A 230,686-nucleotide genomic window follows, 5' to 3' on the forward strand; every position below is an offset into this window, starting at 1 on the left:
CAGCGAGACGACTTTGAGTTGGCCCGTCAGCACAATCGTATCGGTATATACGGTATGAAAGAGAGAGCGGAGCTGCTTGGAGGATCTTTCTTCATATATCCAATAAGTACCGGAGGAACTGAGATCGTCGTTTCGATACCGCTAATATTAAATAAAGGGTGTAATGATGGAACAAACCATAACTATATTGATTGCTGATGATCATGCGTTGCTTAGGTCCGGTTTAAAGCTGCTGCTGCAGAAGAAGCCAGCCAATAAAGTGGTAGGTGAAGCTTCAAATGGCATTGAAGCTCTTCGGTTATACGAAGAGCTTAGACCACATATTTTAATTCTCGATATTAGTATGCCGCACATGGATGGAATAGAGGTGCTCAAAAAAATCAAGGCCTGTCACGCACACGCAAAAGTTATCGTACTTACGATGCATGAAGATGAGGATTATATAACAACTATTATGAAAGAAGGTGCAGTCGGATATATTCCAAAGGTGGCAGTTGATGAAGAGTTATATACAGCCATTGATACGGTTCAGAGCGGCTATGTGTATCTTCGACCACAAGATACACAAACATTGATTGCATCGGTGCTTCATAAAGCGCCGCAAGCCGTAGAGGATAACAGCCCTTTTGTTATTTTGAGCGACCGTGAACGAGAAGTACTAAGCTATCTTGTAAGAGGGTATACGTTAGTTGAAACTGCACAACAGCTATTAATTAGTATCAAGACGGTGGATACCCATAAGACGAGAATGATGAATAAATTGAATCTGACTAAAAAAAGTGAACTTGTAGAATATGCAATAAAATACAATCTGTTGAGTGAAGATTAATCTTTCTAGATTCGCCCCAGATTACGAACATGACAATGAATACAACAGCAAACCGCCCGTCAGAATGATGGATATCATCGTTCTGGCGGGCGGTTGTGCCTCATGCAAAAAAAGATCATTGAGCAGCTGCGTTCAGTCTGTCCCTATAATTGTTAATTAGGATAAACGAGTTCCACCCGATCACCTATCTTCACATTATTCTTAACCGGATCATAGAATGGACTGTCCATATGAATCGAGATAACATAGCCGTTGTTCGGAGGAATCGCCGAATTTCGCTCAGGATAATCAATTATGTTAGTAACGACTCCGTCTACTATGGTGAATTCCATTCCCCACTCATTCGATCGGGTGGAATCACCATATGCGTTGTCATAATACACGACTTTTCCTAACTCACGAGGTTCATTGCTGTGTTGGATCGGAATAGACAAATCATTTATTTTCAATTCCGTAGGATAACGATAAGGGATGAGTTCTTTCGTTGTAAAGGTGCCTTTTATATATTCGTACAAGTAATCATAGTATTGACGCACTTGCGGACTCTTGTTGTACGCCAAGTTCAGGATCGTCGTGTTTCCTTGATACCAAGCTCTGTAAGCATTCATATAACCATGCTCCACACCGCCGTTTAAATAATCAAGGAACCTTTGTGCATAGTTATTGCTCCCTATCATACGATCGTCAAACTCCATCTCAACAGCCATATTAAACGTCTTGCTTAATATCGCCGCATCGTCAACCCGAGACTTATCCGTGCCGTCGAAAAAATGATTTGGCTGCAAGGCCGCATTATCGAGCCCGAGCTTCTTCCAATCGAACGGCTGGCCGCCATGGAAGTATGGAATCCAGAATAGCTTTTTGCCTACCTTGTGAGTCAATTCACTCGTCCACGTCACAATTTCTTCGGTATAAGGCGCTTCTATTTCGATGAACTCGTCATTCCAATACAAGCCGACCAGCTCTATATTACTGAAGTTGGCGCTCTCCCATTTGTTCATTACTTCATCAACGAACCACTTAATTGCTTTCTTCTTATTATCGAACGCTAGATCCGCACCTGCACTTGCCGAGTTAAAGTTCTCGGAAACACCATCGCCATCTACATCACCAAAATCAGTTTGCAATTCCGATGCCGTTGGAATCGTCATTACTAGTTTTACTTTATGTCCAGGTTGATTCAGCTTCTGGCCGATTTCCTTTACAGCTTCGTTCAGGTTATCAACGTCTCCACCTTGGTCGAACGTCTTATTCAAGAGCCATCCCCAATCCTGCTTATTCGATGGAGGGTATATTGAGTTGAAAGCCCGCCAATCTGGAGTCCGATAAGGTGCCATCAAATAGCCATCGATCATCCAATCGACAGGGTTCCCGTTCTTATCGACATAGGCAACGTACGGAATGTAATCCTCCCTACTCCAATCTCCCAAGTTGTTTGGATAGTATCCATTTGGAATGAGTACAAGATCATGAATGCCTGCTGTTTTCGACCCTGGTTGAAGATAGGACAATTTATCTGGTGGGAGCTTCTTGGCATGCTTCTGCTTGCCATCGTAACCCCATATCTCGACCTCATCGATGAACTTGAACCAATCCGCCATGAACTGTACTTTTACATATCGAGCATACGCCATCGTTCCTTTACCTTTGACATTTCGGAAGCCGTCCGTTTCTCCATTCCAGGAATATTGCTGTATATTCGGAGGTGCTTGCTGCCATAAGCGCTTTTTACTGCCGACATGGTTCAACGTTGACCAGCTCTGACCATCATTGGACACATAAAAGCTGACTGTGACAGGGAAGAAGATGCTGGAAGATGACTCTTGTAAAAACTGCGTATTAATCGATGCAATTGACTTTGCTTCTCCTAAATCGAACACAACTTCCTTGAGATGCCCCTTGAAAAATCCTACCCAGTTCGTATCTTGGAAGCTAGCTTCTGCCTTGATACCATCCGTTAACTGGCCACCCTCATCAGGGTAGTCTGGACTTGGAGGCTCTGACAACTGGTAGTTGAGACCATGGGCCAAGTTCTTCAGCTTTTTCGGAGCCTTTTTGCTCATCAAGCCTTCGGTGTCTTCGCCCTCGTCAATTCCATCTACATCATTAATTCCATCGACCTCTTCAAACTTACCCGGTTCCTCAGCCTTTTCAAACTCTTCTGCTTCATCATCCTCTTCGGTCACACTAGTTTCATCAGATTCTCCTATCGGCATTCCTTCTTCAGGCACTGTCTGCTCGATTTGTTCATAGCTCGCTGTTGTTTCCCCATATACCGGTGCAACAGTAAGCAGCATTAAGAAGAGCGATAACAGCGCGGACATGTATTTCTTTCTCATCATTCATCCCACCCTTCATTGATTATTTGACTGACCATTAACGTCTACTTGTTGGCCATGAAAGCATCGATTTGCTTCTGCAATTCCTCTTGTATACGCTTGAGTGAAGGCCCGGCTTCTGCTTCGAACTTCTTCAATGTCTCTTCTGGATTGAGAACGCCATTAAACAATGCAGGGTAATACTTGGCCTCTACCGTATTGTATTGACTGAGGTCGTTCTGCACGGCTGAAGAGTCGAATTCGAATCCTGTAAGAACATCCTTCGTAAAGCTATCAGCATCGCGCAATACAGCTTCATATTCGTCATTACGCTTATCCCGGTCGACATCTGAACGTTCATCTATCGGGTTCCATACCCATACATATCCAAATCCCCAGTATCCTTTTGTATCGAGCAGCTTTACTTCGTTATCGCCAACAGGCTCCCAGTGCTTCCCTTGAATGCCGTAGGACAGCAAATCGTAGTTTTCCTTCTCATTTGCCCAGTTCATGAACATCACTGCGCGTTCCTTGTTTTTGCTTACCTTCGGCACAGCGAGGAAATTCCACTGCTTGAAGTTGGTCATATTGGCGCCCTTGGTTTTATCAAAAAATGTGACGGTTTCCAAATCCCCATTTGGGACATTGTTTTTGAACTGCTGGTCAAAGGTAAGGCCCGTACCGAACGATCCCTTCGTGACGATCGCAGCTTTGCCGCTCATGAATGGCTGCAAGAAATCCTTGGCTGTCAAAATGTCTTTATATACGATCCCGTCATTATACAACTGTCTGGCATCCTTCAACCAAGACAACACTGGTTCAGGACCCTCAAACAGGTTATATACCTTACCGTCATTATTCTTATAATACAGCGTCAGACTGCTTCCGAGCGCATGTGTGTAGCGGACATGCGTATCATAATCGTTCAAGCTGCGTTGGGCTACAATGGATGACTGCTGCAATCCCGACGTTCCTCCCGCTGTAAATGGCGCGATGCCCAGCTCTTTTTCCTTCACCTTATAAGCAAAATTAATTAAATCTTCGTACGTTTTGATAGGAGGTATCCCTAACTTCTCGCGTATGTCTTTGCGTACGACATAGGAGTTACCCGACATGTAGACGACACCAAGCGGTACAGCCATAATCTTGTCGTTATACTTGTTCGCATCCCACATTTGTTGCGGACGCTTCTCCAGCACGGCCTTACCGTATTGCGCGAGCAAGTCGTCCAGTGGTTCATAGAACCCATCTGCGATCATTTGATTAATGTGAAGCCACGGCGCATCGAAGATAAGGTCGATATTTTCCCCAGAAGCAAGCGTCACTTGTGTCTTCTGACCCAAGTCAGCCCATGGTACGAACACAATGTCTAACTTGACATTGATCGTATCCTTCATCCGTTGTTCAGCTTCTGCGATAACCTCATCCATATCTGGTGGACGATCTCCTGGAATCATGATTTTCAGTGTAACCGGTTCCAATTTAGTGCCTTCCTTTTCTGTTTGATTTCCCTTAGATGATTCTGGTGCTGGCGTATCATTCGGCGCTTTCGAGCAACCTACGGCCAGAGATAATGACAACAGCAGCACAAGTGAGAAGGTAAGCCAACGTTTCATTCTCATTTCTTCGCTCCCCCTGAATAAGTGATCTGGAATTACCCTTTGACCGACCCCAGCGTCATACCCTTAATAAAATATTTCTGCACGAAAGGATACACGAGAACAATCGGTCCAATCGTAATACATACAATGGCTAGCTGCATGCCATATGTCGGAATCATAATGTTGTAGTCCGTCTGACTCCCACCCACGTAAGACATCGCATTCAAGTTGGACATCAGCTGGCGGATCATAATTTGTAGCGGATGCATCTTGTAATTATCAATAAAGAGAAGTGACAAGTACCAGTCATTCCAATATTGCAATGCATAGAACAGTGCAACTGTAGCGATAACCGGCAATGAGACAGGCCATATGACACGAAAGAAGATATGAATGTCATTCGCCCCGTCCACCGTTGCGGCTTCATTCATCTCGTAGGGCAAGGAGCGATAGTAGGAAACGAGAATGAACGCATAGAACGGGTTGAGCAAGTAGGGGAGAATAAGCGCCCATAAGGAGTCTTTGAGATGTAGCCAGTTGGCGATTAGCATATAAAACCCGACAAGCCCTGCACCGAACAGCATCGTTAGAAAGGTTAAGAACGAGAGTACGTGACGATACTTCACCTTCGGATGACTTAGAACATATGCATAGGTTGCTGTAAGGGTGACGCCAAGCACCGTTCCTGCAATCGTAACGAATAATGTGACACCATAGCTTCGGAATACCTGCTCCCCTGACAATAGAAAGGTGTAGGCATCTAGGCTAAACGATGTCGGAAATAACTGATACCCGGAGGTTTGAATAACCGACTCGTCTGCAAAAGAGTTAATCAGCACAATCCAAAAGGGGATGAAGCAGATCAACGCAAACCCGATTAATAGCACGTAAACAACGCCAAGGAACAATCGCTCCCGCATTCTAATCACACCTTAGAACAATCTAGAATCTGAATCGACCTTGCGTGCAAGCCAATTAAATAGAATAACTGTGATAAGCCCCATAAATGACTGATAGAGGATGATCGCGGAGGACATACTGAAATTGCCCATTTGCCGCAACGCACGATACGCATACGTATCGATAACATCTGTAGTTGGGAACAATACGCCAACGTCTCCGATGAGGGCATAGATCATGCCGAAATCTCCATAGAAAATCCGTCCGATACCAAGCAGCGTCAAAACAATAATGATTGGGCGCAGCAGTGGAAGAGTAATGTAAATGATTTGCTGCAAGCGGCTGGCCCCTTCAATTTTGGCGCACTCATAATACTCTGATGAAATACTCGTTATGGAGGCCAGGAAGATAATCGAGTTATACCCAGCTATTTTCCAGACATATACGAACGTCAAAATAAACGGCCATACACTCGGAGTTAGGTACCAGTCCACTCCTTCGTATCCAAGAGCGACCAACGCTTGGTTCAGCATCCCTTCGGACGAGCTAAACATCGTCTGTACCATCATGCTGACGACAAGCCATGAGATGAAGTACGGCAAAAATACAAAGGACTGTGCCGTTTTCTTGAACCACTTGTTGGTAACTTCATTTAATAGGACGGAGAGCACTACCGCAGTACCTATACCGAACACCAGAAACAACCCGTTCAAGAACACGGTGTTCCATGTAACACGCAGCCAGTCCTTACCCATAAAGAAAAACTCGAAATTTTTAAATCCCACCCATTCGCTGCCAAACAGTCCGTCAGAGAGACGATAGTTCTGGAAGGCAAGCAAATGCCCAAGCATAGGGGTATACGCAAATATAAGCAGGAACAACATGCCTGGAAGTGCAAGCAAATACAAGTACCGATTTTTCACGATCTCATGGATAAATCCATTATTCCTTCCTTTACTACTCCTCAATAATTCACCTCCTCACGATCAATCAATGTGATGTATGTGTCGTTCAACATGGTTATCGTAGCAGTGGTTCAGCAACCTTGGATAGTTCTCAGTGGTCGAAAAAGGTTCTTATATGGCTTCTGCACGGGTAATCATTATTCCAGTCAGGTTCTGTACTCATTTATAAAGCTTGGTAATCAGCCACTCGCTCCATTGATCTGCTGATAACGATATTGGGCCGGTGTCACTCCAGTCGCTTTCTTGAATGCCGTAAAAAAATGACTCTTCGTCTGAAATCCTGCCTGCTGCGAAATTTCAGCAACGCTCATGTCCGATTGTTGAAGCAATTCCTTCACTTTCTCGATACGCAAATTCAAAATATAATTGGATAATGACATACCGTATTGGTCAAGAAACAACTGACGTACATACTTGGCTGACAGTGCAATGTGATCGGCAATATTCTCGACAGACAGCCTTGGATCGTGAATGTGATATCGAATATATTCAATAATTTCATCTACGATCTTCCCTTTGCGGTTCAAGCTTTTCTGGTCACCGAGCAGAGAGATGATTCGAGCAATCTCATGTTTCATCCACAGGTGTATGTCTTCAAGTTTTGCGAATTTTTTTAAGTGACTTTCAATTCCCTCTACATGATGTACGGTGGTAAGCTGGCTAAATGATTTGACGAAGGAGAAGAGCATCAATTTCAGCTGGAATTGACATTCGGAGTATTTCATCGCTTGCAGCCTTATAAACCATTGTTCCAGCAAATTAAAGGATTGCTCATCCTTGCCGCTACGGATTGACTGAATGAGGAGGTCCTGCAAGGTGTCATCCGGTTGGTATTGTAAATCTGCGTAGCGCTCATATTCTTGCTCGGTATATATTTTGTCATCCCCGCTTACGAATTTGAACAACGTCAATTCTCGTAAGTCGTCGTATACCGCCCGCAGATCATCACGAACATGCTTTGCTGTGCTGCATGCAACGGTTATGTTGAGCTGAACATAGCGTGTCACCATACGGCTCAGTTGGCTCAACTCTTCAGTCAAGTCGGCCGCATGATCGGCAACACCTATTAGGAGGAGCAGGTGGTCACCGCCGAAATCCACAACCTCGCTTGAGCGATCCTTATTGCCGAGCAGCTCTTCCGCAATGTTGCCAATTGCATATTTCAACAGTCTCTGGGAGGTGAAATCGTAACGCTCTGTAGTTTCGTAGAAAGCATCTATTTTGACAACGGACAGCCTTATCCATTCGTAATTGAGTATCCTTGATTCATGGGAAAGAGCCTCTCTTGCGTTGTCGCTCAATCTGCCCTGCAATATCCATCGCCGTAAATATTCTGTCTTGATCAGAGGGGAGTGATCTCGCAGTAGAACAACGCTTTGTTGAATGGCGTCAATGTCACTCTTGCCTCGAATACCGAGCTTGCCATGGATTTGAGTCGCAAGGACTCGAAATGGCTTGAAGAAGATATGTGAGTTCCAGAGTACAGCCAGCAGCAACAAGATGAGCAGTAGAATCGAGCATAATACGATCGTCTGTTGGAAGGAAGTCACCTGAGTACGGAACTGTTGCATGCTGGACAGGGAATAAATCGTCCAATCTTGAGAATCTAAGTCGGCATAATTCACGTATGCAGTCTGTCCATTTACTTTCAGCTCGAAGGAACTCTTCTTGGCGTCTGTTCTCGAATTCATCACGCTAGTCATCATTCCTTCATCCATCTGACCCAAAATCGTCTGCCCAGAACGATCTATGAGTGTCACCTGATGCTCCGTATCGCCTTCCCCTGAAATAAGATAGTTCTGCAGCACATGTTTATTTAATAGCACGACCAAATATCCATACTGTTCCTTCTTGACATAAGAAGGCGGAATCATCAAGGATATATATGATTTGCCCCCTGTCTCATGGTAAAAATACCGCAATAAGAACGGGTCCTTCTGCTTAACCCGCTCCAAAATAGTCCTATCTGTAAATTCGTCGAATGGAAGGAGACCAACATTGAAATCCATCACTTTTTCCCTGCGCATATTAAATAAGTAAGCGCCTTCAAAAAAGGACTCCTTTGATAAATACTTTGACAATGTCTGAAGGGCTGCGGCATCCAGTAAGGGATCATCCTCTTGGGAATATATCCAGTTCTGAATCGTCTGATCCTCATACATGTTCAAGCCGTACCACTTCAGTTTAGCCAGGATGAATTCCGTACGGTCTAATGTTTCCTCTATTCTGTCTCGGTTGATATATCCAAGCTGGGAGGAGGCATAATCTGAGAACCGCTGAACCAGAAATAAGGAAAACGGGATGATAATGACGGTAATCAAGATGCAGCTCCACAAAAAAATGCGCAAATACGTTGATTTGAACATAAGCTGAATGTCGCTCCCCCTTCTACTTTGACAGGAAACTGTATACAATTTTGGGTTCTATCATAACCTAATCCCCTTGTTTTTGCCTAGTTCTCGTTCGCCTGTCAAGTTCTCAATTGTCTAATCGCTTATTATCTAGAGCTCGGCACACTCTTTGGTCTGCTTGATCTTCTTAATGATCTGGAAAGCCTCTTTTGTATGTTGTGAGAATCGTTACGCCTCCGCTTGCCGGAGCTGGGAGAGGCAAGGTAGGTATCATAAGAACACAAAAAATGCACTTACCTAGAATAGGTAAGTGCATTTTTTTATCGCTTCACTTATATCACTTAAAAAGGATTCAGAACATGATAAAACACGTTTGGCGAGGCCATACGGTAATAATGACTGCACCATCCGACACCTTTATGGTTGAAGCGGTTCGTTGTGCTGTACACTAAACGTTCCTGCTCCAGTTCTTCGATGCTCGTAATTCGTCCCTTTACATAGTCAAGAATTCTGACTGATGCGGTATCCAAACGGTTGATGACACCACCATAGCGAATGTCGATCACTTCCCAGCCGAAGGGCTTGAACATCCGAAGCCACTGCGATCGGTGTGCGGCACGTAGTTCTTGAACTGCTTTCGAAATGGCGGGCAGTACGTTCGTTCCTATATGTCTCAGTGAATCGGTATCATTAGCGTCATAGGCTTGCTTTAATAAGATACCGATCTCGCTTTTGCGTTTCAACACGGCGCTAAGCTTCTCCGGCATTTCAAACAGATAATCAAGCTCTGCGTCGTTGTCGCGTTTTTCACGTATTCTTTGCTCTAACTCGGCATAGTGGTCTGCTAGACTCAGACCTTCAATTTGCTTGTCGAACAACCCAAGGAGCACATCTTGGTACAGCAAAAATTTCGAAGGGTTGCTTTGTTTGGCGTTGTTTGGCTCCTGCCCAGGGATTTCGTCCAGATCCTTCAGCTGCAGGAATGTATCCATCTCAATTCCCGTACAGAATTTAACTCGCTCCGCTAGCTGAGCTTGCGTTGGTTTTTGTTCCGAGTAAGCGTGTTCGGCATAGAGCTGCAAACCAAGCAGCGCAGCGAACGGATTTCCCTCATTGCCGTCGTCTCCCCACATGGTCGCGTACACCTCGCGGATGCCTTCCTGCTTGCATACTTGCAATGCGACATCCGAAGCGTTCAAGGATAGTCCGTAGTTCACGCCGAACGTGTTGAAAATCCACACCGCTCCCGCGAATACCAGATTGCAGCCGAGCGGTCGGTGATTGGCAATCACCTTCTCGTAATCCTCTGGCTCCATATGGACGTAGTCCCAATACACCATATCAACGTCTTTGGGGATACGGCGAGCCATGTCCTCAGGAATGGAGGTTTCCTTATCGTAATACTCGTCGCCGTTTCCGGAAGCGAGCTTCAAGAACATATCGCTCCACATCATAGGTTTCAGACCACGCTTACGAACGGCTTCCAGTACCTTATCTAAATGCGCAATCATAATATTAAAACGGCTCTCGTAACCGTTGAGGTCCAAGTATTTACCCCGCCCGAGTTCCTCCGCTTCGTCCATTCCGACATGAATCTTCTTGCTGCGGAACGGTGCACTTGCTGCCTCGATCATCCGCTCAATCAGAGAATCCGTCTGTTCGCTTCCGACCAGCAGGGCGCCTTTCGTATCACGGTAATGCTTGATCGGCTCCCATTTCAGGAATTCCTCCAGATGCGCGAGGGTTTGGATGCTTGGAAAAGCCTCAATGCCGAATAGGTCGGCATAATCGTCAATTTCTTTTAGCTCTTCTTGTGTGTAACGACCTCGCATGTATCCGAAATAAGGATCCCCTTCGATTTCGTATGTATCTTCCATATATAACATAACGGTGTTCATTCCCATTAAAGCCATTTTATTCAACATGAATTTAAAGCTGTCCACCGTAAGTACCGCGTTGCGGGACAGATCGAACATGGGTCCAACCTGGTCAAATTGCTGCTTTTCTCTAATATGAAAGGTATGGCTCTTGCGGCTATGTTGAATGAGTAAGCCAAACCCTCGGAAAAATTGATGCTTCCTTCCGTAACGAATGTAAGCGTGGTCCTGCTCGCGACCGACTTCCAGATCACCTTCCGACGATCCTATGTGAACGGGTATTCCATCCTCCTGTAAGTCAACACCAAGCTCGTGCAACAGTAATTGTACACCGGGCATGATATCCGTAACATCGCCCTCAAAACGTAACTTCATATAAAATCCCTCCTGCATTCATGATTTTGTGAAGGAAACATAATAACATTATAATGTTTAATCTTATTCTAATACTATAGGGAAAACAATAATTAATTTCTGTTGGACTAGACTCCAATCGCTGACCTAAGGAATAAATAACTTAGATACAGAGCAACTGTGGAGGAATCTAATTTTTTTAATAAGAAAGAGCGCTGCTATCCGGCAGCGCTCAACGTCCATTATTCTATACTAATTCTTTCCCCTGTTTCTGCTGATACTTCTATGGCAGTTATCAATCGATGCAAATACGAAGCATGATGAAAATCTGGGGTTTCATTTGTATTCAGTAGTATATCTTTAGCGAAGGATTGGTGTGCTCTACATACATTTGTGAAAGGCACTTCTTTATTGTCTTCTAGTAGAACAGTAAAGTCATCATTTTGACTGGTGGTAATAATTTGTGTTGAATCATATTTAGCTAACGAAATACTCAACCCGCCATATTGCGGATGTCCGATGGATTGATTTTGGTAGAGTCTGATGATCCCTCGTTCTCCTTGTATTTCTAAAAGGAATTGAGGATAAGCCCCACCTTGCAGATGGACGACGACGGGGATATGGTTATTGATTTTTCCGCTAATCAAATATTGATCTTCTATGTTTTTGTTGATCGTACTATCGTTATCTATAATACGAGCCTCTGTATAATGTGTATGGTGATTTGCTTGAACTTCAGTAAAATGTCCGAAAATGAAAGTTACTACATCTAAAGCATGTCCACCATTAATGGTTAATAATGTGGCTCCGTTTCCTCGATCAAGGATATAACTACCGGCTTGATCCACCCAATTTCCTTTTGCATGTGTGGAAACTTTCATATTTATCGATAGAATGCTTCCGATTTCATTGTTATCTATCATATCTTTAACAAGTTTCACTTCATCTGCCTGGCGTGATTGTAAACCAATCGCATGTTTGATCGTGGATTGTTTCAGTTCTTCCATGATGGATTCTACTTCATCTGTACCTACGGCGAGGGGCCATTCACAATAAATATGTTTATTTGCTCGAATGGTGTCCAGCACAATTTCCTTGTGAAAAGGGGCCTTTACGCTGACAATGACCATATCTACATTATTAGATGCGAGCATTTTTTTATAATTATCATACGCTTCGATTTCTCCAATTTGATTAGCTGATTCTTTAGCTGACTCCATATTCGTTGTCGCAATGGCCGTAATTTGATGATGCCCACTTTTGATTAAAGCGGGGATATGTGTAGCACTGGCCCATCGATTTCGAATGGAGCCTCCGATAATGCCTACTTTGATTATTTTGTTTTCCATAGAGAGTTCCTCCCGTATCTTTGTTAATAGTAGTATAATATTTTCTAGATATCAAAAATAATGTTTTTATTTGATGAACGTATCAAATAAATTGATATAAAGAGGATGAAACCATTTGGACATTGAAAATATGAGGGCTTTTATTACCGTTGCAGAACATAAGAGTATTTCACTTGCTGCGAAAGAACTGCTTCAGCTGCAATCCAATATGACAGCAAAAATCAAAAAAATTGAAAGTGAGTTCAACACGGAACTTTTTTATAGAAAGCCAAGAGGGATGGAGTTGAATGAAAACGGGAAAAAACTCTATGCTCAGTTCAAGAAAATCGTATTACTATGGGAAGAAACCAGAAGCATGATGAATGAAGAAAGCCTTTCGCTCAAACTTGGGTTAATGGTAAGTAAAAATCCTACAAACTTCGATGATACAATGAAAGTATTATATGAAAAATATGAAAATTTGACGGTTACCATAAAAACAGGGAGCACACCAAAAATTGAAGAAGAACTCGTAAACGGAATGATTGATATTGGATTTCTAGTGGGAAAGACGGACGTTAAATCGCTTCATTACAAAAAATATGGAACTGAAAAACTAGTGCTAATCGGTAAAAACTTGGATAAGCCGCTTGAGGAGATTTTGAAAAATAATAATCTAATCATTTCTTCTGAAAATTGTTATTATAAAAAAATATTTGATTTATTACTTGAAGATCGTCAGGTAATTAGATCGGATTTTGTTCAAATTGCTGCCTTGGAATCTATGATTAACATGTGTCAACTTGGAATGGGGGTAACTTTGATTCCAGAATCGGATACGGCTGCGTTAGGAGTAAGGAATTATAAAGTGATAGATCATAGATATTGTGAAATTGAAAAATTCATCTGTTATAGAAAGAACCATACAATTACAGGGATTGAGCAGCAATTAATGAATATGATCGTAACTGCGGATTAATGGTGACCCTATGCTCAGGTTTTGTAAATGAAAGGAGAGATACTCTTGATTCAATACCGAAGTGAACATGTAACGGTATTCCAGAGCGCATTATATCAGACGACCTCGACGGTAATTCAAACGAAGGAAATGGTACTCATCGTAGACCCGAACTGGCTTCCGGACGAAGTAGAGGCGACCAAGCAATATGTAAATACGATCAAAGGGGAACGGGACACTTATCTTCTCTTTACGCACGGGGATTTCGATCATATTATTGGCTATCAAGCGTTTCCTGATGCGAGAGTGATTGGTAGTAGCGGGCTGCATCATCAATCGGAGAAAGAGCAGACGCTTCAAATGATCCGAGAGTTCGATAACAAACATTATATTAGCCGGAACTATCCGATTGAATTTCCAAGGGTCGACATTGTGATTCATGAGGATGGCCAGCAGCTTCCTCTAGGTGACACTACGATGACTTTCTATCTAGCTCCGGGACATACGGAAGACGGAGTAATTACCGTCATTGAACCGCTTGGGATCATGATTGCTGGAGATTATTTATCGAATTTTGAACTGCCATTTATTTATCAAAGCGCGAAGGCGTATATGCACACGCTGGAGAAGGTGGAGCGTATTTTCGCTGATCATTCCATTCAATTGCTTGTACCAGGTCATGGGCAGATGACTGCTGATTCGTCAGAGATGAAGAGACGCTTGGATACGGCATCGGATTACTTAGACCGACTTTGTGAGGCGGTCCTTACGAACAATGAGAGCGTTCTTGATGCGCTGTATAAAGAGCACGCCTTCTTATCCGCCTTTACCACAGCCTGTCACAAGGAAAATGTAAGTATTATTAGAAGTGAGTTCATGGGTGAGTAACTAATGTTTTATGTTAACTTTGATGACTAACGGTAAATTCAAAACAAAGGAACCTCGGCTTGCATCACAGACTGATACTGTGCTCCGGGGTTCCTTTTATATCGTACAATTGTTGTATTACAGCCCTTGACCCGTTACGATCTGATGAATAACCTCCAGGGGAAGCTTGGGCTCACGATCATAGGTTAGCAATCCATTGATCTCCTGCTCCACATCGGTTAGCTGTGTATAACAGAAGCCTTGAACGACTGGAGAGAGGTAAAGTGGACGAATCACGGCCTGCAGGCGCGCCTTGAAATCTTCATCATCTTCTGCGCCTGAGTATCCCCAGCCTTCCCATTCACTCTTCTTAAATTTAATTCCGCCAAACTCAGTCACTAATATCGGCTGCCCTTCATACTGTGCACCACCCACGAATAAAGGATTATTAGAAGGTGAGTATTGGATCGTGCTCTCTACTGTAGCATATCGCTCAGACAGTACTTGTTCTCTCCACTCATAATCGTGAATGCCGACAATATCGGTCGTCATCATCTCCCAGCCATCGTTAAAAATGACCGGTCTTGTAGGATCGAGCGACTTCGTGATGTGATACATAGCAAGACCGTGGTGCTGTTGACATGCATCTGTCTTTGCTAGTGGAATGCCCCAACTTTCATTTATCGGTACCCAGACCACGACACTAGGGTGATTGTAGTCCCGTTCGATGATCTCCTGCCATTCATGCATAAAACGGTTAACGTACGTAGGTGTAAACTGATACGCGTTAGCCGCTTCTCCCCAAACGAGAAGTCCCATTCGGTCTGCCCAGTACAGGAAGCGAGGATCCTCTGTCTTTTGATGCTTGCGCACGCCGTTAAAACCCATAGCTTTTGTCAGCTCGATATCCTTGATAAGGTCTGCATCAGTCGGAGCTGTCAATAGTCCATCTGGAAAATATCCCTGGTCCAACACGAGCCGCATCGTATAAGGATGATTGTTCAGGCTCAGCTTGCCATACTGGATAGAGACCTTGCGCATGCCTAAATAGCTTGCTACTTCATCTGTCACTTGGCCATCCACAAAAAGTTGGAGAGACACATCCAGAAGATTGGGATTCTCCGGTGTCCAATGATATTCTCCTCCACGATTGTTGTAATCATTGCTCAAGCCGATAGAGCCCCACTCTTCACTATGGTTTACACGGATCTTATGTTCTGCCATGATCTCGCCGTTAAAAGTTATCGTGAAGCAGGCCTCAACTTTAGACGCTCTTGCAAGTGAGGTTAATCCATTCACATACAGTCGATACTGAACCTCGTTGCGATCGATGTCAGGGGTAAACTTTACTTTGTCCATGTGGACGGGGTTTACAGCTTCCAGCCACACGGTCTGCCATATGCCAGTCGTACTCGTATAGAAGATCGATTCCGACTTTTCCTTCCAGTACTGTTTACCGCGCGGCAAAGCATTATCTTTGCTGTAATCCTCAGCTCTTACGGTAATAATATTGTTCCCATCCTGCAGCGTATGTGTGATATTTGCGAAAAATGGAGTATGTCCTCCTTCATGTGAAACGACATGCTGTCCATTCACCCATACATCTGCTTTATAATCAACTGCACCGAAATGCAGCAGAACCTGCTTCGAAGTCCAGTCTGCCGGTAGAGTAAAGGATTTACGGTACCAGACCAGATCGTGAATGCCTGTGGCAGCAATTCCGCTCAACTTGCTCTGGTAACAATAGGGTACTTGAATCCGGTCGCTGAGCGACTGCTCCTGCGCATACAAGCGATTCAAATCACCTGTTCGCTGATCGTCCATCTCAAACTCCCATTCGCCATTCAGGTTGAGCCATTGTTTACGTTCCCATTGCGGCTGTGGATGTTCGGGTCTTGGTTGTGGTTGTTGTGAAATTGTTGAATTCATTTGTGAAACTCCTTTCATTAACTAAAAAGTTAATAATAAATAATTAAGTTCACTTTATTTTGCATTATAGCCCTTTTGTTTGTTTTGTCAATCATCAAGTTGTTTAATTAACTTTAAAGTTATATAATGGGCTGGAAAGGAGCTCTACTATGAAAATACCAGTAAGTATCGAGCAGTTGGCTTTCTATGAAAGCCTTGGCTCTGAGACACGACTTCGCATCATTGATTATTTACGGCAGGGGCCGCATAACATTAAGGATCTTGCAGAGAAGCTGCAGTTCTCTTCCGCTATTATAACGAAGCATATTCAGAAGCTGGAGGAAGCAGGCATTGTTCAAACAGAGAATGTACCGGGAATTCGGGGTGTGCAGAAGCGCTGCTCCCTGAAGCTTACGCAAGTAGAACTACAGTTTCAGAACTCTACTGTTCCAGATGAAGCAACGACCTCAGCAACCACTGGTGATACATGCTCGATTCCGATAGGCCAGTATGTCGATTATCAGATCACGCCAACCTGCGGTTTGGCTTCAAGGGACAAGCTGATTGGGATCGTGGATGATCCGCGGTATTTTGCGGACCCTGAACATGTGAAAGCAGGTCATCTCTGGTTGGCAAGCGGATATGTTGAATACAGACTGCCGAACTACTCGGTGTCGACTGAGAAGCTATCCAGTCTACGCATTTCGTTGGAATTGTGTTCGGAGGCTCCGGGCTTTAATGAGGATTGGCCATCGGATATTACATTTTCGCTAAATGGGAAGGAACTGCTCACTTGGACCTGTCCAGGTGATTTTGGTGATAAGAAAGGGAGGTATTCCCCTCCATGGTGGACGGAGAAATCGACGCAGTATGGACTGTTGAAGACGTTGCTTGTTACACATGAAGGAACTTTTCTCGATGGCGTCCGCATGTCTGATCTCTCAATACGTGAGCTTGCGATTGGGAGCAACCAGGATATCCGACTGCGAATTGCTTCGCTCGCTTCGGCTAGGCATCCCGGAGGCGTCAGTCTGTTCGGCCGTGGCTTCGGTAATTATGATCAGGACATTGAAGTGACGTGGGAATATCAATAGGAGAGACGGAAGGCTATTTAGAAGAGCCGTTCACTATCATGAGGTGAACGTATAGTTTGTTTCATTGACAGAATCCAGCTACAGTGATATCCTCCAATCAAATGCTGGGGTAAAAGGGATCACTCTCGTGAGAGGCTCATCCTTGTGATATAAATTCATGATTACCGTTATTAGAAGCTCTTCGGATGAAGAGTTTTTTCCAAATATAAAAAAGTATAAGTCTGGACTTATACTTTTTTATATTTCTTGCAGAAACGGCCGCTGTCTTAATAAGGACAGCAAGCCGTTTCTGCTTGATTTAAACGAAAAGAATGTGATGACTTTGAATCAGCTTCGTAGACGAATGCAAATGCAAATGAATGGTATTTTGAATAAATATTTTTCTGGGGAGTCGATGGATTACCGGCAGATTTTTGCCTTGTTTCTTCCGATTCTGATCGACCAGGCCTTTATCATCGGGTTAAATCTAGTGAATACGGCCATGATCAGTTCGTCAGGGGTGGCGGCGGTCAGTGCGGTGAATATGGTCGATTCACTGAACATTTTTCTGATCAATGTGTTTGTGGCTGTAGCGACCGGGGGGACGGTTGTGGTGGCTCAGTATAAAGGAAGCGGCAATGACTTGATGGTGTCCCGGGCTTCTGCTAGCACCGTAACCTCGGTTGCCCTGATCGCCTTGGGAATTGGTCTGCTGATCATGGGGATGCACAACCCGGTGCTTAATATTTTGTTTGGCTCGGCCTCGTCAGATGTGTTGGACAGTGCCAGGATTTATCTGATCGGGAGCAGTGCTTCCTTTGTGGGCATAGCGGTTGTTCAAGCGGTTTGCGGTGCACTCCGAGGGATCGGAAAGACCCGGGCATCGCTGGCCCTATCGTTGATTATGAACGTACTGTACGTTTTGCTGAACATCGTTTTTATCAATTATCTGAATATGGGTGTAATGGGGATGACTCTCGCCGTGAACATCGCCCGTTATGCGGGGGCTGTCTGCGCCCTATATTATTTGTTCAAAGTGGATGCTACACTGCATCTACGCGTTCGCGATTTGTTTCACTTTCCGCTGTCCATGCTCCGTAAAATTATGTTCATCGGCCTTCCGTTTGCTGCGGAACAGATGTTTTTTAACGGAGGGAAATTATTAACTCAGGTGTTCATCGTCAGTTTGGGTACGTATGCCATTGCAACCAATGCCATCGGATCTTCTCTCGCCGGTGTGTTTCAGATCCCCGCCAGTGCCTTATCTCTAACCGTTGTAACGGTTGTCGGTCAATGCATCGGACGAGGGAATATCGCGGATGCGCGAAAGTTCATCAAATCTTTTCTCGTGTTGGGATCCTGCTCCCTGGCGCTGGTTGGTTTGATTCTAATGCCGTTCTTCCAGCCTCTAGTGGGTTTATTCGATCCTCCCGCTGAGATTGTAGATGATATCTTCTGGCTCCTCTTGATCAATGCCATTGTGCAGGTTCCGCTGTGGTCCATTAGCTTTATTCTACCTTCAGCGCTCCGGGCGGCAGGTGACTCACGATTCACCTCAATCACCTCGATGTTGACAATGTGGCTGTTCCGGGTCGTGCTTGGATATATTCTGGGCATCGTTCTGGGCATTGGCATTCTTGGCGTCTGGCTGGCGATGAACTGTGAATGGGGCGTGCGCGGCGCGATCTTCCTGTGGCGTTTCCGCGGGAAGAAGTGGTATGCGCATAAGCTCATTTAAGTGGTTTGAAAAAAGGGGAAACTTGGGTAGGACCAACAATGGTATAGAAGCTAATCAAGTGAAAGTGAATCGTCAGAGCACCGATCAAGGTGCTCTTTTTCTTTGCGTATTAAGGGAGGGTTAATGTTCATAGTCCCTATTTCCTGGGGAATAAACCTATATTTTAGCAAAATATGATAGATGTCATATGACAACAATGATGACAATGCTCACTATTTGTCGAATTAGCATTGCATTATGATTAGAATGTATTGTTAGATGATGTGATCATCATCTGCAAGTTCCAATGTATAATAGTATTAATTTGTTAATTATGATCTTGAACGTTCTGTCTACCTATTTGGAGCTAGGGAGTGCGATATATGTTTGAGATGCCAGGGTACCGAACATTGGGCGTAATAGGTAATAGCGGTGACATAAAGCTGTACAGATTGATGCGTTACGAGGACGGACGAATGGTTATAGCCAAGACGACATGTGACGAATACCCGGGACCTGTCATGGTTGACGCCTTTCGATACGAGTATGACATGCTAAGAAAATTGGGCGGCCGGGGAGTAGTTGAGGTTTATAGCCTGGAGATCATGGCAGATCGACCTGTTCTGCTCTTACAAGATATGGAGGGAAGCACTCTCGATCGGGTATTGCGTTCACATGCAAATACGTTAGATCTATCTGCCCGGCTCCGTATTGCCGCAGCTGCTGCCGAGTGCCTTATGCAATTACATCGTGACAATATAACGCTAAATGAATTAACCCCCTCTCATCTGATGGTCAATCCCGCCACCTATGAAGTGAAGTTGATCGATATCCGCATGTGTTCAACAGATATGAGCAAGAGTCTAATGTCGCTTTCTATGGATCGACCGGATACTGTGCTTTCTTATATATCCCCGGAACAGACGGGAAGAACAGGTGTGACACCTGATTACCGCTCTGACTTTTATTCATTTGGAGTCATTATATATGAATGTTTGTCAGGGAGGCTGCCTTTCGAGCTTCAGGACGTAGTAGACATTGTCTACCGTCATCTTGCCGGTACGCCGGAGCCTCTGCATGAAAGATTTCCTTCAATACCTCAATCCGTCTCCGACATCGTCGGCAAGTGTATGGAAAAAATGCCAGAAGCGAGGTATGCCAGTGCGTTTGGGATCAAGACGGATCTCGAGGAATGTGTGGCGAGGCTTCAAGCCTCGGGGCAAGTCGAGCCCTTTGTGCTGGCAAGCCATGATATTCCGGAGCGCTGGATCGTGCCGGTTCAGTTTTATGGAAGACAGTCCGAACAGCGAAGTTTGCGAACAGTGCTGCAGCGAGCTTCAGCCGGAACTGTGGAGACGGTCTGGGTTAGCGGAAACGGTGGAATCGGGAAGACATCCTTCATTAAAGAAACTTTTCGAAAAGTGGTTCCATTTGAAGGGTTTTTTGCTATGGGCAAGTTTGACCCCCATCATACTGCACGTCCATATGACATATGGAATCAAGTGATCGATACATTGGTCAGCCAACTGCTGATGGAGACCAAGCTGCAGGTTGAAGTCTGGAAGCTGCGAATTTTAAAAGCATTGGATGGTTATGGGGCTTTGTTGATCGACCTGGTTCCCAGGTTGGAATTTCTTATTGGCCAGCAGCCTTCTGTCCAGCCGCTGCCCCCGCTGGAAGCTAAGGAACGGTTTCATCAGATTATGAACCGGTTTATTCAATTGTTTTTTCATCAAGATCGACCATTTGTGTTGTTTTTCGACAATGTTCAGTGGGCGGATGAAGCATCGCTGCAATATCTTTCTTTTCTGCTCGAGGACAGGGTAACGAAGCATTTATTGGTTGCCCTGGCTTATCGAGATGATCGGGAGATTACGGAGCTGCATCCGATTAGTATTTTGGAGAAAAAACTTGTAGAGCGCAACATAGCGATAAATAGAATACCGCTGAGGGCTCTTGATCTCGCCGATCTGAAGCAATGGTTAAGTGATGCTATGCGATACGAAGCCGCTGATACCGATGAACTGGCTAAAGTGTTGTTTCACAAGACGGATGGAAATCCATTTTTCCTAAAACAATTCCTTCAGGATTTGATCGATGATAAGCAAATAACCTTTGACGAGTCAGGCAGATGCTGGAGGTGGAATATACAGCTGATAACGGAAATGAACGTACCGGATAATGCAGCTGCGTACCTGTTGGATAAAATGCGGATTTTATCGTACCGGACGGTGTTTGTACTGGGAAGGGCTGCATTTTTGGGCAGTCGATTTCAGTTAGACACACTCTCCAGCATTACTGATCTGCCTGTAGAGGAGCTTATGGAAGTACTGGATAGTGCTGTGGAGGAGCGTTTGTTGCAGCCAGTTAGCAGTAGTGATGCTAAGTCGTACAAATTTCAACATGTCCGCATTCATCAGGCCGCATATGCTCTTGTTTCGGAGGACGAGCGGCCCGATCTGCATCTGAAGATTGGTTTACTGCTGGTGGATCGAATGGAATTCAGTGATGACGTGACCGTGTTCGAAGTCGCTAATCATTTGAATCAGGCTGTGCAGCGGATGGAATGTTCCAAGCAGTGTCAGGACTTGGCGAAATTCAACCTGCAGGCGGGCTTGAAGGCGAAGCAATCAACGGCTTACGAGACGTCACTCGAATATTTGCGTCATGCGACGGCATTGCTAGAGGAAGATCATTGGGATCAGAACTACGAGCTCTTCTTTCAAATTTTTCGGGAGAGGGCGGAGTTGGAATATTTATGCGCCCATTTTGATATAGCTAATGATTTGTTTCAGTTGCTGATTAGCAAAGCGTCGACAAATATGGATAAGGCGCGCGTCTACGTGATGAAGATCCAACTGGAAGCGAGCAACGATAACTATGAAGAGGTCATTTCCTTAGGTCGTAATACATTGAAATTGTTGAATTTGAATCATAATTTTAATCCAAACTCTTTACAATTGACTTTTCAATGGTTACGGCTGAGCCGAAAACTCCGGAAGCACCCCATCGATTCGCTCAGACATCTACCTCCTATGACTGATGAAGTGCGCAAAGTGGCCATGTCCGTATTGGTCTATACGAGCAATGCTTGTTTTTTTGTGAACCGAAAGGGCTGGCTCGCCTCCAATTTCACGATGCTCGAATTGACGCTGGAATATGGTATAACTCCAGAGGCTTCAATCGGGTTTATAGGCTATGCGATGTTTCTGTATTATCACTTCCGTAATGATGACGAGACATTCAAATGGGGCATGCTGGCTTGTAGCTTATCGAAACCGTACCCGACATTTCATGCGATGGCACTGACCTCATTCTCGCTCTGTTACAACAGCTGGCGACGTTTTGATCCGGGTATGCTGAACACGTTCACCGAGTATGTCGGCCAAATGGGTCTGGAATCCGGAGATCTGTGGCAGGGGAATCAGAGTGTGTTGATCAATTGTGCATCACTTCTGCAGTACGGTCATCCACTCGGAGATATTTATGATCGGTTGATTTCCCATTCTGGTGATTTTTTACGACATAATAACAGTCTTCATTGTAAGCAAGGTACCATATTTGTTGCGCTCCTGGTTCGATTAACGGGTAATCGCTCACCTAATGATCCATTTGAAATAGAGAATGTTAGAGGAACGGAGTTTGTCGAATCGGTTCATGGGGACTCGTTTCATATGATCGAAGAGCTGGTTTGCATTTATCAGTATTTACCCGGCTATTTATTCGGTCAATATCGGGAAGCGAATGAGGCATTGATCAAATCGGGTGCTATATTGGAGTCGCGTCAAGACCACGTTGACTATACTCTTCAATATTTTTACGAATCACTGGTCTGGGCCCAGCTATACGATGAGGCTTCACCCCGGGAACAACGTGTATATTGGACGAATATGCGAATACGTCTGAAGAAAATGAAGCAATTGGCCCTTCGTTGCCCGGAAAATTATCAACATAAATATTTGCTGATCAAAGCAGAAATGGCCCGGCTGTCACGTAAGAATCGTCAGGCTGAAGAGCTGTATGAGCAATCCATTGAGGCTGCCCGTCTGTACGGTCATATTCATGATTTGGCGATGACGGCTGAGTGCTACGGCAGACACGGTCTTCACCAGGGAAAGCTGCATCTTGCGGAGATTTACATGACCGAAGCGCATGAAGCTTATTTGCAATGGGGAGCGCTGGTAAAAGCAGCTGATCTGGAGCAAAAATATCCTCATCTTCTAAACGTCAAGCGAGAGTCCGGATTGGAGAGCGTCGATTCCTTGTCTGTTGTCATGTCTGCGCAAGCTTTATCAGGCGAGATGGAGATGAGCCGATTACTGGTTACGCTGATGCGTATTATGCTCCACAATGCTGGAGCAGATTACGGAGCGGTCATTATCGACCATGAAGGTAGATGGAATATTGAAGCTTATGGTACGGTGGAAAGGATTTACATCGAGTCCGTTCCTCTTGGGGAAGAGTCGGACGTTGTTCCGGCAGCCATTATCGGATATGCGGCGAGAACGCAAGAGGAGATCGTGCTGCATCATGCGGCCAGCCAAGGGATGTTTGTGCGTAATTCATATGTTAGGGAAAAAGAGCTGAAATCAGTTCTCTGCCTCCCCGTTATGAATCAGAACAACTTAATTTGTTTGCTCTATTTGGAGAACAAGCTGTCACCCGGCATATTTACCCCGCAACGGCTGGATGTGCTTAAGCTGCTTGGCTCACAATGCGCTATCTCGATCGCAAATGCCAAGCTTTACTCGGGCATTCAATATCTTAAGAAAAATTTGGAGATTCAGGTCGAGGAGAGAACCCGTAGTCTGGAGAGATCCATGCGCGAGGCGTCTGCAGCTCTGGCGGAGATTTCTGTTTATGAGGAACGGAATCGAATTGCTCAGGAAATACATGATATTGTCGGACATACACTTACATCCACGATTTTACAGATTGAAGCTGGAAAGCGGCTGCTCTATAAGGATATGGAGAGCGGTGTTCAGCGGCTGAATGAGGCACAAGATCTTGTCCGGCGCAGCCTGAATGAAATCCGGGGCTCTGTTCATATGTTAAGAGAGGACAAGTATGCAGATCTATCCATCATGTTGAATCAACTGATTCGAGAGACGGAACGAAATGCGGGAGTTGTCATCCATACGGCTGTTTATGAACTGCCTGAGTTGATGTCGACAGCCCATAAAAAAGCGATCTATCATGCACTTCAGGAAGGTCTGACCAATGGGATCAGGCATGGCAGAAGTACAGAGTTTCGCTTTAGTCTGGAGCCTGTCGGAGAATATTTGCAATTTAGGCTCGAAGATTGCGGAATAGGCACAAGTAACATTGTGATGGGATTTGGATTGAAAGCGATGAAAGAACGTGTTGAACAGCTGGGAGGCAGCTTATCTATCGATTCCCGGCTTAACCAAGGCTGTCTGCTAAGGATTGATCTGCCGTACCAAATGCGCTGGATTGGGGATAAAGTATGAGAAAGATAAGGATGGTCATTGCCGATGATCAACTGCTGACAAGAGAGGGACTCCGAACCATTTTGGACTTGGAAGATGATATGGAAGTCATTGGCGCAGCAAAAAACGGTGAAGAGGCTTGCGAGATGGTAGAGGCGCTCCATCCTGATCTGGTACTACTCGATATTCAAATGCCTGTCATGGACGGAATTAGTGCGTTGAAGCGAATAAAGCGGAGCAGCCCGGAGACGTTTATTCTGATCTTGACCACTTTTATAGAGACTGATTATATCGTTGAAGGTATGGCACACGGAGCAAGCGGCTATATGCTTAAAGATATGGATGCGGATAAAATGATTGCTTCGATTCGCGATACAGTATCAGGGCAATTCATTCTGCCTGCTTCCGTTGCAGCCAAATTAGCAGCGAGAATGAACCGACTGGCGGAGGATTATGAATACCTGCAGCGAAGCGGAGCGGGTCACATCAAGCTGACCGAACGCGAAGAAGAGTTGGCACGGCTCATTATCAAGGGATTGAATAATCGTGAAATTGCCGATACGCTGCACATCGCCGAGGGTACGGCTCGCAACTATATCAGCAATCTGTATAGTAAATTGGAGGTGGTTGACCGGGCGCAGGCGATTATTCGACTTCAAGCTTTTATGTAAATTCTATGGAAGCCGATCTAGCCGGAAATGTAATTAATTTACTTTATAGAATATAAGACGGACACCAATTGGTGTCCGTTTTTAGTAATGTATTAATAGAGGGCTGCTCTACTCCTCCGCACCGATTCAGCCCCACATGCCAATAAGGATGATGCCGCAGGTGATGATGATGGAACAGACAATCCGTTTCAAGCCCTGCTGCTCTTTCAGGACCAGGATACCGAGGAACGTGGCAAATACCGTTCCTGTTTCCCGTAAGGGGCTAATATGAGCCATAGGCGCTTGCTGCATGGCAAAGAGGAACAGCAGATAGGAGCCCGGATTCAGGATAGCTCCAAGCAAAATCGTTGAACGGTTAACTTGCCACTCCTTCCGCAGTGCCTTGGACCTGAGAACCTGTGGAGTCAGGCCAGCCACAAAACCGATATTTGTCACTTCCAGCAGTGCCAAGGGTGAAATATGCTGAAGGTTCAATTTATCAACGAATACATAACTGGTGGTGACAAGCCCGACACTCAGCGCCATGAGAACAGGTTTTAAGCTTTGTTTTGGAGCCCCTGGGTGTTTGCGACGAGATCCTACTCCGCTAAGGATAATGAAGCCGCTGAGCATAAAGAGAATCCCGATCCAACCAAACAAAGACAGCGATTCTCGGAGAAAGATCACCCCGATGATCGGCACGAGCAGTGTGCTGGTCCCCCGCATAATCGGATAGATCTGCGATAAATCGCCAAGCTCATACGTCTGGGACAATAGCCAGGAGTAGACGGCTTGCAGGATAACAGACAACAGCAGCAGAGCGTACGCACCCCCAGATAGGGGATTGTGCCACAACTCCGTAATTAAGGTCGGCAGGAGCAGAACAGTGCACAGCATCATGATGGACCATAGAAAAACGCTTTTGTTTAGGCTTCTTTTGGTGAATAGGCTCCAGACGGCGTGGGCCATACCAGAGGCAATAACAAGCAATATAGGTAGTAGCATTAGGCCTTCTCCCTTAGTTGTTAATCTTCATTCGAGGAATGAGGATCATGAAGTGGTTGTTCGGTTACAACCGAGTCATCTTCGAGGCGAAGCCATGTGTTAAAATCAGACTCCCCTACGTTCAGACGAATTACCCTCGCACCTCGCATCATACCTTCTCTGCCATACGTATTATAGCCGGTTGCCCGTCCGTAGCAGAGGCGTATCCCATGTAAGGTACCATGGAAATCGTTAATATGGTCATGTCCGCAAAATGTGCCGATAACGTCGCCCATCTCAAGCAACCCTGCGAACAGCCCCGAGTTTACGGGTGAGCAGCAGATGTTTTCGAATTTGTGTCCGTAGCAGATCTGGGTGTCCCATACTTCCTTATATTCCGGAACAGGGATATGAAAGAATGCGAGTGCAGGAAGCTTGCTTTCCCGCTCAGGAGGATTCAATCGAGCCGACTCGGTCGTCAGCCATTGAATTTGATTCCGTTGTATCCAGTTGTAGCCTTCAACGTGCTGAAGCGGAGAATAGTCGCCTGAATCCAGGAAATATAGATTGGCCGCTGGTTTCCCCTCCGGATCTGCAAGCTCTAGTATGTAGTTACCTTCGCCGGCAAGCTCCTCGGGTCCCGCCTGTGCTACGGTATGTTGATGTGATCGCACGACTTGCATGAGCTCTTTACGAGTGATTTCGCTTTCAGTATCGTGATTGCCGAATACGCAGGCCCACGGAATACCGCTTTCCTCGACCGCAGCAACCGCATCGCGGAAAGCTTGCGACGGATTACTGCATTTGGACTCGCCGGGTGCGACAGGACCGGTATAGATGACATCCCCTGTAAATACAACGAGATCCGGCTTCTCCGCCTCCAAGGTAAGCTCCATTAATTTACGGGTGCGCTGATCCTCATCTCTTCCGTCCTTCCAATGAAGATCGGTAAATTGCACAATGGTAAAAGTCCCGTCTTGACGAAAAGATAATTGGTTACTCATTTCAAAATTTCCCCCTCGATCAATCGATGAGATATGGTGTTGATGTTGATTCACGTTATTTCATGTGGTTTCTTGTTGATCTTATTATCAAAATGAGGATCTGTCAATTCATTTTTACACAGTAAAAAATAATGTAATGTTTATTCGATAAACCCCAAGATGTGTGGAAATCGCGTATGTAAAGATCGGATTACGTAACTATGGCCGTTTGACAACAACCAGCATAGGACTTTACACTGAATAAAAACAACATCAATACACATGAAACCAATGTAATATCCATAACAGGAGGAAAGAGATATGTCCTTAACCTATGAAGAACGAAGGCAAACGATTCTTGCTCAGTTAAGTATTGAAGGGAAAGTGCAGGTGCACGCTCTTGCCGGGTTATTCAATGTCTCTACGGAAACGATCCGGCGCGACCTGGACCGATTGGAGAAGGAAGGAAGGCTGCGCAAAGTATATGGCGGCGCTGTACAGGTACGTTCCGAGTGGATCGAGCCGACGTTTATAAAGAGGTCCCAGATGTTTCAAAGCGAGAAGCAGACTATTGGGAAAATGGCGGCCTCCCTCGTTAAGGATGGGGAAACGGTTATGCTGGATAACGGTACAACCACGCTGGAAATCATGCGGCATCTTAAAGACCGTGCCGATGTGACAGTCATTACTAACTTTGTGCCAATTCTGACGTGCGCGTTGGAAGATTTCCAGGGGAAAATTATTTTTGCGGGCGGCGAGGTGAATATGGGCATTCAAGCGGCAACAGGACCTATCGCTTATCAGCTGTTGGATCAGTTTAAGGTGAACAAGGCGTTTATTTCTGCAGGCGGCATCTCGCTCTCGGACGGCATAACCGAGTACAATGTGGATGAAGCGTTGCTGTCTCGGAAAATGATGTCCAGAACGGAAGAGGCCATTGTTGTCGCGGACCATTCCAAGTTCGGCGTTACAACGTTTGCCCATATTGCACCTATTGAGCAAATATCCATGATTGTGACTGACTCAGGCTGTTCCCAGGAATGGATTGATGCGCTGAACAGGCTAGATGTTGAAGTTCTGACAGGCGAGAGGGCATAACCGGGATACAACTAAAAATCCAAAACCTTTGAGGCTTTGGATTTTTAATAGTTCCGCCTGAATCTGAACTCATAGCGAAGACCAGTTAAATATGTGCTACTGCAGGGAATTTCATCGAGATCACCGCTCCGCCTTCTCTAAGGTTGCCTGCCGTGATCAGCCCTCCACAACGCTCGACGATTGCACGGGAGATGGCCAGTCCGAGTCCCGAATCTCCGTCTTTTCCTTTGACAAATCGCTGGAACAGATAAGGAAGCAGGTCTTCCGGTATTCCTGGTCCATCATCGGTGACCGATATTTCAACACGGCTATTTTTGATTTCAGCATGAATATATATTTGTTGTTTCGCATAACGGGTTGCATTAGAGACGACATTAAGCAGCGCCTGCAACAGCTTTTCCCTGTCGGCATGAACTGTTAGTGATTCATAATCATCGTACGACGTATGCAGTGTCAGTCCTTTTTGTATCAATAAAGGGTTCATGCGTTCAATAGTTTCAATAAGCAGGTCCTTCAGACAAACCTCCGTAGGTTGAAATATATCTTCCTCACTGTCCAGCTTGGCAAGCAGTGTTATTTCTGTAACGATGTTTTTCAACCGGCCGCTCTCACTTACAATAATATCTAAGCCCTTTCGGACACTTTCACCTTCAAAAATGCCGTCTCTGATCCCTTCAGCATAACCGGAAATAGACATTAGGGGTGTCTTTAACTCATGGGACGCATTTTGAAAAAATTGCTTCTGAACATGGTTGTACCGTTTCAATTCACCAGCCATATCATATAGCGATTGAGCGACAGACCCAATCTCTCCGCTGGCCTTGATCAGCTTAACGTCTGAAAAGTGACGCTCTTTTACCTTTTTGAGTTCTTCCTGCAGCCTCATTAGTGGTTTGATCAGTTTTTTAGTGATAAATAGACTGAATAGGAACATAAACGCGCCCACCACACAGAAAATGATGAGCAGCCTCTTGAGCAGAGCTTGTTCAATCGCTTTGACTTTGCTCACAGGTGTAAGGAGGGTCAGCGTTCCTTGAGGCGTGGCATTCACTTCAGTAATAAACCGTTTATCCGTCCCGTTCCAAATGTTTTGCAGATTTGAAGTTTCGGGGGTTGAAGACTCCATGATAGTTTCGAAGCGATCCATAGGCACCGAAGTGGACAATACTCTCCCACTCTCATCGGTAAGTATGGCATCAACACTTGTAGCTGCAGGGGAGATGATAATGGGGAATGAGGCGACTGGGTCTTCGATAAGGACACTCGCTGCACTTTCCTGACTCAAGGAAGCGGTCATTACGGCACTCATGGATTTTAACTCTTCTTTTTGAGCTCCCATAAAATGATCTAAAAGTACATGATGGATGACGACAGCCGTGATGGAGAGCACTAGAACGAGTGCGATGCCAAAGACCAAATTAATTTGATATACCAGCTTCATCGGTTTGCACACTCCCTTTTGTTCTCAGACGATAGCCATGTCCCCATACCGCTTCGATCGGCACATGCTCCAACTTTTTTCGCATCCGCTTAATCAGATGATCAACGGCGCGGTCGCTTCCGAAGTAATCATCTCCCCACACAAATGTCAGTAGCTCATCTCTCGTAAAAGCTCGGTTCGGAGAATCGGCGAATACTTTTAACATTAAGAATTCCTTGTTGGTTAGATCTACTTCCTCTCCACACCAAAATACGCGTCTTTCCTCCAGCAGTAGTTGGAGATGGCCCACTTCGAGGCGAGCGTATGTAGTTAGGCTATTTGCTCCTTCTGAGGGGCTGCTCATTTTATACCACCGCTGAAGCTGACGTTTAATACGCGCTACCAGCTCCCGGGGGCTGAACGGCTTGACCAGATAGTCATCGCTTCCAAGCTCCAACCCTAATATTTTGTCAACCTCATTGTCTCTTGCAGAAATCATAATGATCGGCACTTCTGCCTCACTCCGGATTCGTCTACAAAATTCGTACCCGTCCATGCCGGGAAGCATAATGTCGAGTACCCACATGTCCGGTGGGCTTGTCTGCCACAAAGTCCATGCTTCCTCGGCACTGCCGAGACCGATGGTTCGGTAATTTTCCTTTAACAAATAGGCTTCCACAAGATTGCGTATATGTTGATCATCGTCCACTACGGCAATGAGATAGTTTTTATTCATTCAAGGTACCTCCAGATTTTTCTGTATTCAGTATATCAAGCTGGGATCAGTTATGGAGGAGTGCCATCGTTTTTCCACAAATCAGCCAATGATCTGCCACACCCTTTTCGTAAACTTGGACTTGTAATATATTTGAACCGAAGAGGAGTGTTGTATTCATGAATCATCATCCTATAATTAAAAAGTTGGTCCTGTCCGCTTTGCTGATGTCCACGGTTGCTGCCCCGGCTGTAACGAACGCTGCTAGCGTACCCGAAGAAACAAACCCTACAGCAGTAACCCAAGGCACCTCTGCTCCGGCAGCTAAGGTATTAACGATTTCCATGTCCACTGTAAGCAGACTGGCTGATCCCTTGGAGCTAGCCAAAACCTACGCACCGAATACGCTGGAAGAGTGGGAGAAGACGCTGGAGCAATATAGGAAGATCGTTGGAGAAAAGAGTGGAATTTCATTTGTTACCGTTATGGATAAGACTAACATTACCCCCGCTCAAGCTTATGAGATACTTGATCAAGCTATAGAAGTAAATCTCGATGAGATGATTGTAGACAGTATTGCCATACCGGCGGAAGCTGGAGAAGCGAGCAATCAAGTTTTCTTCTCCTCTGAAGCTGTGGAGGTTAAGAAAATGGCGATTGAAGCTGAAGGATCTGGATCATCTAGCGAAGCGGATCTTGCCTTCGCTAAGGCACGAATCGCTCTATCTGTCGCATCTGAATCCAAAGATGCCACTGAGATTAAGGAAGCTTTAAACAAGCTATTGGCACAGTACAAGCAGCAAATCGCGGATTACGAAACAGCAAAGTAAAGACATAGAGAGAAAAGCTCACAAGAAGAACATATAAGGAGATATTGAAAATAAGACCATCCCTGTTCCAGTCACGGCTGAGACAGGGATTGTTTTATGATTCCGGAATTTTTCTGGAGAAGGGCTGCCTGTGAAGCCCTTTTCTGCAATAATGTACTATTCTTCCATCGACTAAAAGCTCTATAATGCAAGGGAATTTCCTTGTAAGGAGCTAACATCATGAATTTTTCTTCATTTTTTATTTATTGTTTTGTTGTAGCGTTCTCACCTGGTCCGTCCAACATCGTCATTCTGGCGGCGGTTCAGAACGAGGGCATGAAAAAAGCACTACGATATATCGCCGGGGCGTCGCTCGCTTTTTTCATGTTAATCGCTGCCTCGGTTTTCCTGAACAGCAGACTAGGCTCCGGGATGCCAGCTATATTGTCATTCATGCGCATCGGGGGCAGCTTGTTCATGCTGTACCTGGCTTATCAAATCTACAGAATGGATGTATCCAACAACGCCTCTAAGCAGGCTACTTCATTTACGTCTGGTTTTCTGACGCAGTTTTTGAATCCTAAGGTTGTTGTGTTTACGCTAACCGTCATTCCAAGTTTTGTGATGCCGTATTATACATCGGGACCTGTACTATCAGCATTCGTAGTTATTGTGACGTTGATTGGGGTGGCCGCTTATGTGACTTGGGCGGTGTGTGGTACCCTTTTTCAAGGAATTATGCAAAAATATCAGAAGGCGAGTCAGACGATACTCGCATTGTTGCTGGTCTATTCAGCGATTACCGTGTCCGGCATCACGGAGTTCATAAAGGGGTGAAAGGGATGGAGCGCTTTATATATAAAAAATCGGCAGGGATTACTGCGCTATCAGCAAGTCTTACCGATTTCAAATATAAAATGCACTGTCATGAAGAGTATGCCCTGGGTGTAACCCTGCGTGGAATTCAAAAGTACGAACTTGACGGCAGCCAGCAGGCCTCCCACGAAAACGGTGTGATGCTGTTTCATCCGGAGCAAAATCATGACGGCTGGTCACAAGAAAAAACAGGTATAGACTACGTGATGATTTATATTCATCCTGAGCTTTTTTTGGAATTGATTCAGAAAAAGGATATTGTCCGATTCTCCACTCCGATCGTGTATCATGCTGGATTAGGGCAGAGCATTCTAAATTTGACCAAGGCCATATTCAACGATATGCCAGATGCTTTATGCAGCGAGCTGCTGCTGGGGATTGCCGGGAATTTTTCAGACGATATGTTCCTTACAAAAGGCAAAATAGATAGTATGTTCACGAAGAGGGCCAAAGAAATGATGCACGGTCATCTCGACCATGTTCTGCGTCTGGATGAGTTAAGCAACCAGTTCGGCATGTCCAAGTTTCAGTTCATCCGTTCCTTTAAAGCGAATATGGGAATCTCGCCTTATCAATATTATTTGAACTGCAAGGTGGAACGTGCGAAGCAGTTAATCGAGGACAGCAGGGATGTATATATGGCCGTTACTCAGTGCGGTTTCACAGACTTGGCCCACCTGAACCGTCATTTCAAGAATGTGTATGGAACGACAGCGTATGATTATATGTCCCACTTGGAGAGGTAAGGAGCCGACCACTCAAGATGTGCTGCATTATTAAATTAAAAAGAAAAGGCCATGGATTTGATATGATCCCCTTTAAGTAGACCGTGTGAAAAAGGCGCACTATAGTTTACTTGGAGGGGATTTTTTATGAGTAAAATTTAGGAAGACATACAGCATTGAGTTTAAACAAAAAGCGATGAACATGCGGCTTTTGTTTCAATTTCCAATTGGTGGGTATACTAATGCCAAATCATTTGGGAGGGTATATTCCGATGTGGTTACTTCTCTGTATGACTCTGCTTTTTTCACCGAACCAAGCTATTCCGCAGTTAACTGTAACACAGCCAATTGCAGGTGCGGCTCAAGTAGAGCTTTTTGATACGGACAAAGAGCGTGTAGTAGAAAGGTTCGATAATAGCGCATCGTTCCAGGCGGTGGCGCAAAGCTTATTAAATAGCGTGAATGGTCGGGTCATGGAAATAAATCCATCGCTTTCGAGGGCGATGATCGTCAAGATACCGTTAGCACCACCGAAAAAACTGATCCACAAACCTAGTGGTATCAATACAACGATCAGTGACGTATATGTCATTATGTCGAGAGAAAGACCGCGCCCGTATATGATTTTACGTACTACGGAGAATGAGATTTTGCTAGTTGAGTTTGCGGAAGAGACAGCTGAATTGAAAAAACTCGTTCACTTAACCCCCTGACTTTTGAATTTTCATAAAATGAATGAAATCTGGCTGAAGGAAGGTTCTGACACGGTCTATAACTTTGAACCCGCAGATTTGCCTGCTAATACGGTGCGGATTCACTATGTAAGAGAAGATCAGAAATATGATAATTTCGGATTGTGGCTATGGGAGCGGTCATTACGGCACTCATGGACTTTAACTCTTCTTTTTGAGCCCCCATAAAATGATCTAAAAGTATTTTGGCATACGGTAATAAAGTTAAATTCCATTATGATGTACCTGCATATATCAAAAAGCAATTAGCTGAAGCTGCTAAAAAGCTAAACATGACCGCGAAAAGGAAAGCTAAAGTAAGATAAATCTCCGCAAAGAAAGTTCCAAGGAACTTGATTTGTTCTAAAGCGATGCTCTGATAAGAGTAATCATATGGAAAAATGTGATAAATAAATTGTGGTTACGCTCCTTCTATATCTTACCATCAGTGTAATGTCAAGGTACCGGAAGAAGCAAGGATTCTTCATAAATATGAAATTTTAAAATTACAACTTTATCCTTTTGTCAGGCTTGGTAGTATTTTGTAAAATAGTGTTCGGTCAGGCGTTACAGCCTTTACCAATTCATGAAATAGGATTACATATTTTTAGGAGGAACTAGTTTTGAAAAAATGGACAGCAGGACTACTTAGCGTAATTTTGGTAATGGGGATCACGGCTTGCAGCAAAGACAAAGACAAAGAGGCCGAGAGCGCAGCAACTCCGCCTGCTGCAGAACAGCCGGCTACGGGTAAGACGGACGAAACGAAAACGGGAGCCGCCCCTTCAGTGGATGAATTAATCCAGAAATCGGCTGAGGCAAGCCAGAAGATGAAAAGTTTTTCTATGGATTCCGATATTAAGCAGAACATCGTGGTCAGCGCCGGGGAAAGCAAACAGGAACAAAAAGTGAACATTTCCATGAAAATCGATACCACGTTGGATCCACTGGAAATGTATCAGGAAATGAAGATGGAGATGCCGGGCCAAGGAACGCAGGACATCAAGCAATACATTACGCAAAAGGGCATCTACTCCCAGGTTGACGGCCAATGGGTTCAGATTCCCAAGGAGCAGGAGCAGGAAATTCTTGACAGCATGAAGGCGACCACGCAAGGACCGGAAAAACAGTTGGAGCAGTTTAGAACCATAGCCAAAGACGCCAAGGTAAGCGAAGAAGGCGATCAGTATATCCTGACGGCCGACGTTTCCGGCGATAACCTTAAGGAGCTGGCGAAGACCTACATGGGCCAAGCCGGCGGCGAAAATGAGCAAACTGCGGCGATGCTGGAACAAATGAATATCAAAAGCATGAAGATTACGATTGGCATGAATAAGGATACGTATTTTCCAACCAAGACCGATATGAACATGGTCATGGAAATGGAACAGGAAGGACAGAAGGTCTCTCTTGAAATGGAGATGACTAGCGGACTTTCCAAGCATAACGAAGTCGATAAGATCGAAGTGCCGCAAGAAGCGCTCGACAGCGCGAATTAAGCCAAAATACGAACAAGCAAAAGACGCCGTCGTCCTTTCCTAAGGACGACGGCGTTTTTTTGGCAGTAAGATACCGCTGATGTTTATGGCATCGGCGATATTTGCGTTTATCAAGAACTTTACGGTTGTTCCCATGCTGATCAAAGAGATCTATGATGACATGTCTAGTCAGCTTCCAGATATTATCATCATGAAAACACACTTGACGATTAGTAAAAGCAAGAATAATATGGTATGTGCAAGCGTTTCCACAACATCGTTTTCAAGTTATCGTTCTAGTCGTGGAAAATGAATGAAAAATGGCATTTTTCATGTATATGGCGCTTTTTCAAAAGGAATACCGCACACTTTTGTGAAAACGTTTGCGCAGCGAACAAAAATAATCATTCATCTTAAGAGGAGGTTAAATGAAAAATGGGATTACCAGTAGAAAGGAAGAAATTATGTTCCATTATCATGATTGTCGCTCTCGTATGTTCACTTATCGGTATCACTCCACTCGAAGTACAAGCGGATGCTGCAAAAGATCAGGGTGTAACGAGCGTTGACAAAATTTCTGCCAATCATATACGGGTTCACTATAACCGAGCAGATGGAAATTACGAAAGTAAGGGACTTTGGATTTTTGATGATGTAGCGTCTCCCTCACAAAATTGGGCTACTGGTGCAACAGCCTTCCCTAAAGGGCAAAAGGACAGCTATGGCGCTTATGTTGACATTGAGTTGAAATCCGGTGCCCAAAAAGTCGGGATCGTTGTTGTTGACCGCACAAGCGGTGACAAGGACGGAGGCGACAAAAAGTTGGCTATTGCTTCACCGGAAACGAATGAAATCTGGTTGAAGGAAGGTTCTGACACGGTCTATAACTTTGAACCCACAGATTTGCCTGTTAATACGGTGCGGATTCACTATGTAAGAGAAGATCAGAAATATGATAATTTCGGATTGTGGCTATGGGGAGATGTGGCGGAACCGTCCAAAGACTGGCCCGTGAGCGCAACGAAGTTCCCTTCAGGGCAGAAAGACCGTTATGGGGCTTATGCGGACGTCCTGATTAAAGATAAAGCTCAAAAAATCAATTTTCTTGTTTTGGATCCCGCTAAAGGAGATGCGGGTAAAGATGCTGGTGACAAGAGTTTCAGTCTTTTGGATAAGTACAATCATCTTTTCATAAAAGAAGGGGATAACAACGTATACATTTCACCTTACGGCGAAATGGCTACCGGGCTGGTATCAGCTGAGATTTTATCTCCTGGCAAAATGCAGCTTGGCTTTACAATGACAGAAGGATTAGAAGCGGATACTCTAAAAAAAGAAATTGAGGTCAAGGATAAAGACGGTAAACCGGTGAGAATTGGTTCCGTTAAAATCACTGGTGAAAAGAATGTTGAAATCACCTCACATTTCAAACTCGATGATGCGCCGTTCGGTGTGACCTATTCCGGCAAAACAGTATCTGCCGCAAATGGCTGGAGAATGCTGGATGAAATGTACTATTACGATGGCAATGATCTCGGTGCTACATATGAAGCTGATGGCGGCGTTATGCTCAAACTATGGGCTCCGCTCGCAAGCAACGTAAAAGTCAACTTTTATAGTAAAGAGAACTCCTCCAAGTTGATTGGCAATGCCCAGTTGAGCAAAGGGGATAAAGGTGTCTGGAGCACTCAGGTAAAACCGAGCCAATTGGATGTTCAGGATCTGAATGGATATTTTTATCAGTATGAAGTAACAAACAACGGTGTGACGAAAAAAGTACTGGATCCCTATGCTAAATCGATGGCCGAATTCAGAGTGAATACGAAAGGCGAACCTGGACCGGACGGCGATACTGTTGGTAAGGCTGCCATTGTGGATTTGAGTAAAACGAATCCGGCAGGCTTTAGCTCTGCGAACATTCCCGGTTATGAGAAGAGAGAGGATGCTATCATCTGGGAAATTCATGTTAGAGACTTTACTTCAGACCCTTCCATTGAAGGAGATTTGCACAATGCAACGTGGGGATCATACGATGCCTTTAAACACAAGCTCGATTACATCAAATCACTCGGAGTAACACATGTTCAATTACTTCCTGTCATGGCATGGTACTACGGGGATGAAGCCGCGATGAAGACCAGAGAACTGGAATACTCGGCACAAAACAATGAATATAACTGGGGCTATGACCCCCACAGTTACTTCTCGCCGGATGGAGCCTATTCCCAAAATCCGAAAGATCCGGAATTGAGAGTCAAGGAACTGAAAGCGATGATTGATGCTATTCACGAGGCAGATATGGGCGTCGTACTTGACGTGGTCTACACGCATATGGCGAAGGCGGATTTCCTAAATGATATCGTGCCTAACTACTATGCGTTCCAGGATGCAACCGGAAACTTTATCGGGGGCTTCGGGAATAATCTGGCTACGAATCATAAAATGGCTGAGAAGCTGATGGTCGACTCGGTTAAGTACTGGTTCGATGAATACAAAATCGACGGTATGCGCTGGGATATGATGGGTGATGCGACCTACGAATCTGTACAAAAAGCCTATGATGCAGCAGCCGCAATCAATCCTGACGCGTTGTTTATTGGCGAAGGATGGAGAACATTTGGCGGACATCTGTCCGATCCTTCCCTGGCAGGGAAAGGGGCAGATCAGGACTGGATGGACAAAACAAACGATGTCGGCGTATTTTCCGATGAATTCCGCAACGAATTGAAATCCGGCTTCGGTCATGAAGGTGAGCCTAGATTTATTACGGGTGGGGCTCGTGATATCGACACTATTTTTAATAACATTAAAGGTCAACCAGGAAATACCAAGGCAGATGATCCAGGAGATATAGTTCAGTATATCGAGGCGCATGACAATTTGCCGCTGTATGATATTATTGCGCAGTCGATCAAGAAGGACCCTTCGATTGCGGCTAATGATCAGGAAATTCATAAGCGCATCCGGCTCGGTAACCTGCTCACGCTGACTTCGCAAGGTACGGCGTTTCTTCATGCTGGACAGGAATACGGCAGAACGAAGCAGTGGAAAGGGGAAGGAGTGCCTGAACAGAAATATCATGAGTTAAAGGATGAATCCGGGAAAGCCTTCGGTTATTTCGTTCATGACTCTTATGATTCTTCGGACGCAATCAATATGTTTGAATGGAATAAAGCAACAAATGGCGTGAAGTATCCTGAGAATTATAAAACTAAACAATTTACGGCAGGGTTGATTGAGTTAAGAAAGTCAACAGATGCGTTTAGATTGGGCAGCCAATCTCTGGTTAACTCGAATGTTACACTGCTCCAGGCTTCAGAAGTCAAAGATCAGGATCTGATTATTGCTTATAAGAACAAGGCTACGGATGGAACGGGAGTTTATTATGTATTTGTGAACGCCGATCAGAAAGAGAGAACACTAACACTACGTGAAGATCTGACTCCAGGTATTGTCCTTGTCGATCAGGATGAGGCGGGAACCACCGGTGTATCGACTAAATCAGGTTTTACATTAACATCGAAGTCTATCACACTAGAGCCACTAACTTCGGTTGTTATTAAGATGGAATCGGCTGCCGGTGGCGATTCTGAAGAAGGAAAGACATTTACGGATATCAGTGGTCACTGGGCAGAAACTTCCATAAAAGAGCTTGCAGCCAAGCAGATCGTGAAGGGCACAAGTGACACGAAGTTCAGCCCGGATCAGCAGCTGACACGGGCACAGTTTGCAGCGATGCTCGTTCGGTCCTTGAACCTTAGTGATCAAGGCCAAGAAAGCGTAGCATTCAAAGATGTGGATAGTAAAGCGTGGTATGCATCGGCTGTGGCGACAGCCTATCATCATGGGCTGGTGAGTGGTAAAGGCAAGGATGTTTTCGCACCGAATGCCGCTATCACCCGTGAAGAAACGGCCGTCATGCTTCTCCGTGCTTACCAAACGAAGGGGAATGTCTTCTCCTCGTCAGAGGAAGCGCCAGTATTAAAGGACAAAGAGCAAATTTCACCTTGGGCAGCCAAAAAAGTGAATGAAGCCTTGTCGCTTGGTCTCATGAAAGGACACGCCAACGGCAAGTTTGCGCCTAAGGCGGCAACAACTCGTGCAGAAAGCTCACAGGCCATTGTGAACCTGTGGAATCAACTTCAGTAATGATCTGTTTGGAAAGGAAATAGGGATATCTCTCAGAAAAAAGAAGAAGCAGGTCGCTCAAGGATTCATCCTTGGGCGGCCTGCTTTGATTTGTTTTTAAAATGGACAAGCACGAAGCATCTTACAACAGACAAAAGGGGTCAGCCAAGCAAATGAGGAGATGGCGCGACACCTTACCGCAAGTTAAGGGGACCAAAGAGAAGACCATGTAATGGGTATTTCTTTCTTGCCATACAGTTGTCAACAAGGGTGGTTTATGCTGTTTTCAGAAAGAGGTTATCGAAACTTCCATGAAGGAAAGGACGGAATTTGAGTGAATAAATCACCAAACACAAACAAAATCGGAGTCGTTATTACGGGATTGCTGCTCGCGATTCTTATGGCTTCAATGGACAACACGATTGTGGCAACCGCGATGGGAACCATTATCGGCGAGATTGGAGGTCTCGACAAGTTTGTCTGGGCTACTTCAGCGTATATGGTTGCGGAAATGGCTGGCATGCCGATCTTCGGCAAGCTGTCGGATATGTACGGTCGAAAACGGTTTTTCATTTTCGGGATCATCGTGTTTATGATCGGTTCAGCCCTGTGCGGGACAGCGGAGTCCATCGTTCAGCTGAGTCTGTACAGAGCAGTTCAAGGCATTGGGGCAGGCGCGATGGTATCGATCGCTTTCACGATTATGTTCGATGTCGTCGCACCTGAGAACAGAGGCAAGATGACGGGTATGTTCGGAGCGTTGTTCGGTTTATCGAGCATTGCGGCTCCACTGCTTGGCGGTTACATCACGGAACATATTCACTGGGTGTGGATTTTCTACATCAACTTGCCGCTCGGTCTGATTGCTTTCTTCCTGATCGTGCTCTTCTACAAGGAATCGGCGGAGCATTCCAGACAGAAGATCGATTTTCTCGGCGCGATCCTGTTAGTGGGGGCTGTCATCTGCCTGATGTTCGCTGTTGAACTGGGCGGTAAACAGTATGCATGGGATTCCCCGCAAATTATCGGTATGTTTGCAGGTTTTGTTGTCCTGAGTGTTCTGCTTGTGTTTGTAGAAAAAAGAGCGGCTGAGCCGATCATTTCATTCCGTATGTTCCGCAATCGGCTGTTCACGACAAGCAATCTGGTCGCCATGCTCAGCGGCGCGGCGTTTATGACGGCCTCCATGTTCATTCCGATTTACATCCAAGGCGTGCTGGGCGGTACAGCTTCGAATGCCGGGCTTGTACTGCTTCCGATGATGGTCGGTTCAGTCGTGACGGCAACTGTGGGTGGATACTTAATGTCTAAGCTACCGTACCGTTCCATTCTCATTCCGACACTCCTGGTTCTGATCGCAGGACTTGCACTTTTGACCGCATTGAACACAGCATCACCGCGGCTTCTCATCACGGTGTATATGATTCTGGTCGGTCTCGGCATCGGGTCCTCCTTCTCGGTGCTCAGCAGCGCGGCCATCCATTCGTTTCCGGCTGCGCAGCGGGGCGCGGCAACTTCTACGCTGAATTTTAATCGTTCACTTGGCATGACACTGGGCATTACGATATTCGGGATATTGCAAAGCCATTCGCTTACCGGCAAGCTCACGGAGGCCTTCGGCAGCAACGGAGCGGAGAATATGGCCTCAGCCGGTGTGGACTTTAGTGATCCGTATGTATTACTGAATCCCACAGTACGCCAATCTATGGATGTGTCCGCACTCAGCACCATTACGGAAGGATTATCATCATCGATTGCAGGGACTTTTGCTTGGAGTCTTATCCCGGCCGTTCTGGCTTTGGCGGCAGCGTTTGGCATGACGAAGGAGAAGCTGGACCCGGAAGCACAGGATGAGGATTATGCGACTTCTCATTAATATGATTGTGCTGCATGGTATTTACACCATGCAGCATATCAATCTATCTAAATCTATCCCAGTATCGAGAAAATAAGTGGTATATAATGGAATGTATTGATGTTTTGAGGGGAGCGGACGAAATGAAACTCGAACGGCTCATGGCGATCACGATGATTTTATTAAACCGCAGGCGGGTGCAAGCACAGGAATTGGCAGATAAGCTGGAAGTATCGCTACGTACCATCTATCGGGATTTGGAGTCACTCAGTCTTGCTGGTATTCCTATTGTGTCGTATACGGGAATGGAGGGCGGCTATGAGATCATGGATAACTTTCGTCTGGACCGGCAGATGCTGTCTTTTGATGAGCTTGTTGCCCTGTCTACCGCGCTTCGTGGTCTTCAATCGACACAGGCACTCGATCCAACCAATATAGATCGTCTGCTCGACAAGGTAGGGGCTTTGGTTTCCCAGGCAGAGCAGGGACGTCTCGGAGACAGTGATCTGGTGCAGATTGATTTTACCCCATGGAAAAAAAGTGAGGCGGAACGAGATAAATATGAAGCGGTGCATCAGGCAGTAAAAGACAATAAGCTGATCCTCTTTCATTATACGGATGCTAAAGGCGATGACACGGAGCGCAAAATCGAACCCATGGGACTTGCGCTTAAGGGGTACGCTTGGTATCTGCACGGTTATTGTTTGAGTCGTGAGGATTACCGGACTTTTAGGCTTTCCCGCATACGGGATCTTCAGGTTCTGTCAGATTCTTTTAATCGACGGGATATGCCGCTTTCGATAATGAACGCGCAATGGGTCAAGCCGAGACAACAGACGATCGATCTCGTGCTTCGTATCTCTGGTGATGCTAAGGTGTATGCTGCAGATCATTTTGATGAGAATGAAATCGAGAGGTTGGCAGACGGCTCACTTCTGGTAAGGGCCAGACTTCCTCATGAGAAGTGGCTTATTAGCTTTTTGCTGCAGATGAAGACGGATGTATTAATTTTGGAACCAGCTCATATCGCTGCGGAGGTAAGGAAGACGGCGCTGGAAGTAGCCGCCTTGTATCTCGATTCCGGTCAACCGGTGTCAGAAAGATTAGGTTATGATCCAAACTTCAATCATTCAGGTGACCTAGGGGGGCATTAATCTTGAATCTTGCAGATAAAGTGGCGATCGTGACGGGTGGCGCACGGGGAATTGGACGTTCGGCGTCCATTCTGTTAGCGAAGCGAGGAGCTAAGGTGGTCGTTAACTACTTAACAAATACAGAAGCAGCTGAATCGTTGGTTGCTGACATTAAGGCTAATGGTGGGGAGGCGGTTGCCTTTCAAGGTGATGTGCGTGAGGAGGATCAGGTTCTGAAGCTTGTTTCCAGAGTGAAGGAGACGTATGGTCGCCTGGATATTTTGGTATGCAACGCGAATATGGGTTTTGTGGCAAAATCTTTTGCCGAGATGTCCTGGGAGGAATTCTCCCCGAAGCTGAATGATGAATTGCGGGCGGCGTTCGTCACGACGAAAGCTGTGATTCCATCCATGATGCAGCAGAAGTCCGGTCGTCTGATCTACATCTCCAGCAGTCTGGGTAAGGACCCTTCCCCATATATGATTGCACATGGGACAGCGAAGGGCGGGCTGAATACGTTCGCTGTATATATTGCGCAAGAGCTTGGTCCGTACGGTATTACCGCCAATGTTGTTGCTCCCGGTCTGGTACAGACGGATGCAACGGCCGGGATGACGAAACAAGAGCTGCAGATGATCGGCAGCTTTACGCCGCTTGGCCGTGTAGCCGAGCCTGATGACGTGGCAGGTGTAATCTCCTTCCTGGCAAGCGACGACGCCCGGTTTGTGACGGGAACGTATACGCCTGTGACAGGTGGACTCACTATGGAATAAGTCTCGCTACCGTCCGATTCCGGAACTTAAAAATAGCCTAAGGAAAAAGCCCTTCATCAAAACAGGTCAGGGATCTGCTTGATGAAGGGCTTGCTGATTTACATAGAGACACAATACTGTTCGTCTCACCATACAGGCTCCGGAAGCGCGATGTAGCGTTATATGACGATGGTTTCTTATTGAGTTATTGCTTTTTTATACAAAACTTTTGGATAACCATAAACATCACAAGTGCTATGCCGACAAGTATGCCGCTTACTAAACCCACATAGTCTATTGAACTTATTCTTATTACTCCTCCACCAATAATTGCCCCTAATCCGATTCCTAAGTACAAAGCCGATGCACTGAAAGAGAGAGTCATTGAAGCCTGACTAGGACTCAATGAAATCAAGTAGGAATTTAAAGCAGGATTAAGTGCAAACCCTGGAATCCCCCATAAAAGGGCAACAATAGAGGCTAGAGCAATAGTCGTATAGCCCGGCGTTAGCAACGTTAATAGTGAAAAAGAGAAAAGGATAATACTGAATCCTCCCAATGACATTTTTAAAGTTGTTGACGCCCCAATTCGATCCGTTCCGTAGCCTCCTATAAGGTTTCCAAATAGGCTACCAATTCCAAAGAGCAGAAGAAACCAACTAATATTATGTAAAGTAGTTATCTTGTTCAGAATAGGTGCTATATACGTATATGTCGCAAAACCACCGATTGTAGCTATAATGCTAACAGTTAACGTCAATAACACTTGGGAATTTAAACTACGTAATCGCGTTCTTAAAGAAACGGTTTCTTCCCTTTCAATAGTTGGCAGAATCATCATAATTCCGATCGTAGTAATAAGCGACATGATCGTAACTAGAAGGAAAGAGTAACGCCAATTTAATGCATTGCCAATCCATGTTCCTATAGGTGCTCCCAAAATTAACCCTAATGTTATACCTGCAGTAATAAAAGATAATGCTTTTCCTCGTTTTGATTCAGGCACTAATCTTGCTGATGCAGCCATTGCTAAAGGGGTGAAAAGGGACGCCGACAGTGCTGCTAATATACGAGTAACAAATAACCATTCAAATGAAGGTACAATGGCAGAAAGCCCATTTGATACCGTAAACACTAACATGGATAGTATAAGTAGTCTTTTGAGTGGTAAATTGAAAGCCAATGTTCCTAAGACGGGTGCACCTATAGCGTAAGCTAAAGCAAAAGCTGTTACTAATTGTCCTGCAGCAACGATGGAAACATTAAGGTCATCAGCAATACTTGGTAATATCCCGGCAATGACAAAATCATCCGTACCGATAATAAAAGTACCTAATATCAAAATAAAAAGACGGTAATTCATTTGATGTCACTACCTTCACCCTGATATTTTACCTTAGTCCAGAATTTAATTAAGTCTTCCAACTCTGATTCAACTTCTTTTAAGTTTTTTATTTGTTCACGAGTTCTTTCTAGTTTTTCCTTGTAAAGAAAGATAGCAGAAGAAGCGCACTCAGAGTTGTTATCTACAGGATGTAGGGATCCACAAGATAAAACAGGATATATCTCCTCGATATTCAAACCTAAGTCAAGGAATAGTTGAACTGCTTTAACCCTCTCCATGTCCTTTTCGCTGTAGATTCGGTACCCATTTTCTAATCGTTTTGGATGAATTAATTTTTTTTCCTCATAATATCGAATGGATCGGATACTGGCTCCGGTTTTAAGTGATAATTCACCTATTTTCATATGGTTCTGCCCTCCATAATTACTAAGTTATACCCATAGTAAAGTATGACATCGTGTGAGGGTCAATAAGAAGTAGCCAAAGACAGTGGATGCAGAATCATTCTAATTATCAAAAAGAAAAGCCCTTCATCAAACGGATCAGAGATCTGCTTGATGAAGGGCTTGCTGATTTACATAAAGACGCAACAGTGGCTCGACTCACCTCGCAAGCTCCAAAGCACGTTGTGGTGTTACCTGACCGCGGTCGATCACATGAAGTACTTCATACATGAGGTACACGCAGGTACTAATGTTCATGCGGCCTCATCATGTTTCACATTAACGCGCCTGTATCGCGCCACTATCAATTTCCTCCATATGATGGCAAGCTGTAAGATGGTTTTCGGCCCCGTGCTGCACTGGACGCAGCTCAGGAACTTCGGTCTTGCAGCGGTCGCTTGCATACATACAGCGGGTATGGAAACGGCAGCCCGATGGCGGATCGATCGGGGAGGGTACGTCACCCTTCAACAGAATACGCTCGGCTTTTCGGTTCGGGTCGAGGGTTGGGATAGCTGACAGCAGGGCGCGTGTATACGGATGCCGCGGCTGATGGAACAACGATTTTTTATCAGCAATCTCCACAATGGTCCCCAGGTACATGACGATGATTCGGTCGGAAATATGACGGACGACTCCGAGATCATGCGAGATGAACAGGTATGTTAGCTTGAATTCCCGCTGCAGGGACTTCATCAGGTTGAGAACTTGAGCCTGAATCGAGACGTCGAGGGCCGATACGGCCTCGTCGCTGATGATCAGCTTCGGATTGACCGCCAGCGCACGGGCGATGCCGATTCGTTGCCGCTGACCACCGCTGAATTCATGTGGATACCGGTCCGCCTGATGGGGTGACAAGCCGACAGTCTCTAGCAGTTCGATGGCTCTCTGCCGCCGCTCGTTCTTGGGCACGATATTTTGGATTTCCATCGCTTCTTCCAGTACCTGTACGGCCGTTTTTCTCGGATTAAGAGAAGCGTAAGGGTCCTGGAAGATCATCTGCAGGTCTTTGCGTTTTTGGGTCATTTGTTTTTTGCTTAGCGAGAGTAGATTACTTCCGTCAAAAATCACCTCACCGGAGGTTGGTTCGTCCAGTCGTAAAATCGCACGCCCCGTCGTGGATTTTCCGCAGCCCGATTCGCCTACTAAGCTGACGGTTTCGCCTTCATAGACGGTGAAGGAAATGTTGTCGACGGCTTTGACGTAGTTGACGGTTCGTCCAAAGACGCCGCCCTTGATCGGGAAATACTGCTTTAAGCGGTTCACGGTCAGAAGTTCTTTGCTCATGTCTTCACCTCCGGCGTTGTCTCCCATAGATCGGTGAACATCCAGCAGCGCACTTTGTGGTTGCCACCCAGTTCGTTTAGCTCCGGCATCGCTTCGCGGCACAGATCCTGTGCATGGGGGCAACGCGGTGCAAACCAGCAGCCAGCTAGCGCTGCATAAGGACTCGGAACGGAACCCTTAATCGCTTCAAGCTCCTTCTGGTCGATGTCATGGCGGGGCAGTGAATTCAATAGCCCAACCGTATACGGGTGCTTCGGCTCCTTGAATAAAGTCTGGACATCACTGAATTCCACAACTTTTCCGCAATACATGACAGCAACATCGTCACATGTCTCCGCCACAACGCCAAGATCATGTGTAATAAAGATGACTGACATATGCAGCCTCTGCTGAAGTTCCTGAATGAGCTCCAAAATTTGAGCTTGTATGGTTACGTCCAGCGCCGTCGTTGGCTCATCTGCAATGAGCAGATCCGGATTGCAGGCCAGAGCCATGGCAATCATAACCCGCTGACGCATCCCCCCGGACAGCTGGAATGGATATTGTTTCACTCTCTTTTCGGGAGAGGGGATACCGACGAGACGCAGCATCTCCACTGCTTTGTCCATCGCTTTCCGCTTGCCCATATTTTCATGAACCTGATAGACCTCCGCGATCTGCTCACCGATGGTGAAGACAGGATTCAATGAGGTCATCGGCTCCTGAAAGATCATCGATATTTGATTCCCTCGGATGTCACGCATCTGCCTACCCGTTTTGTTCAGCAGATTGTCCCCATTGTATAGTATCTCACCACCGATAATGCGGCCCGGTTCTGAAATCAGACGCAGAATAGATAATGATAAAATGCTTTTCCCCGAGCCTGATTCGCCTACGATGCCAAGGGTTTTGCCTTTACGGACGGTAAGGCTCACGCCATCCACCGCTTTCACCTCGCCGCGGTCTGTGAAAAATGAAGTCTGCAGGTTGTTAATCTCCAGCACTGGCTGCTTAGGGTCCATCCTTCCTCACTCCTTCCTTCCTTACAGATATATAAGGATCAATCGAAATCGATTCGTTTATTGAAATATTTATAGGAGATGTCCACGAGTAAATTCACGAACACAAATGTCAAGGAGATGATCAGAATTGCAGCCTGGACGACCGGAAAATCTCTCCCCCGGATCGAATCGATCACATACCGTCCCATGCCGTTGACCGCGAAGACCGATTCAGTTAACACGGCTCCTCCCAGGAGACCGCCGAATTCCAGTCCGATGACGGTAATGACGGGAATCATCGCATTTTTCAGAGCATGTCTGTATATGATGACGCGTTCCCGGACGCCCTTAGCCTGAGCGGTACGGATATAATCCTGACCGATCACCTCCAGCATGCTGGAGCGGGTCATTCGGGCGATTATGGCGGCGCCACCCGTACCGAGCGTAATGACCGGAAGAATGGTCTGTGACCAGGTTCCCCACCCGGAAGGGCGGAACCACCCTAAATCGACGGCGAAATATTGGATCAACATGAGTCCGAGCCAGAAGTTCGGCATGGACAGTCCGAATAAGGCAATAAGCATGACGCTGACATCGGCGGGGGAGTTCCTTTTTACCGCGGAAATAATGCCAGCAGTCAGACCGAGGAAGACGGCAAACATCGTACTGTACAATGCAAGCTCCACGGTAATCCAGAAGCGGCTCTTGAAAATCTCATCAGCAATTGGACGGCTGCTACGGATCGAGTCTCCCAGATCGCCCTGGGCCAGCTGGCTGACATAGTTCCAATACTGTAAGGGCAGGGGGTCATTCAAGCCGAGGCTCTCCCTGATTTGCTCCACTTTCTCTTTTGGAGCGCCTTCTCCGACAATGACCTGCGCCGCATCGCCCGGAATAAGGTGCATGAGCAGGAAGACAATAATCGTCACTCCGATGACGACCGGAATGGTTTGAATTAGCCTTCGAACGGTATACATGAGCATGTGTGCCGGCTCCTTTTCTTTAAAATATAAGAAAGTATAAGTTTCATGCTGCATACTTGACTTATATTTCTCGAAGAAACACTGCCGCCCTGTATTAAGGACACCGAAAGCGTTTCTTCTTGGATTTCAACAATGTCTAAGATCGGAGGTAGGGGATGGTTAACGGCAGTTAGTGCTATTTTTTCGTCTTCGGATCGAGCACGTCCCGCAGACCGTCACCCAGCAAGTTAAAGGCAACCACAACGAGGACGATGGAAAGGCCGGGAAAGAGGGCGACATGAGGGTGCTCCGTAATATAGTTGCGTCCGTCGTTCAGCATCGCACCCCATTCCGGCGTAGGCGGCTGTGCGCCAAGTCCAAGGAAGGACAGGCCGCTGGCCGTCAGGATCGCAACGGCAATACGGAGGGTAGCCTGGACGATAATAGGGGATGAGATGTTTGGCAAAATATGCTTGAAAATGATCCGGCTGTCGCTGGCTCCGAGTGATCGCATGGCGTCGATGTATTCCAACTTGCGTACCGCCAGTGTTGAGCCCCGGACAATCCGGGCGAAGGTTGGGATGGAAAAAATACTGACAGCAATAATTACGTTGAACAGGCTTTTTCCGAGAACGCTTACAATCGCCAATGCCAGCAGAATACCCGGAAATGCAAGCATGATATCGGTGATACGCATGATGATGGAATCCAGCTTACCGCCGTAATAACCGGAAACGACCCCCAGTACAATGCCAAATGCTGCTCCGATGATAACCGAGATGAAACCGACTGACAGTGTAAGCTGCATTCCATGAACAATGCGCGTAAATATATCCCGTCCGTTATGGTCCGTACCGAACCAGTGATCGGCCGAAGGTTTTAGCAGTTTAGAAGAATAGTCGACGATTGTGGGATCGTACCGGGTGAGTAATGGACCTATGACCGAGGCAACGATTACAAAAATGAGAAAGTAGCCTCCCAGCAGTGCCGCTTTATTTTTTCGCAGATTCATGTAAAAAGATTTCCATCTTCGCTGCCGAGCCCGGCTTTGTCCGGATTCTGCTGTAACTGGTGCTGCCGTCAGGTTACGCAAGTGGAATCACCCTTTCTCCAAATAATTGACCGAAGGATAAATAGAGATTTCTAGTATTAAATATGAATTACTCAAATATATGTTTAATACTGGGAAAATATTTTTATTTTTTAATTGAGAAGGGGAGTGCTCGGTTATGGCAGGTAGCAAAAGATTGAGGTGGGTTTTTCCATTCTTGGTTATCGTGATAATGTTGTTTGTATCGGCATGCAGTGGTAACAGTGGTAGCAGCGGTAGCGGAGAGAATAAACCGCCGGAAGGAAACAGCGGTAACACTACGCCTCCGGAAACCGGAAACAAGTATAAAGAAGAAGGTAAAACCGCCGAGGGCGGAGCAAAGGATCTTGTTGTCGCCTGGCTGTCCGATCCTCCTTCCATGGACCCACATATGTCGACAGATCAGCAAACGAGTGTAATGACAACCCATATCTATGACACACTTCTCAAGCATGACAAAGACCTTAAAATTCAACCAAGTCTAGCCGAAAGCTGGAAAGCGGTAGATGATGTTACTTGGGAGTTCAAGCTGCGTCAGGGTATAAAATTCATTGATGGCTCTGTTTTCAATGCGGAAGTCGTGAAGGCGAATATCGACCGGATGCTGGATCCGAAGGTGGCTTCCCCGCGTGCCGGATTGGTAGATATGGTCAAGGAGGTTAAGGTGATTGACGAGAATACGGTGCAGTTCGTTACTGCTTATCCGTTCTCGCCGCTGCTTGCTCATCTGGCCCATCCTGGAGTAGGCATGGTCAGTGCCGAAGGCATTAAGCAGGATTATGAAAAAGTGAATGCCGGTGAGAAGGCAGGCGCATATCTGGCTCAAAATCCGGCGGGCACAGGCACGTTTAAGCTGGACAACTGGAATCCAGGGCAGGAAGTAAAGCTTGTCCGTAACGATGATCACTGGGGAGAGAAAGCAAAAGTGGACAGCGTAACCTTTAAAGTTGTCAGCGAAGACGGTACTCGGATTGCCGAGCTGGAAACGGGTTATGCACATGTTATTGATCCGGTATCACCAAGCAGTATCAGCCGCGTTGAAGGTTTGGATGGTGCGTCTCTGAACCGCCAAGCCTCGCTCAGCCTGTCCTATATCGGATTTAATATGCAAAAAAAGCCGTTTGACGATGTCCGTGTGCGTCAGGCATTGTCCATGGCAATCAACAAAGATGAGATTATTTCAGGTATTTATGAAGGGACAGGAATACCTGCCGTCGGTCCGTTGGCTCCAAACGTCAACGGTTATGACGCCTCCGTCAAACCGATCGAACATAACATGGAAAAAGCGAAAGAACTGATGAAAGAGGCTGGATTAGAAAAGGGCTTCTCCACGACGATCTGGACAAATGATAATCCGGAGCGGATCAAAATTGCGGAATATGTGCAGTCGAAGCTGAAAGAGCTGAATGTTGAAGTGAAGATCGAAGTGATGGAGTGGGGCGCTTATTTGGCTCAGACAGCCGAAGGCAAGCATGATATGTTTGTGCTCGGCTGGTCTACGGTAACAGCTGATGCTGACTATGGCTTGTATCTGGTGTTCCATTCCGCAAACGTCGGGGAGCCGGGCAACCGGACCTTTACGAAGGATGCGGAGCTGGATCGACTGCTGGACGAAGGACGTAAAGAGAATGATCCGGCTAAACGCCTAGCGTTGTATCAGCAGGCCCAGGAAAAACTTGTCGAGCTGGCTCCGATGCTGTACATTCATCATCAGGAATATTTGGACGGTGTCAGCGACAAGGTGAAGGGATATTGGAGACATCCGAATGGTATCATGCAATTTCATGGCGTATCGATTGAGCCTTAGAAACAGACATAATCGAAGAAGACCAGGCTGCCTGACGGTAGTCTGGTCTTTTTACGTACTGTTTAAACCCTCCAATATAACACCACCCCGCACTTCATTTGATATAGTGTGAATCTATTGAATGGAAGTGAGGTGGACATATGATTCTAGTGGTAAAAAATCTATCGGTACGATACGGAGAAAAAACGGCTGTGCACGATTTAAGCTTTTGTCTCGGCAAAGGCCAGGTGTTCGGTTTATTAGGGGCCAATGGTGCCGGGAAATCTTCTAGTATTGCCGCGATTTTAGGGATTGAGAAGAGTGAGTTTAAGGAGCTCTCTTTACTTGGGAAATCCCCCATCACCGAACGAAAGAAAGTGTTCGAAAAAGTTGGTGTCCAATTTCAAGAAACGAATTTCCAGGATCGCTTAACTGTAGAAGAGGCATGTATTCAGTGGCATGCGCTATATAAAGAAACACAAGAAATAGAGCCGTTGCTGATTGTATTTGGACTACAGGATAAGAAAAAACAACTCGTCAAATCACTCTCAGGCGGTGAGAAGCAGCGCCTTGCTGTGTTGTTGGCACTTTTGCCCAATCCAGAGCTTGTCTTTTTAGACGAGTTAACAACAGGGCTGGATACTAAGGCACGCAGAATGCTGTGGAAGCAGCTGCTGATCATGAAAGAGAACGGGCTATCCATTGTGCTTACTTCTCATTACATGGATGAGGTCGAGGCTCTTTGTGATCAATTGTTAATCTTAAGAGACGGTAAAACCGTCGCAACCGGTACGATTCAAGATATGTTGACCCTTAGTGGAAAAGCAACGTTAGAGGACGCCTATTTACATTTTGCAGGAGAGGAGGAATGGACATGACTTTGTTTTGGACATTGTTGAAAATAGAAGGCAAGCTCGTCTGGAAAGGGATCGATATTCTTATATTCGGAATCTTGTTTCCGATGATATTGGCGACTCTGTTTGGTTACGTGATGAGTAGAGATGCATCTGTCAATGGCGCATCTATGTTTGAAATGTCCTACCCTGCTGTCATTACCATCGGGGTGCTCGCGACAGGTGTGATGGGTGTTCCGCTTACCATTGCTGACTATCGCCACCGGGGGATTTTAAAAAGATTTCAAGTGACCCCTGTATCACCTTTACACATTTTATTTGCACAAGTTGTGATCCAACTTTCTTCAGCGTTGGTGTCCTTTATTGGTGTAACTGTTGTTTATCACTTATTATTTGACTATGACATGATAGGTTCATGGGGAATCTTTCTACTTTCTTATGCATTCGTTGTATGTGCCATGTACAGCATTGGGATATTCATCGGTAGTGTGGTGCCTGATCAAAAATCTGCGAATTTATGGAGCTCAGTTGCCTATTTTACGATGCTACTGTTCTCAGGTGCGACCATTCCATATGAAGTGATGCCGCGGTTTTTCCAATGGTTCATGGACATATTTCCTCTTTCACACGGTATTCACCTTATCAAGCAAGTCTCGATTGGGGAGCCTATTCAACCTCTATTCATAAGCGTTGTTGTGCTTGTACTCTGTGTTGTGCTTGGTCTGGGAGGCGCAATCAAGTTTTTTAAATGGAAGTAAAGAAGGGGGATCGGATGTACAGAACAACAAAAATCGCAAAACGTGTGAATGTGCATCCGAATACCGTTCGCATTTATGAAGAATGGGGCTATATTTCACCGGTTCCACGAACAGAAAACGGGTATCGTATATTTTCAGATATCCATTTGTTTCAGCTTCTGGTGGCAAGGACTGCTTTTCGCTGTGAAATTGTTCAAGGCCATATCCGAGCAAAAGCTCGAGCCATTGTAGAAGCGAGTGGGAAAGAAAATTTCAGTCTTGCGCTTGAACTTGCACAAGATTATTTGAATCATTTAGAACAAGAATATGCACGAGCCTTAGAAGCGATCGAACTAGTGGAGAAATGGCTGAGTGGTACAGAATCATGGTCTGATCAGACATACACTCGAAAAGAGGCTGCTAAGATACTCGATATCTCATCTGAGGTTGTACGGAATTGGGAACGAAATCATTTAATGACGGTTCCTCGGCTTGATAATGGACATCGTATATATACAGAAAAAGAAATCAATCGAATGAAAATCATTCGGACATTGAGGGCAGCCCATTATTCAACCAGTGCGATACTTCGATTACTGAATCAAACAGAGAAATCGAAGGAATTAAACGTAAAAAGCGTACTGAATACACCGGGAGAATATGAAGAGATCATTACATTATCGGACCGTTTAATCCATTCACTTGAAGAAGCGATACAGAATGCACAGGAAGTTATACAACTTTTAATAAAATATGAAAAATGAAAAGTAGAGACCGACCCAGCGGTTAGCGTACGCCAAAAAGCTGCCGGGCAGGTTAGCCCAGACAGCTCGCTCAAAAAAGTTTATGTGATTCCGGCTCAGACTTCAAATTAAGTCTTCTTAGTTGCAGCCCCAAGTCCGGTCACCCGTCAGATATTTCTCGGTTAAAATGGACAGTAGCTGAATGCCGACCTCATTTTCTCCGCCTTCAGGGAGGATTACATCCGCATATTTCTTGGATGGTTCGATAAAAGCCTCATGCATCGGCTTCACCGTGCTTAAATATTGATCGTGAACCGAGTGGATCGTTCTGCCGCGTTCCTCAATATCCCGAACGACCCGGCGAAGTATTCGCACATCGGGATCTGTATCGACGAACACTTTAATGTCGAGAAGTTTCCGGAGATTTTCGTCCGAGAGTACATGAAGCCCTTCAATGATAGCAATATGGTTCGGTTTCAACTCCAGCTTTTCTTCTTTGGAGCGTGCATGAACCGTAAAGTCGTACACTGGAGCGTAAGCAGGCTGTCCTGATTTCAGGAGCTTCAGATCTTCGATAAGCAGCTCATTCTCAAAGGCAAACGGATGATCATAATTGATCTTCTCGCGTTCAGCCAGAGTGAGGTGAGGGTTGTCCTTATAATAATTATCCTGAGATATAAAAGTTACTTTGCCTGGTCCGAGTCGGTCAATGACAGACCGGGCCACCGTCGTTTTGCCAGAGCCTGTGCCGCCGGCGATTCCAATAATGAGCATGGTGTTTCCCTAAACCTCCCTAAGGTTTGCTTGCTTTGCAATTTAGTATTTTATCATAGTATGTGTTTATTTTCACCTTTGGGGATGCTGGAACCTTTAGGAGATTATCGTGATTTAGGATGAATCCGTTTAAACGAGCCATCGTATAGAATAGAAATAGAGAAAGTACCTATTCTGCCTCATTAAGGGGAGAGGAGTTTTACATGAAATGAACGCAGTTCAAACGTTATCCGAGGTGTTTAATGAAACGACTTACAAGGTTACGGGTCATGGCAGCAGGGACATTCAAGTATTGAAGTTGGCTTTGGAACAAATTGATGGAAGTCTTGACAGTGACATGTATGGAAAAGGCAAAGTGATCGAGGATTTTCAGGATAAAATGGCAGCGTACCTCGGTAAAGAAAACGCGGTATTTTTCCCGAGCGGGACGATGGCACAGCAGATTGCCCTCAGAATATGGTGTGATCAACAGGGGATAAAGAGAGTTGCTTATCACCCCTTATGCCATTTGGAAATTCATGAAGAAGACGGACTGAAGGAGCTGCATCATATCGTGCCGGTGCTGCTTGCAGACAAAGACCGATTAATTCAGCTGGATGACGTGGTGAACATGAAGGAAGATATTGCGTGTTTAGTGTTGGAACTTCCGCAGCGTGAAATTGGCGGTCAACTGCCAGACTATGCAGAGCTTGAAGCGATCTCCGCCTTCTGCCGGGACAAAGGAATCAAGCTGCATTTGGACGGGGCGAGGTTGTTTGAAATTGTACCTTATTATCAAAAGTCGGCTGCCGAAATATGCGGATTGTTTGACAGCGTGTATGTTTCATTCTACAAAGGAATCGGCGGGATTGCCGGTGCTGTACTTGCGGGCGAAGCCGCGTTTATTAACGAATCGAAGATATGGAAACGGCGGCATGGCGGCGATTTGATCAGCCTGTATCCTTATATCCTCAGCTCCGATTATTATTTCGAGCAAAGAGTCGATAAGATGGGGCAGTATTATGAAGAGGCCAAAGAGCTGGCCGCTTATTTTAACCGGTGTCATGGCATGTCCACGCTGCCATTGGAACCTGTCTCCAACATGTTTCACGTCCATTTTGAGCTTCCTAAAGAGAAGCTGGAGCCTCTACTTAAGAGCCTCTATACAGAGACGGGTGTAGGTTTGACGTCTTATATTCGAGATAACAGCAAAGGCGGCAGTTACTGTGAGATCAGTGTCGGGGATCGGTATGCCGGTATACCGAAGAAGGATTTAGACAAGGCGTTTCAGACACTGGAACGTTTTTTAAACCAAAATTAAACAATACTTTAGCTCGATTTAATCTTGAAGCCCTAATATAGATAAGAATACTTTACGTAGTTATATAAACTTATCTAGAGGAGGAAGAGATGAGATTATTTGAGCTGATGTTGGTTATATTCTGTTTTGTTATGCTTTTTTACTTGTTGTTGGTTAAAAAAACAGAACGAAAAATTTCTGCATCCATTGCTGTAGCTAGCGCTGTGGTGTTATTGGTGCAATTGTTTATGGAGGGGTACCGTTGGCAGATGCTATTTGTATATGTCATTACGGCACTGCTCATCATCTTCATGATCATCAGGAGTTTCGGTATTCATGTGAAGATCGGAAAGTCGTTAAAATACAGCTTGGGTTTCTTCTCTATTCTTCTTATGGCTGTGTCGGTCAGTTTGTCTGTGTACCTGCCTGTATTTAATTTGCCGAAGCCTGATGGAGCGTATTCGGTTGGCACGCAGACGTTTCACCTTATAGATGAGGACAGAGAAGAGGTCTTCACGGACAAACAAGGCGACCGTAGAGAGCTTATGGTACAAGTGTGGTATCCGGCAGAGCAAACCGATACGAAGACAAAAAAGCTTTTTCCGGATGATCCGGAGACGTTCGACCGACTTATGGGAACTTACTCCTCAAAGCTAGGTGTTCCAGCATTTGTACTGGATTATTTGAAATACATCGAGAGCAATTCTCATGATGGAGCCAAAGTGCTGCGCTCTACCAGCCCGTATCCTTTGGTCATCTTGAGTCATGGTATGGGAACGGGGATGCTTATTCATAAGTTTCAAGCAGAGAATCTCGCCAGCCATGGCTTTATCGTGGCCGCGATAGACCATACTTACAGTACGATGACTACGGTTTTTCCGGACGGGAAGGTCACGGGTTATGAAACGGTGGTCGATGAAAATAACTTCTTTGAAGCCACGAATAAGATCGGGAAGGTATGGACTGAGGACGTGGATTTTGTCATAGAACAATTGGATCAGATGAATACCGGTGCGATTCAAAGCGACTTTAAAGAGACGCTGGATTTGAATCATATCGGAATGATGGGCCACTCGTTTGGGGGCGCTACGGCGTTTGATGCATCCTACTTAAATGATAAAATCCAAGCCGGGATTAATATGGACGGTACGCTGTTTGAGATAAAGAACCGGGAATCAATGAACAAGCCCTTTCTGTTTATGAGAACGGAAGACTATATTACCGGGATTGAACAATATAAGAATAAACGGGATGCGGACGAACAGATAAAAAAATTTCTTTCCGATGAACTAGCTATTGTTGACGATGTCATGAAACATGAAGGAACCTTGCTTTTAATCGATGGAACCGCTCATTACAATTTTACCGATCTGCCGCTATTTTCGAAATTGGTTAGTTTGACGGGAATGGCGGGCAGTATAGATGGAGCTAGGGGGGCGGAGATTGTGAATAAATATGTCCTCGATTTCTTTAACAAGCATCTGAAGGGAATGGAAGGTACGTTGTTAAACGGACCGAGTGAAGCGTATCCGGAAGTAAAGTTTTATAGGAAATGAATTGATGAACAGTAATGTCCCCCGTAGAGTAGACACTTTAAAAAGTTCTATCCTACGGGGGACATTTTAGTCTGATTCATGCACCGTGTTCCTTTATTGTGAAAAGTCTCGGACCAGCCAAGGCGATTGTAGTGATTCTCTAGCAAACACAAATCGATATGTCACATTTTTAGTTCTCTTTCCTTTATATTGAAGTGCTACGGGTAGTGTGATTTCTTGAAGTAAGTTGTTATCAGCATCCTTAGTCTCATGATCGTACTTCTTTTGTATTCGAGCAGCGTTTATGTTGTCCATTTCATGGATGATGGATTCGAACGTTTGCGATGGTAATCCTTCTGAGACTTGTCGAAGCAGCTCGGTATCTTGTTGGTTTATGGATTCTATAAATATATGTGCCAGCATATACGGTGAAGCGGTACTAATATATCGTTTTTGCTCACCAGCTGCTTTATGAACCATCAATTGATGGAGCAAATCCGTATGAACTGATCGGTGAGTGGAGCTGCCCAGAAAATGGATACAGAAATGTCCTTTAAAACCGTTTTCCGGGATACCATCTCCTCCGTGAGGCATACCGTTCATCGAAGCAGCCAGCTTTTCGTTTCCTTTTTGAACGATTATCGCTTTTCTGTTCCAGCTCCATTGATTGTTGTATATTTGTTTCATGATTTTCGTATCTGCAGTCGTAAGCGGCTGTACATCTGCATGGTCGCTTCCTGCTCGGCGTTGTACGCGGAATGTAAGTCCGGTTTCCAGATCAGTGACCGCGAACATACTTTTCCGAGGCAGCATTGTTTTGATATCCTTCCAAGGTACGATGCGTCCATAATGCTTTTTCCTTAACGCCTCAACGTATTTCTTCATTTGTGCAATGGCTGAATCGGAGAGGATAAGACACTTTTTTTCAGAAACGTTCCATAAATGATTTGCAAAATCCAGCCGGTAATGTTCACTCTGATCGTTGTGCTCTATTGTTACGTATACATCTGTAAGGGAGGTTGGAGCAGTGCCTTCCTCTTCCTTAACATTTTTCATCAGCTGCTTGATTTGTGCAGTGTTTAGTTTGATTTTACTTTCCAATGCTGCGGTTGGAGTTGATCGTATACTGATGGTTATCGCGGTTTCCGATAGTTTTTTTGCAGCAGCAAAATGATGTGCAAAAGGAGTAGGGAAGAGCGACAAAATGAACATTAACACCAAGGATCGATATAATAAGGTACTCATTATTACCTCCAACATCATTTTTTTCGTACTAATCACAGTGATGGTAGAGCCATTACTTCGGACAATTGATGCAATGAATATGCTCTTTTTATGTGGACTAGTTTGCCACCAATCCCATCAAATTATTTTAAGTCTGCTGAACGAATCATAAAAAGGGTGTCCAAGGTCTAAGGACCTTTAGGACACCCATTTTGATTAAAGCTTAACGGTTGCTCGCGTTATCCGGCTCTCATTAGCAGCTTCTATGAACCGGATGACTTGTAAAGTCTCTTCTATATCCAGTACGGTTTTCCCGCTCTGGAACATGGTCATGACTTGCTCCATTAGGCTGGCGTAATACGGTTTTGGATGGGAGTACACGTCAACGCTATCACATTCGTCCTTCCGATGAATGGTTGCTCCGAATTTTACATTGCCGATTCGGTTGCCTCGAACGGTTCCGATTCTGCCATCGTTCCATTCACCTATGATGACATCGTGATCTCTATTAGAGAAGGTGGTTACTTGCTCACAATCTTTCCCGAGGATGGTAAAGAGCATCTCCACCGTATGAATGCCATACCAGAAGTAGCCGTTTTGTGTAGGTTCAATCGTCATGGGACCGTAAATATCCGCTCCTGTAACAGACGATTTATCAGAAGCCTTCAATGCTTGAACCAAGCCTTCCGCATAGCGAAGCGCGGATGTGCTCATGATGGGAATGTCGTATTGCTTGGCTAACTCCACGATTTCTCGCGCTTCATCGGAGCGAACAGCAAGCGGCTTATCGATGAACACGGGCTTTCCGTAAGGTGCAATGGACCGGAATTGCTCCAGATGCACCCGTCCATCTGCCGATTCCAGCAAAATGGCATCACTAACTTCTGCGACAGCTTCCGGGCTGTCCAGAATTTGAACCCCGAATTCTTCTTGAAGCTGTTTTGTAAAGCCGGCAACCCGTGAAATACTCAATTCAAAATCAGGCGATCCGCCGGGATATGCAGCTATGACTTTGCCTCCGGGAACGTGGTATTCATGATCGGGATTATTGAGTAATTGCGTAAATACAAGCACATGCGAAGTATCAAGCCCGATCATACCGATCTTTATAACGTTGGACATCAACTGTGCACCTCGATTTAGTATCTAATTGTATTTCTATAAGCATTGATGATAGCTGCAAACAGGTCTCTACATGGATTGAACTAAAGAATTAGAAGACTTCAACGGAGGAGGCGGAATTATTCTGGAGAAACGACAGAGGTCGCCTTTGTCCCCGGATTTCAACGATTATAAAAATAATAAAAGAAATCTGGGGGCAACAGCGATCGTAAGAATAATCCGCATTCGGAGTGATGCTTATGCTGAGGGTCTTTAGGTAGAAATCTCTTGAAGCAGATGCTTCAGGCTCTTGACACATTCCTGAGACGCGGCTAGCCCACCTTCTGAGAACGCATAGCCTGCTGGGCGTTTTAGCTGTTCTTCGGTTAACTCTGATTGCAGACGGTAATGTGTTTCCACAACTAAATAACCCTCATAACGATCCTTAATGAGCCTGCGCAGTAAGCCTGGATAATCCACCTCACCTTTACCTATGGCAACACCCTTCACACCATCTGATGTTCTCACCGCATCTTTCAAGTGAATATGACAGATCTTTCCTTTCAAATACTCATAACCATCGGGATAAGGAATTTCCCCATCCGGGTCCCAGAGATCGTTGCCTGGATCATATAGGGCCATCACATTCGGTGAATGTACCGCATCTAATATCATTCGCACTTTCTTTGCATTGCTGGCATAGACACTAGGATCAAACTCCAAAGCGAATATGATATTCTCCTGTTCCAACACAGGTACGATTCTATTGATCTGTTCTTCAATGGCTGGCAGCGCATCTTCAAAAGCTTCTTCAGCCCAAAAGCTAAAGCCGCGTATGATTGATGTTCCAAGTCGCTTGGCAATTTCAATTGAGCGGTGAAGAATAGCAATGTGCTCCTGAAGCTCTTCGGGTTGATTTAAGTGGCATTTGAAAATAGGCGTAGATAATGCACATACGGACAGACCGTTTTGCTGGATAAGGGCCTTTACCGACTCCACCTGCTCATCAGTCCACGTTTGAATCGTATGTCCTTCAATCGACCTCAGCTCCAGCACTTTCATGTCATGCTGAAGAGCGAAATGGATCGCTTCCTCGAGATCTTGAGATACTTCGTCTGTTATAATTCCAAGCTGAAACAGAGACATGCCGCATCCCCCTTGCGCAGATTAAAGTCTGACTTCCAGACCTGTTCTGGCCGATTCGTAAATGGCGAGAATTAATTTAACGGCCTTACTTGCATCCTCACCGGTTACCATCGGATCACGGTCTTCTTTAATGGCTTGGATCATATCATCGATCAAAATATAGTGGCCGTCTGCTGAAATATTCGATGCATCATTGCTGGCGGAGGCGGTGCCTGCTACATCCGGCACGGATGGCTCACCGTCCATAAACTCCCATTGTTTAATGCCACTGTCTGCAAAAACGATGCTTCCTTTTTCCCCGTGAATCTCAAAACGAGTTTCTTGTCCCGGCCAGACGGATGTCGTTCCCTGGATAACACCATAAGCTCCATTCACATATTTCACAACAGCTACAGCTGTATCTTCTACTTCAATATTTCTAACAAGTGCGGCAGAACGGGCAAATACAGATTCCACATCCCCGACAATCCATTGGATCAGATCAACGCCATGCACACCCTGATTCATTAAGGCTCCTCCGCCATCAAGCTCCCATGTTCCTCTCCAGCCTGCACTGTCGTAATATTCCTGACTTCTGTAATATTTTAAATACGCATCTCCGAGCACAAGCTTGCCAAGCCTGTTTTCTTGAACAGCCTTTCGAGCAGCAATGGCAGCAGGAAACGTTCTGCGTTGATAAATGACGCCCAGCTTAACTTGTGCCTCTCGAGCTTCATGAATCATCAAATCCATTTTAGCGATTGTTGTATCGAGTGGTTTCTCACATAAAATATGTTTGCCGGCTTGTGCCGCTGCTACAGCTACCTCTGTATGCATACCGCTGGGAACACAGATACAAACCACATCAATGTCTTGACGCTGCAGCATCTCGTGGTAATCGGTATGAATGGAAGGTATGCTGTATTCCTCTGCCAGCTTTTGGGCTTTTTCCTCACTAACATCAGAGATCGCAACCAATTCTGCTTCTGGATTTTCCGTTACCGCTCTCGCATGGAACGAACTGATGACCCCAGCTCCAACAATGGCAAACCGTAATTTAGTTGACATCATATGCGCCTCACTTTTGATCATTTTATTTTATAGCGCTTTCGAAAATAGGCTCACGAGGTTGGTGTCTTTATATACAATGGTTAGCCCATCCAATCTGATTTGATGAATTCCATCCGTTTGGACCGAGTCAGCGAGATCAGTGCTCATGTATTGAACTTTCAGTTCATATGGACCTGGGCTTGAATACGGTACACACGGAGCATGATTGAATAAGGCTTGCTTCACAGCTTCCTTGATTTCGATATTCACTTTACGTGGAGATTTCAGTAAGGCACTGTGGCGCCCCCATGCTGTTTTCGTCTGATAGGTTGTCGTGTGGGTCAATATTTGTTCAGCTTCTTGGCAAGTTTTATCATCGCCAGTTACGAGCAGAACAGGGACATGATGAAGCCCCAGCAATAAGCTGTCTATTCCAATCTCACCGATGGGCTGACCGTTTAATTCCATTCCGATAAAAGTCATACTGGAAAACGTATGGTCTCGAACGGCTTGCTTCGTTCCAGCCATGGCATGATAACCGAGCAGGATAGCACCATGGAACGAAGAATCGATTCCGGGAAACCGATCCTGTATGCTGCTTGTTCCCATAAAATACGATGCACCTGGATGAAGCTGATCTATTAAGAGATTAAAGCCAGTGGCATGCATGTCACGTACAATGATCTCCGTTGCACCAGCTTCCAACAATCCATCTACGACCGCATTCACTTCTTCCGTCATCAGACGGCGTCCTTCCTGATAAAAGGATTCTCCTTGCCGAAGCTGTGAAGGCAGCACAATACCCGCAATTCCCTCCATATCTACACAAACATAGATTTTCATGATCATATTTGCCTCCCCAAATGTTTTGGTTTACGCTTTCGGCAAGGAGCTTGAAGCTTTAATGTGTTACTTAGTATTTTTCTGTAATTCTGCGGTGATTCTTAATAGATTACTGCCATTCTGCCGTGATGCCGCTTGCGTTAAGAGCTTCATTCACTTCCTTGATCATCTGTTCTCCGCCTTTTTCTTTCCACTCGCCCACCATTGCATCCCAATCTTCCAATGACTTGTCGCCAAAAATCATCTTGGTTTGCTCATTGAATAGGAACTTATCCAACTCAGACCCTTTGGCTGCCCGCGTTTCCGAATAGACGGCGTTCACCGGATTTATATAGTGCTTCGTTTCGGCGTGCATTTTCTCGAATTGTCCAGCTACATCGCGCAGCAGCGGAACTGTATATTCCTTGGAGTATCCATTTGCTTCATCGTTTGGAGCCCACATTCTGTTGTCAGGTAAATAATTGTAAGGGGACAAGCCTTTTTCATCGACTTCTCTTCGGATGCTTCCATCCTCGATGGTGTAGCCTTGACCTTCATGGCCATTTAGCCAGTCAAATTCCGTATTCGTAGCAACACGTTCTTCAATCGAATAGAAAGTACGGCCATAGTCAATCATTTCAAGAATTTTGGCTACTTTCTCCGGCTCTTTCTCCAATTTGGAACTTAACATGATCGTTCCGTAGAAGCCCATGGAGTTTCTGAAGCCTTGCGAATCATCCGGTGCCTTAAAAGGAGGGATTGGCGCCAGCTTGGCGTTCGGATTGATATCGACTAAACCTTGCATATAAGTAGGGTTCATGCCGCGAGGTGTCCCGATGAAAATTCCGGCTTTGCCGCCATAAAATTCTTTTGTGTTTACTTCTGTCCAGTTCAATACAGCAAAGTCCTTTGTTATAGCACCCTCTTTATACAGGTCCGCCAGAAACTGAACATGTTCCTTTCGAACATCGGAGATGAATCCTGGGATCAGCCGCCCTTCAGCGTCTTTATGATACCAAGTTTGATAATCCCAATAGGCTCCCATTTCATAGGATGGATTGATATTTTGCGCCATGGCTAATCCGTACGTGTCATTTTTTCCGTTTCCATCAGGATCTTTGTTCGTGAATGCGAGAGCGACCTCTTTTAGCTCTTCATAGGATGTGGGCATAGCAAGTCCTAATTTATCAAGCCAATCCTGACGGATCATAGGAGTCAGTTCATAGTTTTGAGGCAAATATTTTTGAATGGCATATATATTATTATTCACGGTAACCGTTTTCAGAACATTTTCTGGAACAAGCTTAAACGATGGATAATTATCCATGTAATCATTCAGAGATAAAAATGCACCTTGCTTAGCCCATTTGTAGAAATTGGAGTCGGCTCCTTCCGTGATGATAATGTCAGGTATCTCACCTGATGCAATAACTGCACTGAGCTTCGCATCATAATCGGAACGAACAACATATTGAGGCTTGAAATCGACATTAAATTTCTCGTTGATCATCTCAATGCCTTTGCCACCCTGTGGTGGAATCGCACCATAACGGTAGTCAATCATACTGATCGCGAATTTTGTATCTGCTTTTGGCTGACTATTTGCCGGTGCTTCACCTGTACCTGTAGAAGAGGTCGAATCTTTTGTACCACCGCAAGCTACAATGGACAGCAGCAATGTCAGGCTTAAACCTAATCCTGCGATTTTCTTCATAACCATAACCATGAACCCTCCTCATCATTTTTCCCCTTGTGTTTGAATGTCGGCGAGCTGAAGTGTGATCTCTTGATTGGCTAACCTTTCACGGAGCCGAGCATCACCCCCTTGGCAAAATGTTTTTGCAGGAAGGGATATACGATCAGAATGGGAACGGTCGCAACAATAATCGCTGCCATTTGAATCGTTTCTGCGGGTGGTGCATTTTCCAGCAGTATTTGGCCATTGCCTAAAGTGCTTAGTGCCTCATTAACCACAACGATTTGTCTTAGAATGACTTGAATCGGCCAGAGCGCGGGATCATTCAAATATAGAATGGCAGAAAAATAATTGTTCCAATGATAGACTGCGTAAAATAATCCGAACGCTGCTAAAGAAGGCTTTGAAAGCGGCAAAATGATCCGTATGAACGTCTGAAGATCGTTTGATCCATCGATTTTGGCGGCTTCACATAGCTCACCGGGAATGTTCATGAAAAATTGCCGCATGACAATCAAGTTGAACGGGGTAATGGCAACCGGAAGAATGAGCGACCAAATCGAGTTGAGCAGCCCCGTTTCTTTGACGACCAGGTAAGTAGGAATCATCCCTGCGGAGAACATCATGGTGAAGAGGACCATAAACAATACGACCCTCTGACCAAACACTTTATACGACAAGGAATAGGCGAGAGTTGATGTGAGTACTAGATTTACAAATGTTCCGAGCACGGTAATAAAGATGGTAACGAAAATCGACCGGATAAAGGAATCTGAAGCAAAAATGAATTCATACGCACTGAAATCAATCGTTTTCGGGATGAGGTAGAAATCACTGCTCATATATTCGGAATACGATGATACGGATACAGATAAGACGTATACAAACGGTAACAGCATAACGAGCGCTATAAGTAACAAGATGATGATATTACTTGTATCAAACACCCTGTTAAATAACGATTTGTCTTTCATACTCTGACTCCTTTCCAGTTCTCTTAATATACGCCTTCTTCACCAAACTTCTTGGCGAGTTTATTCGCCGTGACGACCAGAAAGAGACCGACAATTCCTTTAAACAGTCCCACTGCCGTAGCGAAGCTGTAATCCGATTGTTGAATACCCTTAAAATAAACGAAAGTATCCAGCACGTTTTGCGTGTCTTGGTTCAGAGGGTTTAGCATCAGGAAAATATGTTCAAATCCGCTATCCATAACCTGTCCCAAGCGCAGAATCAGCAGGATCACAATCGTACTGCGGATCGCTGGCAACGTAATATTCCATATTTGTCTGAGTCTTCCGGCACCATCCATATTGGCTGCTTCATAGAGCTGCGGGTTTACGCCCGATAAGGCAGCCAGAAAAATGATGGTTCCCCAGCCAGCTTCCTTCCAGATCACTTGCAGCACAACGACAGGTTTAAAATAGTCGGGATTGGTCAGGAAAGGGATGGCGTTCCATCCGAACATATCGTGAAGGAGGGTGTTGATGATTCCTTCACTTTTCAGAAAAACAATGCTAATACCAACAACAACGACCCAGGATAAGAAATGGGGGAGATAGACAATCGATTGTAATACCTTTTTATAAGTTTGGTTTCGCAGTTCATTCAGCATTAAGGCAAGTACAATGGGTAAAGGGAACGCAAAAATGATCTGCAAAAATGAAATATAAAGCGTATTCATAATAACCCGGAACACTTCCTGGTCTTCAAAAATCCGCTGGAAGTGCGCCATGCCTACCCATTCACTGTGGAAGATTCCTTGAAACGGATTAAAGTCAACAAAGGCCAGATAGGAGCCTGCCATCGGAGTATATTTATAGACGAGAAAATAAAGGACACCTGGAAGCCCGATAAGAAGAAGGTACCGTTCTTTCCATACTCGATTGGCTGTTTGCTGCCATTTCGTTTGTTTTTTTTGTTTAATGGGTGGTGCAGTTAGTTGTGTTTTCATAGCACTCCTCCTTAAAGATGTTGTTCAAAAAGTCCGCTTTTGATCACGAAGTGAATCAGGAAGTAACTCGGCGTCGAATCTTGAATTCAGCCGGGCCTTCCGGTGCTCACGTAGGTTCTGCCTACGCTCCGCTCCTCTGTCCCTAGCTTCATCCAACCTTCTCGGTGCTGAAAATCTGACTTTTTGAACACGTATTTAAAGTTAATGTGGTGAAATATCGCAATCTTAGCCAAGATAGACGTGTTAGCTGTATACGCTTTTCGCTATGCCACAAATACTGCCAGTATTTTAAATGAAACTCAATAATCACTTGCGTTTCGCAAAAGATAAATCCAACTCAAAAAAAGCTAAATCGAAAAAAGTGCAGAAAAGTAGCGCAGAATCAGCATTCTACGCTACTTTCACTCTCTTGATCTGATGGAGCTTCTCTAAATTGTTTGCGATATTTACCCGGCGGCATATGAACGGTTTGTTTGAATATTCTATTAAAATTTTGGACGGAGGTATAGCACAGCTTTTCAGATATATCTTTAATGGGCATGTCGGTATGAATAAGAAATTCCTTTGCCTTGTCCATTCGATATTGGATCAAATAATCACTAAAATTAACAAGCGTCTCTTCTTTGAACACCCGGCTTATGTGAGAAGGGGAAGTCTCAAACTCATCTGCAATTTGCTGCAAGGATAGATCGGTATCATAATGTTCGTGAATGTAAAACAGAATTTGCTGTACAAGCTTTTTTTGCAGCGATACTTGAGTGCTATGGATATGTTCAATGACTCTCGGGAAAATAACATGGATAAACCATTCGGTTACTTCATTGAGGCTCGTCATGCTATAAAGATCGGTGTACCTGTCCTTCGGTAGAATTGAACTCTCATCAAGCCCCATCTCCTGCATATGGACCTCTATTTCCCCGATCAAATACGTGAATAATCCTCTGACTGCTTCCACATTGTGCATCACTTGCGGGACCATCTGTTCCATTTCGTACAGCTTGTTTTTGGCCGTCTCCAGATTCCCGTGAAGAATGGAATGTACGATCGATTTTTGCGTTCTGAAGATCGAGGCTCTTGATTTCTCAACGGAAGATTGAATGTCCTCCGGTACAATCAATTGATTGGATCCTAACAGTAAACGGTAACTGAGCAAATCACGCGCCTGCTGATAACCTTCGCAGATGCTTCTGTAGTCTCTTACTGGTTTGCTGAGCGCTGCGGTAACCGTGAACGGGAAATACTGATTGATTTTATCGATAAAATAATGGGTTAAATGTCTTAAGGTTTCCTCTGACTTATCATTCACCTTCTCCATACCGATAATGATTGCGATTTGATTGGAGAGGGGCATGGATGTCACAGAGAAAAACCGAGGCTCCTCCTCATAGGTTTCAATAATCATTTTCCGTAATGCATACCAGAGCAGCGCACGGTCTTTCTCCTCATACGTTTCCCTAAATAGTGCATACTTGTCCAGTTCGACAACACAGACATAGAAAAAGTTACTTTTTTCAAAAAAACGATAGCTGTCCATTTTTTTGGCGTAATCCGAATCAATTTCTCCTCGCAGAAGCTTCTGGAGCATGATCTCTTTCAAATAAGGAATTTGCTCATTGATCTGGCTTTGCAATTGGTCATTGGTCGACACCATATATTCAATAAAAATATCAAGCGCTTTCAAACTATCCTTCTCGTTGGGAACTGTTTTTACAGTCAGTGGGATTTTGCTTATGAGCGACTCGATTGGAATATGTAGACGTTTCGTACCGAAGTAGACAACAATCGCCCATAGAATCGTAAGAACAAGCACCATCAGCCAGGTCAGATTCACAATCCACTGGGATTTGGCAGTCAGCAAACTCGTCTCGGTTAATGAAATATAGGACCAGTTATTCATAACGGACTTCTGGGAGGAGAATTGATACTCTATATTATCAAGTGTTAGAGATCTTGCAGTAAGGCTTGGATTGCTCCAATACTGATACAATTGAGAGGAGTATAGCCGTTTTCCGATTTCTTCGGGGTTCGGGCTCATGACAACCTTGGCTTGATCATCGAGAATGAGGACTCTGCGTTTATTTCCCAGCTCTGATTCTTGGATAAGGGACATCAGCGGGGACGTTGCTACATGAAAAATGATATAGCCGTCAGGTTCATCTGCATAGAATAGGGGTACAGGTCTGGCAATAAGGATTTCAGATTGATTAGGGTATGTATAAGGTGAAATGATGAATGGAAATTTACCTGGTGTTCGAAATCGGTTGATCAGATCGGAGTAAGGAAACTCATCATCATTGATATATCCATAACGATTGGAGTGGATTTTTCCGTATTTACTAAAGACAAGCGAGACATCGTAGCTGATTTCGGATATGCCCCTTTGGTTTTGAATCAGATCCAGCATTTCAATAAACAGATCGAAGTTTTTCATGGAGGGCCCTACCTGCATTAACTTCTCCATCATCGTATTGTTAGCTAATTGGATGGAATCCGTGTCAATCATTTGCAGGAAGCGGTCAGCTTGGTACTGGACCTGGTTTAGCACAACCTGATGATTATGATTCACCTCTTCCTGTACGGCGTTCATTGCAATAGAAGAGGAGACAATGCCAAGTAACAGCACCGGAACAATGCTTAAAATAAGCGTATAAAAATAAAGTATCCTCTTAAAAGAGGCTTTTTTCTTTTTGCCAATGAATCTACGGAACATGACGCCTCTCCTTTAATCACAATTTTCGATTCCATTTATGTTTTAATAATAGGAATGAGAGACTTGAAATGGCAAGCACTTTTCCTCAAATTTTAGGGAAGTAGCCGAAAAGGTAGGCCAGCCCAGAATTCATCCTTTAATGGCCGCTCCCTTTGTATTTTGGTGGCATGTTACTTCCATTTACTAAAGGAAAGGTTTCTTTGAATAAAAGAAAGCCCGCGTTTTAAGCGGACTTGATTCGGACAATGTATTCAATCAGATATATTTTTATTTTCCAAAATTACTTCGCTCCAGCACTTCCCAAAGTCATTAGGAATTCCAAACATAACCTGCATTTGACTCAGTCACCCTTATACTCTTTACCCCGCATAGAAAAGAAAACGACATGTTAATAGAGATAGTCACCTAATCACTCCGCTTTTGTTCAACATATATTGAGATATCATTCAAAGGGAGATGATTAGTTTGGTTCGACTACTCGATTATAAAGCAGCTCAGCCTCGTAGCAGATTTCTTCCTGGGTCATTTACTATTCCTCGTTCACCTAAAAGAGTTAGCCTTGCAACCATCAAAATAAAAATCCCTTCGCATGCTTGTCATAATCAAATTGAATTAATTGCAACTGTTGGTGTGCGAGGAGTTAGACGTATCTCAGGAATTTTATTTAAAATTTTCCGTGACGGAAAAGAAATTTTCAATACTAGACAAGACGTTGAATCCGCTAGTTTCTCACAACCTTATGTTGTTACGTTTCAAGCTATTGATAAAAATGTAAAATCAGGTACTCACGTTTACACTGTAACTGCAGAAAACCTTGCAAGTGATACTAGAGCTAGAGCTGATGTTAATGGTCCAATTTCTTTTAGTGGATTAGCAATTAGAACGAAAAAATAATTATATCCTTGACAAATACAAGCCTCCAGAATCGATTTCTGAGGCTTATTCTTTGGGGGCAATAGTATAAGTTAAATAAAGCTGCCGGTTAAATTACAGGCAACCGCATCCCTTTGTATTTTATTACTTTACTAATCATCAATTTACGCAGCATGGCTGCCTTAGAAATTTAGAGACAGTAGCCATTTAGATGGTTGCCTATACCATATTTATTAAGCTCTTGTTTCCCGTTAGCGTAATGGTTCAACTAACAAAAAAGCATTTCTTAATGATTAGAGTAATGCTTCTTTGTTCGAGTTTGACTTTACGCGTTTGATTTTTTTGTTCCACCGTCATTCCATCGATGTTCCTCTAACAGAATTGTTGAATCACCTAATTAGTTATGTAACGTTATGTATCGCAAAATCATTAAACTTCTGTGTGCTGTCAAAAAAGATATTAATAGTTATTTAAAAGGCTGTCGATTTCTCGACAGCCTGGACAGAAGAATTACTTCTGCTGTTCATTGTATTTCAAATGTAAAATGGGGTAAGGGCGGCCTGCTCCATCCGTCAAATCTTCACCGATTATTCCGAAACCGCTTTTTAAGTAAAACCTTGTCGCATTCTCATTTTGTTTATTCACATCAACGGACGTGATCCCAAAACCATTGATGCATATTTGCATAATTTGTTTCCCATACCCTTTGCTAATTTTATCGGGATCGAGAAATAGTGCTTCCAAGTGATTTTCATTGATGGCGGTAAAACCAATGATAGAGTCTTCGGTATACCAGAGACGTACATCAAGATGAGGAAAATACATGGGTAATTCTTTTTTGATTTCCTCTTTATCCTTGAAACTCAAAAAATGATGAGTGGCCATTACCGATCTTTCCCAAAGATTTATAATCATATCATAGTCATTAACGGTTGCTTTTCTGTTTTGTATCATTTCGTTCTGCTCCTTTTTCTTTTTAATTTATCACGCTCCTTTCATCACTTTTTTGTAGATGGTGATCGTATATCTCCAATTGATATATGACTTCATGCTTACCACTCTTTTCGGAATTATATTAATCGATTTGCAATCAAACAGATTCCACTTTAATTATCTATATTATCATATTTAGTTGATGCCATTCAGTAGCTGTTCCTCTCTTTTACGGTAGAACCATGTTATCCCTTTTTTACTTATTTCTCAAAGTATTCATGTTGCAAAAGAACCATATGAATGATGTCATGCCATTCACCGTCTCTAAATAGACTTTGTCTGCTGCTTCCTTCCTGTTGAAAACCAATCTTAGTGTACAAACGAATAGCTTTATCATTAAATGAAAATACAGACTGCCGACCATATTCCAGATCGTATCCTTTCGTTTGTAGTGGGCCAGTTCATGCGCGATCACATGTTTAAGCAGTTGTTCATTAACCTTCTGAATGCATTTTCGAATATTTTCACAACGGATCGCAACACAAGTATGACGAAAATACTCCATCATTGTTACTCTTTTTTTCTGCTGATCTATCTCAACAATTTCATTTATCACTTTATCTTGATATACATTGTTACTTTGATTAATAGAATAAGCAGGCATCAGCGCCTGCTTATTAATGTGTGTTATTCAACTATACTGCCCGTTACTTCAACAAAGCAAAAAGGAGTTGCCTCCAGGCAAGCTCCTCAACTCTCGTGTCCCGTTAGTTCAATGAACTTATGATACGGTTTCCCGCGCTGACTGTATCGGCAAGTTTTCGCTTATAACTCGGAATGTGAAACCAATTCCTGCTTTAGATATTTATAGAGCTTTTGACTCGTCAGTTGGAACGGGTATGCCGATTCCTTGCACAAGATCCCGAATGTCATGTGTATGAGGTTTCCACTGATCATCCTGACCGTTGTCCCCTTCGTCTCGGGTTCCACCATAATTTTAGGGACAAGGGCAATCCCCAACCCGTTCTCTACATAAAATTTCAACGCCGTCATACTCCCGATCTCCATTGTGTCGAGCGTCATATTCCCTTTTTCCTGAATAACCATCTCGAGCTTCCTGCGATATGGACAAGTCGCTGATGTGATGAGCAGACGATACCCCCGAAAGTCTTCCGGTACTATCATCTCTTTCTGCGCAAGTGGATGATTCTCAGGCATTAATGCCACGAACTCTTCCTGAAATAAAGGCTCAAAATATAAATCGGATCCCATATCAGGTGCCGTAGAAAGCGAAAAATCGATTTCTCCTTTGAGGATCCGCTCGCTAAGGACCGGGGTGTTCGAGATTTCGACGGAAATGCGGATATTGGGATATGTGGACATAAACTTCTTCAGGATACCAGGTAAACGGTAACTGGCAGTTGGCTCCGTTACCCCTATGCGTATATGTCCTGCTTCACCTGATTTCAAATCCGATAAGCTTGTCTGAAGGTGCTCCACATTCTTTACGATTTGTAAGCTCTGGTCGTAAAACAGTCTACCGGCTTCCGTCAGGTCGATTTCTTTACCACGCTCTATTAGCAGAACACCCAGTTCAGATTCAAGCTTTTGAATTTGCATCGTGACTGTAGATTGCGCATAGTTCATTTCTTGTGCCGCGCGTATAAAGCTTCCATATTTCACGATCATTTGAAAAGTTTTTAACGTTTTGAGATCCACGGTCCATCCCCCTGTGACAATTCAATAAAATTGAACGAATGCTTCGATTAATTCAATTATACAAATTTCAAAGAACCAATTACAATAGAACCATCAAAGACGCCGGAGGAGTGGATTTATTATGGAATTAACGAACAAAGTGGCCCTTGTTACGGGCGGCGGTACTGGGATTGGCAGGGCAACCAGTCTAGAGCTGGCTAAACGAGGAGCAACCGTTATCGTCAACTATTCACGCTCCCAATCCGATGCGGATGAAACGGTGCGGTGGATCAACAGTGAGGGAGGACGGGCTATAGCCATACAAGCTGATGTATCCCGGGACGAGGAAATACGAACCATGATCCGAACTACGATCCAGCATTTTGGTACGGTTGATCTGCTCGTTAATAATGCCAGTATCACCAAACATATTCCGATGGATGATTTGGAGACGGCAACGGAGGAGGTATGGGACGAGTTGTTCGATGTGAATGTGAAAGGCATGTTCTACTGCGCGCGAGCTGTCGCCCCCTTCATGAAGAAGAACCAAAAAGGTGCGATCGTCAATCTGGGCAGCATAGCCGGACAAACAGGATTAGGCTCCTCGCTTCCTTACGCCGTGTCCAAATCAGCCGTTCATGGACTTACGAAATCGTTAGCACGCGCTCTTGCACCCGATATAAGAGTTAACTGTATCGTGCCTGGAGCCGTTGCGACAAGATGGTGGGCAGGAAGAGAAGTACAAATGAGCCGTCTCGCTCCCCATCTTCCTTTGCAGCGTATATCGACACCCGAAGATATCGCTGCAATGATCTGCACTGCTTTGGAACAGGAAGCAATGACCGGTCAGATCATAACAGTGGATAGCGGTCAAACCTTGTAAGTCTGGCATCCGCTCATTTAACTTACTATCTAAGTAGCAGAACCACGTCAGATAATGTTTCCAATACTTGGTTGGGAGCGGAGAGGACGAAGTGATACTCTCATCGGTCACGATTCCTCCTTAATGCACTATGGTTAAGCAAGTGATTATTTAATGCTATAAATCTTCTATGCATCTAACTAAGATGGTTTGTCTGTTATCTAGAATATGAGAGTATGCATTGAAACATGTTATCCTTATACTTGGGCCTGTCTTCAAACTATGAAAGTAGCATAATAAGCGGTAAAATCAGGTTATGGAGATACAGATGTATGAGGACTGACGTTCCACTATTTCTCCATTTCTGACTCTTTGGGTGTGTATGCGGACAGGAGATACGCTATTATCCGTCAACCAAAGGAATTCAGGGGTTTCACAAGCAAATAACGGAACCTCAGTCCGGCAGTATGTTGCAAGTCCGATACTGTGTCGCAATCCGCCAGTGTATGTTGTGTATACATTGAGCGATCGGAAGAAGACTCCGCATTCGTAGTGATGCTTAGACTAAGAAATCTTTAATTCAACTTATATAGATATCGAATCTGATTCTGAATCTGCTCTCTATGATCTTGAATTATCAGAAATGACTACATTATTGGATGGTGCATGAAATGTTGGATACGAACAATAATGAGAAAAATCAAATCGTTTACCTCATATCTGGTCCGCTCGGAGTGGGCAAATCAACAATAACTAAAGAGCTTGCAGAAAAGGTTACCAGGTGTGTTCTTATTGAAGGTGATGTCATATTGCATATGTTTAAGGGAGAATCACAGCCTACTTGGGACGAACGCCTTGAAATAACCTGGAAGAACATTGCTGATATAACGAGAAATTATATAAAACATGGTTTAAATGTGGTGATTGATTTTGTAGTAGAAGATGAATTGGATTGGTTTTATAAACAGATTTCAGATCTAAACGTAAATATTAAATATGTAGTATTGCGAGCAGATAAAGAAACAATAATAGAACGATTAAATAAACGAGGGGATATTGACTCATTAGAGCGGTCACTGTTTTTACTTAATGAAATGGATAACTCATCTGCAAATAAAGTTTTTTTGTACGATACCACACATAAACAACCCGCTGAAATTGTTAGAGATATTATCAATGAAAATTAGAGATCTTCGGATCTCTTTTTTTTATTTTTCTGCTTATTTTTAGATCCTGATATATTCCGTGAAATACAGAATACAACGTATAACAGAGGATTAAGATCAATCAAATGGAAAGGGGGAACGGGATGGACGGCACAGAGCTTTACCGGAAAATGATGCTGACCGTATCCGGCAGCAAGCTGGTGGAACGGATGACCCTTAAATACGGCAGAAAAATGGCTCGCAAATTCATTGCAGGCGATACACTCACGGAAGCACTGGAGGAAACCAGGCGACTGAACCAGCTTGGTATTATGGTTACCCTTGATCATCTCGGCGAAGGAATCACATCCTTGGATGAGGCAGAGGGATACAAGGAGCAGTACATAAGGCTGCTGGAGGGAATTGACGAGCATAAAGTAAATGCGAACGTTTCTTTGAAGCCGACGCAGATGGGGTTATCGCTCCAACAAGAGGCTTGTTACGGCAATGTGAGAGCGGTTGCAGCCAGAGCGAAAGAGCTTGGTAATTTCGTACGTTTGGATATGGAGGACTCGCCATTCACCCAAGCAACGATCGATATGACCCTAAGGCTTCATGCCGAAGGCCTGAACAACGTCGGCACGGTTCTTCAAGCTTATCTATTCCGGACAGCAGAGGATGTCAAAACAATGATGAAGGCAGGTGTCAATCTACGTCTGGTCAAGGGCGCGTATAAAGAGTCGGCAGCTGTTGCTTCACAGCGCATGAGCGAAATTATAGATAACTATAAAAAAATGATCAAGCGGCATCTTGATCGGGAAATATATACCGCCATTGCGAGTCATGACGACCGGATCATCAACTGGGTAAAAGAGTATTCGACCCGTCATGGTATTTCGAAAGACATCTTTGAGTTTCAGATGCTGTACGGGCTCCGTATGAACGACCAGGCCGAATTGGCCCGGCAGGGCTATCGCATACGATGCTACACGCCTTACGGGACAATGTGGTATCCCTACTACACACGCCGTCTGGCCGAAAAGCCCTCCAATCTGATGATGGTTCTCAAAAATATGTTCAAATAATGAGAAAAGCCCTCTATGACTTCCGCACAGGAAGGGTAGAGGGCTTGAAGTTGCTTTGCGTATGGAGTGATATTTAATTGATTATTTCAAGGTAACTTCAATGGCTCCGTTCGCACCTTTTACCGTTTCTGCATGAAGAATATCCGTCAGGAAATTCAGCGGCACATATACACGGCCTTTTTTCAAGACAGGGGCAGCGCCAAGCTTTTGAGGAGCTTTTTTGCCAAAGGAGTATGCATCCTTGCCAACCGTTACCGACGTCCAAATCGCTCCCTTGCTAATATCAGCGGTTTTCGTTTTTTTGTTCCATTTCACGTCGAATTGCAGACTACGCAGGACATCCGCGAGCGGGATCATGACTGTGCCATTTTTCGCCTTAAATGTGGACTTTGGATCAATTACTGTCTTTACAGGGTTTGTAGTATCTGTATCTGTAAGCTCAAATGTGAATTCAGGCGTTCCGGTGACCCCTGGAGCGATGCTGTACTCCTGGAATACAACAACGGCTTTTCCGCCAGTTACGTAAAAGGATTGCTCAGAATCAATACCCTGGAATCCATCTTTACCAGCAAAATATTTCTCGGCATCGGCTGCTATATCCGATTTAATCTTGGAATCGATCATCTGTTTGTAGTTGCTGCCAAAAAGATCTTCAAGAGTTACGCGAGTTGCTTCTTTTTCGTCCATGAAGTTGTACGTATCCACACGCTGAGCCGGTGAGTTGCCGGTTGTAACTTCGGTTATCACTTCCAGTGAGATCAGGTTTGGCAGCGTGCCCTTACCGTCTGCTGTAAGTTCATAATTGATATTCAGCGTGTAAGGATGCAGAGTAAAGTTTTCATTTTTTGCTTTAATCGCCATTTCCTTAGCTTCTTTCTCCATGTTGGCCAGATCCTTGGAAGCGTGGGATTCAATAATATCATTCAGCTGGTCTTGGTATTTGATATCTTTCAATCCCTGAAACACAGGGATACGGATGCTTGCTTCAAGCGCAGGTTCGCTCGACTTTATCGTTTTGAAGGTTATGAGTGAATTTTGAACCTGAACAGCCGTGGCCTGAGGTTTAGCGGCCGAAAGGGCATGAACCTCTGTCATCATAGCGAAGGAACCACTGAGCAGAATGACACCAGCCATGCCGGCATAAGCCAATTTTTTCTTGAGTGGTGTGGAAGATGTGTACATTTTCATGATAAAAACCTCCATAATGATTTTTGGGATTGGATTATTTAATATATTCGTGGCTAACGAGAATACCGGAGAGCGCTTCTGTCGGAATGACGAACTCCACTACACCCATATACCCGGGAGCAACATCGTATTCATTGAAGGAAATGACCAGCTTGCCGTCAGCGTTAATATAGAAGTTCTGATCTTTTGAGATGCTTTCAAAAGGAGTCATAACATCATCATCTTCCGCCGATTCTATCCAATAGATCTTGTCTTGGTCCTCCTGCATTTGCTGTCTCATCTGTTGTTTGATTTGATCACTGATCACCTGGATGTATGAATCATCTTTAAATAGGCTTGGCAGGGTAATAACGATGTTTTTCTGCTTGTCGATCGTGTCGTAGGTTCTTGTCTCTGCGGCAGAAGCCGCGGTCGTCGTGACATAACGCGACAAGGTAAGCAGTCGATCGGTATCCGTTACAATCTCATAGCCACTGTCGAGGCTCATATTGGCTTTCCCTTTCTTTTCTAGTTCCTCGACTTCGTCTCTGAAAGATTCATAGAGCTTTTTGTTCTCTTCGGCATATTTGCTGTTCAGCGCCTCTTCAAGTTGCGGATTGTCCAGATTGGTAATAGCCGGTGTTTTGATGTTTGTCTCGGACGAATCATCTTTTTGGGTGTACTCACTGATCGTGATTACTTTAACAAGATTGCCGAGCACTGGTATATCCGAGATCGCTGCAGCAAACGTAGGGCTCGTATTCACTCCGGCAAATAATAGAATGGAGGCGGCTGCACCCCCAGCTAATGATTGAAGCTTGATACGCCGATTCTTCCTTTGCTTGATCGCTCTTTTGACGACCAAATCCAATTCTTCAGGGATGGGAACGGACTCGTATTGTTTTTTCATGTTGTTTAATCTGTCATTCAACGGGATGCACCTCCTTTAGTTGTTCTTCTTCCAGACTTATTCGCAGCCGTTTCAGCGCCTGATACAATCTCGTTTTCACAGTACTGGCGTTCTCCTGAATCACTTCTGCAATATCCTCTATTTTCATATCTTCAAAAAATCGGAGAATGATAACTGTCCGGTATTTCTCAGGCAGATCATTCACGGATTCGGCCAAATCCAGATTGGGATAAGTATCATTTTGACCGGGGATGAAAGACTCTAAAATTTCATCCTCCATGACATGCATATTTTTATGTTTTCTTAAAAAATCAAGGGAGGTTGTTACGACAATTCTGTAGAACCAGCTCTTGATTGAACCCTTATTTTGCAGTTTATCAATGGATAGAAATGCTTTATGAATTGCGTCCTGTATGATATCGAGTGCATCCTCTTTGTTTTTTACATAGCTGTAGGCCAGCCTGTAGATGCTTTCCTGATTTTCTGTAACACAATCCATAAGAAGCTTTTCCAGTTTCCGGCCTCTCATGGGTATATGACACTCCTTTGCTGCGCGCGCCAGCGATCAATTGCAATTGAACTTTCACTTTCACAGGCAAGACGTGCGGGGGTTTGAAAAAGTTTGAATGATGAGAAAAATTTTTAAAAATATTAGATAAAGAGAAAAGGACCCCAAATGGGGCCCGAGAATTTGTTGTAGCCAAGCTTATACTTACAACGCAAACTTCTTGATAATTATAGCTGAATTATGTCCTCCGAAGCCAAAGGAATTGGAGATGCCAATATTTAGATCGGCTTTTCTGGCTTGATTCGGGACGTAGTCCAGGTCACACTCCGGATCAGGTGTATCCAGATTGATCGTAGGGGGAATGATTCCCTCCCGCAAGGATTTAACAAGAGCAATCGCCTCTATGCCTCCGGAGGCACCCAGCATATGACCGGTCATTGATTTGTTGGCTGTTACGGGAATACGGTATGACTCCGGTCCAAATACATGTTTGATCGCTGCTGTTTCCGAACGGTCCCCGATTATAGTACTCGTCGCATGAGCACTGATCACATCAATTTCATCCGGAGAGATTTTGGCTTCTGCAAGTGCCGACTTCATTGCCCTGGCGGCTCCGTGCCCGTCTGCCGGAGTTGCGACCATATGATAGGCATCTGAGCTAGCCCCATAACCAATAACTTCACCAAGGATTTGGGCATTTCTTCGCAGTGCATGCGTCAGGGATTCTAAAATGACAATACCAGCACCCTCTGCCATTACAAACCCGTCCCGTTCAGCATCGAACGGACGGCTTGCATATTCTGGCTGATCGTTTCGGGTGGATAGCGCGGTGGCATTGGAGAAGCTTGCGAGTGAAATGTCGGTCAGTGCAGCTTCTGTTCCTCCCGCAAATATGATGTCGGACCTTCCCGCCTGTATATTAAAGAGGGCTTCACCTATCGCTGTATTCCCGATGGAACAAGCCGTTACCGGTGATAATGAGGAACCCAGTGCACCATATTTAATACTGACCATTGCGGCTGCCATATTAGGAATCATCATCGGAACGAGTGTGGGGCTGATCCGTTCAGGTCCGCGTGAGGCGAGAGTCGCACTTTGATTCATTAAGGTCTGGATTCCTCCGATACCGGAGCCGATATATACGCCCATCCGCTCCCGATTGATGTCCTCAAGCTTGAGACCGGAGTTGTTGAAGGCTTGTTCTGCCGCTGCTAAGGCGAACTGGCAGAAACGATCCATGCGCCGTGCTTCTTTGGCACCAAAGCGTTCAATCGGATCAAAATCCCGAACGATACCCGCTATCTTTACCTTTTGTTTCGTTGTGTCAAATGATTCTATATGTGAAATACCGGACTGGCCGTGAATCAATCGGGACCAGAATGATTCTACATCGTTACCTAGCGGTGAAATCACACCCATACCGGTAATGACGACTCTTTCCATAGGATGAACCTCCTTAGAATATATAACTTGTCATTCGTAAGGTTATGATGTCATGTATGTTATCCTATTACAAGATATCGTTTATCCTAGTATAATTACTGCCATCCTAAAACGGTATGAGAGGAAGGGTACGATGAATTCACAGGCCAGACTTCAAGCACTGTCCGTATTTTTAAAATCTCAACGCGCCAAGATCTCCCCGGAGTCTGTTGGCTTGCCAGCAGGAACTCGAAGAAGAACACCGGGACTGCGAAGAGAGGAAGTAGCACAGTTAGCAGGCGTTAGCACAACGTGGTACACCTGGTTGGAGCAAGGACGTGATATCCAGGTTTCATCATCTGTCCTTGATTGTGTAGCTAACGCACTACAACTAACTGCTGATGAACGGAAGTATTTGTTCTCACTAGCCTTCGAGACGGGTACAAGCACCTATCCGCTCAAACAGGAAGCGGCCCATATCAGCCCCTCCCTGCATAAAATTATTAAAGAACTCCACTGCTGTCCGGCGATTATTTCCGATCGCATGTGCAATATTGTTGGGTGGAATAATGCCGCGGCCCATGTGTTTCTGGACTTTGAACGCATTCCTCTGGAAGAACGAAATATGATTCGCCTGCTGTTCACCCGCAGAGAATTTAAGCGTTTGGCGGTTAACTGGGATCAGTTTGCCAGCGGGTTCCTGGCGATGTTTCGTTCGTATTACGGACAATATGTGAAAGATAAGTGGTACGAATCATTTCTTGAAGAAATGAAGAGAGATCATCCCGGCTTCACTCGGATGTGGGAGCAAAGCCAGGTGAGTTACGCACCGGAAGTGCATCTTGAATTCAGACATGCCAAAGCCGGAAAGATGTTATTTGAGCTTACGTCTCTACATGTCTACGGCAATGATGATTTACGCTGCAGTGTATATACACCTGCGCCGGACACGAATACGGAAGCCAAGATGCGGCAGTTGATGGAAGAGAAGTCTTAACCTATGCCCAATCCCGCCGCAGAGTGAACAGATCCTTCAGCTCATCGGTCGACAGCTCGGTAATCCAGCCTTCGCTGCTGGAGATGACGTTATCGCTGAGCTGCTGCTTGCTTTCCAGCATCTCATCAATCCGTTCCTCCAGCGTGCCCATGGAGATGAACTTGTGAACCTGCACATCCTTCGTCTGACCCATCCGGTATGCCCGGTCGGTGGCTTGATTCTCAACAGCCGGGTTCCACCAGCGGTCGAAGTGGAAGACGTGATTGGCTGCGGTCAGATTCAGGCCGACGCCTCCTGCCTTGATTGAAAGGATGAATACGCTGGGCTGTTCCTTCGCCGGTAGCGTCCGCGACTGGAACTGGTCAATCATACGGTCGCGTGCCGTCTTTGAGGTGCTGCCGTTCAGATAGAGGACCGGTTCGTCCAGCTCTTGTTGAAGCACCTGCTGCAGTATCTCGCCCATGCCAATGTACTGCGTAAAGATCAGACAACGTTCGTCTTCTTCCCGAAGCTCTTTGACCATGGATAAAAGGCGTTCAAGCTTGGAAGAACGGTTAATGAGCGTCTCTGTATCCAATTTACGGCCTGAGGCCCCCGATATTTCCGGTAGAGCTTCTTTAGTCAGCAGCTGCGGGTGATCGCATAGCTGCTTCAGTTGGGTGAGTGCCGATAGAATGGCACCTTTCCGTTCAATACCCTCCAGCTTTTGCATACGTTCCAAGAGCTGGTTCACACTCTGATCGTAGAGTGCACCCTGTTCGGTAGTGAGATGAATATATGTTTTCATCTCGTTCTTATCCGGTAAATCCAGCTGGATGGCCGGATCTTTTTTCTTGCGGCGGAGCATGAACGGTTTAACGAGTTTTTGAAGATCGGCCGTTTTCTGCTCGTCGTGATCCTTCTCAATCGCTTGAATGAAGCGGTTGGTAAAGGCCCGTAGATTGCCTAGATACCCCGGATTGATAAAATCATAGATCGACCAGAGCTCGGACAGGCGGTTTTCAATCGGCGTACCGGTCAGCGCGATGCGATGTTTCGCCGGAAAGCTGCGGACTGCAGCCGACTGCTTCGTCTGGGCATTTTTTATATTTTGAGCTTCATCGAGACAGAGGGCTTCCCATTTGAAACCTATAAGCAGCTCTTGATCCAGTGTAGCGGTAGCATAAGAAGTCAGGACAATGTCGGCCTGGCTCGCTTCCTCATGGAATTCCTCACTGCTGTATCGTTTGCTTCCGTAATGAAGCATGACCCGGATTGACGGGGCAAAACGGCTCAATTCCTTCTGCCAGTTGCCCAGAACGGAAGTAGGGCAGATCAGGAGAGAAGGTAGCCTGCCTTCCTGCTCGGAAGCCGTTTCTTTGACATGAAGCAAGTACGTGATGAATTGTACGGTTTTGCCGAGACCCATATCATCGGCGAGACAGGCGCCAAGCCCGAAACGCCGTAAAAAGGCAAGCCAGGCATAACCCTCACGCTGGTAAGTCCGAAGCTCTGCCTTTAAACCATCCGGTACAGGCAGATCCGGCCACTCATTCTGCCGTTTAAGCTGGCTGATCAGCCCCAGCAGATGCTCATTCAGCTCGACTTCGAGCCGGATGCGCTCAGGACCTTTCTCTTCGGGTTCCTGGCCGCTGTTCTCTGGTGCATCCTCGCTTCCAAGCAGATGGAGGTGCAGGATATCCTGAAAGGATAAGCCCTGCGAGGAATCCATTCCCGCCATGGCCTGGCGGATTTGCGCCACCAGCGCAGGGTCGAGCGCGATCCACTTGCCACGGAAACGGACTAATCGTTCGTTCCGTGCGACAAGGTCGGTGAACTCGGCTTCCGTGAGGCTGGTATCGCCAATGGCGATGCGCCAATCGAAGTTCACAAGTGAATCTAGCCCGAATAGCGAACTTCCGGTGCTGCGCTCGCTGCCTTCGCCAGAGTGGACCTTCGCCCGCAGCTTCGGCCGCTTTCTGGTGGCAGCTTCCCACCATGCCGGAAGCAGCACCTGCCAGCCAGTCTGTAGCAGACGATGGCTGTCCACCGTCAGGAACTGCCACGCAGCCTCATCGGACAGCTCGGTGCCGATCATATCCTGTCCGCCGTCCGCCAGCATCTTCGCTGGAAGCGCGGCGCGTAGACGTTCCAGCCATGCCTTGGAACGATCGTGTATATGCGGCGTCCAGTGCTCCGGCCATGAGCCGGAAGCTTCGCCGTCCTCCGCAAGCCGGACCGGGCAGAGCAGCGCGGGGTCTTGCTTGTCCTGAAGGACAAGTCTCAGCCGCCAAGCCGTTTCTTCTTCGTCCGGCTCCAGCAGCTGGAGAAGCGGACGGAAGGGAGCGGTGTCTGCTTTCCAGCCAATGGCGATGAGCCAAGATTGCGTATCCATCCCGGCTGCGGCGGAACGGTCTTTGGCGAAGAGTAGCGGGTATTCCCGGCGTAAATCGGCAGCCTCGGCTTCTGTCCCGTAACACCGTTGAAAGACAGAAGCCGAGAAGGCTGCTCCTAACCCTTCGCTAAGCAAGGGATCGCCCCCCAGCTGTGACAGGATTGCACGGCCTTTCTGATCGATAGACTCCGGATCCCAGGTCCATTGCAGCTTTCCGTCTTGATAGGCGCTAAAGTTCGGGATAAATGCTCTATCCTTGATACACTCGTAAAGCATCGGGGCGAGCTGGACGAATGGAGCGCTTTCCTCACCCCACACCCACTTAATATGATTCAGCGGCTTCATCTCTGCAAAGAAAGGGATGACCTGCTCAGCAGGCAGGAGAACCAGCTCAACATCTTGAATTTGCTGCACTTCCAGCTCTGTTCCATAAAAAGATTCCTCGTGCCAAGCAAACAAACGCTGCTTCAGGTATTGTCCGGACAAGTAGCTCTGAATTAGGGTGGAACCGTATATGAGCGCATCTCCATAGGCGCTTAACGTAATCTGGACGGTGATGGTTTCAGTATGATGGCTCATGATATCAGTTTTCCTCTCCGAAGCTCCTCCTGGAGTGCGCGAAGCCGGCTATGCCGTCCGGCAAAGGCGGTAATGAATGTTTCCCAGCGGTCTTCCTGCTTCATTTTTTTGTATAGCTTAGACAAACGCTTGAGCAGCTTGACTGCTGCTTTATAGCTGGCTCTGTTCTTCTGAAGAATGTATCGTTCTACCGCCTGATGAAAAAAAGGCAGCAGCAGTTCCGGTGCATGCTTCTCGATTGGCTGCAGTACGCTGACACGAAACTCCAGCGGCTCTTTGCCGATGCTTAGCTGAAAATCCATCCATTGCTGCCATTTGCCATGGGCAAGCAGTGTTTCCTGGTAAATATCTTTGGAATAAGGAAGCATGTCCACCAGTGTGTCCCACAGGGACTGCTCTGCTTGTGGCAGCTGCTGTACGGCCTGATCCCAATACGCCATATAGCTGTCTAAATTGTTGTTTCGGTAGCTGGCCAGCAACGGGCCGATCTCGGTGAGCCACCCCGTTAAGCGCGGCCAGTCTTGATCTTGAGAGAGCACATCAAGGAAATGGATCAGCTGCTCAGGCTGAATGTAAAGTCCTTTGTCGGCGGACCGAAGCAGTTCCCAAGACTTTTCATCCTCGGAGAGAAAGAAGTACATCAAGCTTTGCGCAAGCATCCCCGCAGACCGCGAATAGGCGTTCCCGAGCTCCGCCTCAGCTGTTTTCAGATGGTCCAACTCTTCGGAGTATAGTTGTGTATCCCGTTCATTGGAATGAATACCGTTCACCCAAAGCTGGTTATAGATATGGGAGAAGAAGGAGTGGTTCCGGGCTTCAGTCAGCATTTTTTCACGCAAATAAGCTAACGTTTCGCTCACACGCTGTGAGTGCTCTGTTTCAACTGGAATGGAGAAGTGCCCGGATGCGAAGTGCTGCTCGATGTCTTTCTGGGTATCATCCGCAGCAATCTGGACGTGATAGCCCATAAATAGACTGGAGCCCGTATTGTGGCTCGGCTGTTTCACCAGCCTTTCGAGCACAAATAGTCGGGCATGAAGCTCGAACAACATATCCATGACTCCGCTCAAGTCAGGTTTGATGCGAAAAATAGCTTCCAGCGCATTTCTGGAGTACAGGGAGTTTAAGGTGTTGACCCCCAGTGCTGCGATGCATTGCCCAAACAGCTTATGCCAATCAGAGATAGGCATTTCGGACAGTCGGTTGGCTTGCCCCTTGAAGCTTGCTAAGCTGGCTGCTTGTCTGTTCACGGTGTGGGCCGAATACGGGGAAGCTCCTTGCTCGGTGGAAGTCAACTCGCCGTACCGGATGAGATTGGTTGAATGGGCGTTCACGAGCGCGTGAACGGATCGCCCCTGCTTGTCTGCAGCATCCAGCAGGACAGCTACCATGTGCTTGCAGCTCTTTCTGACCGGACAAGCGCAGCGGCTGTCATCCAGAGAACCCGGGATAAGGTCGACGTGATAAACTTCGCTTCCTTCCACTATAGCTTCGATATGACCCGATTCATGCAGCTGTAGCGAAGAGACCCGGCCCTGCTTGTAATATTGAAATCCGCGTTTTATTGTCAGGTCATTAAAGTATGCGGCTGTATGTTGTATGAGTGTCTGCCATTGTATATCATCCAGCGGCTGGATAAGGTTCATGAGGAATCCATCTCCTGAAACTAATAGTTTTATGGATTCTAATCTACCATATCCAATGCGGGTAATAAATAAGTTGGAAGAGAAAGGTATGTTTTCACACGACAATAGCGCATAGACCTCGAAACAAATCTCCGGCTCTAAACATCAAACTTTTTTTGTGATTAACGTGAGAATCAGAAGCCTTCGTTCTTCATTTGTCTAAGCATTTCCATATCTCCGCTCACGATCGCACCCATGAATCGGTTGATGAGTTCAATATCAGCATCCCACCACCGGATTTCAAGCAGTTCCTGAATGATATTCGGATCATAACGTTTGCGTATCTCCTTAGCCGGATTGCCACCGATAATCGTGTAAGGCGGAACATCCTTTACAACCACAGCTTCAGCGCCAATGATGGCGCCGTCTCCAATACGTACGCCCGGCATAATGGTCGCCCGTCTGCCAATCCAGACATCATTGCCGACCACCGTATCCCCTTTGAGTGGGAGCTGTTCCAGAGTAGGGGTATGTGCTTCCCATCCGTTTCCGAACAGGTTGAACGGGTAGGTGGATCCATCCATACGATGATTGCCTCCACTCATGATGAATCGCGTTTCAGGTGCAATGGAGCAGAATTTGCCGATGATGAGTTTGGTTCCTAGCATCTCATAGTGGTAGAGCACCTGTTCCTCGAAGGATTCTCCGTTTAAAGCATCGTAGTAGGAGTAATCTCCAATGATGATGCCCGGTTTCGTGATCGTATTGTTAATAAACTGTACATTTTTGTTTCCAGGAATCGGATATGCTTCTCTTGGATTTGGTCCTGTCATGGATAATCAATCCTTTCATGTTTGATTAGGTTAAAATACTACAAAAAAAGCCTCCCACTCCGAACATTCGGAATAGGAGGCTTATACGAACAAAGAAGACACTTGCTTCTGCTAAGAAACGACAAGTATCAACCCATCATATATATAAAAGCCCGCACGAATCCTATCCCGAAAAACTTCGTTACTAGAGGTTGTTCAAAAAGTCCGCTTTTGATCACGAAGTGAATCAGGAAGTGGGCTCGGCATCGAATTTTGAATTCAGCCGATCCTAAGCAAATGCTTACGAAGTATGTTTCCTCCGGAAACATCTCAGGTGCTCACGTACCCAAAACAGATGATGCTTCCGAAGACGTTTGCTACGAAAACGTGCAGCTCCGCTCCTCAGTCCCTAGCTTCATCCAACTCAAGTGTTTTGAAAAAACGCACATCGGAAGCATATGCTTCGGTGCTGAAAACCGACCTTTTTGAACACGCACTACGAAGTGTTTTCAATTTCTTAGGACAGGATTAGTAGATCATTGGCTTTTTAGTCACCCTTTCATTTCTGATTGTCTAGACTTTAGCACATGAGTTTCATGGAGTTCAACCATGGATTTCCAAAAGACTACATTTAAAAACGCCGGTTCCTTTTCTCATCTATGTAGACTTCTACCGCTGTTATGGCTCGAATCAAAACTATCTCCCTGGTATTTGCATGGTAGGTCTACATACTTATAAGATTAGACAAAGGACATAGGGTGTTTTTTGTTCCAAAATATAACAAACATAATCTAACTTTAACATAATTGCTAGGGCATTGTACTGAAATTCATCATATTAAGGTGGCATTTAGCATGTTGAACACGACGAAGAAAAGGAGGGAAATGAATTGAAGACATCCATCTACGAACTGGTGGAGACCGGGGACGCATTACCTTTTGATGTATCACTGCACAGGGTCAATTATGTGCCAAGCCATTGGCATAACAGTGTGGAGATCATTTTTGTATTGAACGGTAAACTGGAAGTTACGGTAGGGAGTCAGCAGCACACCTTGGCTGAAGGGGATGTATTTCTGATCAATCAATGTCATGTTCATGAAGTGATTGGTCTGAATAATAACATTATTGCTACGTTTCTCATTCCCATATCCTATTTGAAAGAGAATATTAGGGGCATTGAGAATATTCTATTCAAATGTGAATCTCGTACAGCACGGTCCGAGCAGCGTGGAGCCCTCGATCAAATACGCCATTTGCTCGCGGAAATGGTGCAGCTGAACAATAAGAAGGAGGAAGCTTATGAACTGGACATGGGGATTCGAATGTTGGCCGTATTCTCCATTCTCTTGAAGCAATTCCGGACGACCGGATCGAGCGGTGCGATAAACGAGAAGTATATGGAACGAATGCTGCGTATTATTACTTATATTGATGAACACTACAAAGACCCGATTTCGCTTCAGTCTTTGGCAGAGCGTGAATTTCTCTCGGTTCCATATCTGTCTAAATTTTTCAGTGAAAATATCGGACTGAATTTCCAATCCTATCTGACCAGCATCCGTTTGAAAAATGCAGTAGAGGATCTGCTTAACTATGACGAGATTCCGATCGCGGATCTTGCCTTGAATCATGGGTTCCCGAATGCCAAGTCGTTTTACACTGCCTTTAAGAACCGCTACCATATAACGCCTCATGAATACCGCAAGCAGTACCGTCCGGATATGGTCCAGAAGAAGAATGAGGATATCTCCTCTCATTATCTGAACTTTAATCATTCCAGCGCGCTTGGCATTATACGCCAGTTTCTGGAGCGGAGCCAGTCTAGGGAGGTAGAGAAAGTTCAGACTTTGGAAACTAGGGCTTATAAGATTGATACTGCAATCCAAGGAACAACCGTTCAGCATACGTGGAAGAATCTGATTACCATCGGAAAAGCGAAGGAAGGGCTGCATGCAGATGTGCAGCAGCAGCTGAAATATGTACAGCAGAAGAGTCCGTTCCGTTATTTGCGGTTCCACGGCATCTTTGATGACGGGATGATGGTTTACGATGAGGATGGAGCCGGGAAGCCCCGTTATAATTTCCGGTTTGTGGACCAATTGTTCGATTTTTTGCTGTCTATCGGGCTGAAGCCTTTTGTAGAGTTTGGATTTATGCCTTCCGCTCTGGCATCTGATACAGACAAATCGGTATTCTACAGAGCCAGTTATACCAGTCCACCCAAGTCCGTGGATAAGTGGTGTGAGCTGGTTGACCGGTTCATCCGTCACTGCATGAATCGGTATGGGGCAGCGGAAGTGAAGAGCTGGAAATTTGAATTCTGGAACGAGCCGGAGCTCCATATATTCTGGCCAGCGTCACACGATGAATATAATGAGTTGTATTTAAGAACCTATCAGACGGTCAAAAATATATCGCAGGCACTCCAAATTGGAGCTCCAGGACGGATTATTACGTTGGAATCCATGTCCATGGTTAAGGATTTTTTTGAATTTTGCAGAAAGAATAGTTGCCAGCCAGACTTTATTCCACTTCACTTCTATCCGCACGAGCGCTTTGAGAAGTTGATGAACAAGGAATATATGGCTCAGAAGTACGATACAGACTCCTATTTTCAGTTGCTTGAAGAATTTCGCGGAATCTCTTCGAATCCGGATTTCTTAAAGGAGAAGCTGGAAGATGAGCTTAAGCTGATCGCAGAGTACGGATTATCCGGCTGCGAGATTTATCTTACGGAATGGAATTCGACGGGATACCATCGCGAACTCACGAATGATACGTTGTACAAGGCTGCTTATATTGCGAAAAATCTGCTTGATAATCTGGACGTCGTTCATGGATTCGGTTATTGGGTGCTTAGTGACAATATTGAGGAGACGTTTCCATCGCAACAGTTGTTTCACGGTGGACTTGGTTTGATTGCACAGTATGGTATCCCGAAACCCGCGATGTACGCATATGAGCTGTTAACAAAGCTAGGGAGTACCGTTATAGCTCAAGGAGACGGGTATATTGTGACTGCGGGGAGCGGGGGATATCAGGTCCTGACTTATAATTACTGCCACTTCGATGAGCTCTATGCTATGGGTGATATTTCATTTATTGATGCAACTCACCGCTATAATGGATTCAAGAATGAGCGGACATTAAAAATTGACATAGCTCTCAGCAATCTACCCAATGGTCATTACAAGATGATTACCCATACGATCAGCCGCAGCCAGGGCAGCAGCTATGATGCCTGGGTAACAATGGGGGCACCGGAATCTCTGACACAGGAGGATATCCAATACCTAAAGGCGAATTCCTGTCCCCGCAGACATGTTCAATATGTGAGGGTGGATGAGGCGGCGTTAACCGTTCATACCAGTCTCGTACCACATGAAGTGGAGCTAATTGAACTGATGCCGACCTATGACTAAAATTGTGTTGATTTTTAATCTCCTTATACCGAAATAAGGAAAGCGTTTACAATAAAACATTAAAAATAAGCATAGAAGTATGTAAGAAGCCGCCTGTCTTGAAGAAGGTGGTTTCTTTTATAATATTATTGTAATCGTTTTCATATTGATTGGGGGGTTATATAGATGGCTGAAGCTAAGGTGAAAGGGCAGGTTCGAACACCTTTGGGCAGATTGACTTTCGGCATTATGCTAGGCTACGGCTGTATGATGCTGGCATTAATGACACCGGCATCCTTATTGCTGACATTCAAGATGATCGAGATTGACCCGAACGGATATACATCTTCTTATGGTCTGGTTGCTGGCATTGGCGCATTTTTTGCCTTGATCGGGAACCCTCTGGGAGGCGCGATTAGTGACCGGACGAACATATCGTTTGGACGCCGGCGGACATGGATTCTGATCGGCCCCTTGATCGGCTGTGCTGCTCTTCTGTTAATTGGTATGACGTCCTCGTTATGGCTCATTATTATTGGCTGGTCCATTGCACAATTGTTCTTTAACTTCGGGATGGCGGCATATACCGCACTGATACCGGATCAGGTTAAGCAGGAGAAACAAGGTACCGTATCCGGAATTCTGGGATTGGTGCTGCCGGTTGCCATTGCGATCGGTATGGTCATGATGACGATCATGACGGATGCTTCTTCAGTAACGAAGTGGATTTTGCTCGCTGTGATTGGGGTGGTGGGTCCGGTTCTCAGCTTGTTCCTGATTCAGGATGGTAAAGTGGAGGTCGTTCATAAGGAAAAAGAAAAGATTCCATTTGGCGAGAAACTTAGTAAGGTCTACCCTAGCCCACGTCGTTTTCCGGCTTTCACCTGGGCGGTTGTATCGAAGTTTCTGCTGATGATGGGTTACTGCAGCACTCTCTATTTCACCATGATGCTGGTTAACCGGATGGGCTATACGGAAGCCGAGGCAACGGCCAGCGTAGCAACCGTGAACATTATCTCTATGATTGCGATGGCCGTTACGAGTATATTTGGCGGAGTGCTGTCTGATAAGTTCCGTAAGCAAAAACCGTTTCTGTATTTGTCGGCCTTGATTATGATTCTGGCAACACTGGTCTTTGCATTTGTTCCTAACTTCACTGCATTTGTAATCGCTTCGGCGGTTCTTGGTCTCGGTTTCGGTTGTTTCTCTGCTGTTGATATGGCGCTCGTCGCACGGATTCTGCCTCGTAAAGAGGATTCCGCTAAAGACTTCGGCATTATGAATGTAGCGAATGCGCTGCCGCAATCGATTGTACCTGCAATCGCGCCGTTCCTGCTTAGCGCAGGCACGATGACTGGCATTGGAGACTGGACTTTCTTCTATATTGCACTCGCCGTGTTTATGGTGTTCGGTATGATATCCATTAAACCGTTGCCTGAAGTCGGGGAACCTGTTGCAACCGAAGGCGGATCGGGCACTTCCGCTGACCTCACAACACCCAGTATGCAAAATATGTAAGGGGGACGTTCAAATATGAATCGAAATATACAAGAAATCATTACGCAGATGACTCTGGAAGAGAAAGCAAGCCTTTGTTCTGGTCTAAACATGTGGCAGACTAAGCCCGTAGAACGGCTCGAAATACCGTCGATCTCGATGACGGATGGGCCGCATGGCTTGCGAAAACAGGGAGACCTCGCAGACATGTCCAGCAAAACCGTTCCATCCACCTGCTTTCCGAGTGGCGCGGGGCTTGCCTCCTCATGGGATCGTCAGTTGATCCAGGAAGTCGGCAAGGCGCTTGGCGAAGAGTGCCAAGCGGAGGATGTGCAAATTATTCTTGGGCCTGCTGTCAATATCAAGCGTTCACCGCTGTGCGGACGAAACTTTGAATATTTCTCTGAGGACCCATACCTGTCCTCGGAGATGGGAACGCATCACGTATATGGTGTACAGGGTGAAGGCGTTGGAACCTCGGTAAAGCATTTTGCAGTCAACAACCAAGAGACGCTCCGTAACTCCATTAACGCCGTTGTGGATGAAAGAACATTGCATGAAATTTACCTCCGCAGCTTTGAAGGACCGATTACAGCAGGGAATGCCTGGACCGTGATGTGCGCGTACAATCTGGTGAATGGAGAGTTCTGCTCGGAGAATGAAGACTTGCTGACCGATGTGTTGAAAAAAAGATGGGGACACCAGGGTCTGGTTATGACCGACTGGGGAGCCATTAACGAGCGGGTAAAGGGCTTAAAGGCCGGACTTGAGCTGGAGATGCCTTATGTTGGGCCAGAGCATGATGGGATGATCGTCGAAGCCGTGAAATCCGGTGAATTGGATGAATCGGTGCTAGACCGTACAGTAGAGCGGCTGCTGACGGTGATTTTCAAGGGCTTTGACAACAAGAAGCCGGGCTTCACCTACGACCAAGAGGAGCATCACAAGCTGGCCCGCCGTACAGCAGCGGAATGTATGGTCCTGTTGAAGAATGAAGACAATCTGCTCCCTCTGGGGCCTCACCAGTCGGTTGCTGTCATTGGTGCATTTGCCAAAAATCCGCGCTATCAAGGTGGCGGCAGTTCACATATTTCTCCAACACGGCTGGATGCGGCTTATGATGCAATCGTGGAGATGGCACAGGGCAAGGTGGCTTACGCTGAAGGCTACAGCCTGAAAGGCGATGCCATTCATGAAGACCTGATTGCTGAAGCTGTAGAGGCTGTAGCAGGGACAGAGGTTGCTGTCATTTTTGCAGGCTTGCCGGATTCATTTGAATCTGAAGGTGTTGATCGTACGCATCTTCATATCCCGGGTTCGCAAATCGAGCTGATCAAGCGGGTTTCAGCAGTGCAGCCGAATACGGTGGTTGTGCTCTCTAATGGATCACCAGTTTCCATGCCTTGGTTGTCTGATGTGAAAGTCGTGCTTGAAGGATATCTGGCAGGTCAGGCAACAGGCTCCGCAGCAGTGGACGTTTTGTATGGAGCTGTGAATCCAAGCGGCAAGCTGGCCGAGACTTTCCCTGTGACACTGGAGCAAACCCCGGCCTATCTTAATTTCCCGGGCGGCAAGAGTGAAGTGTTTTACGGAGAAGGGTTGTTTGTAGGCTATCGATACTACGAAGCTAAGAAGGAGCAGCCGTTGTTCCCGTTCGGACATGGACTTAGTTACACTCAGTTTGCTTACGAGAACATTTCAATAGATAAGAAACAAGTGAAGGATACAGAGTCTGCGACGATTACCGTGACGGTTCGTAATACAGGGGATCGTGCAGGAAAGGAAGTGGTACAGCTCTACGTAAAGCCGCTTGATAGTACGGTTGTCCGGCCTTTTAAGGAATTGAAAGGCTTTGAGAAGGTTCATTTGGAGCCAGGTGAAACTAAAACGGTGAGCTTTACGCTCGATAAGCGCGCTTTCGCTTACTACAATACAGAAATTCAGGACTGGTTCGCAGAAACCGGCGTATATGATGTTTTGGTTGGCGGTTCATCCGCAGATACACCGCTGTCTGTGTCCATCAACGTGATTTCAACGGCAATCCCATTTAAGAAAGTTACGCGGAATACGAAGTTTTACGAGCTGCTGGCAATCCCGGAAACAGCGTCAATGGCCGCAGAGCTTATGGAGCTTAGTATGGAACGGATTAAGCAGATGGGAGCCATGTTTGCAGACAGTATGGACAGCGGCTTGACCGAACTGTTTGATGCGGTTGTGCAATGGAAGAAATACGACGGTCTTCGTTCAATCGGAGGCATGACTGGCGGTATGTCAGAGGAGAAACTGACGGCAACGATTGATGAGTTGAACCAGAAATTGGGGCTTTAAAAATAGAGAAGCTGTATATATAAGGAATCAATGCAGTGTTGATTCTGGCGTAGTGCATAGGAGAGCAAACTTGGAGTGGAGGGAACCAGAATGAACAATCAAACGATCCAAACCGTGAATGAAAGTGGAGACAACGTACAATATGTGAACAACCCGGGAGGCCCCAAGCTGGGTTACTCTCCTGGATCAGGCGTAACGATCATAGAGCAGGACGGACTGTTTTTCAAGGATTTGAGCCGTGACGGCAAGCTGGATCGGTATGAGGATTGGCGGTTATCGTCGAAGGAGCGGGCTAAGGACCTGGCGTCAAAAATGACTATTGAGCAAATCGCAGGCCTGATGCTGTACAGCCGGCATCAATCCATTCCAGCTGCAAGCAACTCCTGGTTCTCAGGCACCTATGACGGTAAATCCTATGAGGAGAGTGGAGTGAAGCCTTGGGCGCTGACGGATGAACAGCTTGCCTTTCTCGTCAGGGACCATCTGAGACATGTGCTGGTGACAACGGTGGAGAGTCCGGAAGTTGCAGCACGCTGGAACAATAAAGTGCAAGCTTATGTGGAAGGTACGGGACTTGGGATTCCGGCAAATAACAGCTCAGACCCACGGCATAGCTCAGATGCCAGTTCGGAGTTTAATGCGGGCTCCGGTGGGCATATCTCCATGTGGCCGGAGACGCTGGGCTTGGCTGCAACCTTTGATCCGGACACCACCAAGAAATTCGGCGAGATTGCCTCCAAAGAATATCGTGCGCTTGGCCTTGCAACAGCACTCTCCCCACAGATTGATATTGCTACAGAGCCGCGCTGGTTCCGGTTTAACGGTACCTTCGGCGAGGATTCCCTGCTAACTACCGATATGGCTCGCGCCTACGTTGATGGGTTCCAGACATCGGAGGGAGAGAGAGAAATTTCCGAGGGCTGGGGCTATGACAGTGTTAACGCCATGGTGAAGCACTGGCCTGGCGGCGGATCAGGCGAAGCCGGAAGAGATGCCCATTACAGCTGTGGGAAATATGCGGTTTATCCGGGAAACAACTTTGATGAACATTTGATTCCATTTGTGGATGGAGCTTTTAAGCTGGATGGAAAGACCGGTATGGCTTCAGCTGTTATGCCATACTACACGATCTCTACAGATCAGGATACCGTAAACGGGGAGAATGTCGGCAATTCCTATAACTCCTATCTGATCAAGGACTTGCTGCGGGAGAAATATGGCTATGACGGTGTGGTCTGCACCGACTGGCTGATTACCGCTGACGAATCCGGCCCACGGGATTCCTTTCTTACCGGTAAACCATGGGGTGTGGAAGGACTGACGGTGGCGGAGCGGCATTACAAGCTGTTGATGGCAGGTGTTGACCAGTTTGGCGGCAACAACGAGATTGAACCGGTACTGGCTGCCTATCAGATGGGCGTTGAAGAGCACGGAGAAGCGTATATGCGGGATCGCTTTGAACAGTCTGCGGTACGCCTGCTGAGCAATATGTTCCGTCTTGGATTGTTTGAAAACCCGTATGTAGAGCCGCTGCAAAGTGCGGAAGTTGTGGGGAATGCAGAGTTTATGCGTGAGGGATATGAAGCACAGTTGAAATCGATCGTCATGCTAAAAAACAAAAATGGCGTACTGCCTCTTCAGCAAAAGAGAAAGGTCTACATTCCGAAACGCTTTATGGCGGCCGGAAAGGATTGGTTTGGCAATCCGACGCCGGAAAGCCTTGAGCATCCGGTAAATCTGAACATTGTATCAAAACATTTCGAGGTTACAAATAATCCTGATGAAGCTGACTTCGGCCTTGTGTTTATCAGCATACCGAAATCGGGAACCGGCTACAGCGAGGAGGATGAGGAACAGGGAGGCAATGGTTATGTGCCGATGAGTCTGCAATACAAGACCTATACGGCAGAGCATGCCCGCGAAGTGAGCCTGGCTGGCGATGCGCGGCCGAGCGATGTGCTGAATCGTTCCTATAAAGGCAAATCGGTTACACCTCAGAATACAACGGATCTGGACATGGTGTTGGAAACGAAGGAAATGATGAAAGGCAAACCAGTTATTGTATCCATGCTTTTGTCGAATCCGACCGTAGTTGAGGAATTTGAAGCGGAAGTTGATGCCATCCTCGTAAACTTCGGCGTTCAGGATCAAGCCATCATGGAGGTACTCATTGGCGCGGTAGAGCCTTCAGGCCTGCTGCCGATGCAGATGCCGGCTAATATGAGAACGGTGGAAGAGCAGTTTGAGGATGTGGCACATGATATGGAATGTCACGTGGATTCCGAGAACCATACCTATGATTTTGCCTTCGGCCTCAACTGGAATGGTGTCATTGAGGATGAGCGGACGAAGAAATATCGGAGAGCGCGCACGTAATTACTTTCGGGATTTTCCTGATTGCGTTGCTCACATATCTTGATAAAAGGAAATGACCCACTCCTAAGGTTGGCAAACCAGTGGGTCATTTCACTTGATATCGTCCCGAGCTTACTCAACCGACCCGACGGGCGTTGTTTCTATCTCTCGGAATCTCGCCGGGGGCATGCCATATTTGGCTCGGAATACACGATGAAAATACGAATAGCTGGCAAATCCGCACGTCTCGGCTATCTCCTCCAGTGTCAGGGAGCTGTACTTGATACGTTCAACCGCAGCATTAAGCCGGATTTCCAGCGCATATTGGATCATGGTTTTGCCATAACAGGCTTTGAACAGCTGAACAGCTCGAGACAAGCTAAGGCCGACATGAGCAGCAGCCTCTTCAAGCTTAAACGTAACGGTAGCATGCTCTTCAATGAATCTCTTCAAGCGTAATGCCATGAAGGCTGAGCGGTCTGTAGGTTTCGTCTCCGTAATCGCCCGATCCAGACACAGGCAGAGTCCTTGCAGCAAATAACCGGTTAGCTCAACATTCTCCCCCTCCGGCCCGCGGCGCTTCTCCAGCAGAAGCTGCCTCCACAAGCCGAGAAGATGATCGTCAATGCTGATATGGTTGACTATGTGGCGACTCATGCGGCTCCACCAGGCATCGATCCAAGTACCATTGCAAAAAATAAAGTAATCGCCGCTCGACACACGTCCGTCACTCGTTTCTTCTCTTACCCGCAGCTCGTATTCATCTCCGGGTTTAAGCAGCAGGAGATCGCCAGCCTGTAAATGGTACTCCTTGCCGTTGCAGCAAGCCTCGCAAGAGCCTTCGGTTTGCAGACGGAACAGATAGGTTGTTAAGCCGTTCTTATGATTGTTGCTAAAAGGCGCAGTGTGATAGGAATAATCGCAGATCAGCAGTCTTGACTCCACCATGACTTAACCTCCATTCCAAAAAAAAGTAAGCAGATAGTTCATGTTTTGACAATATAGTTTATGTTCATTTTAGCCTACTTTCATGTAAGATGGTACCATATAGAGCATTATCAAAATCCATTGAATAGAGGTGTCCTTCCATGAGAAAAATGGGTATCGGACTGCAAATGTATACGCTTCGCGACGAAACTGCGCAGGATTTCCGCGGTACGCTTCGCAAAGTGGCGGAACTGGGATATGAAGGTGTGGAGTTTGCAGGCTATGGCGACATTCCGGCAGAGGAGATGAAAACGCTTCTTCAGGAGCTGGGTCTTAAGGCGATTGGTAGTCACGTGGGACTGCATCTTCTTCGCGAGGATCTGCAAAAGGAGATCGATTACCTGAAAACGATCGGCGCCAAGTATGTGATGTGTCCATATGTAGCTCCAGAAGAACGCGAGGATGCAGAAGGTTGGAAGAACCTCTTTGCCTTCCTGGAAGAAGTAGGTGCTGAAGCACGCAAGCAGGGACTGATCTTTGGTTATCACAACCATGCATTCGAATTTGAAGCTGAAGTGGATGGCGAATTTGTATTTGATGCCATGTATTCAACGACTTCACCGGATGCGGTTCAAGTTGAGATGGACGTATGCTGGATACAGTTTGCCGGACAAGATCCGCTTGCTTACATTCCAAAATATGCAGGACGTTTGCCACTCCTTCACCTGAAGGATTTCAGCAAGGATGCCGAAGGCAACATGCAGACGCTTGAGCTGAGCCAAGGCTCGGTTGACTTGCCGGCTGTTATTAAGGCTGCTTCGGATGCAGGCACAGAATGGCTGATCGTGGAGCAGGATGTATGCCAGAATCCACCGCTGCAAAGCGTATCAAATAGCTTGAACTGGCTGAAAGAGAACTATTTGAACCAATTCTAAATTTATTTAGATTGAACTAAAGAAAAGTAAGAACTTCAACGGAGAAGGCGGAATTATTCTGGAGAAGCGTGAGCGGTCGCCTTTGTCCCCGGATTTCAACATTTGTATTGATATATAAAAGGAATCTGGGGGCAACAGCGATCGGAAGAATAATCCGCATTCGTAGTGATGCTCAGGCTAAGAATCATTAGTTCAACTAATATATTTACTCACAGAGGAGATAATCAACATGAACAAAATCAAAATTGCTGTATTTGGCTGCGGTGCTATTGCCCAGCGCAGACACATTCCTGAATATGCTGCCAATCCTAACGTAGAGCTGGTTGCCTTCGCTGATCCGTTAAAAGAACGTGTTGAAGAGGTTGCTAAGATTTATGGCGGAAAAGCTTACACAAGCTATGAAGAATTGCTGAAAAATGAAAAGCTGGATGCAGTCAGCGTGTGTACGCCGAACTACCTGCATGCGCCGATGACCATTGCGGCAGCAAATGCAGGCTTGCATGTATTGGTTGAGAAGCCGATGGCTACTACAGCCGAAGAAGGAGAGCAGATGATTGAGGCTGCACGTAAAAACGGCGTGTACCTGATGGTTGGTCACAATCAGCGTCTGATGCCGCCGCATGTGAAGGCGAAGGAAATCCTCGATTCCGGCAAGCTTGGAAAAGTGCTTACGTTCCGTACTTCTTTCGGTCATGGTGGTCCGGAGAGCTGGAGCCTGGATGGACGTGATAGCTGGTTCTTCCGCAAAGAAGAAGCAATCATGGGTGCCATGGGTGATCTCGGTGTGCATAAATCCGACTTTATCCGTTATTTGCTGAGTGATGAAATTGCTGAAGTGGCGGGATTTATCGGTACTATTCATAAAGACGGAACAGACGTAGATGATAATGCGACCTGTATCGTTCGCATGAAGAGCGGCGCTGTCGGAACGTTGATGGCCAGTTGGACACATTATAGATCCGGTGACAACAGTACTGTGCTCTGGTGCGAGAATGGCGTCATGAAGATTGGTGCTGTAGAGGGGGATGAGGTTGTCGTTGAGCTTACGAACGGCACGGTAGAAACCTACAAGGTCGGCGCAATGGCAACCAACGAAAAGCAGGTTCCTAGCGGTGTGATCGATGCGTTCGTTGAGTCCATTCTGACCAACACACCACCGACAATTTCCGGTGAAGAAGGCTTGCGTTCATTGAACGTTATCCTGGGTGCGTTCGAATCTCAGGCAACAGGAAGCATCGTAAAATTGTAATTGAATCATGATTTAATAACCCTCTCTTGGGCTGTGGTGGGATGTTGTTCCTACCATTGCCGGGGAGGTTTTTTTGTGTTCGGATATCTTTAGCGGTCATCACTGGATTCAAGCTACAGCAGGTCCATTGGATATTTTTATCCCCCTCTGTGACGAAGAAATCATTTACTCCGACAGGAGGATTACTCTAAGATAGATTTTAATCTATTGGGCTGAAAGCGTTTGCGCTTGGCAGCGGGCTCATGAGATAAGCATCTGTGTGGTTTAGGCACATAAGAACTGAGGTGAAGGAATGAAAAAATGGCTCGGCAAATCGCTTAAACACAAGCTTTCACTGCTGATCATCATTGCGACGATGGTTCCACTCCTGTTTCTCGGTCTATTCTCTTACAATATGGCGGGCGGCATTACTGAGGAAAAGGCTAAAATATCAGGGATGAATACGTTGCGGCAGCTTGAGGCTTACCTGGTGACGATGGTGAAGGATGTGGAGAACATGTCTCTGTTTCTGATCGGGCACAGTGGGGTCCAGAGTTATCTGAAGTCGCCAGAGAGAGAAAGCAATTATACGCAGCAGACATCAATCATCAACTTCTTGACAAATCTGGCGTTCTCGAAGGAGTATATTGCGAACATCATTATTGAGCCGCTCGGAGCAAAGCAGCCGATTTCGCATAAATCATTGATCCGTTCTGAATTCACTGACATTACGGAGGATATCCCGGATTATTACAAGGGCCATCCCAAGTGGTGGTCTAATGTACACCGGCAGTGGACGTCGGACGGAGTACGGCAGGTTGTAACGCTGGCCCGGCCGATTCGAAGCACGGATAAATACAAGCCGATTGGCAAGGTCCAGATTAATGTAGACCAAGCCGTGATTGCTTATCAGGTCACGCAGGCGGCTCTGGAGAAGAGCGGATTTGTGCTGCTGCTGGATGAGCATGACCGGATCATTGCCGGTCCTTCCGACATGGAAAGTAACCGTGCGCTATCCGATTTTTATCCGGGTATGAAGTTGATGGAAGGGCCAAGCGGGACTTTAAATTACGGGGAAGGGACGGCTAAGAAGACTGTACTCTACAAATCGGTATCGGATGTGAACTGGAAGCTGGTCGGCATCATTCCAGCTGCAGAATATCGTTCACAGAACCAGTATGTGCTCAGCTTGATGGCCGTTGCGGTCACTGTTGCGATTCTTCTCGTAATCATTCTCGTTGTCTTTCTGATACAGAAAATTACGAAACCGTTATCCACCTTGACCAAATTCCTCAAAAACTCAAGTCCGGAGGAGCCGCTTCCCGCGATTCCTGTAACAACGATTGATGAGGTAGGACAGCTGATCATCAGCTATAACCGTCTAAGCTCCCGGATTGTGAAACTGACGGAGGAAGTGAAGCTAAGTGAATCTCTAAAAAAAGAAGCGGATATGCAGGCACTTCAGGTACAGATAAACCCGCATTTCCTGTACAACACCCTATCTTCCATCCAGTGGCTTGCCTTGATGAACAAAGACAGCAAAATCGCTGATATGGTCGGCTCACTGAGCGACTTTCTCAGATTCAGCCTGAATAACGGCCAGGAATATTGCGCTGTCCGCCAGGAGATGGAGCATGTCCGGAATTATGTGAACATTCAGTCCATCCGTTACCCGGATAAATTGATCTTTCATGTGTATATGGATGATCGGGTGCGTGATCTGACTATGCTCAAGCTGCTGCTGCAGCCGCTCGTAGAGAACGCGATGCTGCACGGTATTCTGAAACGGGAAGGACCGGGTACGATTACGATCCATGCAAGCTGTGATGAACACGGTATCCATTTGATGGTGGAGGACGATGGAATAGGCATGAGTGAGGAACGATTGTTATGGCTGCGTACTCAATTGGAGGAGCATCCGGTTCACGTTCATGAGAAGGAGCGATCTTCCCAAGGAAGCTATGGGCTCCGCAATGTGAATAACCGGCTTCATCTTCATTACGGCAAGGAGGCCGTTCTTCGGATTGAGAGCACGGAAGGAAGAGGGACAGTAGTTAGGTTTACAATCCCGATTGGAGAGGATAGGTCGGGGATTGAGTACAGCTGAATCACACACGTGAAGGGAAAGGGAGATGATCTTGGATGAAGGTGTTGATTGTGGATGACGAAGTGATCATTCGGACGGGGCTGAGCACGGTAATTAACTGGGAGGGCAGTGGTTTTTCCGTATTGGAGCCAGCCGCTTCAGCGGAAGAGGCACTGCAGCGGATTCCGTGTGAACAGCCTGACATAATTTTTACCGATATTCGGATGACGGGCATGAGTGGAATTGAACTGGCCCGTGAAGTAATGAATGAGCGGCCGGACACAGAAATGATCATTATATCTGGTTTTGATGAGTTTATATATGCCCAGCAGGCGATGCGGGAAGGCGTCAGTGAATATTTGCTGAAAACGAGCCGGCCCGACGAAATAATACAGGCGGCGATTCGGGCGAAGGCTCGGATTGAACAGCGGCGGCAGGAAGATGAACTGGGCAGGACGCAGGAAAGAGCGGTCAACCGCAGCTTTCTGAGAAGACTGCTTGCCTCGGCTACTCTTCCAGATGAGAAGACGGTAACAGAGATGTGGAACAGATACCCCGATCTGAGGATTACTCAGGGGAAGCATCATTTGCAGGTCTGGATCATTACCTTCCGTCATAACGATACTGCCGAGGAAGAAGGACGTGCACCAGAAGTTCTCTACCATGCCCTTGGGGAGAGATTGACCGAACTTCTCCCTAACGGATGTGAGTGGCTGCAGTGGGACGACTCGATCCTGCTGCTGATCAGAACTGAGCTGGAACGCGAGGGCATAAGCAAGCTGGAATACATGATCCGGAAAGCGGGGGAAGAGCTGAACTCCGACATCTTTGCCGCCTGTGGGCAACCGGTCGGTGATGTAAGGCAACTGCGGCGCGCTCTGGACACAGCTGTCGAAGCCGCTTCTTATGAATGGCTGCTATGCCATAAAGGATATGTACACTATGAAGACATAAGTGAACGTAAAGGTGTCCGGGTATTTTGCACGATGGAAGAGGAGAAGGAGCTGGCAGCATGGCTTCGGGCCGAGGACCCTGGCGTCCTGAAGAGTGGAATCACGGAGCTGCTGGCACGTCTCCGGTGTGATCATCAAGCGACGCCAAGCTCGGTGCGAGGTTATCTTCAGACCCTGATTGTTGCCGGACACCGCTGGCTGGAGCGTACGGCGTTGTCTATCGGCCGTTCATATGAACCGCCGAATGGGGATAAGCTGGACATGACTGAACTTGCGCAAAGACCGGAGAAGGTGCTGATGCACCATTTTGAAACGTTAATTAAGCAGCATGCCGAGCTGGTATCCGGTATAAATCCGGTTCAGCGCGCGGTCGCGTATATACACGAGCATCTGGGCCAAGGGTTATCGCTGCAGCAAGTTGCAAAACATGTGCATATGAATTCAAATTATTTCAGCGAGTTGTTCAAACGGGAAACCGGACAGAATTATATCGAGTTTGTAACACAGGCCAAAATGCAGAAAGCGATGGCCCTGCTGCGTGAAACACCTGCCAAAATTAGTGAAGTGGCAAATGAAGTCGGCTATGAGGATATGAAGTATTTTAACCGTCTGTTCAAAAAATTTACGGGAATGACCCCCTCTGAATATCGGGCAAATGCTGAAATTTATCCCTCTATCGACTGAATTATGTCCCCTACGGACTTACGCCCTCCTCTTCTATACTTGGGTTATTCATGCTATCAAGGAGGATTGACAATGAAACCAATACAAAAAATGGGTTTAGTCCTGCTCATGCTGACACTGATCTTGGCAGGTTGCGGAGAATCAAGCAGTAAACCGAAAGATGAAACCGCTAACAAAGGGGATAAGGTCAAGCTGACGGTCTGGCACAATTTTGCCGGTGATGATCTTCGGGCCAAAACCGTACGGAGCTTTATCGATCAATTTGCCCAGGATAATCCCGATGTTGAGCTTGATGCTCAGGCTATTCCAGTAGACGGTTACCGTCAGCGTCTCAGCACGGTAGCGGCCGCGAATGAGCTGCCAGACTTAATGTTCGTATATGCAGGTAGTCATTCTACAGAATTGTATAAAGCCGACCTGCTTCAGCCGATCACGGACGTGTTGGACCAGAATCCAGAATGGAGAGATAAGTTCCTGCAAGGCGCTTTTGATCCATTCACTTTTAAGGAAAAAGAGGTTTACACAGCTCCGCTCGCCATGTCGGCTACCTCGATTTTGTATTACAACACAACTCTGTTTGAGAAACACGGCGTCAAAGTTCCGACGACTTGGGAAGAAATGATGACGGCGATTAAGGTGTTTAACGATAACGGAGTGACACCGATTGCCCTCGGCAATAAAGCGCCATGGGTTGCACAGTCAACCATTATTGGTTCGCTGGCGGACCGCGTGACCGGGACGGAATGGTTCAAGAATGCTTCAGAACAAAAAGGGGCCAAATTTACAGATCCTGAATTCGTGGAAGCGCTTGGATATTTTAAACAGCTTGTCGACAACAAGGCCTTCCAAGAGGGAGCGAACAGCATTGATAACACGCAGGCGGAGCAATATTTCATTCAGGGCAATGCAGCGATGATGGTCAGCGGTGCCTGGACACTTACGAACCTTGCATCCTCTGCGAGTGAAGAACAGATGAAGAACATTGATGTGACCGTTCTGCCGTCAATTCCGGGAGGTAAAGGCGATCCGAATACGATTTCCGGCGGAGCAGGTGGTGGTCTCGCATTGAGTAAAAGAACGGAAGGTGCCGCCAGAGAAGCCGCACTGAAGCTCATTTACACGGTCAGCGGACCGGAAGCACAGAAGGCCATTGCCGAGAGCAATTCGATGGTTATGTACGATACGGACATCGATCAAGCTAAAGTAACGTCGCTGTATTATAAAGCATTTAATCTCGTAAAAAAGACAGGCATCACGCCGGTATATGACGCTTACCTAACGGCTGAAGCAGGCGAAGCGATCAATAATGGTCTTCAGGAAATTATGATGGGCGGAACACCTGAAAGCGTGGCGAAGAAACTTCAGGACGCGCAGGCCAGATCCACAGCACAGTAATGAGACTTCCAAGGGTGTCAGAAGAAGGGAGGCGTCTTAAGTGCCAACAGCCATTCGAAGTAAAGGATTTATAGCTCTAGCTCTGCTTCCGGCGCTTCTGCTGTTCCTGTTGTTTGTTATCGTCCCGGTCTTTTGGTCGGCGTATTACGGTTTTTTTAACTGGAAAGGGTTAGGCGAGGCCAAGTTTATCGGCTTTGGCAACTACAATGAAATATTGCACGATCCAATATTTTGGAGAGCACTGCGGAACAACCTGATCATTGTAGTGTCATCCATTATAGGACAGATTCCGATTGCCTTAATATTGGCGCTCCTGCTTCTCAAGAACACATTCTTCTCCAGGATTATTCGTTCTGCCGTCTTTATGCCGATGGTGCTCTCGACGGTCGTAGTCGGTCTTATATGGGGGTACATCTACAATCCGCAGTTCGGTCTTGCGAATAAATTGTTGGAGATTATCGGACTAGAATCCTGGACACGCGCTTGGCTATCTGATCCGAAGGTCAACATGTTCGCGATCTCGATCCCGATCAACTGGAGCAACATCGGTCCGTATATGGTTATCTTTATCGCGGCTTTGCAAAATATCTCTCCCGAAATCAACGATGCTGCTAAAATTGATGGCGCGACCGGATGGAAAAAGCTGATTCAGGTGACACTGCCTATGATTTGGGGGACCGTCGTTGTGACACTTGTTCTCTGTATTTCCGGAAGCCTGAAAGCGTTTGATCATGTCATTGTAATGACAGGCGGGGGACCGGCACAGTCCACAGAGCTACTTGCTACCTATATGTATAACAACACGTTTGATGTCTACCGGTATGGGTACGGTTCAGCCGTGTCTACCATGATTATGATCATCAGCGCTTTACTGATCGCCATTAATTTTGTGCTGACCCGAAAGAAAGCAAGCTGATGGAAAGGAGCGGCATGTGAAACAACAACAGACACATTCAGCAGAGGCAGCCGGAAGTCTCGCATACCCGAACCGAAGGCTGGCCAAGAAAGGCATATCCGGTTTGGTCAAGCTGCTGCTGCTGGTATACTCCCTAATAACGCTGTATCCGCTGTATTGGCTATTTATTAGTGCGTTCAAGACGAACCAGGATTTTTTCAACCGTCCTTACGGCTTGCCTCTGGTATGGATGAAAGAGAATATCATCAGGGCGTGGGATCTGGGGAATATGGGAAGGGCGATGCTCAACTCCACCATCGTTACGGTTACATCCGTTGTGCTCACGATTGTGCTCAGCCTTTTAGCAGCTTATGTGCTTGCCCGGTTTCAGTTCCGTTTTAAAAAAGTAGTTATGGCGTTATTTCTGGCCGGGATGCTTATTCCGATTCACAGTACGCTGGTTCCGTTATTTCTCATGATGAAAGAAATCGGACTGCTTAATTCATACGGAGCACTCATTCTGCCGTATACGGCGTTTGAGCTGCCGATTGCGATCTTTTTGGCAATGGCTTACATGGTCTCCATTCCACGGGAGGTTGAGGAAGCGGCTATGATCGACGGCAACGGTTGGTGGGGCATATTCGGAAGGATCATCCTACCGCTATGCACCCCGATTGTAGCGACGATATCGATATTGGCTTTCCTGCGATTCTGGAATGACTTTTCCTTTGCGCTTGTGTTTATCAATTCACAGGCACTAAAGACGCTGCCACTCAGCCTGTCCCTGTTCTCGGACGGCTTCGGGACAGACTACAGTCTTACGATGGGGGCCATGGCCATAGCGGTCATCCCGACGATTGTTATTTATCTTATCCTTCAGGAACAGATCATGAAGGGTATGGTGGCCGGATCGGTTAAGGGGTAGATGCGGTTGGATCTAATAAAATCAGGGGCACTCCAGGATCATCAAGATCCGAGAGTTGCCCCTGATTTTTCTAATGCTATATAAATTGAACTAAAGAATGGAATTACTTCAACGGAGAAGGCGGAATTATTCTGGAGAAACGACAGTGGTCGCCCGAAAGCTTTCCACAGGAAAGCTCGCTTCGGAAGCATAAACTGTTCCCAGATTTCAACGATTGTTTAAATTATATTAAAAGAAATCTGGGGGCAAGAGCGATCGGAAGAATAATCCGCATTCGTAGTGATGCTAACGCAAAGATCTTTAATTCAATTTATGCTATGACTTGATACGGTGTACCGTAAATTGTCCTGTAGACGCATGAAGCGCCCCAACGGTTTGCTCTGGTGTCATATAATGCAGACGATCAATGGCATAACGGAATTCGTAAAAACCGCCAAGCGTCGCTTTAAAATTCGTTTCCCAATAATTCGTCAAGATCCACGCGTAGGTAGAAGGCGTATCCTTCCCGGATTGTTGGGTATGCAGCTTGCGGTGGCTGTGATCCAAAGTGCCTAACTGTAGCAGGGGTGTATCAGGCATGGAAAGAATAAGCGTTTCATCACCTTCTGCCGTATGCCAGAACAATCCCTCTTGAATACAGGTGTAGTCAAGACAAGAACCTGGGAGTTGATCCACCCATGGTCGAACAAGGCATCCTGCTTTCTCTACATAAAGCTCGGCTTCGGTTCCCATAGAGAATGGCAGAGCCAGATAGACGTTTTCCGGGAGCCAGACACTTTCCTTGTGGAGGCGAACAGACACCTCGACACGTGGCTGGTTAGCAAACATTTTGAGGGTAAGGGCGTAGTAGCTAAGCCCTTTCACTTCAAATTCGAACTCGACCGTGGCGTACAGTGGCCCGTTGTCGAGCACCTGTACTCTGGTTAGACGGCCAGCGTCTCGCTGGACGTTTACTCCTTTTCGGTTGCGTCCCATTCGGGAACGGGCTGAGCATACCTGGGACGGATTGTGTTCATCCTGTACAGGCGTAACTTCATACACCGGTGTGAATGGAGCATGCTTCCGGTTAGTGTCCAGCAGATCAGTGGAGAGGCGCTTGTCGATCCAAGCGGTGATGCCCTCATTTATTTTCCACTCGATCCGCATCGTCTCCGATTCCATCGAACAGCTATCCACCATGATCGGATTGGTTGACGATGAAGGCTCCCAAATGTCGTCGACCCCCTCACAACTCACGGGCTTAATATTGCACGCCGTGACCATGCTGTTCCGTGAGCTCTTCATTCCCTGTTGGCTAAGCACATTAATATGGAGAATCCGAGCCTCATTCGGTAGAAGGGTGAGCTCTGTTACGATTGTATGCTTGTGAGATATCTGGTACGGAAGGGTATCTCCCGTCGATTCATCGATAAGCTCGAAATCCTCTTTGAGGATGGTCGTTTCCCATCCATCCAACGGCAGTGTGACTTGAAGTGTTGCGGCCCCCGGTTCCGTATTGATGACCTCGTAACGCAACGGACGATTAGGCGATAAAAGAGCTCCATGGCGTGCGACAAGAGCTTGGTCTAACAGGCGATAAGCCCGTTTGCTGGCCTCGGCCGCGTAAGCCTGCTTCCGCACTTCAAGCATTTGCACCTGGGGGTGCCATGGCTCATACACGGAGGAATGGTATCCCCATGTATGCTCTGCATACATGGTTAATGCCTCAGAAGCTGCGTCAATATCGGCTGTGTTCGTCAATTCAACCTGCTGAACAAGCCTTTTCGCTTTTCGAAGAGTACGCTGAGCATCACGGTAGATTCCTGTGTGAAGAGCTGTTGACGCAACACCGTCAGACCACCAATCCGGCCAATCCCCGCGATGTACTGGAAGCGAGGACAAGTCTTCCTGCTTCAGGGTGGCGAAGAACTCAGATAAGGTAGCCAGCTTTATTGTAATCTGATCGCCAAATTGTTCATTCCATTGAGTGATCCATTCCGCAATTTCGGCATTTGGTGATGCGTTATCCGTACCAAGCCCCGATACCATGATAGGGATGAAGGAGTATGGATACTGCTCCTGTTCAAGATTCCATAAATACCGGTTGATTCGCAGGGTGGCCACTTCATTGTGCCGATCTTCCGGCTCTGACAAGGTATGTTGAAGTTCGTCTTTAATGATGTATTTCCCCAACGCATTCGGGCAGAAACCCAGTTCGTTACCGAACATGTAGTGCTCTCCGTTCCATACGAGCAGCTTGTCGCCGTTAGGTGCCTCCCACCAAAACGGGGTCTGCTTGCGGCCAAGGGGATACATTCCGTGATGTGTATGGATACAGGAGAACAGGTGCTGAATATCGTTCTCCAGCAAGCTGGTAGCATAACCCCAGCTGTATCCGTTAATATCAGCAGTCATGGCGCTGTCTATGTGGTGACCAAAGGATTTGGCATATTGCTGAGCCTTGCTGTGATTCCGCAGAAGAAGATCCAGGTCCGGCAGCTCCGTCATGTTGAGATAAGTTCCTGACAGCTCAATATCTCCCCGGATAACGGCCTGTTGAAAGGCTTCTTTTTCGAGTGGGGAAGCGACTTTTAAGAACTGATCCACGGCCCAGAACGTCTCACATGTCCATCGGAATGGCTTCCATTCCGGCTTGTCACCGCTGCGGGCTGCTTCAACGATGCTCAGAGCCTGACGGATGAAATCAATATGATATTGTTCAATTCGCTCTTGGCGTTCCGTATAACCGATATCCGTGTGTGAATGATGAATTACATAGATGGTCCATGGGCGTACGGGTTTATGATCGCCTTTGGTTGGTATGCTCATATTACGATAACCTCCTATTTATGAATCGAGGCGGATGGTTGTTTATCCGTACCCTCGAATAGCTTATGAATGCCTCTAAATACATCAATCATCCCGTCCTGCAGCTGGAGAATCGGAACGGAAAACGTGCCGAGAGTCTGCTGTATGTCCTTCTCCCAGAGGGGAAAGCTGCGCGAAATTTGTCCTCCAAGCACTATGCGGTTCGGCTTAAAAGCAGTAGCATAAGGCAGCAGCATTTCTCCCAGCCTGCGGCCATATTCATTGAACAAATCTGCAGCTTCTGTGTTGCCGTTTTTGGCTTCCTCCGCCAGATCCGCCACATCATTCTTCTCTGTGAGGATTCCCCGCTCGGAAGCCATTTTCAGAATACCTCTTCTTCCAAAATAGTCGTCAACGATACGGTCCCGGTAGGGTTCGGCAAACAACATTCCGTTTAATGGTATCCCGCCTTTGCCGGAGACGAGATATCCTTTATCAACAAAAGCGGAGCCTAATCCGGTGCCGAGCGTCAGGCATATCAACCGCTCTAACGGAAACCGGAGGCTGACTCCGAGCCCAAACATGAAGGCGTCATTGCCGAACCGGATATTAGCTGAAGCGAGTGCATCAATCATCGTGTCCGCGCTTGCTGACTTAAGCCGTTGAAATTCTGCACGGAGCAGATCACGAACAGACAGCTTGTACAGTGCTTCATATTTGCCTACGCCCTGAAGCAGTGCTATCCCTCCCGCATAATCGAACGGCCCGGGAAAGGCAAATCCGATCCGGACCCTTTCGTTCTTATCCAAAGGTCCGTAGGCAGAAGTGTAAAAGTTCAGCAATTCGTAACATGCGTCGGCGAAGCTGGCGATCGTATCAGAAGCAGGACCCTGGGACGCCGAGGGCCGGGTTATGAACGTTCCGGGCACGAACTGTCCATTTACGAGCAGAGCTCCTTTTAAAACGGTGCCTCCGGCGTCCAGTGCAAGGGTGATCTCGGCTGGTTTTCCGGCAGGTGCTCCGGTGCCGAAATCGGGTCCGTCACCAGAACGCATCGAAGGCCTCCGTGCCTGAGGTCCGGTTAGGTGGAAGAAGCGGAAGGTTCCAGTCCGGACTCACTTTGGCGGCAATAAGGGTGCAAGTGGAGCCGGAAAGGTTCTCCAGGCGGTATTCTCCTACACTAGCCGGGACGATATAGGCTTCGGCATATCCCCACTCAACCGCAGCCTCTTCGTTAGCCGTCGGCACGAGACGGACACGCGCGCCTTCTACGAGATTGTACATCACAAATTCTCCGCCAGTGTCCGCAATCCAGGTATCCTGCAGAGTCAGTCTGCGGACCTGGAACAGAAGATCGTCACGCTGTCCCAGCAGCTCCTCCGAGTTATTACCTTGGTTGCGGATTACCGTAGGACGGGATATAAGTCCGCTTTCTACGGCTGAGGTGTCTATGGAATCATTGATATTGTGGCGCGCATGCTCCGGGTTCATCGGACGCGGCTTGCCATCGGCATCTTTGCGCAAATAGTCATATATTTTGAACGTAAACCACCAGGTGGTTGAAGAGATTTCAAGAACCAGATTGTTCTGGCCGGAGCAGTGCACCGTTCCCGGAGGGATGAGATAAAGAGTCCCTTTCTCAGAAGGACATTCGTTAACATAGGAAGGCAGATCCAGCGGTACTCTGCTGTGATGAGCTTCCTCTGAAGCTTTGAGTAATTGGTCTCCCGTCACACCGTCCTTCAGGCCGAGATAGACTTTGGCACCGGGTTTATTTTTCATCACATAGTACGATTCCTGCTGTGTCATATGCTGATTAAATTGGGACTCTATATATTCCTGATTAGGGTGCACTTGCAGTGACAGATAGCCTCCCTCCATCGTGTCGAGATAGTTGAAGCGAATCGGGAAATAGCTGCCAAACAGCTCTACATTGCGTTTGCCCATAATGTCATTGGGCGAAGCCTCCATCAGCAGTGTAAAAGGAACCTCTAGCGTAATCCCATCTATACGGAGCAGAAGAGTGTTCTCCGGAGCAATTGGCTCAAAGCTCCAAGCACAATTCGGCCATTCATCTGGAAGCCCGCACAGCTCTTTCAAATACTGTCCGCCCCAGATGCCGGGTGAAAAAAACGGCTTAACACGAAATGGCTGGTGAGAGGTCTTATGCAGTACATGCTTTAGTGATGTTACTGGCAACCAAATCGGCTCATCGGGACGATTCATATCCATGTAGTAAGCATTCTGATGTGGCTGATCTGCCCAAAATGCTAGCCAGTCATTGCGGTAAGTCTCCCAGACGGGCCATTCGAGAAAATAGCAATTTTTATAAATTTCAACGCGGTCCGAGGAGCCGCCGAATCCAAAGTTGCCAAATTGCGGTGAATGACGCTTCTGCTGATTTTCTCTGGAGTAATCTGCATAAAAGTTCAGATCTGATTCCCCGCCGGAGATAAGCGATGCGCCAGGTCCATATAAAACAACGATGCCTCCATTAGCGGATAGCTCTGTTGCCCGTTGTGACCAGACTGTTTTTGCCCCATTTTGAAAATATTGAATGGGTTGAACATCAGTCGCTGTATAACCGAAGGCACGATTGTCTGTCAAATAATGCGCCATCTCCGAACGTAGCTCTGATTCGGATTTTAGAAATTCGGCTGTGAAGTGTTGGGTAGTAGGAATGTTCTCCTGCTCACATGCGAAGTGAAGCGAATGAAGCAATGTATGAAAGTCTGCACCATTCGTTCCATCCAGAGATATAAACAAGGTATGCTTTGAATCCGGGTCGCCTTCGGTAGCCTGTTTATACGTTGATAAGATCAGTGAACACCAAGTATCCGTGCCACGATGAATGGAAATCGATTTATCTTGAACGTTTACATGGTTGATCGGAAATGATTGAAAGGTTGTCATGGGGTAAAGCATCCTCCCTTCTGTAAGGTGATACGATTTCATTGTAGAAGCAGAAGGGAGTAGCGTCTTTATAAAAAGAGGAAGGTTTTTTGTACAATCAGGACATGTATTTGCGTCTCCGTATAGCTTACAGATTCGAATCGAAGCGCCCCTCCGTAAATTGGGAGCGCCTAAATCGTGCGGGGGTTACACCAAGCTTCGCTGTAAACACGCGTGTAAAGTAGTGAACAGATTCAAACCCACAAATGAGGGCAATCTCTTTGATCTGCCGATCACTGTTCAGAAGCAGGCTTTTGGCTTTTTGCACACGCTGCTCCTGAACATAGTGAACAAATGATTGATGCCCGTATTTACTGAACAGTCGCGTCAAATGCCGTGAGGTGATGTGCAAATGATTGGCGACCCGCTGCAGTGGAAGAGGTTCACTCAGATTATCTTTTATAAATAATTCTGCCTGGTAGACGATGGATGCCCCTTCTTCATTCATTTCAGTATCAACGGAATCCATATGCAGTTTTGGCCCATGAGCCACGAGAATGGACAATATTAAGGATAGGGCCGTGCTTTGCAGGGCGAGCGGTGGATAGGCCATGTCATGATGGAACAAGGATATAAGAGAATTCCATAACATTCCCGGAGGTTGCGAAAGGCTCTCTTGTATCACGGGTGTGCCCTGTTTAGCGAGCATTCCGAACGCCTGTTGATAAAGTTCGCTGCAGGCTGACAATTCTGGTTCGAAGGCAACATAGCTCAGTGACAGGCCCTCATCACTTTTGATTGAGTGCAGGACACCCGGTTTGGAGAGGAACAAAGTACCCGGTGATAGGGCATAATGATTAGGACCTTCCCAATAGGATCCGTGTCCCGTCAAAACATAACAAGCTTCGAAAAAGGAATGCTTGTGCTCCGTATTATCAAAATGCTGGGGCATAAATCCCCAATAGTGAATGTCGAGTGTAAGCTCCGGTTGCTCTATCCGGTTTAAGGAGCGGTTCATTACCGAATTGGCTCGTTTAAAGGAGAGAGCAAGGGATGTTTTATCTATGGTCATTGAGGGGAATTCCTCCTCGGTGAAATAAAATCTGAAGTTTCATTAATGGTTATCAGCTTTTTACTATCAAAATGTTCTCGATATGCATGTCTGGCTCACATGGATGACAAGCCGGATATCTATATTATAAGTCTATCGAAGTTGGTTTCGGGTTGCAAAATGGATTGTTTGGTAATGAAATGAAGCATTAAAGCTTTGCTCTCTTGTTTTTTATCAGTAAATTAGGCAGCATATCCAGCACTTTTTCTCTAATTAAGGCGTCACTATGGTTCCACTCGTTTGCTTCAAGGATATAAGCATAACCATTTTTTACAGCGGGGAGATTTTTCCAAATAGGATCGTTTATCAAGCCGTTAGCCTCTTTCCGGGATACCGGATTGTCAGGCAGCAGCATAAAAATCCGATCACCGGCATATCCAGGTAAATCTGCTTTAGGGATTTCCCTGAATTCTTCACCTAAGTCAAGCATCTCCTGGATTTTTTCTACAGGCTGAAAGCCGAGCGGGTGATACAGTGCGGAAGGCAACCCGATTGTACCCATAACAAACAGCCGTTTGCCATGCTCAAAGATGAACACCGATGCAGTTTCCCCGGGTTTTATCTCACAGCGTAACTGGTTCCACATGGCAACGGCTTTAGTATGATAGATATTCAACCATTGCTCAGCTGCTTGTTTGCGGTCAAACCAATCTCCTAAGGTAAGCAGACGCTGTTCAAGGGATGCGAAGGAGTTGAATGTTACGGTTGGGGCGATCTGCGAGATCTTCTGATACTGGTTCTCGTCAGCATTAGCAAAAATAATTAAATCGGGTTTAATAGCGATTAACTTCTCGACATCAATCGGGCACCCTACATCTTCTACATTGCGAATCCGATCCTCAAGTAATGCTTGTGCTATGAATGAATACCCTCCCCCGACTGCTTCAATGCCTAGAGCCAGTAAGTCACCGAATGTCTCGCTATGGAAAATAATACGTGCGGGCTTATCCGGAATGGCGACCAGATGGCCTGTCCAATCCTTTACACGATTTTTATTCCGCATCGAATTGGCATATTGCCTTGGAGTGATGCCCGTCGTTTGTCGGAAACGGCGATTGAAGTAAAATTCATCCTCAAAACCAACCCGATGAGCGATCTTGCGCAGTGGTTCATCCGAACACATCAACCATTCTTTGGAGTGGTTAATGCGAAGCTCGTTTAAATAATCGAGAGGCTTCTTTCCGGTTAATTTATGGAAAATGGGTGTATACTGCCACAAAGGAACTTCTGCTAACTCAGCAAGCTGTTTGACCGATATCCTATGCATGTAATTATCCTGCAAATATTGAATTGTATTATTGACCGACAGAGCAGTGATATAAGATTGATCAGAATACAGGTTATGCTCGAACAACAAGCCCACCAGTTCTTGAAATCGAAGGTGCTGCCGAAAAGATTCAATATCCGAAATATTATGTTTATTGGCATGTAATTCTTCAGTAAGTCGAATGAATCGTGAATAGTGGTGGTGCATAGCAAATTCATTGTGATTGGAAATAATGTCATTTGTAAATGTATCGTGCGTGGTATCCCCGACTCGAATTGCATTAAAAGTGATTTGATAATAACAGAGAGGGGAATCTACTATATTTTCAATATGGAGCATCGTTCCAGGAGCAACCATATAGCATTTGTCGATAGATAATTGATAGGGATATTGATTAATAGATAACCTTCCATTCCCGCTAGAAAAAAAGTAAAGTGTATGTTGATTGGCCGATAGTTTTTCGGATTCCCAGCCTGCAGGCCTGTTATATAAATTAATGTCCACCAGGTGAAACAGAAGAGAACGGAGTGGCACAGACGTTTTTTTGCGCTGAAGCATCTCTATAGGTCTCCTTTCTCGGTTGATAATGATTATCAAATAAATTCAATTGTATAAAGAACAAAGAAGCATTGCAATAAAGATTGCAACGCTTCTGATCTGTTCCAATTATGGGTATCAACACTTATTTCTTCAGCATTCGCGGTAATTCCTCCAGCAGCCATTCTCTTGTTGAGGCATCACTGCTTGCTTTAATGATATCAATAAAGTAGACGTTGCCTTTCTTAACTGCCGGGAGATCGAGCCAGATTTTGCTCTTCATTAAATTTGCTGTCGACTGTTGTGCTTCATCACCGACTGCGTTTAGAATAAAAATTCGGTCACCGGCGTACTTCGGCAATAGCTCCAGTGAGATATGTTCAAAGCCTTTTTTTGCATCGATTATATCCTGAATCATGTCAACAGGTTTAAAGCCTTTAGAATCATACAAGAACTGTGGAAGTCCTGTGCCTGCCATGACAAACAGTCTATCTCCCGGATAATAAGTAAAGACAGAAGCAGTTTCTTCAGGCTCTATGACTTCCTCTTGAAGCTGCTTCCACATCGCATCGTTTTTAGCCTGGTATTCAGTAAGCCATTTTTTTGCCTGCTGCTGTTTCCCGAGGATATCGCCTAATAAGGTCATCCGATCTTCCAATGGTGCGAAAGTATCAAACATTAATGTAGGAGCTATTTTGGAAAGCTGTTCATACTCACTTTCATCCGTATTTCCTGTAATAATCAAATCTGGATTAAGTTCAATTGTTTTTTCCAAACTGATTGGAAAACCAATTTCTTCGGTGTCTTTCACTTGATCTTCAAACACGTGATCTTTAATAAAACTGCCTCCGACAGCAGTTACGTCAAGTGCTAATAGATCTCCAAATGTCTCGCCAGTAAAAATGACACGTTGTGGAGATGTAGGGATATCAACTTGATGACCTAAATAATCTGTATATTTTTGTGTGGAAGACTCCATTTCTTTAGTATTGTCAGCTTCTTGATCCGAAGCGGGCAAGGTGTTTTCGGCACTTGTTGGCAATTCATTATTTGGTTCTTCAGAATTCGTGCTGCAACCTACTAACAAAGAGCCCATCAATGTAGCTAATAGTAAAAACGTATAGATTGCTTTAGTATGTTTCATATGTATTTTCCTCCTGAGTAGATGGCAATATTATAGATAATGATTATCATTATCAATAAAGTGAATGATAATGGATTTCTTTCTTCTACTCAATGGACAAAAAAAATCAAGGGTATTTAACTTTGTACAAAACAAATATGTCTTAATCATGTAATTTACAGGAGGAGTATTGCTTGCTCCATTCAATGTGTCAACACCGATTTCTCTGATAGTGCAACATCATAAGGGAGTTTTGCGTCAATAGACAAGAAGTAATTGACTTCCCAGACAAACCAGAAAGGATGATGAACATGAAGAAACATCTTAAGAAGCAGGCAGCAGCACTTCTGGTCTCAGCACTGGCGGTATCCGGTGGGGCAGCTTATGCTGCACCAAGCGCTGATGTAAGCCAAGGAGGAGATCTCCAGCAAGCCGAAGTGATCTCAGCCATTTTGAACTATTCGGTAACCATTAACGGCAAGGATGCTAAAAACACCGGGTTTATGAATCAGGAAAGCAAACAGATTATGCTGCCGTTGCGTGAAATTTCAGAAGCTTTGGGCTATGAAATCAAGTGGAACGCCAAGGAACGTTCTGCAGAGTTAACGAAGCAGGATACTCCGGTATGGACCCTCGTGCAAACAAATAAGGACCAGTATAATGTGAACAAAATGAATGTGGAGCTTGGATCGGCCCCGGTAAACAACCTCGGTAATCTGTATGTACCTGCAAAATTTTTCAGCGACGTCCTTCACCATGGCGTAGCGGTTGACGGCGTACGTGTGAGCATTACGTCAGAAGCAGAGGATGTGAAGACGATGACATCCAGCGGCGTCATTACCGCGGTTCACAACGATGCGGACCGCAAAGCGGTACATATCAATGGCGCAGGAACGGAAGGTACGATCTTGAATGTGGATGAGAACACAGTCATTCTGAATGCAGCCGGTGATAAGATTGAGCTTAAAGACTTGTCTCTCGGTCTTGATATCGATGTGGAGCATAGCCTTGCTATGACGATGAGTCTACCAGGTCAGACATACGCTTATGAGATCAAGGTGAAGAAGGATTCCGAAGTGAAAGATTGGATCGGAACGTCAGGAACCGTTACGGAGGTTGCTTCCAGTGATGCTGGCACGAAGATTACGGTGAAAGGCTTCGGTATGACGGAGACCTCGCCGGAGGAAGTGGTGCTGAACCTGTCTCCTGAGACAATCATTGTGGATCAGGACGGTAAGGAAGTGAAAGCGAGCGAACTGAAAAAGGAAGACAAGCTCCTTGCTTTCTACAGCCCTGTGCTGACAAAAAGCTTGCCGCCAATTGGCAATGCGTCTAAACTAGTTCTTGTGAAATAGCATGAGATAGAACGAGCTTGAAGCCTGACCGGATACGGTCAGGCTTTTTTGTCCCATATGAATATTCTCCCCCGCCTCTATCTCAAGGAATAATCTAGGACTCCACCGAATACTGTACACCATTATTATTCCTTGATCTTACCGTATAGGGGGAAAGCGCATGAAGCGCAGCTGGATGAATTCACCGTATGCATTTTCGTTAGGGATGTTTGCGATGATGGTTCCAAGTCAGGCATTTAGTTCATTTTACAGCTATTTTTATGTGGATAAGCTGGGGCTCGGCATTGGACTGGCAACGCTGGCAAGGACGATCTTTCTCATCTGGGATGCAGTCAACAACCCCTTATTCGGGTACTGGTCGGATCGTACCAAGACACGATTTGGGCGCCGCAGGCCGTGGGTGTTCGGGGCTATTCCACTGTTTATGCTGACATTTGTACTCGTATTTTCACCACCGGAAGGATTATCAGAGAACGGATTGTTTACGTGGTTTCTGGTGGCGCTTATTTTGTATGAGGCGGTGGCAACCGTGCTGTGGGTGAACTACGGCGCATTGTTTCCCGAGCTGTTCCGCGGAGACCGGGCCCGCGCCAAGGCTTCCGCTATTCAGCAGGGGTATCAGGTGGTGGCGCTTCTTATTGGTACAGCATTGACCCCGATTTTGTTCGGTGCGATGGGCTTCTCCAATATGGCTATACTGTATGCGTTTATCTTCGGTGCCTTTATGTTCATCTGTATGATGAGTGTGAAGGAGAGATACGAGCCGGTGGAGAGCGAACCGCTTAAGCTGGTCGATGCGTTTCGTCAGACGCTGCGGAACAAAAAGTTTTGGGTGTTTAACATTTCCAACTCATTCGCCCAAACGGTAAATGGACTCATTAGCTCGATCATTCCTTTTTACGCCAAGTATGTTCTTAAAATTCCGGAAGAACAGGTGTCGATCCTGCTAGCGTCGGTATTTATATCGGTTATTCCACTTGTCTTCGTCTGGTACTGGATTATTCGCAGAATGGATGGAGTCAAGGCATGGCGGTTATCTCTTGCGGTGTACGGGCTGTCCGTCATTCCCCTCTGGTTCGGATATGATCTGGCCAGCGGCGTGGCGGCAGGAATTGCGGTTGGCTTTGGACTTGCAGGCTTCCTGGTGACACCAGCCATGGTCAGCGGATTTATTACCCGTTCAAGCGGTCTGATCTCGGCCCTTGCGTTCTTCATCGTTGGATTGATATTCGGTTATGAAAGCGGTGATAACCCCGGATCTGATCCGGAATCGACATTCAGGTATCTGATCAGTGTCGTTCCGCTGTGTCTGCTCCTGGTATCTTTCCTAATCTCTTTTGTTACAAGAATCGAATTCAAAGACCAGGCGGGAGGTGGCATCAACCATGGAAAAAAGACTGATTATAAACTGTGATGATTTCGGTCAGAGTGCGGCCATGAATAAGGCCATTATGCACATATTAGAGGAGGGCAAAGCATCGTCGGCAACAATTATGGCTCCTGCTCCCGGATTTGAAGAGGCGGCAGACTGGAGCGCTCGCCGGAAGCAGCGAAATGTGGGACTTCATCTGACGATGACATGCGAATTTGAAATGCTTCGGTGGAGCAGCTTGACGGGGCACTCATCGCTTCATGACGAGAACGGATACCAGTACCGCACGGTGAAGGAGTTTGAGCAGGGGGCAGAGACAAAAGCGGTGATCAAGGAAATTGAAGCGCAGTTCAATCTCGTGAAAAAGGCCGGGATCAACATAAGCCATGTCGATAACCATATGGGCAGTCTGTATGGCATGGAGACAGGTCGAAGCCTACTTCCACAGACGCTGTGGAAGACGTCCCGCTGGGGGCTGCCGACCCGATTTTTCCGCTACATCTATAAGGAGGACCCGCTTCTAAGCTCGCTGTCCAATGTTGAACGTCCGGTTGCCCTTGCATCAGCGCTCGCGGATACGTTTGGTGTGCCGATTCCGGATTATTTGCTCTCGCATCCCTTCGGTTCGCTTGAGGGGGAAACCTATGATAGCTTTAAACAGAGCATTCTGGATAAGCTTTACAAGCTTCCGGACGGGGTCAGTGAAACGTACTTCCATCCCGGTGTCGATGACCCATGGATGCTGGAGAACATTCCACATTGGCAGAAAAGGGTGTGGGAGTACCAGTTGCTCTTTGATGATGATTTCGCTTACACGATGCGCGATGCGAAAGTGATCTTGACCGATTACCGTTATGTACAAGAGCATTTGAAGCGTCCCCGTATGCGGTCGGCGCTGAGATTGCTTAAGGTGTTGATAAAATCAGGCTGAAATGTACGAATTATCATTGCATGTAACCTGGCACTCTGCATCGCAGTGGCAGCCTAAAAGTGGGATCCACCTGTTAAAAGCAGTATTGTAAGCGCTATATTCATGCTTGACAGCCCTTTTTGATGCGTTTATGCTATACATGCGGATAATTGGGTGACCCAATTTATGCGTAGGATAGGGATTGAAGGGATAAGGGAAAGTCATATGACCATTAAGAGAATTAAATACCATAGGGTATACGAGGATGTTATTGAGCAGATTAAGAATCTCATTTTGGAAGGAAATCTGTCACCGGGAGACGTCCTACCGACGGAGCGCGAGCTGGCCCAGTCATTCGGCATAAGCCGGGGCACCTTGAGGGAAGCATTTCGCATCTTGGAGCGTGAAGGGCTGATTGAGGTCAAACCGGGAGGAGGGCGCTACCTCAGCAAGGCGCTTGATGTGGCAGAAGACAGAAGTCGCATTATGGACAATATCGAACGCGCGACCATTATCGAACTGCTGGAGGCAAGGGAGCTGTTCGAAACGGGGATCGTGGAGCTGGCGGCAAAGCGTGCAACCGAGGAGGACATCGCAGAAATTGAAGCCGCCTTCGAAAAGTGGGGACAGATCGATCTTGAAGGAGAAGACCGATCAGAGCCGGATCAAGCCTTCCACTTGTCCATCGCGAAAGCGACACATAACGTTGTGCTTATCAATATGATCGAGCTGCACATGGATCTTTTGCAGAGAACGCTCAATAAGACGTTGGAGATTCCAGGCCGAAAGAGCGAAGTATACGAGGAGCATCTGCTCATCGTGCAGGCGATCAAGCAGCGTGATCCGGTAAAGGCGAAGCTTGCCTTGCTTAACCATCTCAACAAAGTTAAGGAAAACATACAGAAAAACTACATTCACACCTAAAGGGTAGAAAATACCCTTTACTGTTAAATTGGGTAATCCAATTATCCAATAGGTGTGAATGAATACTTTGGCAAAGAGGGATTGCATATGAACACAGACATTCGAATTTTATCGCCTTGCGGCATGCTGGGATACGGATTTCCAGAGCAATCCTTTAGGAACGGAATGGGATATGAGCTGCACGGAATCGTGGTGGATGCAGGCTCCACGGACGGGGGGCCGCACAAACTGGGCGCAGGTGTATCCATCGTCAGTAAGCGTGCGGTCAAGAAGGATTTGGACATTATTATCCCGAACGGATTGGCCCGCAAGATCCCGATCATTATCGGTTCTGCAGGGGGATCAGGAGCACGGGCACATGTGAACTGGACGCTTGATATCATTGATGAAATCTTGAAAGAGCGTGAATTGAAAGCGAAAGTGTCCGTTATATGGGCGGATTTTACTCAAGAGGAAATCAAGCAGGCGAATGAGGAAGGACGTATTCAAGCCCTGAGTCCGAATATTCCTCCGCTTACAACCGAGCACATTGATACGACCAACAGTATCGTTGCACAGATGGGACATGAGCCGATTGTGGAAGCGCTTAAAGAAGGAGGGGAGATTATCGTCTGCGGCCGTGCTTATGATCCGTCGCCATTTGCAGCGATCGGCATTTATCATGGCAAAGATCCCGGTCTCTCCTATCATCTGGGCAAAATATTGGAATGCGGCGCGCTTTGCGCGGAACCTGGAACAACCAAGGACAGCATTCTTGGGACGATTAGCGATGATTCTTTTACCGTTCAATCACTCAACCCTGACCGAACATGCAGCCCGACCAGTGTTGCAGCCCATACTTTCTATGAGAAGGAGCACCCATATATTCTTCACGGTCCAGGCTTCACACTTGATCTCGAGAACTGCCGCTTTGAGGAAATCGAGAAAGGTGTGGTTCGTGTAACGGGCAGCCGGTTTCTGCCAGCGGCGAAGTATTATATCAAGCTGGAAGGGGCGCGTCGCGTGGCTTACCGCACCTTCGTCGTAGCAGGCATCCGGGACCCGATCCTGATTGGGAAGCTCGTTGAGGTCGAGGACTATGTCCGAAACCAGGCGAGGGAGTACTACCGTGAAATTCCGGAGTCGGATTACCAAATTCAATTTTACAACTACGGCATGAATGGTGTTCTAGGTAACAAGGAACCTGAATCGTTCAATGGGCACGAAATAGGCGTTATGTTTGAAGTGGTTGCTAAGACACAGGAACTTGCGAACAGCATCTGCGCGACGGTCCGCTCCACCTTCCTGCATTACGGATACGAGGGCCGTAAATCAACGGCTGGCAATCTGGCGTTCCCATTCGCACCAAGCGATATCGAGTTCGGCCCTGTCTATGAATTCTCCGTGTATCACCTGATGGAAATGAAAAATAATGCTTTTCGGATAGAGCATCGATAAGGAGGATCAAATTGTGACTCAACTCGGCGACCTGGCGAAGGTGCTGCGAAGTAAAAACTCCGGCCCCTTCGAAATTACATTAGACGTACTGTTTGATTCCAAAGAGCAGTATGACAAAGTGAAACAATCCGGCTGTATTACCAAACGAACGATATGTGAATTGTATCAGATCAAGGAGGAGCAGATTCATCACCTGGTATTCTTCGACCAGGCGCTCGGTTTCAAGATTACCATCTCGCGGGACATTTCGTCCGGCAACGTCGGCGACCGTGATGTGTATGGAGCCCAGCAGCATGCTCCTCTCATGAAGCTGACCATCGATTATTCGGGGGAGGGGTAGTCTATGAAGGTGCTAAGACGCTTGAGACAGGATTGGGTATTGTACGCGATGCTGTCATTACCTCTGCTCTACTTTTTTATCTTTCACCTTATTCCGCTTTACGGCATGAAGCTCGCTTTTCAGGATTATCGTATTCTGGGTGACCATGTCTGGGTTGGCTGGAAACACTTCAAGACGCTCTTTAGCTCACCCGCTTTCACAAGCGTACTTGAGAATACCATCATCATCAGTTTGATGAAAATTATATTTGTATTTCCGATTCCCATCATGCTATCGCTGCTGATTAATGAAGTGCGTAGTTCCAGATACCGCAAATATGTGCAATCCGTTGTCTATTTGCCGCATTTTCTATCTTGGGTCGTTATTGCAGGGATCTGGATCAGCCTCTTGAATCCTGCCGACGGCGGAGTCAATCTGATTGCGAATTTTTTTCAAATGCCTTCGGTTGATTACATGACTAGCAAGGAGCATATCCGCTGGGTACTCGTTTTCTCAGAAATTTGGCGGAGTGCTGGCTGGGATTCCATCATTTATTTAGCAGCTATTATGAAGATCAGCCCAGGATTGTATGAAGCAGCCAAGATTGACGGTGCTACCCGGCTGAAGCAGATGAGATACATTACGCTTCCTCATTTATACAGCACAGTTGTAACCGTCTTCATTCTGAATCTTGGCTTCTTCATGAATGCTGGTTTCGATCAGGTATTTAACTTTATGAACAATTCTATCATTAGTGTGGTGGACATTCTGGACACCTATGTTTACCGAATTGGTATCGGAAACGGACAGTTCGCTTACGCCACTGCGGCTAGCTTGTTTAAGGGCGTTATCGGTATCGTTCTTATCCTGGGTACGCATTTTATATCGAAACGCATCTCGGGTAAGGGTGTCTGGTAAAGGAGGGATTTACGATGAGACGGCTGGAGTTTTCTAAAATTGTCATATATCTGATGCTATTTGTGTTCACACTCATGGTACTGGTTCCTCTCCTGAATCTGCTGGCGCTGTCTCTGACAGATCCAGGCAAGGCCCATCTGATGAGCGGACTGGATCTCATTCCTAAAGGATTCTCAACGATCAACTATCAACTTTTATTATCCAATCCAATGATCACGGGAAGTATTCTGAACTCGGTCTGGATTACCGTCGCAGGTACGTTTCTAAATCTGTTACTTACCTCCATGGCAGCCTACGTGCTGGCTAGAACTGAATTTATCGGTAAAAAAGTAGTGTTGTTTTTTCTCATTGTCATTATGGTGTTCGAGCCGGGGATGATTCCCGAGTACCTGCTGGTCAAGGATCTCGGACTTATGAACACGCTTACTTCACTGATACTGTATAAAGCCATCAATGTGTATTATCTCTTTATTCTAATGCGGTTCATTCAGGATATTCCGGAGGAAATCCTGGAGGCCTCCCGAATGGACGGTGCTGGGCATTTCCGTTTGTACAGCCTGATCATCCTGCCGCTGTCGAAGCCAGGGCTCGCGACATTGGGATTGTTCTATGGGGTGTATCACTGGAATGAATATTTCAGAGCAACCCTCTACATTTCAGACCCGAGCAAATGGCCGCTGCAGGTTGTCTTGAGACAATTTGTTGTTCGTAAGGACAATACCTCATTGATTGGCAACCAGAATATGTTTGACAGCGCGATTAACTTTGATTTTGCTTCCCTGCAGGCAGGTACGATTATGATTGCGATTGTGCCGCTGTTATTCCTATATCCTTTCATTTTGAAATACTACGCTAAAGGTGAACTGGAAGGAGGGGTCAAGGATTAAACGGGGAAGGGCAGCTTAGTGGCAGCTATGATGTTCAAATTCAAAAAAGGGGAGAAAAATGAACATGAAAAAGGTAAGCCTGTTATTAATCGTTGCCATGCTGGTTATGGTCATGTCTGCATGTACATCGAACTCGAACTCGAGCTCGCCGGGTGCGAGTCAGCCAGAGCCTGGGACTACCCAGCCTGAGGTAAACAGTGATCCAGTTACATTGAAGATCGTGTACAAGGATGAGGGGACGGTGAACCCTGTCTCCGTTAAATTCTTTGAAACACTGGAGAAATCACTTGCGGAAGACGAAGGATTAAACGTGAAGTTCGAGCTTGTAGATTTGGCACAAGGTAGTTATGCAGAGAACTTGAACCTCCTTCTGCTTGGCGGCACCATTCCGGATATTATTTACTTCCAGGGCGGTGACCAACAAATTTCCGATCAAGGGCTGCTGGAGGATTTGACTCCGTATATCGAGAAATCGGCTTACATTAAAGACATCATTGAGCCGCACAACAAAACGCGGATGGAGAGTTATCCATACTTGCTGTGGATTAAGCCGCTTGCTCCAAAAACTCCGGTCGTTCGTGCTGATTGGTTTAATGCGATGGAAAGCTCCAAAGCGCTAATGGATAACCCGACAGTAGACAACTATTACGCCTTCTTTAAGGAATTGGTGGAGAAGAAACCGGGAAAAGGAAAGCCGAGTTATGCCCTGACAGCAGCGGGAGATATTACGGAGATCAACTTTATTTTTAATACCGCCTTCGGTCTTGATACAACTTGGCTGAAGAAGGATGACGGAACTTATGAATACTCTAAAGTATCTCAAAAAGAGAAGGAGAAACTGACCTTCTATAACAAACTTTATAAAGAAGGATTGCTTGACCCGCAGTTTATTACAAAGCAGTGGGATACGAAGGAAGATGCCTTCTATAAAGGTGATGCAGCTGTTATTACGGGTACAGCTGGTAAAATCATTGATCTGTACAATGGCAGAATGCAGGAACTGGGCGGGGATGATGCAAATCTGATCGTGCTGCCGCCTGCTAAGGGTGAAGCGCAAGGATTTGGCGCAACCGACGTTACGAAGGAATCACGAGGGCTTGCTATTTCTACACAGTCTCCGCATAAAGATGTTGCTTTCAAGGTCTTTGATTATCTGGCAAGTCCGAAGGGGCAAATGCTGGATCGACTCGGTTTCGAGAATGAACATTACACCGTTGCCGATGGCAAGATTGAACTGAACGAGAAATATTACAGCGAATGGTATGCACGTTTCTGGGAGCCGACGGAGATGAAGGCGGATACCCCGCTTAAAACGCCACTGCTAGGAGAGCCGGGAACAGAATCGCTGAAATTGGCGACCGATTTTTATACGGAAGATAATAACTTCATCATTATCGAGCAGTTCACAGCCAACTGGGATGCGATGAACAATCTGTATAAGGAATATTCAACGGACTTTATTACAGGCAAGAAAGATCTGTCCCAGTTCGATCAATTTGTAGAGGCATGGAATGCGGCTGGCGGAGCAGAAATTACGAAGTATGCTAACGAAAACATCAAGTAAGGAGCTTAATAACTATGACTTCGTTTCGTGACCGGGTAAGGGGCGTGGTGATCTCTACCGCGCTCGGAGATGCAATGGGAGCACCGATTGAGAAGCTAACGTACGGGGAGATTAAATTAAAATATGGCCGGGTGGAGTCTCTGATAACAAGATGGCACAAGATGGATTTGCATCCAGACGCGAGGCTCGGCCGGGTAAGAGGCGACGGCATTGTTACGGACGATACGCTCATGACCATTGCACTTATGAATGTGTATCTCACTGAGGGTAGACATCTGGACGCTTATGATATGGGCAATGAATTCGTGAAAGAGATCGCCTTTCGCAAGACGTTCGTACCCGAACTGAATCAGGAGACGTTCATTATTGACCGTTTGTTCTACCCTGAGAAATATATCTTCATGCGCCATGTGCTTGCGAACTGCGACCCGAGAGAAGGTGGCATCGGCAATATGGTAAACTGCGGGGCGGCGATGTACATCGCCCCGATTGGGATTGTTAATGCAGGCCATCCCAAGGCTGCTTATGACGAAGCGATTCTGTTCGCGATGGGTCATCAGAGCAGCTACGGGCTGGAGGCGGCAGGGGTCCTGGCAGCTTGCGTTGCTAAAGCTTTTGAGCCTGGTGTGACGGTGGAAGATGTTGTCGATACCGCGATCAGCCTAGCAAAAGACGGGACAAAAGCAGCCATTCACGAGCTGACGCAAGCAGCCCACGAGCTGCGGCAGGAACGGGATGATATGGACAAAGTAATCGATGTGTTTCAGTCGATTATGATGAAATATTCTCTGATAGGCGATGATGTTAGCCGTCATATCGACAAGGTCGGCATTCCAAGTAATCATTACACACCAAGCCGCCTATGGTCGATTGAAGAGCTGCCGATGGCACTCGCTTTTATGGTCCTGAACGAAGGGGAGTATTACCGTTCAATTCTGGACGGCGTCAATTCCGGACGGGACACAGACTCCATTGGGGTCATGATCGGTGTCATCCTAGGTGCCATGTATGGCTCAGAGGTCATTCATAAGGAGGATATTGAGCAGCTGAATAAGGTTAATCGACTCGATTTGTGCACGATCGCCGACCGATTTAGTGAGGTTGCAGCTGAGATCATTAAGGATGATCTTCGGATTAATGAAGCGAGAATGAGCATGATCTCGAGCTAATATTACATGAGCAAAGAATCATGAACTTTAACGGAGAAGGCGGAATCATACTGGAGGAATGATCCGCATTCGTAGTGATGACAAGCTTGTGAGGCTAGGAGGGAGAGCAAATGATACCTAAAAATTATGTAGAGACGGTATACGCGGGGTTTATCGGGATGAACATTGGCATACGGCTTGGCGCACCTATCGAGCCTGTTGCCTGGACCTATGAACGTATTCGGGATGTGTATGGCGATATTCGCGATTATGTGAAATCATACAATACCTTTGCCGCCGACGATGATGCGAACGGGCCAGTATTCTTTATCCGTGCGCTATACGACGATGCGGTGGATCGTGAGCTTGAGCCGGAGGATGTAGGCAGAGCATGGCTCAATTATGCGCGTGAAGGCATTGGCATGTTCTGGTGGGGAGGCGAGGATATAAGCACGGAACATCGGGCTTATGTCAATCTGCGAAAAGGGATTCCAGCTCCGCGTTCCGGCTCCATTGAAGTGAACGGTACCGAGATGGCGGAACAGATCGGAGGCCAGATCTTCATTGATTCATGGGGACTCTTGTTCCCGGGTCAGGTAGAGAAGGCGGCGGATTACGCCGAGAAAGCAGCCAGTGTCTCGCATGACGGCAACGGCTTGTATGGCGCCCGCTTCATGGCAGGCTGCATCGCGAAGGCTTTCGATGCATCCTCCATGGACGAAGTCATGGCTGCGGGGCTTCGTACGATTCCGGAAGACTCTACATATGCACGAGTCGTGCATGCCGTCATCAACTTCCACCGCGAGAATCCATCCGACTTCCGCGCTTGCCGTCAATACTTGGAGGACCATTGGGGCTACGATAAATATACAGGCGTCTGCCACATTATTCCGAATGCTGGCGTGTGCGTACTGGCCTTGCTGTACGGTGAGGGAGACTTCGCGAGAACCGTGGAGATCGCATCGATGTGTGGCTGGGATACGGATTGCAATGCGGGTAACGTCGGAACCATCCTCGGTGTCTTCGGCGGTCTGGACGGCATTCCGGAGCATTACCGCAAGCCAATTAATGATTTCATCGTTGCCTCTAGCGTATCCGGTTACTTGAACCTGGTTGACTTTCCAACCTTTGCTCGTGAGCTTGCGCTGCTAGGCTACCGGTTAAATGGCGAGAAGGCACCGGAAGAATTGATTCAGCGGGTGAAGCCAGGGGAGATTTACTTTGACTTTGATCTGCCGGGCTCAACACATGGCTTCAGGACAAGTAATTCATTTAAGACACCGGTTGTACGCCATTCGGTTAAACACGCGTTTGATGGAAGAGGCTCACTTGAAGTTGTTTTTGACAGACTGGTTGAGGGCGACAGCAGCAAAATATACTACAAGCCTTTTTATCGTCGTGAAGAATTCAATGATGAAAAATACAAGCCTACTTTTGCGCCGTTGGCGTACAGCGGTCAGACGGTATCCGCCAAAATCTATGTGGATCAGTGGGAAGGTGAGCCGGTTATGTTGACGCCGTATGTGCGGAATACGCATACCCGGGAGGAGGTACGGCTTGTGACCGTTACACCGGTGAGCGGCCAATGGAATGACGTCACCTTCGACCTTCCGGATACGGAAGGCGCTATGATCGACGAGATCGGCTGGATTTTGGAGAGCCGTTCGCCGCTCCTGAACCGCGCCTTAGGCAGCCTGTTCATCGGGCAATTCTGCATTACTGGTACGGCGGACTACACGATCGATTTCGCTAAGCAGGTGAAGGAGTTTGCTTCGATCACGCCGTTCTCCCATCACAGGGGCAAATGGGAGCTTGCCGGCGGCACGCTGCACTGCACAGCGGATGGCGATTGCTCGTCTTACTCCGGCAATTATTATGCTGACGATATGGTTGTGGAGGCGACGATAAAGCCCATTTCCGGTGCAAGCCATTGCCTGATCACAAGAGCGAATGGTATCATGCGTCACTATCTGGCAGGCTTCGACGGTCCGGGCACGGTTTCGTTCATTCGGCAGGATTTCGGACATGAGCGGCTGATCAGCGTCCGCTACGACTGGGAGCATGGCAAGGAGTACCGGTTTAAGCTGGTCGCGGAGAAAGATAGGTTCACGTTGTGTATTAATGGCGATAATGTACTGGAATGCAAGGACGCTTCCTTCGCTCGCGGTATGTTTGGCTTCGGCTGTCTTGAACAAGGGGAGAATGAGATTAGCGATGTTCGGGTTCATGCCGAAATGAAGCCATGAAGGAGAAAGGAGCGGAAAACGTTGCAAAAGCTTTTGGTTATAGGAAGTATTAATATGGACGTTGTAAGCAGCGTAAGTCAATTTCCGCTGCCGGGCGAGACTATTCATAGCAGCGGTACGATGTTCTTCCCGGGAGGTAAGGGGGCCAACCAGGCGGTTGCTACGGCCCGAGCCGGGGCAGATTGCGCCATGGTAGGGGCGGTCGGCTTGGACCCTTTTGGGGATACCTTGGTTGCAAGCTTGGAGGACCGTCAAGTCGGAGTTAAATCCATTTTAAGTAAAGAAGGTACATCGGGCTTCGCGATTATCACCGTTAATGAAGAAGGTGAGAACAACATTGTCTTGTCCGAGGGCGCGAATGGCAAGCTGACAGGGGACGATGTTGACGCGGAGGTTCAATGGGACGGTGTATACGCCGTACTGCTCCAGAACGAAATCCCATGGCAGACGACACAGCATGTCATAAGCGCGGCGGGTACCGCTGGCGTTCGCGTTTGGTTAAATCCCGCACCTGCCAGAGACATACCTCAGGAGCTGTTTCCCCAGCTGGATACGCTCATTATGAATGAGACTGAGGCGAACGTCATCACGGGTGTAAAGGTCGATGATGTTATCTCCGCCGAGGCTGCGGCAGAGCATATCATTGGCCGAGGGACATCGAATGTCATTATTACACTCGGAGAGCAGGGCTGTTTCTATATGAACAAGCTCGGAGAGCGGGCTATCGTGCCGGCGTTTCGCGTGAAGCCAGTCGATACGACGGCAGCGGGCGATACGTTTATCGGCGCATACGCCGCCGCTTGTGCGGACGGCTTGGGGACCACAGAAGCGCTGACCTTCGCTACTGCGGCGGCAGCCCTGTCGGTTACGAGGCCGGGAGCGCAAACCTCCATCCCCTCCAAAGAGGAAATCCAGGCATTTTTAGTCTCTCAATCTGTAAAAAGAGGCTGAGAGGAGACTATTTTTCAAAAAACAATACGATGTAACAACAAGTAGAGTAAAAGGCCTGCCCCGGAATTGTAACGGGTGCAGGCTTATTTATTTTATCTTTGTTATTTGGGGATCGATTAAATAGCTGCTCGGCGTTTAGCAGTATCTGTTTAACATGAAAGGAGAATCGTTTACATAAATTTTACATACCGTTAATACCTGCTTGATCATGTCGCTTTATCATAAGGATGTCGGGTAAAGGGAAATACACGTTTTTGGAAGCGTGAATTCCTATGAGTTTAATGGATTTACTATAAGTGCGTGTTCAAAAAGGTCGGTTTTCAGCACCGATAAGGTTGGATGAAGCTAGGGATTGAGGAGCGGAGCGTACGTTTTGGGTACGTGAGCACCGGAAGGACCGGCTGAATTCAAGATTCGATGCCGAGCCCACTTCCTGATTCACTTCGTGATCAAAAGCGGACTTTTTGAACAACCTCTATAATTTCATATTTTGCTAGGGGTGGAGACGATGAGATAACCCGAGTAGCAGCTACTTTAGCTTTTTAGGAGGTGGTGGCTCTTAGGTTGTGCTTATTTGATGTCTCTATTTTTTGTGCATTTTTAAAGGGGTAGGAAGAGTACATAATCCGAAAAGGGGCCAGAGAAATTCTATGAGAAAGAAAACATGGTTGTTGTCGTTACTGACTATATTTATGGTCATTTCCACTGCATGCGGAGGCAACGGTGGAAGTGAAAGTGCCGGAGGAGAGGTTTCCGTGGATGATGTGGAAGCTGCTTCGATGGATATGAAGAATGACACGACCCCAATCGAAATCCAATATTGGCATTCACATGCGGATGCCCAACTTGAAGGCTTGGACTATATGATTGCGGAGTTCCAGAAGAAATACCCTCATATCACAGTTGAGCCGGTATTCCAGGGCGGTTATGGTGATCTTCACAAGAAGCTGTCGGCTGCAGTAGCTGCGAATGATGTACCAGCTGTAACCAATGTTGAGGTATCATCTCTAGCGAACTTTGCGGACAGCGGTGTATTTGCAGACCTGGGTCCATGGATCAAGCGCGATGAGGTGAAGATGGACGATTTCTCCCAAGGGATGCTGAACGCTTACGCATATAACGGTAAGCAGTATGGGTTCCCTCTGATTGTAAGTACCAGCGTGTTTGTTTACAACAAAACGATACTGGACGAGTTGGGCGTAGAGCCGCCGCAGAAATGGGATGAGATTGAGGACTTCAATGCAAAAGTAGCGAAGAAAGAAGGCGGCAAAACGACACGGTATGCTTTCTCCGTTCCAGGCTGGGATTCTTGGTACTATGATCCTTGGAACATTAACGGCGGTGGGCAAATTTTGACTGAAGACCTGAGTGCCTCGGCTGTTGAGAATGAAGAGTCACTTCGTTACATTCAGAACTTCTACAAATGGCAAAATGACGGCAGCATGCATATGGGCTTCGGTAAAGGTGCCTCTGACAACATGCGTCAAATGTTCTTGAATGGGGAGATTGCCATGGTGCAGCATACTTCCGCTATGCTCAAAATGTACCGTGAAAATGCAGACTTTGAAGTGGGTGTATCCTTCCTTCCTGGGGACAAAGTCCGTACCTCCAACATTGGTGGCGCAGGTATTGTCATGATGGATGGAGCCAAGGATCTGGAGAAAGAAGCAGCGTGGAAGTTCATTGAGTTCATGACTTCAGCTGAACACAATATTAAGTGGGCTGAATCCGTTGGATACCTTCCGACAAGAAAATCGGCCATTGAGTCTGAGGAAGGCAACCAATATTTTGAAAGATGGCCACAGTACAGAGCGGTATACGAGCATTTCGATGAAGTGACACCGCGCATGCAGCACCCGGCTTATCCTGAATTCAGTGAGGTTTACAAAGAAGTTGTAGGGGAAATGGTGCTGAACAAAAAAGACCCGACACCACTTATGCAGGATGCAGCCAAGAAGATCAACGATATTCTGGCTGACTATGAGTGAGCCTATGGAGACCAATCATCAAGTGACAAAGGCGGCGTCCAATCGGGCGACCGCTTCGGTCTCTAAACGGATATCTCACACGCTGATCGAGAAATGGAAGGACTTTTCATTTGCTGTCCCCGCACTGTTGTTCATGGGCGTGTTCTTGTATTATCCACTTGCCTATTCCATTTATATAAGCTTCACGAACTGGAACATGACACGTCCGGCGAAAAAATTCGTGGGTGTTGATAACTATACCCGCTTGTTGACCAATGAGGACTTTTACCAGTCCTTACAAGTCACGTTCTTGTACACCTTGATGGATGTTGTATTCACGCTTGTCATTGGGCTGCTGCTGGCGTTGCTGCTCAATGTTTCATCCTCGCGTCTATTCGGCTTTATGCGTGGTGTGATCTTCATGCCGTATTATATCTCGATGGTTGTGGCGGCTATGGTATTTACATGGATTTACAACGGACAATATGGACTTCTCAACGGGATTGTATCTTGGTTCGGGATGGATCCAGTCGACTGGCTGACCAATCCTTCTACCGCACTGCCGGCGTTAGTCGCGGTTTCGGTCTGGAAGGGCGTAGGCTTCGCGATGATTCTCTTTATTGCAGGCATGCGCGGGATTCCGGCAGAGTATTACGAAGCAGCATCTATTGATGGAGCCAGCAAGTTCAGGCAGTTCCGCAATATCACGCTGCCGCTCTTATCCCCGATGACTCTGTTCCTTGTAATCACAAGCTTTATATCGTCAATGCAGGTGTTCCAGTCGATTGATGTGATGACCAACGGCGGTCCACTTAAAGCAACGAACGCAATCGTGTATTGGATTTATACGATGGCCTTCTCGGAGTTTAAGACAGGTAGGGCGTCTGCGCTTGTCATGATTCTATTTGTCATTATATTGCTGTTAACATTGGTTCAATGGTTGGTCAGCAGGAAGAAGGTGCACTATGAAGGATAATTATATGGCTGGATCGGCGAAAAACCGTAAGATGCTACTGCTGCTTCGGATTAGTGCAGCAGTTCTTGTGACACTGGTCATGTTCTTTCCGGTGTATTGGCTCCTGATTAGCGCGTTCAAGACACAGTCTGAGATGCGGATGGCTGTTCCTACATTCTGGCCGGAGACCATTACCTGGGAGAACTTTGGGGAAGCTTTCCGGGTCATCCCTTACGCGCGATTCTTCAGTAATACGCTGATTATGGCGGTGGGGACTATTATTCTGCAGCTTAATGTGGCATTGATGGCGGCATATGCTTTTGCCAAGGGACGGTTCTGGGGACGGGATGCTCTGTTTCTCCTGGTTCTGGCAGCGCTGATTGTACCGGAGCAGGTTACTTTCGTTCCAGTGTATGTCATGATGTCCAAGCTCGATTGGCTGAACACCTTCTGGGCACTCATCGTGCCGCATGGTGCTTCCGCCTATGCGATTTTCCTGCTTAGACAGGCCTTCAAATCGATTAACAACGACGTGTTAGAAGCGGCGCGTGTAGATGGAGCCGGACGATTCTCTATTCTGTATAAACTGTTGTTCCCGATGGCGAGGCCTACCATTGTCACGATGGGTGTCCTGATCTTCATTTCATCCTGGAACTCGTATTTCTGGCCCTTGATCATGACGAATGACAACAATATGCGTGTACTGACAGTAGGTATCGCCATGCTGCGGGATTCCATCGCGGGGAATGAAGCCATGTTCTTCAATGTCATTATGGCATCCAGTGTGATGGCGATTATACCGATTGTGCTTGTATTTACGGTCATGCAGAAGCATATCGTAGCCGCTATGGCGAATTCGACATTTAAATAACTTCACATATGGAGGGAATGGCGCATGGAAGTACGGGGATTGGCGCACAGGGGGTATCCGCTAAAATATCCGGAGAACACGATGTTGGGTTTTCGGAAAGCGTTGGAACTGGGCTTTACGCATCTGGAACTGGATGTCCAGTTAACGAAGGACGGTGTGCCCGTCGTTATTCATGATCCGACAGTAAACCGGACGACGAACGGAACAGGGGCAATCAATTCCTTCACGTTGGAGGAAATACGCAAGCTGGATGCTGGTCAGGGAGAAGTTATTCCCACGCTGGAGGAAGCACTGCGTTTTGCCAAGGATCGGATGATCGTTGACATTGAGCTGAAGCAGATGGGCAATACGTATCCTGGCCTGGAACAAAAGGTCATCGACCTCGTAAAGGAAACAGGGATGGAGAAGCAGGTGTTCTTGACCTCATTCGACCATTATTCGATAGAGCGGGCACGAGAGCTTGATTCTGACATTGAACTGGGTCTGGTTATTTACGGAGCAACACCTTCCGTATTTCCTTACTTGGCTGAGATTGGGGCACGCTATGTTTCTGTAAAATATGTGTATGTGACACCCCAGTTTATGGAGGAAGCACGTAAGAGAGATATCCAACTCATCGTCTGGACGCCTGACAATGAAGCGGTACTAGAATCCCTTGTACAGTATCCTGAACTGCTCATCGTTACGAATAATTTGGAGGGATGGGCGAAGGTATACAAGGAGAAGCATGCTCTGAATACGTAGTTCTTGATCGAATACCTATCAAGTTAGATTGAATCTGATGGAAGAAGATATTGCGAAGGATCTGACCAGACTATAAAGCTGGCGGATCTTTTTTTTGATGACAAATATACAACGTATTGGTATTTAATATTTAAATAAATTTTGAATTGACTCGCGGACAATTGTCCGCTAAAATAAAAAACGCACTGCCGGACAATTGTCCGTATACAGAAACAAGGGAGGATAAGGTCTTGGATATGGGAGTGGGCCCAAGTTCGGCCAAAATTGATTTAAGCAAGATAAAGAGAGGGCCGATTGTAGCTGCACTGATTATTGGCGCATTCGTTTCTATCTTAAACGAGACATTGCTGAATATCGCTTTCCCGAGCTTGATGGAGCAATTCGGTATTGGGGAATCGACGGTTCAATGGCTGTCAACATCCTACATGCTGGTTGTCGGGATTCTGGTACCGGTGACAGCATTGCTCCAACTGTGGTTTTCAACAAGGCAGATGTTTATAGGCGCAATGACGTTATTTTTAATGGGTACGATTGTTTGTGGTTTTTCACCGGTATTTGGGGTGCTGCTGTTCGGTCGTATCTTGCAGGCTTTCGGAACAGGGCTTTTGCTACCAGTTCTGATGAATACGATACTTAGTATTTATCCGCCTCAAAATCGCGGAGCAGCGATGGGGATGATCGGATTGGTTATGATGACAGCCCCAGCCATCGGACCTACGCTTTCGGGACTGATTGTTGATGCGCTTAATTGGCGCTGGTTATTTTTCCTTATCATTCCGCTTGCAGCTTTCTCGATTTTGTTTGCAAGTATGTACCTGAAGAACGTTACGGAACTGACGAAACCGAAGGTTGATTTCATCTCGATCATATTGTCGACGATTGGTTTCGGTGGGATTGTGTATGGTTTCAGTAGTGCAGGAGAGGGTACCTGGTCTGATCCGAAGGTCGTATGGTGTATTACTGCAGGCGCCATCAGTTTATTGCTCTTCGTATGGCGTCAATTAAGAATGAAGGAACCTATGCTGGATCTGCGCACATTCAAATATCCGATGTTCTCACTGGTGACAGTGCTGATGCTTGTGCTGATGATGAGTATGTTCTCGACCATGATTATGTTGCCGTTATTCCTGCAAAAAGTGTTGGGGCTAACTGCGCTGTCGGCAGGTCTTGTTATGATGCCTGGGGGAATTATCAATGGCCTGATGGCACCGATTACGGGCAAGCTGTTTGATAAATTCGGACCGAGAGTTTTGGTTATACCTGGGCTGATTCTTTTGTGTATCGCCATCTTCCTATTCTCACGCGTTGAAGCCTCTTGGACGGGTGGTTATGTGATCTTCCTTCATGTTATGATGATGATAGGAATTTCGATGGTTATGATGCCTGCTCAGACGACGGCCTTGAATCAGTTGCCACGTTTGTTGTATCCGCATGGAACAGCGATTATGAGCACCTTGCAGCAGGTAGCAGGGGCTATCGGTATGGCACTCTTTATTAGTATCATGACAGCAGGAGCTAAAAATTACGTTGAGACGACCGGGGATCTGAATCCGGTGGAGAGTATGGTTGCAGGCCTTCATAGTGCCTTTATAACCGGACTCGTTCTTGCAGTTGTTGCCTTGGTGCTGGGCTTCTTTGTCAAGCGTACGTATTCACCGTCCGCAGAAGAAAAGTCCGCCGCATAAAGGTTGCCGTGTATTCGATTAGAGAGGAATGCATGCATTGGCGAGTAGAAAAGAGAATGACGAATTAGGTCAAAAGATTCTGGATACGGCTCAAGCTTTATTTGACAAATACGGAGTCGAGGACGTTTCTATGCATCAGGTGGCGAAAACAGCTGGTATAGGTCAAGGTACCTTGTATCGCCGTTATCCTAGCAAGAGCAAAATTTGCTTCTTCTTGATGGAAGCGAAGATCGATCGATTTATGCAAGAATTGGATGACTACCTTCGGGGCAGCGGTGACGAACCGGTTGCCGTCCGGATTCGGACTATTATGACTAGACTGATTCTTCACTTCAATGAAGATCTGGAATGGCTGCGGATTATACTGTCCACCGGCCGACTGGAGGATACCAAGAACGAGCTGTGTGAAAACCAGCCGTTCACTTATCTACGATTACAGATAAAAAGCCTTCTGGAGCATTCGGCTGAGCAAGGAGAGCTGAAGCCGATGGATCCAGAATTCACATCCATATTACTGTCATCACTTCCACGGGCTGATATTATTCTGTATTTGCGCGATAAGGGATACGGTGCGGAGCAGATTGCCGATGAGTATTGCAGAAGTTTTGTGGATACGCTGTTTGTAGATACATCAGCGATATAGTCGGCATGCAAAAACCCGTTTCGTTTAGACCTAGGGTCTATCCGGAACGGTTTTTTGTCAGTTTGATGTTATATCCCTTCAACAATAGCAAAAAGACCTGCCCTAGATCGTAACGGGACAGGTCTTTCTTACTTACATGGCTGCGCGGACCTTTTCGAATAATACATTATTCTCTAGATGGATATGCTCAAAGGTGTCCTTCTCGATTGCCGCCAGACGTTGGTATACGAGACGATACGTGCCGCAGGCATCGGCAGGCGGTTCGAAGTCATGTGTGATTTCACGAAGCTCCTTGAGCAGATCGCCTGCGGCTTCGTGCTCGTTCTCAAGCTCCAGAACATGGGGTTTGAGTGCCTCAGCGGCTATGGCCGTTGGTTCATTCACGAAATCGATGATCCGTGGAAATACAACCTGATCCTCATCCTCGGTATGTTCCAGAAGCTCTTGCTTCAGACTAGAGTAGATTTCCTGTACACGTAAGAGATGAGGATGGTTCTCCCCATGCACACGAGCAAGTTTTGTAACGTATGGAGTTAGCTGGGGCAGCTCGTCTCTTAAAAAAGCGTGGTGCTTTTGTTGAATGTAGGTGATCAGTTCTTTTTCACTGCGCTCCGCGGCCATGTGTTGTTCCGCATACTCCTTTTGCTTCTTGTCTATTTCTAATACCTCAGAGAGGACTTGCAGCGGGTCTAAGTTACGGTTTAGAGATGCTTGTTCCAGCGCGATTTTCCCACCGCAGCAAAAATCAATCCGCAGCTTGCGGAACAGATCGGCAGTCTGAGGAACAGCGGTAACAATATCGGCAACAAGTGTGTTTATCGTGATTTGACTCATGTGTAAAACCTCCTGTTTATAGCAGTTCTATAGAGAGTGAAGCGGTGACTGTTAAAGTTAAAAGCTGTTCTATATGGTTAAGTATAGGGAGTGCTGTGGTTAAGTCGGGTGATTTGAATCACTTGAAAAGTGGGCAAATGATGAAATCAAAAGTCTGAGAAATTATTGTAAAGTTGAACATAGAGCGTCTTTTTCCGTTCGGGGAAGGATATGCTTTAATAAGTTCGAAATGACCGTCTAAAGAATCCATGGATTATTCTACAAAATATTTATGAAAATTAAAGGAATATTATAGGCGGAACCGAATGTTTACAGTACCAGACATGACATGCTGGAATTCGAAAGGTAATGGTGATGAAGATCATGGACGTGAATTATCGGGTTGAAAAAGATTTCCTCGGTGAGAGACAGCTTCCCGCACAGGCTTATTACGGAATTAATACGGTCAGAGCAGTGGAGAATTTTCCGATCAGTGGAGTTCCTATCCATGGAGAATTGATCTCCGCACTGGCCGAAGTGAAAAAAGCTGCGGCGCTTGCGAATATGCAATTGGGTTTGCTTCCAAAAGGTATCGGCAATGCCATTGTAGAAGCGGCTCATGAGGTTATCGAAGGACAGTTTCGTTCAGAGTTTATCGTCGATTCCATTCAGGGTGGAGCAGGTACCTCCATTAATATGAATATGAACGAGGTGCTGGCTAATCGGGCGCTGGAGTTAATGGGTAAGGGAAAAGCGGACTATTTCTACTGTAATCCTAACAATCACGTAAATATGTCCCAATCGACCAACGATGCCATTCCGACCGCCATTCGTATCGCAGCTTACCGTTTGACACAGGATCTGCTGATAGTATTCCGTAACCTTGTTAACGGTATTAACGAGAAGGCTAAGGAGTTTGACCATGTCATCAAAATGGGCCGGACCCACCTTCAGGATGCCGTGCCAATCCGTTTGGGCCAGGAGTTCAGCGCTTATGGTAAAGTGCTTAGCAGAGACATCGGACGCATTGAGCGGGCTGCACAAGGTCTGTTACAAATAAACATGGGCGCGACGGCCGTAGGGACGGGCCTCAACGCACCTGTAGAATATATGGAGAGTGTTGTTAGCTTGCTGAAGGAGCAGACCCAAATAGCTCTGGAGCAGGCTGAGGATCTGGTTGACGCTACGCAAAATACGGATGCTTATCTGGAGCTGTCGGCGGCGCTGAAGGTTTGTGCTGTCAATATATCCAAGATGTGCAATGACATTCGTATGATGGCATCCGGGCCAAAGGCCGGCTTTAATGAGCTATTGGTACCGGCAAGACAACCGGGATCGTCCATTATGCCGGGCAAAGTCAATCCGGTAATGGCGGAAGTGATGAATCAGATTTCCTTCCAGGTCATGGGCAATGATCATACGATCTGTTTGGCTTGTGAAGCGGGACAGTTCGAGCTTAACGTCATGATGCCGGTCGCGGCGAACAATTTGATGCATTCCATCAAGATTCTGAAGAACGGCATGGATGTGTTCAACAAAAACCTCATTGCGGATCTGCAGGCTAACATCGACAGATGCAAGCATTATGTAGACACAAGCTTCGGTATTATTACCGCTTTGAATCCGCATCTGGGGTATGATGTCGCTTCCCGTCTCGTGAAAGAAGCGCAGCAGACAGGACAGAATGTGAAAGAGATTATTTTGGAGAAAGGTCTTCTGACCGAAGAACAGATCCGTGTGATTTTGGATCCGTACCATATGACTTCGCCCGGTATTGCAGGCGAGGAATTTCTACTCAATCAATAAGGATACAACGTAAAAGGGGCTGCCGAGGCAAAGTCTGAATAAGATTTTGTCTAGGCAGCCCCTTGCCGTCCAGGGTGAAGGTTGAGCAACAGCCGTGTTAATTCTGTGCTGACACTGCGATATGCTTGTTTGAACTCTGCCCTTTTCATAGATGATAAATCAGGGAAGCGCATTCATCAAATTCTGAGCAAAGTTTAGTGGCAGGCCATTGCCGCTTGCCCCATCCAGATGTACAAGGCCATCAATCCGAACAGGAATATACAAAAATTAACAGCTACAAACAGGCCGCGTAGTATGGAGGAACGGTGAAACTGAAATGGTGTTTTATAATCGCCGCTCCCTTCAATGAGAAACATGATGAGCAGCGTGTGGATAATGGTGTGTCCGATGATTTCTTTTATACCGAACACCATGGTGGTCATTAGAAATACACCCGTCAGCAGAATTGAGGTGAATCTGTTCATGAAGCCGACAATAAATGACCAGGCGAGTCCCATTTCAATGAAGGCGCTGATCAGAACGAAGTCCTCGACGCTAAATCCCAATGTGGGAATACCGTAATCATGCATGAGTGAGTGCGCAAGCTTGGCAATGGTCAACTTCTCCATGGCAAGCCATGCGAGAGACAAGCCAGTGGATATATACAGGATAGGGGCTGCTGTCGCTCTCCAACGTGTTGTGCACACATACAGGTAATACACGATTCCTGGATAAAACAGATAGTCGAGGGTATGAAAGATGCCGTATACCAAAGTGGCGTGAATATACAACAGGAGTATAGCGGTACTGCTAATAAATAAAGTTTTTCGGTGAAGTAATCCCGCAATGGCTGCGATTAGCACGATGTCTACCCAGTGAGCTTCCGGAGTGAATTCAGGTGATAGGTATGTCCCTGTGCTGAGCTGTAGCAGCAGCCCTAAACCGAGGCCAATGCGGAGGATGAGCTGTCCTTGCTTTTTTAATAGATTTAGCCATTCATGAATACGCCTGATGAACGGGATGCGTTCAAGTGTATCGTGGAAGAACGCCAAGAGGAGTAGTACGATTACCGTGAACCCGAGCCAAAAGAGGAAAGATGTGTTAATAACCTGAGACATCGGCTGGGGGATCCACGTATGATCCTTCGTAAACCATTTAACATGCAAGTACATTTCGCTCCACTTTGGAAGCCATAACTCCATTGTGATATGAGTCCCTCCTTAATGAATGTTGGTAGTTTTGTTATTACTGATGAGCGCCCTTTTCAACAATAATTGATTTTAAAGTAAAATATTACATTTTGTAGATACTTATCCCTAGTTGGAAGAATGTATCCCTTTGTAATCAGGTGTCCATTTGAGGTGTGCTATTCTATAGCCTCTCTGAATATAATTTGTGAGGAGAGAATGCTCTGCCTCAGCCGTTGCGGTTCAGGCAGTTGGATTCATGTTTTTTAAAGGAGGGCGCCTGTGCGGGGAAAGACATTATCACTGCGCATGATGGATAGAGATGAACAACAGTGGATTGGCGGCTGTCTTACGAGTGTTAAAGATATGGTGGACGAAATGATCGAGGTAGATACCGGATCGACGGATCAGACATCGGAAAACGCCCGCTCATTAGGAGCGGGCGTTTATTGTTCCCCTTCAAGAGGATCCTTTATGGAAACTTTTCCATGCTATGAAAAGCAAGAACTATCGAAAGACGAGAAAGAAGAAAGAGACGCGAAAGAGTCCCCTCGTTCTACAAATATAAACTCGCAGGATTCTCTTAAAGCCAGTGAGGGATGCTCAGAGCAGGGTACACCTATTACAATCAGCTTATGCATGATCGTTCGTCAAGAGGAGGGAACGCTCGAAAGGTTGCTACAATCGGTTAAAGATATCGTGGACGAGATCAATATAGTTGATACAGGATCAACAGATAGGACGAAAGAAATCGCATACCAATTCACAGATCGGGTGTTCGACTTTCAGTGGATTGACGATTTCGCAGCTGCACGGAATTTTTCCTTCACGAAGGCAACGAAGCAGTACATATTGTGGCTAGATGCGGATGATATTCTGCAGGATCAAGACCGTGAACGTTTTACGGTTCTTAAGCAGATGATACGCCCGTCTATCGATCGGATAACGATGCCTTATAACCTTTCCTTTGACGGCGAGGGCAACGTAAATACCAGTTTACGCCGGAACCGGTTGGTGAGAAGAGACTGTAACTTCCAATGGATTGGTGCAGTACATGAATATTTAGCTGCTTACGGCACATTTTTGGATAGTGATGTCTGTATCACCCACCATAAACAGAAATCCTATACGGATCGGAATTTACAGATTTACCGCAAGCGGCAGCAAGTTGGTGAGACGTTTTCAACCCGAGATCTTTACTACTTTGCCAATGAACTAAGGGATCACGCCTTATACGAGGAAGCTGCCCGTTATTATGACCTGATGCTGACTACCGAAGAGGGGTGGATTGAAGACAATATTCAGGCTTGTCTGAAATTGTCGGAGTGTTATACGCATATGGGCAATCAGTCTAAGAGATTTGAATCTTTGGCACGGGCGCTCCGTTACGAAATACCGCGTCCCGAAGTATCCTGTGCTCTCGGGGAGTATTTCTTTGGAGAGAAGAAATACGAGACTGCTGCATTCTGGTACCAACTTGCGACTGAAATCCCTCCTCTGGAAACAATGGGCATGTCAAACCGGAACGCTTCTACGTGGTATCCTCATTTACAACTGTGCTTATGTTATGACCGGATCGGAGATTTTAGGAAGGCATTTGAGCACAATGAGTATGCGTTGCAAAAGAATCCGACTCACCCCAGCTTACTTTACAATCGCAATTATTTTCGTGATACACACCATTTAATCCCTTAAATATCAGAGAAGTAAATTCTATTTGATAAAAAGGCGGGGTGAATGATAAACGCAGGGATGGTAGAATATCAGAAAGATAGATTTCTACGACAGCATGAAAAATGGGGTATGTCACATGAATAGATTATACGATGGACTAACGGATGAGGAGATTATACGGAAATCTAAACAACAATGCAGGAATAAGGGGATAGATCCAAGTGTTCCTCCAAAGTTTATCTGTCGTCTTTCTGAGAAACAGCTAGTAGATAGACAAAAAATCTACATGGAATGTATTGAAGTTATCCACTATTTTGTGGAAAAATTCCTTGCTTCTGTTTCTGACAACCCGATCGTAATTCAGATTACTGATTATGAGGGATACGTTCTTGAATTTGTAGGTAACCCTTCTATTTTAGAAACCGTAAACCAGCTCGGTATTGCAGAAGGTGTAAGATATAATGAAGACGCCGGAACGAACTCCATTGATCTATGTCTTCTTAGCCAGCGGCCCTTCCAGTTGATTGGCAAGGACCATTATCATGATGCTCTGCACCGTATCGCCTGCTATTCGGCTCCCTTTTACTTCGAAGGAGGAAATTCGATTGCAGGAACGATCTCTTTGATGACGGATGTTGATTTTGCTCACCCCCATCTAATGTCACTGCTGAGTACGATTGCAGATTCTGTGAAGCGGGAACTGACGCTGCGCAAGCAGAACAGTCAGCTTCATATTTTGAACCAACTGCTGATGGAGACGAACTATTACGGGGTGTTAGTTACAGATCCGGCAGGTAATGTCGTTCAAATGAACGAAAACAGTATGAAAATATTAAACCTTGACGCTGCGAACAAAAGAGCTTACCTAGGGGCTCCTGTATTCGGAATAAATGAGATAGGTTGTTATTTTAAACAGGTCATAGAGAACCGCGATCAATGTATCGGCCAGGAGTTATCCATCTCAATAAACGGAGTTGTCCACTATTACATTCTCGATGTACTGCCTGTGTATGATCTGAACTGTGTTATGACCGGAGTGGTAGGGAGTCTGCGTGATATTACCGAAATGAAGAACACCGAGGAAGTGCTGCGGAATACGGAAAAATTGGTGTTCGCCGGCCAGCTTGCAGTAAGTATTGCTCACGAGGTGCGTAATCCTCTAACTACGGTGAAGGGATTACTGCAGTTATCCAGTCAAGACGCTAAACTGCGCCATTATAATCTGATCATGTCTGAGCTTGAGCGGATGAACCTGATTGTCGGTGAGTTTTTAATTCTGGGCAAGCCTCAAGCGGTCCAGTTCAAGCAGGAGCAGTGCGAGACGATCTTAAAAGAAGTGTTGCACGTGTTCGGAATCCAGGCGGCGCTTAACCATGTGGAGATTCGGACGGAATGTCTTCACAGCCAGGAGATCACTTGTGATCGGAACCAAGTTAAGCAGGTATTTCTGAATATTTTGAAAAACTCTATGGAGGCACTTCCCTTTGGTGGGAACATTGACATCTTGCTGGATGTGAAAGACAGCTGTCAAATTATCTCCTTCACCGACAATGGTTCAGGTATGACGGAAGATGTAATGGATCGGATTGGAGAGCCGTTCCATACAACGAAGCCGGAGGGAAATGGCCTTGGTATGATGATTGTCCAGAAGATCTTGGATACACATAAAGGCAGAATGTCTATATCCAGTGTTGTAGGGCAGGGAACCATGGTGACGATATATTTTCCATTGAAAATGAATAACGTATTCACCTGACGGAAACAACAAACGCCGGCGTATTCACGCTGGCGTTTGTTGTATTTTAGCCCTGGATTAAACTTTGAATTCAGGATGTAATATATGAGATTGTTCAACCTGAATGGTGATGTGCTGAATTTTAAACCGTTCTTCGATTCGGATGATAGCTTGCTGAAGGACGCGCTGGCTGTCAGCTTGATCCGTGATCTTCAGGTGGCAGCTCAGGGAATCAAGTCCGGAAGTAATGGTCCATATGTGCAGGTCGTGCACATCTATCACGCCGTCAATTTCCATAAGGGTCTGAATAACCTGCTCTTGATCAATCGAAGCAGGGGTGCCTTCCATGAGAACGTGAATGGTTGTTTTGATCACATTCCATGCCCCTTTCAGGATGAGCAGGGCGACAAAAACACTCACGATCGGATCCGCAATATACCAATCGAACAGCCACATCAGAAGGCCAGCCACAATGGCACCAACAGAACCAAGGGCATCTCCGATAACATGAAGGTATGCGCTGCGGACGTTAATATTATTCTTAATGTCACTCTTCCGCATTAAGGACCATGCACTGAGCAGATTGGCAAGGAGTCCAATGAAGGCGATCAGCATCATGGAGCCGCTGGCGACAGTTGGGGGCTCCATGAAGCGCCCGTAGGCCTCCCAGCAAATAAATCCGGCGATGACAAAGAGAGAGATGCCATTGAAGAGGGCGGCCAAAATCTCAAACCGGAAAAAACCGTAAGTCTTACTAGGTGAAGCCGGCCGGGTGGCAAACCACATTGCAACCAGGCTAAGCGCAAGAGCTGCGACATCACTGAGCATGTGTCCGGAATCAGAGAGAAGGGCTAGGCTGTTCGTAATCAATCCGCCGAAGAATTCCAATACCATAATACTGCTTGTAATGATTAATGCGAATGTAAGTCCTTTAGCGTTATTTTTGCCTCCGTGTCCATGTGCATGCTGATGTCCGTGATTGTGTCCATGATGATCGTGACTATGTGAATGGCTCATACCTTGTTCCTCCAAAACTTTATTTGTATATGATCAACTGTTCATATACATTATTAACGATCGCTTAGCAATTTGTCAACAGGGTAAAACCTAAAATCTAGATAATGGGACTTTTGAATGTGCTGGAAAAATCCGGTTTAACCAAAAACAGCAATTCTGTTTATGCTCCGATAACATATTAATTCTAAGATAATTCCATATCTTAATTTTGGAGGGACAACTCAGAATGAAACCATTTAGAAGAGCTTTAGCCATCCTGTTGTCAGCCACGCTGATCATAGGGATTTTCGTAGACATCAGCCCGGCAACAGCCAAGTCTGGTGCTTCAGAGGAGAACGACAGCTTCAAGGTCGCTATTTTGCCTGATACGCAAAAATATGCTCGTTATAAAAATGAAATCTCTATGTCGCAGACACAATGGATCAAGAAAAATGCTGAACAGGAGAACATCGTATTCACCTCACATCTGGGGGATATCGTTGACAGAGTTAACGAAAGTTATGAGTGGCAAAACGCAGACGAAGTGATGCAGATACTGGATAAGGCCAAGCTTCCTTACGGATATCTGGCAGGCAATCATGATGTCTTGGATCCGAGCCAAAAAGATAATGAACGTGATCTGAAGAATGAGCCGTTTTTGAACTATTTTTCTGCCGATCGGATGAAGTCGATTCCGGGCTTTGGCGGTCACTCGGAGAATGGTTTTAACTCCTACTACATATTTGAAGGGGCGGGCAAGAAATATATTACTCTGTTCCTGGATTGGAGAGCGTCTGAGGAATCTTTGACGTGGGCTCAGGAGGTTATCGACAAGCATCCAGACTATCCGGTTATGCTGTTTACTCACCAATTGCTTAACATATCGGGTGATAAGAAGAAAGCGGTCATGACTGACCATGGTCAGTACTTGTGGGACACGCTGATCAAGAAGAATGATCAGATTTTCTTAACGGTCAACGGTCATCATCACGGCTATGCTCATAAGGTAATGAAGAATGAAAAGGGCAACGATGTGGTCATGATGGTCGTGGATTACCAAAGTGCTTTTCACGGTGGCAACGGATTGATGAGAACGCTAGAATTTGATATGGCCAAAAACCGCATTCATGTCGAGTCGTTCTCCCCTTGGGTGATGAAGATGCCGGAGAGCCAAAGAACGATTTTTGATGAGGAAAAACTGGTCGATGATTTTAATGATTTTACCATTACCATGGATTTTGAAGAGCGGTTTTCCGGATTCCAGCCGGCCATTCAGGTTGACAAGGAAGTTCCGAGTATAGAAGGTACGCAGGCACACTGGCGTTTTGAAAATCGTACCACCTCGGAAGGTCAAGCTGTTGCAGGTAACGGAACCCCCGTCGTGCGAGACTTAACCAATCAAGGAAACGATCTGTACCGTAAGGATGCAGGCAATGCTTCACCGGAGGATTTGATATGGTATAAGGGGAATTCGCAAAATCCGCAAAGCCGCTCAGGCATCCGCTTCTTTGGTGATAAAACACAGGAAAAAGGGTCTTATTTGCAGACCTCGGATAACGCACCGTTAAATAAACAAAACTTTGAGAATGGATATACCGTAGAAGCGATTGTGAAGCTCAGTCCTGATTTTCAAAGCGACAAGCACTCTTGGATGGGCATTTTAGGGCGTCTTGGAACCGGGAAGGATGCCGGCAAAATGGCTGGAGATGCGGATGCGCCATTGGCTACGATGTCCGTCTCCAGCCTGCGTGAAATCCAGTGGGCCGTGTATCCTGTAAATTACGACAGCGAGCAGACTAACTGGTCCTGGGAGATGGATGACAACTGGCATCATATCTCGATTGTGAATGATCGGACTTCGACCACAATGTATATTGATGGTGTCGAGGTACTGCGAAACCCGGACACAAGAGCTTACGGACTCACTTCAGTTGACCAGCCATGGATGGTCGGTGCAAGTCATTACGCTAATAAATTGGACGGCGTATTCAACGGATGGATCAGTGAGGTTCGCCTTGTTGATCGTGCCCTGGACAAGAAGGATTTCTTGAAATAATGGAGTCAGATAGAGCGGCTAAGTCCTGTGTCTCCTATGACTAATACGTGAAGTATATATAAACGCCCTCCCGCTTTCCTATGGAAGTCGGGAGGGCGTTTTTTTCTGTAATTATCTGTGCTTCTTTCCGTTTTTTTTGGGGCCTGTATGGTCAAAGCTGCAAATAAAGCCGGTACAGCATTCGGGCAGCTTCCCCGCGCGTGACAGCCTCGCGAGCTTTAATCCGTTTATCAGCGGGAACATCGATCAAGCGCTGCTTCACAGCCAAGGACATCGTTGGCTTGGCCCAATTGGATATCGTTTCTTTGTCCACGAATTGGTTCAGGTAATCCTCTGTATTCATAGGGTAAAAATAATGTTTCTTTTCATGCAGGGATCTTGCGCCGATCGCGGTCATTTCTTCCCGGGATATCGTGTGATCCGGCTTAAACGTGCCATCTGGATAACCTTCGACGATATGCTTTTTTTCGGATGAAGCGATATATGGATGATGCCATTGCGACGGATGCACGTCTGAGAAACTCTCCGTCGCCGTTTCATCCAAAGCATAAAAAGCTCTTACAAGCATAGCCGTGAACTCTGCACGGGTGAGCAGGGAATCAGGTTCAAAATTGCCATTGTCTTTCCCGGTAACGATACCTTTGGAGGCCAGAAACTGTACCGCTTGCTGCAGCTCTGGATCTCGATCGTCAACATCAGGAAACGACTTGGAATTTTCGTCCACGAAATACGCCCCGGAACGGTTGATTTCCGCTTCCATGCCGTTTTGGGACGGATTGAACTTTCCGCCGATCGGCCGCGCCTTTTTTCCATTTGAATAGAACACACTGGTATGTGTCGCATTCGTCTGCTTTGTAGGCAGAATGAGCAGGATGTTACTTGATACGTTCGGAAGCTCCTGACCTTGTTCATCTGAAAATTGTACGCGATATCCGCCGTTATTTTCTTTGACCAGACGAATCACAATTACCGGAAGCGAATCGAACAGGCGATCTGCGGTCGCAACATTCAGCACCAACTTCGCATCCCCCGCAAGAACGGTAATATAGTCGATATCCTTCCGACCAACTAAGCTATCCTTGTACAGCTTGAAAATATATTCATTTTGTCCGGGCGAGGGCAAAATTTCTGCATTCACGATTAACTCTCTCGCAAGCGCAATCCTGTTCTCCGACAGCGCCTGCTTTACCGCTGACTTCGCCTTTGACGCATTGCCGGCTAAGCGGTCAATCAGTTCGGGCGTTATGAGGAGCTGGCCGTTAACGGGAGTCGGCTTTTCGCTGCTTGCGGCCGTGATCACAAGCTCTCCCGCTTGAGTCAGACCCTCCACGGTAACCGAATTCTTCTTGTCAGCGTCAGGGATAGACCGGACGGCAGTGAAATACGTATCGGACAGCATGCTGCCTTCAACGATATACAACAAGAAGTAGGCGGTCTCGTTTGGAAAACCGGCCCTGGTTGCGGTTGCCCGTACAATAGTTTGTCCGGATTTATACGCGGTTACGATCGGTATGCCATTCACATTCGATAAGGTTCCTATGCTTGGATCGCCAATAGTGTACGTTATTTTGGTCCCAGGAAGCACATTGCTTGCGGTAATAGTCTGTTGTTCACCAGGCTTCAGCATCGTGATAAACGGAAAAAGGCTAATTTCCGGCGAAGTCCGTATAACAGGTTGAGCTTTAGTCTCTGAGCGACCAGCAGTTGGTTGGTCTGTTGTTTCAGGACGACTACCCGTCGGTTGGGTTGTTTTTTCAGTTTGACCGCCGATGGGTGTGCCTGTTGTCCCCGAGCTATCACCAGTTGACGTGCCTGTTACTCCAGTTTGATCACCAGTAGCTGCCATTCCTTTCGTAAACACAACCAGCTTCGGCAAGGAATACAAATTATCTTCCCATGCCCACAAGGTCTGATCCTTTTTCAAGGCATAATACCATTTAGAATACCTGTCCTTGACCTTATTGTGTACGGAGGCGATATCCGTAAGCCCGAGGAACACTTTATCGTCGTTGTACACGGACCAAAGCTGATCATCCGTTCGCAAAGCATAAATGGAATCAATAAATTGATCTTGCAACATCATACTAAATTCAACAATACTTCGCGCGCCTGTTGCTCCATGTAATTGTTCGGGAACACTTGCAGGGTTATACGCCGACCAGGACCAGACCGTGCCGTCTTTCTTGTAAGCAAAGTTTGGATAAGAGCCCACCTCTATGTTGACGATATCATTAAGACCCTTGACCTGCTCTGGACCTTTGCTTTTAGAGATATTATACGGAAGGTACTCACTTGTGCTCCAACTCCAAACCGAACCATCTTTTTTAACCGCGTATGCGAAACCGTTCGCCGAGCTTATGGATGCGACATCATCAAGCAGCTTCGATTGAATTGGAATCGACGAGGCATCCCCCAGTTCGCTTCCCCAACTCCAAACCGAACCGTCTGATTTTAATACGAACAAGGTCTTGAAGTTAGAACTGTCGAAAAAATCGGCGACGAGTGAAGTTACGTTATTCAAATCTTTGATAGGCGATGGAGTATCCATAGGACTATGTATAATAGTATCGTCGGTTTTAGTGATTTTGGAGTCCCAATACCATACGGTTCCATCCTTTTTTAACGCAACGTAGTTAATGATAGCTCTACTGTTCTCCTCTCGCGATTTGTATCTAAATTGTTTCACATCCTGCAAGCCCGGAATTTGGAACATTTCAGCTATATAGCAATCTAAAGTTTTTAAAGAATCTTTATTTATGACCCAAGTCCATACGGTTCCATCGTTTTTCGCCAGTAGAACATTCTCGTCAAGAATGTCGTAATCCTCGCCGATACGTGTATATTGCTGTTCGCTAACGGCACTTGTGTCATTCCCCTTGGCTTGTATCGTACCTGAATGAGCCGTAAGGATTAACACCAAGCTTAACAGCGCTGCCATCAATCGTTTCATTGTCGACCTCCACCTAGAAATTTTCTTGTTCATCTCAGAATTCTGCTTCCCGGTTTCCCCAACGGGCAGCTGATAGCCTGTCCTCGTTTTTCAATTTGATCCTCTCTTTTTCTATTATTTCTCAAATTATTTATCGGCTAAAAGGAGTAGAAGGTTTTACTTTCACCAAATAATTCATAATATAGTAACTTTCCACGGTCAATAATTAATCTTCCAAAAAAATAACCCCCGGCGTTCTCGTACGCCAAGAGTGAAAAAAATACCATTTGTCGCGTTTTTACAATACTTGGCTCTACTTAAAAAGTTATACTCATCATATCAACTGTAAAACCGTCTAGTACATCTATTCTTTCGTTAAAAAAGGAGCGGATCTCATGGAGTTGAAGTATGATTTTTATATCGATGCTAATAAAGAGCAGGTATGGAATGCGCTGGTTTCACCCGAGGGCACACGCAGTGCGTTTTTCGGTTCCGTTATCAAGTCATCTTTCGTAGTCGGAGAGCCGTATCAGTACGTTGGTCCTGGAGCAGAAGGTGACGAAACCGTTCATGTATACGGCACCGTGCTGGCATATGAGCCGCAGCAGAAGCTGAGTCTCACCGAGCATCCTGGCCCAGCTTATTATTCGAATCATGCTGAGCTAGAATCCAGAATTACGTTTACACTGGACACGGTGGGGAAATGTACGAAGCTGACACTGGTCAACGACAACTACACACCGGATCATCCTTCATTCAGCAAAGCAGGCGACTCCTGGTGGATGATTCTCAGCAGCATCAAAACATTTGTCGAAACCGGAAAAACGATGGATTTCGGCTGGTAGACTGCACGATTATCCTCATAAGTACGCATGTCATAATCACTCCGATCGATTGGATCGGGGTGATTTTTTGTTAAGAGGCTCAACAGGTTGACCGTTAATCATCTCCGTTTCTCGTATTCCGGGGTGATAAGCCGGTGACCTTTTTGAACATTTTGGAGAAGAGGAACGGATCAATGTATCCAACGGATCTTGAAATATCACTGATCGACAGATCCTTGTTCTGCAGCAGCTCAGACGCACGGTTCATTCGATATTCCAGCAAAAAAGTCTGAAGGGATATCCCGAACTGTGATTTAAACAGGCCTGACAAGTAGGTCCGGTCCAGCCCGACGGAGCGTGCGATGTCCATAATGCTGATCCTCTGGCTGTAATTATTCTCGATAAATTCAATGGCTTGCCGTACATAGGCTTCCTTTGAGACCGAGGGCTTAGGCTGTGCCAGCGCTTCCGGAGAACTCTGAATTAACTCGGCCATTAACCGGTACAGGATACTCAGGCTGAGCACATCACGGCTTCTTTCCTCGCGGGCTGCCATCAGTTCATCATGATAAGTTTCGAATCCGGTAACAGATCCCTTCTCCGTGGCTTCGGTTTTGCTCATGCAGCCGACCTGAAAAATAGGATGATGTGATGACAAATGTGATCTTTGCAGAAGAGACTTTGCATGAAGCCCACGAAAACCGAACCACGAGTATGTCCATGGATCCTGCTCATCAGCACAGTAGTATACAAGAACGCCTGGCGGAATCAGAAACCCTTGTCCCGAATGCAGGCGGTAAGTCTGATCATGAATAGAAAAGACGCCGCAGCCGCTGTGGATGTAATGAAGAATATAAGAATCACGCAGTCCCGGTCCCCATGAGTGACCAGCCACACATTCTTCCTTGCCAAAAAACAATAGGCTCAGGTCCATTTGTCCCTGGGGTGGTGAATGAACGATATCTATATAAATGCGTCGCATGGCGGATGAGCACCTCCTGCCGCTGAGTGTAAGCTTGTTGTTCCGCGTTGCTTTATACATTAGATTCGAGGAAATGCAGTCATATCCTTTTTTGCTTCAAAGGGGGTGTAGGTTGTTGGAAATGATCAATACAAGGTTAAGAATGAGCGTGAATTGTCCGATAAATAAGAGGAATACCCTTATGGGGAACTGTACTTATAAAGTGATATTGAGTGCAGTTAACAGCAGGAATATATTATTATTGGAGAAGGGCAGGGAAATTTGAAATGACCCAGAAAGCTTTCAGCATCGAAATCAATGAAGCAATGAAGACCATGGAGATGATGGTAAGTGGTACGTTTACCGCACAGGATTATGAGAATTTTGTGAATGATTATGTGGTCAAGACTTCATCCATTGACGCATCACAGTATTTGCTTGAAGTGGACTGCAGAACGATGGATTTGCTGACACCCGGTGAAGTTGATAAATTGCAGGGGTCCTTTACACGATATAAAGAAACTGGTTTTGCCAAAGTGAACTTTATCGTAACCGAGTCACAATCGATTATAAAGATGCAGTTGGGACGTGTCGCACGAATGGCGGGACTTTCTAATATCGAAGTAATCGTAAAATAAACAGATTGGAATGGAGCTGTTATATATGCAGCGTATTCGGTTGAAATCAATCGATATCTATCATCCGAATCATTCGGTAGATAATGAATTTTACATTTCTCATTATAAGGCGAAGGGCAAGGATATAACGAATTTCCTAGAGTTCATGGGACGGGAGAGTCGCTATATCATCGACAATGACACGGAAAATGGTCTGACGATGGGGATCGAAGCTGCGCGCAGAGTGCTTGCGAAGGCGGGTTTGACCGGAGAAGATATGGATATGATCATGTTCTCAACTCAGGTGCCAGAAACGACGTATCCGTCCAATGCGATGTTTGTGCATGCTGCCATTCAAGGGAAGACTGATGCCCTTGTGATGGATTCCAATGCGAACTGTGCGGGGATGACAGTTGCCGTTGACCAAGCCAGTCGTTACATGAGCGGGAATCCGGACTGTAAAAGAGCACTCGTTATCGGTTCTGATTACAATACATTGCTCTGTAACCCCGAAGATGAAATCACTTATGCCAACTATGGGGATGCGGCATGTGCTGTCATTCTTGAGCAGAGTGAAGAAGAAGAGGGCTTAATCGATTGCCAGTACTCCACACATTCCATCCTTCCGGAGAAAATTATGTATCCGGCACAGGGACTGGCAAAGATGGTGAAGGAGGAAGCGGGCGGCAAGTCGATTCAGTGGCTGCCTTTCGACGGGCATCTGGCAATGCCGCCGACCTTTACGCTGCTAGACAAGCTCCTGAGTCGAAATGGTTTAACCGCTCAGGACGTGAAGGCTTACTGTTTCTCACAGTTTTCCATGGGTAATATTCTGAAGATCCAAGAGCATCTTGAACTGGATGATTCCCAAATCGTTTACGTTGGTGACCGCTTTGGATATACCGGAACTAGCAGTCCGTTCATTGCACTTTATGAAGGCATTGAAAGCGGGCGGATTCAGCGCGGTGATACCGTTTGTTTCTGGACCATTGGCTGTGGTTTTCAACTGGTGGCCATGCTCTGGAAGTATTAATGATTTAAATATAGGCAGTCCCTGGCTTAATGCAGCCGTAAGGGGGCTGCCTTAATTTTATCCTAAATTGATAATTAAGACTTATCATAACCGGTGAGTTCTGAGTCCTCACCGGAAGCTCCGCAAAAAGTGATGGAATTGAAACTGGCGACCACTAGCAGGCAACTTATCATTGATTTCTGAAGCTTGATAAATCTGCATGAAGAGGTATGATTTAGGTAGACGGTACCGCCTGTTAACGGTGGCGACCCAATAGGGAATATGCGGGAGTGAGCATTCAATGACAGATAGAAATAAACTAGTCGGGCAGATCCGCATTGGAATTATCGGCCCTCAAACGATAGTGGATAAGATCATGAGGGTCATTGAGACATTTCCTTCATTTGCGCCTGTGCCGCTGATAATTCAGCATGAAGATGAAGCTCCGGCCCTTGCGGAACGGATCAGTGGGGAAGTGGAGGTGCTGATTCTTTCCGATCCACTGTCTCACCGGAAGGTTAAAGAGCAGATGACGATTACGATACCTGTGCATCATGTTCCAGTCACGGATGCCGGATTGTATAAAGCGCTTTTTTATGCCCGGCATACAGGGAAGCTGAACAGAGGCATCTCTGTGGACACATTGACTGAAGCCATGGTGAGACGAACGCTGAAGGATATGGATATTACGGATGTGGAGAGTGTGATTTACGACGGACCGGCGTATACGTCCAAAAATAAACTCGCCGACTTTCATGAAGGAAACTACAATTCGGGAAATTGCTCGATTGCTTTTACCGGAATGGAGGCAGCGGCACATGAGCTGAGCCGCAGAGGTATACCGAACGTATGGCTACTTCCTTCGGATCAAGACATCATTGTTTCTCTGGAGAGGGCGTTGCTGTCAACAGCGTCACGTCGGAGTAAAGAAGGACAGATTGTGGTCGGCATGATTAATGTAGACGATTTCGGCACACAAGCTCTGAAACGGAACAACGAGCATGAGGTTCAGAAGCTGAAGCTGGATATTCACCGAATGGTGCTGGACTATGTAGAATCGCTGGATGGATATCTCACCCACATGGGCGGTGATGAGTATCTGTTCTTTACAACGCGGGGAATATTTGAGAGGGAAACCGGGGGGTATAAGACCATTCCTCTCGCCAAGGACGTCAACAAGTCGCATGGTATTTCACTCAGTATCGGCATGGGATTTGGACGAACCGCTAGTGCTGCCGGCACGAATGCCCGCATCGCGATGAGAAAGGCGAAGGAAGCGGGGGGAAACGCCTGCTTTATCGTTCGTGAAGACGGCACGCTCATCGGTCCGCTGGAGATGGCCGATCCTGTACAGGATGTGTTGTCCTTTACCGATGCAGCCCTTATAAAACGGGCGGAGGATGCCGGCATGACGAGCGCCTATTTGAGCAAGCTGCTTCATCAGCGCGCCCGGTTTGGTAAATATGAATATAAGGTTCACGAGCTCGCGAATCTGCTGGACATTACAGTGAGAAGTGCTCACCGTCTGCTGCTGCTTTGGATCGACAATGATCTGGTTGAAATATCCGGACTGGAGAAGGTTCCGAGGGGAAGGCCGAGACAAATTTTCCTGTTTACCTTTTTGCAGAAGGATTTGTGATTTGATGGCCCTTTGTCCCTAAATGTGAATGTGGACGAAGGGTGTCTCATAACCGCCGGTGACGGAAAAACATTCTTCTATTTAAAGACGATTTAAAGATTTGTCTTTATATACATTCTCTCGTTATGATGAAGAGGAAACGTAATCAGAAGGAGATGATTGGACATGAAAACCGTTGCGGGATTAGAAGCAAAGCTTGCTGAGCCATCAGAACAGTTGATTGCCGATTTGAGTACGATAGAAGGAGATATCTTGATTCTTGGCGTCGGCGGCAAGATGGGTCCGAGTCTGGCAAGACTGGCTGCCAATGCTGTCAGAGAAGGTGGATTAAATAAACGGATTATCGGTGTATCCCGGTTCTCCAATGCCGACGCAAGACGTGAACTGGAAGAGGCCGGAATCGAAACGATCTCATGCGATTTATTGAATGATGAACAGCTGCAGAAGCTGCCGGATGCGGCTAACGTGATTTATATGGCAGGTAACAAGTTTGGTACAACGGGCCGTGAGTATTTTACATGGGCAATGAACTCTTATCTGCCGGGCCGTGTGGCTGAGAAATACAAAAATTCAAAAATCGTCGTATTCTCCTCAGGTAATGTGTATCCGTTTTCACCAGTAGGGAGCGGCGGTGTGAATGAAGCTGTGTCTCCTGAACCGCTTGGTGAATACGCTCAGTCGTGTCTTGGAAGAGAGCGTGTCTTCGAGTATTTCTCCCATCAAAATGGAACACCAATGACGATCTACCGTCTGAATTATGCGATTGACATGCGTTACGGGGTTCTGCTGGAGCTGGCTAAATCCATCAACGAAGATCGTCCGATCAATCTTGCAATGGGACACGCGAACGTGATCTGGCAGGGAGATGCCAACGAAATGGCGCTGCGCTGCCTGAAGCATTGCAGCAACCCGCCGGAGATCATTAACATTACCGGACCGGAAACGATGTCTATCCGCTGGGCTGCCGAGGAACTGGCCAAACGTATGGGGAAAGAAGTTAATTTCACGGGAACGGAATCCGAGACGGCTCTGCTGAACAATGCAACGAAATCCCATCAGCTGTTCGGTTATCCGAAAGTATCGCTGCTGCAAATGATCGATTGGACGGCAGAGTGGATACAATCCGGCGGAGATACATGGAACAAACCAACACATTTCCAAGAGAGAAAGGGGAAATTCTAAGTGATTGAAGCAAACAGATTGTCACCAGAAAAAGCAAAGGCACTTGCAGAGGGCCTTGTTATCCCGGCGCACCCTCTTGCACTCGATAGTAATCGCAAACTGGATGAGCGCCGCCAGCGGGCTCTATCACGGTATTATGCAGCATCCGGTGCAGGCGGCATAGCGGTAGGGGTACACTCCACTCAATTTGAAATCCGTGATAAGGGCATTGATCTGTATGAACCGGTACTTCGTCTTGCGGCGGAAGAGACGGAACGGGCGAAGCTGGACAGACCATATATTATGGTAGCTGGTGTTTGCGGACCTACGGAGCAGGCTGTGAATGAAGCCCAGATTGCCCGCAATCTTGGATATGACGCTGCTCTGCTAAGTATGGGCGGACTGGCTGACATGAGTGAGCAGGACATTTTGAAGAGAACGGAAGTCATTGCAGACATTATGCCGGTGATCGGGTTCTATCTGCAGCCTTCCGTCGGCGGAAAAATCTTCAGCTTCGACTTCTGGTGCCAATTTGCAGAAATTCCGAATGTCGTGGCGATAAAGATGGCACCATTTAACCGTTATCAGACGATTGATGTGGCACGTGCTGTTTGTTATTCCAGCCGGAGGGATGAAATTTCCCTTTATACGGGTAATGATGATAATATCATCAATGACCTGCTCACGACTTACCGTTTCAATGTGGACGGCAAAGTCGTTGAAAAGCCGATGATCGGAGGTCTGCTCGGTCACTGGGCTGTCTGGACCCGTAAAGCGGTAGAGCAGCTGGAGGAGATCAAGCAGGCGCGTAGCGGAGCCATCTCTCCAGAATGGCTGACACGAAACGTTGAGGTTACGGATTGCAATGCGGCTTTCTTTGATCCGGCGCATCAATTCCACGGATGCATTCCGGGTATTCATGAAGTTCTTCGTCGCCAGGGACTGCTCGAAGGTACCTGGTGTTTGAACCCGAATGAAACATTGTCACCGGGACAGTCTGAAGAGATTGACCGTGTGTACAGAGATTATCCTCATTTGAATGATGATGAATTTGTGCGTCAGCATCTGGAGCAATGGCTTGCGGATTAAAATAAAATGGTTAAAGAGTAATACTGGCAGGAGTCTGCATATCTGACTTTTGGTAGAGCCGCCACACAGATCAAACTAAAGGGATTTCCATTATTGGACCGAGTACGGTGGGCCCGTCCAGCTCCCATACCGCGGGCGCGGTCCGGATCGGCAGGGCGGCGAAGCCTTGACCGTCATGGAAACGGACGGGGGCGTCCCGCGTGAGCTCAGGGAGCAGATTGAGAAGCTTAGCCACGTTCATCGGATCCTTGAAACCCATCGCTGGACGATGGCCATTCAAAGCGAGGTGGGGAAAGGAAACTCGGTCGAAATCGGACTTCCGATTCAGGACATGTAAACACTTTGGATATTCTGAGCAATATTGAACACATAAGGGACCGCGTGCCTCTCCCGGCGTGCGGTATGATGGCTGCGATGCTCGTCGTCGACGGCCGCACAACGAGCCATGCAGCCAGCAAGAACATCGCACAGTTCCTGTTGCATGAGGGGGATTATACCGATTAACGAGCAAACGCTGACTACTTCATCTTTCGGTCGGAATCGACCGGGATGGTGGTCAGCGTTTTATTTAGCGGGTGAACCCCGCCCAGGTGACGTCGGCATGTAGTGTGTTCTTTTGATTCATGTCTAAGAGCTTTCTCATAGCTTTCCGGAGTACGGCCGATCGCAGAGGATTCCATAAAGTATAGATAACAATATTTAAAGACAATTAATAGATTTGTCTTTAAGCAGATTTGGTCGTTATCATAAAGATAGGACAAGAGGAGATGAGATAGCTGAATTGGAAGCAAATCTAGCAGGTCTTCGGAGAAATTAATCGCTGATCTAGGTTCTGTAGATGTGACATTCTTTTATTAGGGTGTGGGCGGCAAGATGGGAGCGAGTCTGGCGAGACTCGCGGCTAATGCGATTTCGTCAAGGTGGTTTGAACAAAAAGCTGATTGGGGGATTGCGTTTTTCGAATGTTGCGGCAAGAAGAGAAATGGAGGAAGCAGCAGTTCAGACAATTTTGTGTGACTTATTGTACGACAAGGCGCTTCAAGAGCTGCCGGGGGATAGAATGTCATTTATATACTATTTTCTGGGGCATGTGGCCGAGAAATACAAGGATTGTCGGATCGTCGTATTTTCCTTCGAAGCGATAACGTTCCGGAGGCGGTTCACTCATTGATTTGGCCAATGCGCTGATCCGCTCTGAAAACGGAGCTTCGATCATGGTTGATGTCAGCTTCACACTGCATGTGACGTTGAGTCCAATCCAGGACGGTGTAGAAATGATGAAAATGCTGTGTGCGATCTGAATCTTCCGAGACTGGGAAGGAATTTTTTTTGAATATAAATGCTGGTATTGCGAGGAGGTTGGATATGAAACAGAAGATCCTTCATATAACGGAAAAACCGCCGGTTATTTGCCATGATCCGCATCCTCACTCTGTCGTTCCGATGCATGAGGATTATATGAATTGGGTATATGAGAACTACATTCAAATCAGTTCCTTCAAGAATATTACGGACAGAGTGAATTTGACGTGGATTGAGTATATCTTCTTGAATGACTATTACCATAACAATCCATTTGTAGAGGTCGAGGTTTTATCTGAAGGAAATGTAACGGAATCAATAGAGGAATTGATCATTGACAGTATCAATCAACATCAATATATCGGTATCTGTGTGGACCGCTTCTATATTCAAGAACATGTGGATTACAATCTTATTCATCTCCCGCACGGTTTGTTAATCTATGGGTATGATTTAGAGCAAAAAGTGTTCTACGCGGTAGATTTTTTCAAGCGAATTTATTCATGTAAAGCGATACCTATAAACCAAATCGTAGAAGGATATACAGCCGCTACGAATGAACCGAAGGTCATGAAGTTTATTTATAAGGACAACGTCAAATATACGTTGGACATTCAGCACGTTTTTCGAGCATTGGAAGATTATTATACGTCGAGTGATCATCATATGAAGGTGAAATATTCATTGCAGCCGAGTATTCCTAAAACATTCGGTTTAGATACGTATAGGGTGTTGAAGCAGCTCTATGAGGTTACGGCCATTGAACTGATACGATTGGACATTCGCCCCCTTCATACACTGTATGAGCATAAAAAGAGGATGGTCAGCTTATTCGAACATCTGTCCAGATCTCAGATGGTAGAGATCGACCCTGACTGGATCCAAGGCTATAAGGAGATATTGAGAACGTCCGAAAGTATAAGAAACTTATTTATAAAGTATGAAATTACGAGAAACCAGCAGCACTTAGTTCGAATCATTCATTGGCTTGAACGGCTTCTGGACCGGGAAAAAGGTATCTTGGATTATATCCTTAACCGATATATGAGCACTTCCTAGGGTAAAAGGGAATTTATACATGAAGGGACATAAACGTATTTGGAACAAAGGATCAAATCCGTGTTTGTGAAATTCATTTAGAACTTTATGAAATTCTATCGTTTTATCATTTTCTACAGGCCGCAAACCCTTGATACATAAGGGGTTTTGGTAGTTATTATTAATTTGTCGTCAAAATGAACATGTTGTTGAAAACGCTTTATTTACATCGGTTGAAACCGTTTATATACTGTGGGAGAAATCAAGTTTAGTCACAAAATGAATGATGAAAGGGGAGGCTATTAGAAAGGAGGAGCCGGTAAGCTAATCGCATCCATCCAGTTATATCCGTATATGAATTGCAAGTAAGGGTGGAAATATGTTCGATTTACTAACCAAGGATGATTTCTTATTTTCTATACATATGTTCACTTTCCACCATGGCAAAAAGTAGTGATATCAAGTGATGATGGCTGATTTGATTAGGGGTAAAAATGATAACGCTTCCATTATTGAAGTTGAGCGGTTTGGTGTCATGTAATCTAATATTGGGGAGGAAAAGGAATGTCAAAGAAGCTTTTGAGTCTTGTCGTAGTGTTCACGATGGTTTTCACTGTACTGGCAGCATGTAGCGGCAACAACAACAATAATAATAATGGAGGCTCGAAGGACGGTAATAATGATGGTGCTACCAACACGGGCACAACTACCGAAGATGTATCGGCCGATTATGGCGATACGGGCGGTTTGAAGCTTCCTATTGTAGATGAGCCGGTTACATTAACCTGGATGCATTCTGGGAATGCGACGATTACCGATGAGATGCTAGTTGTGAAAGAAATTGAAAAACGTACGGGAATTAAAGTCAAATTTCAGACTTACTCTCCTCAAACTTATGAAGATAAGCTGAGAGCAACGGTCGCTTCGGGCAAGCTTCCGGATATCTTTAACGGATTGAAAGCTGCCGAATTGAAAGATATCGGCAAGCAGAACGGGGTCGTAGCTATCAATGAATACGTGGATATGCTGCCTAACTTTTCTAAACTTTATTTGGAAGAGAATCCTTGGGTGATCAAGTCCTATGGAGATCAGGAAGGTAATCTGTATACATGGCCGATTTACAAGTTGAATCGTGAAGTAAACCATGGATTTATGTATCGTAAAGATATTTTCGACAAGCATGGCATTAAGCCTTGGACGAATACAGAAGAATTCTATGAAGCGATGAAAAAGCTGAAAGAGCTTTATCCAGACAGCTATCCATATGCTTCCAAAAACATGGAGTATATTTTCAGAGATTGGTCATACGGCTGGGGAATTAGCGGAGAGAACTATCCGACTTACTATGATGAAAGCGACGTAACCTGGAAATTTGCCGCTGTGCAGGATGCTCATAAAGAGATGCTTGATTTCATGAAGAAACTTTATAATGAAAAATTGCTTGATCCTGAATTCTTGACTGATACACAGGATTCTTGGACGACAAAGATGACGACGGATAAAGCGTTCGTCACATGGGACTGGATCGGTAGATTGGAATTGTTCCCGAATCAAGTGAAGCAAACAATGCCGGAATATGATTTAAGATATACGCTTCCGATTGGTCCTACAGGGAATGTAAAATCTTTACCGGAAGTCAGCGACTTCAGCCTTGCTGTTGCGAACAATAAGAACAAAGAAGTGGCTCTGAAACTGCTCGATTACTTGACGAGTCCATCAGGAGCAGAGCTGATGACACTAGGCGTAGAAGGCGTTAACTTCGAATGGGGTGAAGACGGATATCCAGTATATCCTGAATTGTCGGATCTGCCTATCGTAGATATCAGCATTCTCGAAGATCGTTACGGAATGTGGCAGGAAGGTGCGTACTTGAGACCGAACCGCAAGAGTGTTTATTTTAAATATTCCGAAAGAGAGCAGGAAGCTCAGGATCTGATCATGAGCGATAATCGCAGGGAAGTGGAAGATCCAGTCCTGAATTTTACGGATGAAGAAGTGAAGGCTTTGTCTGAATTGCAAACCTCTCTGCAAAAAGCGGCAGAGGAGTTCAATTCCAAGTATGTACTAGATAAGAATTATGGTGACAAGCAGTGGGAAGAGTGGAAAGCAAAGGCTACCAAATCGGGCGTAGATAAAATGCTTGAAATCTTCAATGCAGCGCAAAAAAGATATGATGCTGAATAATTAGGAACAATTTGTGAAGGTGCATAGGCGCCCAGAGGTTTATTTTCTGGGTGCCTATCATTAAATAGGAGGGGAAGAATGTGCAACATCCAAGTGTCGAGGCTCGCAAACTACGCACAAAGAAACCGTTAAAACCCCGTTACGCCGCTACTCTTAAGCATATCAGGCGGGATCGACAGCTACTCTTACTCTTTATTCCATGTATTGTGTTCTATGTCGTATTCCGTTATGGACCTCTATATGGGTTGGTTATTGCCTTTAAGGACTATAGTGTGTTTCAGGGTGTTTGGGGGAGTGAATGGGTAGGACTGGAGAATTTTCAGAAATTTTTCGGTAATCAAGACTTTTGGATGCTTTTTAGGAATACGTTCCTGCTCGGCTTTTTTACATTGATATTCGGCTTTCCATTTCCGATTATTCTGGCGGTACTGCTCAATGAGGTCCGGGTGAAATGGTTTAAAAAATCCATTCAGACTTTTAGTTATTTGCCTGCATTTTTATCAGTCGTGATCATCTCTAGTATGATCATTGATTTTTTATCCCCTACCCATGGGCTGATCAATCAATTTCTTTCCTTTTTAGGCTTTGAGAAAAAGTACTTTCTCATAGACCCGAACTGGTTCAGACCGATTTATGTCATTTCTGAAGTATGGGCGACGATGGGATATCAGGCCATTATCTATTTGGCAGCCATTGCCGGTATTAGTCCGACATTATATGAAGCGTCAAAGGTGGATGGTGCGAACAGATGGCATATGATGAGACACATTACCATTCCAGGACTCATGCCTACAGTAATTGTAATGTTCATTTTGAACACAGGCAACATGTTCCGTATCGGCTATGAGAAAGTATTGCTGCTCTACAATCCATTAACCTACGATGTGGCGGATGTATTCTCCACCTATGTTTATCGGAAAGGATTATTGGAATCAAGTTACAGCTATGCTGCAGCCGTTGGGATGTTTGAATCTGCAGTGGCCCTAGTCATGCTTCTGGGAGCGAATCAGTTAAGTAAGAGGATAGGAGGCAGCGGTTTATGGTAGGAAAGCGCAAGCTATCATTTTTTAACATACTGAATACGATCATTTTGACCGGGGTGGCTATTGCCACGCTATATCCGGTTTGGTATATCACCGTGATTTCGTTCAGCGATACCGTTTCCGTACTGCAGGGGAAAGTGTTTTTGTGGCCCCAAGGCTTCAATTTCGATGCCTATATTGAAGTTCTGAAGGATGCCAAAATTCCAAGGGCTTATTTAAATACGGTTTATTATACCGCTTTGGGCACCGTTATCAATTTACTGTTTACAGCGGTCGCAGCTTATCCTCTCGCGCAAAGGGAATTTTTCGGGCGTAAATTCTGGATGCTTGCGATCATAATGACGATGTTCCTGAATGCGGGGATTATCCCAACTTACATGGTAGTACAGAAGTTGGGATTGATAGATACAGTATGGGCGCTGGTTCTGCCGAACGCCATATGGACCTTTGAATTAATTATATTGAAGAGCTTTTATGAGAATATGTCTTCTCAGATAAGAGAGGCAGCAAAGATCGACGGTGCTTCGGAATACCGCATCTTGTTCAGAATCGTCATTCCGCTTTCCAAGCCCGCACTGGCTTCCATCGGATTGTTTTATTTTATGGGACACTGGAACAGTTTCTTCCTGCCACTCATCTATCTGAATGATAAAGATATGTTCCCTTTGCAGATTGTCCTACGAGATATGCTGATCTTTAACTCAGAATCGAATGCCGCCTTGGTAGATAGAGCCGCGCTAGCGCCTCAAGCGATGAAAAATGCCACGATTGTATTGTCTATGATTCCGGTGTTGCTCATCTATCCTTTCGCTCAAAAATATTTTGCCAAGGGCGTTATGTTAGGTTCTGAGAAAGGTTAATGTCGAACTTACAAAATTAATTTGGATACGCGTCATGATTTCAACGATTATGTCGGGGGGAAGAAATCGATGAAGAGATTAATTACGAACGCGGGACTTCTGCAGATTTTCTTAGCCCTACTGATTGTCATGATGGCCATGTTTGTATCCAACTATATTGTACACCGAAATTCGATCGCGGGAATTTATGATAAGGTCAGCCAGAACAACACATTGGTCGTCAAAACGATGATACAGTCGTTCGATAACAGCTTTCGAACGATTGACAGGTTGATTCATTCTATTCACGCACTGCCATATAACAATGTTATAGAGGCAGATGGGCGTACGGATATGGCAAAGATTTATGATTTGCAGAAGAATGTCGCGACTCTCGTCTCTTCCATTGATTTTATCGAAGATGTGGTTGTGTTTTATGACAATATGGATCTCGCTGTTACGTTATACGGCACTTCAAGTCTTACGGAGATTTTTGATAATAAATATAAACACGATCTGTACGATGCGGCATATTGGAAGGAATATTCGGCCTCTCCAAGGGCGGGGAAAGTATTTACTACGGAAACCTTCAGTATTCAGAGTGAAGTCATTAATCAAAAAAAGAAAAAAGATTTAATGGTCGTTACCGCAGGCAATAAAGTTCGGCTATCCGACAAAAACATTATGCTGCTCGTTGATGCAGAGGAATGGATGAACTACGTCGATCAAAACGCAACGATTCCTGGTTCATCCTTCATTGTTCTGGATCCGAATCGTAATGTCATCATGAGTACCGATCAAGGCTTCGATTTGGTCGAGGTGCTGAACGATGTGTACTTCAATATATCTGAGGAACAATCCGTCACGCGAAAAAATTTTGAATATAACATTTACAGGTCTGATTACAACGATTTTATTTACATCGATAAGGTTCCATACCAATTCATGAACATTGACTCGGTGAATAAAGCGAATCAGACCATCATGATTACGGCAATTATCAGCACCGTCATCCTGTCTTTCTTACTTAGCATCTATCTTTACAAGCCAGTTAAGAACATTCTTCAACAGCTGGATATCGGGAATTATAAAGGGAATGATTTTCTCAACATCCACAAAGGCATTCTGCAGATCCAGACGGAGAATAAGAGGTTGAGAGATCAACTGAATGCGCTTGACAGAGAAATTCGCAGAGCTGCTTTTCTCCGTTCTTTGGATGAATATGCGGAGCCGAGCGATTATGAGCATTTGCTTAAAGAATATTTGTCGGGGTTTTATTCCCATAAGCAGTTTGCTATGGTGCTCATCCATTTGCAGTCTAGGGAATCGGATTGGAATCGCAACGTACATGTTGAAGAAATGGGAGTAATGTTAGCAGGCGGACTGAAACAAGAGCTGTTTGATGTTCCCGTGTTCCATATTGGAGGCTTATATTTTGTAGCCTTGGTCGGGTTGGAAGGTTCCGCCGCGAGGCATACCTTATTCAAACAATTACGTTCGTTTACTTCCCGAATGGAGAAAGGGTTAAAGCATTACACGATATGGTCGTGCGTAAGCAAGCTGTATGCGAGTGAAGCGGCTAATTTCAAACAAGCTTATCGGGATGTTTCTAACGGAGCGATTTATCGCAATGTAAATGATAAGGTTTCCGTAACGGATGTGGAGCAGATCGAGTATACATGTGGAATCTATTATCCTTTAGAGAAAATGGAAAAGCTCTGTAATTATTTATTAAGTAAAAAAGTGACAGATGCCGTTAAGATCGTAACGGAAACGATCCAAGAAAATATGAATCGCAACATTCATTGGCACCAGCTGCAGCATGTGGCGAAAGCGATGTTTTACGATATGCTGAGGTATACGGGAAACAGCTCAGCGGACAGTAAGGCTTTGTATCAATTGGAGATGGACTTTCTGCTTCAACTGGAGGGGGCTGCCCATCATAGCGATATGGAGCGGGCTTTGGTGATGGTCGCGAAATATTTGGCGACACAAAGCAAAGGCGAGCAGAAGAGCAAGCTCGATCCTGCCTTCATCTCCCAATATATCAATCTGCATTACATGGAAAATTTATATTTGGATCGAATGGCAGAAGTATTGGGTACTTCTCCGAAATACTTCTCCAATTATTTCAAGAAAACATTTGGTGTGAACTATGTGGAGTATTTGAATAAAGTACGGCTTTTTCATGCAAGAGAGTTGCTTAGGGATTCGAATTTAACGATTGCAGAAGTAGGGGAAAAGACAGGGTATCAGAATTCCTCTACTTTCACGACAACCTTCAAGAAATACTTTGGTATATCTCCAAGCGATTATAGGAAAAAAACAGTCCTTAAACTATTTGGAGTGTGATGTCATGGAGAAAGCTCTTCCTGTTACGTACCCAGCAATTGATGCATATAACAATATTGCCAACGTGCTTTCTATTATTCAGGGAGATCACCGAGTTGCAGAATGGCTCCACAGCCATTTTATTCAGCTGTACCATGATAAGTCTTTCGAGGACGGTTTTACATTAAGCTTTTACGCGCCTTATCTGATAAAAACATGCCCATGGCTGGATACTCAAATCGTGCATAAAAGAATAGTAGAAAAGGGTTGGGACGACATCACTCGCTTTTTAATCGATTGCATCGATTCGGGCTGTTATGTGATTTTGATCGTGGACCAGTTTTATATCCCCAATTCCTTCTATTACCAAACATCACACCGTCCTCATGAATTGTTTGTATATGGCTATCATTTGGGGAACGAGGAGTTTTATATTTCTGACAACTTCGCAAGCGGAAAATATAAAAGACTTGCGTGCTCGTTCGGGGACATGAGAACAGCGTATACCAAACTTTTGCCGGAGATGGAACTCAATTACAACGATTATAACGGAACGATGTTTGTACTGTCTAAAAAAGAGTTGGCAGAGCCGATTCCTTTTCACCTGCAGCTGGTCGTTCATCAACTGGAAGATTACCTGCATGCTAAAGACTCCTCTGCTTCTGATCAGACGCTGTATGCTCATTACAAACCGAATCGGAGTTACGGACTGCAGTGCTACAGTAATCTGATCAAGTACGTGGGCCATGTATGTGATTGTCAAGAGTACTTGGATATACGTCCATTTCACGTCATTTATCTTCATAAGAAGCAGATGTGTTCTAGAATAGAATTCATGCAAACGAAAGTTGACTTGTTGAGTGGCGAAGACTTAAAATCTCATTTCTCTGAACTGGAGAAGACGAGCTTAATTACTAGAAATTTGGTGATGAAATATAATTTCTCCAATGATCCTAGTCTAAAAACAGGGATTATAGATCAATTGGAAACGATTGTGAGTATAGAGAAGTTGATCGTTCCTCAGCTTATCGAACAAATCAAGCTTGGCTTTAAATTGGAAGCGGGAGGGGAAGGATATGCTGTTCGTTAATAAGGCCTTTTTCACTTCATGGGATTTCAAACGGGTCCAGCGTCACATTTCCCAGATGCTCTCAAGCAGCCAAATCACCGGGCATATCATCGCAGCAGCACTAAGAGATCCGATCGAAATCATCGCTTTGGTGAAGGAAGTCATTCATGCTGACGGCTCTATTTTGCTCATGAATGGGGACACACCGAAGGGACAAGCGGTACAATCAGCGCAAGAAGCTGGCTGCCGAGCTTTGTTTCATGGCTCTCTTCAAGAGGGACCTTACTTGCTGAATGGCAGATCTCAAATGGATATTCCTTCTCTGCTTCAATTTAGTTCAGGTACGACGGGGAAGCCCAAGGTGATCAGAAGATCTTGGAACCATGTGGAAAGGGAGATCGCACATTATAACGAGGCTTTACAATCCGATTCAGCGGAACAGCCGATTGTACTCGTTCCGGTATCTCATTCCTTCGGGTTAATTACAGGCGTTCTTTCGGCCTTAGAGCGAGGAGCGGTTCCGATTGTGATAACGGATAAGAATCCAAAGTTCGCAGCGCATCTGATTCAGACCACACCGACCTCGATTGTATATGCGGTTCCGTATTTATTTCATATTCTGCAATCCATCACGAAAAATAGTATTTCATTCCACAAGGTAGTAAGCTCGGGGGCGCCGTTAACAGGGGCTCTTTTTGAAAAAATGAAAAACTGCACGCAGCATGTTTATCAGCAATACGGTTGTTCGGAACTAGGATGTATTGCGATCGGTTCAGATCCTGCATCGCATGCGGATGTGGGAACACCACTGAAGCATCTGATGGTAGAGGCGGAAGGCAGCGAGAAGGAGCCGGGAGAAATTGTCGTTACGATGGACGAGTGCACCGTTCATACCCATGATGCGGGCTGGAAGAACGCCGAGGGAAGATTGCAATTGGCAGGACGAATGGATGATTTGATCAATGTCACAGGCTTGAAAGTCATACCGTACGAGGTAGAACAGGTTCTGTTCGGCGTAGATGGAGTGGAAGAAGCAGTGGTGTATAAGACGCGACATAAGGTTTGGGGTGAAGCGGTGAAAGCGATGGTCGTAGCTTCGTCTCATAGTATTACCCCAGAAATGTTGAAGCAGCGTTGTATGGAGCGACTGCCTAACTACAAGGTTCCAAGCACGATTGTTGTGGTACAAGAAATCCCTAAAACCGCTGCCGGCAAAATTAGCAGAAAGCTGTTGTCAGAACAATATTAATGGATGGGAGTAGATCATATGAGCAGAATTGAAATTTTGGAAACGCTAAAAACGATGATTGTAGAAAATTTGGAGCATACTTTGCCGGATGAGATACATGAGTCGGACCGAATCTATGAAGATTTAGGGATTGATTCCATTATGGTGCTCCAGTTAGTGGTCTATATGGAGGAGGAATTTCATGTCGAGGTTCCCGGGGAAGATGTGGATCCTGCCGTATTCGAGACAATCGGATCGCTGATTACGTTTATTGAAGAACTGCAAGCTGCGCAAACTGCATAGGAGGCCGGCGATGAATCATATTATTAAGCTTGGAATTGTAGGCTTTGGGAGAATTGTTGAACTGGTTCATTTGCCGCTGATCAAACAAATACCGGAAATTGAAGTGTCTGTTGTGTATGACATTACTGAGCAGCGGCGAGATTTGGCTACAAAACGAGGGTTTCGTACGACGGACAAGCTCGAGATCTTGCTCGAAACGGACGTGGATGTCGTTCTCGTCTCCACCCCGCCGAATTCCCATTATGAGATCGCAAATCAAGCTCTTGCTTTCGGTAAACACGTCGTTATCGAGAAGCCGGTGACCATTCAATATAGTGACGCCGTAGCTCTTCAGCAGACTTCGGAGCGAGTTGGAAAGTCTGTAACCGTGTTTCACAATCGAAGGTTTGACCCTGATTTTAAGCTGGTTCGCCAGCTTATCGAAGATGGATTGTTAGGTAATCTGTTATTTGTAGAGCGGCGGCATCACATGTTTGGATCGGGAGGCAGCTTCGGAGTGAAATCATTCCATCCGGGCTGGCGCAACACGAAGCAGTACGGTGGTGGGGCTCTGTATGATTGGGGAATTCATCTGATTGATCAGCTTCTTCAGTTAAAAGCAGGAGAGGTCAAAGAAATTCACTCTTTCATGCATTGCTATGAATGGACTCAAAATCAAGTAGATGACTATGTTAGAGCGAGTCTGGTGCTGGATAACAGTGTCGTTCTCAACATGGAGGTAAACTTTGCTTCCTATAGCGCTGCTCCAATGTGGGTTGTGGGTGGCGATCAGCGGACGGCCGTCGTGGTCTCACCGCAAGAAGCGCTTCTCCTTGAGAAAGGAAAACCGGATCAAAAACTTAACCTTGAAAGCGCTTCAAGGACATCGGCTTTGGCGATTTATCAATCGTTGGTAGAGCACATTATTCATGGCAGTCCCTTGGCCGTAACATTAGAGGAAGCCGTTGAAAATATGCGTGTGGTTGACGCGATCATGATGAATAGGCAGTAGACAGCTTAAAAATAGGAGGGTACCTCGATGGGCGTTTTATTCTCTAGTCCTCAGGTTGAATTTGAAATGATAAGGGATAAGTGGCTAGAAGGAGTGGCGGAATTAGGGAGGAAAGGCGTTTTTGTCGGAGGGACCTCTGTGACGTCCTTTGAATCCAAATTTGCACAGTATATCGGAACCCGTCAAGCCATTGGCGTAGGTAACGGAACGGATGCTTTATATTTAACCCTGAAGGCGCTTGGGATCGGCCCGGGTGACGAAGTGATTACAGCAGCCAATACGTTCATTGCTACCGTGGAAGCCATTCACCATACAGGTGCTGTGCCGGTGCTGGTTGATTGCGAGCCTGATACCTATTTATTGAATGTGGAGCAGGCCAAAGCGGCGATTACGACGCAGACGAAAGCGATCATTCCCGTACATCTATACGGTCAAATGGTGGACTTGTCTGAATTGGCCGATTGGGCTGCTGAACGAAATATTGCCATCGTGGAAGACAGCGCACAAGCGGCGGGTGCCAAGATGAACGGTAAAATGGCCGGAAGTATCGGTACAGCGGGCTGCTTTAGCTACTACCCTGACAAAAACCTAGGAGCTTTGGGTGACGGTGGCGGGATTACAACCTCATCCGATTCGCTTGCTTTGGTGATAAAAAAGCTCCGCAATCACGGTGGCGAGGTCAGATATCAGCATGAGCTTCCCGGGTTCAACAGCCGATTGGATCCGATGCAGGCTATCGCACTCGAATTAAAGCTTGCCTATTTGGACAGCTGGTCTGTGAAAAGGCGGGAGGTTGCTTTGATGTATGAGCACCATCTGCACCATACGGGGGGCGTTGTTCTGCCGAAGCACAGAAACGATGAGAGTCATGTGTTCCATCTGTATATTGTCAGAGTAGAAAGCGGGGTAAGGGACAAGCTTCGAAAACAGCTGCAGAAGAAAGGGATTTTAACAGCCGTTCACTATCCGAAGCCGGTTCACACAACAGCAGCCTTTTCACATTTGCCGTACGATGAAGGGACTTTCCCGAATGCGGAAAAGTACGCGGAAGAAATCATCTCCTTGCCGATGAATATATCCGTAACCGAAGAGCAGGTCCAACTAATCGCAGAAGAAATTCAAGCCGTATTGGGCAAAGTACAAGTTTGATAGAGGAGGATAACACCGATGGAGACGATGCAAACCGAGCAACATATCCAGAGTTTTTTGAAGGGTCGTATTTGCGAGCTTCTAGAGCGTCCGGAATTATCAGACGAATTGACGATCAACACTCAGCTGTCCGAGGTTGGTATGGATTCAGTCATGCTTGTCAACTTGATGGTGCATATTGAACAGCATTATCAAATTTTTTATGAGGACGACGAATTGCTAGAGGAGAACTTTGCTACGATTCAGATTATATCTGAAAAGATCCAAGAAAAACTAGGCTTGGGAGATTGAACGTTGTGCAGCAGATTCATTGCCTGCTGAATTGTTTAGCGCATTGTATTTCTCCAAAGGCAGATGCCCGGCCTCTCTTTTTTGGCGCATGGGACACCCCTTTTGCCGTAGAAGAAGACCGTTTAACGTATTTCTCTACTCTGATCACGAACGAAACCTATGTTTCGATGTTTGAGCTGCTCTATGAAGAAAAGCTAGAAGCATGGTATGACTATCAATTAAGTAAAGAAGCCAATTACGAACGGCTGCGGCATCTGGCGGAATCGATAACCTCCGGAAAGCATCTTCTTGTTCAGCTGGACTTATATTATTTGCGATATGAGACACGGAGTTTCGGACATATTCATCAGCCGCATTTTGTGATCATTCTTCATGAACAGGATAGGAATTGGTTCCTCCTTGATCCTTATTTTGCTTGGGAAGGCTTCTTGACAGAGGAAGAGATGTACAACGCATTTTGTAATAATGCCTTCGGAGGAGGATTTTTCCTAGATACATTAAAGCTCCTTTCACCCTTGAAGAATGCGGTTTGCGAGCAATTTGAAAAAGAGTTCGCCTTCGAACGCAGTCAGCTGGCTCATGAAACCAAGGAGCTGGTTCGACGATTCATGGATGAGTATGGGAATAGAAAAGCTGGTCTTTCCAAAGCTTTCTCTCAGGTAGGGATTATTTCCAAACGGAAGTGGTGCTACGCGCTGGCATTTGATTATTTTGGCGAATCTGAGGCGAATCAAAGTGATATGCAGGTTTCGGATCAAGTGGAGAAGCTGGTGAAGGGATGGAATGCATTCGGATATTTAGCGATCCGGGCATCGATGGGTGTGACCTCTCTGAATGATCTGTTTCAAAAGGTAGAACAGCTGGAAGTTCAGGAACGCCAGCTCAAAGAAAAGCTGTGGAACGTATACCAGGGATGGAAGGGGGCGTAACCGACTTGAAGAAGGTGCGGATTGGATATATCGGTGGCCATTCGCCAAAGGTGAATGAGCGAGCAATCGATGACGAGTGGACTCGCTATCTTGGGGAATATGCGGAATTGGTGAAAATTCCTCCTTTATCCTTCATGAAATTGTTCGGTGGTTCGATTGATAGGTGGAAGAGACGCTTCCCTGATAATGTAATGGAGCTAGGGGAAGGGCTGCAGTCTTTATGTTTGAAATATGACATTCAGACATTCTATTTGAATCTTCCCTTCGCCATCCCATATTTGCTAATGGCAAGAAACGCCAAGGACATCGATCTCACCATGCTGTTCATCGCTCATTCAGTGGCTACGCCGTTTTGGCTGAAGCATTGGCTTGCGTTGGCTCCGTTTCTAACGGACAAGGATGTGCTGCTGCATAGTACGGCTTCTTGCAAAAAGGCAATGATGCAGATATCACCGCGATTCGAACGTTCTGTGCACGTGCCGCTGTGTATTGATTTAAGGGACACAATCCCGAATACAGGGGGCAAGGACCAGATTATGCTGGCCATCAGCCGAATAGAGGACGTGAAGAACATTGATTTTCTCTTGGCCTGTTTCTCAAAAATTCGCCGACAGGTTCCGAACGCGAAACTGGTCATTGCAGGGGAATATACCGGAACAAAGCAGCAGATCGAGAAGTACAGAGGCCGTATAGAGGAACACATGAATCATTACGAGCTGTACGATGCTGTGGAATTGATCGGACCTGTTTTGGGAGAACGGAAGCGAAAATGGTTTGCTGAGTCGAGATTGCTGGTCAATTTCTCAACCGATCCAGGGGAAACATTCGGGTTTAATTTGCTGGAGGCGAAAGCAGCGGGGCTACCTGTTGTATGCACGCGCTGGAATGGATTTCAGGAGCTTGTTGCTGAAGGGGAGGACGGCCTGTTTGTCGATTGCAGCTGGCCATCCCATATGCCCGTCATCGATGAAGAACATGCTGTCGAGCAGTGTGTAAGGCTTCTGACCGAAAATGATTTGCATCGTAAGCTTACTCAAGGCGCTCTGTCAAGGGTACAGGCGTACGATTACCAATCGGTTATGCCCCGGATTGTTGATTTTGCGGCTCAGGCAAAAAGCCACTCTCCCAGTGGAATAGAAAGAGAGCAGGTCCTCCACATTGCGAATACCGCAATAGAAGAGATGCAAGACATATACTTGCTAGAACATCTACAAAGGTTGGAATGGCTGACCGAAACACCGTTCACTGTATTATCCGTCCCACAGGATGAGCCGTTATCCGAATGGATGAACAAGGTAAAGCCGATCATTGATCATTTTGCAGGGGAGGCTGCGATTCATGCACAGCATTAAATTGTTCTTGCGATTAGTGCCACATGTGAATATTCGCTGGAAACTGACCCTGCTAGCTTATCTTTCTACTTTTATACAGCTTACGGCAATCATGGGTCAGCCTCTCATTTTTGCTTATTTAATTGATCATGTGCTAATCGATCAAAAGACAGAAATGATCGCGCTGCTTCTCTCCCTTTCCGTAGGATTGGCGCTTATCGCCGTGATCTTTTCATTGATTCGTTCAGGCATCTTCAGGTACCTCGGTATCATGCACACATTGGATATTCGGGATGTGCTGCTTCAACATATTCGCAAAATTCCGATTCCCGAAATCGAAAAGAACGGTGCTGGTAAATTTATGGCATTGCTCGGATATGACACGGGGACAATGGGCAATTATGTCAACCATGTCATAGTCGAGCTTGTTTCGCAGTTGTTTATGATGCTCCTCGCCTTCGGGGTGTTGTTTACGATGGACTGGAAGCTTGGCTTGCTTGCAGCAGCCGGCCTACCGATATTGTTCTGGCTGCCGCGCATCGTAAAAAGACAGCTGACTCAGCATATCGACCATGTGCGTACACATAATGAGGAGATTGGCACACATTTGCTGGAATGCATTGACGGTTCACGAGAGATTCGTGTGTACGGACTCGAGCAGTGGGAACACCAACGCAATCAAAAAATGTACAAAGGACTCGTGAGCTCGAGCACAAAGGAAACCTTGTTTCGGGTGCTGTCCCATCAGTCCAGCAGCTTTGTGATCAGCTTGGTCATCGTCGTCGTCTACGGAGTAGGTAGCCATCAAGTCCTTGGCGAAACGCTAACGATCGGCCTGATGGTTGCATCTGTCACCTATTTGCAAAATGCACTCAATCCGGTACAAGCCATTAATAATTTTTACGCTGAGCTTCAGAGGTCCGAGGTTGCGCTGCAAAGAATTGAATCCTTTCTTCAGACGCCGCCTGAAGGATTGGCTGCCCGTAATGAGGAGGCTCGCGGCGAAGACGAAGATGACAATATCCACGCCCAGCACCTTGTTTCTGCTGCGTCTGTGAACAAAGAAACACAAGCCGCCGTAGATGTCGAACGTTTGCAGGTTTCATACGATGATGTTCACATTTTGAAGGATGTGGACTTGACTGTGAAACGAAACCAAACGGCTGCCTTTGTCGGGCGGAGCGGATCAGGGAAAACGACATTGTTCAGAACCCTTACCGGCTTTATGCCGATCACTTCCGGGGATGTGAGGATTCACTCCCGCAGGCTGCGTGAAATGAACAGGCAAGAGCTGAATACCAAAATAGGCGTTGTTTTTCAAGAGTCTTATATTTTTAAGGGAACCATTGCTGAAAATATTAGACTGGGCGATTTGCAGGCTTCCGATGAGCAAATTGTTGAGGCAGCCTGTAAGGCGAATTTAAAAGAGCTGCTGGAACAGCTTCCGAATGGGATTCATACAGTCGTTGACAATAAAGGTTTTCAATTGTCGGGAGGCCAGCGTCAACGGATTGCGATTGCCAGAATGTTTCTAAAAAAACCGGATATTCTCATATTGGATGAGCCGACATCCGCATTAGATCGATTGACAGAGAATGAAGTCATGACGGCACTGAAGGAGCTCATGAGAAATAAAACTACGCTGATTTCCACACATCGTCTTAATACGATTCTTCATGCCGACACCATTTTTGTGATGGAACAGGGCAAGATCGTAGATCAAGGTATGCATGCGGAACTGCTGGAGCGAAGTGGGCTGTATAGAGCCTTGGTTGCAGATATGGATAAGCAGGAGAATACAGAGGAACAGCGTGAAACCGTTCCGGTAGCAGTAGGTGCGAAGTATGAATGAGCTGGGTCACTTTTTTCGTCAATATTCTCGTACGGACCGCGGTGTATTTGAGACGAGGCAAGGGAACAGCCGTTACGTTTCTTATGCAGAGCTCATCGAATCTGCGTTGGAAATATCCGCCTTGTGGGACAGGTTGAAGTTAAGGAATCGATTTATCGCTGTACTATGGATGGAGCAATCGATAGAGTGCATGCGATCGATGATGGCGGTTGTGCTGGCAGGCGGGATTCCAGTACCGATGCATTCCTTTTCCTCATTTGCGGATATTGTGCGTATCACAAACGAAACAGAGGCGGAGATGGTTGTTCTGCCGAAGGACAAGTTTCTTGCAGCCCGTAGGTCTGCGATTCATGCAATCGATATAGACCGTGCTTATGTCATCGAGTGTGAGACAGGGAAGCTGCTGAGGACTCCGCCAACGGATGTAACTACTTTCGGAATAAAGAGAAAGTATACACCGCCGCAAGAAACCGCCGTCATCTTTATGTCTTCCGGATCAACAGGCACTCCGAAAGGGATCATGCTGAGCGATCGAAATGTACTGTCCAACGTAGAGTCCATACAGAGCTATGTTGACCTGCAGCGCGATGACCAGGTGCTGCTGTTCAAGTCGCTCGGTTATTGTTCTTCTATTACCGGAGAGTGGCTCACTGCACTGTTTGCCGGATGCAATCTGCAGCTGACGGAATCATTCATGCATCCTTTTGAGATGCTCCGATTTATCAGGGAACACGAAACGACGTTTATGTGTACCGTTCCTTCCGTCCTGATGCCTCTGGTCAAATCGGATAAATGGGGTGAGGCAGACTTCGCTTCCCTTCGAAGGATGACCATTGTGGGAGGGCCTATGCCGAGTGAAGGGTTGCTTCAATTAAGCGATAGATTGCCTTCCGTCGAACTCATGCCTTCGTACGGATTGACGGAGGCTTCGCCGAGAGTCACTTATTTGCCTGGATCGGAGCTGAGAAATCGGCCGGATTCCGTCGGAATTCCGGTGAAGGATGTGGATATATGTATTGTCCAAGGGGGGCAAGAGGTTCCGCCCGGAGAATCAGGGGAGATTATCGTTCGCGGCCCCAACGTGATGCTTGGTTACTACAATAGACCGGAAAGCACCGCCCAAAAACTGGATGAACTGGGCCTGCATACGTCTGATATCGGTTATCTCGACGGGGAAGGTTTCCTGTATATAACAGGCCGGAAGGACAACGCGATCAATGTCGGGGGACATACAATTTATCCGGAAACGACAGAGCGAGTTTTACTTGATTTTGCAGGAGTAAATGAAGCTGCGGTGACGGGAATCCCAGATGATATATGGGGAGAGAAGATGGTGGCATTTATCGCTTTTCAGGACCCTTCCGCATCTCTGGATGAGTTGATCCGCTATGTCAAGCAGCATTTGCAGCCTCTTTTTAGACCCAGAGCATATTTCCTCATAGAAAGGGATCGAATGCCCAAAACGGCGGTAGGCAAATTAAACAGGGCCGCACTTAGAAGCATGGCAAGGGAGTGGGAAGATGAAAAGTAAGAGTCATGGGCACGTAGAAGAAGCTGTTATCTCTATCATTGCACAATGCTGTAATAAGGAAGTTTCTGAGATTCAACTTGACCATTCATTGGCGAACGATCTGGGTGTGGACTCCATTCAATTCCTTGAGCTTCTTTTCGCCTTGGAGGAAGGGTTCGGCTTCCAGATGGAGGTAGATGATTTGCACCCCGAGAAATTCAGGTCCGTTCAATCCGTTATACGCTTCGTAGCAGGGAAGATTGCAGCATGAAACCGCCCATCGATATGGAGCGCAAGCTTCGCCAGTTCATGGCATCGTTAACTGAATATCCATACTATCGGGCACTCCGAGATGTTCAGCATTGGTCCGACCTGCCAGTGACGGATAAGGCATTAATCAATGAAAAGAGAGAGCTGTTTGAGCTTCCCCATCCGGGGAAAGTCTATGAATCTTTCACTTCAGGGACGACAGGGATTCCTTTTCGATGTGTAAAAACAATAGAAGAACGATGGCGCCTGGCGATATCAATATACCGTCATCGGAAAAAGTGGGGACTGCCTCCAAAGCATCAGATGTTATTGCTTAGCAATCGCAGTCTGTCCGAACCGCATCATTTGGATTACTACGCGAATCAGCTTCAGCGACAGCACTTTCATATGATTCAAGGCAGGGCGTCGGCGCTGGTATCGTTAGCCCAGCATATATTTCAAAAAAATATGGCGCTCCCGAGTTCATTATTATTCGTTCAAAACTGGGGAGAGCCTGTACACGCTTCTCAAAAGCATGAAATCGAACGAGTTTTCCGTGTACCGCTGGTCGATTATTATGGCTTGGAGGAAATATGGTGCATCGCATTCTCCAATCAGCTGGGACAGTTGGAGATCGATGAAGATTCCGTCTATGTGGAAGTGTTGGAACCGGGAACGAACATGCCTGTACAGGATGGAACTTACGGGGAAATTGTCGTTACTTCATTTCTCATGAGAAGCATTCCTTATGTAAGGTATCGGACGGGAGACATTGGGCGCACAAGGCGAAATGAATATGGTGCACGAATTGTTGAGCTTTTTCCAGTAAGGAATGCGCAGATTAAGCTGCCAGGACGTGAAATACATTCTTCTATTTTTCGATATTTGGACAAGTTCTTTTATGAGCTGGCACAAAATGAGCAAATTAAACAGTTTCAAGTCGTTCAAGAATCACATACCGAGTTTCGATTGCTCATTGTAGGGAGTATATCTGAAGAACAGCGCTTGAGAACAAGGCTGGAGAAGTTCTTGCAGCAAAGCTTAAGAGCAGAAGTAAGCCTGACCATTGAAAGAAAGGATCAGATTCCTCTTACGCCGAACGGGAAGCTGCAATCCTTTATCAGTCTCGTGAATGATAATGCCCAGAGATGAGGTGGCTAGATGGAACAGTCGAGTCAAACCGTGGTTAAGCTGGCGGCAATGGAGTGTGCCGCCTCATGTTTATTGACACTGCTGCGGATGAAGCAAGTCAGCTCTCAGTATTTTTTAATAAATTATTGGAGCTTGAACTACAGCTCCGGCCTCTTAATGTCAGGGAAGAATATCAGACTGTACAGGCTCGACTATCTCTACGGTATCCAATCTGAGTTAAAGAAGGGGACAGAGGACGATCTCGTTCGATTCATCCATGAAGGAGGAGCGGCGCTGCTGATGTGCCGTGCCGCGGATTTAGACTATTTCCCGAGAGAGCTTCTGACACATGAGGAAAATGGGATTCAGCATTTTTCGTTGATTTACGGATGTGATGCTTCTGGGAGTCAGTTTCAGGTGGCCGATCCTACCGCAGACTATATCGGTACATTGTCAAGGGAACAGTTAGGCCGTTCGCGAATGAAGGGGAAAGACAGTCCATTATATTACTATACACTTGTCCCTCCGAAGCAATTTGTACTGCCCGATCCGAAGGAAGCCTTTCAATTTACCTCGAAGCAAAATCTGCAGCTTTACACGAAAGGGGATCATAATTTCGGATACCGGGCTGTGGAGCGGTATGCAGCGGATTTGATGCAATCCATCCATTGGACTAAAGAACGAAGGAATCTATGGATTTATCAAAATAATATCACCATATCCTCTATCATAAAAACAAGAAGTGCGGTTTGGAACAGCATTTGCGAGCTGCAGCTGCTCAGCTCTTCTCAATTGGAGGAAGGGAATTTAGCGATAGATCGATTAATAAAGCTTTGGACGACGGTGAACTTTCTTTTGATCAAATACAAGAAAAGATACACCGACATGGCGCTGCTCAGTCAACTGAAGGATAAATTAATGGAAGTCGGGCGCCAGGAAACGCAATTTCTGCTGCAGATGGAACAAGTGGGGAGTGAACTGTCATGAAATATAGTTTATGTACCATTTCCTTTCGACATGAGTTGGTCTCCTTCGAACATTTGATTGAATATGCACATCGGACGGGTTTTTCCGGTATCGAGCTATGGGGAGTTCATGCTAGAGCCTTGGCCCATACGTTCCAGTCGCAGATTGACCCATGGATGAGCAAGCTCAAGTCTTATGGTCTGGAGGTTCCGATGATCAGTGATTACGTGGAGCTTATGGACAACCAGCAGCCACCATCCGTCATTAAAATGAAGCTCCAGGAATGGATTGAACTAGCCTACCGATTTGAAACAAGACATATTCGCATTTTTGCAGGGCATTTGGGGAGCTCGCAAGCGAATGAAGAGCAGTGGGAATTGTGCATTGATCGGCTGAGGAGACTTTCAGAGAAGCTTACGGAGAACGGTTTGACACTTGTGCTGGAAACGCACCCTAACACCCTCGCTGATACGCTGGATTCGACGCTGCGGATTTTGAAAGAGGTCGATCATCCTGCATTAAGGATCAATCTTGATTTTCTGCATATTTGGGAGGGGGGATCAGATCCGATAGAAGCCTATCAAGCTTTAAAACCATGGATTTCTCATTTCCATATGAAAAATGTAACGGCTCCCGAACAATTGACAATTTTTCATCCTCATAACGTGTATTCACCCAGCGGACTTAGGGAGGGGATGGTCCCTCTAAGAAAAGGAATTGTTGACTTCGAACGAATTGTCACATGTTTATCAGACGATGATGTGGATTGCTGTGCTTCTTTAGAATGGTTTGGAAAGGAGCCTTTTCAATATTTAAGCGGTGAGATGGAATGGCTCCGCCATGTATCCAATCAATCAACTCGATATGAGGTGAGCGGATGAAGACGGAGCGTTTGATTAGCAGCTTACTTGGCATCCATAGTCCGAAACTATGGTATTCCAACATGAATTGGGAGCAGAAAAGCAATATCGGTGTACGCCTTCCTCAATTCCAAAATGCGACCACGGATTCTTTGATGAATCAAATGCATATTCATCAAATCTATTTGGCTGATCCACAGGATGAGGTGATCGTTCAGGAAAGCCCTGAGCCCGAGTTTCTGAGTTATTTGGAAGAGCAGGGAATCCGTATCCCCAAACTGCTTATAGGTCGTCCGGAGGAGTTTGCAGGCAAATTGAAAGGCACACATACTATTCCATATTTAATGGATGCACAGCAGGCTGATTTTATAAGTTCGAACGGGGGCATCGGGGTTGGTCCGCCGCCGGAGCTGGCTTTAAAGCTGAACAATAAAATGTATACCCGATTGTTTTGTGAAAAGCATTCGATTCCCGTGAGCGACGGCATCGTTTGCACCAGCTTCGATCAGCTGGAGGAAGCCTTCCGTAAGTTACAGGAGATGACGCATGCAGATCGTTACGTATTGAAAACCGCTTACGGCTCCTCGGGTAAAAATTTGTTCCATATTCGAAGCCAGAAGGAATTTGATTTTATCTGTACTTATTTGTCCAGACAGCGTCATTTAGAAGACTTCATGGTATCGATCGAACGCTGGCATGAAGTGGATTATAACTTGAATGCACAGCTGCTGCTGTGGGATGGGGAATGCCGTGTGCTGGCCGTTACGGGGCAGGACAACAATGATGTCGGGGTGTATAAAGGGAGCGATTTGAATCCTTCGATTCCCGAGCACGTGATGACGCGCTATTTGCAAGAGCTGAAGTGGCTGGGACAACTTTTAATAGAGGAAGGCTACCAGGGCTTTATGGGAGTGGATTCGTTGATGGACAGGCATGGAAGATTGATTCCAGTCATCGAAATCAACGCGAGACTCACGATGGTCACCTATACTCTTTCTATGCGAGAACGATTGCTTGCGGATGGTTTTCCTCATATCTGCGTTCAGTTTTTTGACGTGAAATCACCGCAGAGGAAGGAGTTTTCCGTACTGAGAAAGCAGGTTGATGAGATCATGACCTCCTTTTCAGGGGGATCTCTCATTTATGGTTTTCATGAGGTATTTGAGCCGAAGCAGCAAGTCTATGTGTACCGGGTCTTTATGATGTTCTGGGAAAAAGACAGACATCGGCTTAAGACGATGGTCCAGCGTATCGAGCAATTCATGAGTCCTAGTAAATTGACGGAGATGAGGTGACTTCCTTGGAAACGATCATTCGAGAGGCGGATACAATTTCCGAAGCATTAAAGCGTTTCGGTTCTCCTTTGTTTCTGTACTGCGAAAGACAATTGGAAGATGATTATGCCAGGATCCGAGGCGCCTTACCGGAACAAGTTGGGCTGTATTATTCAATGAAAGCGAACCCGAATCCTTATATTTGCAAAATGATCCACCGGTATGGGTCGCCTATCGAGGTGGCTTCTATTGGAGAGTACCACCGAGCAATTTCCATCGGGATGCCGGCCGATCAGATCGTGTTTACCGGGCCGGGGAAAAGCAGGGAAGAGATTCGTGCTTGTATTGATGGGGGTGTATTTTGTATCAATGCCGAATCAGTCCAGGAGCTCCGAGTGATTCAAGAAGAGGCTTCTCGTTTGGAAAAGAAGGTACCGGTCACTCTTCGAATCAACCTAAAGACAACACGGCAAGGATCACGAATGGCGTCAGTCGGCATTCCCACACAATTTGGCATTGACGAGGAGCAGCTTGAGGATGCTGTGAAATATGTGACAGGTTTATCCGGGCTCAGGCTGATCGGACTTCATACGTATCAGGGGACGCAAAATTTTCATTTGGATTATTACAGGGAAAGCATTCCGAGAATGTTTGCATGGATTCGAAAACTGAAGGAAGTATATGCTCTCCCTTTAACGACAGTGGGTCTAGGTGGAGGTTTCGGAGTGCCTTATTTCAGAGGAGATGATCCGTTCCCGATCGATGATTTTGGAAAGCTTCTATCTGAAGAAATATCGAAGAATGAGGATTTGCGCTTACAGTATATTTTCGTAGAATCGGGCCGATATATCACCTCGCGTATGGGGAATTATGTAACACAGGTGCTGTACACGAAGCAGTCGCATGGAAAGAAATTTGTGATTGTCGATGGGGGGACCCATCACCGTGCATTCAGCTCTGTGATGGGTAGAAGCTTTAAGGCGCCCCTGCCTATCCGCTATATGCTGCATGACAGTGAGAATGAAATAATGGAAGAACCTACGCAATCAACGAATGGATTTGTTCCGGCCCATATCGTCGGCAAGCTTTGCACACCTACGGATGTGATCCAAAGCTCCGTTTTGCTGCCGGCGAATGTAACGATGGGGGACACGATTTTGTTTTCCAATTCAGGGGCTTATGGTTTAAGCTGCGGGAATCTGCATTTTTTATCCCACACGCTGCCTAGAGAACTATGGGTTACAAAAAGCGGTGCTCTGCATGATATTAGTTGGCTATAAAGGGTGTACGGATCTAAAGTGGCATTATTATACGGAGGGGATTCGATGAATATACTGGCACTTGGTGGATCGAGTCATGATTTTTCCACATGCTTGATGTTGGATGGAAAGATGGCTGTCGCGATTGAAGAGGAGCGTATTACTAGAATCAAGCATTCCCTGGATCTGGATGTAAAGTCGTCCGGAAATCAAGCCGCTCTCTATTGTTTGCAAAGCCAAGGACTAACTCTATCAGAGATAGATCTCATCATAGGCAATGATATTATGGATCGTAACTATTACAAGCCGTACCGGGACCGCATGATCCTGATGAACCATCATCTAGCCCATGCTTCCAGCGCCTTTTATCCATCGCCGTTCGAAGAAGCGGCCATTCTTGTCGTCGATGGGGCAGGTAGTGAGATAGGCGGACTCAATGAGACCACAACCTATTACTATGGGAAGGGAACGGAAATTCAAGAACTCTTAAAACTGACGGGGAAAATGGAATGGAATCAGGTGCTGTCGCCTGTGGAGAATTCGATGGGTTATTTTTATGATGTTTTAAGCAATGGCATCGGTTTTCACAAGCTGACGAACGGAAAAACAATGGGATTGGCACCTTATGGTTCAACAACGTATGTCAAAGAATTCGAACGCTTCTACACGATGGATGATGAAGGAAAGTTTATCCAGAGCAAAGCACACATTCAGGCTATGAAAATATTTATTCGTCACACCGTCGGGGTAATCCGGGATGAGGAGAAGCGTTTTCAGGCCAAGGCGGATATCGCATACGCTGGTCAATATCATTTGGAAAGAGCGATGATCAAAGCCTGCCGATATTTACACGCGAGGACGAGGTCCCGCCATTTATGTCTTGCAGGCGGTGTGGCGCTGAACAGCGTTGCCAACTATAAAATTTTGGAGGAGACTCCATTCGAGCATATTTTTGTGCAGCCGGCAGCTGGGGATGCTGGAACAGCGATCGGAAGCGCATATTACGGGTACCACGTCACGATGAATCAGCCGAGAGGGGATGTATCCGTTCCGTTTTCTCCATACTTAGGTAGAACATTTGACGCGGAAGATTACGAGATTGCACTACAGCAGTTTGCTGAACATATTACCGTGGAATCACTGGACGATCTGTATGGCTCAGTGGCCAGCATTTTAGATCAAGGCGAGATTATCGGGTGGTTCCAAGACCGCTCTGAAATCGGTCCGCGAGCGCTCGGAAACCGAAGTATTTTGGCTGATGCTCGAAGAAAGGATATGAAGGATTTAATTAACTCCCGAATCAAGCATAGGGAAGCATTTCGTCCTTTCGCACCGATCGTATTGGAAGAGGAACAAACGAAGTATTTTGCGATGGATCATCCATCCTATTATATGCTGTTGGTTCCAAATATTTTGGAAGAGAAGCGGAGCGAAGTTCCCTCGATTACACACGCAGACGGTACGGGGAGAGTTCAAACGGTATCCAAACAGATTAATCCAAAACTGCACCGACTGTTGTCTTCTTTTCAGCGTTTGACGGGGACACCGATTCTATTAAATACCTCGTTTAACGATAATGGGGAACCGATTGTCGAAACGCCAGTGGATGCCATACGCTGTTTTCTCAATATTGATCTCGATGGCCTAGTATTGGACAAGTGGTTGATCCGCAAAAAGAACCGAGGATAGCGTTGAAAAGCTAGAGCTGTTATGAAATAAACACAAAATAATGCTTAAGTTCACGTACTTCGGCAGAAGTTTTTCTAATATGATAAAAAGATTGCATAATGATGTGTTGGAGGGAAACCAAATGAAGGCAGTAGCAGCTAGAGATGGAAAAGCAGCCGTGATTGAAGTCGATGTATCGGAACTAAAGGAAGGGCATGTTCTCATACGAACTGAGTTTTCTGGAATTAGTCCAGGAACAGAAATGGATATAATTAGAAATTCCACTGGGAAGAGCATCCTGATGGGATATAGTGCAGTTGGCCGAATTGAACAATTGGGGGAAGGGGTAACCGAGTATGAAATTGGCCAGCGTGTCGCATGTTACGGCTCTCCTTTCGTGCTGCATGCAGAGAAATTGGCCGTCCCAACGAATCTGATTGCTTCTGTACCCGACCATGTATCTTCACAAGAAGCCGCATTCGCTGGTTTGGGTGCCATTGCGATTCACGCCTTACGCATCGCGGATTTGCGATTCGGAGAATCGGTACTCGTCGTGGGGCTGGGGATATTAGGGAATTTAATCGCGCAAATCGCTTCGGCCGCCGCTTACAGAACGGTAGGTCTGGATTTAAGCAGCGAGCGTGTGGAATTACTCAAGCAGCAAGGATTGTCGCATGTTTTTGAGCGTAGCGAAGATTTAGAAGAACAGCTCGATGATTTAACGGATGGTCATGGCTTCGATTCAATCATTCTATGCGCGGGCGGTTCGGGGGAGGAATTAATCAACAGCTCGTTCGAATGGCTGCAAGACCGGGGAAGTGTGGTCATCGTTGGCAATTTAACGATGGAGTTTTCCCGGGCGGCGATGTTCAAGAAGGAAGCACGCGTATTGATCTCCAGAGCAGGCGGACCGGGACGATACGATAAGCAGTACGAAAAAGAAAATCGGGATTACCCGGTCGGTTATGTGCGTTGGACGGAAGGAAGAAATGTGGGGGAATATGTTCGGCTGTTATCTGAGAAAAGGATTTCAGTACTGCCTTTAATCACGGATTTGTTCGAGCTGGACCAAGCGCATAGTGCCTATGAAAAATACGAATCGGACAGCAAAATACTGGCTTCATTGATAAAGTACTAAAACCACCTGACCAGCCAAGCTTCTCCTTCGATTTCTGGCGGGCCTTTGTCGAAATTCCGAACGTCGTTGCAATCAAGATGGCGCCGTTCAACCGCTACCAGACGATCGATGTCGTCCGTGCCGTCTGCTATTCCAGCCGCCGGGATGAGATCGCTTGGAAGAATGGCTTTCAAACTGATACAATGAGGGCAGAATAGTCGAAAGTGGGGAATCGCGCATGCGGTTTAAAGATGTATTTTCAATTATCGGGCCGAGTATGGTGGGGCCATCGAGTTCCCATACCGCCGGGGCCGTCCGAATCGGAAGGGCAGCGAGGCGCATATTCGGCGCGTTCCCCGACCAGGCGGGAATTGTATTTTACGGCTCCTTTGCCGATACCTACCGCGGTCACGGCACGGACCTGGCCGTCGTCGGCGGACTGCTGGATTTTGCCACGCACGATATGCGCATCCGCAATTCCATTGAGCTGGCCGAGGCGGCGGGCATGAAGCTAACCTTCAAGACAGCGCAGAATGTCGCCTTCCATCCGAATACGGTGGAGCTTAGACTGATCAGCGGAGAGTGTGAAGATCGCATTGTAGGCGCTTCCATTGGCGGGGGCAGCGTCGAGATACTGCAGGTGAACGGCTTTGACGTCAAGTTCACGACAAACTATCCGGTGCTGCTGGTCTTCCATGACGATACGCCGGGCAAGGTGGCGCATATCACCCGGCTGCTCGAGGGCGGAGGCGTCAATATCGCCTATATGGATGTCGACCGCAAGGGACGAGGTGGCGATGCCATGACCGTCGTCGAATCGGACGAGGCGGTTCCGCTGGAGCTGATGAAGCATATCGAAGGCTTGCCGGGCGTGCATCGCGTCGTATTCGCGGATCTGACGACAGAGGAGGCGGCATCATGAAATTTTCCACATTGAAGGACATCATCTCCTTCTGCGAAAAGGATCAAGTGACGATAGGACAGCTGATGCTGCAGGAGCAGATCAAGGAAACCGGTAAAAGCCGGGAGGAAACGTTCAAGCAAATGGCCGATTATTACGGCATTATGAAAGAGGCGGTTCACCGGGGCATCCATGAGCCGGTTCCATCGAAGAGCGGATTGACCGGTGGCGATGCCGTCCGCGTTCACGAATATATGTCGGCGGGCGTGCCTGCGCTCGGTACGGATGCGTGCACGGCGCTCGCCTATGCGCTGTCCGTATCGGAAGTGAACGCGTCCATGGGACGGATCGTCGCCACGCCGACCGCCGGTTCATGCGGCATCATTCCGGGCGTGTTCGTCAGCGCGCAGCAGCGATTTGGATGGGATGACGATCACCTGGTCATGGGGCTGTTCAGTGCGGGCGCCATCGGGTATGTCATCGCCAACAATTCATTCATATCCGGCGCCGAGGGTGGCTGTCAGGCCGAGGTTGGCTCCGCGATCGGCATGGCTGCTGGCGCCTTGACGGAGCTTCGCGGAGGTACGCCGGAGCAGGCAGTCCATGCGGTAGGGCTTGCACTGAAAAACTCGCTGGGCCTCATCTGCGACCCGGTCGGAGGGCTGGTGGAGATTCCATGCATCGTGCGCAACGGCTTCGGTGCGGTTACCGCGCTGGCGGCTTCGGATATGGCGCTGGCCGGCATTCGAAGCGTCATCCCGTCGGATGAGGTGATCGATGTCATGCTGGAGGTCGGCACGGCAATGCCGGCCAAGCATCGCGAGACCGCGAAGGGCGGGCTTGCGCAGACGCCGACCGGCAAGAAAATTTTGAAGGACCTCTACGGGAAGGAAGGTAAGAAGCTGCGCGAGAAGGGTGCAAAAAGGAAGGAAGAGTAGCTGGAGATGAGGCTGTTGAATATTGGCATTATCGGACTGGACACGTCCCACGCTGTGGCGTTTACCCGGCTGCTGAACGATCCCGGGCACCCATATCATATTCCGGGCGGCCGGGTTACGGCCGCGTTTCCGGGAGGATCACCGGACTTTCCGCTCAGCGCTAGCCGGGTGGACGGATTCACGAAGGAGATCAAGGAGCAGTTCGGGGTTGCGATTATGAATACGCCGGAAGAAGTGGCTGCCGCTTGTGACGTCATCCTCCTGCTGTCGGCAGACGGGCGGGTGCACCTGCGGCAGTTCCGCTCTGTAGCTTCCTACGGCAAGCCGGTGTTCATCGACAAGCCGCTGGCGCTGAGTCTGGATGAAGCGAAGGAGATCTTTGCCCTAGCATCCGACGCCGGCGTACCGCTGATGAGCTCCTCCTCGCTCCGTTATGCGGATGCGCTTGTCCCGGAACTTGCCGGGGAAGGTCGCAGCAGCATTCTGGGCGCCGACGTATTGGGACAAATGGATGTGCAGCCGACCCAATCCCATTATTTCTGGTACGGCATTCACGCCGTCGAATTACTGTATACAGTGATGGGGAGGGGCGCAAGGGAGGTATTCGCGGTTTCTACGGAAACAGAAGAGCTCATCACCGGCGTTTGGCAGGACGGGCGCATCGGGACGGTGCGCGGAAGCCGGCGGGGAAGCGGCAAGTTTACGGCGCTGATCCACCGAAGTGGAGAAAGCCGGTATATCGATGCCGGGGCATCGGATAAACCGTGGTATGCGAGTCTGTTGGAGCAGGTTATAATGATGTTTACCGAGCGGCGCGCGGTTCTTCCGGCGGAGGAGACGCTGGAGATTATTTCATTCCTCGAAGCCGCCGAGAAGAGCAGGCAGAGCGGTTGCAAAGTGCAGCTTGTGCTCCCGTAAGCGGCGAATCAAGCGGTTTGAAACGCGCTGCGCGCCTCCCTTATAGAGGGAGAAAACAAACATGCTATGTCAGGGATTTCCGAAAGGAAATCCCTTTGTTTAAAGATAAAGAAAGTATAATTTTTTGATATGGAAAGAAGATTCGGTCCGTTATATGAGGAGACCGGCGATTGCTATACACCGCATACAAGGCTATGACGGTGTAATTGTCGTGTTCACCCTCTGGTCTGCCCAAGATGTGAGTGCTACTATGAGTACAAGGGAGAAGTCTGTCTGGAAAGTGGCCTATTGCGGGGTATAAACAATCGAAGAAACAGAATCAACGAATTCAACAAATTACCGAATCAATCTTGACTTCTCCTCTCTCAGGATGGTCGATGAATGAAAATCTAAGGACGAATGAAAAAACGTTAGAGAACATCAATCTAAAGAGGGAGGAAAGCATATATGATAAAACCATGGTTTCGTATAGCACTTGTATTAACCATTATCATGTCGATGCTCGCTGCCTGCAGCGGCGGAGGCAAGGGGGCTGCGCCGGAGACGGGAGGCGGTCAGGCACCTGCACCTGCCGCGCCGGCTGATCCGGACCAATACGGAGATACTGGCGGGCTCATGCTGCCGCTGGTGGATAAACCGACCACCCTCACATGGATGGTGGTGAGCGAGAAGACAAATCTAAATGATTCTCTGCTTGCCAAAGAAATTGAAAAACGCACAGGGATTAAAATCAACTTCCAGGCGTACTCGTCGGCCATGTACAACGACAAGCTGAAGATGATGGTCGCCTCCGGGAAGCTGCCGGACATTTTCCACGGCATGACGCCGTCGGAGCTGAAGAAGATCGGCAAGCAGAAGGCGGTTGTGGCGATCAATGAACATCTCGACATGCTGCCAAATTTCAAACGGATGTATGTCGACGAGAATCCTTGGGTCATTCCTTCCTATGGGGATGAATCCGGGAACATCTATACCTGGCCGGTGGCGAATATCAACCGTGACGTGAACCACGGCTTCCTGTACCGTAAGGACATTTTCGACGAGCTGGGCATTAAGGAGTGGACGAACACCGAGGAGTTATATCAAGCGCTTAAGAAGCTGAAAGAGGCTTATCCGGATTCCTACCCGTACGCTTCCAAGACAAAAGAGCATATTTTCCGGGACTGGTCATTCGGCTGGGGCATTGGCGGTGCCAACTATCCGGTGTATTACGATGAGGCGGCCAAAGTCTGGAAATATGCAACCGTTCAGCCGGAGCATAAGGACATGCTCGATTTCATGAAGAAGCTGTACAACGAAGGTCTTCTCGATCCGGAATTTATGACCGATACCGACGATTCCTGGACCGCGAAGATGACGAGCGGCAATAAATCCTTTGTTACCTATGACTGGATCGGCCGCCTAGACTTGTTCTATAACCAAGTGAAGGACCAGAACTCGAACTACGATCTGCGTTACGGGAATCCGGTAGGCCCAACAGGCAACGGCAAGACGATTGAGAGCATTACGAACAGCTTCAGCATCGCGGTAGCGAACAATGATAACAAGGAAGCGGCTCTGAAGCTGCTGGATTACTTGACCAGCCTGTCCGGCGCAACATTGGTGACAATGGGTGTAGAAGGCGAGACGTTTAAGATCGAAGGCGACAAAGTCGTTTATCCGGAGCTGACGGACGTTCCGCTGGTGGATATCAGCATGCTGGAGGACCGCTATGCCCTGTGGCTGCAAGGCTTGTACGTCAATGCCGACAAGCGCAGCGTGTACTTTAACTATACGGAGAAGGAGCAGGAAGCTCAGGATAAGCTGCTCAACGGCAACAAATTCGAGCCGCTCGATCCGGTCCTGAACTTCACGGACGACGAAACGGCCACGATTGCGGAAATTCAGACCTTGCTGAAAAAATTGGCGGATGAACTCAACGCGAAATACATTTTTAACAAAGACTACGGCGACGCGCAGTGGCAGCAATGGCAGGTTCAAGCCGAAAAGCAAGGTTCCAAGCAGATCGTCGACATTTTCAACGCCGCCCAGAAGAGACTGGATGAAGCTACGAATTAAGCATCCGTTTGCGTAGAGATATTTTGCCAAAGGCGTTATGCTCGGTTCCGAAAAAGGGTGACGTGAAGCCCGATTGGGTATAACATGGTGAATATGAAGGGACATCAAGAGAGGTGATCCATTTGATTCGATTGATCGCTAACAGGGGGCTGCTTCAGATCTTTTTCGCTCTACAGCTGGTCATCGGCATCATGTTTATATTCAACTATATGGTTTATAAGAATTCGATTAGCGGAATTTATGAGAAAGTTACAGAAAACAACCGGATGGTCGTCAAAAATATCATCCAGTCGTTTGACTCCAGCTTTGCATCCATTAACAATCTGATGTTTAACATCCATGCGCTGCCTTACGGACAGATCAGCAACAGTGAAGGTAAGAACGATATGGAGAAGGTAATCGCCCTGCAGGACAGTCTGGCGACGATGGTTTCCACTTTAGACTTTGTGGAGGATGCGATCATCACCTATGACTACAACTTAGCAATAACAACTCAGGGAACAAGCAGTATGGAAGCGCTTTTCGACCGGAAATATACGACCGATAAATACAATTCCGGATTCTGGACTAACTTTATCAGGTCAGAACACGACTTTACCGTATTTCCGGCCGAAATATACTCCGATATTAACGGAGCGCATAAGCGCAATCTGATTGTCGCTGTGGACAGCAGCAAAATCAGGATGTCTAACAAGAAATTAATGGTCTTGATCGACGTGAATAAAATGCTGAACGGTATTGATCTGAAAACGATGATGCCAGGGGCCTCCCTGATCGTACTGAATGAAAACCGCAATGTCATACTCAGCACAGAGAAAGATCTTGACCTGGTAAACATATTGAATGATGTTTATTTCAATCCGTCTAGTGAGGCGTCTCTGACGCATAAGAATTATGAGTACAATTTCTACAAATCCGAATCTAACGGGTTTATTTATATCAACAAACTTCCTTATCAATTCCAAAACATCGATTCCGTGTCGAATGCCAACCTCTGGATTATGTACGGGGCGATTGTACTGGCTGTTGTATTGTCTGCTCTTCTGAGTATTTATCTGTATAGACCGGTCAAAAACATTCTGCAGCTGTTCGGAGGATCCAATAAAAAAGGGAATGACTTTATCAAGATTCACAGTGGAATTCTGAAGGTGCAGCGGGAGAACGAATCTCTCAAAAGCCAAATGAATCTGGTGGACGAGGAAATCCGTCGAGGTGTGTTTCTGCAGACCCTGGATGGATATACACATTCAAGAGAATACGAAATGCAGATGCAGAACCATTACGCCTATTTATTTCAGTGCAGACATTTTGTGATGGCAGCTATACATTTAATTCCGCAGGAAGATGCAGGAGAGGAGACTAATCTTTCGGTAGAACAAATTACGGAGATGATCCGGAGCGGCGTGCAGGAGAGCATAGATCATGCAGTTGTGTTCCATGAGGAGCATCTTCAGTTTCTCGCGCTGATCGGAATTGAACATCCGTCGGACCGGAAAAAAGTACTGAAAAGTTTTGAGAGTTACATAAAGCAAACCCAAAGGGATGCCTTTGCCTCTTTCCGAGTTTGGGGCTGCGTCAGCAGGGCGTTTGAGTCCAAAATAAGCAACTGCAGGGAAGGCTATCAGGATATCCAGAACGGATTTCTATACCGAAACGTCAACACGAAAGAGTGGGTGACGGATACGGAGGCGATCCGATTTGTCCCGGACATTCATTTTCCTCTCCAAAAGTTAGAGAAGCTGTCGAACTGCCTGTTGACCGGCAAAACGGACGAAGCCATGGACATTGTCGATACAATCATTGAGGAGAATGCATCTTTGCGCATTCATCATCACCAGATGGTACATATTGCACAAACGATGTTTTTCATTATGCTTAGACAGGCCAATGCTTCGGAAGAGAACCGTCAAGAACTGTTTCGAATCGAAACGGAATTTATCGGGAAGCTGCACGATGCCTTTAATTATCAGGAAATCCGTGCTCTCTTGATAGATGGGTTGCGGCGGATTGCGGCTATGAGGAACTACGATCCGAAGAGCAAGCTGAACCCGGCGTTCATATCCCAATACATTGAGCTTCATTACATGGAGAACCTGTATCTGGATCATATGGCAGAGGTGCTGGATACGAGCTCCAAATATTTCTCTAACTATTTCAAAAAGACCTTCGGTGTGAACTACGTGGAGTACCTGAATAAGGTGCGGTTGTCTCATGCCAGAGAATATCTTAAAAATACCGATCTGAGCATTGCCGAAATTGGCGAGAAAACAGGATATACGAACTCTTCGACGTTTACAACAACATTCAAAAAATATTGCGGCGTGTCACCAAGCGAATATCGCAAGAAAACCGCAAACTAGGGTGGATAGGAGGAGCCATATATGAAAGCTATTGCTACGCAGCATGGGAAGGTTATGATAGAGGCCATCCGTCCTGACGGGAAAGCGGAAGATCATGTAATTAATCGAGAGTAGGACTATTGCAGGAGGTGATCCTCATGGAAGTGACAGCACAGGAAGTCGCGGAGTGGATGGTGAAGGAAATCAAATTCACAGGGACGCTGCGGCAGGAGGATGCTATAGCGTATGTAAAGGCACATTTCGGAGAACAGTTTGTGTTTGTGAACGAGAACGGAAATTCGTCCTTGTCCAAAGACGTAAAAAAGGCTTTTCGTAAGCTGCACGGTGGCCGGATTGCATGGGACCGGGACGGATTTTTATGGGCTTGGACGTAAAGCTTCAACTTGAATCTGTAAATGAACCGGTGGGCACTATGCCATCGGTTTGTTTTAGTTTACAAAATTATACATCGGCAATATAATGAAAACACTTACATATTATTGAATTAATAGAATGTAATCGAATTTCCACTCTTTTAATACCAACTGAGTTCTACACCCCACTGGGTACTTCATATACTCGTCCGAGTAAATCTTTTATTTATGTGAAAAATATAGCTCCGCTCCAAGAATCACAACCGTCTTTAGAGGAGGTGATGTCCATATTCGCACAAGCTGCGCCGGATTATGGTATGAAGTTTAACTACTATCAACCCAAAGGAGCGGATCGTTGATGATTAAACGCCGGAAATCCATTTTTCGTAAAACCCTTGTATTATTCTGTACAGCTGCCTTGATATTTCCAGCCGGCATGTCATTTGCGGGGTATAAGCCTTTCCCACAGCATACGACCTATGTAAGTGGATCAATTAAACCGAATCATGTGTCGCAAAGTACGATGGATGACGCGGTTAAGAGAAAATGGAACACATGGAAATCATCTTTTCTGAAGCCAGCGGGTACCGGGAAATACTATGTGAAATACAATTCCGCCGGGGAGACAGTATCGGAAGCGCATGGTTACGGTATGCTGTTTTCGGTGCTGATGGCCGGTTATGATAATGGTGCCCAGGCTTATTTTGATGGTCTATATCAATATTATAAAGCTCATCCAAGTAACAACAATCCGTATCTGATGGCCTGGAAACAGAACAGCAGCTTCCAAAATATCAATGGAGCCAACTCCGCAACGGATGGTGATATGGATATCGCATATGCATTGCTTCTGGCAGACCGTCAATGGGGAAGTAACGAATCGATCAATTACTTGCAAGCGGCTAAGGATATCATTAATGCGATTATGAGCAACGATGTGAATTCGTCACAATGGACCTTGCGTCTTGGCGACTGGGCGACAAGCGGTTCGTATGATACGGCCACACGCCCTTCCGACTTTATGCTTAACCATCTGAAGGGATTCCAGAAAGCAACAGGCGATACCCGGTGGACTAATGTAGTGGACAAGACTTATACGATTATCAACTCGATACACAGCAGCTACAGTCCAAATACCGGTTTGCTTCCAGATTTCGTTGTAATGTCAGGCAGCAATTATGAACCGGCTGCGTCTGATTTTCTTGAAGGAGATAAAGATGGAAAGTACTATTATAACTCCTCGCGTACACCATGGCGGATCACAACAGATTACCTGTTGACCGGTGATAACCGTGCGTTAAGCCAAATAAACAAAATGAACAGCTTCATTAAAAACGCTACAAGCAGCAATCCGGCTAACGTTCGTGCCGGGTATGACTTGAATGGATCAGCGATTGTCACATACAACAGTGGGGCATTTTACGCTCCGTTTGGTGTAAGTGCCATGACATCCTCCTCGAATCAGAGCTGGCTCAATTCTGTATGGAATTATACAGTGAATGCTTCCCCGGAAGGTTATTTTGAAGAGAGCATCAAGCTGTTCTCAATGATCGTAATGTCAGGCAATTGGTGGGCCTATTGATTCGTGCTGTAAAAGTGATGGGAGAGCGGAAATCGGGCCGGGAGGTGTGATTCCGCTCTTTTTGCACGGCAAATGGATACAAATAAATGATTTTTGATACTAAGAAATGAAATACGAAAGATCGATATAGACGCTAAGAGATTTGTTCGTTAAAATATGTCCAAAGTTTCTAATATCAGGAAGGCGGGGAGAATGGATGAGCATTCTGCAGAGCAATTGGAGAGTACTGGAGGGCCCCTTGAGTGCAGCGCCCGAGGAGGTGCATATGGATTCCAGACAGCTCAATAAGCTGGATCAACATTTTCAAGGTCTGATGTCGCAAAAGAAGATTCAAGCAGCCAGTTATCTTGTAGCGCATGAGGGAAAGATCGCGGCGTGGAGATCCATGGGCACACTTCATGGAACGACGGGTCAGGGAGAGCTGCAGCCGGACTCCTTGCGCAAGCTATCTTCCATCACAAAAGCGTTTACCAGTGTTTCCATCGTGAAGCTAATCGAGGACGGAAAGCTGTACATTGATCAGCCGGTGGCTACGATTTTGGATGAGTTCAACAATCCGATGCATCAGGGAATTACGCTGTTCCATCTATTGACGCATACGTCCGGTATTATGCCGGTGACGGGCTATTACAATGAGCCATATCCCAGAGAGTGGTGGGGTGCCGGAGGTACGGAGGATTGGATCGTCAAAGTGCTTCAAGGCCCCGTCGTTTGCGAGCCGGGCGAAGCCTACAACTATTCTACAGTAGGGTTTGCTCTACTTGGTGAAATCATCTCCCGTATATCCGGCCAAAGGTATGAGGACTATGTAATAGAACATATTTTGCAGCCGCTTGGGATGAGCCGGACCTTTTTTGACGTGCCATCACAACTCCATCCGGAGGTATGTACGGTTGATGAGAGGGATGTTACGAAGCTCACTGAACAATATGGCGATTCCATCCAGCCTCCGCGCTCGGACAGTGGCCTCTACTCATCCCTGTATGATCTGTGGAGGTTCGGGCAAATGCTGTTAGATGGGGGAACCTTCGAGGGTCAGCGTATTCTCGGAAGAAAGTCGGTTGAGCTGTTAACGCGGCGGCACTTGTTCAATGTCCCGGCTTATCACTGGGGCGGCAAGATCAAAGACAAGGGCCATGCCTTGGGCCTTGACCTTGCGATTGATCATCTTTCCTTCGAATCTCCAGGGACATTTCAGCTGGAGGGAGCAGGAAGATCTGGACTGTTTGTGGATCCGGTCGAGAAGCTTGTTGTCGTCCTGTTCGTACCTTCCATTTATTCCTGGATTCCGGAGTCTATACTCGGCACGAAGCAGATTATTTGGTCTAGCCTGATGTAAGGCAGGGCCGTAGGGTAGATTGTTAACGTAGAATTGGAAATTGGGGTATTGCAGAAGCAGAGGTCCTAAAACGGATCTCTGCTTTTTGGGTTCAATGAAGATGACAAATTTAGAACAGCAAGTGATATCGGGTGATGATACAATAACAGTTACTGATCGGGGGGAGGCGCGCTCGTGAGCTACATGGAGTGTTTTCAGAAGAGTATCGATTATATAGAGGAACACCTTCAAGATAAAATCACGGTGGATGATTTGGCGGATATCGCAGGTTTTTCACCATACCATTTCTACAGGCTGTTTGCCGCGTATGTTGGTCTGCCCGTTATGGAATATGTCAGAAGAAGACGTCTTGCTCATGCAGCGGCTGAATTGGCCCGAAGAAAGCGTGTGATTGATATTGCCATGGAGTATGGATTTGAGACACATGCAGGGTTCAGCAAAGCGTTTCGGAAAGTATATGACTGCTCCCCTGAGCAGTATCGCAAGCATTCGAGTGGTCAAATTCCGGGTAAGGTTGATCTAACCCTATATAAAAAACTGCAATTGTCAGGAGGCATCATATTGGAGCCGAAGATTATTAGCAAATCGGCATTCAGCATTATTGGTTATGCGCTTGAAACAACATATGAGAGCAAGCGCAAAGACCGTGAAATCCCGGCATTTTGGAACCATTTTGACATTACTGGGCTTGAAGCCAAGCTGTATGAGATGGTTCAGCCAAAGGAACACGGTGAGTACTTTGTGTGTTTTCCTGTTGATATGGATACCGGAAGATTTACCTATGTAGCCGCAGTGAAGGGAGATGAGCTGCCCACTGAGGAGGAAGGGCTGTTCGAGGGTATCGTGCCGGAGGCAACCTATGCGGTGTTTACGACACCTCCTGCGGATTACGCGGATGGGGAATTTGTGAAGACCGTTGCCGGAACGTGGAAGTATATTTTTGAGGATTGGTTTCCTCGTTCAGGCTATGAATACGCTGCTGGTAAAGTGGAGTTTGAGTTCTATGATGAGCGTTGTCATGAAGAGACCGGAGCGGTGATGGAAATTTATATCCCTGTTATCAGGCGGGCATAGCCAGAACTGTAAGTGAACTAGAGCGATTTATAATTATTAGCCAGCGTGCAGACAAAGTCTGTGCGTTTTTTTGTTAAGAGATAAGAAAGTATAAGCTTCGGAGTAACTACATCCTTATCTCGCAAGAAAAACTACCGCTAAGCGCGGTCTGTCCTCTTAGAGATACGTCGATAGATTTTTTTCATGCCCTGAACTATAAAGTAAGACATGCATTAAACCGATACAATAATTAATTCATATAACAAAGAGTTGTCGAACAGGAGTGATCTTTTTGAGGAGCAAGGCTGCAATATTGAAGATGGCAATGGTATTTGTGTTTCTATTGAGTTTTATGCTGGATGGAAGCAGCCTAGCGAAAGTCCATGCTGAAGAGGCCATCTATACGTTTGATGTTAAGCAGAATGACGATGATTCTCTAAATGTTCAAGGGCTGGCTCCGGATGTTATCGGTGAACAGGTTAAGATTATTATTTCAACAGGTGAATTCGTCAAAGAAGGAAACGGTTTGAAATATGTGAACACCACCCTTTCCGAAACATCCGCACTTGTGAATAAGAAGGGATACTTTTCTTTAGTTACCCCACCGGTAGACAGAAACAAGGTCATAAATAAAGAAATTGGGATTACATTAATGAACGCTCATGGAAAAGAGTCCGGATATACAACAACGTTTCCAATCCCTGTCCGTGACAGATCTGATCTGTATGATAAGCCGGATTGGTATGAGTCATATAAAGATGACTCTGACTTGGAAGAAGAGGCACCGGCTGTATCGAGAAATTCGGAGCCTCTATGGCAGCAAACGATAAAGAACAAGAATAAATTTGTTGCAGGAGACAGAACCTCCTATGCTGTCGATGGAAAGGGCTCATTGTGGGCGTGGGGGAATGTTCCACCGGAATTGACCGGTGAGAAATATACGAGCAAAGCAACCCAATGGCGCCTTCCTAAGAAAGTAGAATCGATAAAGAATGTGAAGCAAATTACGGCCAACGGTGCTGCTGCCGGAACGTTGACAGAACAAGGGATCGTGTGGGTATGGGGGATTTATGAGCAATCAGAAACTCCTATAAAAGTTACCGAAATGAAGGGTGCGACGCAGATCGCCGTGGATTCAGATGGAAATGGTCTGATTCTGAACAAGAATGGTACGGTCTATAAATGGGAAATAAGCAAAACCTCAGCCTCCACAGGTACAGGAAAGATAGTTAAGCCTAGTGTAAAACTGACGACAGTGAAGCAGCTGAGCAATATAGAACAAATACATATTGGCTACCACAGCCTCTATGGAGACAACTACATGGCACTTGATAAATCCGGTGCTGTTTGGGCATGGGGAGACATGAGTATTATTTTAAGCTCCAAACAACAGGGGAATGTCACCAAGAAAAACAAAGATGGATCAGAAAGTTATTTTCATGAAAGAGTGGACACCGTGACTCCGCAGAAGCTTAAGGACCTTCCAGCCATGAAAGAGATAAGCCTTCTGAACGGACGCCCGACTTTCATTAGTGAATCCTTTGAGTTCTGGTCATACATAGATACGGATAAAGTGTTTGTACAAATTCCAGGGAAGATAGCCGATGGTGTGGTTGGGATTTTTAAGGATAGCCCCGTTGTATTAAAAAACAATGGTCGTTTCTATTCATGGGATACAGGGTCGTCATCACTAAGCAGTAAGGCATACTCAGATCTAAATGATATGGCAGCCATCACTTCCGACTCAGATCACTATTTAGGCATTAGGAATGATGGTGCTCTGATGAGTTGGGGCGCTAACAATTCAGGCCAGCTAGGCGTAAGTTCAAGTATGGCGATTCCCTACGAGCCTAGTGTAATCAAGGTGCCTTCCCCTGTCAGCGTCGCGGCTAGTGAATCACATGTATTAGCTTTAAGCAAAAATGGAGCGGTGTATGGTTGGGGAGATAACCGGAAAAATCAGATCAAGGAAGGGTCTGCGGCAGAAATTTTATCGCCTGTTTCCTTGGGTGTCTTTAAAGATGTAAATAAGCTAGAGGCTGGACAAAACTTTTCCCTGCTTCTGAACAAGAAGGGGGAATTGTACGGATGGGGCGATCTTAACTGGCTCGGAATTAAAAAAGTAACCGGGACTCCTACGCTTATAGATCTCGTGCCTGAGCCTATCGCCGACATTCAGGTGTATGAGCGGTCTGTTGCAGTTTTAACCAAGAACGGAAATGTGTATCAGTTGGGTGGCGTTGCCTGGAATAATAGCGGGGCCGAGCAATATGTGCATAATCATTACCGTAAAATCGAAATTAGTGATGTGAAAGCGGTATCCATGGGAGGCTTTCGTGGGTATGCCGTGAAAAAGGACGGTACGCTGTGGTATTGGAAAAACAGCATTATTCGTGGAAAGACGCAGGCCAAGGTTATGCCCGGATTTAAAAATATTGTGGATGTGGCATCTGCACAAGCAAATGGAGATTATCTGGTCGCTAGAGACCGGAAAGATGAACTGTGGGCATGGGGGGATAATACTGCAAGACAGTTGAGTCATCGTGTGCTGTCGCAAATGTATAACCCGTTGAAAATTACAGATAAGCCCATCCAGATTACCGAAAGAGAATTAACCTCGGTAGGCAAAAATCTAAATGTGCAGTCGATGTCACTGAGCAAGAATGGGGGTCTGCTTATAACCAAGAACAATGAGATGCTCTTTTTCGGATACACGGCAGTTGTAACAAAGAGTGGAAAATTGTATCAGAATGTATCCTTTGTTGAAACGGCTGATCGTAATATGTACTGGATTCGTGGAGAGAAACTGTGGGTGCACGGGTATAACAACAAGTTTGGTCAGCTCGGTATTGGAGTGAAGGGGTATTATGAGTCTCCGCAGCGAGTGTTAACCCCACCAGGGTTTACCGTGAAATAGATATATGGTTTAAAGGGAAAATATATGGAGCTTACTTACATCCGCTGAATTCAGCGGATGTTTTTTTAGCTCTGAAATAATAGGCATATTAGGGTTGACAGAGGAGTATAAATAAAGTATCTTAATATCAAGGTTATTAACTTTATTAAAGTAAGTTAGTTGAAAGGGGTAAGTTTCAGAATGAATAAGTTGTAGCTCCTAATAGCTCGTTAATAGCTCATAATCGATCAGAAATCGAAGCTGTTTTTGGACATATATCTTAACATCGAGATTTTTTTGGTGAACAAACTAAACTCAAAATTTAATGGAGGAATTAATAATGAATATGGAATTAGGATTGCTTATTCTTCGTCTGGTGCTCGGTTTGTCGTTCATCGCGCACGGTGCACAGAAATTGTTCGGTTGGTTCGGCGGTTACGGTCCGAAAGGAACCGGCGGTTGGATGGAGTCGATTGGTATTAAGCCTGGTGTCACCATGGCTGTGATGGCCGGCCTGATGGAGTTTGTTGGCGGATTGCTGTTTGCATCCGGATTTCTGACCATCCTTGGTGCTGCGCTGATTATCCTTGCAATGCTTGGAGCCATCGTCAAAGTGCACGGCAAGAACGGGTACTGGGCAACAGCAAATGGATATGAGTTTAACCTTCTCATTATAGCTGTTGCTCTGGCTGTCGCCTTGATGGGTGCAGGAGCCTACTCGCTGGATGCCGTTATTTTTAACTGAGACTAACTAAAAATTTGATAAATGGAGTAGTACAAAGTATGGATAATACTTTGTACTACTCTTTTTTTATGCTCTGAATTCAACTCTGGGTTGAATCCCAGCCAAAATCAATTGTGAAGTTATTGTGCACGCCTTTTATCATTAATAAACTTGAGCTATAGGGAGTGATAACGAATGAAAGAAAAACTGGCTAAAAACATTAACATTTATCGTAAAGAAAAAGGATTAACACAGGAGGGGCTCGCACAGATTCTGGGGATCACCTATCAGGCGGTGTCCAAGTGGGAAACGGCTCAAACGATGCCCGACATATCCATTCTGCCGGCATTGTCTCAGGTGTTGGGGGTGAGCGTCGACAAGCTTTTAGGATATGTTTCGAGTGATAAGCCAATCACTATTTATGAGCAAGAATACAAGACACCTGAATACTATTGGGGACTTGAGCCGTCACGAACATGCTACCAGGTGCTTGAACTGATGCCGCCAACAAGACATCTGAAACTGCTGGACATTGGCTGCGGTGAGGGGAAAGATGCCGTGTTTTTTGCCAGAAATGGATATGATGTAACTGCATTTGACGTCTCTGATGCCGGTATTGAGAAGACGAAGCGGCTTGCTGACAAGATCGGTGTACCTATTCATGTTTTTAAAGCTGATATTTTGGATCACCGATTGGATTCCAGCTTCGACATTATCTACTCTAGCGGTGTTTTGCACTACATCAAGCCAGATTACAGGGATGAGATTTTCAGCAATTACAAGCAATTTACGAATCCGAACGGTATCCATGTATTTAATGTTTTTGTGAATAAACCGTTTATAGCTCCACCACCTGAAAACGAACCAAATGCGTATAAGTGGATTTCCGGAGAATTGCTTACGCATTATCATGACTGGTTGATCCAAGACAGCTCCGAAGTAATATTCGACTGCAATTCATCCGGTATTCCGCACCAGCATGCGATGACAAAAATGATTGCCCGCAAAAAGCCTAGCTGAAAGCTAGGCTTTTGAGCGACCTCAAACACCATATTCGGATGTCTGTGCCTTGTACAACCACTAACAGAAACCTTATCGTCCGTATACCCCTTTTTGAACATCTGCATAAATTCATCATGCGGGTCATTTTTGCATGTAACAAAAGCGAAATTTTTTTTCTTCACAAACCATGTTGACATTACCGAACTACAATTGTAGTATTAACTAGTAACTACAGCTGTAGTCTTACCAAATTATAACTTATAGGAAAGGAGTATTACAGAATGAAAGCAGCGACAAAAGTAGCAATCGCAACACTAAGCAGCATTTTATTACTGGGTTCTTCCGTAAACCTCGCGGCGGAGGCGGCATCCTCCCAGACGGCGGCCCCAAAAACCGCTGTGAAAAAAGAAGCCAAATCAACCAAGGCTATACCAGCAAAGGACAAAAAGTTTATCGAAAATGAGATGAATAGGATTAAAGAGCAGGCTGAAAAATCGGATGATGTGTTTGTCTTGTATCATAAATACAAGGAATTGAATAATGGATTCGATATAAGCTTTTGGGGAGGGACCAAACATTACACCACATACGAGGATTATTTGAAGAAAGCTTCTACCTTGGAAGGCTCCATCTTGGCGCAGCCTCCCAACCTGCCAAAGGGATATAAGTTTTCCAAAGCGAGAATTGAAGGCCCAACAAAAGGAAAGTTCATTGATGAAGTGAGAGCCGAAGGTAAAAAAAGTGGAAAACCCATCTACGTAAAAAAGATAGATTGGAAAGAGGCGGCAACCATCCGTCTTGAGTATACGAACGGGAAAGACACGCTGGTCATTTCTAAATATACATTGGATTCAGAGGGAAGCAAAAAGAAAGGTTTCTTTGAAGATGACTTCCCGGCGAATGTCTATCCAAAATATGTTTTTTGGCACACCGACAAATTCGAATATAGTATTTCAACCACCACAGATATGCCTAAGGAACAAAAAATTGAAATTCTGAAAGCAGCGGTAAAAAAATAATATTTTGAGCTAAATAGGGTTCTTTTGTAGATCATCGTTCCAACAGGCGGTGTGAAACATTTTTGCATGTAACAAAACGAGATATTTTTCTCTACCAAAACATGTTGACATTACCAAACTACAAATGTAGCATATATTGTAACTACATATGTAGTCTAAGTGAATTGACTTTGGAGGTTTCATGCATGAATCAAATACCATCGATTACGGATGCAGAACTGGAAATCATGCGCGTCTTATGGACAAATCCGGATTGCCCATCTATTGAGGTCGTAAAGCAAATGACGGATCAAATGGGTTGGAGCCCGAATACGACCCGGACGCTTCTCAGCCGATTGGTGCAGAAGGAAGCGGCGAGGGCGAAGCTGGAAACGAACTCGAAGCGTACCCAACTGTTTTATCCTCTCATCAGCGAGCAGGAATACCTGCGATCCGAAACCAAATCCTTTATGAAAAAGCTGTATGGCGGGGCATTAAAGCCGATGCTGGCCAATTTCTTAGAGGATAAAAAGCTGAATGCGCAGGAAATCGAAGATCTGAAGGCTCTATTTGACGAAAACGGCAGCTACGGTGAACCGGAAAAGAGAGATACGTGATGAGTCCTTCATTGCATGCAAGTTTATTATCTTTTTTTGAATGGATAATCCGTGGATCATTCATGGCCGGTATCCTGATTGTCCTTGTCCTCATCCTGCAATTTTTAATGAAAAACAAGCTCGAAGCCAGATGGAAGTATTTGCTTTGGGTTCCTGTAGTAATCCGCTTGCTGCTTCCTTGGGCACCGGAATCTTCGCTTAGCCTGTATAATGTTTTTTCTCTTGAGGGCATAGTTCATCAGCAAACTCAAGGTTCGTCGTTCTGGCATAATTTGTGGAAAGGATCAGGGGCCGAGAGCGAAACAGCAGCTCATGTAGAGCAATCTTTCATAGTAGAGAGAAACAGCCTTATAAGGGAAACGGGGGAAGCGCCGATTCCGCCTCGTGAATCAGGAAACACGCAGAAAACGCACTTCTGGTGGAGCGGGTTCAAGCAAATGGGCTTCACCAGTATACTGATGTCGGTTTGGCTTGCGGGTGTGCTGTTTCTTGCAGCGAAAACGATATACGACCACCTTCGATTGAAACAAGCCCTACGCGCAGGCCGCTCTATTGAAACGCCTTTTTTATCGGCATTGTTTCATGAGACGAAGCAGCTATTGGGCGTGAAGCGTAAAGTGCGGTTTGTGGCGTCGGAGAGCATTCCCGGACCTGCCGTGGTCGGTTTTTATAAACCAGCGGTTGTTATTTCCCCTAATTTGCTTGTCACGTTGAAAAAGGAACAAATTCAATATATTTTGGCACATGAGTTCGCCCATATACGGCGCTGGGATGTGGCGGTGAATTGGATCATGCACATTATTCTGATCCTTCATTGGTTTAATCCATTATTATGGCTTGCCGTACATAAAGCAAGGCAGGATCAAGAGATGGCCTGCGATGCATGCATGCTGGATCGGATGAGCCCGCAGCAAAACAATGCATACGGGCAAACGATCATCCATGTGCTGGAATATTTTTCGGGAAACCATCATCAGCCGGGGCTTGCCGGCCTGTCCGCCACGCATAAACAAATGAAAAGGAGACTTACAATGATCAAACACTTTAACAAAAAATCTTATCGCCTGTCCATTTTGGGGATGACGATGATTCTGGCGCTTGGCAGCGTGACGCTGGTTAATGCTAAGGAAAACGATGCAAAGAGCGCTCCACAAGCGGCTTCCGTTCAATTGGAACAGGATTCAAAATCCGCTGTGAATAATCAGCTGAATTATAGCCTTCCTAAGGAAATCATGGCTTCTTCGGAGAATCTTGAGAGCTACAAGAAAGAACACGAAAAAGCTGTTAAAAAAGCAGCGGAAGCAGCCAAAGCTATACCTGCAGAGGACAAAAAGTTTATCGAAAGTGAGATCGATCGAGTTAAGGAGCTAACCCAAGAGTCGGGTGATATGTATGTCTTGTATCATAAATATAAAGACTTGAACAGCGGACTTGATCTAAGCTATTGGGGAGGGATAGATCATTACACCTCATACGAGGACTACTTGAAAAAAGCTTCTACTTTGGAGGGCTCCATCTTGGAGCACCCTTCAAATCTCCCAGAGGGATATAAATTCTCCAAAGTGAGAATTGAAGGTCCAACAGAAGGAAAGTTCATTGATGAAGTAAGAGCCGAAGGTAAAAAGAGCGGAAAGCCGATCTACGTGAAAAAGATAGATTGGAAAGAGGCGGCAACCATCCGTCTTGAGTATACGAACGGAAAAGACATATTAGCCATTTCTAAATATACATTGGATTCAGAGGGAAGCAAGAAGAAAGGTTTCTTTGAAGATGACTTCCCGGCGCATATCTATCCAAAATATGTTTTTTGGCACACCGACAAATTCGAATACAGTATTTCAACCACCACAGATATGCCTAAGGAACAAAAAATTGAAATTCTGAAAGCAGCGGTAAAGGAATAATATTTTTGAATAACCGAATCGATTAAACGCAAAGCAGCCTGTCACATTCAAAGTGACAGGCTGCTTGTTTTTTTATTTTGGGACAGGCAGGTGGAATTCCAATTCTGGAATATACACTTTTTGCTCCTCTTTCTGAACGTACGGTTTAATGGTGATCGTTTGCGGAGGAGTAGAGAATGGCTCGAACATTAAAGAGTACTGGAAAATTCCGCCAGACCCGTGTCCACTTGCACCGATTGATGGAGCTAGTTCGCCTTGTTCATTCATCACATCATAATCAATGTTAATGGAACCCATTACTTTATATTGATCAGGAATATCTTCAGCAATTTCTTGGATGTCCTGTCCTGGCTTACCTGTGATCGTTACTTCCAGCCGCATCGTAGCTGGGGTCATTTCAAATTTCTTGATACTTATATTGATATTGTCATGTGATTTTAGTTCTTCCGACGTCAGAATCACATTATTTAGCGTACTCTTCTTAACCGGAATGTTGATTTTGAACTGCTGCTGGGTTTCTATGTCCCAGATCACGACACTTAATTTGAATTCATCAGGTAAGCTGTCTGGTACCAAAGTTACAATGGTAGAATTCTTTGTGTCCTCTGCTGAGTAAGACATGCTATAGCCAACATTTAATTCTTTGTCATCTGCAAAGAATCGTATGTAACTACTTTCTTTTTTTTCATTTATATGGTCCCACCAATCTCCAAACGCTTCATTCTTACCATCACTTGTTTCTCGCGTTAGTACCATGGAAATACGGCTACCGTCATACAGTAGCTCTGAGATACTTAGTGTAGTTCCATCATGAGTTACACTCTGATTTGCATCAGTCGTTAGTCCCTGCTTGCTTGCTGTTTTAAGTCCTTCATCGCCTACCTTTAAAAAGAGACTTCCAACAATCGGTATATTCTTTAGCGTTTCGGCCATCACAGGGGAGATGAAACCCGATCCGATAATAAGCAATCCTGATGCAGCAACTGCGGCCAGTATGCCAGCCAAACGCCGCTTCTTCCGTACAGGTCGTTTTTTATGATTGAGCAGGGAACCTTTCTCCAAGCTCTGATAAGTATTGTCGAGACGTGACCTGATCATTTCCGGTAATTCCTGTACTTCTTCCTTCATCTGCTCAAGTTCGTGATTAAGGTCATTGTTCATACGTTAATCTTCCTTTCCCTGTGATTAGCCAGCCACTGTGACAACGTTGTCCGGGCTCTATGGAGACGTGTCTTAACAGTGCTTTCATTCAAATCGAGCATTTCTGCAATCTGGCGTAAAGGCAAATCATGAAAATAGTGCAAAATAACGATCGTTCGCGACACTTCTTCCAATCTGTACACAGCTTCACGCAGGTCTATGTTCAAATCTGTGTTCGGTGTAGAGCTTTGTGCGTCCTCATGGCCGAACAGGGATACCACATTACTGCGTTTGCGGAGAATCGTATTGCATTCGTTAATGAGGATGCGGAACAGCCATGTTTTGAAAAAAGACGGATTTCTTAAATTAGCAATCGACTTGTAGGCTTTCAATATGGCTTCTTGCATTGCATCGGCACAATCCTCATCCTGTCTGACAATCGCCTTCGCTATGTTGTACATCTGTAACTCTAGTGGCTTTATGAGATGGATAAACGCCTCATGACTTCCTTTCTGGGCGCGCTCAACCTCTAGTTCCTGCTCAAATTCCAAAACTAAAAACCTCCCTTCAAAGGGTTAATGATCGATATATTAAATGATTAAATTCATTAATTAGATGGCCGGATCTTCCAGAAGGTTACAAACCCTGTCTGTATTATATAATTGAGAGAGGATTCTACAAAGGAGGATCGTTATGGGAAGGTTTAAGGTTCGCTCCATGCAGGTTTGCAATATAAACAACGGCGGTTGTTTGTATGGAGCTGATTAAATATGACCGCTGAATTCACATCGGGTGATTTTGATTTATTTTGCAAACTTTGCTGCCTTGAAAATCAACTATTTTCATAAGGAGCAGAGTCTGGAATGAAGTATATCAATGCAGATGAAATATTTCCTGCAGAATTGCTGAAGGAAATTCAGAAATATGTTCACGGCGGCGGTATCGTATACGTCCCTAAGCCGAAAGGATTGCGCAAGAAGTGGGGCGAAAATACAGGAAGCAGAACATATCTGAACCATAGAAACGATAAGATCCGTCAGCAATTTTCTTACGGAGTTACCATGAATCAATTGTCGGATCAGTTTTTCCTGTCCATCGACAGCATTAAGAAAATCGTGTATTCCAAAAAATAAGTGTCAGGGGTCACGTTGGAATCTATTCTGACGTGGCCTTTTTGTGTAAAACATTTTTTTAACCGTTTGTTATATTTTTTTCAAAATACAATGACCTCACAATGGTAGCAGGTAAACTACCTTAGGAGGAGAATAGATGAAACCATTTTTTCAATATGATACGGATGATCACCGAAGAGATTTGTTAATTCGGGCTGGGAAAGTCACTTTGACGGCACTTCAGCAGTATGATGTGGCATGGGATAAGATTCAATTTATTGGCCTATCGGACACGATTACGTATAAAATAGAGGCAAGTCCTACGGGGGCATATTTGCTGCGGATTCATTCGGATCGGATGAGCAAAGAGGAAATTCGTTCAGAGCTTGTATTTCTTCAAGCATTGAACAAGTTGGAGGATCTGAGTGTGCCTGTTGGAGTGGCTAACCGTGATGGCTCTTATGTGTTGGAAGTGGACACCGATGAGGGATACCATCGTCCCTATGTCACGATAATGCACTGGGTTGAGGGAGAGCATCTGAAGGAGATCACGGATGATCACGCTTTTCAAATGGGGCTGTTGATGGGGAATCTTCATCAAGCTACGATGGATTTCAACCCTCCGGCCGATTTTGTTCGGCCTGCATGGGATGTTGACAGTTTCAGGACAAAGATGGCGAGGCTGGAACGGTACTATTCTTGTTTTTTATCAAGTGAAGGATGGGGTTTATATCAAGCGGCGGCTGAGAAGATACGATCGGATTTTTCTGCCATGAGTTCAAACGATGATAACTACGGCCTCATTCACGGTGATTTGCACTCGGGGAATATCGTGTTCAGCGAAGAACTGCCTGCACCGATTGATTTTGGAATGTGTGGATATGGATATTTTTTGTACGATATAGCAGGTGCGTTATTAGAGCTTAATCCGAAGCTTCGAAGGAAGTATATCCAAGGCTATGAGAGTATAAGGAGACTTGAAAGCGGCTATGTCCGGCATCTGGAATGTTTCTTTGTCATGGTTATGATTGAGAACTACTGCCACCATTCCTCAGATCCGAGGGAGACGTCCAGTCTGATTCATGAACAACCTTACGCCCAGGCGTACATTAGACAATATTTGAATGACATTTCATTTTTGTTTGAAGGGATTGAATCCGTCACGCCGGGGATTCCATCTGTTATGGATAGGAATACTTGACACTCCCACCCCTAAAGGGGCAAGTCTGCTGGTGCAGATAGGATTCTTGAGTAGTTAACGCCCTCAGTCCATTTCTGTTTTGGACAACTCTCAAGTTTAGGGCGTGTCATCGCCCCTCCTAAGACAGTGCATATAGCATCTTAGGCTCTCACCCTATTACCAGATGAGACAGGTTGTTTGCTCAAATGTTTTAGCGTCTTGTTCTTGACGACTTCATACATTTTACGTGGCGAAAGAGTTAGTCGCCACAACCCCATATGTATACTATTTTCAAAGAGCGAGCATACGTTCACTATACCCTAACTTGCATTGTAGGACAATGAAGCTGTCTAATGACAACCCTTGCCCTAAGTGGATTCATCCCATGCCTAAAGGCTAGGGCTTTTTCGGCTAGAATCTGTAAGAAAATAGGGTATAGCTAAGGTGTTTGATGTGAATATATGTTTTTATGACGAGCTGAAATACTTTCAACGAAATGAAGAGAAGAGGTTAATATCATGTACGAATTAAAAACGAAGCAAACAGATAACAGTGTTCTTGAGTTTATTGAAAATGTCGATAACCCCAAAAAACGTGAGGACGCGTACAAATTGCTGGATATTTTTACGGACACAACAGGTCATGAGGCGAAGATGTGGGGGCCGACCATTATTGGATTTGGTGCCTATCATTATAAATATGAATCCGGTCACGAAGGCGATGCGCCGTTGGTAGGTTTTTCACCCCGTAAGGCCAAAATCAGCTTATACTTCGCAACCGGTAATACAGAGCGTGAGGCTTTGTTGAAGGATTTCGGAAAGCATACAGCTGGAAAAGCGTGCGTGTACATCAACAAGGTTGCGGATATTGATACGGAAGTTTTAAAAGCGTTGATTAACCAGTCCGTAGATTTCCTGAAGAAGACTTATCCGAATCAATAGATAGAACGTCCGGGAGAAATGCTGAACGCAGGAGGCGTTAAGGATTAGGGAGCTAAGCTGCGTACCTGGTCCATCGTCTCTTGAATTTTGTCCAGTGTTTGGGACATTTCCGTGTTTTTAAAATCGGTCACGCCATTTTTGATTTGTTCTTTGTAGCCCTCAATTTGTTGGCTTAGCGTTTCATTGTAGCCGGCAAGCTGCTCGTGAATGTCCTTGGCAAACGCAGGAGCTTCCAGCCCGTTAAATTCAGAGATGCGGGCCTTCATGTTGTCCAGCTGCTCGGTTAGCTTTTCCATAGCATTGCTATTGCTCACGGCCTCTTGTGCCAGATCAGGGATGCTGCCTGCAAACTGAGACGCTTCGTTAATAAACGAGGTGGCCTGCTCTGTGTAGTCCAAAGAATTGTTCACTTCCTCTACCACGGAACAACCGGATAACAGAATGAGCGCAAGTGTGATGCCGAGCCATCTTAATTTCATGCGAAAACCTCCTGGTCACAAAAAATGATGTTTCTTAATCTTCTACTACGTAAGAAAGAAGGATTGGTTTGACCCAATCCCTAATGGTTACCCAGTTTAACCGTTTGTTGAAAATGACATAAGGCTTAAAGTGGCTTGCTATTGTCAGAACAATCGGCTGCGGATCACGCCAATTAAGCCCATGATACTCACGATGATGGCCCCTAAGGTGGTAGCTTCTAACGCAAGGTTTTCTACTTCAGGAGGAGATAAGACGGGAGTTCCCGGACCCAATGGTTTGACATCTAAATCTGAGGAAAGAGCCGTGTTGCCGCACAAGTTAGGACTCAGCTTTCCGTTTTGTTTACCTGCAAATACAATATATTCCTCTCCTGGTTCGAAATAGATCCACATATTTGCCTTCAGCGTAACCGTTGCTTGTGAGGAGTCACCTTTCCACCACGTGGACACCCGGAAGGTTGAAGAATTAGACGTTTCGGAGACGAGCGTGCCTTTAAATGTCAGTGCGGAATAAGCCATTTCTTCCGTCACAGGTTTCGGCGGAGCAGCACACTTCAAGGCTGAAGCTTCCGGCACACGAAAAGCAAACATCAGACTTAAAGCACATGCAGCAGCAGCTAGTAACTTTATTCCCCTGTTCATCATTAACTCCCCTTTATGAATCCATTTTCTTTTCTGACGAACAATGTAATTCAAGGGTTGCAGTAGGAACGATAATTCAGCAGTTCATTGACGGCTGAATATAAAAATCCGCTACTTCATGAAGCAGCGGATTGGTCATTACTTAATACTTCTTTTTTTATAAAGATAGTTCGTTTTCAATTTCCATCATCATATCGAAGGCACCTGTAGAGATATTGGCACATACCGCAAGCTTGATGTCTGTAGCAGGATAATAAGCCGAATGAAAGCTCACTCCTGGGTCATAGCCCATCACATGATACTTCAACACACTTTCGTTTTTCTTTCCGATCCACACGCCATAACCGTAGAAATTACCGTCTTCGCTTTCGGCATGAGGAGTAAGTAATTTTGTAGTAAGTGTTTTACCTAATAGCTTGCGGCCCATAAGCGCGTCCCAGAATCGAAGCATATCCGTCGTTGTAACAAAAGCCCCACCGTCAGAACCACCTTGTACCGGCAGCGAATACATATTTGTTTTCCACGTACCATCTTCAAGATCAATGTAGCCGATTGCCGTATTTCCTGGAAGGGCATCGAGTGCGAAATAACCGGAATCCGTCATTCCTGCCTTATCAAAAATATGTGATTGTACATAGTCTGTAAATTTCAAACCACTGACGTTCTCGATTATTAATCCAAGCAGGATGAACCCTGCGTTGTTGTAGTGAAACCGTTCGCCCGGCGCAAACTTCATATGCCCATCTTGAAACAGCGGCAGGAAATCGTGCAATCGGCGCATATGGTACATAGGCCTCTCAATCCACAATTCCTCAAAGTCATCCATTACTTCTTCATCAAAATAATCAGGTACACCGGATGTGTGCGTCAGAAGGTGGTGTATTGTGATATTCTCGTTGAAGTGAGGAAACTCTACGTCAAGGCATTCACTTAGCTTGGTTTCTAGGGAAAGTTTACCTTCTTCTACAAGCTGACAAATGGCAGTAGCCGTGAAAATTTTACATCCGGATGCAATACCGTAACGTGTACCTGTACGATTGTTCAATTGTTCTGCCCGATTGGCATACCCATAGCCGGTGTGGACAAGAACGTCATTCTTATGTTTAACAAGGATCGTTCCAGAGAATGAATTGTTCTTTTGAACATTTTCGATACGTGACATTAAACGAGTAGTCATGGATTTTTCCTCCTAAGTATGTAATTAAAAACCCGCAAGGATGTCCTCCTACGACTTGAGGATCAACTTGCGGGTTATACTGCTGTATGCTGCAATTGTGTGATTGTCTGGTTTTTTCCGCTACGCTTGGCTGCATACAGCATGGAATCGGCTTCCGAGAAAATAGCGGCCTTGCCTGTACCGTAGCGGTAAGACGCGAGGCCGATGCTAACAGTTACGTTCTTGCCGTTCATCTCATGATGGCTCAGGGTCTCAATCTGTGTCCGGATGCGTTCGATCATTTCGAACGCTTGCTGCGGGGTCTTGTCCGTAAAAATCACGGCGAATTCCTCACCGCCAAATCTTGCTGTAATATCGTCTGGAGATAGAATCGCCTGCTTTATGACCCTGGACACGCGCCCAAGGATCACATCACCTACGGCATGTCCGAACGTATCGTTTACATGTTTGAAATTGTCGATGTCGATAATGGCTAATTGCAGCGGCAGCTCATATTTATCGCTTTGGACAATCAGATCATCCAGATATTCATGAAACGTCTTATGATTATACATATCCGTCAGAGCGTCAAACTTGGTCTGCCGGTCCATGATCACCGTCCGGATGAGCAAATCCTGTTCTGACTTAATGGATTTGCTTAAGTGTCTGTTAATTTCTTTTCCACGATTCAGAAGCCCGTATAGAATAACAAAGGACCCCAGCATAACAAATATATAAGAGATAAGCCCGTATATATCGCCTAATTTAAGAAGCTCTGGATTAAATGTATAGAATGCAGTGGTAACTACAGCATTGGCAGCCAGTGCAAAGACTAGTTTCCGTTGCTTATCGAAGAACAGGGATATGATCATGGGAAGCAGGAGTATGTATTTGATTCCGTCTACCGTTTCGTTACAGAAGATCAGGACGGTTGAGAGGGCGGTACCGGTCAAAATAATGAGGTAGGAGCTCTCCCTTTTCAACCGTCGGATAATAAATTCACTGCTTCCCATAATCAAAAGCTGAAGTGTTAAGAGATTCACCATATTATGAACGAGGATATCGCTCAAATCGAACACCTGATAGCGAGTCGTAATGAACAAGGCCACAAGCTCCGCAAGCAGTGAAATGAGGACGATAACCCAATAAAAATTCATGATTTTGCGGTTCCACACGCTCCGACGGTCATCTTTCCACTGGACCTCGCTCATTGTTGATCTCACCACCCTCACCGCTCGGTTAACGGAAATAAATTGTTAATTATTGTAAAATATGACTGCTGATATATTCATTGTAATATAGGGTCTGAGAATAATCTATATAATTTACTAACGCTCTATAGTTGTCTGGCCTCCAAGCGTCTTGCGGCAATGGACAGCAAATAATTGACAGTGAAATACAACACCGAAGCCAGAAGGAGCGCCGGGATGACGTACCTAAAGTTTGATCCGCTCAAAATCTGCACATTATGCATCAATTCTGGCAGCGAGATGATGACTGCAAGGGACGTATCCTTCAGCAGAGAGATAAATTGGCTCACCAGTGGAGGAGACATACGGCGTAAGGCAAGAGGCATAACGACGTGCCGCAGCGTTTGAAAATGGCTTAGACCAGAAGACCTGGCAGCTTCAATCTGTCCCTTATCGATAGACACCAGACCACTGCGGACAATTTCTGCGACCATGGCCCCTTCAAAAATGCTCAGACCGATCACTGCAGCCCAGAACACGGGAATTTTTATACCCGTTTGTGGCAGAACAATTCCGATGAAAAAGATGATTAACAGGAGCGGAAGGTTGCGAATGATGTCTACAACAAATGCGGTGAGGCGGGAAATGACAGGTGCGCGGATATATCGTACCGTGCCAAGCAAGGTTCCGATCACGAAGCTGAACACAATAGACAAGCCGGCAACCTGCAGCGTAATTAGAAACCCATGCAGAAGATAACGCAGGTTGGGCCAGGAATATGCACCGATAAAATCCATTTGCTGTTGCCTCCTTTTTAATGTAGGCCGATGATTTCATAGCAGGTTCCTTGGGCAGTAGACGTTATTAATGAAGCCTAGGAGCTTCTGGCAAATCGGCGTTCCAAATAATGAACAGCAAAGCTGAGAGGCACGGTAAGTACGAGATAGAATAGGGAGACAATGATATAAACCGTGATTGGGAGGAAGGTGTCGGAATTGATAAGATCGGCGTAGTACATGAGATCGAGGCCTGCAACCACACTCAATATGGATGAGTTTTTTACCAAATTGATGAGTTGGTTGCCAATGGCTGGGAGGACGATTTTGATCGCTTGAGGAAGTACGATATGGCGCATGTTTTGGAGGTAGCTCAGCCCGGATGAACGGGCGGCTTCCGATTGTCCAGCAGGAACAGCTTGAATGCCTGCACGGATGGCTTCAGCTATAAAAGAGGATGTATAGACGGTTAATCCCAGCGTGCCGGAGATGAAGCCGCCCAGTGGAATACCGAGAGAAGGAAGGCCAAGATAGAAAAAGAAGACCACGATGAGCAGCGGTATGTTGCGGATAAACTCCACATATGCGGTTCCAACAATATTCAGCATCCGTATTGGTGAAATTCGCATGATGGCTGCAATTGTACCAAGTACCAGGCTGCCCACGAGTGCCATCAAGCTGATCCAGATCGTATTTCCGAAGCCTTCAATGAACCGATCCCAGTGATTGAACAACACATTAATATCCCATAAACGACTCAAGGTCCAGGCAACCTCCTTCCGTCGTGCTGAAAATTATTCCGGCTTTATACCCATCCATTGCTCGTATAACTTGTCATATTCACCGCTGTCCTTCATTTCCTTGAGCAGCTCATTGACGGTGTTTACGAACTCAGTATCTCCCTTCCGGATCGCAATGCCATACGGTTCATCGGTAAAGTTGCCTCCCACAAGCACATAATTGGAGTCCTGCTGTTGCATGCCAAGCAGGATGGAATTATCTGTGGTCAGCGCATCGCCTTGATTGGCCTTAAGCGCAGTAAAGGCATCTTGATAGTTCTCGAATTCCAGAACAGTTGCGTCCGGGGCTTTCTCGCGGATGTTTTTAGCTGAGGTGGACCCTTTAACAGCGAGTACCTTGGAATCCTTCGTCAAGCTTTCCAATCCTTGAATCGGGCTTCCTTTCTTCACAAGCAGTGATTGCCCGGCTTCGAAATATACATCGCTGAAGTCGACCTGCTTTTTACGTTCTTCGTTAATGGTCATCGTGGCGATAATAAGATCGATGTCACCGTTTTGGAGCAGCGGAATACGGGTTTTGGACGTCACTTCCTTGAGCTCAACCTTGGTTTCGTCACCGAGTACTTTTTTGGCCAATGCTTTAGCAATATCAATATCAAAGCCTTCCACTTTTCCGGTTGCTGGATCCTGCAAACCGAACAGCTTGGTGTCATATTTGACGCCTGCGATCACCTTGCCCCGTTTCTTAATCGCGTCCAGTGAATCGGGCGCCTTTTCTCCGCATCCCGAAACAGCCAGTGCCACAAGCAGTGACAGAATGGCGGCCGCCCATCGGAATTTTCTCCTTTTATTTATACTCATCCTCATTCCCCTTTCAAAAATCGTCTATGTTAGTGATGAATCAACCGGCTGAGAAATACCCTTGCCCGTTCTTCTTCGGGATTGTCGAAGAAGGAGCCAGATGCGGTGTCTTCCACAATTCTGCCTTCATCCATAAAGATGACGCGGTCCGCTACCTCGCGTGCAAAACCCATTTCATGCGTAACGATAACCATCGTCATTCCTTGATGCGCCAGAGAACGCATAACGTCCAGCACCTCACCGATCATTTCAGGATCTAGGGCTGAGGTTGGCTCATCAAACAGCATGATTTTGGGGCTCATTGCGAGCCCTCTCGCAATCGCTACCCTCTGCTGCTGACCCCCGGACAATTGGGACGGATAGCTGTCCGCTTTGTCGGCAATGCCAACTCTTTTTAAGTACGACATGGCTGTCTCCGTCGCTTTTTCCTTTGTCATTCCGAGAACCTTCACCGGTGCCAAAACAATGTTGTCAATCACCTTCATGTGCGGATACAGGTTGAAATGCTGAAAGACCATGCCGATTTCACGGCGGAAGCGGTTGATGTCGATCTTTTTGTCATGAAGAGATATTCCGTTTACGACCAAGCTGCCCTCGGTAATCTGCTCTAGTCGGTTAATACATCGCAGCAGGGTACTCTTGCCGGAACCCGAAGGACCAATAATAACGACAACTTCGCCATGCTGGATCGTTAGGTTAATGTCTTGAAGCACATGGAAGCGGCCAAAGTATTTTTGAACACCGGTGAATTCAATCAATGGTAATCCCCCCTTAACGGCTAAGCTGAATATGGTTGGTTCTAAAGGCGTTTGCCTGATCAAAGCGGGTGCTAGGCCCTTTTAACACTGGTATGGTTGACGTAGCTTGTTCCATAACCTTTTGCCGTGAAAAAATAAGTTGCATATGGTGTCTGTGTCTATAATAATAGAGACTATTCTATTAAAGGTCGGGGATAAGAAGGCTTGCTTACGATGCCCGCTACGCGGGCCCTGGAGTATTCGAGATTGAATTGATGAACGCTTAACAATACGAAGAAAGGAAGATGCTGGATGGCTGAACAAAGCGAGATATCTTCTTCATTGTACGAGCTCTTGAACGGGGGGGATCTAGAGGGCAAGCAGCATGTGGCCATGATGCTTTTGACGGTAACCGAAGATGAGTGGCCTCATACGGCAATGGTTAGTGTGGGGGAAGTTGTCGCTTTGGATACGAAAAGGCTTCGGCTGGCGCTATGGCCGGGTACGATTACGACCGGGAACATCGTCCGTAGCGGACAGGCCACGCTTGTTGCCATTCATGACGGTGTTGCCCATTACGTACGGCTCAGGCTGTCCCGTTTATCAGAGCTTCCCCTTGCTCGTCATCCACGTGAACGTTTTGCTGCGAAGGTCGTCGCGGTGCGGGAGGATATTGCCAAATATGCCGACATCAACTCTGGTATGACCATTACATTGAAAGATCCCGTTGATGTGCTTAACCGCTGGAGAGAGACGATTCTCGAACTGCAGGAATAACAGACGGATACCTTACGGTGTATGACAGGGCCTTCGGATAATTTCGGAGGTTTGTTATATTTTAGTCACTTTTTGCATAGTATAATAATAAAGACTTCTTCCAAAAACATTTTTAAAAAACATGATTTCAACATTTGCCAACGTACTCTAAATGTGATAATATAGGAATATCGAAATCGACCTGAATTCACATATTGTAGAGGGTTGTATTTTCAGGGTAACCCTGTACAATATGTGAATTTTTTTATTCGTCTACGAAGTAAAAAAAGGTCATGTAAATAATCTTCAAGGAGGTACACCCCATGCAAACAGGAACTGTTAAATGGTTTAATGCAGAAAAGGGCTTCGGTTTTATCGAAGTTGAAGGCGGAAACGATGTATTCGTTCACTTCAGCGCGATCCAAGGCGATGGCTTCAAAACGTTGGACGAAGGACAACGCGTAGAATTCAACATCGTTGAAGGAAACCGTGGACCACAAGCTGAAAACGTTGTAAAACTGTAAGACCAAAAGGCTGGCTGCCCTTAATGTGCGACATTAAGGGCAGCTTTGTTTTATATTCTGCGACGAGGACAAGGAGGAGTGTTCATGTATTCGCGTAAAAACGCTATGGAAAGCATACCGGAGGAAATGACCGAAGTATGGTCATGTACGAAGGATGATTGTAAGGGTTGGATTCGGGATGATTTCGCATTTGAGACAGAGCCAGTTTGTCTGCTGTGTCAATCTCCTATGGTCAAGGAAACGAGAAAGCTGCCCTTGCTCGTCAATACGAATAAGAAGCAAAAATCCCTTAGCAAGGGGATCCTGATCGATCGGAAGTAGCGGCTAAGAACCAGAGAAAGCGATTGGTACGGTCGGTATCTTTTCGAAAATGTACGAATTTCCGCAATGCCTAACCGTTATCCGTTAAATCGGGCATGTTAGTTATATATGTTCCTATTTGTGACTCAGGACCATATAGAATTTGCGGGAAGTGCATAAATTCCAAAGGAGTGAACCGTATTGAATACGCAAAACGAGGTACTGAAACGCAACATTGACAACATGATTATTCAACAGAATCAGGAAGGCTTGAATGACCAGGAAAAATTCATCATGCAGAAGCTGATGAGGGAGAAATATCAACTGGAGCATGAGAGCAAGCTAGAGAACAGTGAAGGCGATAACGATAACAAGTAAGGATTACACTAAATCCGGTAACCAATGACTGTTTCATATAAAAGGCGTGAACAAGCGGATGATCATTCGCGGTTCGCGCCTTTTTTTGATATTCATTTTGGTGGGGGATTCCATTTTTGTGTCAAATATAATATTGCTCTTCCCATGAGAGGATAAAACATGTAATCTATGAAAATGAACCCAATATAAATCATATTATGATCTGCTGGCAAAGGAAGTGTGTTCATGGAAGTTCAATCTCTGCTCCAGGTGGAGCAACTCGCTCTGAAGAAGATGAAAATATTCAAGCAAAGCAGGCTGCGTTACCTAGCACGATCGGCGCTGGCTAGTATGTTCATCGGATTTGGTGTTATCGTGGCCTTCAAGACAGGAAGTTTTTTTTATAATGATCATTCACCGATGACGTACCCGATGGCCGCTCTCACCTTCGGTGCAGCCATTATTCTGATTTCCTATGGAGGCGGTGACCTGTTTACAGGCAACACCTTTTATTATTCGTATGCGGCTCTTCGGAAAAAACTGAAATGGCTGCAGGTGCTTAAGCTATGGGGGACAAGTTACATTGGTAATATTATCGGGGCCGCTGCGTTCGCTCTGTTGATTTATCTGACGGGCCTGTTTGCGGATCCGTCCATCAACGAATTCCTGCTTGGTGTTGTGGAGAAGAAGATGAATGCCCCGGTGTCGGAGCTCTTTTTCCGGGCGATTTTGTGTAACTGGTTAGTCTGTCTAGCCTTCTTCATTCCGATGGGACTGAAAGGGGACGGGGCTAAGCTGTTTGCCATGATGTTGTTTGTATTCTGCTTCTTTATTTCCGGCTACGAGCATAGTATCGCGAATATGTGCACATTTGCGATTGCGTTGGTGGTAGAGCATCCCGATACGATATCGATGTCAGGTGTATGGTATAACCTTGTACCTGTAACCATCGGCAACATGATCGGTGGGTGCGTGTTTATGGCGTTTATGTACCACTATGTCAACAAACCGTTTATGGATGAGTATCAAGAATAAGGGAGTTAATTGCCCTACCTCATAACCACACAATTGCCTAACCGTAAAAGGGCACCTCGTCGTCTCTCAACCCGCCAAAAGAATGGACCGGGTAAGTAGAGATGAACGAGGTGTCTTTTGGTTATACCGAAGTTTTTTGGGGATATATGAATTTTGTTCTAAAGGATATAAATACGGATAAAATACCGCTGCATGCCAGCAAAAAGCATATAAGTGAGGTCAGTAGAGCAACGTCGGGTGAGAACATCTGAATAGCATGCCAAGGACTTTTTGTATTGAAAATAAGTAGTGGAATGATCGCGACTGACAAGACCAAGAAGAGTGCGCTGATCAACCTCCAGGCTCTTTTTCGGAGGACATTTCCTCGTCTTAACTTGATAATCAGAAAGACTGTGACCATGAAAAGTAGGATGACTGATCCCAGCAGGACTAATTGAATAATTGGCCGATTATCTGGTATGGTTGGAGGTTCTTCGCTATTAACCAGGTTAATGATCCCTTTCTTCAGATAGAGGAGTGCCGTCTCCTCCAGAATATGATTTTTATTCGTCAGAATAGCGCCGCCCCAACCAGTTTCGGGAAAGAAGAAGATTTCAGCGTGTGAGTCGGGAGTTGAGCCGGAGTGCCAGATCATTTTATTCGAGGGCACCGGATCATCGGTTATTCTCCAGCCGAAACCATAATATCGATCTTTCTTTGTTTGAAGAAGAGGGGAGTAGAGTTGATCTATACTTTCTTCCTTAAGAATGCTCCCGGGTTGTTGTTTGGTTAAAAATTGTATGTATTTAGCCATATCGTTCGCACTTGCAGCAATATAACCATATGGGGCTCCGCCGTTATCATAGGGGATGTTGCTCTTGTGTGAGATTCCGATCCAGGACTGATAGCCTGCTTCATATCCCTTTTCATACGCTACATCGCTGTCGGCTGCTGTATGAGTCATGCCTAACGGCTTAAATATCTGCTGCTCCATGTAATCGGAATACGTCTGATCCGTAATTTCTTCAATTAGAGCCCCCAGAATGAGAAAATTTGCGTTACTGTACTGATATATTTCACCTGGAGAAGCCGTAAGCTTAACGTCTGAGAGGCTTTTCACATTGTTTTTGATCGCATCCGAATCTTTAGCACCTTTGTCAGAGATGTTTAACCCCGTATATGTGCTGAGCCCGCTGGCATGAGTAAGAAGATGCTTTATTGTTATCTGGGCCGCTGCCTGCTTGTCTTGTAAGGTAAACCAAGGAAGGTAGGTTTGTACCGGATCTTCAAGGTTAACAGAACCTTCTTCGATTAATTTCATGACGGCCAGGCCGGTTAATGATTTGCTTATCGAACCTAAAGAAAAAGGCGTATCGGGTGTTACCTTTTCCTCTGAATCACCTGTCACACCCCAACCTTTGGCATAAAATGTGTCTTGCCCACGAACAAGGATGACAGAAGCCCCTGGAATTCGGTGTTCTTTCAAAAATGATTCAACATAGCTATCAATGGAGCTGTTCATATCCTGCTGAGCATCCGTTTGTGCTGCCGGTAGCAGCGTATGAATCGAAATGAGCAGCAGGCTTGCCAATAATACTCGAGAGATGGTTTCCGTTATTTTCATATTGTAGTTCCTCTGTTAATCTTAGTTTTTCGCATGTATAGCGTTGCCATGATAGAGATGAGCAGGGCAGCTGAGAGGCTGATCATAATCAGCATGGCATTCCACCATGGCAAGTCTGAAATTCGGTACAGGATATGATAATCAAAATTCCCGGATGTTCTTTCCGGGTTAAATGACTCTGTTAGAAACATGGAGAATACGAGCTGTAATACTAAATAGGCGGCGGCGAAAGTGACGGAACCGGTCAATAGTAAAATGCCTTTGAGGTTTCCTGATGTACGAATCCGCTTTATTTCAGTGTGGAGATCAACCTTGTTGACCTCCAAAAAGTCTCTGACAAATGTTGTGGAGTCTCCGAGTTCATACAAACTATCTTCGCCGTGTTCACGGGATTCCTGAATATGTTCCAGAAGCTGCTCTTTAATATTCTTCCTGTCTTTTGAGCTGATCTGGTATTGCTTTAATTCTTTAAGAACTTCATCTAAGAAGCGTTTTTCCGGTAAGCTGAGCGTAATATTCAATCCAGTAAATCTCCTTTCAAACTGTTTTGGAGCAAGGATTTTAGATCCTTTTGCAGTTCCAGCCATTCATTAATTTTTCTCTGTAGATGCAGCCTTCCTTGTTCATTAATTTCGTAATAGACTCGAACTTTGCCACTTTCAGTCATTTCACGGTATGTGTTCACCCAATCCTGGTCCTTAAGTTTAGTCAAGATGGGATAAATGCTGCCGACTCCTTTCAGTCTTAAATTGTGCTCCTCCAGTTCCTTCATAATTTCATAACCATAGCTTTTTCCGTTGGACAAAATAGACAACACGCACATTTCCAGGTGACCTTTAATCAAACTTGTTCTATCCATGGCATAAACTTAACAGAATTATATACTTCTTTCAAGTATATGATTAAAAATAAATACACACCATGAAGTATCATTAGCTACCAGACATGAAACAATCACCCTAGTGGGGCACCGGGGTGATTTTCGGAGTGTCCAAAATGGCACTCAATTCGGACTCCCCTCCTCATATCTGACATCGTATTGAATATCCGGACTGGTATAGGGAAATAATTGAATTCTGAATACTAAAATATTTAAGACGAGGAGGTAGAGGCTTGATAACGATCGGAGAAATCACTCGCAGCGTGAAGGAAATAGCACTTTCCAAGGATTTCAAAGTTCAACGTTTAGACAATGGACAACAGCAAGTCTTTATATACTACCTCGAATCGTTATGTGACGCGGCATTAATCAGAGAGCGGATTTCTGAGCCTTTTGCCCAATGTACGTTAAGGGGAGCATTCACAGGGGTTCTTCAATCTGAGCTATTATGCGAAGAAATTCGAGAAGTAAGCACAATGTCTGGTAAACTGCTTACAGGTTACGTAATTGTTTTCTTCAATGACCGACTATGGGCCTTATTCGCAGCGAATGTCATGGCCAATCAACCTGGTGAAACAACCGTTGAAGCCACCATCCAAGGTCCAACTTATGGTTTGTCAGAGAACAATCAAACGAATATCAATCTCATCCGAAACCGTTACCCGTCATCACATCTCATTGTTGATGAGTGTTGTGCAGGGCTTATTTCCCAAACTAAAATAGCCATCCTGTATGATTCCACACGCGTGAATACCGAAATATTACGAGAAATTCAGAAGAGGATTGAGGCTGTTGAAGCTGAGATTGTTCAAGATCTAGGTCAGCTAGAAGCGCTCATCACTCCATTAAAGTATCGATTATTTCCCGTGATGCTGAATACGGAACGTCCGGATCGAATCGCAATGAATCTTGCTCAAGGCAAGGTGATTTTACTCATGCAAGGAACACCCTCCGCCTTAATTGCACCCGTTGTGTTCTACGATTTTATGTCTGCAGCTGATGATGTTTATCAATCCTTCTGGATCACTCGTGCTCTGGTAATACTTCGGTACATGGCGCTTATCATCACGATCATGTTACCTGCTAGTTATATTGCTGTTGTCTCCTATAATCCGGAAATTTTCCGCGTGCAGTTAGCCGTATCTATTGCGGGAAGTCGTGCGACCGTACCGTACCCTTCTTTTATCGAGGTCTTTATCATGTTGTTTATCATCGAAACGTTAATCGAGGCCAGTATCCGGCTTCCCAAAAACATAGGGCAAACAGCCACGACCGTTGGCGGTCTCATTCTTGGCCAAGCTGCGCATCAAGCCGGATTAGTAAGCAGCATTATGATTATTATTACTTCTACTGTAGCCATTGTGAACTTTGTAATCCCAGTGAATGCCATGAGTTTCGCGATGCGCATTGTCAAATACCCTTTAATCATTCTCGCAATGCTCTCCGGCATTACAGGAATTTTAGTAGGTTTGTTTTGCTTTACGCTTTATTTAGCAAGCATTAGGAGCTTCGGACAACCTTATTTCCGTCTCTATTTAAATGAATATTCCCCCACTAAATATAAGTAAAGGAAATGCTTATGCATCGATATCAGTACTATCTTGTTTTGCTGTGTACGTTAATAAGCCCAGTTCTCTACGTACCAAGATTGTTGCTTGAAGCCCGATACAGCGGGGCGATGACTGCGGTTGGCATCGCCATTCTGATTGGAATTTTGATAAACTACCTGTTCAAAAGGAGCTTGCAGCCATTTCAAGAGTTATCCCTTACGGAAATTTTGGAACAATACGTACCAAGTTCTATTCGATTCTTCCTCTTCAGCCTTTTCGGTTTGACCTGGTTTGCAGCAGGTGCATCTGTTTTAATTTCGATTTCCTTTGTCATCAAGGGATTTATTAATCCTACTATGGATATTTATGTGCTGCTTCTATGCTTCCTAATCGCCGGTTGTTGGGCTGCTTTAAGAACGACAATGACGATTCTGTACAATCTGGAGCTGTGGTTATTAATTTCAATCCCGCTCATCTTGTTTATATGGTTAAAAACAATTCGTAACGAAACGTTTTCTTGGGACGCAGTACTCACAATGAACGATTACTTACTGAATGCTCCATCATGGGATCTAATTGCCGTAAGCAGTTTTTTATTTACCGGATATATCTCATTATCGATATGCCCGGTTAACCATCATTCGAAAAGAAACTTTCATTGGCTATGGTTGATTCCACTCATCGGTACTGTCGTTTTCAGCGCTACATTTTTCATTCCGATCGGCATACACGGTACTCAAGCTGTAGATAAGTATGTATACATTTGGGTAAATACTGCCGATTCGATACAGATAAAGCATGGGGTGATTGAGCGGGGAGTGTTCCTGCATTTGATCAGCTATATCATTATGTCATTGCTGTTTATCTCAACGAGTTGGCATGTCGCAACTGAATGGATGAGCGGTGCGATTAAACATCACTCGGCTCATGTCAAACGCATTTTGGTAGGAATCGTCGGCATTATCGTCTTCGTTGTCGGTTATTATGCAAGTGAGAAACAAGTAATGACTCTTACGAGTAGTTGGTTCTCGATACGCTTCATCGCAGAACTTCTTCTGGTAGTGGTCATGCTTGGGGTTAGAAGGAGGGTTAGATGTGAATAAAGCATTTATGATGTTGCTCATGACAGCATTAATCCTTCTTCAGGGATGCGGGTTCAAAGATATTGATAAACGATTTCTTGTAGTAGCGATCGGAGTAGATCAAGGAGTGGAGAAGAAATATAACGTGACCATAAAGCTCATCATCCCCACGACATTGACAGAACCTGGGAACTCCAAATACCAATTAATAAGCAAGGAGGCGGATAGTATTTCAGAAGCATTGGAGCTGATGAGATCCGATGTGGACAAACATTTAGATCTGGGCCATACTAAAGTCACGATTTTCGGTAAAAATCTTGCAGAAAAGGATATAACGAAACATATTGATTGGTTTATTCGTCGTCGTGGTGTTCAACGGATAGAGTATGTAGCTGTCGCTGAATCTTCTGCTAAAGAAATTCTCTCGTTGAGTCAGAAGTCGGAACGGTTGGCTGGAAATTCCCTAATCCTAAGCTTTGGTCGTGAAGGAACGGAATCCTCATTTATTGTTACGGAATATCTGTATGATTTTTTTGAACGACTTTTGGAAAAAGGAAGAGATCCTTTTATGCCGATCATTAGAATCAGAGAGGATACGTATGAGATTAATCAGGTTGCATTATTCGATAAGAAAAAAATCAGATTGATACTCGAACCGAATCAAACCCGAATCCTCAACCAATTGATGTATAAACATCCTCAATTCGAAGTAATAGTTACGGAGGAGGATCTGCGATTTTCCCTGTCCGTACATAAATATGATTATCGCTACAAGATCAATACTTCCGAACAAGGGCGGCCTTCTATAGATTTCGTTGTTAACATCAAAGGGGCAGCAGAAGAGTCTGAAGAGATTTTCTTCAATCAAAGCTGGGGAGAAATCGAGCAGGTTGCGGAACGATCGATAGAAAAATCTTACCTTGAGCTATTTAATAGCATGAAAAAAATGCAACTGGATCCGCTTGGATTCGGACTTCGATATATCGCGACACGACATGGGGGAGATAAGGACTGGGAAGAGTGGCAGAAGCTTTATCCCCTCGTTGAATTTAACATAAAGGTGAATGTTACCTTGGAAGGAACGGGTGAGATCAAGTGAAGGAAATAGGAAAACCGAGTGCTTAAGCAGGCGCATTAATAAGACAGTCAGCTCTCAGTAACCTTAAAAAGACACCGTATCATTCACATCGCCAAGACTGCTTTGGCCGGATGAATGATACGGTGTTTTATTTTATGAGATAAGAACGTATAACTTCGGATAAAGTGCATCCTTATCTCGCAAGAAAAACCTACCACTTAGTGCGGTCTGTCTTCATTGAGGTGCGTCGATAGACGAGAATGGTTGAATGTCTGCTCTTCTATGCTGAGGCTCTATTGAACTGTTTGCTGAAGACAGCGTCATTTCCAGCTTGCGAGTGATTTCCTTCTGCCACCTCACGTCGCCAAGCTGGGTGGCAAGATTCAACAGGTCCAGGTAATCGTCAACCTGAAGGTTGATACGTTGGAGGTTAGATTTCATAGGGCTGGTTCTCCTTTATATGTGGTGTTTCGATTCAGATTCTCATTTCATTCTCACTTAATTGGTAATGATAATCATTATCATATTCTTATCTTTATTATAATGACTTTCGGTTGAATTGCAAGATGCATTATGAAAAACGCTGACGATATTTTCGTGGAGAGAGTCCTTCCTGCTTGGCGAAACAGGAGGTGAAATAGGCTGCGTGGTTGAAGCCGACATCTTCCGCAATCCGGCTCACTGTCTGGTCGGTCTGAAGCAGCAGCAGCTTGGCTTGTTCAATTCGGTAGCGGAGCAAATACTCCACAGGAGAGCATCCGAACTCTTTTTGCATACAGCGTGCGATATACACGGGATGGAAGTTAATGCTTTCCCCGAGCGTTTGAGCTTTAAATTCTTCCCGGTAATGCTCCCGCAAAAACGCCGCTGCCTGTTCTGCGCATGATGAAGAGGGGGAGGACACCGGCGTGTCGAGAGCTGCGGCAAGCTGCTCAAATAACTCCTGAAATAGCAGCTGTTGTCTCCATAGTGACTGAATGCGGTGGCCGTGTTGGACAAGAGAAGCAAGAGAATCCAGCAGTTCAAAAGCTTTCTGTGGTTGCGGCAAAGTACCAAACTGAGGGACCTTGACCGTAAAATAGTTAGGGGAAAAGGGCTGTAGTTCCAGTGACTCGTCCTTCTTGGGAACCGAACCGTCCTCACACGAGATCCATCCGCCGGACGTTTGGAAATGCAGCCAATAGTGGATCGTATTCTCAGTACAGCCTTGTGTCGGGAAATGGTGGGTATCCGGCCGTAAAATTAGAAATGATCCAGCGTCAATATCGAACGGGCGTCCCTTCTCTGTGACGTATAAGCAACCTTTTCGCACGACAAGCAGATCAAATACACCGATGTTTCGCCTGTTGGGGTGCCGGTCACCTTCCGTAGCTTCATATACCCCGCTGATAATGTATTCAGGAAGTGGAGGAACGGTAAAGTGAAGAATAGTCATCTGAGGACTTCCTCTCCAATCTTGAGGTTTGAATTTTATAAGTTTAAGTTCATAAAGTGATATTCTAAAATCAGTATATCATCTATAATTAGAAGCTGTCATAAGTGATTGTAACTGAGCGGCTGTTCAGCTCGTCAATAAAGTTGGAGGTTTGAATGTTGGATAAAGAAAAAAGTAAATTTGCATTATGGGTTTTGGTATGGCCGATTTTTATCGAGGTGTTTCTTCAATTTCTTCTTGGTGCGGTAGACACGCTGATGGTCAGCCGGATTTCGGATGATGCTGTCGCCGTGGTCGGATTCTCTAATCAGTTGTTTCAAGCGATGACCACTCTATTCATGACGGTAGCAAGCGGTGCCGGTATTTTGATTGCTCAGAAGCTTGGGTCTCGTAAAAGTCACGACGCTAGAAAAATCGCAATTATGGCTCTCAGCGTCAGCACGCTGATTGGTGTGGCGCTTAGTGTCGTGTTATATATGCTTCCTACGCAGATCGCTTCGGTACTTCAGCTTCCAGAGCGATTACTGCCGCTGGCTGGCACCTATATTTCCATCGTTGGTGGAGGTATGGTGCTGATTGCCATGATGTCCACGATGAGTACGGTCATCCGGAACACAGGCAACACGAAGGGACCAATGTATATCGCTATCGGGATGAATATCATTCACGTGTTCCTCAACTACGGTTTTATATTTGGAGCTTTCGGTCTGCCGCAGTGGGGACTAACCGGTGTGGCAATTTCAACCGTGGTAAGCCGGCTGCTCGCTGTATTGCTGCTCATGTTTATGTTCCTCCGCTCGTTCGAATACCGGATCCGCCTGAGCGAATTCCGTATATTCGATAAACCGTTATTTAAGGAAGTATTGAATATCGGCTGGCCCCTCGGCATTAATATGTCCTGCTGGGTATTCTCACAGTTGATTATATATACGTTCATTGCAACGATCGGGGCAACGGAGCTGGCAGCACGCACATATATGAACACATTGGAGTCCATGTGTTTCTTGCTCGGCATGTCTATCGCGATGGGCGCTCAGATCCAGATTGCGCATCTGTTTGGAGCAGGGAGAACGAGGGAAGCGTACAAAGCAGCATATCGCGCCCTTGGAATCGGGAGTATTTTTGTCGGGGTGAACGCTTTACTCATCTACGTATTTGGTGCCCAAATTCTCGGATTATTTACTAAAGATTCCGAAATCATTACGATCGGTGTCTCGTTGCTTGGATTGAATCTGATTCTGCAGCCAGGCAAGCTGCTGAACATGACCCTTGGGAATGCCTTAAATGCGCTGGGGGATACTCGATTTACGATGTATATTTCACTCGGTTCGATGTGGTTGATCGCTACAGGTATGTCTTATGTGCTCGGCATTCATTACGGCTGGGGCTTGGTCGGAATCTACTTCTGTATGATTGCAGATGAATATGTGCGGGGGGTGCTATCGGTCTTCCGCTGGCGTGGTCAGAAAGTGCTTCGGAAGGCTGAAATGGCACAGCGCTCCGATTCGCATACGGATGCGGGCGAGGCTGCCGTTCCTGCGGGCATATAAAGCGTTCGATACGGCGCCTATTTGTTTTATTTCTCAGCTTGGCTAAAGCTTCTCGGGTGCTTGTAGAGTGCTTTTTTGCTACAATGGGTCATAGAAGATGGAAAGCTTTAAGATTTTAGGAGGGAAATTGTGATGAATGTAGTTGAAGCAATCCGCACACGTCGTAGTGTGGGTAAAGTAAAACAGGACCCGGTTCCGCAGGAAAGCATTGAACAAATTCTAGAAGCCGGAACATGGGCGCCCAACCACAAACATACGGAACCGTGGCGCTTTTTCGTGATGAGAGATGGAGGCCGTGAACTGCTGGGTAATGCTTTGGCGGATATTGCCCAGAGTAAGGCAGGCGAGAAGACGGAGGAGGAAGTGGCTGCTCTGCGGGAATCCGCACAGAGCAAAGCGATGCGTTCACCGATTGTTATCGGTGTGGCCGTGGTACCTTCCGACGACCCGAAAGTTATTGAGCTAGAGGAATATGGCGCTGTATTTGCGGCAATTCAGAATATGCTGCTTCAGGCTCATGCCCTTGGTCTTGGTGCTGTATGGAGAACTGGCGATCCATGTTTTCATCCGTTGATGAATGAGGCGTTCGGCCTTCGGGAGAAAGATAAAATGCTAGGATTTATCTATCTGGGCTTTCCTGATATGGATACAAAATCGGGTAAACGGGAGGACGCTGCAAGCAAGACGGTGTGGGTGAACGAGCCGATTGAACGCTTGAATGGATCAAACCAATCCTAGTAAAAACGATTATTTCCCCGTACCATCTATCTCGTTTTTGAAGTTTTCAGTATAATAGACCTATGTTTGTCGAATAATGACGGTTCTGGACGACGACCAGGATATACATAGGGGGATTAGATTAGCTTGAACTTTCAAAAATGGGACATGGGCAGTAAGATGATTTTTATTGCGACATGCGCCGCAATCATTTCGTTTTTCTTCAAATGGGTGGATGTCGGGTTCGTCTCAGAGAACGGGTTTGGCCAGGGAGCGGTATTTTTCATTCTTTTGTTTCTTTATCCATTCCTGATGGTGATCCGTGAGAAGCGGATGAATAAGATGCTCGGATATGTTATGGCCATAGTAGGTATCATACTTTCATATATTTATGTGCTGTCCAAAAGTGTTGATATCCTCGGGTCCAATTTCAATGCTGCTTCCAGCGGCCCATATTTGTTTATGGCAGCCTGCGGGTTATTGTTATTGGGCGTACACAAACGTAGAAGCTAGACTGTAAGAACAAAGACATCTGAATAGACTAGGCCGAAAAAGGACTGACCAGACGTGGAGAATTATCTGCTGTTGGGTCAGTCCTTTTGGTTATATTAAAAGCTTATTCCAACTTGCAAATTGAGGAGGAATGGGCTTTTTTGCATGTGAAACTCAGGGGGATTTGTATATTTCAAACTATCTTTTAAATATATTGAACCATTTCAATTGGTAAATCGTACTATATGATAGATTTAAAATAAGGAGGAAGATCAATGAAGAAAAGGTTATCATGGATGCTATCTGTCACACTGGTGCTGATGCTGCTCATTCCGACAGCGGCAATGGCATCCGCTGGCAGTAATGTTGCAGTCCCGAACCAAGGACTGGAGAAGATTGCTTCAGAGAAAGCAACGCTGCTTACCGAAAAATATGGTACGGTAAGTGTCCAGTATGCGTTGATCGACAACGGCAAAATAACGGTGTCGGGTCAGGCTGGCCATAATGATATGGAAGAAGGGAAGAAGCCGCTGACCAAAGATACGATGTATGGTATCGGATCGACGAGTAAAGTGTTTACGGCCGCTGCCGTCATGAAATTGGTAGACGAAGGGAAGATCAATCTGGATACTCCCGTAGTCGAGTACATAGCTGACTTCAAAATGAAAGATGAACGATACAAGAAAATTACCCCACGCATGTTGTTGAACCATTCTTCAGGGTTGCAAGGGTCCAGCCTTCGAGGTGCCTTTTTGTTCGATGATAATGACAAGAGTGCGCATGATACGCTGCTGCAACAATTGTCCACCCAGAGCTTGAAGGCAGACCCGGGGGCGTTCTCCGTCTATTGCAACGATGGATTTACGCTGGCCGAGATTCTTGTAGAGAGAGTGAGCGGTAAGGATTTCACTGCATTCATTCATCAATATTTTACCAAAGCATTAGAAATGAACCATACGAAGACATCGCAGGATGTATTGGAAGCAGACAAGATGGCTGGTCTTTATTTTCCTACTTATGAAGGACAACTTCCAAACGAGACTGTCAACGTGATTGGAACGGGAGGAATCTATTCCACTGCGGAGGATTTGGTTCGATTCTCGCAAATATTTACGGGACATGCAGACGGTATTCTCTCTGACAAGTCGGTACGTGCGATGGAGCAGGAAGAATATAAAAAGGGCTTATGGCCGAAAGAAGCGGATAATTCGTTTGATTACGGGCTTGGCTGGGACAGTGTGAGACTATTTCCGTTCAATGATTATGGAATGAAGGGTCTCGTCAAAGGCGGGGACACCATTTTGTATCATGCTTCTCTCGTCGTGCTTCCGGAGCAGAATATGGCTGCGGCCGTACTATCATCGGGCGGTTCCAGCTCAACGAATGAGTTGCTTGCGAACGAGCTATTACTACAAGCGATGAAAGAAAAGGGTACAATCAAAGAGATCAAGGCAGAGAAGTCGTTCGGTAAGCCAGTCAAGGCTTCCATGCCCGAAGACGTCATGAAACACGCTGGCTATTACGGTGCTTCGAATCAACAGCTCCAGGTTACGGTCAATAAGAATGGAGAACTGTCCTTATCTAATCCGCTCGTACCAAACACTCCGGAACAGAAGTTTGTGTATACTTCAGACGGAACCTTTGTGAACGAGGATGGCAGCTCGAAAGTCAGCTTCGTGACGGAGAAGAATGGACGCACCTACTTATGGGCTAGAGAATATTTGACCGTTCCGGGTCTCGGACAAATGGCTTTGTCACACTATACGGCCGAGAAGCTGGAAGAACATACGTTATCTCCAGAGACTGCTGAAGCTTGGGCGAAGCGGGAAGGCAAAACGTATTATCCTGTGAACGAGAAATATACTTCTCTCATGTATCTCATTATGAAACCTACAATGCAGCTTGACCGCACGGACGATCTCCCGGGTTATCTGCTCGACAAGAAAATTACAAGCCCTAATACAGCAGCGAGCCAGATTCAGATTCCGGCGATGGGAGGACGGGATTTGTTTGAACTCCGTTTCGACACAAAGGATGGAGTCGAGTACCTTGAGGCTTCCGGAAGCTTGTATGTAAGTGAGGAGCAAGTAAAGCCCCTTTATAAGGGGAAACAGTCTGCGGTCAATCTGAATGGTGATGGGCATGCCAAATGGTATACTGTCCCTGCAGCAGCTGTCGGTAAGACGATGACCGTTGAGATGCCGGCAAAAGGTGCCTTTGCGGTATATGATGGGCAGGGAGTATGTGTGAACTACACGGTCGTCAGTGGCAAAAACGAAGTGAAGCTACCTGAGAATGGAACGATCGTATTTGCCGGTGCGGCAGGGTCAACATTCGGTATTACTTTGAAGTAGACCGAAGCAGCAATATATTTGAAAGTACAGCATAACAATTATTGAAGGCCGTTTGAAACATGTATCCTTAATTTTTTGCGTAAAAGGCTCATTCCAGCTTACAAGTTGGAATGAGCCTTTTTTTCGTGCGATCTTTATTGATGATAAGCTCACGGGAAATCGGTTCCTGTGCTTTTTTGTGCTTTCATCGAGACTAGTATTGTAGATGTCTACAACACAATTTTTAACAGTATATTTCCAATTCGAGATATAGTAATCTATTTGAATGCCTAGTAAATTATTCACAAAATGATAAGGAATTGTTAAGGATTGCTGTACGTTTTTGGTAAGATTACTGTCCTAGACTTCATATATAGAGATATAGATGGATGGAAGCAGGGGAGGATTAAAGCAATAATGAGTAAAGGGACCATTAGAGAGAATCTATCAGAAATTCAGCT

At 45.9% G+C, this 230,686-nt stretch carries 189 protein-coding genes and 5 pseudogenes (2 of these 194 only partly in view); 128 read left to right on the plus strand and 66 right to left on the minus strand.

Annotated features, from left to right (window positions below):
- Together MNQ98_RS01755 and MNQ98_RS01760 are read left to right on the plus strand one after the other, a co-directional pair.
- Positions 1 to 198: the final stretch of a sensor histidine kinase gene (locus MNQ98_RS01755; RefSeq protein ID WP_241931633.1), read on the plus strand. The gene continues 1,266 nt to the left of window position 1, outside the view; only the last 198 of its 1,464 coding nucleotides appear in the window; the start codon falls outside the window, past its left edge; its stop codon occupies positions 196 to 198.
- Positions 167 to 829, plus strand: a complete 663-nt coding sequence (locus tag MNQ98_RS01760; protein WP_241931634.1) for a response regulator — start codon at positions 167 to 169, stop codon at positions 827 to 829. Before MNQ98_RS01755 ends, MNQ98_RS01760 begins: the two co-directional genes overlap by 32 nt.
- A 152-nt stretch (positions 830 to 981) precedes the next feature.
- On the opposite strand, the gene MNQ98_RS01765 is transcribed toward MNQ98_RS01760, so the two are convergent.
- From MNQ98_RS01765 to MNQ98_RS01795, 7 genes are all read right to left on the minus strand, one after another.
- On the minus strand, positions 982 to 3,171 hold the full coding sequence (locus MNQ98_RS01765) for a DUF4855 domain-containing protein (protein WP_241931635.1): 2,190 nt from the start codon (positions 3,169 to 3,171) through the stop codon (positions 982 to 984).
- A gap of 41 nt (positions 3,172 to 3,212) precedes the next feature.
- Positions 3,213 to 4,769: an ABC transporter substrate-binding protein gene (locus MNQ98_RS01770; RefSeq protein WP_241931636.1), complete on the minus strand. Its 1,557-nt coding sequence runs from the start codon at positions 4,767 to 4,769 to the stop codon at positions 3,213 to 3,215.
- Between the two features lie 32 nt (positions 4,770 to 4,801).
- On the minus strand, positions 4,802 to 5,668 hold the full coding sequence (locus MNQ98_RS01775; RefSeq protein ID WP_241931637.1) for a carbohydrate ABC transporter permease: 867 nt from the start codon (positions 5,666 to 5,668) through the stop codon (positions 4,802 to 4,804).
- 12 nt (positions 5,669 to 5,680) lie between these two features.
- Complete coding sequence (locus tag MNQ98_RS01780) at positions 5,681 to 6,616, minus strand: ABC transporter permease (RefSeq protein ID WP_241931638.1); 936 nt, start codon at positions 6,614 to 6,616, stop codon at positions 5,681 to 5,683.
- 176 nt (positions 6,617 to 6,792) lie between these two features.
- Positions 6,793 to 8,979 carry an AraC family transcriptional regulator gene (locus tag MNQ98_RS01785; RefSeq protein ID WP_241931639.1) on the minus strand — a complete coding sequence of 729 codons (2,187 nt, stop codon included), beginning with the start codon at positions 8,977 to 8,979 and terminating at the stop codon, positions 6,793 to 6,795.
- Positions 8,980 to 9,305: 326 nt separating this feature from the next.
- A complete protein-coding gene (locus MNQ98_RS01790) occupies positions 9,306 to 11,216 on the minus strand; it encodes a beta-N-acetylhexosaminidase (RefSeq protein ID WP_241931640.1) in 1,911 nt (636 codons plus the stop codon).
- Positions 11,217 to 11,437: 221 nt separating this feature from the next.
- Complete coding sequence (locus tag MNQ98_RS01795) at positions 11,438 to 12,544, minus strand: Gfo/Idh/MocA family protein (protein WP_241931641.1); 1,107 nt, start codon at positions 12,542 to 12,544, stop codon at positions 11,438 to 11,440.
- A gap of 115 nt (positions 12,545 to 12,659) precedes the next feature.
- Here MNQ98_RS01795 and MNQ98_RS01800 point away from each other — a divergent pair, with 115 nt between their 5' ends.
- Positions 12,660 to 13,502 (plus strand): LysR family transcriptional regulator, encoded by an 843-nt coding sequence (locus tag MNQ98_RS01800; RefSeq protein ID WP_241931642.1) that lies wholly within the window; start codon positions 12,660 to 12,662, stop codon positions 13,500 to 13,502.
- A 45-nt stretch (positions 13,503 to 13,547) separates the two neighbouring features.
- Positions 13,548 to 14,369: an MBL fold metallo-hydrolase gene (locus tag MNQ98_RS01805; RefSeq protein WP_241931643.1), complete on the plus strand. Its 822-nt coding sequence runs from the start codon at positions 13,548 to 13,550 to the stop codon at positions 14,367 to 14,369.
- Positions 14,370 to 14,486: 117 nt separating this feature from the next.
- Here the strand turns inward: MNQ98_RS01805 and MNQ98_RS01810 are convergent, their stop codons facing one another.
- A complete protein-coding gene (locus tag MNQ98_RS01810; RefSeq protein ID WP_241931644.1) occupies positions 14,487 to 16,277 on the minus strand; it encodes a glycoside hydrolase family 2 protein in 1,791 nt (596 codons plus the stop codon).
- Between the two features lie 149 nt (positions 16,278 to 16,426).
- Between MNQ98_RS01810 and MNQ98_RS01815 the strand changes: the two genes are divergently transcribed.
- The 4 genes from MNQ98_RS01815 (at position 16,427) to MNQ98_RS01830 (ending at position 25,167) form a co-directional block, all read left to right on the plus strand.
- On the plus strand, positions 16,427 to 17,350 hold the full coding sequence (locus tag MNQ98_RS01815; RefSeq protein WP_241931645.1) for an ArsR/SmtB family transcription factor: 924 nt from the start codon (positions 16,427 to 16,429) through the stop codon (positions 17,348 to 17,350).
- 316 nt (positions 17,351 to 17,666) lie between these two features.
- Positions 17,667 to 19,067 carry an MATE family efflux transporter gene (locus MNQ98_RS01820; protein WP_241931646.1) on the plus strand — a complete coding sequence of 467 codons (1,401 nt, stop codon included), beginning with the start codon at positions 17,667 to 17,669 and terminating at the stop codon, positions 19,065 to 19,067.
- A 362-nt stretch (positions 19,068 to 19,429) separates the two neighbouring features.
- Positions 19,430 to 24,517: an AAA family ATPase gene (locus tag MNQ98_RS01825; protein ID WP_241931647.1), complete on the plus strand. Its 5,088-nt coding sequence runs from the start codon at positions 19,430 to 19,432 to the stop codon at positions 24,515 to 24,517.
- The gene (locus MNQ98_RS01830; protein WP_208916234.1) at positions 24,514 to 25,167 is read left to right on the plus strand and encodes a response regulator; all 654 of its coding nucleotides are present in this window, start codon (positions 24,514 to 24,516) and stop codon (positions 25,165 to 25,167) included. Before MNQ98_RS01825 ends, MNQ98_RS01830 begins: the two co-directional genes overlap by 4 nt.
- 126 nt (positions 25,168 to 25,293) lie before the next feature.
- Here MNQ98_RS01830 and MNQ98_RS01835 read toward each other — a convergent pair whose 3' ends face one another.
- Both MNQ98_RS01835 and MNQ98_RS01840 read right to left on the minus strand, forming a co-directional pair.
- Positions 25,294 to 26,151, minus strand: a complete 858-nt coding sequence (locus tag MNQ98_RS01835) for a GRP family sugar transporter (RefSeq protein WP_241931648.1) — start codon at positions 26,149 to 26,151, stop codon at positions 25,294 to 25,296.
- Positions 26,152 to 26,171: 20 nt separating this feature from the next.
- On the minus strand, positions 26,172 to 27,134 hold the full coding sequence (locus MNQ98_RS01840) for a metallophosphoesterase family protein (protein ID WP_241931649.1): 963 nt from the start codon (positions 27,132 to 27,134) through the stop codon (positions 26,172 to 26,174).
- Between the two features lie 300 nt (positions 27,135 to 27,434).
- On the opposite strand from MNQ98_RS01840, the gene MNQ98_RS01845 reads away from it, so the two are divergent.
- Complete coding sequence (locus tag MNQ98_RS01845) at positions 27,435 to 28,211, plus strand: DeoR/GlpR family DNA-binding transcription regulator (protein ID WP_241931650.1); 777 nt, start codon at positions 27,435 to 27,437, stop codon at positions 28,209 to 28,211.
- An 85-nt stretch (positions 28,212 to 28,296) separates the two neighbouring features.
- Here the strand turns inward: MNQ98_RS01845 and MNQ98_RS01850 are convergent, their stop codons facing one another.
- A complete protein-coding gene (locus MNQ98_RS01850; protein WP_241931651.1) occupies positions 28,297 to 29,652 on the minus strand; it encodes a sensor histidine kinase in 1,356 nt (451 codons plus the stop codon).
- Positions 29,630 to 30,367 carry a response regulator transcription factor gene (locus tag MNQ98_RS01855; protein WP_241931652.1) on the minus strand — a complete coding sequence of 246 codons (738 nt, stop codon included), beginning with the start codon at positions 30,365 to 30,367 and terminating at the stop codon, positions 29,630 to 29,632. Before MNQ98_RS01855 ends, MNQ98_RS01850 begins: the two co-directional genes overlap by 23 nt.
- A gap of 158 nt (positions 30,368 to 30,525) precedes the next feature.
- On the opposite strand from MNQ98_RS01855, the gene MNQ98_RS01860 reads away from it, so the two are divergent.
- The 10 genes and pseudogenes from MNQ98_RS01860 (at position 30,526) to MNQ98_RS01900 (ending at position 42,854) form a co-directional block, all read left to right on the plus strand.
- Positions 30,526 to 31,176 (plus strand): hypothetical protein, encoded by a 651-nt coding sequence (locus MNQ98_RS01860; protein WP_241931653.1) that lies wholly within the window; start codon positions 30,526 to 30,528, stop codon positions 31,174 to 31,176.
- Between the two features lie 219 nt (positions 31,177 to 31,395).
- Positions 31,396 to 31,992 carry a LysE family translocator gene (locus MNQ98_RS01865; RefSeq protein ID WP_241931654.1) on the plus strand — a complete coding sequence of 199 codons (597 nt, stop codon included), beginning with the start codon at positions 31,396 to 31,398 and terminating at the stop codon, positions 31,990 to 31,992.
- A 5-nt stretch (positions 31,993 to 31,997) separates the two neighbouring features.
- The gene (locus tag MNQ98_RS01870; protein WP_241931655.1) at positions 31,998 to 32,777 is read left to right on the plus strand and encodes an AraC family transcriptional regulator; all 780 of its coding nucleotides are present in this window, start codon (positions 31,998 to 32,000) and stop codon (positions 32,775 to 32,777) included.
- 221 nt (positions 32,778 to 32,998) lie between these two features.
- Complete coding sequence (locus MNQ98_RS01875; protein WP_241931656.1) at positions 32,999 to 33,469, plus strand: hypothetical protein; 471 nt, start codon at positions 32,999 to 33,001, stop codon at positions 33,467 to 33,469.
- 18 nt (positions 33,470 to 33,487) lie between these two features.
- Positions 33,488 to 33,622 (plus strand): annotated as a pseudogene (locus tag MNQ98_RS29790) (pullulanase-associated domain-containing protein); the annotation flags it as partial.
- A 488-nt stretch (positions 33,623 to 34,110) separates the two neighbouring features.
- Positions 34,111 to 34,986, plus strand: a complete 876-nt coding sequence (locus tag MNQ98_RS01880; protein WP_241931657.1) for a DUF6612 family protein — start codon at positions 34,111 to 34,113, stop codon at positions 34,984 to 34,986.
- Positions 34,987 to 35,400: 414 nt separating this feature from the next.
- Entirely contained in the window at positions 35,401 to 39,114 is a 3,714-nt protein-coding gene (locus tag MNQ98_RS01885; protein ID WP_241931658.1) for a pullulanase, read from the plus strand.
- A gap of 379 nt (positions 39,115 to 39,493) precedes the next feature.
- Positions 39,494 to 40,969: an MDR family MFS transporter gene (locus tag MNQ98_RS01890; RefSeq protein WP_241933817.1), complete on the plus strand. Its 1,476-nt coding sequence runs from the start codon at positions 39,494 to 39,496 to the stop codon at positions 40,967 to 40,969.
- Between the two features lie 122 nt (positions 40,970 to 41,091).
- A complete protein-coding gene (locus tag MNQ98_RS01895; RefSeq protein ID WP_241931659.1) occupies positions 41,092 to 42,102 on the plus strand; it encodes a helix-turn-helix transcriptional regulator in 1,011 nt (336 codons plus the stop codon).
- A 2-nt stretch (positions 42,103 to 42,104) separates the two neighbouring features.
- Positions 42,105 to 42,854 carry an SDR family NAD(P)-dependent oxidoreductase gene (locus MNQ98_RS01900; protein ID WP_241931660.1) on the plus strand — a complete coding sequence of 250 codons (750 nt, stop codon included), beginning with the start codon at positions 42,105 to 42,107 and terminating at the stop codon, positions 42,852 to 42,854.
- Between the two features lie 184 nt (positions 42,855 to 43,038).
- Here the strand turns inward: MNQ98_RS01900 and MNQ98_RS01905 are convergent, their stop codons facing one another.
- The 6 genes from MNQ98_RS01905 to nikC form a co-directional block, all read right to left on the minus strand.
- The gene (locus MNQ98_RS01905) at positions 43,039 to 44,196 is read right to left on the minus strand and encodes an MFS transporter (protein WP_241931661.1); all 1,158 of its coding nucleotides are present in this window, start codon (positions 44,194 to 44,196) and stop codon (positions 43,039 to 43,041) included.
- Complete coding sequence (locus MNQ98_RS01910) at positions 44,193 to 44,582, minus strand: MerR family transcriptional regulator (RefSeq protein WP_241931662.1); 390 nt, start codon at positions 44,580 to 44,582, stop codon at positions 44,193 to 44,195. Before MNQ98_RS01910 ends, MNQ98_RS01905 begins: the two co-directional genes overlap by 4 nt.
- 318 nt (positions 44,583 to 44,900) lie before the next feature.
- Positions 44,901 to 45,908 (minus strand): ABC transporter ATP-binding protein, encoded by a 1,008-nt coding sequence (locus MNQ98_RS01915; RefSeq protein ID WP_241931663.1) that lies wholly within the window; start codon positions 45,906 to 45,908, stop codon positions 44,901 to 44,903.
- Positions 45,905 to 46,909 carry an ABC transporter ATP-binding protein gene (locus MNQ98_RS01920; RefSeq protein WP_241931664.1) on the minus strand — a complete coding sequence of 335 codons (1,005 nt, stop codon included), beginning with the start codon at positions 46,907 to 46,909 and terminating at the stop codon, positions 45,905 to 45,907. Before MNQ98_RS01920 ends, MNQ98_RS01915 begins: the two co-directional genes overlap by 4 nt.
- Positions 46,910 to 46,947: 38 nt before the next feature.
- Positions 46,948 to 47,871 carry an ABC transporter permease gene (locus MNQ98_RS01925; RefSeq protein WP_241931665.1) on the minus strand — a complete coding sequence of 308 codons (924 nt, stop codon included), beginning with the start codon at positions 47,869 to 47,871 and terminating at the stop codon, positions 46,948 to 46,950.
- Positions 47,872 to 48,046: 175 nt separating this feature from the next.
- Positions 48,047 to 48,943, minus strand: coding sequence for a nickel transporter permease (nikC, locus tag MNQ98_RS01930; RefSeq protein ID WP_481856707.1), 897 nt, complete (start codon positions 48,941 to 48,943; stop codon positions 48,047 to 48,049).
- 190 nt (positions 48,944 to 49,133) lie between these two features.
- Here nikC and MNQ98_RS01935 point away from each other — a divergent pair, with 190 nt between their 5' ends.
- The 4 genes from MNQ98_RS01935 to MNQ98_RS01950 all read left to right on the plus strand — a co-directional run bounded on the left by MNQ98_RS01935 (position 49,134) and on the right by MNQ98_RS01950 (position 53,081).
- On the plus strand, positions 49,134 to 50,747 hold the full coding sequence (locus MNQ98_RS01935; RefSeq protein ID WP_481856753.1) for a glutathione ABC transporter substrate-binding protein: 1,614 nt from the start codon (positions 49,134 to 49,136) through the stop codon (positions 50,745 to 50,747).
- 140 nt (positions 50,748 to 50,887) lie between these two features.
- Positions 50,888 to 51,604 carry an ABC transporter ATP-binding protein gene (locus MNQ98_RS01940; RefSeq protein ID WP_241931667.1) on the plus strand — a complete coding sequence of 239 codons (717 nt, stop codon included), beginning with the start codon at positions 50,888 to 50,890 and terminating at the stop codon, positions 51,602 to 51,604.
- Entirely contained in the window at positions 51,601 to 52,338 is a 738-nt protein-coding gene (locus tag MNQ98_RS01945; RefSeq protein ID WP_241931668.1) for an ABC transporter permease, read from the plus strand. The genes MNQ98_RS01940 and MNQ98_RS01945 overlap by 4 nt, the downstream gene beginning before the upstream one ends.
- Before the next feature lie 14 nt (positions 52,339 to 52,352).
- Positions 52,353 to 53,081 carry a MerR family transcriptional regulator gene (locus tag MNQ98_RS01950; protein ID WP_241931669.1) on the plus strand — a complete coding sequence of 243 codons (729 nt, stop codon included), beginning with the start codon at positions 52,353 to 52,355 and terminating at the stop codon, positions 53,079 to 53,081.
- Positions 53,082 to 53,198: 117 nt separating this feature from the next.
- Here MNQ98_RS01950 and udk read toward each other — a convergent pair whose 3' ends face one another.
- On the minus strand, positions 53,199 to 53,834 hold the full coding sequence (gene udk / locus MNQ98_RS01955) for a uridine kinase (RefSeq protein WP_241931670.1): 636 nt from the start codon (positions 53,832 to 53,834) through the stop codon (positions 53,199 to 53,201).
- 208 nt (positions 53,835 to 54,042) lie between these two features.
- On the opposite strand from udk, the gene MNQ98_RS01960 reads away from it, so the two are divergent.
- Positions 54,043 to 55,134, plus strand: a complete 1,092-nt coding sequence (locus tag MNQ98_RS01960) for a threonine aldolase family protein (protein WP_241931671.1) — start codon at positions 54,043 to 54,045, stop codon at positions 55,132 to 55,134.
- Between the two features lie 89 nt (positions 55,135 to 55,223).
- Entirely contained in the window at positions 55,224 to 56,669 is a 1,446-nt protein-coding gene (locus MNQ98_RS01965; protein WP_241931672.1) for an alpha/beta hydrolase family protein, read from the plus strand.
- Positions 56,670 to 56,762: 93 nt separating this feature from the next.
- Here MNQ98_RS01965 and MNQ98_RS01970 read toward each other — a convergent pair whose 3' ends face one another.
- The 9 genes from MNQ98_RS01970 to MNQ98_RS02010 all read right to left on the minus strand — a co-directional run bounded on the left by MNQ98_RS01970 (position 56,763) and on the right by MNQ98_RS02010 (position 68,330).
- A complete protein-coding gene (locus tag MNQ98_RS01970; protein ID WP_241931673.1) occupies positions 56,763 to 57,893 on the minus strand; it encodes a hypothetical protein in 1,131 nt (376 codons plus the stop codon).
- A 195-nt stretch (positions 57,894 to 58,088) separates the two neighbouring features.
- Positions 58,089 to 58,994 (minus strand): Gfo/Idh/MocA family protein, encoded by a 906-nt coding sequence (locus tag MNQ98_RS01975; RefSeq protein ID WP_241931674.1) that lies wholly within the window; start codon positions 58,992 to 58,994, stop codon positions 58,089 to 58,091.
- Between the two features lie 252 nt (positions 58,995 to 59,246).
- A complete protein-coding gene (locus MNQ98_RS01980) occupies positions 59,247 to 60,119 on the minus strand; it encodes a sugar phosphate isomerase/epimerase family protein (RefSeq protein WP_241931675.1) in 873 nt (290 codons plus the stop codon).
- A 21-nt stretch (positions 60,120 to 60,140) separates the two neighbouring features.
- On the minus strand, positions 60,141 to 61,169 hold the full coding sequence (locus tag MNQ98_RS01985) for a Gfo/Idh/MocA family protein (protein WP_241931676.1): 1,029 nt from the start codon (positions 61,167 to 61,169) through the stop codon (positions 60,141 to 60,143).
- Between the two features lie 27 nt (positions 61,170 to 61,196).
- Positions 61,197 to 61,991, minus strand: coding sequence for a M55 family metallopeptidase (locus MNQ98_RS01990; RefSeq protein ID WP_241931677.1), 795 nt, complete (start codon positions 61,989 to 61,991; stop codon positions 61,197 to 61,199).
- A gap of 109 nt (positions 61,992 to 62,100) precedes the next feature.
- On the minus strand, positions 62,101 to 63,690 hold the full coding sequence (locus tag MNQ98_RS01995) for an extracellular solute-binding protein (protein WP_241931678.1): 1,590 nt from the start codon (positions 63,688 to 63,690) through the stop codon (positions 62,101 to 62,103).
- 74 nt (positions 63,691 to 63,764) lie between these two features.
- On the minus strand, positions 63,765 to 64,640 hold the full coding sequence (locus MNQ98_RS02000) for a carbohydrate ABC transporter permease (RefSeq protein WP_241931679.1): 876 nt from the start codon (positions 64,638 to 64,640) through the stop codon (positions 63,765 to 63,767).
- 23 nt (positions 64,641 to 64,663) lie between these two features.
- A complete protein-coding gene (locus MNQ98_RS02005) occupies positions 64,664 to 65,620 on the minus strand; it encodes an ABC transporter permease (RefSeq protein WP_241931680.1) in 957 nt (318 codons plus the stop codon).
- Positions 65,621 to 66,002: 382 nt separating this feature from the next.
- Positions 66,003 to 68,330, minus strand: coding sequence for an AraC family transcriptional regulator (locus tag MNQ98_RS02010; RefSeq protein ID WP_241931681.1), 2,328 nt, complete (start codon positions 68,328 to 68,330; stop codon positions 66,003 to 66,005).
- 465 nt (positions 68,331 to 68,795) lie between these two features.
- On the opposite strand from MNQ98_RS02010, the gene MNQ98_RS02015 reads away from it, so the two are divergent.
- Positions 68,796 to 69,224, plus strand: coding sequence for an exosporium protein C (locus MNQ98_RS02015; protein WP_241931682.1), 429 nt, complete (start codon positions 68,796 to 68,798; stop codon positions 69,222 to 69,224).
- A 489-nt stretch (positions 69,225 to 69,713) separates the two neighbouring features.
- Here the strand turns inward: MNQ98_RS02015 and MNQ98_RS02020 are convergent, their stop codons facing one another.
- From MNQ98_RS02020 to MNQ98_RS02035, 4 genes and pseudogenes are all read right to left on the minus strand, one after another.
- On the minus strand, positions 69,714 to 70,157 hold the full coding sequence (locus MNQ98_RS02020) for a GNAT family N-acetyltransferase (RefSeq protein WP_241931683.1): 444 nt from the start codon (positions 70,155 to 70,157) through the stop codon (positions 69,714 to 69,716).
- Between the two features lie 239 nt (positions 70,158 to 70,396).
- Positions 70,397 to 70,546 (minus strand): annotated as a pseudogene (locus MNQ98_RS02025) (GNAT family N-acetyltransferase); the annotation flags it as partial.
- Positions 70,480 to 70,800: pseudogene (locus MNQ98_RS02030) on the minus strand (M48 family metalloprotease); the annotation flags it as partial. The pseudogenes MNQ98_RS02025 and MNQ98_RS02030, both read right to left, overlap by 67 nt.
- A gap of 161 nt (positions 70,801 to 70,961) precedes the next feature.
- Positions 70,962 to 71,855, minus strand: coding sequence for a LysR family transcriptional regulator (locus MNQ98_RS02035; protein ID WP_241931684.1), 894 nt, complete (start codon positions 71,853 to 71,855; stop codon positions 70,962 to 70,964).
- 121 nt (positions 71,856 to 71,976) lie between these two features.
- Here MNQ98_RS02035 and MNQ98_RS02040 point away from each other — a divergent pair, with 121 nt between their 5' ends.
- From MNQ98_RS02040 to MNQ98_RS02050, 3 genes are all read left to right on the plus strand, one after another.
- Positions 71,977 to 72,717, plus strand: a complete 741-nt coding sequence (locus tag MNQ98_RS02040; protein ID WP_241931685.1) for an SDR family NAD(P)-dependent oxidoreductase — start codon at positions 71,977 to 71,979, stop codon at positions 72,715 to 72,717.
- Between the two features lie 650 nt (positions 72,718 to 73,367).
- Positions 73,368 to 73,883, plus strand: a complete 516-nt coding sequence (locus MNQ98_RS02045) for a P-loop nucleotide/nucleoside kinase family protein (protein WP_241931686.1) — start codon at positions 73,368 to 73,370, stop codon at positions 73,881 to 73,883.
- A 122-nt stretch (positions 73,884 to 74,005) separates the two neighbouring features.
- On the plus strand, positions 74,006 to 74,926 hold the full coding sequence (locus MNQ98_RS02050) for a proline dehydrogenase family protein (protein WP_241931687.1): 921 nt from the start codon (positions 74,006 to 74,008) through the stop codon (positions 74,924 to 74,926).
- An 81-nt stretch (positions 74,927 to 75,007) separates the two neighbouring features.
- Here the strand turns inward: MNQ98_RS02050 and MNQ98_RS02055 are convergent, their stop codons facing one another.
- The 4 genes from MNQ98_RS02055 to fabF all read right to left on the minus strand — a co-directional run bounded on the left by MNQ98_RS02055 (position 75,008) and on the right by fabF (position 78,954).
- Positions 75,008 to 76,114 (minus strand): stalk domain-containing protein, encoded by a 1,107-nt coding sequence (locus tag MNQ98_RS02055; protein ID WP_241931688.1) that lies wholly within the window; start codon positions 76,112 to 76,114, stop codon positions 75,008 to 75,010.
- A 34-nt stretch (positions 76,115 to 76,148) separates the two neighbouring features.
- Positions 76,149 to 77,024, minus strand: coding sequence for an anti-sigma-V factor RsiV (rsiV, locus tag MNQ98_RS02060; protein ID WP_241931689.1), 876 nt, complete (start codon positions 77,022 to 77,024; stop codon positions 76,149 to 76,151).
- Entirely contained in the window at positions 77,017 to 77,532 is a 516-nt protein-coding gene (locus tag MNQ98_RS02065) for an RNA polymerase sigma factor SigV (RefSeq protein WP_241931690.1), read from the minus strand. Before MNQ98_RS02065 ends, rsiV begins: the two co-directional genes overlap by 8 nt.
- Before the next feature lie 183 nt (positions 77,533 to 77,715).
- Entirely contained in the window at positions 77,716 to 78,954 is a 1,239-nt protein-coding gene (gene fabF, locus MNQ98_RS02070; protein ID WP_241931691.1) for a beta-ketoacyl-ACP synthase II, read from the minus strand.
- Positions 78,955 to 79,087: 133 nt separating this feature from the next.
- Between fabF and MNQ98_RS02075 the strand changes: the two genes are divergently transcribed.
- Positions 79,088 to 79,930 carry a helix-turn-helix transcriptional regulator gene (locus MNQ98_RS02075; protein ID WP_241931692.1) on the plus strand — a complete coding sequence of 281 codons (843 nt, stop codon included), beginning with the start codon at positions 79,088 to 79,090 and terminating at the stop codon, positions 79,928 to 79,930.
- Position 79,931: 1 nt separating this feature from the next.
- On the opposite strand, the gene MNQ98_RS02080 is transcribed toward MNQ98_RS02075, so the two are convergent.
- The 3 genes from MNQ98_RS02080 to vat(I) form a co-directional block, all read right to left on the minus strand.
- Complete coding sequence (locus tag MNQ98_RS02080) at positions 79,932 to 82,883, minus strand: DEAD/DEAH box helicase (protein ID WP_241931693.1); 2,952 nt, start codon at positions 82,881 to 82,883, stop codon at positions 79,932 to 79,934.
- Positions 82,880 to 84,529: an SWIM zinc finger family protein gene (locus MNQ98_RS02085; protein ID WP_241931694.1), complete on the minus strand. Its 1,650-nt coding sequence runs from the start codon at positions 84,527 to 84,529 to the stop codon at positions 82,880 to 82,882. The genes MNQ98_RS02080 and MNQ98_RS02085 overlap by 4 nt, the downstream gene beginning before the upstream one ends.
- A 173-nt stretch (positions 84,530 to 84,702) precedes the next feature.
- Positions 84,703 to 85,341, minus strand: coding sequence for a streptogramin A O-acetyltransferase Vat(I) (gene vat(I) / locus MNQ98_RS02090; RefSeq protein WP_241931695.1), 639 nt, complete (start codon positions 85,339 to 85,341; stop codon positions 84,703 to 84,705).
- A gap of 868 nt (positions 85,342 to 86,209) precedes the next feature.
- Here vat(I) and MNQ98_RS02095 point away from each other — a divergent pair.
- From MNQ98_RS02095 to MNQ98_RS02110, 4 genes are all read left to right on the plus strand, one after another.
- Entirely contained in the window at positions 86,210 to 88,744 is a 2,535-nt protein-coding gene (locus MNQ98_RS02095; RefSeq protein WP_241931696.1) for a GH39 family glycosyl hydrolase, read from the plus strand.
- Between the two features lie 165 nt (positions 88,745 to 88,909).
- A complete protein-coding gene (locus tag MNQ98_RS02100) occupies positions 88,910 to 90,241 on the plus strand; it encodes an MFS transporter (RefSeq protein WP_241931697.1) in 1,332 nt (443 codons plus the stop codon).
- A gap of 15 nt (positions 90,242 to 90,256) precedes the next feature.
- Entirely contained in the window at positions 90,257 to 92,548 is a 2,292-nt protein-coding gene (locus MNQ98_RS02105) for a glycoside hydrolase family 3 C-terminal domain-containing protein (RefSeq protein ID WP_241931698.1), read from the plus strand.
- Between the two features lie 90 nt (positions 92,549 to 92,638).
- Complete coding sequence (locus tag MNQ98_RS02110; protein ID WP_241931699.1) at positions 92,639 to 94,924, plus strand: glycoside hydrolase family 3 protein; 2,286 nt, start codon at positions 92,639 to 92,641, stop codon at positions 94,922 to 94,924.
- A 111-nt stretch (positions 94,925 to 95,035) separates the two neighbouring features.
- Here MNQ98_RS02110 and MNQ98_RS02115 read toward each other — a convergent pair whose 3' ends face one another.
- Positions 95,036 to 95,848, minus strand: coding sequence for an AraC family transcriptional regulator (locus MNQ98_RS02115; protein ID WP_481856754.1), 813 nt, complete (start codon positions 95,846 to 95,848; stop codon positions 95,036 to 95,038).
- A gap of 143 nt (positions 95,849 to 95,991) precedes the next feature.
- On the opposite strand from MNQ98_RS02115, the gene MNQ98_RS02120 reads away from it, so the two are divergent.
- From MNQ98_RS02120 to MNQ98_RS02150, 7 genes are all read left to right on the plus strand, one after another.
- The gene (locus MNQ98_RS02120) at positions 95,992 to 96,765 is read left to right on the plus strand and encodes a sugar phosphate isomerase/epimerase family protein (RefSeq protein WP_241931701.1); all 774 of its coding nucleotides are present in this window, start codon (positions 95,992 to 95,994) and stop codon (positions 96,763 to 96,765) included.
- Between the two features lie 229 nt (positions 96,766 to 96,994).
- The gene (locus tag MNQ98_RS02125; RefSeq protein WP_241931702.1) at positions 96,995 to 98,014 is read left to right on the plus strand and encodes a Gfo/Idh/MocA family protein; all 1,020 of its coding nucleotides are present in this window, start codon (positions 96,995 to 96,997) and stop codon (positions 98,012 to 98,014) included.
- 292 nt (positions 98,015 to 98,306) lie between these two features.
- Positions 98,307 to 100,100, plus strand: a complete 1,794-nt coding sequence (locus tag MNQ98_RS02130; RefSeq protein ID WP_241931703.1) for a cache domain-containing sensor histidine kinase — start codon at positions 98,307 to 98,309, stop codon at positions 100,098 to 100,100.
- 35 nt (positions 100,101 to 100,135) lie between these two features.
- Positions 100,136 to 101,716: a response regulator transcription factor gene (locus MNQ98_RS02135; protein ID WP_241931704.1), complete on the plus strand. Its 1,581-nt coding sequence runs from the start codon at positions 100,136 to 100,138 to the stop codon at positions 101,714 to 101,716.
- A 72-nt stretch (positions 101,717 to 101,788) separates the two neighbouring features.
- Positions 101,789 to 103,111: an extracellular solute-binding protein gene (locus MNQ98_RS02140; RefSeq protein WP_241931705.1), complete on the plus strand. Its 1,323-nt coding sequence runs from the start codon at positions 101,789 to 101,791 to the stop codon at positions 103,109 to 103,111.
- A gap of 40 nt (positions 103,112 to 103,151) precedes the next feature.
- Positions 103,152 to 104,027 carry a carbohydrate ABC transporter permease gene (locus tag MNQ98_RS02145; protein WP_241931706.1) on the plus strand — a complete coding sequence of 292 codons (876 nt, stop codon included), beginning with the start codon at positions 103,152 to 103,154 and terminating at the stop codon, positions 104,025 to 104,027.
- A gap of 79 nt (positions 104,028 to 104,106) precedes the next feature.
- Entirely contained in the window at positions 104,107 to 104,931 is an 825-nt protein-coding gene (locus tag MNQ98_RS02150; RefSeq protein ID WP_241933819.1) for a carbohydrate ABC transporter permease, read from the plus strand.
- A gap of 315 nt (positions 104,932 to 105,246) precedes the next feature.
- On the opposite strand, the gene MNQ98_RS02155 is transcribed toward MNQ98_RS02150, so the two are convergent.
- The 6 genes from MNQ98_RS02155 to MNQ98_RS02180 all read right to left on the minus strand — a co-directional run bounded on the left by MNQ98_RS02155 (position 105,247) and on the right by MNQ98_RS02180 (position 114,669).
- Positions 105,247 to 107,739, minus strand: coding sequence for a glycoside hydrolase family 38 N-terminal domain-containing protein (locus MNQ98_RS02155; protein ID WP_241931707.1), 2,493 nt, complete (start codon positions 107,737 to 107,739; stop codon positions 105,247 to 105,249).
- A gap of 14 nt (positions 107,740 to 107,753) precedes the next feature.
- Complete coding sequence (locus MNQ98_RS02160; protein WP_241931708.1) at positions 107,754 to 108,773, minus strand: ROK family protein; 1,020 nt, start codon at positions 108,771 to 108,773, stop codon at positions 107,754 to 107,756.
- A complete protein-coding gene (locus tag MNQ98_RS02165) occupies positions 108,760 to 110,631 on the minus strand; it encodes a class I mannose-6-phosphate isomerase (RefSeq protein WP_241931709.1) in 1,872 nt (623 codons plus the stop codon). The genes MNQ98_RS02160 and MNQ98_RS02165 overlap by 14 nt, the downstream gene beginning before the upstream one ends.
- A 127-nt stretch (positions 110,632 to 110,758) precedes the next feature.
- Positions 110,759 to 111,682: an AraC family transcriptional regulator gene (locus tag MNQ98_RS02170; RefSeq protein WP_241931710.1), complete on the minus strand. Its 924-nt coding sequence runs from the start codon at positions 111,680 to 111,682 to the stop codon at positions 110,759 to 110,761.
- A 187-nt stretch (positions 111,683 to 111,869) separates the two neighbouring features.
- Positions 111,870 to 113,546 (minus strand): AraC family transcriptional regulator, encoded by a 1,677-nt coding sequence (locus MNQ98_RS02175; RefSeq protein ID WP_241931711.1) that lies wholly within the window; start codon positions 113,544 to 113,546, stop codon positions 111,870 to 111,872.
- 124 nt (positions 113,547 to 113,670) lie between these two features.
- Positions 113,671 to 114,669, minus strand: coding sequence for an ABC transporter substrate-binding protein (locus tag MNQ98_RS02180; RefSeq protein WP_241931712.1), 999 nt, complete (start codon positions 114,667 to 114,669; stop codon positions 113,671 to 113,673).
- A gap of 290 nt (positions 114,670 to 114,959) precedes the next feature.
- Between MNQ98_RS02180 and MNQ98_RS02185 the strand changes: the two genes are divergently transcribed.
- The 18 genes from MNQ98_RS02185 to MNQ98_RS02270 all read left to right on the plus strand — a co-directional run bounded on the left by MNQ98_RS02185 (position 114,960) and on the right by MNQ98_RS02270 (position 135,544).
- Complete coding sequence (locus tag MNQ98_RS02185) at positions 114,960 to 116,003, plus strand: copper amine oxidase N-terminal domain-containing protein (RefSeq protein WP_241931713.1); 1,044 nt, start codon at positions 114,960 to 114,962, stop codon at positions 116,001 to 116,003.
- A gap of 160 nt (positions 116,004 to 116,163) precedes the next feature.
- Positions 116,164 to 117,417, plus strand: coding sequence for an MFS transporter (locus MNQ98_RS02190; protein WP_241931714.1), 1,254 nt, complete (start codon positions 116,164 to 116,166; stop codon positions 117,415 to 117,417).
- Positions 117,389 to 118,306: a polysaccharide deacetylase family protein gene (locus tag MNQ98_RS02195; RefSeq protein WP_241931715.1), complete on the plus strand. Its 918-nt coding sequence runs from the start codon at positions 117,389 to 117,391 to the stop codon at positions 118,304 to 118,306. The genes MNQ98_RS02190 and MNQ98_RS02195 overlap by 29 nt, the downstream gene beginning before the upstream one ends.
- A 204-nt stretch (positions 118,307 to 118,510) precedes the next feature.
- A complete protein-coding gene (locus MNQ98_RS02200) occupies positions 118,511 to 119,209 on the plus strand; it encodes a FadR/GntR family transcriptional regulator (protein WP_208916173.1) in 699 nt (232 codons plus the stop codon).
- 87 nt (positions 119,210 to 119,296) lie between these two features.
- On the plus strand, positions 119,297 to 120,646 hold the full coding sequence (locus MNQ98_RS02205; protein ID WP_241931716.1) for an acyclic terpene utilization AtuA family protein: 1,350 nt from the start codon (positions 119,297 to 119,299) through the stop codon (positions 120,644 to 120,646).
- Positions 120,647 to 120,659: 13 nt separating this feature from the next.
- Positions 120,660 to 120,986 carry a DUF4387 domain-containing protein gene (locus tag MNQ98_RS02210; RefSeq protein ID WP_241931717.1) on the plus strand — a complete coding sequence of 109 codons (327 nt, stop codon included), beginning with the start codon at positions 120,660 to 120,662 and terminating at the stop codon, positions 120,984 to 120,986.
- Between the two features lie 3 nt (positions 120,987 to 120,989).
- Positions 120,990 to 121,883, plus strand: a complete 894-nt coding sequence (locus tag MNQ98_RS02215; protein WP_241931718.1) for an ABC transporter permease — start codon at positions 120,990 to 120,992, stop codon at positions 121,881 to 121,883.
- A gap of 14 nt (positions 121,884 to 121,897) precedes the next feature.
- The gene (locus MNQ98_RS02220) at positions 121,898 to 122,770 is read left to right on the plus strand and encodes a carbohydrate ABC transporter permease (RefSeq protein WP_241931719.1); all 873 of its coding nucleotides are present in this window, start codon (positions 121,898 to 121,900) and stop codon (positions 122,768 to 122,770) included.
- A gap of 64 nt (positions 122,771 to 122,834) precedes the next feature.
- Positions 122,835 to 124,334 carry an extracellular solute-binding protein gene (locus MNQ98_RS02225; RefSeq protein WP_241931720.1) on the plus strand — a complete coding sequence of 500 codons (1,500 nt, stop codon included), beginning with the start codon at positions 122,835 to 122,837 and terminating at the stop codon, positions 124,332 to 124,334.
- Between the two features lie 14 nt (positions 124,335 to 124,348).
- Positions 124,349 to 125,503 carry an ADP-ribosylglycohydrolase family protein gene (locus MNQ98_RS02230; RefSeq protein WP_241931721.1) on the plus strand — a complete coding sequence of 385 codons (1,155 nt, stop codon included), beginning with the start codon at positions 124,349 to 124,351 and terminating at the stop codon, positions 125,501 to 125,503.
- Between the two features lie 110 nt (positions 125,504 to 125,613).
- Positions 125,614 to 127,728, plus strand: coding sequence for an ADP-ribosylglycohydrolase family protein (locus tag MNQ98_RS02235; protein WP_241931722.1), 2,115 nt, complete (start codon positions 125,614 to 125,616; stop codon positions 127,726 to 127,728).
- Positions 127,729 to 127,749: 21 nt separating this feature from the next.
- On the plus strand, positions 127,750 to 128,679 hold the full coding sequence (gene rbsK / locus MNQ98_RS02240; RefSeq protein WP_241931723.1) for a ribokinase: 930 nt from the start codon (positions 127,750 to 127,752) through the stop codon (positions 128,677 to 128,679).
- A gap of 650 nt (positions 128,680 to 129,329) precedes the next feature.
- Positions 129,330 to 130,667, plus strand: coding sequence for an ABC transporter substrate-binding protein (locus tag MNQ98_RS02245; RefSeq protein WP_241931724.1), 1,338 nt, complete (start codon positions 129,330 to 129,332; stop codon positions 130,665 to 130,667).
- Between the two features lie 4 nt (positions 130,668 to 130,671).
- Positions 130,672 to 131,622, plus strand: a complete 951-nt coding sequence (locus tag MNQ98_RS02250; protein WP_241931725.1) for a carbohydrate ABC transporter permease — start codon at positions 130,672 to 130,674, stop codon at positions 131,620 to 131,622.
- Entirely contained in the window at positions 131,612 to 132,472 is an 861-nt protein-coding gene (locus MNQ98_RS02255) for a carbohydrate ABC transporter permease (protein WP_241931726.1), read from the plus strand. Before MNQ98_RS02250 ends, MNQ98_RS02255 begins: the two co-directional genes overlap by 11 nt.
- A gap of 24 nt (positions 132,473 to 132,496) precedes the next feature.
- On the plus strand, positions 132,497 to 133,216 hold the full coding sequence (locus MNQ98_RS02260; protein WP_241931727.1) for a glycerophosphodiester phosphodiesterase: 720 nt from the start codon (positions 132,497 to 132,499) through the stop codon (positions 133,214 to 133,216).
- A 236-nt stretch (positions 133,217 to 133,452) separates the two neighbouring features.
- The gene (locus MNQ98_RS02265) at positions 133,453 to 134,901 is read left to right on the plus strand and encodes an MDR family MFS transporter (RefSeq protein WP_481856755.1); all 1,449 of its coding nucleotides are present in this window, start codon (positions 133,453 to 133,455) and stop codon (positions 134,899 to 134,901) included.
- A 28-nt stretch (positions 134,902 to 134,929) separates the two neighbouring features.
- Positions 134,930 to 135,544, plus strand: coding sequence for a TetR/AcrR family transcriptional regulator (locus MNQ98_RS02270; RefSeq protein ID WP_481856710.1), 615 nt, complete (start codon positions 134,930 to 134,932; stop codon positions 135,542 to 135,544).
- A 132-nt stretch (positions 135,545 to 135,676) separates the two neighbouring features.
- On the opposite strand, the gene ric is transcribed toward MNQ98_RS02270, so the two are convergent.
- A complete protein-coding gene (gene ric, locus MNQ98_RS02275) occupies positions 135,677 to 136,378 on the minus strand; it encodes an iron-sulfur cluster repair di-iron protein (protein WP_241931730.1) in 702 nt (233 codons plus the stop codon).
- Between the two features lie 354 nt (positions 136,379 to 136,732).
- On the opposite strand from ric, the gene MNQ98_RS02280 reads away from it, so the two are divergent.
- Entirely contained in the window at positions 136,733 to 138,163 is a 1,431-nt protein-coding gene (locus MNQ98_RS02280) for an aspartate ammonia-lyase (protein ID WP_481856711.1), read from the plus strand.
- A 194-nt stretch (positions 138,164 to 138,357) separates the two neighbouring features.
- On the opposite strand, the gene MNQ98_RS02285 is transcribed toward MNQ98_RS02280, so the two are convergent.
- Complete coding sequence (locus tag MNQ98_RS02285; protein ID WP_208916155.1) at positions 138,358 to 139,344, minus strand: hypothetical protein; 987 nt, start codon at positions 139,342 to 139,344, stop codon at positions 138,358 to 138,360.
- 624 nt (positions 139,345 to 139,968) lie between these two features.
- Between MNQ98_RS02285 and MNQ98_RS02290 the strand changes: the two genes are divergently transcribed.
- Positions 139,969 to 141,024 carry a glycosyltransferase gene (locus MNQ98_RS02290; RefSeq protein WP_481856756.1) on the plus strand — a complete coding sequence of 352 codons (1,056 nt, stop codon included), beginning with the start codon at positions 139,969 to 139,971 and terminating at the stop codon, positions 141,022 to 141,024.
- 115 nt (positions 141,025 to 141,139) lie between these two features.
- The gene (locus MNQ98_RS02295; protein WP_241931732.1) at positions 141,140 to 142,759 is read left to right on the plus strand and encodes an ATP-binding protein; all 1,620 of its coding nucleotides are present in this window, start codon (positions 141,140 to 141,142) and stop codon (positions 142,757 to 142,759) included.
- Positions 142,760 to 142,816: 57 nt separating this feature from the next.
- On the opposite strand, the gene MNQ98_RS02300 is transcribed toward MNQ98_RS02295, so the two are convergent.
- Positions 142,817 to 143,755 carry a cation diffusion facilitator family transporter gene (locus MNQ98_RS02300; RefSeq protein WP_241931733.1) on the minus strand — a complete coding sequence of 313 codons (939 nt, stop codon included), beginning with the start codon at positions 143,753 to 143,755 and terminating at the stop codon, positions 142,817 to 142,819.
- 226 nt (positions 143,756 to 143,981) lie between these two features.
- On the opposite strand from MNQ98_RS02300, the gene MNQ98_RS02305 reads away from it, so the two are divergent.
- Positions 143,982 to 145,790: a LamG-like jellyroll fold domain-containing protein gene (locus tag MNQ98_RS02305; RefSeq protein WP_241931734.1), complete on the plus strand. Its 1,809-nt coding sequence runs from the start codon at positions 143,982 to 143,984 to the stop codon at positions 145,788 to 145,790.
- A 151-nt stretch (positions 145,791 to 145,941) separates the two neighbouring features.
- Here the strand turns inward: MNQ98_RS02305 and MNQ98_RS02310 are convergent, their stop codons facing one another.
- Complete coding sequence (locus MNQ98_RS02310) at positions 145,942 to 148,740, minus strand: S-layer homology domain-containing protein (protein WP_241931735.1); 2,799 nt, start codon at positions 148,738 to 148,740, stop codon at positions 145,942 to 145,944.
- Positions 148,741 to 149,114: 374 nt separating this feature from the next.
- On the opposite strand from MNQ98_RS02310, the gene MNQ98_RS02315 reads away from it, so the two are divergent.
- Positions 149,115 to 149,564, plus strand: a complete 450-nt coding sequence (locus MNQ98_RS02315; RefSeq protein WP_241931736.1) for an SRPBCC family protein — start codon at positions 149,115 to 149,117, stop codon at positions 149,562 to 149,564.
- A gap of 94 nt (positions 149,565 to 149,658) precedes the next feature.
- On the opposite strand, the gene MNQ98_RS02320 is transcribed toward MNQ98_RS02315, so the two are convergent.
- Positions 149,659 to 150,525 (minus strand): AraC family transcriptional regulator, encoded by an 867-nt coding sequence (locus MNQ98_RS02320; RefSeq protein WP_241931737.1) that lies wholly within the window; start codon positions 150,523 to 150,525, stop codon positions 149,659 to 149,661.
- Between the two features lie 266 nt (positions 150,526 to 150,791).
- Between MNQ98_RS02320 and MNQ98_RS02325 the strand changes: the two genes are divergently transcribed.
- The 48 genes and pseudogenes from MNQ98_RS02325 to MNQ98_RS02555 all read left to right on the plus strand — a co-directional run bounded on the left by MNQ98_RS02325 (position 150,792) and on the right by MNQ98_RS02555 (position 203,579).
- Positions 150,792 to 151,142: a hypothetical protein gene (locus MNQ98_RS02325; RefSeq protein ID WP_241931738.1), complete on the plus strand. Its 351-nt coding sequence runs from the start codon at positions 150,792 to 150,794 to the stop codon at positions 151,140 to 151,142.
- Between the two features lie 25 nt (positions 151,143 to 151,167).
- A complete protein-coding gene (locus tag MNQ98_RS02330; protein WP_241931739.1) occupies positions 151,168 to 152,154 on the plus strand; it encodes a 3-oxoacyl-[acyl-carrier-protein] synthase III C-terminal domain-containing protein in 987 nt (328 codons plus the stop codon).
- A gap of 280 nt (positions 152,155 to 152,434) precedes the next feature.
- Positions 152,435 to 153,772: a hypothetical protein gene (locus MNQ98_RS02335; protein ID WP_241931740.1), complete on the plus strand. Its 1,338-nt coding sequence runs from the start codon at positions 152,435 to 152,437 to the stop codon at positions 153,770 to 153,772.
- A 165-nt stretch (positions 153,773 to 153,937) separates the two neighbouring features.
- Positions 153,938 to 154,954 carry an NAD-dependent epimerase/dehydratase family protein gene (locus MNQ98_RS02340; protein ID WP_241931741.1) on the plus strand — a complete coding sequence of 339 codons (1,017 nt, stop codon included), beginning with the start codon at positions 153,938 to 153,940 and terminating at the stop codon, positions 154,952 to 154,954.
- The gene (locus MNQ98_RS02345; RefSeq protein ID WP_241931742.1) at positions 154,955 to 156,022 is read left to right on the plus strand and encodes a dihydrodipicolinate synthase family protein; all 1,068 of its coding nucleotides are present in this window, start codon (positions 154,955 to 154,957) and stop codon (positions 156,020 to 156,022) included.
- 83 nt (positions 156,023 to 156,105) lie between these two features.
- A pseudogene (locus MNQ98_RS02350) lies at positions 156,106 to 156,186 on the plus strand (L-serine ammonia-lyase, iron-sulfur-dependent subunit beta); the annotation flags it as partial.
- An 11-nt stretch (positions 156,187 to 156,197) separates the two neighbouring features.
- Positions 156,198 to 156,359: a hypothetical protein gene (locus tag MNQ98_RS02355; RefSeq protein WP_241931743.1), complete on the plus strand. Its 162-nt coding sequence runs from the start codon at positions 156,198 to 156,200 to the stop codon at positions 156,357 to 156,359.
- A 567-nt stretch (positions 156,360 to 156,926) separates the two neighbouring features.
- The gene (locus MNQ98_RS02360) at positions 156,927 to 157,193 is read left to right on the plus strand and encodes a hypothetical protein (protein ID WP_241931744.1); all 267 of its coding nucleotides are present in this window, start codon (positions 156,927 to 156,929) and stop codon (positions 157,191 to 157,193) included.
- A gap of 1 nt (position 157,194) precedes the next feature.
- Positions 157,195 to 157,323 carry a hypothetical protein gene (locus MNQ98_RS29580; RefSeq protein WP_277883721.1) on the plus strand — a complete coding sequence of 43 codons (129 nt, stop codon included), beginning with the start codon at positions 157,195 to 157,197 and terminating at the stop codon, positions 157,321 to 157,323.
- Positions 157,324 to 157,387: 64 nt separating this feature from the next.
- Positions 157,388 to 158,383: a hypothetical protein gene (locus MNQ98_RS02365; RefSeq protein WP_241931745.1), complete on the plus strand. Its 996-nt coding sequence runs from the start codon at positions 157,388 to 157,390 to the stop codon at positions 158,381 to 158,383.
- Between the two features lie 543 nt (positions 158,384 to 158,926).
- Positions 158,927 to 160,546 (plus strand): extracellular solute-binding protein, encoded by a 1,620-nt coding sequence (locus MNQ98_RS02370; protein WP_241931746.1) that lies wholly within the window; start codon positions 158,927 to 158,929, stop codon positions 160,544 to 160,546.
- Between the two features lie 161 nt (positions 160,547 to 160,707).
- On the plus strand, positions 160,708 to 161,592 hold the full coding sequence (locus MNQ98_RS02375; protein ID WP_241933821.1) for an ABC transporter permease: 885 nt from the start codon (positions 160,708 to 160,710) through the stop codon (positions 161,590 to 161,592).
- The gene (locus MNQ98_RS02380) at positions 161,586 to 162,449 is read left to right on the plus strand and encodes a carbohydrate ABC transporter permease (protein WP_241931747.1); all 864 of its coding nucleotides are present in this window, start codon (positions 161,586 to 161,588) and stop codon (positions 162,447 to 162,449) included. The genes MNQ98_RS02375 and MNQ98_RS02380 overlap by 7 nt, the downstream gene beginning before the upstream one ends.
- Before the next feature lie 69 nt (positions 162,450 to 162,518).
- Positions 162,519 to 164,780 (plus strand): AraC family transcriptional regulator, encoded by a 2,262-nt coding sequence (locus tag MNQ98_RS02385; protein ID WP_241931748.1) that lies wholly within the window; start codon positions 162,519 to 162,521, stop codon positions 164,778 to 164,780.
- Positions 164,781 to 164,784: 4 nt separating this feature from the next.
- Complete coding sequence (locus MNQ98_RS02390) at positions 164,785 to 165,849, plus strand: BtrH N-terminal domain-containing protein (RefSeq protein ID WP_241931749.1); 1,065 nt, start codon at positions 164,785 to 164,787, stop codon at positions 165,847 to 165,849.
- Positions 165,836 to 167,077: an AMP-binding protein gene (locus tag MNQ98_RS02395; RefSeq protein WP_241931750.1), complete on the plus strand. Its 1,242-nt coding sequence runs from the start codon at positions 165,836 to 165,838 to the stop codon at positions 167,075 to 167,077. Before MNQ98_RS02390 ends, MNQ98_RS02395 begins: the two co-directional genes overlap by 14 nt.
- An 18-nt stretch (positions 167,078 to 167,095) precedes the next feature.
- On the plus strand, positions 167,096 to 167,359 hold the full coding sequence (locus MNQ98_RS02400) for a phosphopantetheine-binding protein (protein WP_241931751.1): 264 nt from the start codon (positions 167,096 to 167,098) through the stop codon (positions 167,357 to 167,359).
- A gap of 10 nt (positions 167,360 to 167,369) precedes the next feature.
- On the plus strand, positions 167,370 to 168,350 hold the full coding sequence (locus tag MNQ98_RS02405; protein WP_241931752.1) for a Gfo/Idh/MocA family protein: 981 nt from the start codon (positions 167,370 to 167,372) through the stop codon (positions 168,348 to 168,350).
- Positions 168,351 to 168,377: 27 nt separating this feature from the next.
- Entirely contained in the window at positions 168,378 to 169,499 is a 1,122-nt protein-coding gene (locus MNQ98_RS02410) for a DegT/DnrJ/EryC1/StrS family aminotransferase (RefSeq protein ID WP_241931753.1), read from the plus strand.
- 18 nt (positions 169,500 to 169,517) lie between these two features.
- A complete protein-coding gene (locus MNQ98_RS02415; RefSeq protein WP_241931754.1) occupies positions 169,518 to 169,790 on the plus strand; it encodes an acyl carrier protein in 273 nt (90 codons plus the stop codon).
- 5 nt (positions 169,791 to 169,795) lie between these two features.
- Positions 169,796 to 170,719: a DUF6005 family protein gene (locus MNQ98_RS02420; RefSeq protein ID WP_241931755.1), complete on the plus strand. Its 924-nt coding sequence runs from the start codon at positions 169,796 to 169,798 to the stop codon at positions 170,717 to 170,719.
- A gap of 14 nt (positions 170,720 to 170,733) precedes the next feature.
- Positions 170,734 to 172,071 carry a glycosyltransferase family 4 protein gene (locus tag MNQ98_RS02425; protein ID WP_241933822.1) on the plus strand — a complete coding sequence of 446 codons (1,338 nt, stop codon included), beginning with the start codon at positions 170,734 to 170,736 and terminating at the stop codon, positions 172,069 to 172,071.
- Positions 172,058 to 173,902, plus strand: a complete 1,845-nt coding sequence (locus MNQ98_RS02430; protein WP_241931756.1) for an ABC transporter ATP-binding protein — start codon at positions 172,058 to 172,060, stop codon at positions 173,900 to 173,902. The genes MNQ98_RS02425 and MNQ98_RS02430 overlap by 14 nt, the downstream gene beginning before the upstream one ends.
- Positions 173,895 to 175,433, plus strand: a complete 1,539-nt coding sequence (locus MNQ98_RS02435) for a class I adenylate-forming enzyme family protein (RefSeq protein WP_241931757.1) — start codon at positions 173,895 to 173,897, stop codon at positions 175,431 to 175,433. The genes MNQ98_RS02430 and MNQ98_RS02435 overlap by 8 nt, the downstream gene beginning before the upstream one ends.
- On the plus strand, positions 175,423 to 175,683 hold the full coding sequence (locus tag MNQ98_RS02440; RefSeq protein ID WP_241931758.1) for an acyl carrier protein: 261 nt from the start codon (positions 175,423 to 175,425) through the stop codon (positions 175,681 to 175,683). The genes MNQ98_RS02435 and MNQ98_RS02440 overlap by 11 nt, the downstream gene beginning before the upstream one ends.
- A complete protein-coding gene (locus MNQ98_RS02445) occupies positions 175,680 to 176,813 on the plus strand; it encodes a phenylacetate--CoA ligase family protein (RefSeq protein ID WP_241931759.1) in 1,134 nt (377 codons plus the stop codon). The genes MNQ98_RS02440 and MNQ98_RS02445 overlap by 4 nt, the downstream gene beginning before the upstream one ends.
- Before the next feature lie 9 nt (positions 176,814 to 176,822).
- Entirely contained in the window at positions 176,823 to 177,779 is a 957-nt protein-coding gene (locus tag MNQ98_RS02450) for a hypothetical protein (protein WP_241931760.1), read from the plus strand.
- On the plus strand, positions 177,776 to 178,639 hold the full coding sequence (locus MNQ98_RS02455) for a sugar phosphate isomerase/epimerase family protein (RefSeq protein ID WP_241931761.1): 864 nt from the start codon (positions 177,776 to 177,778) through the stop codon (positions 178,637 to 178,639). The genes MNQ98_RS02450 and MNQ98_RS02455 overlap by 4 nt, the downstream gene beginning before the upstream one ends.
- Positions 178,636 to 179,913 carry an ATP-grasp domain-containing protein gene (locus MNQ98_RS02460; RefSeq protein ID WP_241931762.1) on the plus strand — a complete coding sequence of 426 codons (1,278 nt, stop codon included), beginning with the start codon at positions 178,636 to 178,638 and terminating at the stop codon, positions 179,911 to 179,913. Before MNQ98_RS02455 ends, MNQ98_RS02460 begins: the two co-directional genes overlap by 4 nt.
- A 5-nt stretch (positions 179,914 to 179,918) precedes the next feature.
- Complete coding sequence (locus tag MNQ98_RS02465) at positions 179,919 to 181,172, plus strand: type III PLP-dependent enzyme domain-containing protein (protein ID WP_241931763.1); 1,254 nt, start codon at positions 179,919 to 179,921, stop codon at positions 181,170 to 181,172.
- A 45-nt stretch (positions 181,173 to 181,217) separates the two neighbouring features.
- Entirely contained in the window at positions 181,218 to 182,840 is a 1,623-nt protein-coding gene (locus MNQ98_RS02470; protein WP_241931764.1) for a carbamoyltransferase family protein, read from the plus strand.
- A gap of 121 nt (positions 182,841 to 182,961) precedes the next feature.
- Entirely contained in the window at positions 182,962 to 183,957 is a 996-nt protein-coding gene (locus MNQ98_RS02475; protein WP_241931765.1) for a zinc-dependent alcohol dehydrogenase, read from the plus strand.
- A gap of 20 nt (positions 183,958 to 183,977) precedes the next feature.
- Positions 183,978 to 184,124: pseudogene (locus MNQ98_RS02480) on the plus strand (dihydrodipicolinate synthase family protein); the annotation flags it as partial.
- A 50-nt stretch (positions 184,125 to 184,174) separates the two neighbouring features.
- Positions 184,175 to 184,858, plus strand: coding sequence for an L-serine ammonia-lyase, iron-sulfur-dependent subunit beta (gene sdaAB, locus MNQ98_RS02485; protein WP_241931766.1), 684 nt, complete (start codon positions 184,175 to 184,177; stop codon positions 184,856 to 184,858).
- Entirely contained in the window at positions 184,855 to 185,775 is a 921-nt protein-coding gene (sdaAA, locus tag MNQ98_RS02490; protein WP_241931767.1) for an L-serine ammonia-lyase, iron-sulfur-dependent, subunit alpha, read from the plus strand. The genes sdaAB and sdaAA overlap by 4 nt, the downstream gene beginning before the upstream one ends.
- A 6-nt stretch (positions 185,776 to 185,781) precedes the next feature.
- Complete coding sequence (locus MNQ98_RS02495) at positions 185,782 to 186,693, plus strand: Gfo/Idh/MocA family protein (protein ID WP_241931768.1); 912 nt, start codon at positions 185,782 to 185,784, stop codon at positions 186,691 to 186,693.
- Between the two features lie 447 nt (positions 186,694 to 187,140).
- Positions 187,141 to 188,751 (plus strand): extracellular solute-binding protein, encoded by a 1,611-nt coding sequence (locus MNQ98_RS02500; protein WP_241931769.1) that lies wholly within the window; start codon positions 187,141 to 187,143, stop codon positions 188,749 to 188,751.
- Positions 188,752 to 188,864: 113 nt separating this feature from the next.
- Positions 188,865 to 191,111, plus strand: a complete 2,247-nt coding sequence (locus tag MNQ98_RS02505; protein ID WP_481856712.1) for a helix-turn-helix domain-containing protein — start codon at positions 188,865 to 188,867, stop codon at positions 191,109 to 191,111.
- A gap of 137 nt (positions 191,112 to 191,248) precedes the next feature.
- Positions 191,249 to 191,485, plus strand: coding sequence for a DUF6953 family protein (locus MNQ98_RS02510; RefSeq protein WP_241931771.1), 237 nt, complete (start codon positions 191,249 to 191,251; stop codon positions 191,483 to 191,485).
- Positions 191,486 to 191,822: 337 nt separating this feature from the next.
- On the plus strand, positions 191,823 to 193,046 hold the full coding sequence (locus MNQ98_RS02515) for a family 8 glycosyl hydrolase (RefSeq protein WP_241931772.1): 1,224 nt from the start codon (positions 191,823 to 191,825) through the stop codon (positions 193,044 to 193,046).
- Positions 193,047 to 193,242: 196 nt separating this feature from the next.
- Positions 193,243 to 194,385 (plus strand): serine hydrolase domain-containing protein, encoded by a 1,143-nt coding sequence (locus MNQ98_RS02520; RefSeq protein WP_241931773.1) that lies wholly within the window; start codon positions 193,243 to 193,245, stop codon positions 194,383 to 194,385.
- 183 nt (positions 194,386 to 194,568) lie between these two features.
- On the plus strand, positions 194,569 to 195,459 hold the full coding sequence (locus MNQ98_RS02525) for an AraC family transcriptional regulator (protein ID WP_241933823.1): 891 nt from the start codon (positions 194,569 to 194,571) through the stop codon (positions 195,457 to 195,459).
- A 271-nt stretch (positions 195,460 to 195,730) separates the two neighbouring features.
- On the plus strand, positions 195,731 to 198,355 hold the full coding sequence (locus MNQ98_RS02530) for an RCC1 domain-containing protein (protein WP_241931774.1): 2,625 nt from the start codon (positions 195,731 to 195,733) through the stop codon (positions 198,353 to 198,355).
- 319 nt (positions 198,356 to 198,674) lie between these two features.
- Positions 198,675 to 199,079, plus strand: a complete 405-nt coding sequence (locus MNQ98_RS02535; protein ID WP_241931775.1) for a DoxX family protein — start codon at positions 198,675 to 198,677, stop codon at positions 199,077 to 199,079.
- 174 nt (positions 199,080 to 199,253) lie between these two features.
- Positions 199,254 to 200,078 (plus strand): class I SAM-dependent methyltransferase, encoded by an 825-nt coding sequence (locus MNQ98_RS02540; RefSeq protein WP_241931776.1) that lies wholly within the window; start codon positions 199,254 to 199,256, stop codon positions 200,076 to 200,078.
- Positions 200,079 to 200,341: 263 nt separating this feature from the next.
- On the plus strand, positions 200,342 to 201,079 hold the full coding sequence (locus tag MNQ98_RS02545; protein ID WP_481856713.1) for a hypothetical protein: 738 nt from the start codon (positions 200,342 to 200,344) through the stop codon (positions 201,077 to 201,079).
- A gap of 185 nt (positions 201,080 to 201,264) precedes the next feature.
- Positions 201,265 to 201,675, plus strand: a complete 411-nt coding sequence (locus MNQ98_RS02550; RefSeq protein ID WP_241931778.1) for a BlaI/MecI/CopY family transcriptional regulator — start codon at positions 201,265 to 201,267, stop codon at positions 201,673 to 201,675.
- Positions 201,675 to 203,579, plus strand: coding sequence for a M56 family metallopeptidase (locus MNQ98_RS02555; RefSeq protein ID WP_241931779.1), 1,905 nt, complete (start codon positions 201,675 to 201,677; stop codon positions 203,577 to 203,579). The genes MNQ98_RS02550 and MNQ98_RS02555 overlap by 1 nt, the downstream gene beginning before the upstream one ends.
- 72 nt (positions 203,580 to 203,651) lie before the next feature.
- Here the strand turns inward: MNQ98_RS02555 and MNQ98_RS02560 are convergent, their stop codons facing one another.
- Both MNQ98_RS02560 and MNQ98_RS02565 read right to left on the minus strand, forming a co-directional pair.
- Positions 203,652 to 204,740, minus strand: coding sequence for a DUF4179 domain-containing protein (locus tag MNQ98_RS02560; protein WP_241931780.1), 1,089 nt, complete (start codon positions 204,738 to 204,740; stop codon positions 203,652 to 203,654).
- A complete protein-coding gene (locus MNQ98_RS02565; protein WP_241931781.1) occupies positions 204,737 to 205,270 on the minus strand; it encodes a sigma-70 family RNA polymerase sigma factor in 534 nt (177 codons plus the stop codon). Before MNQ98_RS02565 ends, MNQ98_RS02560 begins: the two co-directional genes overlap by 4 nt.
- Before the next feature lie 312 nt (positions 205,271 to 205,582).
- Here MNQ98_RS02565 and MNQ98_RS02570 point away from each other — a divergent pair, with 312 nt between their 5' ends.
- The 3 genes from MNQ98_RS02570 (at position 205,583) to MNQ98_RS02580 (ending at position 207,952) form a co-directional block, all read left to right on the plus strand.
- Complete coding sequence (locus tag MNQ98_RS02570) at positions 205,583 to 205,852, plus strand: CD3324 family protein (RefSeq protein ID WP_241931782.1); 270 nt, start codon at positions 205,583 to 205,585, stop codon at positions 205,850 to 205,852.
- Positions 205,853 to 205,988: 136 nt separating this feature from the next.
- Positions 205,989 to 207,032, plus strand: coding sequence for a phosphotransferase enzyme family protein (locus MNQ98_RS02575; RefSeq protein WP_241931783.1), 1,044 nt, complete (start codon positions 205,989 to 205,991; stop codon positions 207,030 to 207,032).
- A gap of 497 nt (positions 207,033 to 207,529) precedes the next feature.
- Positions 207,530 to 207,952, plus strand: coding sequence for a DUF1801 domain-containing protein (locus MNQ98_RS02580; RefSeq protein WP_241931784.1), 423 nt, complete (start codon positions 207,530 to 207,532; stop codon positions 207,950 to 207,952).
- A 44-nt stretch (positions 207,953 to 207,996) separates the two neighbouring features.
- Here the strand turns inward: MNQ98_RS02580 and MNQ98_RS02585 are convergent, their stop codons facing one another.
- The 8 genes from MNQ98_RS02585 to MNQ98_RS02620 all read right to left on the minus strand — a co-directional run bounded on the left by MNQ98_RS02585 (position 207,997) and on the right by MNQ98_RS02620 (position 214,554).
- A complete protein-coding gene (locus MNQ98_RS02585) occupies positions 207,997 to 208,431 on the minus strand; it encodes a DUF6376 family protein (RefSeq protein ID WP_241931785.1) in 435 nt (144 codons plus the stop codon).
- A gap of 144 nt (positions 208,432 to 208,575) precedes the next feature.
- A complete protein-coding gene (locus MNQ98_RS02590) occupies positions 208,576 to 209,073 on the minus strand; it encodes a hypothetical protein (protein ID WP_241931786.1) in 498 nt (165 codons plus the stop codon).
- A 157-nt stretch (positions 209,074 to 209,230) separates the two neighbouring features.
- Positions 209,231 to 210,250, minus strand: coding sequence for a serine hydrolase domain-containing protein (locus MNQ98_RS02595; protein ID WP_241931787.1), 1,020 nt, complete (start codon positions 210,248 to 210,250; stop codon positions 209,231 to 209,233).
- 74 nt (positions 210,251 to 210,324) lie between these two features.
- A complete protein-coding gene (locus MNQ98_RS02600) occupies positions 210,325 to 211,440 on the minus strand; it encodes a GGDEF domain-containing protein (RefSeq protein ID WP_241931788.1) in 1,116 nt (371 codons plus the stop codon).
- Between the two features lie 125 nt (positions 211,441 to 211,565).
- Positions 211,566 to 212,216: an amino acid ABC transporter permease gene (locus MNQ98_RS02605; RefSeq protein WP_241931789.1), complete on the minus strand. Its 651-nt coding sequence runs from the start codon at positions 212,214 to 212,216 to the stop codon at positions 211,566 to 211,568.
- Positions 212,217 to 212,293: 77 nt separating this feature from the next.
- Positions 212,294 to 212,956 carry an amino acid ABC transporter permease gene (locus MNQ98_RS02610; RefSeq protein ID WP_241931790.1) on the minus strand — a complete coding sequence of 221 codons (663 nt, stop codon included), beginning with the start codon at positions 212,954 to 212,956 and terminating at the stop codon, positions 212,294 to 212,296.
- A gap of 33 nt (positions 212,957 to 212,989) precedes the next feature.
- The gene (locus tag MNQ98_RS02615; RefSeq protein WP_241931791.1) at positions 212,990 to 213,796 is read right to left on the minus strand and encodes an ABC transporter substrate-binding protein; all 807 of its coding nucleotides are present in this window, start codon (positions 213,794 to 213,796) and stop codon (positions 212,990 to 212,992) included.
- 29 nt (positions 213,797 to 213,825) lie between these two features.
- Positions 213,826 to 214,554 carry an amino acid ABC transporter ATP-binding protein gene (locus MNQ98_RS02620; protein WP_241931792.1) on the minus strand — a complete coding sequence of 243 codons (729 nt, stop codon included), beginning with the start codon at positions 214,552 to 214,554 and terminating at the stop codon, positions 213,826 to 213,828.
- A 291-nt stretch (positions 214,555 to 214,845) separates the two neighbouring features.
- Between MNQ98_RS02620 and MNQ98_RS02625 the strand changes: the two genes are divergently transcribed.
- The 5 genes from MNQ98_RS02625 to MNQ98_RS02645 all read left to right on the plus strand — a co-directional run bounded on the left by MNQ98_RS02625 (position 214,846) and on the right by MNQ98_RS02645 (position 217,505).
- Complete coding sequence (locus MNQ98_RS02625) at positions 214,846 to 215,310, plus strand: pyridoxamine 5'-phosphate oxidase family protein (protein ID WP_241931793.1); 465 nt, start codon at positions 214,846 to 214,848, stop codon at positions 215,308 to 215,310.
- 302 nt (positions 215,311 to 215,612) lie between these two features.
- Entirely contained in the window at positions 215,613 to 215,813 is a 201-nt protein-coding gene (gene cspD, locus MNQ98_RS02630) for a cold-shock protein CspD (protein ID WP_006207896.1), read from the plus strand.
- A gap of 84 nt (positions 215,814 to 215,897) precedes the next feature.
- The gene (locus MNQ98_RS02635; RefSeq protein WP_241931794.1) at positions 215,898 to 216,134 is read left to right on the plus strand and encodes a cold-shock protein; all 237 of its coding nucleotides are present in this window, start codon (positions 215,898 to 215,900) and stop codon (positions 216,132 to 216,134) included.
- 180 nt (positions 216,135 to 216,314) lie between these two features.
- Positions 216,315 to 216,491, plus strand: a complete 177-nt coding sequence (locus tag MNQ98_RS02640) for a hypothetical protein (RefSeq protein WP_241931795.1) — start codon at positions 216,315 to 216,317, stop codon at positions 216,489 to 216,491.
- Between the two features lie 225 nt (positions 216,492 to 216,716).
- On the plus strand, positions 216,717 to 217,505 hold the full coding sequence (locus MNQ98_RS02645; protein ID WP_241931796.1) for a formate/nitrite transporter family protein: 789 nt from the start codon (positions 216,717 to 216,719) through the stop codon (positions 217,503 to 217,505).
- Positions 217,506 to 217,626: 121 nt separating this feature from the next.
- On the opposite strand, the gene MNQ98_RS02650 is transcribed toward MNQ98_RS02645, so the two are convergent.
- The 3 genes from MNQ98_RS02650 to MNQ98_RS02660 are packed head-to-tail and all read right to left on the minus strand — an operon-like array spanning position 217,627 to position 219,967.
- Entirely contained in the window at positions 217,627 to 219,108 is a 1,482-nt protein-coding gene (locus MNQ98_RS02650) for a serine hydrolase domain-containing protein (protein WP_241931797.1), read from the minus strand.
- A complete protein-coding gene (locus MNQ98_RS02655) occupies positions 219,105 to 219,695 on the minus strand; it encodes a hypothetical protein (RefSeq protein WP_241931798.1) in 591 nt (196 codons plus the stop codon). The genes MNQ98_RS02650 and MNQ98_RS02655 overlap by 4 nt, the downstream gene beginning before the upstream one ends.
- Positions 219,626 to 219,967, minus strand: a complete 342-nt coding sequence (locus MNQ98_RS02660) for a PadR family transcriptional regulator (RefSeq protein WP_241931799.1) — start codon at positions 219,965 to 219,967, stop codon at positions 219,626 to 219,628. The genes MNQ98_RS02655 and MNQ98_RS02660 overlap by 70 nt, the downstream gene beginning before the upstream one ends.
- A 254-nt stretch (positions 219,968 to 220,221) precedes the next feature.
- On the opposite strand from MNQ98_RS02660, the gene MNQ98_RS02665 reads away from it, so the two are divergent.
- The 3 genes from MNQ98_RS02665 to MNQ98_RS02675 are packed head-to-tail and all read left to right on the plus strand — an operon-like array spanning position 220,222 to position 223,719.
- Positions 220,222 to 221,556 (plus strand): spore germination protein, encoded by a 1,335-nt coding sequence (locus MNQ98_RS02665; protein ID WP_241931800.1) that lies wholly within the window; start codon positions 220,222 to 220,224, stop codon positions 221,554 to 221,556.
- A gap of 11 nt (positions 221,557 to 221,567) precedes the next feature.
- Positions 221,568 to 222,641, plus strand: a complete 1,074-nt coding sequence (locus MNQ98_RS02670; protein ID WP_241931801.1) for a GerAB/ArcD/ProY family transporter — start codon at positions 221,568 to 221,570, stop codon at positions 222,639 to 222,641.
- Entirely contained in the window at positions 222,634 to 223,719 is a 1,086-nt protein-coding gene (locus MNQ98_RS02675; RefSeq protein ID WP_241931802.1) for a Ger(x)C family spore germination protein, read from the plus strand. Before MNQ98_RS02670 ends, MNQ98_RS02675 begins: the two co-directional genes overlap by 8 nt.
- A 213-nt stretch (positions 223,720 to 223,932) precedes the next feature.
- On the opposite strand, the gene MNQ98_RS02680 is transcribed toward MNQ98_RS02675, so the two are convergent.
- Together MNQ98_RS02680 and MNQ98_RS02685 are read right to left on the minus strand one after the other, a co-directional pair.
- Positions 223,933 to 224,139 carry a hypothetical protein gene (locus tag MNQ98_RS02680; RefSeq protein WP_241934081.1) on the minus strand — a complete coding sequence of 69 codons (207 nt, stop codon included), beginning with the start codon at positions 224,137 to 224,139 and terminating at the stop codon, positions 223,933 to 223,935.
- Positions 224,140 to 224,269: 130 nt separating this feature from the next.
- On the minus strand, positions 224,270 to 225,133 hold the full coding sequence (locus MNQ98_RS02685; RefSeq protein ID WP_241931803.1) for a helix-turn-helix transcriptional regulator: 864 nt from the start codon (positions 225,131 to 225,133) through the stop codon (positions 224,270 to 224,272).
- A gap of 155 nt (positions 225,134 to 225,288) precedes the next feature.
- Between MNQ98_RS02685 and MNQ98_RS02690 the strand changes: the two genes are divergently transcribed.
- The 5 genes from MNQ98_RS02690 to MNQ98_RS02710 form a co-directional block, all read left to right on the plus strand.
- A complete protein-coding gene (locus MNQ98_RS02690; protein WP_241931804.1) occupies positions 225,289 to 226,683 on the plus strand; it encodes an MATE family efflux transporter in 1,395 nt (464 codons plus the stop codon).
- Positions 226,684 to 226,815: 132 nt separating this feature from the next.
- On the plus strand, positions 226,816 to 227,421 hold the full coding sequence (locus tag MNQ98_RS02695; RefSeq protein ID WP_241931805.1) for a nitroreductase family protein: 606 nt from the start codon (positions 226,816 to 226,818) through the stop codon (positions 227,419 to 227,421).
- Between the two features lie 126 nt (positions 227,422 to 227,547).
- On the plus strand, positions 227,548 to 227,913 hold the full coding sequence (locus MNQ98_RS02700; protein WP_241931806.1) for a hypothetical protein: 366 nt from the start codon (positions 227,548 to 227,550) through the stop codon (positions 227,911 to 227,913).
- A 254-nt stretch (positions 227,914 to 228,167) separates the two neighbouring features.
- Positions 228,168 to 230,246 (plus strand): serine hydrolase domain-containing protein, encoded by a 2,079-nt coding sequence (locus MNQ98_RS02705; protein WP_241931807.1) that lies wholly within the window; start codon positions 228,168 to 228,170, stop codon positions 230,244 to 230,246.
- Positions 230,247 to 230,642: 396 nt separating this feature from the next.
- On the plus strand, positions 230,643 to 230,686 hold the start of the coding sequence (locus tag MNQ98_RS02710; protein ID WP_241931808.1) for an acyltransferase. Its footprint extends 1,123 nt past the window's final position; only the first 44 of its 1,167 coding nucleotides appear in the window; its start codon is at positions 230,643 to 230,645; its stop codon lies off the right edge, out of view.

It is taken from the genome of Paenibacillus sp. N3/727, from assembly GCF_022637315.1.
Taxonomy (GTDB): domain Bacteria; phylum Bacillota; class Bacilli; order Paenibacillales; family Paenibacillaceae; genus Paenibacillus_AQ; species Paenibacillus_AQ uliginis.

What these genes read in the sequence shown, in the direction of transcription:
- MNQ98_RS01760 (WP_241931634.1), top strand. Translation starts at nt 167, where the DNA reads ATGGAACAAACCATAACTATATTGATTGCTGATGATCATGCGTTGCTT.
- MNQ98_RS01765 (WP_241931635.1), bottom strand. Translation starts at nt 3,171, where the DNA reads ATGATGAGAAAGAAATACATGTCCGCGCTGTTATCGCTCTTCTTAATG.
- MNQ98_RS01770 (WP_241931636.1), bottom strand. Translation starts at nt 4,769, where the DNA reads ATGAGAATGAAACGTTGGCTTACCTTCTCACTTGTGCTGCTGTTGTCA.
- MNQ98_RS01775 (WP_241931637.1), bottom strand. Translation starts at nt 5,668, where the DNA reads ATGCGGGAGCGATTGTTCCTTGGCGTTGTTTACGTGCTATTAATCGGG.
- MNQ98_RS01785 (WP_241931639.1), bottom strand. Translation starts at nt 8,979, where the DNA reads ATGTTCAAATCAACGTATTTGCGCATTTTTTTGTGGAGCTGCATCTTG.
- MNQ98_RS01790 (WP_241931640.1), bottom strand. Translation starts at nt 11,216, where the DNA reads ATGAAGTTACGTTTTGAGGGCGATGTTACGGATATCATGCCCGGTGTA.
- MNQ98_RS01795 (WP_241931641.1), bottom strand. Translation starts at nt 12,544, where the DNA reads ATGGAAAACAAAATAATCAAAGTAGGCATTATCGGAGGCTCCATTCGA.
- MNQ98_RS01810 (WP_241931644.1), bottom strand. Translation starts at nt 16,277, where the DNA reads ATGAATTCAACAATTTCACAACAACCACAACCAAGACCCGAACATCCA.
- MNQ98_RS01815 (WP_241931645.1), top strand. Translation starts at nt 16,427, where the DNA reads ATGAAAATACCAGTAAGTATCGAGCAGTTGGCTTTCTATGAAAGCCTT.
- MNQ98_RS01820 (WP_241931646.1), top strand. Translation starts at nt 17,667, where the DNA reads ATGACTTTGAATCAGCTTCGTAGACGAATGCAAATGCAAATGAATGGT.
- MNQ98_RS01825 (WP_241931647.1), top strand. Translation starts at nt 19,430, where the DNA reads ATGTTTGAGATGCCAGGGTACCGAACATTGGGCGTAATAGGTAATAGC.
- MNQ98_RS01830 (WP_208916234.1), top strand. Translation starts at nt 24,514, where the DNA reads ATGAGAAAGATAAGGATGGTCATTGCCGATGATCAACTGCTGACAAGA.
- MNQ98_RS01835 (WP_241931648.1), bottom strand. Translation starts at nt 26,151, where the DNA reads ATGCTACTACCTATATTGCTTGTTATTGCCTCTGGTATGGCCCACGCC.
- MNQ98_RS01840 (WP_241931649.1), bottom strand. Translation starts at nt 27,134, where the DNA reads ATGAGTAACCAATTATCTTTTCGTCAAGACGGGACTTTTACCATTGTG.
- MNQ98_RS01845 (WP_241931650.1), top strand. Translation starts at nt 27,435, where the DNA reads ATGTCCTTAACCTATGAAGAACGAAGGCAAACGATTCTTGCTCAGTTA.
- MNQ98_RS01850 (WP_241931651.1), bottom strand. Translation starts at nt 29,652, where the DNA reads ATGAAGCTGGTATATCAAATTAATTTGGTCTTTGGCATCGCACTCGTT.
- MNQ98_RS01855 (WP_241931652.1), bottom strand. Translation starts at nt 30,367, where the DNA reads ATGAATAAAAACTATCTCATTGCCGTAGTGGACGATGATCAACATATA.
- MNQ98_RS01860 (WP_241931653.1), top strand. Translation starts at nt 30,526, where the DNA reads ATGAATCATCATCCTATAATTAAAAAGTTGGTCCTGTCCGCTTTGCTG.
- MNQ98_RS01865 (WP_241931654.1), top strand. Translation starts at nt 31,396, where the DNA reads ATGAATTTTTCTTCATTTTTTATTTATTGTTTTGTTGTAGCGTTCTCA.
- MNQ98_RS01870 (WP_241931655.1), top strand. Translation starts at nt 31,998, where the DNA reads ATGGAGCGCTTTATATATAAAAAATCGGCAGGGATTACTGCGCTATCA.
- MNQ98_RS01875 (WP_241931656.1), top strand. Translation starts at nt 32,999, where the DNA reads ATGCCAAATCATTTGGGAGGGTATATTCCGATGTGGTTACTTCTCTGT.
- MNQ98_RS01885 (WP_241931658.1), top strand. Translation starts at nt 35,401, where the DNA reads ATGGGATTACCAGTAGAAAGGAAGAAATTATGTTCCATTATCATGATT.
- MNQ98_RS01890 (WP_241933817.1), top strand. Translation starts at nt 39,494, where the DNA reads ATGGCTTCAATGGACAACACGATTGTGGCAACCGCGATGGGAACCATT.
- MNQ98_RS01895 (WP_241931659.1), top strand. Translation starts at nt 41,092, where the DNA reads ATGAAACTCGAACGGCTCATGGCGATCACGATGATTTTATTAAACCGC.
- MNQ98_RS01905 (WP_241931661.1), bottom strand. Translation starts at nt 44,196, where the DNA reads ATGAATTACCGTCTTTTTATTTTGATATTAGGTACTTTTATTATCGGT.
- MNQ98_RS01910 (WP_241931662.1), bottom strand. Translation starts at nt 44,582, where the DNA reads ATGAAAATAGGTGAATTATCACTTAAAACCGGAGCCAGTATCCGATCC.
- MNQ98_RS01915 (WP_241931663.1), bottom strand. Translation starts at nt 45,908, where the DNA reads ATGAGCAAAGAACTTCTGACCGTGAACCGCTTAAAGCAGTATTTCCCG.
- MNQ98_RS01920 (WP_241931664.1), bottom strand. Translation starts at nt 46,909, where the DNA reads ATGGACCCTAAGCAGCCAGTGCTGGAGATTAACAACCTGCAGACTTCA.
- MNQ98_RS01925 (WP_241931665.1), bottom strand. Translation starts at nt 47,871, where the DNA reads ATGCTCATGTATACCGTTCGAAGGCTAATTCAAACCATTCCGGTCGTC.
- MNQ98_RS01935 (WP_481856753.1), top strand. Translation starts at nt 49,134, where the DNA reads ATGTTGTTTGTATCGGCATGCAGTGGTAACAGTGGTAGCAGCGGTAGC.
- MNQ98_RS01940 (WP_241931667.1), top strand. Translation starts at nt 50,888, where the DNA reads ATGATTCTAGTGGTAAAAAATCTATCGGTACGATACGGAGAAAAAACG.
- MNQ98_RS01945 (WP_241931668.1), top strand. Translation starts at nt 51,601, where the DNA reads ATGACTTTGTTTTGGACATTGTTGAAAATAGAAGGCAAGCTCGTCTGG.
- MNQ98_RS01950 (WP_241931669.1), top strand. Translation starts at nt 52,353, where the DNA reads ATGTACAGAACAACAAAAATCGCAAAACGTGTGAATGTGCATCCGAAT.
- udk (WP_241931670.1), bottom strand. Translation starts at nt 53,834, where the DNA reads ATGCTCATTATTGGAATCGCCGGCGGCACAGGCTCTGGCAAAACGACG.
- MNQ98_RS01960 (WP_241931671.1), top strand. Translation starts at nt 54,043, where the DNA reads ATGAACGCAGTTCAAACGTTATCCGAGGTGTTTAATGAAACGACTTAC.
- MNQ98_RS01965 (WP_241931672.1), top strand. Translation starts at nt 55,224, where the DNA reads ATGAGATTATTTGAGCTGATGTTGGTTATATTCTGTTTTGTTATGCTT.
- MNQ98_RS01970 (WP_241931673.1), bottom strand. Translation starts at nt 57,893, where the DNA reads ATGAGTACCTTATTATATCGATCCTTGGTGTTAATGTTCATTTTGTCG.
- MNQ98_RS01975 (WP_241931674.1), bottom strand. Translation starts at nt 58,994, where the DNA reads ATGTCCAACGTTATAAAGATCGGTATGATCGGGCTTGATACTTCGCAT.
- MNQ98_RS01980 (WP_241931675.1), bottom strand. Translation starts at nt 60,119, where the DNA reads ATGTCTCTGTTTCAGCTTGGAATTATAACAGACGAAGTATCTCAAGAT.
- MNQ98_RS01985 (WP_241931676.1), bottom strand. Translation starts at nt 61,169, where the DNA reads ATGATGTCAACTAAATTACGGTTTGCCATTGTTGGAGCTGGGGTCATC.
- MNQ98_RS01990 (WP_241931677.1), bottom strand. Translation starts at nt 61,991, where the DNA reads ATGAAAATCTATGTTTGTGTAGATATGGAGGGAATTGCGGGTATTGTG.
- MNQ98_RS01995 (WP_241931678.1), bottom strand. Translation starts at nt 63,690, where the DNA reads ATGGTTATGAAGAAAATCGCAGGATTAGGTTTAAGCCTGACATTGCTG.
- MNQ98_RS02000 (WP_241931679.1), bottom strand. Translation starts at nt 64,640, where the DNA reads ATGAAAGACAAATCGTTATTTAACAGGGTGTTTGATACAAGTAATATC.
- MNQ98_RS02005 (WP_241931680.1), bottom strand. Translation starts at nt 65,620, where the DNA reads ATGAAAACACAACTAACTGCACCACCCATTAAACAAAAAAAACAAACG.
- MNQ98_RS02010 (WP_241931681.1), bottom strand. Translation starts at nt 68,330, where the DNA reads ATGTTCCGTAGATTCATTGGCAAAAAGAAAAAAGCCTCTTTTAAGAGG.
- MNQ98_RS02020 (WP_241931683.1), bottom strand. Translation starts at nt 70,157, where the DNA reads ATGATACAAAACAGAAAAGCAACCGTTAATGACTATGATATGATTATA.
- MNQ98_RS02040 (WP_241931685.1), top strand. Translation starts at nt 71,977, where the DNA reads ATGGAATTAACGAACAAAGTGGCCCTTGTTACGGGCGGCGGTACTGGG.
- MNQ98_RS02045 (WP_241931686.1), top strand. Translation starts at nt 73,368, where the DNA reads ATGTTGGATACGAACAATAATGAGAAAAATCAAATCGTTTACCTCATA.
- MNQ98_RS02050 (WP_241931687.1), top strand. Translation starts at nt 74,006, where the DNA reads ATGGACGGCACAGAGCTTTACCGGAAAATGATGCTGACCGTATCCGGC.
- MNQ98_RS02055 (WP_241931688.1), bottom strand. Translation starts at nt 76,114, where the DNA reads ATGAAAATGTACACATCTTCCACACCACTCAAGAAAAAATTGGCTTAT.
- MNQ98_RS02065 (WP_241931690.1), bottom strand. Translation starts at nt 77,532, where the DNA reads ATGAGAGGCCGGAAACTGGAAAAGCTTCTTATGGATTGTGTTACAGAA.
- fabF (WP_241931691.1), bottom strand. Translation starts at nt 78,954, where the DNA reads ATGGAAAGAGTCGTCATTACCGGTATGGGTGTGATTTCACCGCTAGGT.
- MNQ98_RS02075 (WP_241931692.1), top strand. Translation starts at nt 79,088, where the DNA reads ATGAATTCACAGGCCAGACTTCAAGCACTGTCCGTATTTTTAAAATCT.
- MNQ98_RS02080 (WP_241931693.1), bottom strand. Translation starts at nt 82,883, where the DNA reads ATGAGCCATCATACTGAAACCATCACCGTCCAGATTACGTTAAGCGCC.
- MNQ98_RS02085 (WP_241931694.1), bottom strand. Translation starts at nt 84,529, where the DNA reads ATGAACCTTATCCAGCCGCTGGATGATATACAATGGCAGACACTCATA.
- MNQ98_RS02100 (WP_241931697.1), top strand. Translation starts at nt 88,910, where the DNA reads ATGGCTGAAGCTAAGGTGAAAGGGCAGGTTCGAACACCTTTGGGCAGA.
- MNQ98_RS02105 (WP_241931698.1), top strand. Translation starts at nt 90,257, where the DNA reads ATGAATCGAAATATACAAGAAATCATTACGCAGATGACTCTGGAAGAG.
- MNQ98_RS02110 (WP_241931699.1), top strand. Translation starts at nt 92,639, where the DNA reads ATGAACAATCAAACGATCCAAACCGTGAATGAAAGTGGAGACAACGTA.
- MNQ98_RS02120 (WP_241931701.1), top strand. Translation starts at nt 95,992, where the DNA reads ATGAGAAAAATGGGTATCGGACTGCAAATGTATACGCTTCGCGACGAA.
- MNQ98_RS02125 (WP_241931702.1), top strand. Translation starts at nt 96,995, where the DNA reads ATGAACAAAATCAAAATTGCTGTATTTGGCTGCGGTGCTATTGCCCAG.
- MNQ98_RS02130 (WP_241931703.1), top strand. Translation starts at nt 98,307, where the DNA reads ATGAAAAAATGGCTCGGCAAATCGCTTAAACACAAGCTTTCACTGCTG.
- MNQ98_RS02135 (WP_241931704.1), top strand. Translation starts at nt 100,136, where the DNA reads ATGAAGGTGTTGATTGTGGATGACGAAGTGATCATTCGGACGGGGCTG.
- MNQ98_RS02140 (WP_241931705.1), top strand. Translation starts at nt 101,789, where the DNA reads ATGAAACCAATACAAAAAATGGGTTTAGTCCTGCTCATGCTGACACTG.
- MNQ98_RS02155 (WP_241931707.1), bottom strand. Translation starts at nt 107,739, where the DNA reads ATGAGCATACCAACCAAAGGCGATCATAAACCCGTACGCCCATGGACC.
- MNQ98_RS02160 (WP_241931708.1), bottom strand. Translation starts at nt 108,773, where the DNA reads ATGCGTTCTGGTGACGGACCCGATTTCGGCACCGGAGCACCTGCCGGA.
- MNQ98_RS02165 (WP_241931709.1), bottom strand. Translation starts at nt 110,631, where the DNA reads ATGACAACCTTTCAATCATTTCCGATCAACCATGTAAACGTTCAAGAT.
- MNQ98_RS02170 (WP_241931710.1), bottom strand. Translation starts at nt 111,682, where the DNA reads ATGACCATAGATAAAACATCCCTTGCTCTCTCCTTTAAACGAGCCAAT.
- MNQ98_RS02175 (WP_241931711.1), bottom strand. Translation starts at nt 113,546, where the DNA reads ATGCTTCAGCGCAAAAAAACGTCTGTGCCACTCCGTTCTCTTCTGTTT.
- MNQ98_RS02180 (WP_241931712.1), bottom strand. Translation starts at nt 114,669, where the DNA reads ATGAAACATACTAAAGCAATCTATACGTTTTTACTATTAGCTACATTG.
- MNQ98_RS02185 (WP_241931713.1), top strand. Translation starts at nt 114,960, where the DNA reads ATGAAGAAACATCTTAAGAAGCAGGCAGCAGCACTTCTGGTCTCAGCA.
- MNQ98_RS02190 (WP_241931714.1), top strand. Translation starts at nt 116,164, where the DNA reads ATGAAGCGCAGCTGGATGAATTCACCGTATGCATTTTCGTTAGGGATG.
- MNQ98_RS02195 (WP_241931715.1), top strand. Translation starts at nt 117,389, where the DNA reads ATGGAAAAAAGACTGATTATAAACTGTGATGATTTCGGTCAGAGTGCG.
- MNQ98_RS02200 (WP_208916173.1), top strand. Translation starts at nt 118,511, where the DNA reads ATGACCATTAAGAGAATTAAATACCATAGGGTATACGAGGATGTTATT.
- MNQ98_RS02205 (WP_241931716.1), top strand. Translation starts at nt 119,297, where the DNA reads ATGAACACAGACATTCGAATTTTATCGCCTTGCGGCATGCTGGGATAC.
- MNQ98_RS02215 (WP_241931718.1), top strand. Translation starts at nt 120,990, where the DNA reads ATGAAGGTGCTAAGACGCTTGAGACAGGATTGGGTATTGTACGCGATG.
- MNQ98_RS02220 (WP_241931719.1), top strand. Translation starts at nt 121,898, where the DNA reads ATGAGACGGCTGGAGTTTTCTAAAATTGTCATATATCTGATGCTATTT.
- MNQ98_RS02225 (WP_241931720.1), top strand. Translation starts at nt 122,835, where the DNA reads ATGAAAAAGGTAAGCCTGTTATTAATCGTTGCCATGCTGGTTATGGTC.
- MNQ98_RS02230 (WP_241931721.1), top strand. Translation starts at nt 124,349, where the DNA reads ATGACTTCGTTTCGTGACCGGGTAAGGGGCGTGGTGATCTCTACCGCG.
- MNQ98_RS02235 (WP_241931722.1), top strand. Translation starts at nt 125,614, where the DNA reads ATGATACCTAAAAATTATGTAGAGACGGTATACGCGGGGTTTATCGGG.
- MNQ98_RS02245 (WP_241931724.1), top strand. Translation starts at nt 129,330, where the DNA reads ATGAGAAAGAAAACATGGTTGTTGTCGTTACTGACTATATTTATGGTC.
- MNQ98_RS02250 (WP_241931725.1), top strand. Translation starts at nt 130,672, where the DNA reads ATGGAGACCAATCATCAAGTGACAAAGGCGGCGTCCAATCGGGCGACC.
- MNQ98_RS02255 (WP_241931726.1), top strand. Translation starts at nt 131,612, where the DNA reads ATGAAGGATAATTATATGGCTGGATCGGCGAAAAACCGTAAGATGCTA.
- MNQ98_RS02260 (WP_241931727.1), top strand. Translation starts at nt 132,497, where the DNA reads ATGGAAGTACGGGGATTGGCGCACAGGGGGTATCCGCTAAAATATCCG.
- MNQ98_RS02265 (WP_481856755.1), top strand. Translation starts at nt 133,453, where the DNA reads ATGGGAGTGGGCCCAAGTTCGGCCAAAATTGATTTAAGCAAGATAAAG.
- MNQ98_RS02270 (WP_481856710.1), top strand. Translation starts at nt 134,930, where the DNA reads ATGCATGCATTGGCGAGTAGAAAAGAGAATGACGAATTAGGTCAAAAG.
- ric (WP_241931730.1), bottom strand. Translation starts at nt 136,378, where the DNA reads ATGAGTCAAATCACGATAAACACACTTGTTGCCGATATTGTTACCGCT.
- MNQ98_RS02280 (WP_481856711.1), top strand. Translation starts at nt 136,733, where the DNA reads ATGAAGATCATGGACGTGAATTATCGGGTTGAAAAAGATTTCCTCGGT.
- MNQ98_RS02285 (WP_208916155.1), bottom strand. Translation starts at nt 139,344, where the DNA reads ATGGAGTTATGGCTTCCAAAGTGGAGCGAAATGTACTTGCATGTTAAA.
- MNQ98_RS02290 (WP_481856756.1), top strand. Translation starts at nt 139,969, where the DNA reads ATGATCGTTCGTCAAGAGGAGGGAACGCTCGAAAGGTTGCTACAATCG.
- MNQ98_RS02295 (WP_241931732.1), top strand. Translation starts at nt 141,140, where the DNA reads ATGAATAGATTATACGATGGACTAACGGATGAGGAGATTATACGGAAA.
- MNQ98_RS02300 (WP_241931733.1), bottom strand. Translation starts at nt 143,755, where the DNA reads ATGAGCCATTCACATAGTCACGATCATCATGGACACAATCACGGACAT.
- MNQ98_RS02305 (WP_241931734.1), top strand. Translation starts at nt 143,982, where the DNA reads ATGAAACCATTTAGAAGAGCTTTAGCCATCCTGTTGTCAGCCACGCTG.
- MNQ98_RS02310 (WP_241931735.1), bottom strand. Translation starts at nt 148,740, where the DNA reads ATGAAACGATTGATGGCAGCGCTGTTAAGCTTGGTGTTAATCCTTACG.
- MNQ98_RS02315 (WP_241931736.1), top strand. Translation starts at nt 149,115, where the DNA reads ATGGAGTTGAAGTATGATTTTTATATCGATGCTAATAAAGAGCAGGTA.
- MNQ98_RS02320 (WP_241931737.1), bottom strand. Translation starts at nt 150,525, where the DNA reads ATGCGACGCATTTATATAGATATCGTTCATTCACCACCCCAGGGACAA.
- MNQ98_RS02325 (WP_241931738.1), top strand. Translation starts at nt 150,792, where the DNA reads ATGACCCAGAAAGCTTTCAGCATCGAAATCAATGAAGCAATGAAGACC.
- MNQ98_RS02330 (WP_241931739.1), top strand. Translation starts at nt 151,168, where the DNA reads ATGCAGCGTATTCGGTTGAAATCAATCGATATCTATCATCCGAATCAT.
- MNQ98_RS02335 (WP_241931740.1), top strand. Translation starts at nt 152,435, where the DNA reads ATGACAGATAGAAATAAACTAGTCGGGCAGATCCGCATTGGAATTATC.
- MNQ98_RS02340 (WP_241931741.1), top strand. Translation starts at nt 153,938, where the DNA reads ATGAAAACCGTTGCGGGATTAGAAGCAAAGCTTGCTGAGCCATCAGAA.
- MNQ98_RS02355 (WP_241931743.1), top strand. Translation starts at nt 156,198, where the DNA reads ATGGAAACGGACGGGGGCGTCCCGCGTGAGCTCAGGGAGCAGATTGAG.
- MNQ98_RS02360 (WP_241931744.1), top strand. Translation starts at nt 156,927, where the DNA reads ATGCGATTTCGTCAAGGTGGTTTGAACAAAAAGCTGATTGGGGGATTG.
- MNQ98_RS02365 (WP_241931745.1), top strand. Translation starts at nt 157,388, where the DNA reads ATGAAACAGAAGATCCTTCATATAACGGAAAAACCGCCGGTTATTTGC.
- MNQ98_RS02370 (WP_241931746.1), top strand. Translation starts at nt 158,927, where the DNA reads ATGTCAAAGAAGCTTTTGAGTCTTGTCGTAGTGTTCACGATGGTTTTC.
- MNQ98_RS02380 (WP_241931747.1), top strand. Translation starts at nt 161,586, where the DNA reads ATGGTAGGAAAGCGCAAGCTATCATTTTTTAACATACTGAATACGATC.
- MNQ98_RS02385 (WP_241931748.1), top strand. Translation starts at nt 162,519, where the DNA reads ATGAAGAGATTAATTACGAACGCGGGACTTCTGCAGATTTTCTTAGCC.
- MNQ98_RS02390 (WP_241931749.1), top strand. Translation starts at nt 164,785, where the DNA reads ATGGAGAAAGCTCTTCCTGTTACGTACCCAGCAATTGATGCATATAAC.
- MNQ98_RS02395 (WP_241931750.1), top strand. Translation starts at nt 165,836, where the DNA reads ATGCTGTTCGTTAATAAGGCCTTTTTCACTTCATGGGATTTCAAACGG.
- MNQ98_RS02400 (WP_241931751.1), top strand. Translation starts at nt 167,096, where the DNA reads ATGAGCAGAATTGAAATTTTGGAAACGCTAAAAACGATGATTGTAGAA.
- MNQ98_RS02405 (WP_241931752.1), top strand. Translation starts at nt 167,370, where the DNA reads ATGAATCATATTATTAAGCTTGGAATTGTAGGCTTTGGGAGAATTGTT.
- MNQ98_RS02410 (WP_241931753.1), top strand. Translation starts at nt 168,378, where the DNA reads ATGGGCGTTTTATTCTCTAGTCCTCAGGTTGAATTTGAAATGATAAGG.
- MNQ98_RS02415 (WP_241931754.1), top strand. Translation starts at nt 169,518, where the DNA reads ATGGAGACGATGCAAACCGAGCAACATATCCAGAGTTTTTTGAAGGGT.
- MNQ98_RS02430 (WP_241931756.1), top strand. Translation starts at nt 172,058, where the DNA reads ATGCACAGCATTAAATTGTTCTTGCGATTAGTGCCACATGTGAATATT.
- MNQ98_RS02435 (WP_241931757.1), top strand. Translation starts at nt 173,895, where the DNA reads ATGAATGAGCTGGGTCACTTTTTTCGTCAATATTCTCGTACGGACCGC.
- MNQ98_RS02440 (WP_241931758.1), top strand. Translation starts at nt 175,423, where the DNA reads ATGAAAAGTAAGAGTCATGGGCACGTAGAAGAAGCTGTTATCTCTATC.
- MNQ98_RS02445 (WP_241931759.1), top strand. Translation starts at nt 175,680, where the DNA reads ATGAAACCGCCCATCGATATGGAGCGCAAGCTTCGCCAGTTCATGGCA.
- MNQ98_RS02450 (WP_241931760.1), top strand. Translation starts at nt 176,823, where the DNA reads ATGGAACAGTCGAGTCAAACCGTGGTTAAGCTGGCGGCAATGGAGTGT.
- MNQ98_RS02455 (WP_241931761.1), top strand. Translation starts at nt 177,776, where the DNA reads ATGAAATATAGTTTATGTACCATTTCCTTTCGACATGAGTTGGTCTCC.
- MNQ98_RS02460 (WP_241931762.1), top strand. Translation starts at nt 178,636, where the DNA reads ATGAAGACGGAGCGTTTGATTAGCAGCTTACTTGGCATCCATAGTCCG.
- MNQ98_RS02470 (WP_241931764.1), top strand. Translation starts at nt 181,218, where the DNA reads ATGAATATACTGGCACTTGGTGGATCGAGTCATGATTTTTCCACATGC.
- MNQ98_RS02475 (WP_241931765.1), top strand. Translation starts at nt 182,962, where the DNA reads ATGAAGGCAGTAGCAGCTAGAGATGGAAAAGCAGCCGTGATTGAAGTC.
- sdaAB (WP_241931766.1), top strand. Translation starts at nt 184,175, where the DNA reads ATGCGGTTTAAAGATGTATTTTCAATTATCGGGCCGAGTATGGTGGGG.
- sdaAA (WP_241931767.1), top strand. Translation starts at nt 184,855, where the DNA reads ATGAAATTTTCCACATTGAAGGACATCATCTCCTTCTGCGAAAAGGAT.
- MNQ98_RS02495 (WP_241931768.1), top strand. Translation starts at nt 185,782, where the DNA reads ATGAGGCTGTTGAATATTGGCATTATCGGACTGGACACGTCCCACGCT.
- MNQ98_RS02500 (WP_241931769.1), top strand. Translation starts at nt 187,141, where the DNA reads ATGATAAAACCATGGTTTCGTATAGCACTTGTATTAACCATTATCATG.
- MNQ98_RS02510 (WP_241931771.1), top strand. Translation starts at nt 191,249, where the DNA reads ATGGAAGTGACAGCACAGGAAGTCGCGGAGTGGATGGTGAAGGAAATC.
- MNQ98_RS02515 (WP_241931772.1), top strand. Translation starts at nt 191,823, where the DNA reads ATGATTAAACGCCGGAAATCCATTTTTCGTAAAACCCTTGTATTATTC.
- MNQ98_RS02520 (WP_241931773.1), top strand. Translation starts at nt 193,243, where the DNA reads ATGAGCATTCTGCAGAGCAATTGGAGAGTACTGGAGGGCCCCTTGAGT.
- MNQ98_RS02525 (WP_241933823.1), top strand. Translation starts at nt 194,569, where the DNA reads ATGGAGTGTTTTCAGAAGAGTATCGATTATATAGAGGAACACCTTCAA.
- MNQ98_RS02535 (WP_241931775.1), top strand. Translation starts at nt 198,675, where the DNA reads ATGAATATGGAATTAGGATTGCTTATTCTTCGTCTGGTGCTCGGTTTG.
- MNQ98_RS02540 (WP_241931776.1), top strand. Translation starts at nt 199,254, where the DNA reads ATGAAAGAAAAACTGGCTAAAAACATTAACATTTATCGTAAAGAAAAA.
- MNQ98_RS02545 (WP_481856713.1), top strand. Translation starts at nt 200,342, where the DNA reads ATGAAAGCAGCGACAAAAGTAGCAATCGCAACACTAAGCAGCATTTTA.
- MNQ98_RS02550 (WP_241931778.1), top strand. Translation starts at nt 201,265, where the DNA reads ATGAATCAAATACCATCGATTACGGATGCAGAACTGGAAATCATGCGC.
- MNQ98_RS02555 (WP_241931779.1), top strand. Translation starts at nt 201,675, where the DNA reads ATGAGTCCTTCATTGCATGCAAGTTTATTATCTTTTTTTGAATGGATA.
- MNQ98_RS02560 (WP_241931780.1), bottom strand. Translation starts at nt 204,740, where the DNA reads ATGAACAATGACCTTAATCACGAACTTGAGCAGATGAAGGAAGAAGTA.
- MNQ98_RS02570 (WP_241931782.1), top strand. Translation starts at nt 205,583, where the DNA reads ATGAAGTATATCAATGCAGATGAAATATTTCCTGCAGAATTGCTGAAG.
- MNQ98_RS02575 (WP_241931783.1), top strand. Translation starts at nt 205,989, where the DNA reads ATGAAACCATTTTTTCAATATGATACGGATGATCACCGAAGAGATTTG.
- MNQ98_RS02580 (WP_241931784.1), top strand. Translation starts at nt 207,530, where the DNA reads ATGTACGAATTAAAAACGAAGCAAACAGATAACAGTGTTCTTGAGTTT.
- MNQ98_RS02585 (WP_241931785.1), bottom strand. Translation starts at nt 208,431, where the DNA reads ATGAAATTAAGATGGCTCGGCATCACACTTGCGCTCATTCTGTTATCC.
- MNQ98_RS02590 (WP_241931786.1), bottom strand. Translation starts at nt 209,073, where the DNA reads ATGAACAGGGGAATAAAGTTACTAGCTGCTGCTGCATGTGCTTTAAGT.
- MNQ98_RS02595 (WP_241931787.1), bottom strand. Translation starts at nt 210,250, where the DNA reads ATGACTACTCGTTTAATGTCACGTATCGAAAATGTTCAAAAGAACAAT.
- MNQ98_RS02600 (WP_241931788.1), bottom strand. Translation starts at nt 211,440, where the DNA reads ATGAGCGAGGTCCAGTGGAAAGATGACCGTCGGAGCGTGTGGAACCGC.
- MNQ98_RS02605 (WP_241931789.1), bottom strand. Translation starts at nt 212,216, where the DNA reads ATGGATTTTATCGGTGCATATTCCTGGCCCAACCTGCGTTATCTTCTG.
- MNQ98_RS02615 (WP_241931791.1), bottom strand. Translation starts at nt 213,796, where the DNA reads ATGAGTATAAATAAAAGGAGAAAATTCCGATGGGCGGCCGCCATTCTG.
- MNQ98_RS02625 (WP_241931793.1), top strand. Translation starts at nt 214,846, where the DNA reads ATGGCTGAACAAAGCGAGATATCTTCTTCATTGTACGAGCTCTTGAAC.
- cspD (WP_006207896.1), top strand. Translation starts at nt 215,613, where the DNA reads ATGCAAACAGGAACTGTTAAATGGTTTAATGCAGAAAAGGGCTTCGGT.
- MNQ98_RS02635 (WP_241931794.1), top strand. Translation starts at nt 215,898, where the DNA reads ATGTATTCGCGTAAAAACGCTATGGAAAGCATACCGGAGGAAATGACC.
- MNQ98_RS02645 (WP_241931796.1), top strand. Translation starts at nt 216,717, where the DNA reads ATGGAAGTTCAATCTCTGCTCCAGGTGGAGCAACTCGCTCTGAAGAAG.
- MNQ98_RS02650 (WP_241931797.1), bottom strand. Translation starts at nt 219,108, where the DNA reads ATGAAAATAACGGAAACCATCTCTCGAGTATTATTGGCAAGCCTGCTG.
- MNQ98_RS02655 (WP_241931798.1), bottom strand. Translation starts at nt 219,695, where the DNA reads ATGGCTGGAACTGCAAAAGGATCTAAAATCCTTGCTCCAAAACAGTTT.
- MNQ98_RS02660 (WP_241931799.1), bottom strand. Translation starts at nt 219,967, where the DNA reads ATGGATAGAACAAGTTTGATTAAAGGTCACCTGGAAATGTGCGTGTTG.
- MNQ98_RS02670 (WP_241931801.1), top strand. Translation starts at nt 221,568, where the DNA reads ATGCATCGATATCAGTACTATCTTGTTTTGCTGTGTACGTTAATAAGC.
- MNQ98_RS02680 (WP_241934081.1), bottom strand. Translation starts at nt 224,139, where the DNA reads ATGAAATCTAACCTCCAACGTATCAACCTTCAGGTTGACGATTACCTG.
- MNQ98_RS02685 (WP_241931803.1), bottom strand. Translation starts at nt 225,133, where the DNA reads ATGACTATTCTTCACTTTACCGTTCCTCCACTTCCTGAATACATTATC.
- MNQ98_RS02690 (WP_241931804.1), top strand. Translation starts at nt 225,289, where the DNA reads ATGTTGGATAAAGAAAAAAGTAAATTTGCATTATGGGTTTTGGTATGG.
- MNQ98_RS02695 (WP_241931805.1), top strand. Translation starts at nt 226,816, where the DNA reads ATGAATGTAGTTGAAGCAATCCGCACACGTCGTAGTGTGGGTAAAGTA.
- MNQ98_RS02705 (WP_241931807.1), top strand. Translation starts at nt 228,168, where the DNA reads ATGAAGAAAAGGTTATCATGGATGCTATCTGTCACACTGGTGCTGATG.